The 230,686-nt window shown below is 60.0% G+C and carries 191 protein-coding genes, 9 tRNA genes, 1 other RNA gene and 2 pseudogenes (1 of these 203 cut by a window edge); 35 read left to right on the top strand and 168 right to left on the bottom strand.

The genetic code is table 11. From position 1 onward, the window contains the following. From pseI to DXD56_RS00930, 18 genes are all read right to left on the bottom strand, one after another. Positions 1-459 carry the start of a pseudaminic acid synthase gene (gene pseI, locus DXD56_RS01015; protein ID WP_255413171.1) on the bottom strand. 480 nt of this gene lie to the left of the window's left edge, so only the first 459 of its 939 coding nucleotides appear in the window; its start codon is at positions 457-459; its stop codon lies beyond the left edge, outside the window. Between the two features lie 125 nt (positions 460-584). Then, a complete protein-coding gene (gene pseF / locus DXD56_RS01010) occupies positions 585-1,280 on the bottom strand; it encodes a pseudaminic acid cytidylyltransferase (protein ID WP_117639480.1) in 696 nt (231 codons plus the stop codon). After that, positions 1,273-1,674: a hypothetical protein gene (locus DXD56_RS10070; RefSeq protein ID WP_199411518.1), complete on the bottom strand. Its 402-nt coding sequence runs from the start codon at positions 1,672-1,674 to the stop codon at positions 1,273-1,275. The genes pseF and DXD56_RS10070 overlap by 8 nt, the downstream gene beginning before the upstream one ends. A 268-nt stretch (positions 1,675-1,942) precedes the next feature. Continuing rightward, the gene (gene pseC, locus DXD56_RS01000) at positions 1,943-3,151 is read right to left on the bottom strand and encodes a UDP-4-amino-4,6-dideoxy-N-acetyl-beta-L-altrosamine transaminase (protein WP_117639471.1); all 1,209 of its coding nucleotides are present in this window, start codon (positions 3,149-3,151) and stop codon (positions 1,943-1,945) included. A 26-nt stretch (positions 3,152-3,177) separates the two neighbouring features. Continuing rightward, positions 3,178-3,834 carry a transferase gene (locus DXD56_RS00995; RefSeq protein ID WP_117639469.1) on the bottom strand — a complete coding sequence of 219 codons (657 nt, stop codon included), beginning with the start codon at positions 3,832-3,834 and terminating at the stop codon, positions 3,178-3,180. Positions 3,835-3,845: 11 nt separating this feature from the next. After that, positions 3,846-4,892: a polysaccharide biosynthesis protein gene (locus DXD56_RS00990; protein WP_117639467.1), complete on the bottom strand. Its 1,047-nt coding sequence runs from the start codon at positions 4,890-4,892 to the stop codon at positions 3,846-3,848. Between the two features lie 153 nt (positions 4,893-5,045). Then, positions 5,046-6,311: an oligosaccharide flippase family protein gene (locus DXD56_RS00985; RefSeq protein WP_158549256.1), complete on the bottom strand. Its 1,266-nt coding sequence runs from the start codon at positions 6,309-6,311 to the stop codon at positions 5,046-5,048. Beyond that, positions 6,304-7,503, bottom strand: a complete 1,200-nt coding sequence (locus tag DXD56_RS00980; RefSeq protein WP_117639463.1) for a glycosyltransferase family 4 protein — start codon at positions 7,501-7,503, stop codon at positions 6,304-6,306. The genes DXD56_RS00985 and DXD56_RS00980 overlap by 8 nt, the downstream gene beginning before the upstream one ends. A gap of 9 nt (positions 7,504-7,512) precedes the next feature. Next, the gene (locus tag DXD56_RS00975; protein WP_117639461.1) at positions 7,513-8,631 is read right to left on the bottom strand and encodes an EpsG family protein; all 1,119 of its coding nucleotides are present in this window, start codon (positions 8,629-8,631) and stop codon (positions 7,513-7,515) included. Beyond that, entirely contained in the window at positions 8,624-9,655 is a 1,032-nt protein-coding gene (locus DXD56_RS00970) for a hypothetical protein (RefSeq protein WP_117639459.1), read from the bottom strand. Before DXD56_RS00970 ends, DXD56_RS00975 begins: the two co-directional genes overlap by 8 nt. Position 9,656: 1 nt before the next feature. Continuing rightward, positions 9,657-10,487, bottom strand: coding sequence for a glycosyltransferase (locus tag DXD56_RS00965; protein WP_117639457.1), 831 nt, complete (start codon positions 10,485-10,487; stop codon positions 9,657-9,659). Between the two features lie 16 nt (positions 10,488-10,503). Then, complete coding sequence (locus DXD56_RS00960; RefSeq protein WP_117639455.1) at positions 10,504-11,547, bottom strand: NAD-dependent epimerase/dehydratase family protein; 1,044 nt, start codon at positions 11,545-11,547, stop codon at positions 10,504-10,506. 9 nt (positions 11,548-11,556) lie between these two features. Then, positions 11,557-12,816 carry a nucleotide sugar dehydrogenase gene (locus DXD56_RS00955; protein WP_117639453.1) on the bottom strand — a complete coding sequence of 420 codons (1,260 nt, stop codon included), beginning with the start codon at positions 12,814-12,816 and terminating at the stop codon, positions 11,557-11,559. 37 nt (positions 12,817-12,853) lie between these two features. Continuing rightward, positions 12,854-13,603 (bottom strand): sugar transferase, encoded by a 750-nt coding sequence (locus tag DXD56_RS00950; RefSeq protein WP_233524898.1) that lies wholly within the window; start codon positions 13,601-13,603, stop codon positions 12,854-12,856. A gap of 66 nt (positions 13,604-13,669) precedes the next feature. After that, a complete protein-coding gene (gene loaP, locus DXD56_RS00945; protein ID WP_233524897.1) occupies positions 13,670-14,215 on the bottom strand; it encodes an antiterminator LoaP in 546 nt (181 codons plus the stop codon). Between the two features lie 777 nt (positions 14,216-14,992). After that, positions 14,993-15,068 (bottom strand) — tRNA-Ala (locus DXD56_RS00940). 69 nt (positions 15,069-15,137) lie between these two features. Continuing rightward, a complete protein-coding gene (locus DXD56_RS00935; RefSeq protein WP_117639449.1) occupies positions 15,138-15,779 on the bottom strand; it encodes a thiamine diphosphokinase in 642 nt (213 codons plus the stop codon). A gap of 9 nt (positions 15,780-15,788) precedes the next feature. Then, positions 15,789-16,478, bottom strand: a complete 690-nt coding sequence (locus DXD56_RS00930; protein ID WP_117639447.1) for an HAD family phosphatase — start codon at positions 16,476-16,478, stop codon at positions 15,789-15,791. A 331-nt stretch (positions 16,479-16,809) separates the two neighbouring features. On the opposite strand from DXD56_RS00930, the gene glgB reads away from it, so the two are divergent. From glgB to DXD56_RS00895, 7 genes are all read left to right on the top strand, one after another. After that, positions 16,810-19,086: a 1,4-alpha-glucan branching protein GlgB gene (gene glgB, locus DXD56_RS00925; RefSeq protein WP_117639445.1), complete on the top strand. Its 2,277-nt coding sequence runs from the start codon at positions 16,810-16,812 to the stop codon at positions 19,084-19,086. 94 nt (positions 19,087-19,180) lie between these two features. Then, positions 19,181-21,607 carry a glycogen/starch/alpha-glucan phosphorylase gene (locus DXD56_RS00920; protein ID WP_117639443.1) on the top strand — a complete coding sequence of 809 codons (2,427 nt, stop codon included), beginning with the start codon at positions 19,181-19,183 and terminating at the stop codon, positions 21,605-21,607. A 104-nt stretch (positions 21,608-21,711) separates the two neighbouring features. After that, entirely contained in the window at positions 21,712-22,860 is a 1,149-nt protein-coding gene (locus DXD56_RS00915) for a glucose-1-phosphate adenylyltransferase (RefSeq protein WP_035138263.1), read from the top strand. Positions 22,861-22,864: 4 nt separating this feature from the next. Further along, on the top strand, positions 22,865-23,992 hold the full coding sequence (gene glgD, locus DXD56_RS00910) for a glucose-1-phosphate adenylyltransferase subunit GlgD (RefSeq protein ID WP_117639441.1): 1,128 nt from the start codon (positions 22,865-22,867) through the stop codon (positions 23,990-23,992). Between the two features lie 90 nt (positions 23,993-24,082). Next, a complete protein-coding gene (glgA, locus tag DXD56_RS00905) occupies positions 24,083-26,431 on the top strand; it encodes a glycogen synthase GlgA (protein ID WP_199411517.1) in 2,349 nt (782 codons plus the stop codon). Positions 26,432-26,860: 429 nt separating this feature from the next. Further along, positions 26,861-30,157, top strand: coding sequence for a 4-alpha-glucanotransferase (locus DXD56_RS00900; RefSeq protein WP_117639439.1), 3,297 nt, complete (start codon positions 26,861-26,863; stop codon positions 30,155-30,157). A gap of 88 nt (positions 30,158-30,245) precedes the next feature. Then, the gene (locus DXD56_RS00895) at positions 30,246-30,482 is read left to right on the top strand and encodes an FmdB family zinc ribbon protein (RefSeq protein WP_117639437.1); all 237 of its coding nucleotides are present in this window, start codon (positions 30,246-30,248) and stop codon (positions 30,480-30,482) included. A gap of 141 nt (positions 30,483-30,623) precedes the next feature. Here the strand turns inward: DXD56_RS00895 and DXD56_RS00890 are convergent, their stop codons facing one another. The 5 genes from DXD56_RS00890 to gltX form a co-directional block, all read right to left on the bottom strand. Then, positions 30,624-32,024 (bottom strand): RsmB/NOP family class I SAM-dependent RNA methyltransferase, encoded by a 1,401-nt coding sequence (locus tag DXD56_RS00890; RefSeq protein ID WP_117639435.1) that lies wholly within the window; start codon positions 32,022-32,024, stop codon positions 30,624-30,626. Then, positions 32,021-32,941: a methionyl-tRNA formyltransferase gene (gene fmt, locus DXD56_RS00885; protein WP_117639433.1), complete on the bottom strand. Its 921-nt coding sequence runs from the start codon at positions 32,939-32,941 to the stop codon at positions 32,021-32,023. Before fmt ends, DXD56_RS00890 begins: the two co-directional genes overlap by 4 nt. A gap of 363 nt (positions 32,942-33,304) precedes the next feature. Beyond that, positions 33,305-33,841 carry a peptide deformylase gene (def, locus tag DXD56_RS00880; RefSeq protein WP_117639431.1) on the bottom strand — a complete coding sequence of 179 codons (537 nt, stop codon included), beginning with the start codon at positions 33,839-33,841 and terminating at the stop codon, positions 33,305-33,307. A gap of 18 nt (positions 33,842-33,859) precedes the next feature. Next, positions 33,860-36,313 carry a primosomal protein N' gene (gene priA / locus DXD56_RS00875; protein ID WP_117639429.1) on the bottom strand — a complete coding sequence of 818 codons (2,454 nt, stop codon included), beginning with the start codon at positions 36,311-36,313 and terminating at the stop codon, positions 33,860-33,862. A gap of 140 nt (positions 36,314-36,453) precedes the next feature. Further along, positions 36,454-37,929 (bottom strand): glutamate--tRNA ligase, encoded by a 1,476-nt coding sequence (gene gltX / locus DXD56_RS00870; RefSeq protein ID WP_117639427.1) that lies wholly within the window; start codon positions 37,927-37,929, stop codon positions 36,454-36,456. Positions 37,930-38,213: 284 nt separating this feature from the next. Between gltX and metK the strand changes: the two genes are divergently transcribed. From metK to DXD56_RS00840, 6 genes are all read left to right on the top strand, one after another. Continuing rightward, on the top strand, positions 38,214-39,494 hold the full coding sequence (gene metK / locus DXD56_RS00865) for a methionine adenosyltransferase (protein WP_117639425.1): 1,281 nt from the start codon (positions 38,214-38,216) through the stop codon (positions 39,492-39,494). Between the two features lie 312 nt (positions 39,495-39,806). Beyond that, the gene (sdaAA, locus tag DXD56_RS00860) at positions 39,807-41,414 is read left to right on the top strand and encodes an L-serine ammonia-lyase, iron-sulfur-dependent, subunit alpha (protein ID WP_117639423.1); all 1,608 of its coding nucleotides are present in this window, start codon (positions 39,807-39,809) and stop codon (positions 41,412-41,414) included. A gap of 149 nt (positions 41,415-41,563) precedes the next feature. Then, positions 41,564-43,279 (top strand): L,D-transpeptidase, encoded by a 1,716-nt coding sequence (locus DXD56_RS00855; protein WP_158549255.1) that lies wholly within the window; start codon positions 41,564-41,566, stop codon positions 43,277-43,279. A gap of 132 nt (positions 43,280-43,411) precedes the next feature. Further along, entirely contained in the window at positions 43,412-44,830 is a 1,419-nt protein-coding gene (locus DXD56_RS00850; RefSeq protein ID WP_117639419.1) for an efflux RND transporter periplasmic adaptor subunit, read from the top strand. Beyond that, on the top strand, positions 44,830-45,603 hold the full coding sequence (locus DXD56_RS00845) for an ABC transporter ATP-binding protein (protein WP_117639417.1): 774 nt from the start codon (positions 44,830-44,832) through the stop codon (positions 45,601-45,603). The genes DXD56_RS00850 and DXD56_RS00845 overlap by 1 nt, the downstream gene beginning before the upstream one ends. After that, positions 45,600-46,814, top strand: coding sequence for an ABC transporter permease (locus DXD56_RS00840; RefSeq protein WP_117639415.1), 1,215 nt, complete (start codon positions 45,600-45,602; stop codon positions 46,812-46,814). The genes DXD56_RS00845 and DXD56_RS00840 overlap by 4 nt, the downstream gene beginning before the upstream one ends. A gap of 208 nt (positions 46,815-47,022) precedes the next feature. Here the strand turns inward: DXD56_RS00840 and cobK are convergent, their stop codons facing one another. The 17 genes from cobK to cobM form a co-directional block, all read right to left on the bottom strand. Continuing rightward, a complete protein-coding gene (gene cobK / locus DXD56_RS00835; RefSeq protein WP_117639413.1) occupies positions 47,023-47,796 on the bottom strand; it encodes a precorrin-6A reductase in 774 nt (257 codons plus the stop codon). Next, positions 47,793-48,434 (bottom strand): precorrin-8X methylmutase, encoded by a 642-nt coding sequence (locus DXD56_RS00830; protein ID WP_117639411.1) that lies wholly within the window; start codon positions 48,432-48,434, stop codon positions 47,793-47,795. The genes cobK and DXD56_RS00830 overlap by 4 nt, the downstream gene beginning before the upstream one ends. Next, positions 48,435-48,950: a cob(I)yrinic acid a,c-diamide adenosyltransferase gene (locus tag DXD56_RS00825; RefSeq protein ID WP_117639409.1), complete on the bottom strand. Its 516-nt coding sequence runs from the start codon at positions 48,948-48,950 to the stop codon at positions 48,435-48,437. Next, positions 48,947-50,446 (bottom strand): cobyric acid synthase, encoded by a 1,500-nt coding sequence (locus DXD56_RS00820; protein ID WP_233524896.1) that lies wholly within the window; start codon positions 50,444-50,446, stop codon positions 48,947-48,949. Before DXD56_RS00820 ends, DXD56_RS00825 begins: the two co-directional genes overlap by 4 nt. Continuing rightward, positions 50,439-51,662 carry a histidinol-phosphate transaminase gene (locus DXD56_RS00815; protein ID WP_158549253.1) on the bottom strand — a complete coding sequence of 408 codons (1,224 nt, stop codon included), beginning with the start codon at positions 51,660-51,662 and terminating at the stop codon, positions 50,439-50,441. The genes DXD56_RS00820 and DXD56_RS00815 overlap by 8 nt, the downstream gene beginning before the upstream one ends. Further along, positions 51,659-52,633, bottom strand: coding sequence for an adenosylcobinamide-phosphate synthase CbiB (gene cbiB / locus DXD56_RS00810; protein WP_117639403.1), 975 nt, complete (start codon positions 52,631-52,633; stop codon positions 51,659-51,661). The genes DXD56_RS00815 and cbiB overlap by 4 nt, the downstream gene beginning before the upstream one ends. Further along, positions 52,633-53,385 (bottom strand): histidine phosphatase family protein, encoded by a 753-nt coding sequence (locus tag DXD56_RS00805; RefSeq protein ID WP_233524895.1) that lies wholly within the window; start codon positions 53,383-53,385, stop codon positions 52,633-52,635. The genes cbiB and DXD56_RS00805 overlap by 1 nt, the downstream gene beginning before the upstream one ends. Before the next feature lie 245 nt (positions 53,386-53,630). Continuing rightward, a complete protein-coding gene (cobS, locus tag DXD56_RS00800; protein WP_158549251.1) occupies positions 53,631-54,398 on the bottom strand; it encodes an adenosylcobinamide-GDP ribazoletransferase in 768 nt (255 codons plus the stop codon). Then, the gene (locus tag DXD56_RS00795; protein WP_117639507.1) at positions 54,395-54,943 is read right to left on the bottom strand and encodes a bifunctional adenosylcobinamide kinase/adenosylcobinamide-phosphate guanylyltransferase; all 549 of its coding nucleotides are present in this window, start codon (positions 54,941-54,943) and stop codon (positions 54,395-54,397) included. Before DXD56_RS00795 ends, cobS begins: the two co-directional genes overlap by 4 nt. After that, positions 54,940-56,082, bottom strand: coding sequence for a nicotinate-nucleotide--dimethylbenzimidazole phosphoribosyltransferase (locus DXD56_RS00790; protein WP_117639397.1), 1,143 nt, complete (start codon positions 56,080-56,082; stop codon positions 54,940-54,942). Before DXD56_RS00790 ends, DXD56_RS00795 begins: the two co-directional genes overlap by 4 nt. Beyond that, positions 56,075-57,457, bottom strand: coding sequence for a cobyrinate a,c-diamide synthase (locus DXD56_RS00785; RefSeq protein ID WP_233524894.1), 1,383 nt, complete (start codon positions 57,455-57,457; stop codon positions 56,075-56,077). The genes DXD56_RS00790 and DXD56_RS00785 overlap by 8 nt, the downstream gene beginning before the upstream one ends. Beyond that, positions 57,454-58,926: a precorrin-6y C5,15-methyltransferase (decarboxylating) subunit CbiE gene (gene cbiE / locus DXD56_RS00780; RefSeq protein ID WP_117639395.1), complete on the bottom strand. Its 1,473-nt coding sequence runs from the start codon at positions 58,924-58,926 to the stop codon at positions 57,454-57,456. The genes DXD56_RS00785 and cbiE overlap by 4 nt, the downstream gene beginning before the upstream one ends. Further along, positions 58,914-59,657, bottom strand: a complete 744-nt coding sequence (gene cobJ / locus DXD56_RS00775) for a precorrin-3B C(17)-methyltransferase (protein ID WP_117637724.1) — start codon at positions 59,655-59,657, stop codon at positions 58,914-58,916. Before cobJ ends, cbiE begins: the two co-directional genes overlap by 13 nt. Beyond that, positions 59,657-60,790 carry a cobalt-precorrin 5A hydrolase gene (locus DXD56_RS00770; protein ID WP_117639393.1) on the bottom strand — a complete coding sequence of 378 codons (1,134 nt, stop codon included), beginning with the start codon at positions 60,788-60,790 and terminating at the stop codon, positions 59,657-59,659. Before DXD56_RS00770 ends, cobJ begins: the two co-directional genes overlap by 1 nt. Then, positions 60,791-61,480: a precorrin-2 C(20)-methyltransferase gene (cobI, locus tag DXD56_RS00765; protein WP_117637722.1), complete on the bottom strand. Its 690-nt coding sequence runs from the start codon at positions 61,478-61,480 to the stop codon at positions 60,791-60,793. Beyond that, positions 61,473-62,657: a cobalt-precorrin-5B (C(1))-methyltransferase CbiD gene (gene cbiD / locus DXD56_RS00760; RefSeq protein ID WP_255413170.1), complete on the bottom strand. Its 1,185-nt coding sequence runs from the start codon at positions 62,655-62,657 to the stop codon at positions 61,473-61,475. The genes cobI and cbiD overlap by 8 nt, the downstream gene beginning before the upstream one ends. A 1-nt stretch (position 62,658) precedes the next feature. After that, on the bottom strand, positions 62,659-63,450 hold the full coding sequence (gene cobM / locus DXD56_RS00755; RefSeq protein WP_117639391.1) for a precorrin-4 C(11)-methyltransferase: 792 nt from the start codon (positions 63,448-63,450) through the stop codon (positions 62,659-62,661). A gap of 458 nt (positions 63,451-63,908) precedes the next feature. Here cobM and DXD56_RS00750 point away from each other — a divergent pair, with 458 nt between their 5' ends. From DXD56_RS00750 to DXD56_RS00730, 5 genes are all read left to right on the top strand, one after another. Beyond that, positions 63,909-64,835 (top strand): sirohydrochlorin cobaltochelatase, encoded by a 927-nt coding sequence (locus tag DXD56_RS00750; RefSeq protein WP_117639389.1) that lies wholly within the window; start codon positions 63,909-63,911, stop codon positions 64,833-64,835. A gap of 144 nt (positions 64,836-64,979) precedes the next feature. Beyond that, the gene (locus tag DXD56_RS00745; protein WP_117639387.1) at positions 64,980-65,513 is read left to right on the top strand and encodes a hypothetical protein; all 534 of its coding nucleotides are present in this window, start codon (positions 64,980-64,982) and stop codon (positions 65,511-65,513) included. 4 nt (positions 65,514-65,517) lie between these two features. Then, positions 65,518-67,089 carry an ABC transporter substrate-binding protein gene (locus DXD56_RS00740; RefSeq protein WP_147325165.1) on the top strand — a complete coding sequence of 524 codons (1,572 nt, stop codon included), beginning with the start codon at positions 65,518-65,520 and terminating at the stop codon, positions 67,087-67,089. A 22-nt stretch (positions 67,090-67,111) separates the two neighbouring features. Next, the gene (locus tag DXD56_RS00735; protein ID WP_117639383.1) at positions 67,112-68,134 is read left to right on the top strand and encodes an iron ABC transporter permease; all 1,023 of its coding nucleotides are present in this window, start codon (positions 67,112-67,114) and stop codon (positions 68,132-68,134) included. Then, the gene (locus DXD56_RS00730) at positions 68,135-69,451 is read left to right on the top strand and encodes an ABC transporter ATP-binding protein (protein ID WP_117639381.1); all 1,317 of its coding nucleotides are present in this window, start codon (positions 68,135-68,137) and stop codon (positions 69,449-69,451) included. It abuts the gene before it with no gap. A 111-nt stretch (positions 69,452-69,562) separates the two neighbouring features. Here DXD56_RS00730 and DXD56_RS00725 read toward each other — a convergent pair whose 3' ends face one another. The 10 genes from DXD56_RS00725 to DXD56_RS00680 form a co-directional block, all read right to left on the bottom strand. Beyond that, positions 69,563-70,174 (bottom strand): TetR/AcrR family transcriptional regulator, encoded by a 612-nt coding sequence (locus tag DXD56_RS00725; RefSeq protein ID WP_158549249.1) that lies wholly within the window; start codon positions 70,172-70,174, stop codon positions 69,563-69,565. Positions 70,175-70,290: 116 nt separating this feature from the next. Continuing rightward, on the bottom strand, positions 70,291-71,598 hold the full coding sequence (locus tag DXD56_RS00720; RefSeq protein WP_117639377.1) for a lysylphosphatidylglycerol synthase transmembrane domain-containing protein: 1,308 nt from the start codon (positions 71,596-71,598) through the stop codon (positions 70,291-70,293). A 151-nt stretch (positions 71,599-71,749) separates the two neighbouring features. Further along, positions 71,750-71,826: transfer RNA gene (locus DXD56_RS00715), tRNA-Glu, on the bottom strand. A 22-nt stretch (positions 71,827-71,848) separates the two neighbouring features. After that, a tRNA-Glu gene (locus DXD56_RS00710) sits at positions 71,849-71,925 on the bottom strand. 225 nt (positions 71,926-72,150) lie between these two features. Continuing rightward, positions 72,151-73,545: a CCA tRNA nucleotidyltransferase gene (locus DXD56_RS00705; protein WP_117639375.1), complete on the bottom strand. Its 1,395-nt coding sequence runs from the start codon at positions 73,543-73,545 to the stop codon at positions 72,151-72,153. Positions 73,546-73,755: 210 nt separating this feature from the next. Next, positions 73,756-74,688, bottom strand: coding sequence for a 1-phosphofructokinase family hexose kinase (locus DXD56_RS00700; protein ID WP_117639373.1), 933 nt, complete (start codon positions 74,686-74,688; stop codon positions 73,756-73,758). 188 nt (positions 74,689-74,876) lie between these two features. Beyond that, positions 74,877-75,809 (bottom strand): 1-phosphofructokinase family hexose kinase, encoded by a 933-nt coding sequence (locus DXD56_RS00695; RefSeq protein WP_006233969.1) that lies wholly within the window; start codon positions 75,807-75,809, stop codon positions 74,877-74,879. A 74-nt stretch (positions 75,810-75,883) separates the two neighbouring features. Further along, complete coding sequence (gene ptsP, locus DXD56_RS00690) at positions 75,884-77,587, bottom strand: phosphoenolpyruvate--protein phosphotransferase (protein WP_117639371.1); 1,704 nt, start codon at positions 77,585-77,587, stop codon at positions 75,884-75,886. A gap of 133 nt (positions 77,588-77,720) precedes the next feature. Beyond that, entirely contained in the window at positions 77,721-77,984 is a 264-nt protein-coding gene (locus DXD56_RS00685) for an HPr family phosphocarrier protein (RefSeq protein WP_022094575.1), read from the bottom strand. 508 nt (positions 77,985-78,492) lie between these two features. Then, complete coding sequence (locus DXD56_RS00680) at positions 78,493-80,496, bottom strand: fructose-specific PTS transporter subunit EIIC (protein WP_117639368.1); 2,004 nt, start codon at positions 80,494-80,496, stop codon at positions 78,493-78,495. Positions 80,497-80,767: 271 nt separating this feature from the next. Between DXD56_RS00680 and DXD56_RS00675 the strand changes: the two genes are divergently transcribed. Next, entirely contained in the window at positions 80,768-81,625 is an 858-nt protein-coding gene (locus DXD56_RS00675) for a MurR/RpiR family transcriptional regulator (protein ID WP_117639502.1), read from the top strand. Between the two features lie 60 nt (positions 81,626-81,685). On the opposite strand, the gene DXD56_RS00670 is transcribed toward DXD56_RS00675, so the two are convergent. From DXD56_RS00670 to alaS, 14 genes are all read right to left on the bottom strand, one after another. Continuing rightward, positions 81,686-83,314: a DNA repair protein RecN gene (locus DXD56_RS00670; protein WP_117639366.1), complete on the bottom strand. Its 1,629-nt coding sequence runs from the start codon at positions 83,312-83,314 to the stop codon at positions 81,686-81,688. Further along, positions 83,304-84,164 carry an NAD(+)/NADH kinase gene (locus DXD56_RS00665; RefSeq protein ID WP_117639364.1) on the bottom strand — a complete coding sequence of 287 codons (861 nt, stop codon included), beginning with the start codon at positions 84,162-84,164 and terminating at the stop codon, positions 83,304-83,306. Before DXD56_RS00665 ends, DXD56_RS00670 begins: the two co-directional genes overlap by 11 nt. Continuing rightward, positions 84,161-84,964: a TlyA family RNA methyltransferase gene (locus DXD56_RS00660; RefSeq protein ID WP_117639500.1), complete on the bottom strand. Its 804-nt coding sequence runs from the start codon at positions 84,962-84,964 to the stop codon at positions 84,161-84,163. The genes DXD56_RS00665 and DXD56_RS00660 overlap by 4 nt, the downstream gene beginning before the upstream one ends. A gap of 8 nt (positions 84,965-84,972) precedes the next feature. Next, a complete protein-coding gene (locus DXD56_RS00655; RefSeq protein WP_089571754.1) occupies positions 84,973-85,239 on the bottom strand; it encodes an exodeoxyribonuclease VII small subunit in 267 nt (88 codons plus the stop codon). A gap of 2 nt (positions 85,240-85,241) precedes the next feature. Next, a complete protein-coding gene (gene nusB, locus DXD56_RS00650) occupies positions 85,242-85,829 on the bottom strand; it encodes a transcription antitermination factor NusB (protein WP_117639362.1) in 588 nt (195 codons plus the stop codon). A gap of 3 nt (positions 85,830-85,832) precedes the next feature. After that, positions 85,833-86,195 carry an Asp23/Gls24 family envelope stress response protein gene (locus tag DXD56_RS00645; protein WP_117639361.1) on the bottom strand — a complete coding sequence of 121 codons (363 nt, stop codon included), beginning with the start codon at positions 86,193-86,195 and terminating at the stop codon, positions 85,833-85,835. 24 nt (positions 86,196-86,219) lie between these two features. Continuing rightward, entirely contained in the window at positions 86,220-86,783 is a 564-nt protein-coding gene (gene efp, locus DXD56_RS00640) for an elongation factor P (RefSeq protein ID WP_006233983.1), read from the bottom strand. 158 nt (positions 86,784-86,941) lie between these two features. Then, on the bottom strand, positions 86,942-88,072 hold the full coding sequence (locus DXD56_RS00635; RefSeq protein WP_117639359.1) for a Xaa-Pro peptidase family protein: 1,131 nt from the start codon (positions 88,070-88,072) through the stop codon (positions 86,942-86,944). 131 nt (positions 88,073-88,203) lie between these two features. Then, positions 88,204-89,313, bottom strand: a complete 1,110-nt coding sequence (locus DXD56_RS00630) for a hypothetical protein (protein WP_117639357.1) — start codon at positions 89,311-89,313, stop codon at positions 88,204-88,206. Then, a complete protein-coding gene (locus tag DXD56_RS00625) occupies positions 89,310-89,843 on the bottom strand; it encodes a shikimate kinase (protein ID WP_117639355.1) in 534 nt (177 codons plus the stop codon). The genes DXD56_RS00630 and DXD56_RS00625 overlap by 4 nt, the downstream gene beginning before the upstream one ends. An 8-nt stretch (positions 89,844-89,851) precedes the next feature. Then, entirely contained in the window at positions 89,852-90,349 is a 498-nt protein-coding gene (locus DXD56_RS00620) for a YqeG family HAD IIIA-type phosphatase (RefSeq protein WP_117639353.1), read from the bottom strand. 1 nt (position 90,350) lies between these two features. Beyond that, positions 90,351-91,784, bottom strand: coding sequence for an endolytic transglycosylase MltG (gene mltG, locus DXD56_RS00615; protein ID WP_233524892.1), 1,434 nt, complete (start codon positions 91,782-91,784; stop codon positions 90,351-90,353). Continuing rightward, the gene (gene ruvX, locus DXD56_RS00610; protein WP_117639350.1) at positions 91,777-92,205 is read right to left on the bottom strand and encodes a Holliday junction resolvase RuvX; all 429 of its coding nucleotides are present in this window, start codon (positions 92,203-92,205) and stop codon (positions 91,777-91,779) included. Before ruvX ends, mltG begins: the two co-directional genes overlap by 8 nt. Positions 92,206-92,222: 17 nt before the next feature. Next, the gene (gene alaS, locus DXD56_RS00605; RefSeq protein ID WP_117639498.1) at positions 92,223-94,880 is read right to left on the bottom strand and encodes an alanine--tRNA ligase; all 2,658 of its coding nucleotides are present in this window, start codon (positions 94,878-94,880) and stop codon (positions 92,223-92,225) included. A 194-nt stretch (positions 94,881-95,074) separates the two neighbouring features. Here alaS and DXD56_RS00600 point away from each other — a divergent pair, with 194 nt between their 5' ends. After that, on the top strand, positions 95,075-95,314 hold the full coding sequence (locus DXD56_RS00600; RefSeq protein WP_089571736.1) for a hypothetical protein: 240 nt from the start codon (positions 95,075-95,077) through the stop codon (positions 95,312-95,314). Between the two features lie 6 nt (positions 95,315-95,320). On the opposite strand, the gene DXD56_RS00595 is transcribed toward DXD56_RS00600, so the two are convergent. From DXD56_RS00595 to ileS, 11 genes are all read right to left on the bottom strand, one after another. After that, positions 95,321-96,733 carry an AI-2E family transporter gene (locus tag DXD56_RS00595; protein ID WP_117639349.1) on the bottom strand — a complete coding sequence of 471 codons (1,413 nt, stop codon included), beginning with the start codon at positions 96,731-96,733 and terminating at the stop codon, positions 95,321-95,323. Further along, the gene (locus DXD56_RS00590) at positions 96,730-97,521 is read right to left on the bottom strand and encodes an RNA polymerase sigma factor SigF (RefSeq protein ID WP_117639348.1); all 792 of its coding nucleotides are present in this window, start codon (positions 97,519-97,521) and stop codon (positions 96,730-96,732) included. Before DXD56_RS00590 ends, DXD56_RS00595 begins: the two co-directional genes overlap by 4 nt. Before the next feature lies 1 nt (position 97,522). After that, on the bottom strand, positions 97,523-97,900 hold the full coding sequence (locus DXD56_RS00585; RefSeq protein WP_089571730.1) for an ATP-binding protein: 378 nt from the start codon (positions 97,898-97,900) through the stop codon (positions 97,523-97,525). Further along, positions 97,893-98,480 carry a hypothetical protein gene (locus DXD56_RS00580; protein WP_117639347.1) on the bottom strand — a complete coding sequence of 196 codons (588 nt, stop codon included), beginning with the start codon at positions 98,478-98,480 and terminating at the stop codon, positions 97,893-97,895. The genes DXD56_RS00585 and DXD56_RS00580 overlap by 8 nt, the downstream gene beginning before the upstream one ends. A gap of 100 nt (positions 98,481-98,580) precedes the next feature. Next, entirely contained in the window at positions 98,581-99,930 is a 1,350-nt protein-coding gene (locus DXD56_RS00575; RefSeq protein ID WP_199411516.1) for a replication-associated recombination protein A, read from the bottom strand. A 60-nt stretch (positions 99,931-99,990) separates the two neighbouring features. Then, positions 99,991-101,238, bottom strand: coding sequence for a deoxyguanosinetriphosphate triphosphohydrolase family protein (locus DXD56_RS00570; RefSeq protein ID WP_117639345.1), 1,248 nt, complete (start codon positions 101,236-101,238; stop codon positions 99,991-99,993). A 31-nt stretch (positions 101,239-101,269) separates the two neighbouring features. Continuing rightward, positions 101,270-101,692 (bottom strand): prepilin peptidase, encoded by a 423-nt coding sequence (locus DXD56_RS00565; protein ID WP_089571722.1) that lies wholly within the window; start codon positions 101,690-101,692, stop codon positions 101,270-101,272. Positions 101,693-101,773: 81 nt separating this feature from the next. Beyond that, on the bottom strand, positions 101,774-103,069 hold the full coding sequence (locus DXD56_RS00560; protein ID WP_117639344.1) for a glycosyltransferase family 2 protein: 1,296 nt from the start codon (positions 103,067-103,069) through the stop codon (positions 101,774-101,776). A gap of 82 nt (positions 103,070-103,151) precedes the next feature. Then, the gene (locus DXD56_RS00555; RefSeq protein ID WP_117639343.1) at positions 103,152-104,165 is read right to left on the bottom strand and encodes an RluA family pseudouridine synthase; all 1,014 of its coding nucleotides are present in this window, start codon (positions 104,163-104,165) and stop codon (positions 103,152-103,154) included. After that, positions 104,165-104,692, bottom strand: a complete 528-nt coding sequence (lspA, locus tag DXD56_RS00550) for a signal peptidase II (protein ID WP_233524891.1) — start codon at positions 104,690-104,692, stop codon at positions 104,165-104,167. Before lspA ends, DXD56_RS00555 begins: the two co-directional genes overlap by 1 nt. Positions 104,693-104,984: 292 nt before the next feature. Continuing rightward, the gene (ileS, locus tag DXD56_RS00545) at positions 104,985-107,762 is read right to left on the bottom strand and encodes an isoleucine--tRNA ligase (RefSeq protein WP_369831566.1); all 2,778 of its coding nucleotides are present in this window, start codon (positions 107,760-107,762) and stop codon (positions 104,985-104,987) included. Between the two features lie 509 nt (positions 107,763-108,271). Here ileS and DXD56_RS00540 point away from each other — a divergent pair. Together DXD56_RS00540 and DXD56_RS00530 are read left to right on the top strand one after the other, a co-directional pair. Beyond that, the gene (locus DXD56_RS00540) at positions 108,272-109,354 is read left to right on the top strand and encodes an iron-containing alcohol dehydrogenase family protein (RefSeq protein WP_117639340.1); all 1,083 of its coding nucleotides are present in this window, start codon (positions 108,272-108,274) and stop codon (positions 109,352-109,354) included. Positions 109,355-109,868: 514 nt separating this feature from the next. Then, positions 109,869-110,471, top strand: a complete 603-nt coding sequence (locus tag DXD56_RS00530) for a Type 1 glutamine amidotransferase-like domain-containing protein (RefSeq protein WP_117639336.1) — start codon at positions 109,869-109,871, stop codon at positions 110,469-110,471. A 114-nt stretch (positions 110,472-110,585) separates the two neighbouring features. Here the strand turns inward: DXD56_RS00530 and DXD56_RS00525 are convergent, their stop codons facing one another. The 3 genes from DXD56_RS00525 to ftsH all read right to left on the bottom strand — a co-directional run bounded on the left by DXD56_RS00525 (position 110,586) and on the right by ftsH (position 113,450). Continuing rightward, positions 110,586-110,813, bottom strand: a complete 228-nt coding sequence (locus DXD56_RS00525) for an IS3 family transposase (protein WP_369831449.1) — start codon at positions 110,811-110,813, stop codon at positions 110,586-110,588. A gap of 177 nt (positions 110,814-110,990) precedes the next feature. Beyond that, positions 110,991-111,482, bottom strand: a complete 492-nt coding sequence (locus tag DXD56_RS00520; protein WP_117639334.1) for a DUF523 domain-containing protein — start codon at positions 111,480-111,482, stop codon at positions 110,991-110,993. Between the two features lie 75 nt (positions 111,483-111,557). Beyond that, positions 111,558-113,450 carry an ATP-dependent zinc metalloprotease FtsH gene (ftsH, locus tag DXD56_RS00515; RefSeq protein ID WP_192934481.1) on the bottom strand — a complete coding sequence of 631 codons (1,893 nt, stop codon included), beginning with the start codon at positions 113,448-113,450 and terminating at the stop codon, positions 111,558-111,560. Positions 113,451-113,542: 92 nt separating this feature from the next. Here ftsH and DXD56_RS00510 point away from each other — a divergent pair, with 92 nt between their 5' ends. Beyond that, positions 113,543-114,028, top strand: a complete 486-nt coding sequence (locus DXD56_RS00510) for a cob(I)yrinic acid a,c-diamide adenosyltransferase (RefSeq protein WP_117639330.1) — start codon at positions 113,543-113,545, stop codon at positions 114,026-114,028. 86 nt (positions 114,029-114,114) lie between these two features. Here the strand turns inward: DXD56_RS00510 and DXD56_RS00505 are convergent, their stop codons facing one another. The 4 genes from DXD56_RS00505 to thyA form a co-directional block, all read right to left on the bottom strand. Further along, positions 114,115-115,464, bottom strand: coding sequence for an MATE family efflux transporter (locus DXD56_RS00505; protein WP_117639328.1), 1,350 nt, complete (start codon positions 115,462-115,464; stop codon positions 114,115-114,117). Positions 115,465-115,589: 125 nt separating this feature from the next. Further along, positions 115,590-116,504: an RNA methyltransferase gene (locus tag DXD56_RS00500; RefSeq protein ID WP_117639326.1), complete on the bottom strand. Its 915-nt coding sequence runs from the start codon at positions 116,502-116,504 to the stop codon at positions 115,590-115,592. 109 nt (positions 116,505-116,613) lie between these two features. Then, positions 116,614-117,132, bottom strand: a complete 519-nt coding sequence (locus DXD56_RS00495) for a dihydrofolate reductase (protein ID WP_117639324.1) — start codon at positions 117,130-117,132, stop codon at positions 116,614-116,616. Positions 117,133-117,141: 9 nt separating this feature from the next. Further along, entirely contained in the window at positions 117,142-117,990 is an 849-nt protein-coding gene (thyA, locus tag DXD56_RS00490) for a thymidylate synthase (RefSeq protein WP_117629294.1), read from the bottom strand. 166 nt (positions 117,991-118,156) lie between these two features. Between thyA and DXD56_RS00485 the strand changes: the two genes are divergently transcribed. After that, positions 118,157-118,921 (top strand): NifB/NifX family molybdenum-iron cluster-binding protein, encoded by a 765-nt coding sequence (locus DXD56_RS00485; protein WP_117639322.1) that lies wholly within the window; start codon positions 118,157-118,159, stop codon positions 118,919-118,921. A gap of 120 nt (positions 118,922-119,041) precedes the next feature. On the opposite strand, the gene ffh is transcribed toward DXD56_RS00485, so the two are convergent. The 27 genes from ffh to DXD56_RS00350 all read right to left on the bottom strand — a co-directional run bounded on the left by ffh (position 119,042) and on the right by DXD56_RS00350 (position 150,726). After that, a complete protein-coding gene (gene ffh, locus DXD56_RS00480) occupies positions 119,042-120,517 on the bottom strand; it encodes a signal recognition particle protein (RefSeq protein WP_117639320.1) in 1,476 nt (491 codons plus the stop codon). 10 nt (positions 120,518-120,527) lie between these two features. After that, complete coding sequence (gene ftsY / locus DXD56_RS00475; RefSeq protein ID WP_117639318.1) at positions 120,528-121,445, bottom strand: signal recognition particle-docking protein FtsY; 918 nt, start codon at positions 121,443-121,445, stop codon at positions 120,528-120,530. After that, positions 121,445-124,981: a chromosome segregation protein SMC gene (smc, locus tag DXD56_RS00470; RefSeq protein ID WP_117639316.1), complete on the bottom strand. Its 3,537-nt coding sequence runs from the start codon at positions 124,979-124,981 to the stop codon at positions 121,445-121,447. The genes ftsY and smc overlap by 1 nt, the downstream gene beginning before the upstream one ends. Positions 124,982-124,991: 10 nt before the next feature. Beyond that, a complete protein-coding gene (rnc, locus tag DXD56_RS00465; RefSeq protein ID WP_117639314.1) occupies positions 124,992-125,717 on the bottom strand; it encodes a ribonuclease III in 726 nt (241 codons plus the stop codon). 3 nt (positions 125,718-125,720) lie between these two features. After that, positions 125,721-125,963, bottom strand: coding sequence for an acyl carrier protein (locus DXD56_RS00460; protein ID WP_055309519.1), 243 nt, complete (start codon positions 125,961-125,963; stop codon positions 125,721-125,723). A 124-nt stretch (positions 125,964-126,087) separates the two neighbouring features. Further along, on the bottom strand, positions 126,088-127,107 hold the full coding sequence (gene plsX / locus DXD56_RS00455; RefSeq protein ID WP_117639312.1) for a phosphate acyltransferase PlsX: 1,020 nt from the start codon (positions 127,105-127,107) through the stop codon (positions 126,088-126,090). Positions 127,108-127,194: 87 nt separating this feature from the next. Then, on the bottom strand, positions 127,195-127,374 hold the full coding sequence (gene rpmF / locus DXD56_RS00450) for a 50S ribosomal protein L32 (RefSeq protein WP_022094017.1): 180 nt from the start codon (positions 127,372-127,374) through the stop codon (positions 127,195-127,197). A 64-nt stretch (positions 127,375-127,438) separates the two neighbouring features. Next, a complete protein-coding gene (locus DXD56_RS00445; RefSeq protein ID WP_117637762.1) occupies positions 127,439-127,993 on the bottom strand; it encodes a DUF177 domain-containing protein in 555 nt (184 codons plus the stop codon). Further along, positions 127,993-128,490 carry a hypothetical protein gene (locus DXD56_RS00440; RefSeq protein WP_022094019.1) on the bottom strand — a complete coding sequence of 166 codons (498 nt, stop codon included), beginning with the start codon at positions 128,488-128,490 and terminating at the stop codon, positions 127,993-127,995. The genes DXD56_RS00445 and DXD56_RS00440 overlap by 1 nt, the downstream gene beginning before the upstream one ends. 68 nt (positions 128,491-128,558) lie before the next feature. Continuing rightward, the gene (gene coaD, locus DXD56_RS00435; protein WP_099431641.1) at positions 128,559-129,056 is read right to left on the bottom strand and encodes a pantetheine-phosphate adenylyltransferase; all 498 of its coding nucleotides are present in this window, start codon (positions 129,054-129,056) and stop codon (positions 128,559-128,561) included. After that, a complete protein-coding gene (rsmD, locus tag DXD56_RS00430; protein ID WP_117639310.1) occupies positions 129,049-129,678 on the bottom strand; it encodes a 16S rRNA (guanine(966)-N(2))-methyltransferase RsmD in 630 nt (209 codons plus the stop codon). The genes coaD and rsmD overlap by 8 nt, the downstream gene beginning before the upstream one ends. Continuing rightward, complete coding sequence (locus tag DXD56_RS00425; protein ID WP_117639308.1) at positions 129,675-131,852, bottom strand: ATP-dependent DNA helicase RecG; 2,178 nt, start codon at positions 131,850-131,852, stop codon at positions 129,675-129,677. Before DXD56_RS00425 ends, rsmD begins: the two co-directional genes overlap by 4 nt. A gap of 9 nt (positions 131,853-131,861) precedes the next feature. Next, positions 131,862-133,523 carry a DAK2 domain-containing protein gene (locus tag DXD56_RS00420; protein WP_117639306.1) on the bottom strand — a complete coding sequence of 554 codons (1,662 nt, stop codon included), beginning with the start codon at positions 133,521-133,523 and terminating at the stop codon, positions 131,862-131,864. A 27-nt stretch (positions 133,524-133,550) separates the two neighbouring features. Then, positions 133,551-133,940 (bottom strand): Asp23/Gls24 family envelope stress response protein, encoded by a 390-nt coding sequence (locus tag DXD56_RS00415; RefSeq protein ID WP_006234031.1) that lies wholly within the window; start codon positions 133,938-133,940, stop codon positions 133,551-133,553. 161 nt (positions 133,941-134,101) lie between these two features. Beyond that, a tRNA-Asn gene (locus tag DXD56_RS00410) sits at positions 134,102-134,176 on the bottom strand. 34 nt (positions 134,177-134,210) lie between these two features. Then, positions 134,211-134,285, bottom strand: a tRNA-Asn gene (locus tag DXD56_RS00405). 314 nt (positions 134,286-134,599) lie between these two features. Further along, on the bottom strand, positions 134,600-135,949 hold the full coding sequence (gene rpoD, locus DXD56_RS00400; RefSeq protein ID WP_055286388.1) for an RNA polymerase sigma factor RpoD: 1,350 nt from the start codon (positions 135,947-135,949) through the stop codon (positions 134,600-134,602). 110 nt (positions 135,950-136,059) lie between these two features. Further along, complete coding sequence (gene dnaG, locus DXD56_RS00395) at positions 136,060-138,168, bottom strand: DNA primase (RefSeq protein ID WP_117639304.1); 2,109 nt, start codon at positions 138,166-138,168, stop codon at positions 136,060-136,062. Next, positions 138,161-139,168 carry a riboflavin biosynthesis protein RibF gene (gene ribF, locus DXD56_RS00390; RefSeq protein ID WP_233524890.1) on the bottom strand — a complete coding sequence of 336 codons (1,008 nt, stop codon included), beginning with the start codon at positions 139,166-139,168 and terminating at the stop codon, positions 138,161-138,163. The genes dnaG and ribF overlap by 8 nt, the downstream gene beginning before the upstream one ends. Further along, on the bottom strand, positions 139,165-140,097 hold the full coding sequence (truB, locus tag DXD56_RS00385) for a tRNA pseudouridine(55) synthase TruB (RefSeq protein WP_117639302.1): 933 nt from the start codon (positions 140,095-140,097) through the stop codon (positions 139,165-139,167). Before truB ends, ribF begins: the two co-directional genes overlap by 4 nt. A 15-nt stretch (positions 140,098-140,112) precedes the next feature. Beyond that, positions 140,113-141,156 carry a bifunctional oligoribonuclease/PAP phosphatase NrnA gene (locus DXD56_RS00380; RefSeq protein WP_117639300.1) on the bottom strand — a complete coding sequence of 348 codons (1,044 nt, stop codon included), beginning with the start codon at positions 141,154-141,156 and terminating at the stop codon, positions 140,113-140,115. Continuing rightward, entirely contained in the window at positions 141,149-141,559 is a 411-nt protein-coding gene (rbfA, locus tag DXD56_RS00375; RefSeq protein ID WP_117629486.1) for a 30S ribosome-binding factor RbfA, read from the bottom strand. The genes DXD56_RS00380 and rbfA overlap by 8 nt, the downstream gene beginning before the upstream one ends. Before the next feature lie 11 nt (positions 141,560-141,570). Beyond that, positions 141,571-144,285, bottom strand: coding sequence for a translation initiation factor IF-2 (gene infB, locus DXD56_RS00370; RefSeq protein WP_117639298.1), 2,715 nt, complete (start codon positions 144,283-144,285; stop codon positions 141,571-141,573). A 91-nt stretch (positions 144,286-144,376) separates the two neighbouring features. Continuing rightward, on the bottom strand, positions 144,377-145,624 hold the full coding sequence (gene nusA / locus DXD56_RS00365; protein WP_006234042.1) for a transcription termination factor NusA: 1,248 nt from the start codon (positions 145,622-145,624) through the stop codon (positions 144,377-144,379). A gap of 1 nt (position 145,625) precedes the next feature. After that, complete coding sequence (gene rimP / locus DXD56_RS00360; protein ID WP_117639296.1) at positions 145,626-146,120, bottom strand: ribosome maturation factor RimP; 495 nt, start codon at positions 146,118-146,120, stop codon at positions 145,626-145,628. Between the two features lie 258 nt (positions 146,121-146,378). After that, entirely contained in the window at positions 146,379-148,955 is a 2,577-nt protein-coding gene (gene leuS, locus DXD56_RS00355; RefSeq protein WP_117639294.1) for a leucine--tRNA ligase, read from the bottom strand. A gap of 259 nt (positions 148,956-149,214) precedes the next feature. Beyond that, positions 149,215-150,726 (bottom strand): IMP dehydrogenase, encoded by a 1,512-nt coding sequence (locus DXD56_RS00350; protein ID WP_117639292.1) that lies wholly within the window; start codon positions 150,724-150,726, stop codon positions 149,215-149,217. A gap of 193 nt (positions 150,727-150,919) precedes the next feature. Here DXD56_RS00350 and DXD56_RS00345 point away from each other — a divergent pair, with 193 nt between their 5' ends. Beyond that, a complete protein-coding gene (locus tag DXD56_RS00345) occupies positions 150,920-151,267 on the top strand; it encodes a winged helix-turn-helix domain-containing protein (protein ID WP_117635111.1) in 348 nt (115 codons plus the stop codon). 225 nt (positions 151,268-151,492) lie between these two features. Here DXD56_RS00345 and DXD56_RS00340 read toward each other — a convergent pair whose 3' ends face one another. The 6 genes from DXD56_RS00340 to DXD56_RS00310 form a co-directional block, all read right to left on the bottom strand. Next, entirely contained in the window at positions 151,493-152,485 is a 993-nt protein-coding gene (locus DXD56_RS00340) for a PLP-dependent transferase (RefSeq protein ID WP_158549247.1), read from the bottom strand. A gap of 145 nt (positions 152,486-152,630) precedes the next feature. After that, positions 152,631-153,137 (bottom strand): hypothetical protein, encoded by a 507-nt coding sequence (locus DXD56_RS00335; RefSeq protein ID WP_117635109.1) that lies wholly within the window; start codon positions 153,135-153,137, stop codon positions 152,631-152,633. A gap of 335 nt (positions 153,138-153,472) precedes the next feature. Continuing rightward, entirely contained in the window at positions 153,473-153,859 is a 387-nt protein-coding gene (locus DXD56_RS00330) for a helix-turn-helix transcriptional regulator (protein WP_117635108.1), read from the bottom strand. A 1,126-nt stretch (positions 153,860-154,985) separates the two neighbouring features. Next, positions 154,986-156,581 carry an SIR2 family protein gene (locus tag DXD56_RS00325; protein ID WP_117639288.1) on the bottom strand — a complete coding sequence of 532 codons (1,596 nt, stop codon included), beginning with the start codon at positions 156,579-156,581 and terminating at the stop codon, positions 154,986-154,988. 507 nt (positions 156,582-157,088) lie between these two features. Further along, positions 157,089-158,498: a hypothetical protein gene (locus tag DXD56_RS00320; RefSeq protein WP_117639286.1), complete on the bottom strand. Its 1,410-nt coding sequence runs from the start codon at positions 158,496-158,498 to the stop codon at positions 157,089-157,091. Positions 158,499-158,981: 483 nt separating this feature from the next. Continuing rightward, positions 158,982-159,800 (bottom strand): hypothetical protein, encoded by an 819-nt coding sequence (locus tag DXD56_RS00310; RefSeq protein ID WP_117639282.1) that lies wholly within the window; start codon positions 159,798-159,800, stop codon positions 158,982-158,984. A gap of 208 nt (positions 159,801-160,008) precedes the next feature. Between DXD56_RS00310 and DXD56_RS10230 the strand changes: the two genes are divergently transcribed. Continuing rightward, the gene (locus DXD56_RS10230; RefSeq protein WP_255413169.1) at positions 160,009-160,140 is read left to right on the top strand and encodes a hypothetical protein; all 132 of its coding nucleotides are present in this window, start codon (positions 160,009-160,011) and stop codon (positions 160,138-160,140) included. A 224-nt stretch (positions 160,141-160,364) separates the two neighbouring features. On the opposite strand, the gene DXD56_RS00300 is transcribed toward DXD56_RS10230, so the two are convergent. Next, complete coding sequence (locus DXD56_RS00300; RefSeq protein ID WP_147325164.1) at positions 160,365-161,819, bottom strand: reverse transcriptase domain-containing protein; 1,455 nt, start codon at positions 161,817-161,819, stop codon at positions 160,365-160,367. 770 nt (positions 161,820-162,589) lie between these two features. On the opposite strand from DXD56_RS00300, the gene DXD56_RS00295 reads away from it, so the two are divergent. Continuing rightward, complete coding sequence (locus tag DXD56_RS00295; RefSeq protein WP_117639276.1) at positions 162,590-164,023, top strand: transglutaminase domain-containing protein; 1,434 nt, start codon at positions 162,590-162,592, stop codon at positions 164,021-164,023. Between the two features lie 1,000 nt (positions 164,024-165,023). Here DXD56_RS00295 and DXD56_RS10280 read toward each other — a convergent pair. From DXD56_RS10280 to DXD56_RS00215, 16 genes and pseudogenes are all read right to left on the bottom strand, one after another. Continuing rightward, a pseudogene (locus DXD56_RS10280) lies at positions 165,024-165,128 on the bottom strand (DapH/DapD/GlmU-related protein); the annotation flags it as partial. Positions 165,129-165,476: 348 nt separating this feature from the next. Continuing rightward, complete coding sequence (locus DXD56_RS00285) at positions 165,477-166,631, bottom strand: Coenzyme F420 hydrogenase/dehydrogenase, beta subunit C-terminal domain (RefSeq protein WP_117639272.1); 1,155 nt, start codon at positions 166,629-166,631, stop codon at positions 165,477-165,479. After that, complete coding sequence (locus tag DXD56_RS00280; RefSeq protein ID WP_117639270.1) at positions 166,612-167,955, bottom strand: O-antigen ligase; 1,344 nt, start codon at positions 167,953-167,955, stop codon at positions 166,612-166,614. The genes DXD56_RS00285 and DXD56_RS00280 overlap by 20 nt, the downstream gene beginning before the upstream one ends. 1 nt (position 167,956) lies before the next feature. Next, on the bottom strand, positions 167,957-169,447 hold the full coding sequence (locus DXD56_RS00275) for a lipopolysaccharide biosynthesis protein (protein WP_117639269.1): 1,491 nt from the start codon (positions 169,445-169,447) through the stop codon (positions 167,957-167,959). Between the two features lie 16 nt (positions 169,448-169,463). Further along, positions 169,464-170,549 (bottom strand): polysaccharide pyruvyl transferase family protein, encoded by a 1,086-nt coding sequence (locus tag DXD56_RS00270; RefSeq protein WP_158549245.1) that lies wholly within the window; start codon positions 170,547-170,549, stop codon positions 169,464-169,466. Positions 170,550-170,579: 30 nt separating this feature from the next. Beyond that, a complete protein-coding gene (locus DXD56_RS00265; protein ID WP_199411515.1) occupies positions 170,580-171,110 on the bottom strand; it encodes a serine O-acetyltransferase in 531 nt (176 codons plus the stop codon). Between the two features lies 1 nt (position 171,111). Next, entirely contained in the window at positions 171,112-171,912 is an 801-nt protein-coding gene (locus DXD56_RS00260; protein WP_117639265.1) for a glycosyltransferase family 32 protein, read from the bottom strand. A 79-nt stretch (positions 171,913-171,991) separates the two neighbouring features. After that, the gene (locus DXD56_RS00255; RefSeq protein ID WP_147325162.1) at positions 171,992-173,047 is read right to left on the bottom strand and encodes a glycosyltransferase family 4 protein; all 1,056 of its coding nucleotides are present in this window, start codon (positions 173,045-173,047) and stop codon (positions 171,992-171,994) included. Next, the gene (locus tag DXD56_RS00250) at positions 173,040-173,993 is read right to left on the bottom strand and encodes an ATP-grasp fold amidoligase family protein (RefSeq protein WP_117639261.1); all 954 of its coding nucleotides are present in this window, start codon (positions 173,991-173,993) and stop codon (positions 173,040-173,042) included. Before DXD56_RS00250 ends, DXD56_RS00255 begins: the two co-directional genes overlap by 8 nt. After that, on the bottom strand, positions 173,993-175,090 hold the full coding sequence (gene wecB, locus DXD56_RS00245) for a non-hydrolyzing UDP-N-acetylglucosamine 2-epimerase (protein ID WP_117639259.1): 1,098 nt from the start codon (positions 175,088-175,090) through the stop codon (positions 173,993-173,995). The genes DXD56_RS00250 and wecB overlap by 1 nt, the downstream gene beginning before the upstream one ends. 29 nt (positions 175,091-175,119) lie before the next feature. Then, the gene (locus tag DXD56_RS00240; RefSeq protein ID WP_117639257.1) at positions 175,120-176,337 is read right to left on the bottom strand and encodes a nucleotide sugar dehydrogenase; all 1,218 of its coding nucleotides are present in this window, start codon (positions 176,335-176,337) and stop codon (positions 175,120-175,122) included. A gap of 2 nt (positions 176,338-176,339) precedes the next feature. Next, entirely contained in the window at positions 176,340-177,092 is a 753-nt protein-coding gene (locus tag DXD56_RS00235; protein ID WP_199411514.1) for a WecB/TagA/CpsF family glycosyltransferase, read from the bottom strand. Continuing rightward, positions 177,092-177,778 (bottom strand): sugar transferase, encoded by a 687-nt coding sequence (locus tag DXD56_RS00230; protein ID WP_117639253.1) that lies wholly within the window; start codon positions 177,776-177,778, stop codon positions 177,092-177,094. The genes DXD56_RS00235 and DXD56_RS00230 overlap by 1 nt, the downstream gene beginning before the upstream one ends. 152 nt (positions 177,779-177,930) lie before the next feature. Continuing rightward, positions 177,931-178,521, bottom strand: coding sequence for a hypothetical protein (locus tag DXD56_RS00225; RefSeq protein WP_117639251.1), 591 nt, complete (start codon positions 178,519-178,521; stop codon positions 177,931-177,933). A 323-nt stretch (positions 178,522-178,844) separates the two neighbouring features. Next, complete coding sequence (gene thrS / locus DXD56_RS00220; protein ID WP_117639249.1) at positions 178,845-180,608, bottom strand: threonine--tRNA ligase; 1,764 nt, start codon at positions 180,606-180,608, stop codon at positions 178,845-178,847. Between the two features lie 240 nt (positions 180,609-180,848). Beyond that, positions 180,849-181,280, bottom strand: coding sequence for a zinc ribbon domain-containing protein (locus DXD56_RS00215; protein WP_055251579.1), 432 nt, complete (start codon positions 181,278-181,280; stop codon positions 180,849-180,851). A 485-nt stretch (positions 181,281-181,765) separates the two neighbouring features. Between DXD56_RS00215 and DXD56_RS00210 the strand changes: the two genes are divergently transcribed. The 4 genes from DXD56_RS00210 (at position 181,766) to DXD56_RS00195 (ending at position 186,205) form a co-directional block, all read left to right on the top strand. Then, complete coding sequence (locus tag DXD56_RS00210; protein ID WP_117639247.1) at positions 181,766-183,235, top strand: NAD(P)/FAD-dependent oxidoreductase; 1,470 nt, start codon at positions 181,766-181,768, stop codon at positions 183,233-183,235. A gap of 1 nt (position 183,236) precedes the next feature. Then, a complete protein-coding gene (locus DXD56_RS00205; RefSeq protein ID WP_370445997.1) occupies positions 183,237-184,586 on the top strand; it encodes an NAD(P)/FAD-dependent oxidoreductase in 1,350 nt (449 codons plus the stop codon). Positions 184,587-184,589: 3 nt separating this feature from the next. After that, positions 184,590-184,988, top strand: a complete 399-nt coding sequence (locus tag DXD56_RS00200) for a DUF1667 domain-containing protein (RefSeq protein WP_117639243.1) — start codon at positions 184,590-184,592, stop codon at positions 184,986-184,988. 128 nt (positions 184,989-185,116) lie between these two features. Then, a complete protein-coding gene (locus tag DXD56_RS00195; protein ID WP_117639240.1) occupies positions 185,117-186,205 on the top strand; it encodes a Xaa-Pro peptidase family protein in 1,089 nt (362 codons plus the stop codon). A gap of 349 nt (positions 186,206-186,554) precedes the next feature. Here DXD56_RS00195 and DXD56_RS00190 read toward each other — a convergent pair whose 3' ends face one another. The 29 genes and pseudogenes from DXD56_RS00190 to glp form a co-directional block, all read right to left on the bottom strand. Further along, on the bottom strand, positions 186,555-187,898 hold the full coding sequence (locus tag DXD56_RS00190) for a folylpolyglutamate synthase/dihydrofolate synthase family protein (protein ID WP_117639238.1): 1,344 nt from the start codon (positions 187,896-187,898) through the stop codon (positions 186,555-186,557). 246 nt (positions 187,899-188,144) lie between these two features. Beyond that, a complete protein-coding gene (locus tag DXD56_RS00185) occupies positions 188,145-190,841 on the bottom strand; it encodes a valine--tRNA ligase (protein ID WP_117639237.1) in 2,697 nt (898 codons plus the stop codon). 211 nt (positions 190,842-191,052) lie between these two features. Continuing rightward, positions 191,053-192,459 (bottom strand): ATP-dependent Clp protease ATP-binding subunit ClpX, encoded by a 1,407-nt coding sequence (gene clpX / locus DXD56_RS00180; protein ID WP_117639235.1) that lies wholly within the window; start codon positions 192,457-192,459, stop codon positions 191,053-191,055. 1 nt (position 192,460) lies between these two features. Next, a complete protein-coding gene (locus DXD56_RS00175; RefSeq protein ID WP_022095182.1) occupies positions 192,461-193,081 on the bottom strand; it encodes an ATP-dependent Clp protease proteolytic subunit in 621 nt (206 codons plus the stop codon). Between the two features lie 162 nt (positions 193,082-193,243). Then, the gene (tig, locus tag DXD56_RS00170) at positions 193,244-194,545 is read right to left on the bottom strand and encodes a trigger factor (protein ID WP_233505673.1); all 1,302 of its coding nucleotides are present in this window, start codon (positions 194,543-194,545) and stop codon (positions 193,244-193,246) included. Between the two features lie 88 nt (positions 194,546-194,633). After that, positions 194,634-194,717, bottom strand: a tRNA-Leu gene (locus DXD56_RS00165). A gap of 140 nt (positions 194,718-194,857) precedes the next feature. After that, positions 194,858-197,068: a xanthine dehydrogenase family protein molybdopterin-binding subunit gene (locus DXD56_RS00160; protein ID WP_370445996.1), complete on the bottom strand. Its 2,211-nt coding sequence runs from the start codon at positions 197,066-197,068 to the stop codon at positions 194,858-194,860. 177 nt (positions 197,069-197,245) lie between these two features. Next, a pseudogene (locus tag DXD56_RS10275) lies at positions 197,246-197,614 on the bottom strand ((2Fe-2S)-binding protein); the annotation flags it as partial. A 74-nt stretch (positions 197,615-197,688) separates the two neighbouring features. Then, entirely contained in the window at positions 197,689-198,591 is a 903-nt protein-coding gene (locus DXD56_RS00155) for a xanthine dehydrogenase family protein subunit M (protein WP_199411513.1), read from the bottom strand. Positions 198,592-198,723: 132 nt separating this feature from the next. Further along, positions 198,724-200,079, bottom strand: coding sequence for an NADP-specific glutamate dehydrogenase (gene gdhA, locus DXD56_RS00150; RefSeq protein ID WP_117639229.1), 1,356 nt, complete (start codon positions 200,077-200,079; stop codon positions 198,724-198,726). Between the two features lie 262 nt (positions 200,080-200,341). Then, a tRNA-Sec gene (locus tag DXD56_RS09990) sits at positions 200,342-200,438 on the bottom strand. A 72-nt stretch (positions 200,439-200,510) separates the two neighbouring features. After that, entirely contained in the window at positions 200,511-202,481 is a 1,971-nt protein-coding gene (selB, locus tag DXD56_RS00145) for a selenocysteine-specific translation elongation factor (protein ID WP_117639227.1), read from the bottom strand. Then, positions 202,478-203,935 carry an L-seryl-tRNA(Sec) selenium transferase gene (selA, locus tag DXD56_RS00140; RefSeq protein WP_117876828.1) on the bottom strand — a complete coding sequence of 486 codons (1,458 nt, stop codon included), beginning with the start codon at positions 203,933-203,935 and terminating at the stop codon, positions 202,478-202,480. Before selA ends, selB begins: the two co-directional genes overlap by 4 nt. 185 nt (positions 203,936-204,120) lie before the next feature. Continuing rightward, entirely contained in the window at positions 204,121-204,957 is an 837-nt protein-coding gene (locus DXD56_RS00135) for a formate/nitrite transporter family protein (protein WP_117639223.1), read from the bottom strand. A gap of 116 nt (positions 204,958-205,073) precedes the next feature. Further along, positions 205,074-205,147, bottom strand: a tRNA-Gly gene (locus DXD56_RS00130). Between the two features lie 6 nt (positions 205,148-205,153). Then, positions 205,154-205,230, bottom strand: a tRNA-Pro gene (locus tag DXD56_RS00125). A gap of 91 nt (positions 205,231-205,321) precedes the next feature. Next, positions 205,322-206,680, bottom strand: coding sequence for a branched-chain amino acid transport system II carrier protein (brnQ, locus tag DXD56_RS00120; RefSeq protein WP_117639221.1), 1,359 nt, complete (start codon positions 206,678-206,680; stop codon positions 205,322-205,324). Between the two features lie 76 nt (positions 206,681-206,756). Next, complete coding sequence (locus DXD56_RS00115) at positions 206,757-207,896, bottom strand: aminotransferase class V-fold PLP-dependent enzyme (RefSeq protein WP_117639219.1); 1,140 nt, start codon at positions 207,894-207,896, stop codon at positions 206,757-206,759. Beyond that, on the bottom strand, positions 207,896-208,144 hold the full coding sequence (locus DXD56_RS00110) for a DUF3343 domain-containing protein (protein ID WP_117639217.1): 249 nt from the start codon (positions 208,142-208,144) through the stop codon (positions 207,896-207,898). The genes DXD56_RS00115 and DXD56_RS00110 overlap by 1 nt, the downstream gene beginning before the upstream one ends. A gap of 19 nt (positions 208,145-208,163) precedes the next feature. Continuing rightward, positions 208,164-208,790, bottom strand: a complete 627-nt coding sequence (gene yedF / locus DXD56_RS00105) for a sulfurtransferase-like selenium metabolism protein YedF (RefSeq protein WP_117639215.1) — start codon at positions 208,788-208,790, stop codon at positions 208,164-208,166. Positions 208,791-208,850: 60 nt separating this feature from the next. Continuing rightward, positions 208,851-209,900, bottom strand: coding sequence for a selenide, water dikinase SelD (selD, locus tag DXD56_RS00100; protein ID WP_117639213.1), 1,050 nt, complete (start codon positions 209,898-209,900; stop codon positions 208,851-208,853). A 70-nt stretch (positions 209,901-209,970) separates the two neighbouring features. Further along, positions 209,971-210,735: an acyl-CoA dehydratase activase gene (locus tag DXD56_RS00095; protein ID WP_117639211.1), complete on the bottom strand. Its 765-nt coding sequence runs from the start codon at positions 210,733-210,735 to the stop codon at positions 209,971-209,973. Between the two features lie 154 nt (positions 210,736-210,889). After that, on the bottom strand, positions 210,890-212,053 hold the full coding sequence (locus DXD56_RS00090; protein ID WP_117639209.1) for a double-cubane-cluster-containing anaerobic reductase: 1,164 nt from the start codon (positions 212,051-212,053) through the stop codon (positions 210,890-210,892). A gap of 150 nt (positions 212,054-212,203) precedes the next feature. Then, a complete protein-coding gene (locus DXD56_RS00085) occupies positions 212,204-213,487 on the bottom strand; it encodes a double-cubane-cluster-containing anaerobic reductase (RefSeq protein WP_117639207.1) in 1,284 nt (427 codons plus the stop codon). A 445-nt stretch (positions 213,488-213,932) separates the two neighbouring features. Next, positions 213,933-215,003, bottom strand: coding sequence for a sulfate/molybdate ABC transporter ATP-binding protein (locus DXD56_RS00080; RefSeq protein WP_117639205.1), 1,071 nt, complete (start codon positions 215,001-215,003; stop codon positions 213,933-213,935). Positions 215,004-215,006: 3 nt separating this feature from the next. Then, positions 215,007-216,449, bottom strand: coding sequence for a molybdate ABC transporter permease subunit (modB, locus tag DXD56_RS00075; protein WP_233524889.1), 1,443 nt, complete (start codon positions 216,447-216,449; stop codon positions 215,007-215,009). 68 nt (positions 216,450-216,517) lie between these two features. Then, the gene (gene modA / locus DXD56_RS00070) at positions 216,518-217,390 is read right to left on the bottom strand and encodes a molybdate ABC transporter substrate-binding protein (protein ID WP_117639201.1); all 873 of its coding nucleotides are present in this window, start codon (positions 217,388-217,390) and stop codon (positions 216,518-216,520) included. Between the two features lie 204 nt (positions 217,391-217,594). After that, the gene (locus DXD56_RS00065) at positions 217,595-218,074 is read right to left on the bottom strand and encodes a molybdenum cofactor biosynthesis protein B (protein WP_117584062.1); all 480 of its coding nucleotides are present in this window, start codon (positions 218,072-218,074) and stop codon (positions 217,595-217,597) included. A gap of 10 nt (positions 218,075-218,084) precedes the next feature. Next, the gene (gene glp / locus DXD56_RS00060) at positions 218,085-219,347 is read right to left on the bottom strand and encodes a gephyrin-like molybdotransferase Glp (protein ID WP_117639199.1); all 1,263 of its coding nucleotides are present in this window, start codon (positions 219,345-219,347) and stop codon (positions 218,085-218,087) included. Between the two features lie 211 nt (positions 219,348-219,558). Here glp and DXD56_RS00055 point away from each other — a divergent pair, with 211 nt between their 5' ends. Next, positions 219,559-220,980: a chloride channel protein gene (locus DXD56_RS00055; RefSeq protein WP_199411511.1), complete on the top strand. Its 1,422-nt coding sequence runs from the start codon at positions 219,559-219,561 to the stop codon at positions 220,978-220,980. A gap of 87 nt (positions 220,981-221,067) precedes the next feature. Further along, a complete protein-coding gene (locus DXD56_RS00050) occupies positions 221,068-222,030 on the top strand; it encodes a diacylglycerol kinase family protein (RefSeq protein WP_117639197.1) in 963 nt (320 codons plus the stop codon). Positions 222,031-222,116: 86 nt separating this feature from the next. Here DXD56_RS00050 and DXD56_RS00045 read toward each other — a convergent pair whose 3' ends face one another. The 4 genes from DXD56_RS00045 to DXD56_RS00030 all read right to left on the bottom strand — a co-directional run bounded on the left by DXD56_RS00045 (position 222,117) and on the right by DXD56_RS00030 (position 226,048). After that, the gene (locus DXD56_RS00045; RefSeq protein WP_370445859.1) at positions 222,117-222,497 is read right to left on the bottom strand and encodes a peptide chain release factor-like protein; all 381 of its coding nucleotides are present in this window, start codon (positions 222,495-222,497) and stop codon (positions 222,117-222,119) included. A gap of 83 nt (positions 222,498-222,580) precedes the next feature. Further along, on the bottom strand, positions 222,581-223,159 hold the full coding sequence (locus DXD56_RS00040) for a xanthine phosphoribosyltransferase (protein ID WP_117639195.1): 579 nt from the start codon (positions 223,157-223,159) through the stop codon (positions 222,581-222,583). A 158-nt stretch (positions 223,160-223,317) separates the two neighbouring features. Next, positions 223,318-224,622 (bottom strand): MFS transporter, encoded by a 1,305-nt coding sequence (locus DXD56_RS00035; protein WP_117639193.1) that lies wholly within the window; start codon positions 224,620-224,622, stop codon positions 223,318-223,320. Positions 224,623-224,764: 142 nt separating this feature from the next. Beyond that, positions 224,765-226,048 (bottom strand): O-acetylhomoserine aminocarboxypropyltransferase/cysteine synthase family protein, encoded by a 1,284-nt coding sequence (locus DXD56_RS00030; protein ID WP_117639191.1) that lies wholly within the window; start codon positions 226,046-226,048, stop codon positions 224,765-224,767. A 230-nt stretch (positions 226,049-226,278) separates the two neighbouring features. On the opposite strand from DXD56_RS00030, the gene DXD56_RS00025 reads away from it, so the two are divergent. Then, positions 226,279-226,725, top strand: a complete 447-nt coding sequence (locus DXD56_RS00025) for a C-GCAxxG-C-C family protein (protein WP_233514425.1) — start codon at positions 226,279-226,281, stop codon at positions 226,723-226,725. Between the two features lie 67 nt (positions 226,726-226,792). Here the strand turns inward: DXD56_RS00025 and DXD56_RS00020 are convergent, their stop codons facing one another. The 3 genes from DXD56_RS00020 to rpsA form a co-directional block, all read right to left on the bottom strand. Further along, entirely contained in the window at positions 226,793-227,431 is a 639-nt protein-coding gene (locus tag DXD56_RS00020) for a YigZ family protein (protein WP_199411510.1), read from the bottom strand. 225 nt (positions 227,432-227,656) lie between these two features. Then, positions 227,657-228,018: RNase P RNA component class A (gene rnpB / locus DXD56_RS00015), an RNA gene on the bottom strand. A gap of 341 nt (positions 228,019-228,359) precedes the next feature. Further along, positions 228,360-229,526, bottom strand: a complete 1,167-nt coding sequence (gene rpsA / locus DXD56_RS00010) for a 30S ribosomal protein S1 (RefSeq protein ID WP_022095232.1) — start codon at positions 229,524-229,526, stop codon at positions 228,360-228,362. A 314-nt stretch (positions 229,527-229,840) separates the two neighbouring features. Between rpsA and DXD56_RS00005 the strand changes: the two genes are divergently transcribed. Beyond that, positions 229,841-230,599, top strand: coding sequence for an HAD family hydrolase (locus tag DXD56_RS00005; RefSeq protein ID WP_117639185.1), 759 nt, complete (start codon positions 229,841-229,843; stop codon positions 230,597-230,599). Positions 230,600-230,686 lie beyond the last annotated feature (87 nt).

Genomic DNA, 230,686 nt, shown 5'->3' with positions numbered 1-230,686 from the left:
AGGATAGGAAGACGTGCACTTGAGCAATGCCACCTGAGTATTGCCTTCCTCTTTGCAAGCATTAACAGCTCGCTCGATATCTGCCATTTCGGAAATACCCGTAGACATGATGACCGGTTTACCCAAACGGGCAATCTTCCTGATAAGAGGAATATCAGTAATTTCGAAAGAAGCCACCTTGTATGCGGGGCAACCAATAGACTCGAGGAAGTCGACGGCAGTGGGGTCGAAGGGCGATGAGAAACAGGCAATGCCACGCTCCTTGGCATGCGCCATCAAATCCGCCTGCCACTCCCAAGGCATGTATGCCTCTTGATAGAGCTTGTGGAGTGTGGTTCCGTCCCAGATGGTGCCCTGTTTGATCTGGAAGTACTCGTTGTCGCAATCAATTGTGATGGTGTCAGCGGTGTACGTTTGCAGCTTAATTGCATCGGCACCAGCATCCGCGGCGGCGTCGATAATTCACATCGCACGATCTTTGTCCATCAAATGATTTGCCGACATTTCGGCAATGATATAAGAAGGGGCGGTCTGGCTAATTTCGCGATCGTCAATTATCAGTTTCTTATCCATGGATATCTCCCTTATGAATTAAAGTGTTGCAAAGCCTCGAACTTAAGCTCGGCAAGGCGCCAATCATCCTCGGTGTCGATGTCTTGAACGCGCTCTGGAGGAATTCTTACCACCGCACAACCAGGCATTATGAAGTCATGATATTTCAATAAGGCGACAGTTTTAGCGAAGTAAAATCTTCCGCAGTCATGGCAAAGCGGCTCAAGGTCTTGGCTACGAGCAGTAGCAAACTCGGGGTGAGCATATTCCGCGAAACCATTTCCATCGACTTTGAAAGCGCGCTGGGGCGGAAAATCAAATTCGGTTACCGGCACAACTGAATTTGCAGAGTTAAGTTTCCCGAACGCTTCTTGCAACTCGCAGACGGACACAAACGGAGCGGTAGGGTAAATGCAACATACATTGTCAAAAGAAACCCCGAGTTTATCCTTATAGGACTCAAGCACCTCAACTACAACGTCTTCCGTAACAGCGAAATCATTGGAAGTTGCTTCGCTGCGCATAAACGGTACTTTAGCCCCGTAGCTACGCGCGACTTCAGCAATTTCCTCGTCATCTGTCGAGACCATTACCTCGTCGAAAAGTCCGCTTTCAAGCGCAGCTTCAATCGAATAAGCAATAATGGGCTTCCCGCAAAACTCTCGAATATTTTTGCGCGGAATGCGCTTTGAACCACCGCGAGCGGTGATAATGCAAACGCTAGTCATAGACGAAAACCCCCTTTGCGTAAGCATCAACGGTTTCCTTTCGGTTTTCCTTGATAACGAGATTCGGGCTCTCTCCAAAAACAAGCACGTTGCTAGGAATATCCTGGTCTTTGACACATGCATTCGCACCGATGATGACGTTTGATCCTATCTCGCAGTCTCCGATTACCTTGCTGTCACTCATCATGAAAACGCGTTCACCAAATCTCGGATAGACTCCGTTGTTGTTGCCAACGGTGCAGCCTTGGGAGAACTCGAAGTAGTCGGAGTATTCTGCGCGACCCATAACTGCACCAAGGGGATGGTCAAACGTGAAAACATCTGGCAGCTCTACCTCGTAGTAGAGGTCGGCAGAACTAAGAGTGCGGTTCAGCGCGTAGATTTTATCGCACACAGAGCGTACCCCCCCCGATGGTTTATTTCATTCGAGAGAGTGAAGAGGAACTGCGTCCACTGGCAGCCGTGTAGCGAATCGAAAAATGTTTCGCCATCTCGGCTATAGTACTTGTTCTTGATACGTGAGAAGCGCGTCTCAAGCCTGTCAAAGGACGCGTTCCATGCGCCGTCGATGGCGGACCTTTCTTCAGCGTTTATGGGAAAAAGCGCGCTCAGTTGCCTATCCAGTTGGGCTCGCACTTCGCTCTCGGGAAGGGCAAAACGCACTATACGGCCCCCCTATTGGCGCGGCACCACTCGATGACCTTGGTAACCGCGTCGACAACGAGTTGTGCATCCTCATTAGAGAGCCCGCAGTGCAGCGGAAGCGTTACACAATGATCATAGTAATCCTCGGCATTAGGACAGTCGCCGCGGCCATGGCCCAGGTCCTTGTAATAGGGCAATAAGTATACGGGCAGGTAGTGAACATTTACACCTAAGTTCTCAGCGCGCAAGGCATCGAAGATCCAGCGACGAGTAACGCCAAGTGCTTCAGTGTCAAACTTCAGGCAATACAGATGACGCACGGTATCATCAGGCGAGGCGTCAATTTGGAACTGTACCTCCGGAATCTTGGAGAACTGCTCGCTATAGAAGGCAACGAGCTCCTTGCGGCGAGAGCCGAACTGCTCGAGTCGCTTCATCTGGCTTACGCCAAGAGATGCCTCAATGTCACTAATGCGGTAGTTGTAGCCCAAGACAAGCTGCTCATAGTACCAACCGCCCTGGTCCGTCTCGCGCATTAAATCGTGGTTGCGCGTAATGCCGTGTTTGGCGTAAAGCTCGATCATCTTACCCAGCTCGGGATCATTCGTTGCTACGGCACCGCCTTCACCAGTGGTGATGGTCTTTACTGGATGGAAGCTAAAAGTTGTGATATCGGCGATAGCGCCCACCGCGCGGCCATTGTGGAACGTTCCCATTGCATGGGCTGCATCCTCAATGAAAGTCAGGCCGTTCTCGTCGCAAATCTTACGAATCTCGTCTGAGTTGACGTGAACGCCGCCAAAGTCTACGGCCACAATTGCTTTCGTTTTGACGGAAAGCTTCTCACGGATTGAAGCTGGATCGATATTCCAGGTCTGCGGATCAATATCCGCAAACACAGGCGTAGCACCACAGTAGCGCACGCAGTTAGCTGATGCGGCGAAAGTGATAGGAGATACAATCACTTCATCACCGGGTTTAATGCCTGCGGCAAGACATGCTACGTGCAGTGCCGCAGTGCCGTTAGCCACGGCAGTTACAAATTTAGCCCCTGTGGCAGCCTTAATAGACTCTTCGAAGGCTTCGGTCGCGGGACCGCAGGTCAAGTAATCCCCCCGTAGGCAATCTTCCACTGCCTTAATATCGTCCTCGTTGATATCCTGGTGTCCATAGCCTAAAACCTTGGGGCTAGTGGGTTCACCGCCGTTTATTGCGAGTTCCTTCATTTCAAACCTCCTGTTGAACGGTACTATTAGTTTCTGGGCGCAATCTTCAAATTCGGAGTTTTGCCGTAAACAACGGACCCGGCGGGCACATCCTCGTCCCTTACAACTGCGCCTTCTCCTATCAGGCAGCTGTCACCAATGTGGGAATTGCCAAGTACCTTGCTGCCGGTGCACATTTGTACATCGCGTCCGATGACCGGATATACTTCGTTGAGGTTACCGACCGTGCACCCTTGCGTGAACGAAAAACCCTCTCCGTAGGTCGCGCGCCCCATAAAGGAACCAGTCGGATGGTCAAAAGTAAAGGTTTCTGGCATGTCTACCTCGTAATACAGGTCGCAACCAGAAACCGTTTTCATTTGGCCATAAATCTTGTCGCATACAACGCGTGCAGCCTCAGGATTATCTTTTTCCTCACGGAAAATGGTGTTAGCCGTCAGGTACAGGAACAACATCCACTGACAAGTATGCAGCGGATCGAAGTAAGCCTCACGCTCCCCTGCCGCGTTAAGTCTCCAGTAATACTTATTGTCATTAGCGGAGATATTGCGGTCTAACCTCTCGAGCGTTCGCTCCATATGCTTGGTAATCAGTCGCTCGTCATCAATTGACTTAAAGAAGTTATTGCCGATTTGATTGAGCAGCATGTCTTTGACGTCACGCAACGGGAACCCATAAATCATCTTGCCCTCCTTTAGATGTGGCGGATGCCGTCGAGCTCTTCGCGTACATACTCGGCGGTCATGATTTTCTTCACAGTGCCCTCTACGTCCAGTCGGGTGGTATTGTGGGACGTATAGGCTTCGTCAGTCATGGTCCTCACCTCTCCGGTTGCCTGTTTGTTGTCATAGTTCAGGCCACGGATATCGGCTGCCACGCGATAATAACCACCCATATCTTCGGCACGCAGACGCTCCTCGCGAGTCATGAGCGTCTCAAACAGTTTTTCACCGTGTCGCGGGCCGATGATACTTGTGCTCGTATCGCCAAACAACTGCTGGACGGCCTTCGCAAGATCGCCAATGGTACTTGCGTCTGCCTTCTGAATGAAAAGGTCACCCGGGTTGGCGTGCTCGAATGCAAACTTAACAAGGTCAACTGCCTCATCAAGATTCATCAGGAATCGTGTCATACTCGGATCCGTAATGGTGATGGGGTTACCAGCGTGAATCTGCTCAATAAAGAGTGGGATAACGGAGCCGCGAGAGCACATTACGTTACCGTAACGAGTGCAGCACACCACCGTGTCGCCTTTTTCTGCAGCTCTACGAGCATTGGCGAAGATAACGCTCTCCATGAGTGCTTTGGACTTTCCCATAGCATTAATGGGGTACGCCGCCTTATCGGTAGAAAGACAAACGACTCGCTTAACGCCCGCATCCGATGCGGCATGGAGGACGTTGTCCGTGCCCATAATGTTGGTGCGTACGGCCTCCATCGGGAAAAACTCACAAGAGGGAACTTGCTTAAGGGCCGCTGCATGGAAGATGTAATCCACACCATGCATTGCATCGCGTACGGATTGAATATTTCGCACATCGCCGATATGGAATTTTACCTTAGCGAAATGGTCAGGATATCGAGCCTGAAGCTCATGGCGCATATCGTCCTGCTTCTTCTCGTCGCGGGAGAAGATGCGAATCTCGCCCACGTCGGAGGTTAGGAAGTGCTTGAGGACGGTATTTCCAAAGGAGCCCGTCCCTCCAGTAATCATTAGAGTTGAACCGTTAAATGTTGACATTGGAATGATGACCTTTCTATCTATATCTCATCCGATAAGTGACTTGATTAAAAGTTTGATTTCATCGTTTCGCGAAGGAGTCAAGCGCATAAAGGACACTGCAGCGGAAAACTCTTCGATGTGCAGCGGAATCTTTAGAAAAGTGTCCTGTGGCTAGGAATTTGCACGCTTAGAAATCAAAGGAAGAGCATGGAATGAGCGCATCACGCAGACAATCGCCTCTGAAATCACGCGCACAACAACCGCTGTCTGAATCGTCAACAAATGGCAGAATAGGAGCAGGAGGCTCGAAACGATCACAAATGCGGCGCCGAAGGCAGTGGAAATAGTCATTTCTTTTACCTTGTCAAAGGCCCCTAGCACTGGCCATCCGTAGAGCATTCCGAAAAACGAGAACCAAAGAACCGGCGTGAGGACCTGAAGAAGCGGCGCGGCGATGACATACTCGTCTCCACCAAGGATGAACAAAACAACATTGGCAAGAAGTGCGAAGGCAGCACAGCCCAACGTAAGAACGGGCAAAGCGATTGCTGTTAATTTTCTAATGAGACTAGTGTCTTTCCTAGTCAACATGTGAGGATAAAGGGCGCTTCCTATAGGTGAGTAGAGCGACTGAACGGCAGAGATAGCCGTAAGCATGACACTCCAGTAGGCAATTTCGGCTTGATTGGTAACGGCAACACCGATTACCAACGTTAGAAACGAATTATGTACCGATGAGGAGGCATTGCTAACAAAATATAGGAGGGAATCTTTGAGAGTTCCAAACGCATCTTTGAAATTGCTGAAAATGCACTGAACGCCAAACCTTTTACGCATCCCAACCCATGTCCAAACAAGTGCAACGCAAGAAGTCAGTACATCCAGGGCGGGAACGAGTAGAAGGTCCTGGGGAGATTTTATTAAAAGAAACGTAAGCACGAGGCAAAGCATCTTCGAGACCACATAGCGTGTGGTCAAAGGCATCATTTTTTCATAACCGATGAAAACGAAATCTGGACATAGACAATTAAATGCAACAGCGCTGTAAGCAAGAACAACATAAAGCACGTTCGCGCGCAAAATGGGAAGTGCCAAGGTGATGACAAAGGTCGCAGCAGCACCTATTGCAATCAGGAAAAACTTCGCAAGCAATACGTCGCCGACAAGCTTTCCGACTGCTTTTTTGTTGCTCCTGAGAGTAACAACTTCCTTTGTTGCCGACAGGTTGAAACCGCAATCTAGAAAGACCTGGACAAAAGTCATTAATGACAGAACATACGCCCTAATTGCATACGCATCCGCACCAAGAACCCTTGCAAGGTAAGGCAACGTTAGAAAGGGGATGATGTATTTTGCAACTTGAAGACCATACTGCGAAAAAAGGTTCTCCGCCAGAATCCTCATTCCCTTGCCGCCTTGATATTTTTTTTCAGTCATTAATCGCAGTCCCCTCCGAATAGTGGAGTACTTTGTTGTAGAAACTTGCATGTTCTAGGCACATTGCCTCAACTGTGTAATGCTCGAAATACAGCGAGCGAGATCTCTCCCCCATCGCCAGCAAGCTTTGAGAACTAACCATTTCCTGCATAGCTCTGACGAGGCTTTCTCCGTTTCGCAGGAGGACACCGTTACCGTCAATAAGATCGGAACAGAAGCCGACATCGGTGAGAATGATGGGAAGACCGTATGACATCGCCTCGACAGCCGCATTCGGTACGCCTTCATCAAGGCTTGCGGAAACGAAAATATCGGCGCACGACAGATAGGATCCAACATCCTGAGTAGGCCCCGAAAAGCTCACGCGCTTTTCAACTCCCAGTTCATGAGCAAGAGCCTTACAGTTTTCCAGTTCATCACCGCCCCCCACAATTAAAAGATTGCAGTTTTCGTTGCCCATCTGAGCAAAGGCGCGAATAATACCGCTTTGGTTCTTCCTTTTACAAACGGTACCGACGCTTACAAAGGTAAGGTGGCCCTCCGAAGAATGGCAGCCCCCGTCGACAGCATTAGAATTTGGCTTATTCAAACCCTGGTGATAATAGCCAGTTGGGCAGCTCGGCATACCATACCTTTCACCGAACTTGGCGATAGCTTTTGGAGAAAGAAATAGCAATCCGGAGGCATTATTGCGAACATTCGCAAATGCCTCATCGAGCTTCTTCTGATATTTCGTTCCCTTAAGCTTCGAAAACGCTGACTCGCTAAAGAACATGTCATTTGTTCCATCACAATGCAGGACAAGCACGAATGGACTTTTACCACCGCGATTAAGGTATTCTGAGGCAGAAGTAATGTCCCTGAATACAACGAGGTCAACATTATCGCCAGTATCAGCGAAGTACTTATCCAGAGCTTGATTGGCGTTTCGCATGTGCGTAAGCTGGTAGAGAAGCCAGGATGTAGATGTCCCTGACCTGAGAATGCCCTTGATTAGGCTTTTAAACTTGAACGATCTAGATTGCCTATATGCGTCTCCGTCAAGTTCTTCTCCTCCCGGGAAATACGGACCCGCCAAAGCAATGCCTTCGCTTTCGAACAGTTTTCGGTTGGTGTAAATCCGCTTTATGTTCTTAGTCGGTCCTATTAAGGCCGAAATGTTCGTATCTACAACCGTAGCAACAGTTTTCATACAGCACCCCTAAAAGATGGATAGTGAATATGGAACGCAACCGTGACTTGTAGAAAAGACCACGAAAAAATATCCGATAAGCACGGTGAATCCCAATAACTGGAAGGCGAGCCGTCTATTAGACTCGAGCTCGGCGGAAATAAGCGGATAGGCTATGACGATGGCGAGAGCGGGCTCGTAATAGAGTCGCATGAGAAATTGGGACTCATAGCCGAGCATCCTCAAGGGAATTGCCAAAAGAAGCATCGAACAGAGCGTCCAGCGATATTCCTTCGGGATTGCGTTAGTAAAAAGGAGAGGCACGACACAAGGGGCAAGATGCACCAGTGCGAGTAAGCCGGTACCGCCGTTAACCGCCCATTCGGTTTCATACTTGTAACCAGAAAAATAATTACCGTACGCACCGCCAGAGAAGAAACCTCCAACAAATTGGAACAAGATATCAGCATTTGCGGACAGGAAGACAAGCAACAGGACTACAAATGTCTTTACTCCGTACTTAGAGTTATCGACAAGCTTTAAAGGAAGGAATGCAAGCGCAACAATTGCAGTAAAGTGAAACCCAACCGCAATTAAAACAAGAAGGATGTACACAACCTTCTTACCATGACAAAGATAGAAAATGGAAAGCAGGACAAGGGAAAGACAGAGTACCTGCTTGAACTGGTCCATACCCAAAAGTGCGAAGTAAACGCAGTATACGAACCATCCCACCGAAATGCTAATCTCTGACTGCCATTTCTCAATAGCATAGAAGGCCAGGTAGATGGTAAAGAAGCTAACGGCAAGTAAATAGAGAACAGCGTTTCCGAACAGAACGACATGCAATGCCCAAGAAAACAGAATGGACAGCGGATCATGCTGTGTCTGAATCAGATAGCTAACGTTGGTATGGTTGCTATACAGCAACATCGTCATGTTTTTAGTATCATAGCCAACATCAAAACCACGCAAGCCGATAAGACAAACACAGGGAAGGATGACTAATAACCGGGCGCCAAACCGTTTAAGTCCATTATCGAGTTCACGCGCATTGATTGATTTCTGGTAAGAGGAGGCTAAACCGGCAGATAAGACAAATAGGCCCAACATAAGCCCGAGCTGAAGTATCAAATTACCTCTAGGCATGCTGCCTTGCCCCCAAGCGAGCGTCCAATAATTTCAATTCAGTGGCAAGCTGAGAGGCAGAGAGTTCCTTTCCGACATTGAAATACTTGCTTCCAACGGCGGCCGCATGCTCAACGGTGCATCCTGAAACCAAGGCCTGGGCTATTTCATGAGCTTCGTTTCGCTCGAGTTCATCAACATAGACATCTAGATAGGAGGTACCCACGACCTCCATGGGCTTACGTAAGCTCAACGCGTATCCTATGTGAGTGCCAATACCATCAGTCACGCAATAATCCGCCAACATCAACATCGACTTTAAGCGAGAAAGAAATAATGGATCGTACCTATTTCCAGCGCAGAAAACCTTAAATCCAAGTTTTTCAAAAGCTCTGCTCCTACCCATGAGAAAATCGTTGTAATACATGGAGACAACAACGGTATCGATGCTATTTTCCTCGACAATCCGCGAACATTCCCGAATCAAAACGGGCTCATCGATATTATTGGTTTGATTTTCTTCTATAGAGTGACATGGAAACACGAGGAGCACTCTACCGAATGCACTTTTAAGCGTTGAAAACTCTGATTCCGACAGAGCCCCTTCAACATACGTAATATAAGGCCCAACAGCAATAGAATGCATCCCGTGATTACGGAAACGCTGAGCCCTCAGGTCGCTCATCGTAATAACAGACGAAAGTGCACCGTCGAACATGTCTTTATCAAATTCATCGCCGAGGACCAGACCGTGTTCAATACAAGCTGCGAGCGGCTCAGAATGACCAGAAAACGACCGCAATCCTGCACCAATTCCATATAAGCCGTTCCCTCGATATAGTTCGTCAACATGAAAGTGATTCTTTAACGAAGATTGGCTTGGCTCGAAGGGATTGTAGGAATCATCTTTACAGAAGAGGGAGACACAAGCTGCTTTCGTATTATAGAAGTCCACAATCAGCTTCTTACGAAGCAAGGGATCCTTGACGACACTCTTGCTAAGCGAAATACATCCAGTTCGAATAATTTGCTTCAACCGAGACATGCTACTTCCTCAAGAACGTCTTATAAAAGGCTTCACGCATGAAATTGGGCATAGCACAAACCAAAATCTGACCGCCTGCGGAAATAAGGAAATCAAGCTTGGAAGAAAGACCCAGCTCGACGAGTTCCCATTTCACAAGGCACATGGATTTCAAATAGGGAATACCGCCGCGTCGTTTATAAAAGTCCTCGGAAACTCGAACTTGGAGAAGGTTCTCTTGAATATTGTGGCAAATACAACCATTTGCAAGCATCCTGCCGTAAAGGTCGGTATCCTCAAACCACATGTATGTACCGCGATAACCTCCGGCGCTAAGAACAGCTTTCTTGCGAAAGAGGATTGCTGGATGCCTAAATGCGCATCGTTTCGCAGAAAACGCCCTAATTTCTTCATTCGTTTCCGGTAACACCACATAGGCAACGGGTTTTTTCGGATCATCAACGAACTCAATGGCGTTACTTCCGACAAGCGAAACCTCTGGGTGCTGCCGCAAGTAATTGATTTGCCTCTCTATTCTTTGCAGGCTGCAAAGATCGTCAGAATCCATTCTGGCAATTAGCTCATTTCGACATTCCAACAGCCCAACGGCCAATGCATTACCAAGCCCGCCGTTCTTCCTGATTCGTACAAGCTTTAAGAGGTCGCCATAAGTATCCTTAACTCGGGAAATCACTGACTCCAGACCGTCGGTTAAAGGCCCGTCGCAAACGAGAACTATTTCATCCGGAGCATAAGATTGATTGAGCATGCAGGAAAAGGCTTCAGACAGATACTGAGGTTCCTCCTTGGCGTACACGCTTATTAGAAAGCTATACTTCTCCGATTGAGGCATAATATCTCCGGTATTTCTAGACAATTTTTCGATACTCGCGGTACCACTTGGCGAAGGCCCTCAGGCCGTCCTCGAGCGGCGTCGCGGGTTTGTAGCCAAGGTCACGCTGGAGCGCCGTGGTGTCGGCGTAGGTGACGGGAACGTCGCCGGGCTGCATGGGCACGAGCTGCTTGTGGGCCTCGAAGTCGTAGTCGGCCGGGAGCACGCCTTCCTCCACCAGCACGCGCTGCAGCGTGTCGACGAAGTAGAGCAGGTTCTCGGGGTGCGAGTTGCCGATGTTGTAGACGCGGTGCGCGCCGAGCGGCAGCCCGTCATCGCCCATCTTCACCTCGGGGGCGGCGTCCATGACGCGCCTGACGCCCTCGACGATGTCATCGACGTAGGTAAAGTCGCGGCGGCAGTCGCCCATGTTGAAGATCTTGATGGTCTCGCCGCGGCGCAGCTTCTCTGTGAAGCCGAAGTAGGCCATATCGGGCCTGCCCATGGGGCCGTACACGGTGAAGAAGCGCAGGCCGGTCGTCGGGATGGAGTAGAGCTTCGAGTAGGCGGCGGCCATGAGCTCGTTGGACTTCTTGGTGGCGGCGTAGAGCGAGACCGGCGAGTCGACTCGGTCCTCCTCGGAGAACGGCACCTTCTTGTTTCCGCCGTAGACCGAACTGGAGCTCGCGTAGACCAGGTGCTTCACCGGATGGTGGCGGCAAGACTCGAGCACGTTGAAGAATCCGACGAGGTTGCTCTCCAGGTAGGCGCGCGGGTTCTCGATGGAGTAACGGACGCCCGCCTGGGCGGCGAGGTTCACCACGACGTCGAAGCCGTTCTCGGCGAACAGACGCTCGATGAGGGCGGCGTCGCACAGGTCGCCGCGAACGAAGGCGAAGCGGCCGTCGGTGTCTACCTCGGCCAGCATGCGCAGGCGCGCGTCCTTGATGCCGGGGTCGTAGTAGCTGTTGAGGTTGTCGAGGCCGACGATCACGTCATCGGTCTCCTCGAGCAGCTTCTTGACGAGGAACGCGCCGATGAAGCCGGCGGCTCCGGTGACGAGGACTTTTCTATTTGCCATTCATACCACCTAGTCTCGTTTAAACAGGTCGCGTGTATAGACCTTGTCCGCCACATCCGCGAGCTCGTCGCTCCAGCGGTTGGCGACGATCACGTCGCAGCCGGCCTTGAAGGCCTCCAGGTCGTGGGTCACCTCGGAGCCAAAGAACTCCGGCGCGTCCAGCGTGGGCTCGTAGACCACCACGGGCACGCCCTTGGCCTTCACGCGCTTCATGACGCCCTGGATGGAGCTCGCGCGGAAGTTGTCGGAGTTGGACTTCATCGTCAGTCGGTACACGCCCACGACCGGCTTCGGCTTGCCGGCGTAGACGCGGTCCCACACCATCTGCAGCACCTCGTCGGCCACGAAGTCCTTGCGGGTGCGGTTGGACTCGACGATGGCCTCGATCAGGTTCTGCGGCACGTCCCTGTAGTTCGCCAGAAGCTGCTTGGTGTCCTTGGGCAGGCAGTAGCCGCCGTAGCCGAAGCTGGGGTTGTTGTAGTGGGAGCCGATGCGCGGCTCCAGGCACACGCCGTCGATGACGTCGCGGGTGTTGAGGCCGCGGACCTCGCAGTAGGTGTCGAGCTCGTTGAAGTAGGCCACGCGCAGCGCCAGATAGGTGTTGGCGAAGAGCTTGACGGCCTCGGCCTCGGTGGTACCCAGCACGAGCTCCGGGATGCCGATGGTTCCGTCGGCGTTCACGCGCTCCAGCTCGGCGGGGTTCGCCCCTTGGGCAAGCAGGCGTGCGAAGCGCTCGGCAGCCGCGACGGCGTCGGCGTCCTCCTTGGACGCGCCCACCACGATGCGGCTGGGGTGCAGGTTGTCGTAGAGAGCCTTGCTCTCGCGCAGGAACTCCGGGCTGAAGAAGATCTTGCTATCGCCCAGCCTCTCGCGCAGGCCCGCGGTATAGCCGACGGGGATGGTCGACTTGATGACAATCCAGGCGTCCGGGTTCACCGAGCGCACTGCGGCGATGGCGGCCTCTACGGAGCTTGTGTCGAAGAAGTTCCTGTCCGAGTCGTAGTTGGTCGGTGTGGCAATGACGGCGTAGTCGGCGCCCGTATAGGCCTCTGCAACGTCGACCGTGGCGTGCAGGTCGAGCTGGCGCTCCCCCGCCTTGGCCTCCGCCAGGAAGCGCTCGATCTCGTCGTCCTGGATGGGCGATACGTAGCTGTTGATCTTCTCGACCTTCTCGGGCACGATGTCCAGGGCATGCACCTCGTTGTGCTGTGAGAGAAGGACAGCGAGGGATAATCCTACATAGCCAGTACCGGCAATAGCGATCTTCATTTTATTCTCCGATCCAGATTGTTACGTGCGTTCACGATCAACAGGCGCCATTACCACTAATGACTTCAATTACTGTTAGAGCGATAATTTTCAAATCAGTGCCAACGCTTCGAGTGGAGATATATTCCAAATCTCTCCGCAACATGCCATCGAAATCCGTATCGCTTCGATCAGTCACCTGCCACCAACCTGTAATTCCGGGCTTTACTACTAGGCGCTGCAAGTCATTCTCCGTGTACTCCGCCACCTCATTGGGCAGCGGCGGCCTGGGGCCAACCACGGACATCTGGCCCAGGAACACGTTCAGGAACTGCGGGAACTCGTCGATTGAGTGCTTGCGGATGAACCTGCCGATCTTGGTGACGCGGGGGTCTTCCCTCATCTTGAACATGGCGCCGGCGATCTCGTTCTGCTCCCTGAGCTCGGCGAGGCGCTCGTCGGCGTCCTTGTACATGGATCGGAACTTCCACATGCGGAAGGTTGACAGGCTGCCGTCACGGTGGGTCTGGCCCACGCGGATCTGGCTGTAGAACGGGTTGCCCTCGCTCTCAAGGCGGATGGCCGCGGCGAGCACAAGGCTGGGTACGGCGATGACAGCCAGCACGCAGCCGCTGAACACGATGTCGAACGCGCGCTTGACGGTGCGGTAGGCAAGGCGCGAGCGATCCCAGTCCATAATGGATTGCATGGCCCTGTAGCGGCCGGCGTCCTCACGCCGGTCCATGGCCTGAGCAATCAGTGCCGCCCCCGCGGGCGCATCCGTTGTATATTGAGTTTTATCCGACACGTTCTCTTCCAACACTTCGTCCCCGGGTCGGGGATCCTCCCTGTTCTGAGTAGCGACCGTCTGCAGCTAGGCGATCGCCTTTTTAAGGTGTCGCATGACGCGCTGCTCGTTTGAAAGCACGGCAAGGCCAACGCGGGTGGTTACGCGTCGGCCGCACAGGTTGAGCTCCAGATAAGCAGTGCATTTACGTCTATTAATGGTTTTGATGAGGCCCTCGTGGCCCAGCAGCGGACCAGCCGTCACTACGACCTGGTCGCCGTCTTTTAAGGCCTCGCTCATGGGTACTACGCGGTCTCCCCTATACGTAAAGCCGCCAATAAGCTGGACCTCTTCTTTTGCCAGCGGCACAAACTGACCGTCCTGGGAAAGCACCCGGGCAAAGTCGTCCATGCGCAGCAGATACTGTTGCACGGTTCGGGGATCTGCCGTATCGCAGACAAGATAACCGGGAAAGAGTGGCTTGATCGTCTTGACCCATTCGCCGTGTATCTTAATCTCGGTTTGATATTGGGGATAAAAGAGCTCCTGCATGGCGCTCGCAGGCACCATGCGCTCGATGCGCTCGCGCATTACGTCTTCGCGACCGTTATTGACCTGGATCACATACCACACGAGCACCACCCCCTTGCTGTCTTACGTGTGGCTCACGGGGTTTAGGTATGGCTTCGCCAGGGCGCTTGTGCGCGAAGGCGCTCCATATTCAAACCCTGAGCCCAGTTAGACAAGCACGTGGCTCTGCCCCACCGTGAACGGTATGTACAGAAGCAGCGCTGAGGTTGTTGGTGCGTATCGCAAATACACCAACAACCTCAGCTGGCTGCGTGCGATCCAGTCAAGTGATTTCAAAACTGCACCGCACGCAAACAGCTGAAATACTGCTACGCTTCGGCATGCTAAATACAAATTACTTGCATCTCAGAACTAACTGCATGCAAGTAACAACGTCGCATGACATCATTATTGGAGCTCGTGGTGTTTCTGGCACCGCCGTTACGGCCGGATGCTGATCGACCCTGCGCTTTGCGACTTGCTGGAGCCGCGAGCACAGTTGAACTCATGTAACGTTAGGTATCCTAGCACAAGCTGTTAGCGAAACTGATTTGGCTTGTGGGAGACAACATATCGTTCATTAAGCGTGCTTAAGAGGGTTGTTTTGGGATGTTGTTCACGTTGATGCAGGTTATTGGGATGCCAACGGTAATAAGGAGCGTTCCTGAAGCCCAAATGAAACAGCGATCTACACTGATAATCGCGTTTGGATAACAAACTATGTACAGACATGGGATATAAATTGTGCAACTTTTTGTTGGTGTTGGTGTGGGTTTGCGGCATGAGGTGTTTTGGCATGAAAAAAGGCCTTCGGAATACCGAAGGCCTTTGGATTCACGATGGTGGAGACGAGGGGGATCGAACCCCTGACCTCTTGACTGCCAGTCAAGCGCTCTCCCAGCTGAGCTACGCCCCCGTGACGAGGAGATACTATAGGGGAAGTTGGCGCGACGTGCAAGGACTTTTTGGGTCAGGCTTTAAGTGCCTATTGATATAGGTAAGCGATGGCGGTGCCGGTATGGACTTGGATCGTGGCTGTTGACCTGACGACGTTGCTGATGCCTGTGTCCGCCAACAGGTCCAGGGGGCTGTGGTCTAGCTCCCACTCTAGGCCGTGTTCGCTTACCACCGTCCCAGGGGCTATAGCAATGATAGAGAACGTCTTGCCCTCGGCGCCCTCAATGGTCCAGGATTCGCCTTCGTGCAGAATGCGAGCTGTGGTCGCGTCCTCGGCAATCCAGACGGGGGCGTCTTTGTAGTTGGCTAGTAAGCCTAGGACGCTTAGGGCCATATCCGGGCGGCCGCCCGTAGCGCAGGTCGCAACCACTTCGGCACCCGACCAGCGACGGCGGACGGAATCGAGCGCCAGAGCCAGGTCGGTATAGTCCTTGTACGGGTCGTGGCGCTCTACCTCAAAGGCTTCGGCGGCATCGACCAACGCACGACCCGCGTCGCTCACCGTGTCGGCATCCCCCACATATACGTCGCAGCTCAAACCGGCACCCAGCAGAGCATCCAGGCCGCGGTCCACAGCGATGACGTGGTCGCACTCCCCTGCTAGCCTACGCAACAGATCCGCGCTCGCCACCACGGGCGAGCCGCAGACCACTAATACCTTACAAGCCACAACCCTCGCCTATCCCTCAAACGAAAGCACGCGGTCCAAATCCAGCTCCTCATAGCTGTCGATAAAGATATCGCAGTTGTCGCGCACATCGTCGCGCTTCATGCGGCCGTGCGGATCATAGATGCCCACGCGGTTAAAGCCTGCGGTGCCAGAGCTCTTTAGGCCAAAAACGGCGTCCTCAAACACCCAGGCGCGCTCAAACCTGTGCCCATGACGCTCCTCCAGACAGCGCAGCGCCAACTCGTACACATCGGGGAACTGCTTGGAACGCCCCGCCTCGCCCGTCGTTGTAACAAACTCAATGTAAGCGTCGAGCCCGGCGCCGGCGAGCGCGGACTGCACCAGCTCGGCCGGCGTGGACGTGGCGACGCACATGGCAATGCCGGCCGCCTTTGCCTGCTCCAAAAATGACAGGAGCCCCTCGCGCGGCGGCACCTTGGAGTACCCATCGATCAAGATGTCGCTCAACTCGCGGTAGAGCTCCTCGCCATTCGTGCCAATGCCCCACGTGTCGTGGTATGCCTGACACTCATCCTCGAGCGAAAGATGCTCAAACTGGGCAAAATCGTCGACTGTTACGTCAACTCCATGGCGGTGCAATAACTCGGGCTGGGCATAGGCCCAAACGGGGGTGCTATTAACCAGTGTACCGTCGCAATCGAAAATAAAAGCGACATTGGGAGCGGCGGTCTGGGACATAAACGAACCTTTCAATGTCAAATGGTAAACATCCTGCTAAAAACGTTTTACCAAACGTCAAACCAACAATCAAAAAACCCTTATTGGTAAAACTGTCAAGAGTTTTACCACGGCAATTCTGCCAGTGGTCTAAACATGGCGCTTACCGATTAAACGCCGCCCAAAAACCACTTTCCTTCATAAAAGTAACGTACAGGTGTTATCGTAGTTTCTGCCGAAAGTTCCACCGAGCACGCGAGGTGGAACGAATCATAGAACTATCGCCGTCCCTTCGATTCGTGCAGCCTTGGACCTTTCGCATCTAGTCACCAAGGCAACACGCTGCCGCGTCATGATGGGATCAAACGTGAGCGATACAAAGCTAAAGCCAGCAACTAAAAAGCCCGCTACCCGTAAAGCCGCCCCGCACGCACCGGAACTCTCCAAGGACGATGTCTACCTGTTTGGCATCGGCACGTGGGAGCGCAGCTGGGAAAAGATGGGCGCGCATCCCGACACGCAGAACCGTACGCGCGGCTGGCGTTTTTGCGTTTGGGCGCCCGACGTAAAGAGTGTGCATGTCATTGGCGAATTTAACGACTGGGATGAGGAAGCCAACCCTCTGGTGCCCGTGCATACGAGCGCTATTTGGGAAGGCTTTATTCCTGGCGCAGAACAAGGTCAGCTCTATAAGTATCTCATTGAGACCAACGAGGGCGAGAAGCTCTACAAGGCCGATCCGTACGCCTTCAAGGCTGAGTGCCCTCCGGGAACGGCAAGCGTGCTGTGGACCCTCGATGGCTACAAGTGGAACGACGCCGCATGGCTCAAGCGCCGCGCCAGTCATAACCACATGTCGCAGCCCCTTAACATCTACGAGGTGCATATTGGCTCGTGGAAGCGCCACGGCGACGCGCCACAGGGCGAGCCGGACGAGTACGGCAACTACCCCGGTCCCATGGACCCCTTCCCCGCGCAGCGCGGCGAGTTCTACACCTACGACGATCTGTCGGTAGAGCTCGTGGACTACGTGCACGACATGGGCTACACGCATATCGAGGTCATGCCGCTTATGGAGCATCCCTTCGATGGCTCCTGGGGCTACCAGACGACCGGCTACTATGCCGCCACGTCGCGCTATGGCGACCCGCAGCAGCTCATGCACTTTATCGATGCGTGTCACGAGGCGGGCATTGGCGTAATCATGGACTGGGTGCCCGGCGGTTTTTGCGCCGACTCCCACGGCCTTGCCACCTTTAACGGCCACATGCTGTTTGAGCACGAGATTCACCCCAACTGGGGAACGCACAAGTTCGACTTCGCCCGTGGCGAGGTCCGCTCCTTCCTGGTCTCCAACGTGCTGTACTGGCTCGAGAACTTCCATGTTGACGGCATTCGCATGGATGGCGTGTCCAGCATGCTGTACCTCAACTTTGGCATCGACGATCCGGGCCAAAAGAAGTTCAACAAGTACGGAACCGAGGAGGACCTGGATGCCAGCGCGTTTATCCGCCAGGTCAACTGCGCCGTGGAGGCCCACTTCCCTGACGTGATGATGATTGCCGAGGAGTCCACCGCGTGGCCGCTCGTGACCTACCCGCCGCAGGACGGCGGCCTGGGCTTCCACTACAAGTGGGACATGGGCTGGATGAACGACACCCTGCACTACATGCAGACCGATTTTCCGTGGCGCCCCGGCAACCACGGGCTGCTCACGTTCTCCATCATGTACGCCTTTACCGAGAACTTTATTTGCCCGCTGAGCCACGACGAAGTCGTCCACGGCAAGTGCTCGCTCATCGGCCGCATGCCGGGCGACTGGTGGCGCCAGTTTGCCGGCCTGCGCACGCTGGCTTTCTACCAGATGACGCACCCCGGCGCCAAGCTCAACTTTATGGGCAACGAGATCGGCCAGTTTATTGAGTGGCGCTACTACGAGTCCATCCAGTGGTTCCTAACCGAGGAGTACGAGACCCACCGTCATCATCAGGCGTTTATCAAGGCACTCAACCACCTGTACACCGCCGAGCCCGCCCTGTACGAGCGCGGCTACACCGACGACGGCTTTACCTGGATCGATGCGGACAACTCCAAGCAGTCCATCGTGAGCTTTGTGCGTCAGGGCGAGGACGTCGACGACGATCTGGTGATCCTGATCAACTTTGACCCGGCGAGCTACGAGAGTTTCCGCGTGGGCGTGCCGCGCGAGGGCGACTGGGAGGTCATCTTTGATTCCGACCGTCCCGAGTTTGGCGGCAGCGGCTATGCCGGCGAGGAGCCCTACACCTGCTCGAGCGAGCCCTATCCCTGGAACGGGCAAATGGACTCCATTGAGATTAAGGTGCCCGGTCTGGCAGGCGTGGTGCTTAAGCGCCGCGGTCCCAGCAGCTATAAGCCGCCCGTGGTCGAGGAGCCCAAGGCTGCGCCCAAAAAGCGTATGTCTTCGGTGAAGCCCAAGCCTGCGGCTGCTAAGAAGGCTCCGGCTAAGGCCAAGGCTACGACGACCAAGGCCAAGGCCAAGGCTGCCGCAAAGCCCGCTGCTAAGGCCGCAGCCAAGAAACCGGCTGCCAAAAAGGCCGCTACCAAGGCCAAGTCTGCTTCTGTTAAGCCGTCTGCCAAGGATGCGTAACAAAACCGTTACAGCTGTAATTACCCGCCCCGCGGGGGCGTAGGATGTAAGTCATAACCGTTCCGGGAGAAACATCCCCGGGGGAAAGGAACGTATGAATAAGATCTTCGACAACAAGCAGGAGTTTACCGAGCTCTATCGCGATGCCGTTATGAGCATCAGCGGCAAGAGCGTCGAGGCCGCCAGTGACCTCGACCGCTTTAACGCCCTGGCCAAGCTCGTGGCCGAGAAGGCGCGCACCGTTGCCACCAAGAGCGACGCCCGCGTCGCCGCCGAGGGCAAGAAGCGCGTGTACTACTTCTCGATCGAGTTTTTGATCGGCCGCCTGCTCGACAACTACCTGCTCAACTTTGGCGTGCGCGACATGGTCGCCGAGGCGCTCGAAGACATGGGCTTCGACCTGTCCGTCATCGAGAACCAGGAGCCCGATCCGGCTCTGGGCAACGGTGGCCTGGGCCGTCTGGCCGCGTGCTTCCTGGATTCCATGGCAGCCGAGGGCATTGCCGGCTACGGCAACGGCATGCGCTACCGTTACGGCCTGTTTAAGCAGGAGATCGTCAACGGCAGCCAGGTTGAGGCCACCGACGAGTGGCTCACCCACGGCTATCCCTGGGAGGTCCGTCGTCAGGACAAGGCCGTGACCATTAAGTTTGGCGGCCACGTTGAGGGCTTTGAGGAGAACGGCCGCACGTTCTACCGCACGGTGGACACGCAGGACATCCTGGCCGTTCCTTATGACATCCCCGTTGTGGGCTATGCCGGCGAGACCGTCAACAAGCTGCGCGTCTGGGCCGCCGAGCCGGTCGAGGAGCACTTCGATCTGGAGGCCTTCAACCGCGGCGACTACGCCTTGGCCGATGCCGAGCGCGCCGAGGCCGAGGCCATCAGCGCCATCCTCTACCCCAACGATGCCGGCGAGCACGGCCGTCTGCTGCGCCTGAAGCAGGAATACCTGTTTGTCTCGGCCGGTATCTACAGCCTGCTCGACACCTTTGAGAAGGAGCACGGCGAGAACTGGGAGCTGCTGCCGCAGTTTGTGGCCATCCACACCAACGACACGCACCCCGCCATGTGCGGCCCCGAGCTCATGCGTATCCTCATCGACGAGAAGAAGCTCGAGTGGGATGACGCCTGGAACATCGTGACGCAGGTCGTGAGCTATACCAACCACACCATCCTGCCCGAGGCTCTGGAGAAGTGGCCCATCGGCACGTTCTCCAAGCTCCTGCCCCGCGTGTACCAGATCATCGACGAGATCAGCCGTCGTTGGCACGAGTCGTTCGACACCACGCAGGAGGGCTGGCAGGAGCGTCTGCGCCAGACCGCCATTCTGTGGGACGGCGAAATCCGCATGGCCAACCTGTCCGTGATCTGCAGCCATAGCGTCAACGGCGTGGCCAAGATCCACTCCGACATCATCAAGAACATCGTGCTCAAGGACTTCTATGCCTTGACGCCCGAGAAGTTCAACAACAAGACCAACGGCATCTCGCACCGTCGTTTCTTTGCCGAGGCCAACCCCACCTACGCCAAGCTCGTAACCGAGGCCATTGGCGACGGCTGGCTCAAGGACGCCTTTGAGTTAGAGAAGCTCAAGGAGTTTAAGGACGACACCGAGTTCCTGAAGGCCGTGGGTGCCTCCAAGCGCGCCAACAAGGAGCGCCTGGCCGCCTACGTTAAGGCCGAGACCGGTCTGGTCATTGACCCCAACACCGTCTTCGATGTTCAGGTTAAGCGCTTCCACGCCTACAAGCGCCAGCTCATGAACATCATGAAGGTGATGGACATCTACAACCGTCGCATCGCCGATCCCAACTTCCACGTGACGCCGACGACCTTCATATTTAGCGGCAAGGCTGCCTCGAGCTACACCTTTGCCAAGGAGACTATCCGCCTCATTAACTCCGTGGCCGACGTCATCAACAACGACCCGCGCGTCAACGAGGTCATGAAGGTCTGCTTTATCCCCAACTTCCGTGTGAGCAACGCCCAGCTCATCTACCCCGCTGCCGAGATCTCGGAGCAGATCTCCACGGCCGGCAAAGAGGCCTCGGGCACGTCCAACATGAAGCTCATGATGAACGGCGCCATTACGCTGGGTACCCTCGACGGCGCCAACATCGAGATCGCCGACCTGGCCGGCCGCGAAAACGAGGCCATCTTTGGCCTGACCGCCCCCGAGGTCGAGAAGCTCTGGGCATCCAACAGCTACTTTGCGTGGGATACCCTCAACGGCGACCGCGAGCGTCTGGGCCGCGTGATGGACGAGCTCAAGGACAACACGTTTGCGGGTCTTTCGGGCAACTTCGAGAGCATCTACAACGAGCTCATGAACAACAACGACCCCGACCTAGTCATGGCTGACTTCCGTAGCTACGTGGATGCATGGGAGAACCTCACGGGCAGCTACGGCGACCAGGAGAACTGGAACCGCAAGGCCCTGCTCAACACCGCCTCGAGTGGCTGGTTCTCGTCCGACCGCACCATTCGCGAGTATCGCGACGAGATCTGGCACGCATAAAGCGCGCGAGCTCCCTTTGCCGCACGGCATTACTCGACGGGCGTGACAGTGCGCCGCGCCCGTCGCTAATGGGTTAGGAACATCGATGACAGAAGGAGAAATCGATGAGTAAGAAAGAATGCATCGCGATGCTCCTCGCAGGAGGACAGGGCAGCCGATTGGGGGCACTCACCCAAAAGATCGCCAAGCCGGCGGTTAGCTTTGGTGGCAAGTTCCGCATTATCGACTTTTCGCTGTCCAACTGCTCCAACTCGGGCATCGACACGGTGGGCGTTCTGACGCAGTACCGTCCCTACCTGCTGCATGCCTACGTGGGCTCCGGCGAGGCGTGGGATCTGGACAGCCGCGACGGCGGCGTGTCGATCCTGCCGCCGTACGAGACGCAGACCGGCGGCGCCTGGTATGCGGGCACGGCCGACGCCATTACGCAGAACCTCGACTACATCAAGGCCAACGACCCCAAGTACGTCCTGATTCTTTCGGGCGATCACCTGTATCGCATGGACTACCGCAAGATGCTCAAGACGCACATTGAGAACAACGCCGACCTCACGGTGAGCGTTATGCCCGTACCGTGGGAGGAGGCCAGCCGCTTTGGCATCCTGACCACCGACCCCGAAGACGGCCGCATCACCAAGTTCACCGAGAAGCCCGAGAAGCCCGATTCGAACCTCGCGTCCATGGGCATCTACATCTTCTCGGCCGACGTGCTGATCGAGGCGCTCGAGGAGGACGCTCTGGACCAGCGCTCGAGCCACGACTTTGGCAAGGACATCATCCCCAAGCTGCTCGGTGAGAACAAGCGCCTGTACAGCTATGAGTTCCACGGCTTCTGGAAGGACGTCGGCACCATCGCCAGCTTCCATGAGACCTCGATGGACCTGCTGGGCAACAACCCCGAGTTCGATTTGTTCGACAAGAACTTCCCCATCATGTCCAACATCACCACGCGTCCGCCGCACTACATTGGCCCGGACGGCCGCTTGGACGACTGCCTGGTCTCCAATGGCTGCAAGATCTACGGCACCGCTCGCCACTCGATCCTTTCGACCGATGTCATCATCGAGGAGCGCGCCGTGGTCGAGGACTCCGTGCTGCTGCCGGGTGCGCACGTTAAGAGCGGCGCGCACATCTGCCGCGCTATTTTGGGCGAGAACTCCACGGTCGAAGAGGGCGTGAAGCTCGGCTCTGTCGATACCACCAAGGATACGGCCGTCGTTGGAAATGACGTCGTTATCGGGAAGGGGGAATGATCCGATGATCAATCGCAAGGCCATCGGTTATATCACCGCTAACTACTCTTCGTCCTACGGCAGTGTCCTACTCAAGGACCGCCCCATCGCGTCCGTTCCGTTTTTGGGCCGCTACCGCCTGATCGACTTTCCGCTGTCCAACATGATGAATGCCGGCATCAAGACCGTCGGTGTCGTCATGCCGGGTAACTACCGCTCGCTGATCGACCACGTGGGCTCGGGCAAGGACTGGGGCCTGGACCGCAAGAAGGGCGGCCTGTTCATGGTGCCCGGCAACGCGTACGGCACCACCAAGGGCGGCATGCGCTTCCTGCTGCGCGACATCATCTCCAACAAGACGCTGTTCCAGCGCTCGGAGAATCCCTATGTCGTGATGATGGGCACCAACATCATCTTTAACATGGACCTCAACACCATCATCGAGGCGCACGAGAACTCCGGTGCCCAGATGACCGTGGTGTACTGCAAGGCCACGCGCAATGTCGAAGACGAGACCAAACTCGAGATTAACGAGAACGGCCGCCTGACGGGCGTGAGCGCCGGCGTCGCGTACGGCGACAACGCCTCCATGGACTGCTGCATCGTCAACCGCGAGACGCTGCTCGAGATCATCGACCACTACCAGGCCGCCGACTATCTGGACCTGCTCGAGGCACTCCAGGGCGACTTTGGCAACATCGACGTGTGCAGCTACGAGTACAAGGGCGAGGTCGTGGGCGTGTTTAGCGAGAAGTCACTGTATCGCCGCAGCATGGACCTGCTCGACCAGACCGTGGCCGACCATCTCTTTGACCCCGAGCGCCCGATCCTGACTAAGGCCCACGACGTGCCGCCTTCGCGCTATGCGACCGGCAGCCACGCGTGCAACTCGATCATCTCGGCCGGCTGCATCATCAAGGGCACCGTGCGCAACTCGATCCTGTCGCGCGGCGTCGTGGTCGAAGAAGGCGCTTCGGTGACCAACTCGATCATCAACCAGAGCTGCATCATCAAGAGCGGCGCCCGCGTCGAGAACGCCATTTTGGACAAGAACAACGTGGTCCCCACCAACACCGAGCTTCGCGGCACGCCCGAGAACATCCTGGTGCTGGGCAAGGCTCCGTTAACTTCCGACACCACCATCGTACGTTAACGTTGGCACCGCAACATCGCTCGTAACATGTAGAATAGCCGCCCGGTTAGCGCCAGGCGGCTATTCTCGAATTGCAACATGGGAGACAATATGGCAGATTCCAGCAAAAAGATGCAGATCGTGTTTGCCTCGGCCGAGTGCGCACCGTTTGTTAAGACCGGTGGCCTGGGCGACGTGGCGGGCTCGCTGCCTGCGGCGCTTGTGCGCGCCGGCGCCGAGGTTATCGTGATGGTGCCCAAGTACGCAACCATCAAGGACGAGTACAAGGCGCAGATGGAGCACTTCTCCGACTTTTACGTGAGCCTGGGCTGGCGCAACGAGTACTGCGGGCTCGAGAAGCTCGAGCACGACGGCGTCACCTATATGTTCATCGACAACGAGCGCTACTTTGCGCGCGACTATCCGTACGGCTTCTTTGATGACGGCGAGCGCTTTGCGTTCTTCTCCAAGGCCATCACCGAGAGTCTACAGCACCTGCCGGCCGGTTTTGAGTGTGACATCCTGCACTGCAATGACTGGCAGACGGCACTAGCGCCCGTGTTCTTGCGCGAGTTCTACCAGGGCCTTCCGCTGTACGACCGCGTCAAGACCGTGTTCTCGATCCACAACGTGGCGTTCCAGGGCCAGTTTAGCGACACTGTGATGGAAGACATCCTGGGCGTGGCGCATATTCCGGCGGCCGCCTCGCAGCTGCGTTGCGACGCCTGCAGCATCAACTACATGCTGGGCGCGCTGCGCTATGCCGATGCCATCACCACGGTGAGCCCCACCTATGCCAACGAGATCCAGACGCCCGAGTTTGGCGAGGGCCTGGACGGCGTGCTGCGCGAGCGCTCCTATGCGCTGCAGGGCATTTTGAACGGCATTGACGTGGCGGGCTTTGACCCGGCGACCGACAAGCGCATTGCCGCCAACTACACCGTCGAGGACCGTTCCGGCAAGGCCGTGTGCAAGGCCAAGCTGCAGGAAGAGCTGGGGCTCGAGGTTCGCGACGACCGTCCGTTCATGGTGATGGTCACGCGCTTGACGCGCCAGAAGGGCATGGACCTGGTTATGTACGCGCTCGACCGAATTTTGGCCGGCGGCGTTCAGGTGGCCGTGCTGGGCACCGGCGACCGCGACTACGAGGACGGCCTGCGCTACTTCCAGGACAAGTACCCCGGCACCATGGCCGCGCGCATCGAGTTTGATCCGGCGCTGTCGCAGCGCATGTATGCCGCCGCCGATATGTTCCTGATGCCTTCGAAGTTTGAGCCCTGCGGCCTGTCGCAGATCATCGCCATGCGCTACGGCACCCTGCCGATTGTTCGCGAGACCGGCGGTCTGAAGGACACGGTGATCCCGTATAACGAGTTTACCGGCGAGGGCACGGGCTTCTCGTTTAGTAACTTTAACGGCGACGAGATGGGCGACGCCGTGTTCCGCGCGGCGCGCCTGTTCTGGGACAACCGCGATGCCTGGAACCAGCTGGTCACGCAGGCCATGAGCCAGGACTTTAGCTGGACGCGCTCGGCCGACAAGTATCTGGACCTGTACTTCTTTATGCACCCAGAGATTGAGAGGCCGGCGGCGCCGGTTGAGGCGGCGGTGGCTGACGAGGAGCCCGCGCCTGTCGAGGAGCCTGTCGTAGCTGAGGCTGCCGCACCTGTTGAGGAGCCTAAGGTCGAGGAGCCTGTCGCTGCTGAGGAGACCAAGGCCGAGGCGAAGCCCGCTGCTGATGCCGAGGTTAAGCCCGCTGCGAAGCCTGCCGCTAAGAAGACGACGGCCCGCAAGACGACGGCTAAGAAGACCACGGCGAGCAAGTCTACAACTGCGAGCAAGACCTCTGCAGCCAAGACCACTGTCACTAAGGCCACCGCCGCAAAGACGGCTACAGCCAAGGCAACGACCACGCGCAAGCGCACCACCGCAGCTGTCAAGAAGGCCACCGAGGCCGAGGTCGTTCCCGAGGTAAAGGCCGAGACCGCTGCAGCCGAGGTTAAGCCCGCGGCAAAAGCTCCGGCCAAGGCCGCTGCCAAGAAGACGACCGCCAAGAAGACCACGGCTACGAAGTCGACGACCAAGAAGGCCGCCACGACCAAGGCAGCCGCTAAGCCGGCCGCCAAAGTCGAGGAGACGCCCGCTGCGCCTAAGGCTGAGGAAGCTGTCGAGGCTAAGCCGGCCGCCAAGACCACCACGCGCAAGCGAGCTACGACGACGGTCAAAAAGGCCACGGCCAAGACCGCTGCTCCCAAGGCAGAGGCTAAGGTCGAGGAAAAGCCCGCAATAAAGGCCGAGCCGGAACCGAAGGCCGCCGAGGTCAAGACCGCTCCGAAGGCTACGGCAAAGACTGAGCCCGCCAAGGAGGCCTCGGTCTCCCCCGCCGCTCCCACTGAGGAAAAGGCTCCTACCAAGAAGACCTCCGTCCGCAAGGCAACGGCCGCCCGCAAGCGCCGGTAATCCGGACGATTAAAACTTAATCCTCGACGCAAAAGAGGGCGCCCCAACCAGGCGCCCTCTTCTTTGTTGAACTTCGTATTAAAAAGAGGGCCGGTTTACTACGACAAAATGGCTCCGGCCGATCACAACGAGCAATCTACGAAATTGCCAATGCTTTTACCTGCGGTTTTAATATCACCAAATTGACTGTGGTTGAGATCATTCAATTTATCGTAGTAAACCGGGGTACTTTTGGTTGGCTACAAATAGTATCGGTATGTGCGTTTTCGAATGCCGCGATAATTTGGATGGTAAAACGATTTTCTAGGACAACCGTTCGCCGATAATGAGCGGCTGTAGTTTATACAACTAAAGTGCAACGATATACTTAAGTACCGTGCGTTAAGCCCATGGCCCGTTGGCCATGACTGTATAGAACTGGACCGTACTATGAGATTGATTCACAACAGCCGCCTGCCGCAGTTTCGCACTCCGTTTGGCGCTGTGACCACTGGAACTTCCGTTGCACTCTCGGTGATTTTGGAGGATGCCGATCCCAACCAGGCAACGCTTACGCTGCGCACCTGGGTCGATGAGATCGGTGAGTCTCGGTATCCCATGACGCACGAGGGCGACGGCATATTTACCGTAGAGTTTGAGTGCACCGAGCCCTGTCTTATCTGGTACAGCTTTATCTGCAATATCGAGGGCCAACCCGAGGTTCGCTTGGGCGCGCCGCAAGGCCGCACCGGCGGCGAGGGCGTAACCTACGACTACGCCGAGGTCCCGTCCTTCCAGATTACCGTCTACAAGCACCGCGAAATTCGTCCCGAGTGGTACGAGCGTGGCATGGTTTACCAGATCTTCCCCGACCGCTATGCACGCGACGAAAACTGGCGCGAGCGCACGCTGACCGAAGTCGAAAAGCCTCGCAACGGAATCCAGCGCCGCATGGTCGAGGACTGGAATGAACCGCCCGAGTACGAGCGTGCCGAAGACGGCTCCATCAGGACCTGGGATTTTTACGGCGGCTCGCTCAAGGGGATCCAAAATGACCTGCCCCGCATTGCCGAGCTGGGCTTTACAGCCATCTACCTCAACCCCATCTTTGAGGCCGCGAGCAACCACCGCTACGACACGGCCGATTACACTAAGATCGACCCGATCCTGGGCACCGAGCAGGACTTTACGGAGCTGTGCGAGGCAGCCGAGAAGCTCGGCATTTCCATTATTCTGGACGGCGTCTTCAACCACACGGGCGACGACTCTATCTATTTCAACCGCTACGGCAACTACCCCGGCGTGGGCGCGTGGCAGAGCGAGGATTCGCCGTGGCGCGATGCGTTTTATTTCCACGAGGACGGCTCGTACGACTGCTGGTGGGGCGTGGGCAACATGCCCGCCATCAATGAGAGCTCCGAGCTGGTACGCGAGCGGCTCCTGGGCAAGGACGGCGTGATCCGCAAATGGCTGCGCGCCGGTGCCCATGGTTGGCGCCTGGACGTCGCTGACGAGCTTTCCGACGACTTCCTGGCCGAGATTAAGAAGGCCGTACTTGCCGAAAAGCCTGACGCGTTGTTGCTCGGCGAAGTCTGGGAAGACGCCTCCAACAAGATTAGCTATGGCCATCTGCGTCGTTACCTGCAGGGCTCCGAGCTGGACTCTGCTATGGATTACCCTTTCCGCGACATGGTCATCGGCTTTTTGATGGGCTACAAGAACGCCTACCAAGCAGCCGAGGATATCGAAACCCTGCGCGAGAACTACCCGAGCGAGGCATTGTCCTGCGCGCTCAATCTGCTTTCGAGCCACGACCGCCCGCGTATCATCTCGGTGCTCGGCGGCGGCCCCGACGAGTCGCAGCTGCCCGAGCGCGAGCGCAGCAAGTGGCGACTGGACGAGAGCTCGATGGGCCTGGCCAAGAGCCGTTTTTGGCTTGCAACGCTCATGCAGATGACCTTCCCCGGCGTGCCTTCGATCTACTACGGCGACGAATACGGCCTGGAGGGCCTTACCGATCCGGGCAACCGCCGCACTCTGCCGACCAAGGACCAACTGCACGACTTCGACACGCTGGCTATTGTCAAGAACGCCTCCGCCGTACGCCGCGCACTGCCGTTTATGATCGACGGCGAGATTAAGGCCTTCGCGCTCAACGATGAGGTGCTGGCCTACAACCGCACGGGCAAGGATGGCGAGTCCGCGACGGTTATCATCAACCGCAGTCTGCGCAATTCGCACCGCGTGACGATTCCGGCGCTCGGCGAATGCGCGAGTGACGTCATCAGCGGTCACGAGTGCGAGATCCACAACGGTACGGTCACGCTCGATCTGTATCCGCTGGGCTCGTCGATCATCTATCACCATGCCGAGCAGCGCCTGCAGGAGCCGCTCGATCACGACGCGGGCGTCGTGTGCCACATCACCTCGGTGCCGACCGATGACGGCAAGCCCGGCACGATCGGCGCACCCACGCGTCGCTTTATCGACCATCTGTCCGCTATGGGCATGCGCTACTGGCAGGTCCTGCCTGTCAACCCGACGGACTTCTTCCGCTCCCCTTACGCTGGGCCTTCGGCCTTTGCGGGCAATGTTGACCTGCTGCCCGAGAGCCAAGTGGAACTGGCGGCCGACTTTGAGACTTGGAAGGCCCGTGGCGGCGAGGATGCAGACCCGCTCTACACGGCGTTTAAACATCGCAACGCCGATTGGCTCGAGAAGTACTGCGTCTACATGGCCGTCAAGAAGTACTTTGAAGGTGAATCGCGTCACGATTGGCCGGCCGATGTCGCGCGCTACAACGAGCATCTGATTGACGACAAGCGTTTCCACGACGAGGCAGAGCTGCAGGCGTACATGCAGTACCGCTTTGACCTTGCCTGGTGCGAGCTCATGAACTATGCGCACAAGAAGGGCATCGAGGTTATCGGCGACATTCCTATGTACGTTTCGGACGATTCGGCCGATGCGTGGAGCGAACCCGAGAACTTCTGGTTGTCCGATACCGGTAAGGCAATCGAGATCTCCGGTGCACCGCCCGACAACTTTGCGCCCGAGGGCCAGGTGTGGGGCAACCCGACGTTCCGCTGGGGTCATATGAAGGAGAACGGCTACCGCTGGTGGATGGACCGTCTGCGTCGCGCGTTCTCACTCTACGACCGTGTGCGCCTGGACCACTTCCTGGGATTCCACAGCTACTTTAGCATTCCCGCAGGCAAGGCCTGCGCCGACGGCCGCTGGCTGGCGGGTCCGGGCAAGGATCTGTTCCAGACTGCCTATGACGAGCTGGGGCCGCTCAACTTTATCGCCGAGGACCTAGGCTACCTGACGCCCGGTGTTCGCGCCTTGGCTTCGACCTGCGGCTTCCCCGGCATGGACGTGCTGGAGTTTAGCGATTACGACGTCCGCTGCGGTGTGCATCCCACGCCGGGCAAGATTCTGTATACCTCGACGCACGACACGTCGACGCTCACCGGTTGGTGCACACGCTCCTTTGCGGGCGGCGACGAGCCGAGCGGTGTTGAGGTGGCGGCCAAGCTGATGAGCGACGCGCTGGCAAGCGACGCTCCCCTGGTGATGATGCCGCTGCAGGATGTTCTGGGGCTTAGCGACGACGCGCGCATGAACGTGCCGGGTGTCGCCACGGGCAACTGGACCTGGCAGGCCGATGAGGCCGACGTTGCGGCCGCCGAGGGCAAAACTGCACAGCTCCTGCGCAACACCCATAGATTCTGGGGCGAAGCGTGATAAAACCCCCGATATAGGGTACAGTTACAGCTGTTTGAATTTATGCGGGCAGAGCGATCTGCCCGCTTTGTGCTGAAAAGGAAGTATTATGGCGCGCTACGATTATAAGTGCTCGAGCTGCGGCAACGTGTTTGAGATTGAGCATCCCATGTCCGAGACCCCCGAGGTCCTATGCCCGAGCTGCGGTGCCCCGGCGGTCAAGACGTTCTCGGCCAGCGGTATTAAATTTGAGGGCAGCGGTTTCTACAACACCGACCAGCGAAGCGGCGGCGCCAGCACCAGCGCCACCAGCGGCTGCTGCGCCAACTGCCCTCACAGCCACTAGAAACCGAACAGCCCCGCGACCGACACCGATCGCGGGGCTGATTCTTTAGCTACCCAGGTTTCCTTATGAGTTGCGGTGAAATAAGGACTGTTTGGCAGGTAAAAGCCGCTATTCAATCCCTATTTCACCGCAACTTAGTCGTTACTTGCGGACCAGGCGGGCGCAGAAGTGGCCGTCGCAGGAGTCGGCGTTTACCGGCACGCTTTGGAAGAGGCCTCGTTCGTTCTGGCGTACGGATATGAGCTTCTTAGCCTGATCGAACTCGGGGAGTTGCAGGATCTGCGCCTCGGAGAGCGGCGCCACGGTAAAGCCGGCGCCCTCGGGAGAGGCCAGGAAGGCATCCACGACCTGCGTGTTCTCCTCATCAAAGACCGAGCAGGTGGCATAGATAAGCTCACCGCCGGCAGCCACGCGCGCGGCGGCTTCCTTGAGCATCGTCAGCTGCAGTTTGGGCAGCTCAACCGCCACATCCTTTTCGGTCAGGCGCCACGGGATCTCAGGATGACGACGCATGGTTCCGGTGCCAGAGCACGGTGCATCGATAAAGACCGTGTCGAACGTAACCGGCTTGCCAAGCATGGCATCAAACGATGTGAGCACCTCATCAAGCTCGCACGCATCACCCGAAACCGTACGAACGCCCTGAATACCGGCCTTATGCAGGCGAGCGAGATTCAGATCGCACTTGCGATCATGAAGATCAAGCGCCGTATGCTGACGCTCATATCCCGCACGCTTGGCCTGGCACATCATCACATAGGTCTTGGTGCCACGACCGGCACCAATCTCAAGGCAGCTTCCAGGACGCGTGGCAGCTGTGGCGATAAGCTGCGCGTTGAGATCAGACGCCACGGCCGCAGCGCGCTCAAACACGCCCGATGCAACCGTGACCTGCGCATCGACCGGGGCATGGCAGCCCGGGAACACAGGCGCGACGAGCTGCGAGATATACGGATCGGACTTGGTCGCAAAGGCGTTCTCATGCAGGGCCAGCGGCGCGGGCGCCAGATTGCCCGCAAAGTTGAGCGCGCCCTCGGGCGTATCGAACGAAGCCATAATGCGAGCGCACAGCCAGCGCGGCAGGCCCATCAGGCGAGATAGGCGAACCAAGCGGCGCTCGGACTCATCGGCATCGGCTGCGGTGGCAAAGTCCTCAACATTGTCAGCAACCTTATGCAACACGGCGTTCGCCAGACCGGCAGCCGACTTAGCGCCGCTGCGAACCAGCTCAACACCCTGACTTACGGCAACGCGGCCAGGCGTATGCAGATAGAGCATCTCGAAGGCCGAGATACGAAGCGCCATTCGAACACGCGGTGCAACCTTTTTGGGTTTATCGAGAAACTGGTCGAGCAGCTCATCCAAAATGCCCTGTGTGGCGGCAACGCCCAGCGCCAAGCGGGCGGCAAATGCAGAATCGCGCTGGTCGATGGCCTTGGCCGTAGCGCGAGCAGAGAGCACGTCACGCGCATACATGCCGCGGCGATCGGCTTCCATCAGCACATCGAGCGCAAGCTTGCGCGCGGGAGACAGCTTGCTCATGACAATACACCCCAGATAAGATCGGCACCCTGCAGGCCAGCAGCCCAAGCAGAAGCAGACATAGCACGCTTGCCGTCAGGCTTAACCTCGAGCAGCTCAACCGAGCCATCAGAAAGGCCAAGGTAAACACGCTTAGCCTGAACGAGAACCTGACCCTCGCCGAGCGACACATCAGCCGCCGCAGCATCGAGCACACGCACGGTCTTGCCGGCAATCAAGCAACGAGCAGGCGCGGTATCGGACGAGGCCAGCACATGACGCACGCAATCAAGCGCCTCCATTTGCGGATCCAGGCGCATCTCCTGCTTAGAAATCTTGGCAGCATGGGTAACAAGCGACTCATCTTGTTCAGTCCAAACGGCGGTGCCATCGGCAAGAGAAGGAAGCGTATCGGCAAGCAGTTTGCCGCCAAGCTCACCAAGCTCCATGGTCAAAGCCTCGGCATGCTTACCGGCAACCGACGTAGACGCCTGGGCACAATAAGCGCCGGTATCAACGCCATGTCCAATACGCATAATAGAAACGCCAGCAACCTCATCACCAGCGAGAATCGCACGCTGAATAGGAGCAGCCCCACGCCAGCGAGGCAGCAAGGACGCATGAACATTCACAATACCAAGCGGCGCCATATGCAGCACCTCATCAGGCAAAATGCAGCCATAGGCAGCCACGCAGAAAATATCGGCTTGCGCAGCTTGAAACGCCTCAACAACCTCAGGCGTCATACGATTAGCCTCAACAACCGGCAGGCCAAGCTCAAGCGCCTTGGCCTTAACAGGAGACGGCTCAAGCTTCTTACCACGCCCACGAACAGCATCGGGACGAGTAATTACGAGCGCAATCTCGTTCCCAGCCTCGACGAGCGAAACCAAAGAAGGCACCGCAAAATCGGGCGTACCCATAAACACAATACGCATAAAACTATGTCTCCCCTCAAATCGAGCCGAGACGGCTACAAACAACAGCGGAAAGCCAAGTACCCAGCCCATCCGCAATAACAATTCAACAAGAACAAATATACCCAAAACCAAAGAAAGAGCCGCAATAAAAGCAGCTCTTCCAACAAAGCAATTATCAGCGAAGACGCCCCTCCCTGGCCCAACGGCACCCGGGCGAAAAGGAGCACGAAAACGCAGTCCCCTTCCGCCGCAGGGCTTAGGTTATTGCTCCACGCGCAGTTCCGCACGAGCCGAAGAGCACTTAATGTGCTCTTCGTGCGAGCAGGACTGTTTGAGCATGGAGCAATAACCTAAGCCCTGCGGCGGAAGGGGGCGGACGACTTACTCCGTCTCGCCCGGTCGAGCGCCGCGGGCCAGGGCGTCCTGGTACTCCTTGACGGCCTTGAGCCTCTGCATCGGCTTAAGGCGCTCGAACATGGTGTTGCCGTGCAGGTGATCAATCTCGTGCTGCAGGCACACGCAGAACAGGTCGCCCGTAGCCTCGTAGCGAATCAGGTTTGCGTCCAAGTCGTACGCCTCGACGACGACATGGTCGGGACGCTCGATCTCGCAGCTAATGCCAGGGATGGACAGGCAGCCCTCGCTAAACGGCACCAGATGGTCGCTCTGCTCCACGATCACGGGGTTGATGAGCACGTACGGGTCATAGTCGTTCTTGTCGGTGTAGTCGCAGTCGATGGTGACGAGCTGAATGAGTTCGCCGATCTGCGGGGCAGCCAGACCGCAGCCGCCGTTCTCGAACATCATCTTCTTCATCTTCTCGGCAAGCGCCTCGATCGCCGGGGTAATCTCCTCGATGACGGCGCACACCTGGCGCAGACGAGGGTCGGGCGACAGTACGATTCCGTTGGCTTCCATGGCCATCCTTTCGGGTTGTTACATCAAATCATAGGCGTCGACGTCAACGCTCACGCTCACGCCGCGCACAGAGCCCACCTCTTTGAGGCAGGCGTCGATATCATCAGAGACATGGTACCCCACGGGCGACTTCACAACCAGATGGAAGCGGTAACGGTCCTTGGCTCTCTCGATTACACACGAAGCCGGACCCAGCACCTGCGGCATGGCACTCCCCGCCCGCAAAAAATCGGGCGCGGCGGCATGCCAGCGGCGCTTAAGAAGCTTTGCGATGCGCCCGATATAATCCTGCGCATCGTCGCGGTTTGCAGACCACACCAAAATGTTAACCAGGCGCACGAACGGCGGATACAGTGCGTCGCGGCGCTGGTCCAGGTCGCAGTCGGTAAAGATCGAGCGATCGTGCTCGGCGACGGCGCGGATGACCGGGTCATCGGGCAGGTAGGTCTGGATGATGACCTCGCCGGGGCGATCGCCGCGGCCGGCGCGGCCCGCAACCTGCTCCAGCAAATCGTAGGCGCGCTCCCCTGCGCGGAAGTCCGGCAGCTTGAGGGCAAAGTCGGCATTGACCACGCCCACGAGCGTGACCTCGGGAAAGTCGAGACCCTTTGCGATCATTTGGGTGCCCAGCAACACGGCGCAATCGGCCGCATCGAACTGCTCGAGCAGTTTTTTGTGCGCATCCTTGCCGCGCGTGGAATCGGCATCCATGCGGATGATGGCGACGTCCTCGGGCAGCATCTGGTGCAGTGCGTCCTCGATCTGCTGCGTGCCCAGCCCCATTTTTGCCAGGTAGCGACTGCCACATTTGGGGCAACGACTCGTGGGCGCGGGATACGGCTGCACGCGCCAGGAGGATCCGCATGTGTGACATTGCAGCGTGTGCGTGCGCTCGTGATACGTAAGCGCGGTGGAGCAGTGGTTGCAGGTGGGAACGCAGCCGCACTCGCGACACATCAGGAACGGCGCAAAGCCACGGCGGTTATGCAGCAGCACGGCCTTCTCGCGGTGCTCTACAACGCGCTCCAAACCTTCCATCAGCGGTTTAGAGAACATTGAACGGCTACCGTGCGAAAACTCGCGGCGCAGGTCGGCAATGCGGACCTCGGGCAGCACGGCGTGTCCCGGGCGCTCGGGCATCTCGACGCGCGTCCAAGTGGTGCCGTTATACGTTCCACGGCGGCAGTGGTCGAGGGCCTCGGCCGAGGGCGTGGCGGAGCCCAACACGAGCGGGCAGCGGTAGCGCCGCGCCATCTCGGCCGCCACCTCGCGCGCGTGGTAGCGCGGACTGGACCCCTGCTTGTAGCTGGTCTCGTGCTCCTCGTCAATGATGATGAGGCCCAGGTCGCCAAGCGGGCAAAAGAGCGCCGAACGTGCGCCGACGACCACGCGGGCCGCACCGCTGGCAACCATATCCCACTGGTCCAGGCGCTCGCCGGCCGAAAGCCGCGAATGGAACACGGCGACCGTCTCGCCAAAGCGCGAACGGAAGCGGCCGACGGTCTGGGCCGTCAGCGAAATCTCGGGCACCAGCACGCAGGCAGAGCGACCGGCTGCGAGCACGCGCTCGATGGCGGAGAGGTAGACCTCGGTTTTGCCTGAGCCGGTGACGCCGTCTACCAGCACCACGTCGCCATGAGCGTCCAGACGGGCACGCTCGATCTGAGCAAGTGCTTGCTGCTGGCCACTGGTAAGGGAGACCGGCGCTTTGCCGCTTGCCGAGGACAGCGTGGTCTGCTCGCCGCAGCCACGCCAGGCGCGGCGCTCTTCCACCACCACAACGCCGCGTTTTTCGAGCGCCTTGATGGTCGCCGACATGCTGTTATAGAGAAGGTTGAGGTCGCGCGTCGTGACCGGTCCGCACTGGAGCGCCTCGATGAGTTGGCGCTGGCGGACCGCGGTCTTGGGTGGCGTGTAGTCAAAGCCTTCGGGCGTAAGCATCACCCAGCGGTTTTGGATGGGTTTGACGGCTGGACGTTCAACCGTCCACACGCCGTCGTCGCCCTTGACCACACGCGGGCTGCCGCCCGGTGGCAAAAGCAGGCGCAGGCACTCGGAAAGCGTCGCGACGTACTCGCGGCTCATCCAGCGCGCAATGCGGGCAGCCTCGGCGGTAAAGAGCGGTTTGCTGAGGATAGCTTCGACAGGCTTGATGCGCGAAAGGTCAAGGGCGTTGTTGCCTTGCAGGTCGCCCAGCTCGGGCGCAATATCGACGATGTAGCCTGCGGCGGCACGGTTGCCAAAGTGGACCAGGACCGTCGATCCGACCTGGGCCTCGTTGGCAAGGGACTCAGGAATGCCGTAAGCGAACGGTTCGGACAGCGCACGGGTGGGGATATCGAGAACCACGCACGAGTAGGCGGCAATGGGCTCAGGTACAGGATCGGGCTTGGCCGAGGCAGCAGCGGATGCCGGTGCCGCCGGAGACTCCTCCGGTTCCGGTGAACCAAACAGCGACAGTTGTTGAGCCATACACCACCTCTAACGAACGGACCTGAAAGGGGTGGGACAAACACCACTGATTATTTTGTCCCAGCAACCCACTCATCGGTACAGAAACAAGAGCCCCGCTCGGGGTGAACGGGGCTCGGATACAAACGTTTGCGCAGCGACTACAGCGCCATCGTGCGGGCGCGGTCGATACGCGCCAGACAGTCGTCGCGGCCGACGAGCGCCATGGTCTCGCCCAGCGGGGGGCTCACCATGTTGCCGCAGACGGCGACGCGCACGGCCTGGAACACCACGCGCTTCTTGAGGTCCATCTGCTCGGGCAGCGGCTCAAGCGCGGCGTCGATGGCCTCGGCAGTCCACTTGTCCACGCCCTCGAGCGCGGCCTTGGCGGCGTCCAGAATGGAACCCATACCCTCCTTGGCCAGGCCCTTGTTAACGGATTTCTCGTCATACTCGAGCGTCTCGGCCGTGGCAAAGATGGGAGCGGCGACAGTCACGGCTTCGGCCGGCATCTTGGTGCGCGGCTTGACGATGGCGGCAAGCGCATCGATCCAATCCTCGCCGTACTCGACGTTACCCTCGATGAGACCCGCCTCGTGCAGCTCGGGAACCATGATCTCGTCGGCAAACTGGGCATCGGACATGCCGTTGATGTACTCGGCATTGACCCAGTCGAGCTTCTTGGGGTCAAAGGTCGCCGGGTTCTTGGAGATGCGGTCGAGCGAGAACTTGCTAGCAAGAACATCGCGCGGGATGATCGTGGTCTCGCCGTCGAGCGACCAGCCAAGCAGCGCCAGGTAGTTGACGAAGGCGTCGGAAAGGTAACCGGCGTCGCGGTACTCCTCCACCGAAGTTGCGCCGTGGCGCTTAGAGAGCTTCTTACCGTCGGCGCCCAGGATCATGGAGATGTGGGCGAACGTGGGCACGGGCGCGCCGAGGGCCTCGTAGACCATGACCTGGCGCGGGGTGTTGGACAGGTGGTCGTCGCCGCGGATGACATGGGTGATCTTCATCATGGCGTCGTCGACGACGGTCGCGAAGTTGTACGTGGGCGTGCCATCGGAGCGGAAGATGACAAAGTCGTCGAGCTCCTTGGCGTCGAAGGTCACCTCGCCGTGAACGGCGTCGTGGATGACGACGTCGCCGCGGTCCTCGGGCACCTTGATGCGCAGGACGTAGGACTCGCCGGCCTCGATGCGGCGGCGGGCCTCCTCGGGATCAAGATCGCGGCAACGACGCTGATAGCCCTGGAAGGGGTCCTTGCGCTCCTGCGCGGCCTTGCGGTCGGCGTCGAGCTGCTCCTTGGTGCAGAAGCAGGGATAGGCCTTGCCCTCGTCCCAAAGTTTCTGGGCGGCCTGCTTGTACAGGTCCAGGCGCTCGGTCTGGGCATAGGGGCCATAGTCGCCGCCCACCTCGGGACCCTCGTCCCAATCCAGGCCCAGCCAACGCATGGCGCGCAGGATGATCTGCGTATTCTCGTCGGTGGAACGGGTGGGATCGGTGTCGTCGATGCGCAGGATGAACGTGCCGCCGTTAGCACGGGCGAAAGCCCAGTTATAGATAGCGGTGCGGGCGCCGCCGATGTGCAGCTTGCCCGTCGGTGAGGGTGCAAAGCGGACGCGAACGTCTGATGCCATGGAAATCTCCTCGATTGCAGGATGGATGTCTAACCGCATCAGTATAAAGCAACAAAGCAACCTCCGCACAAAGGGCACCGACCTGCTCATTGGGGACAGACTTAAAATGACCATTCTTTGGGCAACCTGTCGGCGCTTAGGTAAGGCTGATTATTTAAGTCTGTCCCCAATGAGTAGGTGCGGAAAGGGTGTGAATGTTTGATTTACGCGCTATGATGTGCCCTTACATAGAGAGCCCGGCGGAATGGTAACGGTCGCTGGGACACGTTTTTGAAAGGACAATCATGTCAGAAGAACTTCGTTCCATCCCACCCCAACACGGGTCCTTTGTTTTTACGTCGGAGTCGGTGACCGAAGGTCATCCCGATAAGATCGCTGATCAGATCAGTGACGCCGTCCTCGACGCAATCCTCGCCAAAGAAATAGAGCTGCAGGAGCAGGGCTATATTGCGCCCAACGGTGTGCCCGCCAACGTGGAGAACGTCCGCTGCGCCTGCGAGACCCTCGTGACCACCGGCACGGTCATCGTCGCCGGCGAGATTCGCACCCAGGCCTACGTCGACGTACAGGAAATCGCCCGCGGCGTCATCCGCCGCATTGGCTACAACCGCGCCAAGTTCGGTTTTGACTGCGACACCTGCGGCGTTATGAGCCTCATCCACGAGCAGTCGCCCGATATCGCCCAGGGCGTTGACGAGTCCTTCGAGACCCAGACCGGCGCTACCACCGACCCGATCGACCTGATCGGCGCCGGCGACCAGGGCATGATGTTCGGTTATGCCTCCAACGAGACCAAGACCCTCATGCCCATGCCGCACTACCTGGCGAGCCGCCTGGCCGAGCGCCTGGCTGCCGTGCGCCATGACGGAACCCTGCCCTACCTGCGCCCCGACGGCAAGACCCAGGTCACGGTGCGCTACGAGGAAGGCAAGCCCGTGGAGGTCACGACCATCGTCATCTCCACGCAGCACGCCGCCGAGATTGAGGACATGGGCAAGATCAAGGCCGACCTCATCGAACACGTCATCACCCCGGTCATGGCCGCCGAGAACATGCCGTGGGACAACGCGGACATCTACGTGAACCCCACCGGTCGCTTTGTCGTGGGCGGCCCCATGGGCGACACGGGCCTCACCGGCCGCAAGATCATCGTCGACACCTACGGCGGCTACGGCCGTCACGGCGGCGGCGCCTTTAGCGGCAAGGACTGCACCAAGGTTGACCGCTCCGCCGCGTATGCCGCGCGCTGGGTCGCCAAGAACGTGGTCGCCGCCGGCCTGGCCGACCGCTGCGAAGTCGAGCTTGCCTACGCCATCGGCGTTTCCAAGCCCCTCTCAATCATGGTCGACACCTTCGGTACCGCGCATGTTGCCGAGGACAAGATCGTCGAGGCCGTCGAGAAGACCTTCGACCTGCGCCCGGGCGCAATCATCCGCGACCTAGACCTGCGTCGCCCCATCTACGAAAAGACGGCAGCCTACGGTCACTTCGGCCGCGAAGACGCCGACTTCACCTGGGAGAAAACCGACCGAGTCGATGAACTCAAAGCAGCCTGCGGCCTATAAATAGGTTCACAGAGCCCAGACAGCAAAGCATTAGAACCAAAAGAAGTACCGGCCCCAACCGGTACTTCTTTTTATTTACACGGTGGTGTGAATATTTCGATGCGCAATGAACAGCACGTCCCCAGCTGATGAATTTTGACATCCAGCCACTCCAACCATGTATCCTAAGTTCCGAGGGCTTTGGTATTTGGTCGATCGCGAGTTCCGCACGAGCCGGAGGCCACTTAATGTGGCCTCCGTGCGAGCCAGGACTGTAGAGCAGGCGACCAAATACCAAAGCCCTCGGAACGACGGGATAGAACAGGAGCGCATATGGCAGGCAAGCCGCAAACACTAGCTACGACCTCGGCATTCGAGATCCTGGGGCCCGTCATGGTCGGCCCCAGCTCATCGCACACCGCCGGCGCCCTGCGCTGCGCACAAGTTGCCGCCAGCCTGTTGGAAGGCCGCATCACCAAGGTCACCTTTGGCCTGTGGAACTCCTTTGCCCACACCTACCGCGGCCACGGCACCGATCGTGCACTCGTCGCGGGCATCCTAGGCCTCGACACCGATGATGAAAACATCAAGCAGGCCTTCAACCTCGCACGCGAGCAGGGCCTCGAATATCACTTTGAAATTAAGGGCGACGACGCCTCCATCCACCCCAACACCGTCGACATCGACATGGTCGACGACACGGGCGCCACGGCACAGGTCCGCGGTGAAAGCCTGGGCGGCGGCAAGATGCGCATCAGCCGCATTAACGGCGTCGGCGTCGACATCTCGGGCATGTACTCCACGCTCTTCGTGGCGCACCAGGATGTTCCCGGCGTGCTCGCCGCGCTCACGAACCTGCTCGCCTACGTACACGTGAACATCGCCTTCTGCCGCACCTACCGCACCGAGGTGGGCGGCCAGGCCTACTCCGTCTTTGAGACCGACGGCGCACCCGACGACACCGTCGTCCCTATGCTGCGCAAGCTCGACAATGTCGATTACGCGACCTTTATCGAGCTCCCCGGTTCTGCCTCATCGCTCTCCCCCGGCGTCTCAGCAAAGGAAATCTTCGACGACGGCGAGCAGCTGCTCGATGCGTGCGAGGAACGGGGACTCAGCATCGGCGCCGTCATGGCCCTGCGCGAGGCGCGTCTGACCGGCGAGGCCCACGCCGTCGCTGCCATGCGCCGCGTGCTCGACGTCATGTGCGAGGAGACCACGGCCCCTATCGTCAATCCGCAGCGCTCGCTCGGCGGGCTTATCGGCGGCGAGGCCAAGCTTGTCGATGCCACCGGCCGCAACGACCTGAGCTCCAATTTAATGGGCGCCGTCCAGACTGACGCCGTGGCCCGCGCCATGGCCGTGCTCGAGCGCTCGGCCACGATGGGCGTAATCGTCGCAGCTCCGACGGCAGGATCCGCGGGCGTCGTCCCCGGCTGTGTGCTGGCACTCGCCGACCACCTGCAGCTCGACGACGAGCAGGTGATGGACGCGCTCTACTGCGCAGCCGCCATCGGCCTCAACCTCACCACGAGCGCCTGCGTCGCCGGCGCCGAGGGCGGCTGCCAGGCCGAGGTGGGAAGCGCCGCCGCCATGGCTGCCGCCGCGCTGGTGCAGATGCTCGGAGGCACGCCCGAGCAGGCGCTCGACGCCAGTTCCATCGCGCTGAGTAACCTGCTGGGCCTCGTTTGTGACCCCGTCGGTGGCCTCGTGGAGGTGCCCTGCCAAAACCGCAATGCCATCGGCGTGGCAGCGGCCTTTAGCTCGGCACAACTCGCCCTCGCCGGCATTAAGAGCCTGGTGCCGTTTGACCAGATGGCACATGTCATGCTCTCAGTGGGCCACGCGTTGCCGGCCACGCTGCGCGAGACGGCAAAGGGCGGCATCGCGCAGGCTCCGGCCGCACTTTCGGCCTGCGCAAAATGCGGTGTGTGCGGATAGCAACAAAGGACGACTCAAAGGTGGGACAAATGTCCCACCTCTTTTGAATGCCACCGTTTCCGTACCACAAACAGCAGGGCAATCGCTATAATGCAAGCCCAGTAAAAGCACGATGAGCCGCAAGGCGAAATTCGAAGGATATGCATACGATGTCGCAAAACGATCGAACTCAACTGATTCCCGATCCGCAGCAGCCGAGCAGGCACACCGGTGGCGTTCAGTCGCCGCGTCCTATCGCGCCGAGTCACGGTCAGCAGCGTGGTGCGGCAAACGCTTCCCAACGCCCGAACCAGCAACGTCAGCAGCGCCAGGCAAACGGCAATGCGCCCAAGCAGCCCCCCACGCACGCTCAGGGCGATCGCGGCCCCGCGCGCAAACCCGCCGAGAACAATAAGTCGGGCAAAAAGACGACGCTCTTTGTCGTCCTGGGTCTTATCGTCATTGTCTATATCGTAGGCGTCGTAGCGTTTTCCCAGCTAGCCTACCCCAACACCACCATCGCCGGCGTCGACGTCTCGTTCTCCAACGCTTCGTCTGCCGCCACCAAGGTCAACTCGGCATGGAAGCACTATAAGCTCACCGTGACAGGCGATGACTTTAGCTGGACGTATCAGCCCGAGTCCGATGAGCCCATCGTCGACGGCGAAGCTGCCGCAAAAGAGATCATCAGCCACAACGAAGCCTTTGTATGGCCGGTCCGCCTTGTGGAATCCTTAAGCGGAAAGACCAAAACAACCGCTACCTCCAACGAAGTCGATCTTGATCAAGACGTCGACCTGTCCATGCTCTCCGACACTTTTGACCAAAAGAAGTTTGAGAAGGATCTGGGCGCCGCCATCGACGAGTTTAACGAGGGGCGTTCGGGCACGTTCGAGGCCAATAGCTCCTATGACGAGCAGGCCGGCAAGTTTACCGTCGAGAAGGCGCGCTCCAACGAAAAACTCAACCGCGAGCATGTCATTAAGTATGCCGAGCTCGAGCTTGCCTCGCTGGCCGAGACCGTAGATCTTTCCAAGCTCGGCAACGATGCCTATGAGCCACTCAATGGAACGCTGACCGATGATCAGATTCAGGCCGCATGCGATGCCGCCAACAACTTCTTGGGCGTCAACGTGACCCTCAAGCTCAACGGCGAGGATGCCGGCAAGGTTGATGGCAGCTCCGTGTTGCAGTGGATCAGCTTTGCCGATCCGGCCAACCCCACGCTCGATACGTCGCAGATCAGCAGCTGGGCAGCCGAGCTTGCCAACGGCTTTAATACCGTGGGCTCCACTCGCTGGTGGACGCGCGCCGATGGCAAGCAGTGCGCCGTCGAAGGCGGCGACTTTGGTTGGTCCATCGACAGCAGCTCGCTCGCCAAGCAGGTCGAAGACGCCATTAACAACAAGCAGACCGGCGAAATCGAGATCAAGTACTCCCAGAAGGCCGACACCTTTACCGCAAAGGGAGAGCCCGACTGGAAGGCATACATCGATGTCGATCTGTCCGAGCAGCACGCGCGCTACTACGACGAGAGCGGCAATATCGTGTGGGAGGCCAACTTTATCTCGGGAAAGCCGGGCGAGGACGCCACGCCCGAGGGCGTCTGGCAGATCAACAGCAACGACGGCGCCAGCAAACTCATCGGTGCCAAGGACCCCGAGACCGGCAAGCCCAAATACGAAAGCCCGGTTAGCTACTGGATGCCGTTTGAGGGCAACATGATCGGCTTCCACGATGCCACCTGGCAAAACGACAAGAGCTTCGATAACGCCGAGTCGTACAAGTGGTGCGGCAGCCACGGTTGCATCAACCTGCGCCTGGCCGACGCCAAGGCACTTCACGACTGCATCAAAGTCGGCCTGTGCGTGGTTGTCCACTCGTAGTGCAACGCGCGCATTCCTACAACGTGGAGCCGCTGCGACCAATCTAACAGTTCCGAAAGAATCCGCCATATGCGCCCGCCTTACGCGACGAGCGCATATACTTATTGAGGAACTTTCTATAAAGGAGACGCTATGCCGAATGTCCCCACCATCACCCCAGGCCCGGATGATGCCGAGTACACGCCCGAAGGTGCCACCGAAACGATTCCTCTGATTAAAAACGTACATGCCGACAAGCAGAGCGAACGCACGAACGATACGGCCGAAATTTCCGATGAAGAGGCGTATGCCAAGCTCAAGGCAAAACGTGCCGAACGTCGACGCAAAAAGCTGATTCGACGCGGTATTGCCGCCGGCGTCGTAGGTGCCATCGCGCTCATTGCCATTGTCGCAACCCTGGTTATCAATGCGCAGCCGCAGGGCGCTAGCGGGCCTGTGACCGACATGGTGACCGAGGGCACGTTTACCACAACGGTCGAGGCGAAAGGCCAGCTCAAACCCATTTCGTCCTCAGTGGTCTCCCCTTCTGTCGACGGTACGGTCGATTCGATCAACGTGCAGGCAGGCCAATCCGTCAACGAGGGCGACGTGCTTATGACCATTAAAAACGACGAGCTCGATCGCAACGTTGCCGAGGCGCAGCGTGCAGTTGCAGCCGCCCAGGAAGACCTCACCAACGCGCAGAAAGCCGCCGCTGTCGCGCAGGCCACCCCAACGACGGACGTCGATGGAGCTTCCGCAGCGGCTGGCGTCTCCGCCGCATCAGCGGACACGAACGCCGTATCGGCCGCGCAGCGCAGCCTCGCATCGGCCCAGGCAAACCTCGACCAGGCGAACGCCAAGGCCGCCAGCCGTACGGTCACGGCCCCGAGCTCGGGTAGCATCGTGGAGCTCAACGCCAAGGTGGGCGCCACGGTAACAGGCGGCATGATCATGGGCGAAAGCGATACAAGCGGCGGCAAGCAGTGCATGCAGATTGCCGACCTGTCCAAGATGAAGGTGACCGTGCAGGTGGGCGAAAAGGATATCGCCAAGATCGCCGTGGGCCAGAGCGCCAACGTGACCTATCCAGCGTTTCCCGATATCGTGAGCCAGGGAACGGTCACGGCCATCGCCTCGGTGGCAAACTCCGACTCCAACTCCGGCGGCGGCAGCGTAACCTTTAACGTCGACATCCTCATCGAAGCACCCGACAGTCGCCTTAAGCCGGGTATGACTGCCGAGGTCTCGGTAGTGACCGAGAAGCTCGACGACGTGGTTATGGTGCCGACCATGGCGCTGATGACCGAAGATGGCGAGCACTATTACGTCAATCTGGCCACCGATTCGGAAGGCAAGAAGACGCGCCGCGTGAAGGTGACCGTCGTGACGCAAAACGACAACGAGGCTGTAGTCGGTAAGACGCAGGTCAAGCGCGACGACCAGGGCAACGAGATCAACCCAGACGTCCCGGTTACCAAGTTACGCGACGGCGACACCATCGTGACGGATACCGGCACAGGCATGACGGCAGACGGCGGCGACAATATGTCTGCCGACGAGGGCAAGTAATGCGTCCCGTCATCGACATCCGCAACGTGCACCGCATCTTTGAGAGCGAGGCCGGTTGCGCCCACATCCTGCACAACGTGAGCCTGGCGGTGAACCCCGGTGAGTTCGTCGCAATCACCGGCCCCTCGGGCTCGGGCAAGTCGACGCTCATGAACATCCTGGGCTGCTTGGACAAGCCGACGGCGGGTGATTATTTCCTGCAAGGGCTCAACGTCGCCGAGCTCGACGATGATGAGCTCACCGAGGTGCGCGCGCTGAGCATCGGCTTTGTCTTTCAGAGTTTTAACTTGCTGCCGCGTCTGACGGTGATCGAAAACGTCATGCTGCCGCTGTCCTACACCAATGTGCCGCGTAGCCAGCGCGAGATGCGCGCCGTGCACGCGCTGCAAGCCGTCACACTGCCGGTCGACCATTGGGACCACCGCATATCGGAACTCTCGGGCGGACAGATGCAGCGCGTCGCCATCGCGCGCGCCCTCGTCAACGACCCGCCCATCATTTTGGCCGACGAGCCAACGGGAAATCTAGACTCGACAACCGGGGCGCTCGTCATGGAAACCTTCCACAAGCTCCAGAAACGCGGCAAGACCATCGTACTCATCACGCATGACCCCGGCATCGCCGCCGAGGCCGATCGAGCCGTAACCATCCGTGACGGGCGAATCCATGACGGCGCATATGTCGCGCATACACCGAATACGTTACGCGGGGCCGTGAACGCCCTGCCCACGATTTCGACATCCACCAATCAGCCGAAGGGAGCGAAGGAATGAGCACCCGCGATCTTGTCCAAGAAGCCCTTCACTCGCTCGAGGCCAACAAGGGACGCAGCCTGCTCACCATCCTTGGCATCGTCATTGGCATCGCCTCGGTCATCGCCATGACTTCGCTCATCGGCGGCATCCAAAACAGCCTGGTCAACAGCCTGGGCCTCAATGCAGCCCGCATGGTAGAGATCTATTCGTCCCAAGAACTCACCGATTCGGATGTGGAAAAGCTTCGCAAACTGGTGCCGCAGATTGAGCAGATCGGCATCGTCGATAGCGCCTATTCCGAGTACAAGGTCGAGGATAAAAGCTATACCGTCATGGCACACGGCGTCGATAGCGACATGCTCGATGCCGTGGGCGCCAGCAAGCTCGTTGCGGGACGTGTCTATTCACAGGCAGAGTCTCAATCAGCCTCGCGCGTGGCGCTCATCAGCCGCGGCGGCGCCGATCAGCTTTACGGCAACGAACAGGACGCACTGGGGAAAACCATCAAGGTGTCCAACGGCGAGGTGCAGATTGTAGGCGTGATTGATGGCGGCAGCGACTCCATGGGCTCGCTCACGCTATATATGCCACGCGAAACCATCTCCGGCCTGTTTGGCGACGAGAATCCTTCATTCCCCAGCGTGACGGCACTTGCCGCCGAGGGCACAGACATGGACGAGCTCTGCAAGACCATCGAGTCTAAGGTGCGCGCGATGAAGGGCATCTCGGAGGATGATGAGTACGACAGCGTATCGGCGACCTCCATGAAAAGCGCCATCGATGCACTCAACTCGTTTATGGGCGCCTTCTCGCTCATCATGGGCGCTGTCGCCAGTATCTCACTGCTTGTCGGCGGAATCGGCATTATGAATATGATGCTTACCAACGTGACTGAGCGCATCCGCGAGATCGGTATTCGCCGTGCCTTGGGCGCCAGTCGCCGCGATATCACCGCGCAGTTTTTGGCCGAGTCCTCGGCGCTGTGCGTCACCGGTGGCCTGCTGGGTGTCCTGATTGGCTATCTGCTGGCCTGGGGCCTCGCGATGTTTGCCGCAGGATCAGGGGTTCTCAACGAGCTCGGTGCCAGTGGGGAGATCACACCGAGCTTTTCAATCGCCACGGTGCTGCTGGCCTTCGGCGTCTCCGTCGGCATCGGCGTGATCTTTGGCTTCTACCCCGCTCGCCGCGCGGCAAAGCTCAACCCGGTGGAGTGCCTACGCTACCAGTAAGCCACCACCAACAAGTTGCGGCGAATTAGGGGCCGTTTGGGGGTGCGGACGCCGGAAACGTAGAGATCGGCCTCGCCGAAGTCGGCCTGGGCCCGGCAGGGCCTGCGTCAGCATTGCCAAAAACGCCTATCGAAAGGGCGAATCCTTCTTGACAGAACTACAGGAACACCCCCACGCGGGCGGGAGGGCGCGCAGGTGCGGCAAGCGCCTAGCGCGCGAACTCCCGTAAGAGCGCGTCTTCCACTTCCCGAAGCGAAAGGGCCCCGCCTCCCTCGGCGGGACGGGTGACCACGATGCAGCGCGCTCCCACGTCGCGCGCGGAGGCGAGCTTCTCGGCCGTGCCGCCTACGGTTCCCGAGTCCTTGGTCACAAGCCACTGGGCGCCCACCTGCCGAAGCATCGCCTCGTTGAGCTCGCGGGTGAAGGGCCCCTGCATGCCGATGACGTGCGACGGCGAAAACCCCGCGTCGATGCACTTCGTTATAGCACTGGGCAGCGGGAGCACGCGCACGAAGAAGCGCTCCGCGAAATCGGCGACGCGCGTGTAGGGAGCAAGCTCCTTGCTCCCCGTCGTGAGAAGAGCGCGACCCGGGTTCTCGGAGAGAAAGCGCGCCGCGCAGGCGATCGACGCGACCGACACGACGCCTTTGGGCAGCGCCTCGACCGGGCGCGCAAGGCGCAGGCATCGTGCACCCACGGCGAGCGAAGCGGCCCGGATGTTGCCGCTTGCGAGCGTAGCGAAGGGGTGCGTGGCGTCGACAACGATGCGCGCGCCGGAAAGCTCGCGCTCCATGTCAGCCTCGTCGAGCCTGCCCGCATGCACCTCGATGCCTGGAAGCTCGCCCAAAAGCTCGCCTCCGTACTCGGTTGCCGCATAGGTACGGGCGGGGATGCCCGCCCCGCTCGCCCATTCGCACAGAAGGCGGCCCTCGGTGGTGCCGGCGAAGATGCGCAGCGCCGGCGCGGATGCGGGCGCCGTCACTTCGGGCCGCCTGGGCGCGTGATCTGGTAGAGCAGCGCGTTCATAATGGCGGCCGCCACGTTCGAGCCGCCCTTGCGACCCCTCGCGACGATGGCCGGTACGCGTCGCGCGAGTAACTCCTCTTTCGCCTCGACCACGTTCACAAACCCGACCGGCACCCCAACGACGAGCGCGGGCGCGATCTTCCCCGCGTCCATGAGCTCGGCGAGGCGCAGAAGTGCTGTGGGAGCGTTGCCGACGGCCACGATGAGCGGACCCTCGATGCCGCTAGCTTTGTCCATGCTCGCAACGGCGCGAGTCGTGCCCGCGGCGCGCGCAGCCGCGGCGACATCAGGGTCGGCCATGTAGCACACGGCCTTGCAGCCGAGCTTCGCGAGCGCGGGCTTGCTTATGCCTGCGAGCGCCATGTTCGTGTCGGTGAGCACCGCGGCCCCTGCGCGCAGTGCGTCGAGCGCACAGTGCGCGGCGTCATGGGTGAACACGAGGGAATCGGCGTACGAGAAGTCGGCAGTGGTGTGGATGACGCGCTTCACGACGGGCTCTTCGAGCGGCGGGAACGTGCGGCCGCCGAGCTCTTCGGTGATGATCTCGAAGCTGCGCCGCTCGATGTCGCCGGGCGCCATCTCCTTGGAATCCATCTAGTACTCCACTCCTTCCCTTGCACATATCCCCTGCTCGTAGGGATGCTTCTCGCACCGCATCTCGGTTATGTAGTCGGCCTTCTCCACGATCTTGCGGGAAGGCGCGCGCCCGGTGAGCGCTACTTCGACGCCGCGCGCGGACATATCGAGCGCGCGGTCCACGAGCGCCTCGTCGACAAGCCCCTTCGAAAGCGCGTCGAGCGCCTCGTCGAGCACGAGCAGCCCCTCTTGCGCGCCCTCGAGCTCGGCGAGCGCGGAAGCGAGGTTCCCATCGTGCAGCTCGCACGTCGCGGCAAGTTCTTCCGACGTCATCGACCAGGTAAACTTGTCCGACGCCTTCCCCGCGAACACGGGCACGCCGAAATGCTCGGCGAGCAGGCGCACCTCCCCGCTTTCGCCGTCTTTCAGGAACTGCACGACGACGACGCGGCGGCCTGCAGCGAGCATGCGAAGGGCGAGGCCCATCGCCGCCGTGGTCTTGCCTTTGCCGTCGCCATGATACACGTGGATCATACGCCCTCCTCGATAATGCGGTAGACATACTCCATGTCGAGCGCCCCGCGCACGACGTCGGCCAGGCGGTCGAACTCGCGCGCACGGTGATCGGCCGCGGACGCCGCGCCCGCAGCACCCACGACGTTCTCGGGCAGGCCGCGCATGCGCGCGAGCGAGCGCGCGAGGGCGAGCGCCACCCCCGGTTCGTCGAACAGGCCGTGGAGATAGGTTCCGAACACGTTTACGCAGGCCGCGCCTTCTGGTTTGCCGCCAATCGTGCCCGCAGGAGCGCAGGAGACGGTCGTTTCGCCGTCGTGAATCTCGTACCCGCGCGCCGTCATGCCGTTCCACGCCGAGAACGCGCCTTGGGCGCCCGTGATGCGCAGCTCAGACTGGGCGAGGCGCTTTTCCTCCTTGAACACCGTACTTGCAGGGATGAGCCCGAGCCCGCGCGCGGTGCCAGCGCCTTCCCTGCCGTGCGGGTCGGAAAGCTCGTCTCCCAAAAGCTGGTAGCCTCCGCATATGCCGAGCACCGGCGTGCCCGTGCCCGAAAGCGCGCGTACACAGGCCCCGATGCCGCTAGCCGCAAGCCAGCGCGCGTCGTCGAGCGTAGTCTTCGAGCCGGGAAGCACCACCAGGTCGGGTCGGCCCAGATCGGTCGTCGAGGAAACGTAGCGCACGCCCACGCCGGGCACGCGCGAAAGCGGGTCGAAGTCGGTGAAGTTCGACAGATGCGGAAGACGCACGACGGCGACGTCGATGACGCCGCGCGCCTCGCGGGCAGATAGGCGCGGCGCGAGCGAGTCCTCGTCGTCCAGGTCGAGCGTAAGATACGGCACGACCCCCACGACGGGAACCCCGCACATCTTCTCGAGCGGGGCCAAACCCGGGCGCAGGATTTCCACATCGCCGCGGAACTTGTTCACCACAAGCCCCCGCAAAAGCGCGCGGTCCTCGGGCGCAAGGAGCGCGACCGTGCCGTAGAGCTGGGCAAACACCCCGCCCGGGTCGATGTCGCCCGCGAGCAGCACGGGGGAGGACACGGCGCGCGCGAGCCCCATGTTGACGATGTCGTTTTCGGCAAGGTTGATTTCGGCGGGGCTGCCGGCGCCCTCGATGACGATGACGTCGTTTTCCTCCGCGAGCGAATCGAACGCCTCCAAAATCTGCGGCATGAGCGCCTTCTTTCGCGCGAAGTAGTCCCTCGCAGCGAAGGCTCCCTGCGCCTTGCCGGCCACGATGAGCTGGCTTCGGTGGCCGCTTTCGGGCTTGAGCAGGATGGGGTTCATGCGCACGTCGGGCGCGATGCCGCACGCCTCGGCCTGCATGATCTGGGCGCGCCCCATCTCGAGCCCGTCGGCCGTGACACCGCTGTTGAGTGCCATGTTCTGGCTCTTGAAGGGAGTCACGCGCAGGCCGTCCTGCGAAAGTACGCGGCACAGCCCAGCCGCAAGCAGGCTCTTCCCCGCGTTCGACATGGTGCCCTGGATCATGATGGGCTTCGCCCTACCCACGGGTATCGACCTCCTTCGCCGAGCCTCGGCCATCCGCGCCCGCCATAGCGCCGCTGCAAGAAGCGCCGCCCCGTTCGTCGGGTTCGCCTTCGCCCGATGCGCCTTCCGCCCGAAGCGCACGGCTGAACGCCATCGCAAGCCGGGCATTCTCCTTGCGCGTGCGCACCGCGACGCGGCACCAGAAACGGGACAGTACCGAAAACGAGTCGCACGTGCGGACCAAAACCCCCTGTTTATACAGGCGCTCGGGGATGTCTTTCGCCGGCGTGCGGACTAAAAGGAAGTTCGCATCCGACGGCACGACGGAAAGCCCGAGCGAGGAGAGCTCATGGGAAAGCCACGCTCGCTCGCCCGCCAATACATCGCGCGTGCGCGAGACGTATTCAACGTCCTCCAGGGCGGCGATGCCCGCGGCCTCGGCGACCGAGGAGACGGGCCACGCCTGCCCCGCCCGGCGAATCCCCTCGATGAGTTGGGCGTTTCCGCTGATCAGATATCCCAACCGCAACCCCGCCATTCCGTAGAGCTTGGTGAACGCGGAGAGCACGGCCACATGGCGCGAACACGCGGCGCGTGCGGCCACGCTCCTTTCGCGGGCGTCGGGCGCAAATCCGAGAAAGCACTCGTCCACGACGAGCAGCGCGCCCACCTGCTCGCAGCGGCAGGCCGCAGCATCGATCACACGGGGGTCGACGAGGCGCCCCGTCGGGTTGTTCGGATTGCAGAGGTACGCCACGTCTCTCGGCCCCTCGATCGCGCGGGCGAAGGAGGCAGGCACGTCGAAGTCGTCCGCTTCGGAGAGCGGGAACTCCTGCACGCATGCGCCGTAGTACGATGCCGCCTCCGCATATTCAGAGAACGTCGGCGCGCACACGACGAGGCGTTTCGAGCGCACCGCCGCGGCGAGCCGCCAGATGATGTCGGACGCGCCCGCGCCGCAGACGATAGTATCTTCGGGAATGCCCTGGTCGCGCGCTAGCGCGCGAACGAGGGCGAGGCTTTCCCTATCGGGGTAGGCGTCGATTCGAGAAAGCGCCTTGCAAGCTGCGGCGACGGCGCGCGGCGAGGGGCCTGCCGGATTCACGTTCACCGAGAAGTCAATGAGGTCGGAGGCACCCCCTTCGCAAGCGATGCCGAGCGATTGCGCGCTGCCCCCATGCGTGCGGGCGCGCAGGATTCCCCCGGCAGCCCGGGGCGCGGCGTGGTCTTTCCTCATGCCATCGCCCCCACGGCGAGCACGACCGCCGCGCGCGCGGCGCCGAAGACGACGAGCGCGCATACGGACGCGGCGAGCATGAGCCTTGTCGCCCGGGCGATGTCGCCCCACTCGATTTCGCGGGACGCGTCGCCTATCGTCGGTTTCTCAACGAGCTTGCCGAAATACACCGCGGGTCCTGCCAGGCGCAGTCCGAGCGCACCCGCGCACGCCGACTCGGTCTGCGCCGCGTTCGGGCTCGCATGGCGACGCCTGTCGCGGCGCCAGATGCGCGCCGCCCCGCGCGCGTCGAGCCCGACGATCGGGCACACGGCGATCATGAACAGGGCCGATAACCGCGAGGGAATCCAGTTCACCGCATCGTCGAGGCGCGCCGAGGCGCAGCCGAAGTCGATGTAGCGCTCGTTTGTGTAGCCCACCATGCTGTCGAGCGTGTTCACCGCCTTGTACGCCATGCCCAAAGGCGCACCCCCGATCATAAGGTAGAAAAGCGGCGCGATGACACCGTCGCTCGCGTTCTCCGCCACCGTTTCCACGGCGGCGCGCGCGACGCCCTGCTCGTCGAGAACAGACGTGTCACGTCCCACGATGAGCCCGACGGCTTCGCGCGCCGCGACAAGTCCGCCCTTCGAGAACGCGCGGGCAACGGCCAGGCTCTGGCGGCGCAGCTCGCATGCCGCGAGAATCTGATAGCTCGCCCATGTCTCGGCCACGAAGCGCAAGCCGGAGTGAACCATGCCGCAAAGATGCAGGATTCCCCAGGTCAAAAGCCCACACGCAAGCGGAAGCGCCACGGCGAGCACAAGCCCTGCGGCGCGCGTGCCCGCGGACGTTTGCGGGAATGCGCCCCGCAGGCGGCCTTCGGCCCACGTGATCGCGCGCCCCATGGCGACGACGGGATGGGGAAGCCAGCGCGGGTCGCCGAAGGCAAGGTCGGCCGCGAACCCGGCGGCGACGGCAAGAATCGTCATCACCGGGCATCGCCCCCCCAAGCGGGGCGAACGTCGCGAAGGCAGCGCCCATCCCAAGTGGCGGCCCATGCGCCGCCCGGCTCGGTATGCACGTCGAAGTATCCCATTTTCGGGACAGCTAGCTCGGAGAGCAGCGCTTTCACGGTACCCGCGTGAACGACGAAGACGGCGCGCCCACTCCCCTGGGCGCGCTCCGATTCGCACGCCTCCCGAAACGCCGCGATGACGCGGCGGGTGAAATCGCTCTTGCCCTCGCCATGCGGGCAGCGCGTCTCGCACCAGGAGTCTACCCAGGCGCGATAGCGCGCATCCTCTTTAAGCTCGGCGGCGCTTCGCCCCTCGAAGTCGCCGAAATCCATCTCGCGCAGACCGGGGCACGCCATAAGCTCCGCGTTCGGGAAGAGGATGCGCGCCGTCTGGTCGGTGCGGGCCATGCCGCTCGTGATAACACGGAACACGTCACGATCGCACGCGAGGTCGCGCAAAGCGCGCTCGCCCGCACTCGACAGGGGCTCGTCGGTGCCCGCCCCGCTGTAGCGATGGTCTTCCGTGCCCGCCGTGGCACCATGGCGCACGAAGACGACTTCCAAAAGCGCACCCGCGCCCTGCGTCCCTCGAGGTGCATCGGCAAGGTTTCCTTTGATGACCTGGGGAATCCCGCACGTCATGCGCACGACGACGTCGGCGCGCGCAGCGAGCGCGCATCCCAGGCGCCCCGCGCGCTCGCGCCATTGGGCGTCTTCCGCACTCATGGGGACGACCCCCGAGCCGACCAAGGGCAGAATCACTGCGTCGAAGCCGATCAGCCGCTCGAGCGCCCGGTCAGCGTCGAGCGCGCGTACGAGTTCCTCAGCATGGTATGCGACGCGGCCGGCAAAAGCCGCGGGCACGCCGCCCTCCGCAAGCTGCGCCGCGTCGACGAAATCGTCCGCCGCGAACCCGAGTTTTTCGCGCACGAAGGTCCTCTTCCCCGAATGCGCGCCACCTACCACGAGCATCATAGGAGCATGCCCCCCACCACCAGCATGGCAAGCATCGCGAGCTCGGCCCATTGCAGAAACCATCCGGCCAAATCCCCCGTCACCCCGCCGAAGCGGGACAGGGCAACATGGCGGTACCACGCGAGCACCAAAAGCCCCGCCACCGCCATAAGGGCGCCGACGGCCTGAGCGCACGCGACCATCCCTGCAGCCGAAGCCGCTGCGAAAGCGTAAAGCGGAACGACGATCGCCGCGCGCTTCTTCGCAGGCGAGAGCCCCGCGGCCATGCCGTCCGCCCGCGCGGCAGGCCAGTATTCAACGGCGAGCCCCGAAAGCGAGCGGGAGAACACGAGCGAGCACAGAAGCGCGAGGAACGCCCCCGCCGTAAGCGGCAGCGCGGTGAACAGGGAAAACTGCAGAATAAGGTACACAACAACACCGATGACCCCGAAGGCGCCCGCCCGCGGGTCGTGCATGATCTCGAGCTTTCGCTCGCGCGGGGCCCAACTTGCAAGCGCATCGGAGGTGTCGCAGAGCCCGTCTAGGTGGATGCCTCCCGTCACCGCCACAGGCAGCGCCACGAGCACGGCCGCGACGATGGTCGCGGGCACGCCGAGCAGGTTCGCCACGTACCCCCACGCCGTCATGAGGAAGCCTTCCGCAAGGCCCACCAGGGGAAACACGGCAAGCGCATGGGTTGACCCGAAATCGGTCCAGGCCGATTTCGGGACGGGGATGCGCGAGAACGTTCCGAACGCCGCGCCGATTGCCTCTACTATCTTCACCTTGTAGGTCCTTCGCCTTTCATACACACGGGAATCCCGCATACCACTTCGACTGCGCGATCGGCCAGCGCCGCCACACCCGCGTTCACGCGCGCGAGCGCGCGCCTCCATGCCTCGGTCCCTTCATCGTAGCGCATCCCATCGGCGAACACGTCGACGGTGACCACCACCGTATACGCAGCGGCCTGAGCGAGCCGTTCAATGCCTCCGAGCACCTCGCGCGCCGCAGCGTCGGGGTCACGTGGGGACAAGCCGCCTTCCGCGAAAAGCTCGTTCGCAACCAGGTTGCCCACGTCCTCCAAAAGAAGCGTGCAGCCGCGCGGAAGCCCGGGCACTGCGGCGCCCACGTCACGCGTGCACTCGAGGGTGGAAAACCCCTTGCCCTCGCGCAGCGACCGATGGCGCGCGATGCGGCGGGCGCCCTCTTCCCCGAAGGGTTCCATCGTTGCCAGGTACACGCGGGGGCCGTCGTGCCCGAGGCACAGGGACTCGGCGTAGGCGCTCTTGCCGCTCGCGGCGGCGCCGATGACAAGTGTCACCGTCATTTCCCGGCCTCGAAATGCTCGTACGCAGCCATACCAGTCGCCGTGAACGTCTTCCCATCCCGGTACACGCGCAACGCCGAATCCAGAAGGGGCAGATACGCCATGGCGCCCGCGCCCTCGCCCAAGTGCATGCCTGCGTCGAGTGGTGCCTTTATGCCGAGCTCGCGAAGGAGCTCCTGGCTTGCGGGTTCGCTTGATGCGTGGGTGCCCACGAGGTAGCCCAAGGCGTTGGGGCACAGGCGCGCCGCGCACAGGGCCGCCGTGCAGGATATGACCCCGTCGAGGAGCGCCGGCGCCTTCGAGGCCGCGGCCCCCAGGTAGAAGCCGCACATCGCCGCGATGTCGAAGCCGCCCACCTTCGAGAGCACGTCGATCGGGTCGGCGGGATCGGGCGAGTTCGCGTCGATAGCACGCTCGACCACGTCGCGCTTGCGCGCGAGTGAGGCGTCCGAGAGCCCCGCGCCGCGCCCGACGAGGCTCCGCGCTTCCGCCCGGATGAGCACTGCGGCCACCGCCGCAGAGGTGGTCGTGTTGCCGATGCCCATCTCGCCCGCGGCGAGAAGGCGCACGCCGGTGCGGGCAAGCCCGCACGCGACGGCGATTCCGACCTCGATCGCGCGCACGGCCCCATCGCGAGACATAGCGGAACCGTGCGCGATGTTGCCGCTCCCCCGCCGCACGTTCGCGCGCACCATGCGCGTGTCTTCTATACCCCGGGCCATACCCACGTCGACGGGCACGACCTCGGCACCCGCGAACGCCGCCATGCGGCAGGCGCTCGTGGCCCCCTCGCACATGTTGCGCGCGACGGCTCGCGTCACGTCTTGCCCGCTTTGCGACACGCCTTCGGCAACGACACCGTTGTCGGAGAAGAATACCGCGAGCGCACGGGGAAACTCGGCCACCTCGGCGCTCCCCTGAGCTGCGGCGATACACGCGACGGCGTCTTCAAAGTCGCCCAATCCCCCCAAGGGGTGCGCGATGGAGTCCCACGCGGCGTACGCGGCGGCGCGGGCGCACTCGTCTGCGGGCTCGATCCGGGGGAGCGTGGCTTCGAGCACGGCGCCCGGCGCCGACGAGAACGCGCGCTCGACTTCCTCGCGGATGCAGGCGAGCGCGGTTTCGGTTGCTTCAGCCATGCCGTCTCCTCTCTGCAAACGACGCTGCGGCAGACGCGAACGCGCGCGCAACGTCGGGGTTCGCAGGATAGTACACATGCGGGAAGCCCGCAACCAGGGACGGGGTGGTCGACATGCACGGCCAGCCCTTGTCGCGCCGGGGCTTCTGCGCCCAGAAGTCGCCGCCCGGGCAGGTGGACTGCCAGTAGTGGAACTCGTGCGCGTGGATGCGTGTGCCGCGCGGCCCGTAGAGCCCGTCGCGTTGGGAAGTGAGCTCCACGTACCCGAAATGGGACAGCCTTCCCCCGTTCTCGCTCGCGCCCTCAAGGGCGCCCGCAACAGGCCAGCGCTGCCCCTCGCTATCGGCGATTTCGCGCTGCAGGTACAGAAACCCACCGCATTCGGCGACCGTCGGCATGCCGAATTCCACCGCGCACCGCACCGCCTCGCGCATCGGCGCGTTCTCGGAGAGCTGCCGCGCATGGAGCTCCGGGTAGCCGCCCCCCAGATAGAGGGCGCTTGCCCCCCGGGGCAACTCGCTATCACACAGGGGGCTGAAAAAGGCCAGCTCGCAACCCAGGTCCTCGAGCGCGCGCAGGTTCTCCTCGTAGTAGAACGAGAACGCCTCGTCACGCGCGACGGCGACGATGGGCCGCGCTCCCGCGATCGGCTCCAACCGGTAAGGTTCCTCGCGGATATCGGGTGCCGTCGCCGCTATTTCAAGCAAGCGGTCGACGTCGACGCTCTTTTCCACCAGCTCGGCCATCTTGTCGATGCGCGCGGAGAGCTGCTCGACCTCGTCGGCGGTCACAAGCCCCAGATGCCGGCTTTCGAGCGAGAACGCCTCGTCGGCGGGGATATTCCCCAAAACCGCGACGCCCGTGTGCTTCTCGATCGCAGGCGCCGCGTAGGCGCAGGCAGCGGCGCTCGTCTTGTTCAGCACGACGCCGCGCACGTTCGCACAAGGCAGGAACTCGGCGATGCCGCGGATTACGGCGGCGAGCGATAAAGACGCCCCGCGCCCGTTCACCACTAAAACGACCGGCGTTTCCGTGTCGCGCGCAACCTGATAGCTGCTCGCGTCGGCCACGCCGGGCGCCATGCCGTCGTAGAAGCCCATGACCCCCTCGAGCACCGCGACATCCGCGCCCGCGGCGCCGCGTGCGAGCAGGGCGCGCAGCGTCGGGGCGTCGGTGAAGAAGCCGTCTAAGTTGCCCGAGCGCGCACCCACGACGCGGCGATGAAAGAGCGGGTCAATGTAGTCGGGGCCGCATTTGAAGGCCGCGCACGCAAGACCACGGCGCGCGAGCGCGCGCAGGAGCGCGCACGTTACGACCGTCTTGCCGCTCCCGCTCGAGGGCGCAGCGACCATGAAGCGCGGGATGGACGTAATCACCGGGCGCCGCCTTCCCCACCTGCGGCGTTGCAATTAGCAAGCGAGACCACCTCAACGGATGGGTTCCCCTCCGCAGAGGGGTCCTCGCCGACAGGCGATTCAGCAAGCGCCCCGACTTCGGCAAGCTCCTCGGCATCCGCGGCCGCACCACGCGCGCTGACGAGGAACACGGGGTTTTGCGCCTTCATAAGATGGTGCGAGCCTACAGCCTCGGCGCGGGCGGCCGACACCTGGCACGCCTCGAACCCCTTAAAGCGCGAACCCGAGAGGAGCGCGCACGCCTCGGTGAGCGTCTCAACGGTGACGCATGGCACGCACAGGCGAACCTGCGAGTTCTTCTCGAGCGCCGCCTCCACGATGGAGGGAAGCTCGCCCGCGCTTCCGCCGACGAACACGGCGTCGGGGACGGGCAGTTTCGCGAGCGCTTCGGGGGCGACACCGGGGACCGCATGCACGTTGCCGCACCCGAATGCATCCGCGTTCTCTCGGATGAGCCGCACGCCGGCCGCGTTGCGCTCGACCGCCCATACCGACCCCGCTCGCGCGACGAGCGCCGCCTCGATCGACACGCTCCCCGTGCCGGCGCCGACATCCCACACGGTGTCGGTCGCGGTAAGGCGCAGCTTCGCGAGCGCGACGGCGCGCACCTCCTGCTTGGTCATGGGAACGTCGCCGCGGATGAAGAGCTCGTCGGGAATGCCCGAGGAAGCGTACGGCCAGCGGGAGCTCGCGGCGCGGAATGCGCCCGCAGAGACCGCCACGAAAGAAGCCGCCGCGGGCGCAGACGCGCCGGCCGGCGCCTCGGAGGCTGCGCTAGAGCCCGCAGGCGACCCGGCGCAGTCTGTGAACTCGATAAGCATCACGTTCAAGTCGTCGAACGTCTGACCTGCGATTTCACTTGCGGTCGCGCAGGTGATGCGCTCGTCGGGGTACGACAGGCGCTCGGCCACCGTCACGCGTGCGTCCCCGAAGCCCGCCTGCACAAGCTCGCCCGAAAGTCGCGAGGGGTCTTCCCCGCCCGACGTGGCGAGGAAGAGCTCACCTGCGCGCTCGGCCTCGGCCACAATGTCGCACGCCACGCCGTGAGCGCTCACGAAGCGCCAATCCTGCCATGGACGCGCGAGGCGCGCGGCGAGATACGACGCTGAGCTTATGCCGGGAATGACGCGCACGTCCACCTGCGCGTCGCCGGAGAGCGCCTCCACCAAGCGGCGCGCGCCGCTGAACAGCCCCACATCGCCCGTCATCACGACCACGGCGCGCTGCCACGACGCCGCATCGGTGAGCGCGGCGACGATGTCCGCCGTCTTAACGAGCTCGCATCTCACCACGTCGGGCGGCACGTCGATGCCGACGAGCGCGCGATGAGCGCCGATGACCACGTCGGCGATGTCGATCGCGTCGAGCGCCGCGCGCGCGAGCAAGTCGGGGTTTCCGGGCCCCGCCCCAATGATCGTTACCTTTCGCATGGAATCTCCCGATACCCGCGCGGCGTGACCATACGGCCGCCTACGCGCTTCGTGTCCGCGTTGCCGACGAACACGGTAGTGAACATGTCGGCGTCGAACTCCCCCAGCTCGGAGAGCCTGCACATGCCCGATTGCTGCCCCTCGCGCCCGATGTTGCGTACCCAACCGCAGAGCGTGTCGGGGGCCTTCCATTCGAGCATAATCTTCGCCGCGCGCGAGAGCCTGTCGGCGCGCTTTCTGCTGCGCGGGTTGTACAAACAGATGCAGAAGTCGGCGCTCGCCACGGCGGCGAGCCTGTGCTCGATGACCTCCCACGGCGTGAGCAGGTCGGAAAGCGACACGACCGCGAAATCGTGGGCAAGCGGGGCGCCGAGCACCGCCGACCCGCTCTGAGCCGCGGTGGCCCCGGCGATAACTTCCACGTCTACATCGGGGTAGTCCTCCGCAAGCTCCAGCACGGGGCTCGCCATGCCATACACGCCCGCGTCACCGCTGCACACGAGCGCCACCGCTTCTCCACTCTGCGCGCGCGAAAGCGCCACGCGGCACCGTTCGACCTCGTGCATCATCGGCGTCGCGAGACGCGCCGCGTCGGGCACGGCGGCGAGCGCGAGCTCCACGTATTTCGTGTACCCCACAACGATGTCGACCGCCTCGAGCGCGCGCCGAGCCGCAATCGTCATGCCGTCGGGGCCGCCCGGGCCGATCCCCACTACGAAGAGCTTTCCCATCACCGCTCCTTAAACGAAAGTTCGATAGTTACCTTGGAAAACGCGACGGTCACGCCGCCGTGAGCGAGCTTCGGGAAGATAAGTATGCCCCCGTCCGCGAGCGCCGCACGCTCGCACACGTTGTCGACTCCCACCGTCGCGCGCACGAAATCAGATGGCGAAACGCTGCCTTCGACCTGCGACAACTCCTCTGCGGAATACGTCGCGAGCGGGATATTGCGCGCGCGGCAGAAGGCGAGCAGACCCTCCTCGCGCGCCTTCACGTCGATCGTCGCCGCCTCGCACACGGCCGAAGGCGAGATACCCGCCTGCCCGCACGCGAGAAGAAACGCCTCCCCGATCGCTTCGGCGCACGCACCGCGGCGGCACCCTATGCCCACAACGATGCAGGGCACGACAAGGCGAAGCGGCTCGGGCGCAGGCGCCTGAGCCCGCACGCCCGCCGGCTTCCCCGTCTCACCGGCGGGTACGACCTCGCCCGTTGTCTCCGCCGCGCGAACGGACGCACCTGCATTCGCGCCAGCGAACGGCGACACGACGATATCGGCCCGAGCGCGGTCGGACGCAATGTCAACCCCCTCAGGCGGCTGTCCCGAAATCGGCATGTCGGAATAGAGCGCCACGCGCCCGCCCGAAAGCAGCCGTGCCGACACTCGCTTGATAGCCTCGGGATTCGAAACAGCGAGCCCCGCACGGCGCGCCCACGTATCCACCGCCCACACGCCGCGGACGTCGGTCGCCGTGGTGATGACGGGGATGGCCCCTGCCGCGCGTGCCACAGTTTGCGCAAGCTCGTTCGCACCGCCCAAATGCCCCGACAAAAGTGGGACGGCAAAGCGCCCCGCCTCGTCGATCACCACAACCGCGGAATCGGTTGCCTTCGAGGCGACATGCGGCGCGATCGCCCGCACGGCGATGCCCGCCGCGCCCACGAACAGAAGCGCGTCCGACGCTTCCCACGCGAGCGCCGTCCATGCGCGCAGGTCGGCCTTCCCCTCGCCGAACCCGCGCGAAACGGAAACGTCCCAGCCAGGGTCATCTTCACCTGTCTGCGCGCAATCGGAAAGCGCGCGTGCGGTGCGCTCCGCCAACGCATATCCCCTCTCAGTGAACGCTATGCAGGAAACCCTCATCTAGCGCACCACCATCGTCGAGAAGTAGCTGCCCCGATCGGGCACATCGTCGAGCGAGCGGTACACGCGCTCGCCCGGAAGCCCACAGTCCTCTACGAGCTCGGAACCGTCGAAGGCGCCCTCCTCGCGAAGGATGCGCTTCGTGTCCGCAAGCGAGCGGCGCGCCTTCATGACCACCTTCGTCCCCGGCCAGCCGATTGCGCGGCGCACGTCGTCGTAGCCGCCGGACACGATGTGCAGAGGCGACGACATCTCGGGCGTGAGGTCGCGCTCGAGCGCTGCGGCGACCGCGCAGAAGCTCGGCACGCCGGGAATGGCGCGCGCCTCGAACCCGCGGGCGCGCACGTCGGGCGCTATGCGCTGGAAGGTAGCGTAGATGCTTGGGTCCCCCAGGTTCAGCAGCGCGACGTCGCGGGCCGCATCCAGGTGCGCGACAAGCTCGCGAACAAGCGAGGCATGCTCGGCCGCGCGGCGCTCGGCGTCGCGCGTCATCGAGAATCGCACGGGGATCACCGTCTTGCCTGTAAGGTCGACGGCGCCGAGCACGATGTCGAGCGCGACCATGACCCCGTCCGCCGTCTGCGGTGCGGCGATGACCGGACACGATTCGATTGTGCGGACGGCCTTGATCGTGAGCAGCTCGGGGTCGCCAGGCCCCGTGCCCACCCCGTACAGCACGCCTTTACTCATACGTCGCCCCCAATTCCCCGATAACTGCATCGGCGCCCGACGTGCGGAAAAGCTCACAGCGCTCGGCGTCGAACACGACCGCGGCGATGTCGCATGCGCCCGCCGCGCGGCGGCGCAACCTGTCCTCGATTGCCGCAGCGAGCGAGGCGCGCGCAGCGTCCCCCACGCCGGCGGCCTCGATTACCTCGAGCGCCGCCGTGGTCGTGACCGACGACATGATCTCGCGCACGGTCTTCGCGCCCGCGCCGGCCAAGGCCGCGTGGGCGGCCAGAATCTCCGCGCGGCAGTCGGCGGTACGCGAATGGGTGTCCATGATGCCGCCCGCGACCTTCACCAGCTTGCCGATGTGTCCCACAAGAAGGACATTGGTAAATCCCTCGCGAACGCAGCAATCAATCGCATCGCCCACAAAGTTGGAGATGAAGACCACCGGCGCACCGTTTAGGTGGAAATGCCCCGAGATGAACTGCGCGCCGTAGTTGCCGGGCGTGAGCACGACTCCGCGCCGCCCCATAGCCGCATGCTGCCGGATCTCGAGCTCGATGCTGTCGCGCAAGGCAGCGAGGCTGCGCGGCTCGACGATGCCCGTCGTGCCCAGGATGGAGATGCCGTCCTCTATCCCCAGGTGCGGGTTGAAGGTCTTTTCGGCAAGGGCAACACCCTCGGGTACCGAAATCGTCACAGCAATATTTCCAGAAAAGCCGTGCGCGGCGCACACCTCGCGCACCGCCGAAGTGATCATCGCGCGCGGTGTCGCGTTGATGGCGGCCGCCCCCACCGGCTGTTCGAGCCCGGGCAATGTCACGCGCCCCACGCCCACGCCGCCATCGACGGAAACTTCCGATTCGCGCGCGGGCACGCCCTTGCTGCCCGCAGCGCCCGTGCCCGACCCCGCATGTTCCACGCGCGCGTACACGAGTACGCCGTCGGTCACATCGGCATCGTCGCCTGCGTCCTTTCGCACGGCGCACTGGGCGCACCCCTCGCCGATACATGCGTCTACCACGTTCGCCTCGACGGGCAGCCCGCCGGGGGTGACGATCGACACGCGGCCGACGGGCTTTCGTGACAAGAGCATCTCACAGGCCGCCTTCGCCGCGAGCGCGGCGCAGCTCCCCGTGGTGTAGCCGCAGCGCAGGCGGGTCGTCCCGGTATATATGTAGTGCTCGAAGGCCACGCTAGCTGCTCGCCTTTCGATACCCTGTGGCAAACGAAGGGTCGTAAAGCTTGCTGCGCTCGTACGACTCCGCTTGCGCGCCGATGTGCGCAAGCCCGCCGCGAGCTCCGAGCACGCGGCCCACCACCACGAGCGCCGTGCGGTCGATGCCCTCTCGCGCGCCCGCATCGGCGAGTGTGCCCACTGTGCATCGCACCACGCGCTCCTCAGGCCAGGTTGCCTTATACACGAGCGCCGCCGGCTCGTCGGAGCTGCGGCCCGCGGCCAAAAGCTCAGCGGAAAGCTCGGCGAGCATACCCGAGCTCAGGAAGATGGCCATAGTCGAGCCGCTTTCCGCCATGGTGCGCATGCCCTCGCCCGCGGGCATGGGGGTGCGCCCGGAAAGCCGCGTGATCACGACCGACTGGCTGATTCCCGGCAGCGTGTATTCCTGGCGAAGCGCCGCCGCGGCACCGCAAAAGCTCGACACGCCGGGCACCACCTCGTAGTCCACGCCGCGCGCGTCGAGTGCGTCCATCTGCTCCTGAATGGCGCCGTACAGGCACGGGTCGCCCGTGTGCAGGCGCACCACTTCCTCGCCCCGCGCATCCGCCGCGCACATCACGTCGAGCACTTCCTCCAAGGTCATGTGCGCGCTGTCGTAGACGACGCAGGATTCCTTGCACTCGGCGAGCAGCTCAGGGTTCACAAGGCTCCCCGCCCAAACGACCACGTCGGCCGCGCGCAGAAGACGCGCCCCGCGCAGCGTGATAAGGTCGGCGGCGCCCGAGCCTGCGCCAACGATATGAATCATCCGAGCCTTCCCTTCCCGTTTCTCATCGCAACCGTTTACGCCGCCCTTCGCGCAGCGGGCAAAACACGGCGCCCGCAGCGGCAATCGGCGCAAATACGCAGGCAGGAGGCGCAATGCCGCCCGCCCTGGCTTTGACACGTTCACAAGTGCCCACTATCATAGTAAAAGATTCGGCAACGAGCATATGACAATCGGATAAAAGGAAATGACCGGCGCGGCGCCCGCACAGCCCGCGCTGGCTTGCGGAGGGAACCAGGTGGGAATCCTGGGCAAGGGACATTACTGTATAGGACGCGCGGGCGAACCGCCTCGCGCCCCAAGCCAGACTGCTTCGCCTTTTCCTCACGGCATCGCCGTGGCGTTAGCTCCTTGTGAACCCCGAGGGGTGCGCTTTTCTTTCGCTTGTGCCGACAAGCAACTGTCGCCGGGGGACCGGCAAACCGAGGAAAGGAAAAACCATGTCCGACCAGATGTCACGCCGCAGCTTCATGGGCGCCGCAGCAACCGGAGCCGTCGCGCTCGCCGGAATCACGCTCGCGGGCTGCTCCAGCACCTCCGCAAGTTCCGAGAAATCGAGCGAAAAGGAGAAGGCCGTGAAGCCGGTCATCCTCGTCACGAGCTTCGGCACGAGCTACAACGACTCGCGCCACATCACCATCGGCGCCATCGAAGACGCTATCCGCGAGAAGTACTGGCAGGACTACGACATCCGCCGCGCCTTCACCGCGCAGATCATCATCGACAAGCTGAAGAAGCGCGACGGCATCACGATCGACAACATGACCGAGGCGCTCGACCGCTGCGTGAAAGACGGCGTGAAGGAAATCGTCGTGCAGCCGACGCATCTCATGGGTGGCCTGGAATACACCGACGTGAAAGACGAGCTCGACAAGTACGCCGACAAGTTCGACAAGATCTCGCTCGGCGACCCGTTGCTCACCTCCGACGACGACTACAAGAAGGTGGCCGCAGCCATTAAGGAGAACATGGCGTCCTTCGACGACGGCAAGACGGCGCTGTGCCTCATGGGCCACGGCACCGAAGCCGATTCCAACGCCGACTATGCCAAGATGCAGGAAGTGTTCAAGAACGAGGGCTTGACACAGTTCTTCGTCGGCACCGTCGAGGCTGAACCGACCTGCGAGGATGTTATCGCCGCCGCGAGCGCCGCAGGGTACAAGAAGGCCGTGCTCGCGCCGTTCATGGTGGTCGCGGGCGACCACGCGAACAACGACATGGCAGACGAGACCGACCCCGACAGCTGGGCTGCGAAGTTCGTGGCCGCCGGCTTCGAAGTGACGTGCCTGCTCCAGGGTCTGGGACAGAACGTCGCGGTCGACGACATCTACGTCTCACACGTGGACGACGCCATCGCCAAGCTCTAAACTCGCCGCGCACGGGGGCGCCGGTCGCGTCCCCGTGCAACGGGCATGCGCCTTCCCCGACCGACGGCGCATGCCCGTTGCATTCGCATCCCGCCCGACCACCGCACGGCGCGGGCGGTCGAAGCGATTGAAAGGAACCCCTCCATGTTGAAGAAAACCCTCGTCTTCGCCCTGTCGGCGGCGCTTCTCGCGTTCTCGCTCGCCGGCTGCGCCGGAAATTCAAGCGACAGCGCAAAGGCAAGCGATGCCGATTCCCAGGAAAGGACCGAACAGGCGGCAGATGCGCCCGAGGGCACAAGCGCTGCCCCCATCACCGCCGACAAGGTGGCCGACGGCACCTATCCGATCACCGTAGATTCCAGCTCAAACATGTTCAGGATTGTGGACGCACAGCTCATCGTGGAAAACGGCTCCATGCACTGCGTGATGACGCTTTCCGGCACGGGCTACGGCAAACTCTTCATGGGCACGGGCGACGAGGCTGCCGCCGCGAGCGAGGCCGACTTCATCCCCTATGTGGAAAACGCGGAAGGCAAGTACACCTACGACGTGCCCGTTGAAGCGCTCGACGAGGACACCGCCTGCGCCGCGTGGAGCATTAAAAGGGAGCGGTGGTACGACCGCACGCTCGTGTTCGAATCCGCCGGCGTCGATCTGCGCGCCGACGCACTGAAGTAACGCCATGCGGTCGATTCTTCCCAAGGGGGAAAACAGGAAGCGCCACAGCATCGCGGCGCGCGCGATCGCCTGCGTTCTCGTCGCCCTGCTCGCGCTTCCCTTCGCGGGGTGCAGTGCGAGCCCGAACGCGACCGGTGGCACGGCGGGCTCTCAGGAATACACTGTGAGCGTCTCGCTTTCCGGCGGGTCAGGGCGCGCAAGCATCGCCTCACCCACCACAATTGTGAAGGATGGCGACACCTACACCGCGACCATCACCTGGTCGAGTTCGAACTACGACAAGATGACCGTCGACGGCGTGGACTACGCGCCCGTAAACGACGGCGGCAACTCCACGTTCGAGATACCCGTCACGCTCGACGAGGACATCGCCGTGTCGGCCGAGACCGTCGCCATGTCGACGCCGCACACCATCGACTACACGATCCACTTCGACTCATCCACCATGAAGGAGAAATCGGGCGACGATGCAAGCGGCGGCTCCCCTGCAGGAACGGCTTCAAGCGCCGCGGCCGACTTCCACAACGCCGATTTGGGCTGCGGCTGGGAGCCGACGGGGGCGCTTCAGTTTGAATACGCCGAGCACTTCACTGTCGACGAGTTCGAAGGCGGTCTGCGGCTTATCTGCGTTTCGAATGGAGAACGTTTCCTCGTGGTGCCGCAAGATGCGAAGGTACCTGATGGGTTGAGCTCCGACATCGCGGTCATAAGGCGCCCCGCCAACAAGGTGTACCTCGTGTCGTCGGCGACGATGTGCCTAGTCGACGCGCTCGATGCGAACGACAATATCATCATGTCGGGCACGAAGGCCGACGACTGCTCGGTCGTGGGCTTCAAAAGCGCACTCGAAAGTGGGGCGATCGCCTACGGCGGCAAGTACAGCGCGCCCGACTACGAGCGAATATCGGCCTCGGGCTGTACGCTCGCCATCGAGAACACCATGATCAACCACACGCCCGATGTGAAGGAAAAGCTGCAGAAGCTCGGGCTCGTCGTGCTCACCGAACAGTCGTCGAGCGAGCCCGAAGCACTCGGGCGCGTCGAGTGGATTAAGCTTTTCGGCGTCCTGTTCGACAAGGAAGACGAGGCCGCGCACCTGTTCAACGAGCAGAAGGCCCGCGTCGAGCAAACGTCGGGGCTCGCGTCGTCAGGTAAAACCGTGGCGTATTTCTACATTAACTCGAACGGGGCCGCCGTCACGCGGCGGGCGGGCGACTACGTGGCGCAGATGATCGAGCTTGCAGGCGGCAGCTATGCGCTCGATGACGCGCAGACGGCGTCGACGTCAGGTTCGTCAGTAACGCTCGAAATGGAGCGCTTCTACGCGACGGCGAAGGATGCCGACATCATCGTCTACAACGGCACCATCGACGAATCGGTTGCCACCTTGAACGACTTCGTAGGCAAAAACGCGCTATTGTCGCAGTTCAAAGCCGTGAAGAACGGCAACGTCTGGGTCACAAGCACCGACATGTACCAGCAGATGACTTCTACAGCCGACATTATCGACGAGCTGCACGGGGCGTTCACCGGCGATGACGCGAGCGACTTCCATTATCTGAGGAAGCTCGGCTAGCACCATGAGAAGCCGACTTTCCATGGCATACGACGAATCGGGGCGCGCCGCACGGTGTCGCGTCGTGACGGCGCTGCTCGCTGTTGCCCTCATCGTGCTCGTCGGGGCTAACCTGTGCATCGGGAGCGTGCTCGTGCCCGCAGACCACATCCCCGGCATCCTTTCGGGCGGCGCGGCCAATTCCATGGAAAGCCAGGTCATCTGGGAGATTCGCCTGCCGCGCGTGCTTTCAGCCGTGCTTCTCGGCGGGGCACTTTCGCTTTCCGGGTTCCTGCTGCAGACGTTTTTCAACAACCCCATCGCCGACCCGTTCATCTTGGGCGTCTCCTCGGGCGCAAAGTTCGTCGTCGCGCTTACGATGATCGTACTTCTGGGCGCGAACCAGGCCATGTCCTCGCCGGCCATGGTGGCCGCAGCGTTTCTGGGCTCGCTTATCACCATCGGCTTCGTGCTCCTCATCGCACGGCGCATAAGTTCCATGGCCATGCTCATCGTGGCGGGCGTCATGGTGGGATACATCTGCTCGGCGGCGACGAACTTCCTCATCGCCTTCGCCGACGACCAGTCCATCGTGAACCTGCACAACTGGTCTTTGGGTAGCTTCTCGGGTTCGAGCTGGGACGACGTCGCGGTCATCACGGTCGTGGTGATCACCGTAAGCGCATGCGTATTCGCGATATCGAAGCCCCTTTCCGCCTTCCAGCTGGGAGAAGCCTACGCGAAAAGCGTCGGCGTGAACGTCGCACGCTTCCGCGTGGCGCTCGTCCTTCTAGCGAGCATGCTCTCCGCCTGCGTGACCGCGTTCGCTGGTCCGGTGTCGTTCGTAGGCATTGCGGTTCCGCATCTCGTGAAGTCGGTGCTAAAGTCGTCGAAGCCCATCCGCGTGATTCCTGCGTGCTTCTTGGGAGGCGCCATCTTCTGCGCGGGCTGCGATTTGATCGCGCGCACACTGTTCTCTCCCGTCGAACTTTCCATCAGCGCTGTCACCGCCATCTTCGGCGCGCCGGTGGTTATCGCGCTCATGTTGAAGAAGCGGGTGAGGTAGATGGGAGAATTCGCGCCGCGGCCCAAAACGCTCGGAGGGGACATTCCATGCTTAGACAGTCCTGAGCTCGCACGAAAGCGCCAGAAGGCACTTTCGGCTCGTGCGGAACTGCGCGAGGAACGCCTCCTCCGAGCGGAGCCGAACCTCGAAACTCCGGTCGAAACGCAGGCTGACGGAGCGCCGCTTTTCCGCATAAGCGACCTGTCGGCGGGCTACGACAAGAAGGTCGTAGTCGAAGGCGTCGATCTGGAGGTTCGCCCGGGCGATGTCGTGGCGCTCATCGGGCCGAACGGCTCGGGCAAGTCGACCATCTTGAAAACCATCACACGCCATCTGGCACCGCTTGCCGGCGCGGTCGAGCTCGACGGGCGGGAGATTTCCCGATGGAAGACGGCGGAGTTTGCAAAGAACCTTGCCGTTATGCTGACAGATCGCCCCCGGACCGAGCTCCTCACCTGCCGCGATATCGTAGAGGCGGGAAGACATCCCTACACCGGGCGAATGGGCGCACTCTCGCCTAACGACCATAGTCGGGTCGACGAGGCCATGAAAACCGCACATATGGAAGAGCTCGCCGAGTGCGACTTCATGCAGATAAGCGACGGGCAACGCCAGCGCGTCATGCTCGCACGCGCCATCGCACAGGATCCGCGTGTGCTCGTGCTCGACGAGCCCACGTCGTATCTCGATATCCGCTACCAGATCGACCTGCTGCGAATACTTCGCCACCTTGCGAAATCGCGGAATGTGGCTGTCATCATGTCCATCCACGAACTCGAGCTCGCGCAGAAAAGCGCCGACAAGGTGATTTGCGTGAAGGACGGCCGGGTCTTCCGCGCCGGCGCACCCGAGGACATATTCACGCGCGAGACGATTGGCGAGCTCTACGGCCTTCAACATGGCACCTTCAACGAGCGCTTCGGCAGCGTGGAAATTGGACGCCCGCACGGCGATGCGCACACGTTCGTCATCGCCGGTGCAGGTACGGGGTCGGCTGTGTTTCGCCAGCTCATCCGGCAGGGCAAGGCGTTCTACGCGGGCGTTCTGCACGAAGGGGACATCGACTGCGAGCTTGCGCGCGACCTAGCGGCGGAATGCGTGGCCGAGCGCGCCTTCGAGCCGATCGGGGATAAAACCATAGCCCGCGCCAAAGAGCTCCTCGTCCACTGCGCGCGTCTTATCGTGTGCCCCGCCGCCTTCGGCACCATAAACGCCCGCAACGTAGAGCTCGTCGAGTTCGCACGATCGCATGGTATCGAGGTCATGCAAGCGTGCGAAGGCGCATCGGAGGATTCCCAATTGGAGTGGGAAGGATAAACTGGACTTTCTTTTAAGGATCCTCAGGCTACAGCTCCTACGCGGCGAGGTCTACAAGGCGCCGGAGAACTTCATGAACAGGAATTTCCACGCCGACGAGCCCAATTAGGCCTAATCCAAGCGAGATTCCAGACTCGACAGGCCATTGAGAGTCAGGTCGTTGGCGACCTCAGAGACGCGCTCAATAGGAACCGAGCCGTCAGACAGCGCCCACGTGCGATAGATACCGATAATGCCTGACAGCAAAAACGCCAGATAGTAGTCGAACATCTCATCCTTAAGGCCTTGGGGCAGCAAGTCGCGCTCGGCAATCTCGTGCTCGAGCGGCACACGAAGACGAGCCATAAAATCGTCGAGCGGAATATTCTCGATCAGCTGACGATTGAGCACCAGGTTGTTGCATAGCGCCTCGTTAACGGTTTTAAAGAAGGTCGCCGCCGCGCCCAGGGCGCGCTCGTTGGTGTCGCCGTTCATGGAAGTAAGCGTTTTCTCGACCGAGTCGACAATCATCTCCACCACATCAACGGCAATGGCATCGAGCAGGCCGTCAACCGTACCAAAGTGCACGTAAAAGGTCTTACGGTCGACATTTGCCTCACGCGCGATGGCACTCACCGTAATGTCTGCCAGCGGCTTTTCCATCAACAGGCGCTCAAACGCAGAAAGGATAGCATTGCGGCTGCGAACGATGCGGCGATCAATACGCGGTTTGCTGGTGGCCATGGGCGTGTCCCTTCGATATACGGGCATTCATCAACAGATGAGAGATAATCTACGTAAGAGGATTATCCCTCATACAGCACAAATATGCCCCGCATCATGAAGAACGCACGACTGCCCTACTGCGACTTAGGGTGCTTCTTCTTATTGAGTGCCGACGGAGATACGCGAATACCGTCGCCTGTCTGGCGCACATAGGCTTTATGAGCCGGCTTAGCAGCCCCAGAAGCCTTCTGAGCGTGCTTCTTGGGATCAACGGTAACAGCATTCGTGGGGTGCGGCTTAGTGGGCGCAGAGGACGTCTGAGGCGTTCGTCCGAGCTTGCGCATCGCGCGATCCCAGCGCGCATGGATACTCTCGTTGTGAGCGCTCTTAAGGCCCAGCAGGGGCGCGGCCAAAATCGTCGGCGCGATAAACGTAATGAGGCGCCACAGCAGATAACCGGCGGTCGACGCAGATCCAAAGAAATGACCCAGGAACAGCGCGAAGCCACCCTCGGCACCGCCGGTGCCACCGGGCAGGGGAACAGCAGAGCTCAGGAGCTGAACAAAGGCGCTCGCGGCCATGACCGAGAAAAAGTCGACTTCGTGGTGGCCAAAGGCAAGCATCAGGAAATACGGCACGAGATAGAAAAACGCGAGCTGCAACATGGTGATGACCACCGTGAGCAGCATAGACGAAAAGTGGCCGGCTGAAAGCTTGAACTTCTCGGAAAAAGAGTAGATTTCGCCGTCGACAAACGTACGCCAGCCTTCGATCTTGGTGGCCGAGACGCCCATTCGCTCGAGCCAATTAATGATGCAGTGCGCGACGCGCGTGACGGTCTTGGGCATGAGCGCGACGGCAAAGATGCCAAGCAGAATGCAACAGTGACCGCCAAAGCTAAAGACGCACAGCAGCGTCATGTCGCCATAACGCTCGGCGAAAAACGGCATGCGGGCAAGCAGCAGAATGGCGCCCCAGGCAACGAGGCCAAACTGATACACGATAAAACGCGTGAACTGCGTGGCACCGGCCTCGCCGACATTTTGGCCTGCCTTGGTCAGGCGGTAAATCTGGGCGGGCGTAGAGCCCATCATCATGGGCGTCAGGTTGCCAAAGAAGATACCGCTCGCCTCGACCGAGATCAGGTCGCGAATGCCGACGGGCGAATTGGGATCGAGCCAGACGGCGATCGCATAGGCAACGATGCCAAAGAACAGGTACAGGAACATGCAAAAGCATGCAGCAACGAGCCACGGCGCCTGAACGCTCGACATGGCAGCCCAGAACTGTCCCATCTGACCGGTCACAATCAGATAAACGATATAGCCAACCAGCACGACCCCGATAAAAATGGCACCGCGGCGTGCACCCTTGTTGTCATCGCCGCCCGAGGCCTCAACCTCGACCTGGGGCTTAGATGTATGCTGAGAGGACTCCGTCATGAGGCTCCTTCTGACCGTCCAAATATCTTGCATATTGTACCCGCAAGGGCCACAAGCAGAACGTAAAGCTATGGGCCAAATGGGAATTGCAGATGGTTTGCTCGGAAATAAAAAACCCGGGCTTCCGTGGGAAGTCCGGGTCTCAAATTCATGGTAGCCCGTACCAGATTCGAACTGGTGATCTCCGCCTTGAGAGGGCGGCGTCCTAAACCGCTAGACGAACGGGCCATAAGCCTCAGCAGAAAAGAAGTGGTAGCCCGTACCAGATTCGAACTGGTGATCTCCGCCTTGAGAGGGCGGCGTCCTAAACCGCTAGACGAACGGGCCACATGACATCTGCACTGCCGTGCTGCGAAGAAATATATTACGGGACAAAAAACGCGAGCGCAAGAAAAAATTCCAATTTGCCGAAAATTTGTCGGCAGGTTATGGAACGCGCAGGTCAAATGGGTAGATAATTTGGGACGGGGCTTTTTAGCTACCTATACCAAAATCACGAGCACTTCGACCGATTGAAAGCAGTGGTAGCTAATAAGCCCTGTCCCAAATTAGCTACCCAAGGTTAAGGTGGGCCAGGAGGGCTTCTCGGGTGTTAGGAATGTTGTCTTCGATCACGGCATCGAGGGCAGCGTTAAGCAGCTGACCTAACTCGGGTCCTGGCTGAACGCCGGCACGGATCAGGTCGCCACCATTGATGGCAAGCATCTTGAGCGTATAGGGCTCCCCCGCCTGCAGCAGATCATGGGCGAGTGTACGCATCTCCTCGATCGTCTCGACATAATAGAAGCACGAGGGCGCCTTGCCGAGCGTGTCGGCACGCTTAAGGTCCATGAGCTCGTCCATCAGACGCGGCGTATCGACACCCTCGCCCGAAAGCGCGCGCATCATATTGAGCAGGCAGGAGCGCTCGGGGCGCAGCGGCTTGTCATGGTATTTGATCAGCAGGCACACATCGCGCACCAAATCGTGCGAGAGCGCCAGGCGATCCATGATGACACGCGCCTTCTTGGCGCCGAGCTCGGGATGACCGTAGAAGTGTCCGCTGCCGTCGTGATCGACCGTAAAGCACTCGGGTTTGGAAACATCGTGCAAAAACGCCGCCCACATAAGGCTCGACGAGGGCGCGACGCCGTCGCACAGCGCCAGCTCCCCTGCCACCGTCAGCACGCGGGCGATATGCTCATAGACGTTAAACGCATGATAGACGCTGCGCTGGTCAAACCCGCGGGCGGGCGCGAGCTCGGGCACGGCGGCGCAAACAAGCTCGGGGTAGCGCAGCATCGCGTCTCCCCCGTGGCCGGTCGAAAGGATGCCCTCGAGCTCAATGCCCACGCGCTCGCGCGCCACAGCATCGAGCAACGGCGCACATTCGGCCAGGGCCTGCTTGGTCGCAGGCTCAATCATAAAGTCCAAGCGGCAGGCAAACCGCACCGCGCGCAGCATGCGAAGCGCGTCCTCGTTAAAACGACGCATGGGATCTCCAACGGCGCGGATAAGCTTGCGCTCCAGGTCGCCCTGGCCGTCGTAACGGTCGACAAGGCCGCGCTCGGGATGCCACGCCATGGCATTGACGGTAAAGTCGCGGCGCGCCAGGTCGTCCTCAAGCGAAGCAGCGCGCTCCACACTCTGGGGATGACGACCGTCGGTATAGAAGCCGTCCAAGCGGTAGGTGGTGACCTCAATACGCTCGCCATCGCAAATAGCCGTGATGCCGCCGAATTTAATGCCCGACTCAACCACCGCAATATCAGCCGCCTCGAGCGCCTCTTTGGACTCCTGCCACAGGCCGCTGCAGCACATGTCAACATCGTGGCTGGGGCGCCCCATCAGGGCATCACGGACCCAACCGCCTACGTACCAGGCCTCAAGACCGGCTGCCTCGAGCGCACGCAGGACACGGATGGAGGCATCGGTCGGCTGCGTACCGTTGAGCGAAACATTGCACATGCCTATGGCCTCCTGCACTTGCGAGCGTTAATCGATGGTTCTCAAGAAGTCTAGCAAGAAACGAGAAAGTGCGCACACGCAATCGCGTCTACGATTCGATAAAACGAGACAACCTAAAACGAGACAACAGACACCACATACGTTCAGTGCGCAAAAAACACCCGCCCTGGGAATCCAAAGCGGGTGTACGGCTACGGTTATTCGATGCGGCTAGCAGACCTGACGAATGGCGATGCCCTTCTGATACTCATCGACCTTGGCAAAGTCGCCCAGACCAGGGCACTCGACCACGTTGGCGCCGGTGGCCATCGAGAGGCGCAGGGCGTCCTCGACGCGCTCGGGGGCGTCGTGCCACACGGACAGGAAGGCGGCCAGCGAAGAGTCACCGGCGCAGACGGTCGACAGCAGCTTGACCTCAAAGGTACGGTTGGCAAACCAGATGTGCTCGTCGTTAGAGAAGTACGCTCCAGCGCCACCCAGGGTCAGCAGCACGTTCTTGGCGCCCTTGGCATGAAGCTCGGCCATAGCGCCCTTGACGGACTCGTCGTCGCCACCGCTCACCTTAATGCCAAAGATGTCGAGCAGCTCGTCGTCATTGGGCTTAATCAGCAGCGGCTCCATGGCAATGAGGTCTGCCAGCTGATGGCTCGAGATATCGAGCACGAACTCGGCCCCCTTGGCCTTGACGCGGCGCAGGACCTCGGCCAGGAAGCCCTCGGAAGTGTTGGGAGGCAGCGAGCCGCTGATGACCAGGCAGGTCATGTCATCGAGCGAATCGATGAGCTCAAACATCTCCCGCTCGTTGGCCTCGTTGATGGCGGCACCGGCGTTGACCATGTTGTACTCGGTGTCGGGGCCGGCGTTGAGGAACACATTGACGCGCGTGATGCCGTCGGTCCACACGGGCTTGACGGGCACGCCCAGGGCCTCGGCGCCCTTAACGATAAACTCGCCCGAGAAACCGGCGAAAAAGCCCAGGATCGTGGTGTCGACGCCGTAGTGGTCGAGCGTAAACGAGACGTTGAGGCCCTTGCCGTTGGGCGTGTAGACGGCGTTACGGGTACGCGTGACGGTGTTGGCAGCAAGACCGTCGCAGGTGATGTTGTAGTCAATGGCGGGATTTGCAGTGAGCGTGTAAATCATGAATGTTCCTTTCACAAGGCAACGTGTTAATGAAAGTATATTCCACGCATCGGTAAAAGGCTAGGACAACTCGGTGAACGGTGTGGAAGCGATGAAGTACGGAAGGACTCCTCTCCCCCGTGGCGGAACAAAAAGGCGCCCCAGCCGAAACCGGGGCGCCGCATGCGCACGAATATGTCGCGTTTCGATTACTGACGATCGAGCTTGCGGACAGCAACGCGCTTGCTGTACTCGTCAACGTGACCGAAGTCGCCGATGCCGACGGACTCAGCGACGTTGGCGCCGGTGGCCATAGCGAGCTTCATGGCCTCCTCGACGTTGTCGCGATCCCTGTACCACTTGTGCAGGAACGCAGCGAGGGTACAGTCGCCGGCGCAGACGGAAGAGACCAGCTTGATGTTGAACTCACGCTTGGCGTACCAAATGTCCTCGCCGTTGGAGAAGTAGGCGTCGCCACGGCTACCACGGGTGAGCAGCACGTTCTGAACGCCCGCGTCGTGAGCCATCTTCATGGCAACGCGGACCTCGTCATCAGTGTCGACCGGCACGCCGAAGATAGCCTTCATCTCGTGATGGTTCGGCTTGATGAGCAGCGGCTTCTTGTGAGCGAGCTCCTTGAGCTTGTCGGAGGACAGGTCCAGGACGACATCGGCGCCACGGGCCTGAGCGTGCTCCATGACCTGAGCCAGGAAGTCGGGCGTAGCTTTGGGAGGCACGGAGCCAGAGACGATCAGGCACTCAAGATCGCCCGCGGTGTCCAGGATGTTGTAGAGCTCCTCCTGGTGCTGCGGCGTAATAGGAGCACCGGGGTTGAGGATGCCGTACTCGTGCTGGCCATCGTTGACGTAGGTGTTGATACGCGTGATGCCGTCGGTCCAGACCGGGCGGCACAGGCAACCCAGGTTCATGACCTCCTCGACGATAAACTTGCCCGTGAAGCCAGCGAAGAAGCCGAGCGCGACGGTGTCGACGCCCATCTTCTTAAAGGCGAAGGACACGTCGAGGCCCTTGCCGTTAGCCGTGTAGCTGGCCGAGCCGGTGCGGACGTTCTCATCGGGCTCGAGCGGAGAGCTCGAAACCGTCATGTCGACAGCCGGGTTAGCGGTTAGCGTGTAGAACATTTACAGTACCCCCTGTATATGTGAGGGCCGCGTGATTGGCCCATTCCAACCACGCGGTTACCTCTGATACCAAATTAGCGAGCAGCAGACTCGAGCAGCGCCTTGACCTCGGCGGCAGTGTTGCAGGCGAGTGCCTTCTCGGCGAGCTCGTCACACTCGGCCTTGGTCCACTGGCTGATGGTCTTGCGGGCGCGCAGGATGGACGGAGCGCTCATCGAGAACTCCTCCAGGCCCCAGCTGATCAGCAGCGGCTCAAGCAGCGGATCGGCAGCGGCCTCGCCGCACATGCCGACCATGATACCGGCCTTCACGCCGCTCTCGATGATGTTCTTGAGCGAGCGGAGCACGGCGGGATAGTACACCTGGTACAGGTTGGAGATGGTGTCGTTGCCACGGTCGGCGCACATGGTGTAGCCGATGAGGTCGTTGGTGCCGATAGAGAAGAAGTCGGCGACCTCGGCCAGACGGTCAGCGAGCAGCGAGGCGGCAGGCGTCTCGACCATAATGCCGACCTCGATGTTCTCGTTGAACTTGCGACCCTCTTCGGTCAGCTCGGCCTTGCACTGCTCGACGAGCTCCTTGACGGCCACGACCTCCTCGACGCAGGTGACGAGCGGGATCATGATCTTGACGTCACCAAAGGCGCTGGCGCGCAGCAGGGCGCGGAGCTGAACCTTGTACTGGTCGGGATTGGCCAGGCAGTAACGCACGGCGCGGAAGCCCATGAAGGGGTTCTCTTCCTTGACCATGTGCAGATACGGAATCTCCTTGTCGCCGCCCACATCGAGCGTGCGGATGATGACCGGAGCACCCTTGAGCGCGCTGGCGACCTTACGATAGGCGTTGAACTGCTCCTCCTCGGAAGGAAGCTCAGCAGAGTCCATGAACAGGAACTCGGAGCGGAACAGACCGATAGCCTCGGCGTCGTGATCGAGCGCGTTGGGCACGTCATCGGGGTTACCGATGTTGCAGGCGATGATCTTCTTGATGCCATCGGCAGTCACGGACGGCTTGCCACGGAAGGCCTCGAGGGCTGCCTTCTCGGCAGCGAAGGCCTCGGCCTTGGCGGTGTAGGCAGCGAGCGTCTCCTCGTCGGGATCGGCCTCGACGATACCCTTGCCACCGTCGACGACAACGGTCATACCGTTGCGCAACGCGGTGCAGCTGTTGGAAACCGAAAGGACAGCCGGGATCTCGAGGGCGCGCGCAATGATCGCGGAGTGCGACGTGCGGCCACCGGTCTCGGTGACGATACCGGCAACGTGGGCCTTATCGATCGTGGCGGTCATGGACGGCGTGAGGTCGTGCACGACAACGACGGTATTCTCGGGCAGGACGGAGAGGTCGACGACCTCCTTGCCCAGCAGCTCGGCCAGAATACCGGTGCGGATGTCGGCGATGTCGGCCGCGCGCAGACGGAACATCTCGTCGTCCATGGACAGGAACATGTTCTCGAACATGGTCGAGGTGTCCATGAGCGCCTGCTCGGCGCAGGTGCCGCCGTCAATGGCGGCGTTGATGGCGTCGGTCATGCCCGGGTCCTGAGCCAGGACAATGTGTCCGCTCATGATCTCGGCCTCGGCCTCGCCCACCGTCTCCTTCATGTGGTCGGCCTGAGCCTGGGTCTTCTCGCAGAAGATCGAAAGAGCGGACTGATAGCGCTCCTTCTCTGCTGCCGAATCAGCAACCTCGTGCGGCTCAAACGTCAAGTCGGGATCGACGGCGACCATGACGGTGCCGATACCGATGCCCTCGGAAGCGTTGACTCCCTGATACATTCCCATTCCTCTCTCCGTGTCATGTGATAAAGCGTTTTGCCATATCCATGACAAAAGAGCGCAGCTACCTTAAGACAGGTCACTGCGCCCCCAAATATGAACTTAGTTGTTCAACATGCGACCCGTTTGAGTTCTACTCGCCAAGACCGCTCTTGATGAGCTCGATGGCAGCAGCCAGAGCCTCGGCCTCGTCGGCGCCGTCGCACTTGACCTCGACCTCGGTGCCGCAGGGGATACCAGCAGCCATGAGGGCCATCGGGGACTTGCCGTTGACCTCCTTCTCGGGGGTGACGACCGTCACGTCACAGGCGTACTTGCCCATGGTGGAGGCGAACAGACCAGCCGGACGCATGTGCAGACCCTGAGGATTAACGAGGGTAGCCTTCTCAGAAACCATAGTTGACTCCTTTTTTGTGTTTAACCCCTGTCATGCATGTGGCAGGAGTCAGATTCACGACGTTGTTTATATTAACTCACATCAAACGGTTTTTCATTGTGTTTCGCACGAATTGTTGGACAGATGTCGTTCGCTGTCCGCTCGCCTGCCGGGCGGGGCGGTTAAGTTTGCTGCTCTACAGTCCTGCGCAAGACGGAAAGCACATTAAGTGCTTTCCTTTGCGTGCGGAACTCGCGACAAACTTAACCGCCCCGCCCGGCAGGCGAGCTGCGGGAACATGCTTCCGTCCAAGAAATATCGTGCAAAAGGAATTCTGGCTGAATTATTGTTCGCGTGGGTGATTCAGTCGATGAGGGCTATTTATGCCCTGTTGGGGACTAAGGAGTGTCCCGGGGTGCCGGCAGGAAAGGAACATCCCTGAGTGCCGGGTGGTATGAAAAAAAGGCGAGGACCCGTAGGGAGTCCTCGCCTTTGTTACAGGGGGCGATGTTATTCGCGTACTGTGGGATTAGACCAGGCGGGCGTTGATCGTCTTGGCGATCTCGGCGGCGTCGGTGGAACCCTTGACGGTGTCACGGAAGTCCTCGTCCATGAGCGCCTCGGCAACCTTGGACAGGATCTTGAGGTGCGTGGTGCCAGCCTGTGCACCAGGGATGAGCAGAGCGATGGCCACGTTGACAGGAGCGCCGTCCATGGTATCCCAACCGGTCACGCCGGACTCGTCCTTAACGACGATGACGGCAGCCTCGGTAATGGCGTCGGACTTGGCATGCGGGATGGCGAAGCCCTCCATCATGCCCGTGGTGCCCTCGGCCTCGCGGGCCAGGAAGGCGTTCATGACGGCGTCGGCGTCGCTGGCGATACCGGCCTTGACGGCCTGGTTGGAAACGAAGCTCAGAGCCTCGTCACGAGAAGCGAAGTCCTCGGCGACAAAGACATTCTCGACCTTCACGAAGTCGGCAGCCTCGGCCTTGGGGGCCTCGACGGCAGCGGCCTTGGGAGCCTCAACCGGCTTGGCTGCAGGAGCGGCCTTCTGGTTCTTCTCGAAGTCGTACTTCTTGAAGGCCACGAACAGGATGCCACCGACCACAGCGCCGATGAGGATCGCGAGGACCCACAGCGGACCGTTCTCGACAACGGGCAGGACCAGGAAGCCACCGTGAGGCGCCGGGTCGTGAACGTTGAACATAATGGTCAGGATCGAAGCGATAGAGGAACCGAGCATCATGATGGGCATGACGGGCCAGATGTTCTTGGTCATGAACGGAATGGCGCCCTCGGTGATGTGGGTGCAACCAAGGATGAGGTTGACGATACCGGCGTCGTGATCCTCCTGGCTGAAGTACTTCTTGCCGACAACGACGGCGAAGGTGGTGATCAGCGGCGGAACGATGCAAGCGGCGGAGACGGCAGCCATGAAGTTGGTGCCGAAGTTGTAGGTATCGGTGCCAACGCCAGCAGCCAGTGCCTCGGTGAGCATAGCGGTACCGGTGACGTAAGCAGCCTTGTTGACCGGGCCACCCATGTCAAAGGCGCACATGCAGCCGATGGCAAGACCCAGGACAACGGCGCCAGAGGCGGACAGGCCCTTGAGGAAGTCCATCATGGCGGTGTTGATGGCAGCCATGGGGCCGGAAATACCGAGCATGACCAGGCCGACGATAGCCGTCGAGAACAGCGGGTACAGGAAGATGGCCTTGAGGCCGTCCAGGTTCTTGGGCAGACCGGCAAAGACCTTCTCGAGCAGCAGGATGACATAGCCGGCGAGGAAGCCGCCGACGATGCCGCCCAGGAAGCCGAAACCCACGCCGGCGCCACCGGCGTCGATCATACCGGTCTCGGCGTTAACAGGCAGGCCCTGGATGGCGATCATACCGGCAACAAAACCGGGGACGAGCGCAGGACGCTTGCCGATGGATTCGGCGATGTAGGCGGAAAGCACCGGAACCATGAGGTTCATGGCGATGCCGCCGATGATCTTGAGCATCGCAGCAAAGCTGTTGTAGTCAGACGCAGTCGAATCGAAAGACGTAATGCCCCACAGGAACGAGACGGCGGTCAGAACACCACCGGCAACGACGAAGACCAGCATATGGCTGACGCCGTTCATAAGGTGCTTATAGATGACGTGGCCGATAGACTCCTTCTCCTCGACCTCGTCCTCGACATCGGCAGCGGCTGCAACCGTGCCGTCGCTCTTGGCGGCGAGCGCGCGGTCAATCAGCTTACCGGCGGCCTCAACAGACAGGGCCTTGGAAACACCAACGGAAACCATGGGCTTGCCGGCGAAACGCTCAGCCTGGACATCCTTATCGGCTGCGACGACAACGGCCTTGGCGCCAGCGATCTCGCTCTTGGTGAGCTCGTTCTCGACACCGACCTGGCCATGGGTCTCGACCTTAATGGTCAGACCGCGCTCGGCAGCTGCCTTCTCTAGCGCCTCCTTCGCCATGAAGGTGTGCGCGATACCGGTCGGGCAACCGGTGGCGGCGATGATGTCAAACTTAGCCATGTGTCCCTCCTTCTTGAGTACTGCGCCCGCAGGCGCTCCCCTACACGCGCGTCCTTGCGCGCTTTTCCACAACTGAAAGATACCAACCTACCGTCCGCGTGAGAAGAGACAAGGCGCAATTCTCCGGTGAAAGGTTCTTTCATAACCGTAAACGGTAAATGAAAGTTTACCATCAACACTTGAAACGGCAAGGTGTATCTTGTAATTGAAAATCCCCCTATACTATGACATTACAAACGAGTCCATTTTTCATGCCAACCAGGAGCCATCCATGACCGATAGTAGCAAGAGCGCACTTTCCCTCATTAGTACCCACCAGGGATACAGCGAGTCCGAGCAGCGCATTGTCGACTATATATTGGAGCACCAGTCCGAGGCGCCGCGCCTGACGGCCGCCCAGCTCTCACGAGCCGCCGCCACGTCCGAGGCGACGGTTTCGCGCTTCTGCCGCAAGCTGGGCTTTGGCAGCTTCCGCAGCTTTCAGTTTTCGTTGGCGCGCGACTTGGAGAGTCAGCGCAACGAGGGCCTGACTGACGAAGTCTCGCTCGACAACATGGAGCAGAGCCTTAAGAACATCCTGGCTGCAAAGGTGAGCGAGCTTAATGCGACCATCGACGGGATCGACCACGATACGCTGGCGGCTGTTGTACATGCCCTTAAGTATGCAGGGGTTATTGAGTTTGCGGCTGTGGGCAATACGAACGCAGTCGCGCTCGATGCGACGTTTAAGTTTTCGCAGCTGGGCCTGCGCTGCATGGCGAGCACCATTAGCGAGACATCAATCGGCTTTGCACTCACGTTGCGCCCCGGTGACGTCATCGTGCTCATCTCAAACTCCGGCAAATCGCGCCGACTGAATCGCATGGCAAAAGCAGCTCGCGACTGCGGTGCCACCGTAGTCGTCATCAGCAGCGACAGCAAGTCTCCACTCGCGCGCCTGGCAGACTACACTTTTAATACCGTCAACCACGAGGCGCTGCTGACGACGGGTGACTTTGCGTTCTCCAAGATCAGCGCCACGATGATCATCGAAGTTATCTACAACTTCCTGCTGCCCGAGATTGAAGACGCTCGCGAACATATCAGCTACTACGAGGAGCTCATCCAGCCGGACAAGGTCGTTGAGTAAAACGCGTAGTGGGACAAAAAATTTCAGTCTATTTTGTCCCACCAACACCGCTGATACGACCTAGCCTCGAACTTCTTCGAGCATCTGCTTTGCGTGGGCCAAGCTTGCCTCGGACTGATCGCCGCTCAGCATGCGAGCGATCTCTGCGGTACGGGCGTCCCCAGTCACCTCGTCCAGGTGCGTCTGGGGAACATCGCCGGGCTCTTTACTGACCACGTAATGTTTGTCAGCCATGACCGCAACCTGCGCCAGGTGCGTCACGACGATGACCTGATGCGTGGCGGCAAGATCGGCCAGCACACTAGCAAGAGCACGAGCCGTAGAGCCGCCGACACCAGCATCGACCTCGTCAAACACCAGCGTATCGACACCATCGGCATTACCCAAAACAACCTTGCTCGCCAGCATAACGCGGCTGAGCTCGCCGCCCGAGGCAATGCGGCGCAAAGGACGCGGCGTGAGACCCGCGCCGCTGCGATATAGCAGCTCATAGCTCGAAGGACCCGCGGGTGTCCACTCAGCGCGAGGAAGATCGCGGGACTCCCAGACCAGCTCAGCACCGCCCATCTCCAGGCGTGCCATCTGACGACCCACCTCGTGACAAAAACGCGGGGCTGCCGTATTGCGTGCACGCTTAAGCGCCTTGGCAGCGGCGAAAAGTTCGCGCTCCGCCGCGCCAAGCGCTTCGCGCGCCTTCTTGATCTGCTCATCACCATCGTCTACCAGCGACAACAGCTCTTGCGAGCGATCGCGCATGGCAAACACGTCGTCCATGGTGGGACCCCACTGACGCAGCAGACCCTTGAGGTCGGAATAGCGCTCGCGCATACGAGCCAGCTCGCGCGGATCGAAGGCGACCCCATCGCGATAGGCACGCAACTCGTTGGCGCAATCCTCGAGTGAGATGCAGGCATCCGAAAGGGCATCGGCGATGTCGCCTAGCTTGCGGTCAACGGTCGTCATGCGTGAAAGCTCGGCCACGGCGCTGTTCACGGCATCGAGCGCTCCCCCTTCGGCGGCAATCGATGCATGGGCTTCGTTAGCCGTGGCCACCAGCACCTCGGCATGCTCTGAGCGCGGCAGCAGCTCCTCGAGCTCCTCATACTCACCCGGCTTAGGGTCGACCTCAGCGATACGCTCCAGGGCGAAGCGCGCCTCCTCGACGCGACTCCCCTGCGCACGCGACGCCTCCTCTACGCGACGGACCTCCTTGGCAGCCGCACGCGACGCCCTAAAGCAGGCACGGTACTTTTCCAGCGCCTCGAGCGCAGAGCGACCAGCCCAGGCATCGACCATGGCAACATGATGTGCCGGATCGAGCAGGCGCTGATGCTCGTGCTGGCCGCACAGATCCATCATCACGCCGACGCGCTCGGAAAGCTCGCGCACGCTGGCAATGCGACCATCAATCTTGACGCGGCTGCGGCCTTCGGCAGAAAGGCTGCGCTGCACGGTGAAGCCCTCCGTGTCGTGCGGGCCATCGAACAAGCGCGCCTCGACGCTCGCAAGCGCCTCGCCCTCGCGCACGGTCGAAGAATCCGCGCGCTCGCCCAAAATGAGCTTAAGCGCCGAGAGCAGCGCAGTCTTGCCGGCGCCGGTCTCGCCGGTCAGGACAGTTAGGCCCGCGCTGGGCACCAGCGTCGCCTCGCGAATGAGCGCAATGTTTGAAACCTGCAGCTCATCGATCATGGCGAACTCCGTAGAACACGCGGCTTACCGAGTTGTAGAAGCTCTCAGGGCCATAGTCGAGCAGCAGCACATCGCCGGGACCGCGACGCACGGCTACGCTCTCGACGGTGCCATCGCAGGTAATAAACTGCCCGTCGATGGCAATAGCCGGCACACTCGGTCGGTCGTCAGACATAAAAATCTCGACGACATCGCTTGGCGAAGTCAAGAAAGCGCGAGCTTGAATGGTGTGCGGCGCGATGGGCACGCAAACCATACCCGTGTAATCGGGGCTCACGATAGGGCCGCCGGCACTGAGGGCATAGCCCGTGGAACCAGTTGCCGTAGACACGACCACACCATCGCCGCGCAAGCGATCGATATGGTGGCCCGACACGGTAATGTCGAACTCGACCATATCGGACAAGGGCCCACGTGTGAGCGCCATGTCGTTGAGGGCAAAAGAACGCACGACATCCTTGGTGCCGTCCTCGCGCACAGAAACGATGTCTGCAGCGATCGTGGCGCGACGACTCACGTGGAGCTCACCGGACAGGGCATCGCTCACAACCTGCAAAATATCGCGTTCCTCGGGACTGGCCGCCGTCAAAAAGCCCAAGTGACCATAGGAAAGACCAAGAATAGGAATCTCGCGGTAGTTGAGGATACGGGCTGCACGAAGCAACGTGCCGTCGCCGCCGAGCGTGATGACAAGATCGGCACCATCCACGTCGGGCGTACTCTGGATCTTGGAGCGCTGGTCGGCCGCCCATGCGACCTCGTAGCCTTGGCGCGTCAGCCAAAGCTCGAGCATCAGGCCGCTCTCGACCGCCTCTTGCTTGTAGTAATTGGGAACCAGAAAGACCTTCATAGCGTTGCAGCTTTCTCGCTCAAAGCCGATACCTGGGATTGCAACTCGTCATCGGAGCGCTCGCTGGGGGCAAACCTCGTGCCGTACAGGAAAAACTCCACGTTGCCCTTGGCGCCATGGATGGGCGACACGCACACGTCAAGCGGGAACAGGCCCTTGGCGGCAAAGAGCTCAATAGCCGCCACGAGCGTATCGTGGCGGACAACAGGATCTGTCACGATACCGCCCTCGCCCACCAGCGCCGCCGGAGCCTCAAACTGCGGCTTCACGAGCGTGCAGAACGACCCCGTCGGCGTCAGGCACGCCAGCACGGCGTCGATGATGTTCGCGATGCTCGTAAACGACACGTCGCACACGGCCAGGTCGATTGCGTCGCCGTAGCCGAGCTCGGGCAGCTGCGTCACATTCGTGCGCTCGTGCAGCGTCACGCGATCGTCCTGGCGAAGCAACCAGTCGAACTGAGCACGGCCCACGTCGACCGAGACAACAGTCGCGGCACCGCGCTTGAGCAGGCAATCGGTAAAGCCGCCGGTAGAGCAGCCTACGTCCAGGCAGGCAAGGCCCGTGGGATCGATACAAAACGCATCGAGCGCACCCTCAAGCTTAAGGCCGCCGCGCCCAACGTACGGAATGCGCCCCTTAACGTGCAGTGGCAGGCCCGGCATCACCTTAAGCCCCGGAGAGGTCAAACGCTCACCGCCGCTCGAGACCAAGCCGGCCATAAGAGTGCGAAGGGCATCCGCGCGATCGGCGCAGATGCCCTGTGAAATCAGTTCGTCATCGAGACGCACGCGTTTCATGAATGCCATCAACCATTCGTATCCGGGGATGCAGCCTGTCTATCTTGGGACTCGTTTGCCGCATCCTCATCGTATTCCTGCTCGAGCTTGTCGGCCTCACGCGGCGTCAGCTCAAACTTGTCGACCATATCGACCGCACGGGAACCAAGCTCAATCGCCTCGTCAAACAAATCGAGCGAACGCTCCAGGGACGTATCCTTGGAGCGAACGGTGGCGATGATCTGGTCCAGGCGATCCGAGATCTCATCGAAGTTGCGGACGGAACCCTCTGGCATGGCTACTCCTCGACGGAGTCGGCCTCGACGGCCTCAGCAGCGTCCGGATCCTCGGCAAGTACACCGGCGGCAGCCTGAGCGGCAGCGACCTTGGCGGCCGCCTCGGCAGCCTGTGCCTCCTCGCGAGCGCGATCCTCGGCCAGCAGCTCTTGGTACAAATCCTCACCCGGCAGCTCCTCGCTGCGAGCGATCTTGCCCAGCACGCCGTTGACAAACGATGCGGACTGGTCGGTGCCATAAGCCTTAGCGATTTCGACGGCCTCGTTGATAACAATAGCGTCCGAGACCTCCTCGTCGGTGAGGAAGCGCATCTCGTAGACGGCGATACGCAGCAGGTTGCGGTCGGCGCCGGGCATGCGCATAAGATCCCAGTTCTTGGCGACGGCGCGCAGGGCACAGTCGATGCGATCGATATGCTCGTAGGCACCGCGACAAAGCTCCAGCGCATAGGGGTCGAGGGGACCCTTCGAGATCAGGAAATCGCCCTCGAGGACGCGCTCGAGCGGACTGTCCGTGGCCTCGGCCTGGAACAGCAGCTGCAGCGCCTGACTGCGGGCAAGCGTGCGCCCGCGATAAACCTTAAGGCTCAAAGGTTACTCCTTGGGGAAAACGAGGCCGTCGATGCAAACGTCAACGCGCTCGACCTCGACGCCCACCTGGGCATCGATGGCGGCGACCACGGCTGCGCGAACGACCTCGGCGAGTTTCTTGAACGGATAGCCAAAGAACACCACGACACGCACGGTGAGTGCGAGCTTGTCGCCGACGACCTCGGCCTCGACCGCCGGCTCGGAAGCCGGGGCCTTGGACGAGAGCATCATGGAGACAAGGTTGGTGGCAAGGTCCTTGACGCCAACGGAGGCGATGCCCTCGACATCCGACACGGCGCGCGAGACGATGGCGGTCAGAACATCGGGCGAAATGCCGATGCCGTCAATCTTGATTTCCTGGGGCATGAGTCCTCCTAGAAGAGTTGGTTGCTAGACGCGGGAGACGAACTTGCCGTCGCGGGTGTCAACCTTGATGACCTCGCCCTCGTTGAGGTACATGGGGACCTGGATGACAGCGCCGGTGTCGATCGTGGCCGGCTTGGTGGAACCCTGGACGGTGTCGCCCTTAAAGCCCGGGTCGGTCTGGACGATGGTGGTCTCGATGAACATCGGCGGGGTTACGCCCATGAGCTCATCGTCGGCGAAGAGCAGCTGGCAGATGTCGTTCTCGCGCAGCCACTTGGAGTTCTCGCCCACCATGTCCTCGGGAACGGGAACCTGCTCATAGGACTCGTTGTCCATGAAGATGTAGTCGGTGCCGTCGTTGTAGAGGTACTGGAACTCACGGGTGGTGAGCATGACGCTCTCGAACTTGGTGCCGGCGTTGCAGGTGTTCTCGACGACGCGGCCGCTCTTGATGTCGCGGGTCTTGTAGCGCACAAATGCGCCGCCCTTGCCCGGCTTGACATGCTGGAACTCGACGATGGTGTAGACCTTGTCCTTAATGCGGAGACCGAGGCCGTTCTTGAAGTCGGCGGTAGAAATGGTAGGCATATCGACCTTTCTTGTTATGGGCAGAACGCACAAGCGTCCAAATTACATACGACCAAAATTATACACTTGCAGACGGCGCCTGCAGCGAGCGCATAAAAAGAGAATGCGGGGCGTCCGAATCGATCCGGACGTCCCGCCCCAAAATCTATCGAAATGAGCTAGCAATCGATGACGTGGAGGTCATGCGGCGTCTTGGTGAAGGGCTCGTAGCCGTTCTCGGTGACCACGCCGTAGTCCTCCAGGCGCACGCCGCCCACGCCGGGCAGGTAGACGCCGGGCTCCATGGTGATAACCGAGCCAACCTCGATGATATTCTTGCTGCGGTTGAAGTTGGGCAGCTCGTGGATGTCGATACCGACGCCGTGGCCCAGACCATGGTTGTAGTAATCGCCATAGCCGGCATCGCCGATGATCTTCTTGGAAAGCTTGAAAATGTCGTTGCCCTCGACGCCCGGATGGATAGCGGCGACGCACTCCTCGTGGGTGCGGCGTACGAGCGCGTACAAGTCGAGCTGCTCCTGGGTGGGCTCGCCCATCACGACGGTACGAGTCATGTCGGAGCGGTAGTCGCAGTAGCCCGCGCCGTAATCCATGAGGACGAAGTCGCCCTTCTCGATTACGCGATCACTCGGGACGGCATGCGGGTTGGCGGTGTTGGGGCCGCTCGCCACGATGGAGCCGAAGGCCAGGCTGTCGGCGCCGTTGGCGAACATAAAGTTCTCGAGCTCGTTGCGAACCTGCTTCTCGGTCATACCGGGCTTAATAAAGCCGAGCATATGCTGGAAGGCGGCGTCGGTGATCGACTGCGCATGGCGCATGAGCTCGATCTCCTCGGCGTCCTTGATGGCGCGCATCTTGCGAATGTCGTCATGCATCAGCGGCAGCATGCAGGCTACAGAACGATCCTCCAGGCCACGCTGAATACCCTGGTAGAAGTTGATCTGCATGTCGTCCTCGACAGCGCAGACGCGGCACTTGTTGGCCGCGATCTTGCCGGCGACCCAACCGGGGATGGTGCCCTCGTCCATGTCGTAGACCCAGGGGCTGCCGGCGGGCGTGTTCTCCTCAAAGCTGTTGAGGTAGCGCGAGTCGGTATGGAACAGGCACTGGCCAGCCGTAATAAACGCCGCGTGCGGGAACTCGAAGGTGTAATCAAAGACGCCCTTCACGCCCGTAAGCCAACGAAGATTGGCCTCGTCACGAACCACGATAGCGTCGTAGCCGCGCTCAGCCATCAGGACACGGACACGCTCGATACGACCGGCAGGGCCGGCAGCAAACTCTGACATGCAGATTCCTTTCTTGTTGTCTCTAAAAGTGCGGGACGGGTCTCAACCGAACGACGGAATCGCATGTGATCCACGACCGATTGAAACCCGCCCCTCAACATGATACGAAAGACGATGGATGTCAATAAATCTTAGAGAAGTTCTTTGCGAGAAGCCAAGTAGGCGTGAGCATGGCGCTCAAGAACCTCGTCCTCAACGCTCGTTAGACGAATGGCGCCGAGTGCCGCGGGCAGCGGCAACATGCTGCGGTTCGAGCGGGCAAACTGCTGCCTGCGGAACTCCTCGATATATGCGGCAGGCTCCAGATCAAAGGCAAGCTCCTCGATACCAAAGTCCTCCAGGCAGTCATCGACCTCAAAGACGTAATCGATATCGAAGTCGCAGGCATCATGGGCTAGGCGCGCCTCAAAGCGCATGCCCTCGGACAACAGCTGGTAGGCAGGCACCGGCGAAGCGGCATCGCCCAAGCAGGCGCGCAGGGTGCGCTCCCCCGTCTTGCCAAAATCGAGCGCATGGCGGGCGCTCGGGTTCGTGGCCATCAGTACGTCCTTGCGGGCAGTCTGAGACCACTGAACGGCATTGACGAGCGCAACCTCCTCGCCCGAGAGAATCTCGGGGACGGTCTCAGTAAACTGATTCCAGCGGGACTTGCTGCTCGAAAGCATGGTGCCAACAAGTACCGCATAACCGAGCTTAAGGTCCTCGGGGTCCGCCGCGCGAACAAGGTCGAGGTCACACACGACCAGGCCCGGCTCGGGACGGAACGCGATAGCGGGAAGCGCATTCGCCGACGAGTCGACGAGCGGCTTCATGGTCGTCGCGACCGTGAGCATGGCGTCGAACGTCGTCGGCAGCAAGGCGCACTCGGTGCGACCGCACCACTGATCGGCGCACCAGCAAACGACCGAGCAGGTCGCCGTGTCGCCGACAGCGACAACGAGATCGTCGCAGGTAATGCCGTTGGCCGACAGGGCGCCAAAGACGGCATCGGCATCGACCAGCGTAGCACCGGCAGACGAAACCTCGAGGACGAGCAGCGACACGGCAAAGCCGGCGTCGACCAGCGCATGCTCAACAACCTCGCCAAAACGCTCGGATGTGGCGTCGTTCCAAACCACCATCGCGCGCTTAGGCTTGCCCACAGCCGAGGCAAACATGCGCGACAGCTCCTCGAACGCGCCCAATCCGACACGGACATCGACGCTGCGGTTTTGGAAATTGATCAGTTGACGGCGAATCATAGCAGCCCACGCTCCAAAAGCATCTCGGCACAAAGGTAGGAAACGTCCTCGAAGGACTTGTTGCGAATATCAAGGGTAATATCGGCGGCCTCGCGATACAAAGGACGGCGATGCTCAAACAGGCGCGCAGCATGCTCGGGCGAGCGGAAATCGGGTCGGGTATCGGAGCGGCGAATCTGGCGCAACGAGTCCTCAAAGTCGCCTTCGAGGTACACGCACGTACCCATCTCGTGCATCAGCTCAATGTTCACCGGCGTCTCGACGATGCCACCCCCGCACGATACCAGCAGGCTGCGCTCGCTTTGAAGCGAACGGAGTGCCGAGGTCTCGAGCTCGCGAAACCGATCCTCGCCCTCGGTCTCAAATATCTCGGTCACCGACTTGCCGCATCGACGCACAACCAAACGATCGGTATCGATGAATCGACGCTTGAACATAGTGCCCACGTTGCGCGCAAGCGTCGACTTGCCCGCGCCCAAAAAGCCGATAAAGAAGATATGGTCGCAGCCGTGTTTGATGTGCTGAGACATGGCGAAACCTATTCCTCGCAGGGAAGGTCGCGCAGGGCCCGGCGCTCAAAGATACGGAAGATCTGCGTGTACCACAGGTCCTGGGTTGCCTGCGGCTTGACCAGAATAGTGTCAACGCCGGCAAAGTTACCGCTCCACACGTCCGTGTACAGCTGGTCACCGATCAGCACGGCCTCGTCGGCCGTAGCGCCCAGACGCTTAAGACCCGCCTTCAGGGCAAACGGGGCGGGCTTCATGGCGTGGCTGATAGCCTCGAGCCCCAGCTCGCGCGCCGATGCCATGACCTGATCGCGATGCCAGTTGTTGGACACCATGCACAGCTTAAAGCCTTTGGCGCGGGCGGTATCGAGCCAAGCGGAAACCGCGGCGGGAACCTGCTCGGTGTCGCGCGGAACCAGAGTGTTATCGCGATCGAGCAGAATGGCGCGTTTGCCGTCGGCCCACAGGGTATCAAGGTCGATGCGATCGACCGAGGCAACGTATCGTTTGGGGCTAAAAATCCTCATGCTAATTCCAAGACTGTTGATGCTCTTCGTAGGTTTGCGAGAAGTACTCCTCGTCCTGCGTAATGTAGAAATACAGGTCATCGGAGTCGGTCGGCTCAAGCGTGGCCTTGAGTGCCTCGAGCGACGGAGAGCAGATGGGCGTGGGTGGCAGGCCCTCGTGCTTATAGGTGTTATACGGGCTATCGCTCTGCAGGTCATCGGCGGTAACCTCGCCACCGGTGACATACATCATGGTCGCATCGCTGTTGAGATAGCGCAGACCGTCGAGCTTGCCGGCAAGGCGGTTGTAGAAGACCGAGGCCACGTGCGCACGTTGATCGGCGTTGAGGCCCTCGCGCTCAACGATAGAGGCCAAGTTGACGATGTCGTAGTCGGACATCTCCACACCGTAGCGTTCCTTGATCTTGGCTTCGCAGCTCGCAAAGTCAAGCGACTTGTACTCGGTCTTAAACTGATCGAGCATGGCGCGAATCACGTCATCAGCCGTCGGCGAATCGCCTAACGAATAGGTCTTGGGGAATAAGAAACCCTCGAGCGAATCGTTGGCGGCGCCCTTAAGGAAGCTATAGTCGTCCACGTAGTTAGAGGCCTTGGCCTGATTGAGGAAGTCTTCCTTAGAGATGCTGTCGTAGGCCTGGGCCACACGGTCCGCGACTTGATCGACTGTCAGGCCCTCAGGGATAGTCAGCGCATTGGAGCCCGCGTTGGGGCCTTCCATGAGCTGCTGGACGACCTTGGTCGCATCCATGAGCGTGGAGAACGAGTAGGTGCCAGGCTTAAGCGACATATCGGCGTTGAGCTTTTTCACCGCCGCGTAGTAATCCTTAGGATTTTCGACGATATGGTTCTCGGAGAGAATCGAGGCGATCGTATCGCCCGAAGCACCGTCGGGAATGGTCACCGTAACCTGCTGACCAGCCGTGACCTTCGTATCCTCACCGGTAAAGAAGCCCTTGACGGCAGGCACGACAAAGAAAGCGATAGCAGCAAGCGCGATTACGGCCACCACGACGCCGACAATCATAGGCACCAGGGAGCTTTTCTTTTGGGCACCGCGACGAGCATGCGTGTTGTAGCTCGAGCGGGTCGCCGGAGCAACGCCATGCGAGCCGCGAGCGTGATGCGAATGCGATTGGGGGGCCTGCGTTCTCTGGGTAGGTGCCTGCTGCTTAAAGCGAATACCGCCTGCGGGCTGAGCCGAACGAGCAGTGGGCTGCTGAGCCGCGTGAGAAGCCGGATGCTGAACCGAACGAGCAGAAGGCTGCTGACCCGTCCGTTGAACAGGTTGGGCCGAACGAGAGGAGGACTGCACCGGACGCGCGGCAGACTGAGCTGCGCGCTGGGTCGGCTGTGCCGGACGCTGGCCAGGCTGGGCAGGGCGCGGCGTAGGCTGCCCATAGCGATTCTGCTGGCGCGGATCGGAAGCGCTAGGCATGCGAAACCTCCTCGTTTTTACGATCGAGCCATGTCTGCAAGAACAGGCTGGCGGCGATCATGTCAATCTTGCCCCTCATCTGCTTTTCGTTGAGTCCCTGCTCTCGCAGGATTCGCTTGGCCTCCTGCGAGGACAGACGCTCGTCCTCAAACTCCAGCGGAAGTTCGAGCTCGTCGGCAATCTTTTGGGCCACTGCGGCGACGCGCTCGGCCTGGGGGCCGGGCTCACCTGCCATGGTCAAGGGACGTCCACTTACCAGGATATCGGGCTCATAGTCCTCGACCAGGTAGCGAAACGTCTTTGCCATACCAGTGACCTCGGCAGCCGGAAGCACCTTGATAGGCATCGCCATCTTGCCATCACGGCTCGAGACGGCAATGCCAATCCTGGTCTCCCCTATGTCCAGTGCGAGCGCGACCACAGCGACTACTTAGGTTCTTAGGCGCCGAGCGCGGTCTTGGCGACCGCGAGGGCATCGGCGATACCGGCAGCATTCTTGCCACCGGCCTGGGCCATGTTGGGACGACCGCCACCGCGACCATCGACCAGGCCCGCGATCTGCTTGATCACGTTGCCGGCGTGGAAACCGGCCTTCACGGCGTCATCGGAGCCGGCGGCGAGCAGGGCCGGGGTGCCCTTCTCGGTAACGCTGGCAACGACGCAGGCGACGGGGCCGGCAACCTTCTGGTGCACGGTATCCCACACATTGCGCAGGTCAGCAGCCTCAAGACCCTGAAGCTCAGCGACGACGAGCTTGTAGCCGTTCAGCTCGACAGCGCCCTCGATGGCGCCAGAGATGGCGTCGGAGGAGCCACCGGTGAGTGCCTTCTTGAGCTTGTTGGACGTCTCGCGCAGCTCGGCCTGCAGGTTCTCCACGCGGGCGGGAACCTCGTCAACACGGCACTTGAGCGCAGCGGCAGCGGCGTCAACGAGCGCCAGGCGGTCGGCCATGTAGTCGAGAGCGCCCTTGGAGGTCACGGCCTCGATACGGCGGACGTTGGAGCCCGTAGAGGACTCGGAAATGATCTTGAACAGGCCGATCTCGGCAGTATTGGCGGCATGCGTACCGCCGCAGAGCTCACGGGAGAACGGCTGATCCTCGGCGCCCACGGAGACGACGCGGACGACGTCGCCGTACTTCTCGCCAAAGAGGGCGACAGCACCGGCGGCCTTGGCCTCGTCGATGCCCATGACGCGGGTCACGACCGGCTTGGAGGCGAAGATCTGCTGGTTGACCAGGTCCTCGACAGCCTTGAGCTGCTCGGAGGACAGGGCCTCGAAGTGCGTGAAGTCAAAGCGCAGGTGCTCAGGCGTCACCAGCGAGCCGGCCTGGGAGACATGCTCGCCCAGGACCTGCTTAAGCGCGGCGTCGAGCAGGTGGGTGGCGGTGTGGTTGCGGCGCAGGAAGCCACGGCGCTCGGCGTCGAGCGTGGCGGTCACAGCGGCACCGACAGTCAGCGTGCCATCGACAACGTGCGCGACGTGGGCATACAGACCGTTGTGGTTCTTGGTGTCGGCAACGGTCAGAACAACGCCCTCGGCGGAAAGCTTGCCGGCATCGCCTTGCTGGCCACCCATCTCGGCATAGAACGGAGTGCGGTCGAGAACGACCTCGACGTCCTCGCCGGCGTCAGCGGACTCGACGGACTCGCCGTTGCGCACGATGGCAACAACCTTGGCGCCTACGATCACATCGTTGTCATAGCCGTCGAACTCAGTCGCGGCGACCTTGTCGGAAAGTTCGACCCACACGTCGTTGAAGCTGCCCCAGGCGTCGCCCTTGGCATTGGCGCGGGCGCGGGCCTTCTGGTCCTCCATGCAGGCGGTGAAGCCGTCCATGTCGACGTCGTGGCCAGCGGTGCCGGCGATCTCGACGGTCAGGTCGATGGGGAAACCAAAGGTGTCGTGCAGCTTAAAGGCAACATCGCCCGGAAGCACAGCGCCCTCGGCAAGCGCTGCCAGGGCCTCATCCAGGTAGACGCGACCGTTGTCGAGCGTCGTGGAGAAGCGCTCCTCCTCGGAGGCGACGATACCCTTGACGAGCGCGACGTTCTTGAGCAGCTCGGGATAGGCCTCGCCCATCTGAGCGTTGACCTCGTCGATAAACTTGGTCAGGAAGGCGCCCTCGATGCCCAGCAGACGACCGTGGAACACGGCACGGCGGAGCAGGCGGCGAAGGACGTACTCGCGACCCTCGTTGCCGGGCAGGATGCCGTCGGAGATCATAAAGTCGACGGCACGGGAGTGGTCGGCGATGATGCGCAGGGAGCGGCTGGCACCGGAGTAATCGTCGGCGTCATAGGTCTTGCCGCTGATCTTCTCACCGAGCTTGATGAGGTGCTGCATCAGATCGCCGTCGTAGTTAGCGGTCTTGTGCTGCATGATAGCGGCCATGCGCTCCAGACCCATACCCGTATCGAGGTTGCGGTGCGGCAGCTCCGGCATGGAGCCGTCCTCCTGGCGGTCGTACTGGGTAAACACGAGGTTCCAGAACTCAAGGAAGCGGTCGCAGTCGCAGCCGGGCTTGCAGTCGGGGCTGCCACAACCGACCTCTTCGCCCATGTCAAAGTAGATCTCGGAGCACGGACCGCAGGGGCCGGTGGGGCCAGCGGCCCAGAAGTTGTCGTCCTCGCCCAGACGCGAGATGTGATCCTCGGCAACGCCCAGGGAGCGCCACACGTCATGGGTCTCGTCGTCCTCGGTAAAGACGGTGAAATACAGGCGGTCGAGCGGCAGCTTGAACTCCTTGGTGATGAGCTCAAAGGCCCAAGCGCAAGCCTGCTGCTTGGAGACGCCGCCAAAGGAGAAGTCGCCGAGCATCTCAAAGAAGGACAGGTGGCGGCCGTCCTCGCCGATGCAGTCGATGTCGTTGGTGCGGACGCACTTCTGGCAGGAGATCGCGCCGATCTCCTTCATGGTCTTCTTGCCCTGGTAGTACTCCTTAAACTGGTTCATGCCGGCGTTGGCAAGCAGCAGCGAAGGATCGTCGGGGACGAGGGACGAAGAAGGATAGAGCTTAAGACCGCGCTCCTCAAAGAAGTTGAGGAACTTGGAGCGAATCTCGGCCGTAGTCATTGACGGGTAGTCAGCACTCATAGAGGGAATCTCCTCGGTTTCACATCGAAACAGTTCAAACGTAACGATATTACCATCCCACCGCGCCTGTGCAAAAAAGAGGGCCGCCAAACAGCGACCCTCCAGCGAAAGTGCATGTTATTTAGGACTAAGCAATCTTTAAAAAAATAGATTTAGTAAAATACCATATAAAAATCGTCCGGAAGGAGCGATCGATGAATAGCAAACGGTTTGTCGTGAATGCACTAACCTCGGTAGCCCTTTTAGCAATCTTCGCTTACTCGAGCTGGTATGTGAACCAGCCGAGATTTGGCTACGCATTGTACGCAGTAACATCTGGCGATAAAGCGTATTACACCCTAAGCGCAATTGACGCCATCTTTTTCTATGTGGCTGGCCCCTTATCAATCGCTTTGATCGCGTTTATTGTTATTTACAACATCAAGAAACGCTAACAGGGCCTATTTGGAATCCGAATCGTCCATGGAGCCGTCGATGCCGGTTTTGGTGTCGTCGTCCGTATTGGAATCGTCATCCTTGGCGAAGGGGTTCTTGAAAAAGCCTGTCGCGTCGGGCTGAAGCCCCGAGAGCTTGATCCAGGGATTATCGAGCTCGGGCTTGGGCATGGCCTTGGCCTCGGGTGCTGTCTCGTTGCCGATGAGCTCGGACTCATAGATGAACGTATCGTCTCCAAGCGCGTCGTAGGCGGCGACCGGGTTGCCCTCGGTATCGCGATACGGAGTGCCCTTAAACACGGCGCCGTCGTATGCCACGAGCTGACGACCGGTCTCGTTCTCAAAGTAGTAGACGAAAATGCCCTTGAGGGCCGCGCACAGCGGAATAGCGATAACCATGCCGATGGGACCCATGAGTGCCGAACCGATAACGAGGGCCGTAAGGCTCATGACGGGATGCACCTGCACCGAGCTCTGCATGACCTTGGGCGAAATGACATTATCGGTGACGTTTTGAGCCACCATGGTCACGACAAGCGTCCATAACGCCAGCATAGGGCTGAACATAAAACCGAGCACCGTGGCGATCGCCGCGCTCACCCAGGGACCGACAACCGGAACCAAGTGCATAATGCCGGTAAAGATAGCCATGAGTGCTGCATACGGATGGCCGATGATCGTAAAACCAATAAAGGCAAGAAAACCGCCACAGATCGATGTGATGACCATGCCACGTATGTATCCGCCGACCGAACGCGAAAGAATGGCCACCATAAAGCGGTACGAGGTCTCTTTTTCCTGCCCGATGATGGTGCAGACCTCGTGGTGCATGCGGGGATAATCGCAGGCAAGCCAGTAGGCAAGCACCAGACCCAGGAAGATGACGAACAGCTGCGAGGCCGTGTTGGTAATGAGCGGGAATACACCGCGACCGAGCTCGGCAGCGATTTGCGAGACGTACTTGGACGCTACGGTAACCAGCGAAGAAAGATTGTCGTCCAGATACTCCTTGAGCGGCGTGTTATTGAGCGTCTTGGCGTGCGAGAGCATCTCGTTGAGATCGCCACCCGCAACACGAAGCTGCTCGGGCAGGCGGCTCAGGACTTTCATGATTTGACCGAGCAAAATAGGCGATAGGATGCAGACGACGCCGACGAGCACGGCAACAACCACAATGAGTGCGATGAGCGAACCGAGGCCACGTCCGACGCCGTGATGCTCGAGCCAGTTGGTGATCGGAGACATCACAAAAGCGATGATGGAACCGACAGCGAGAAACTCGATGACCGGTGCCAGGATGCCCATAAGGTTAAAGATGACGGCAGCGATGACAATGCAGCCGACGACACCCCAAATGCGCAGCGTCAGAATGCGGGTATCGCGAAGCGCGCGGTCGATTTGTTGGGGGTGCTCACTCATGAACGAATCATCACTCCGTCGGGGTCGATCTTATCTTGAATCTTCTTAAGGGTACGGCGCAGCAGGCGCGAGACCTGCACCTGCGAGATGCCAAGCTTCTTGGCAATCTCGATCTGGGTCATGCCCTTAACGAAGCGCAGCTCGATAACCTCGCGCTCGCGCGGCGAGAAATCGCGGATGGCTTCCTCGATTACCAGGCGGTCATCGGTAAAGTCGAGCTCGTTGTCGTCGTCGGCATAGCGATCGAGAATCGAAGGCGCATCATCGGAATCGGACGCACCGGGGGCCTCGATGGGCACCGAGGTATAGGCCGAGGACGACTCCATGGCTTCGAGCACCTCGTCGACGGTCACGTCCAGGTATTCGGCGATTTCCTCAACCTTGGGCGAACGCTGCAGCTCGTTGGTGAGCTTATCGGTAGCCTGGTTGACCTTGGCCGAGAGCTCCTGCAGACGACGCGGCACGCGCACACTCCAGCCCTTGTCGCGGAAGTGGCGCTTAATCTCGCCCAAGATGGTGGGCGTGGCAAACGTCGTGAACTCGAGCCCGCGCTCAGGGTCAAAGCGGTCGATAGCCTTGAGCAGGCCCAAATAGCCGACCTGCAAAAGGTCATCGAGCGGCTCGCCGCGGTTCTTAAATTTGTTGGCAAGAAACCTTACCAGATTCATATGGGACATGACGAGCTGCTCGCGGGCATCCGGATCACCGGTCTCCTTATAACGACGAAACAGCTCGCGGGTTTTCTCCTTGTCCCAAGCGGTCTTGCCGCTCCGGGAACGTTCGGTCATATTAGATATCCGCCTTGAGGTCGAGGGAAAGCGTTAGGGGCGCCGCAGTCTTTTCGTAGGAATCGCACACGCTTGCAAGAATGAGCTCGGCATACACAGTAGCCTGGTCATCCTCGTCGACGGTGGCCTGTTCCCCAAAGGTAAAGGTCATGCCGACGTGAGATTCGTCCACATCGAAATTGATCGTGATGTCGTCGCAGTCGACCGCGGTGCACCCAAAGATGAAGGCTTCCTCGGCAGCCATGCGGATATCCTCGATGCGATCGACGGACATAGAGCACAGGGCGCCGACATTGGCGGCCGTCATGCGCACCAAGCGCGCGAGACGAGGATCACCGGCAACGCTCAGCGTGATGGGGCAGGTTGCTTCACTACTCATCGCAGGACTCCTCGGAGGTCTCGGCAGGCGTATAGGTGTAATACTGAGCAGGCTTGGCTGCGGGCTTCTGAACATCATCGTCGTCAGCAGCGGCATCGTCATCGCCAATCAGAACGCGCTCAGTAGGCTGCTCGGCCTCGGCGGCGGCAGCGGCGAGCTTGCGATCGGCGTCGGCTGCAGGAGCCTTCACCTTATTGAAGAGCTTCTGCACGGCGCCAGCAGCAGAATCAGTCACGCTCGATACGGCATTGCTGGCCTCGGCCACGCTGCCCGTGACCTCGGAAATGTCGCGAACGACCGCCTCAACCTCAACGAGGTTAGACGTCAGAGCATCAACGGCAGTCTTGCTCGACTTGAGGAGCGGCTCCATCTGGGCAAGTGCCGGCGTAAGCTCGTCAACGGCGCCATCAAGCTTTGCCACCACGGGCTGCGCCTCGGCAATCGTATTGTTGAGGTCGGTTACCGTCTTGTCGAGCGAGTCGACAACGGTGCGGGTTTTGCGCAGGGTGAGCGCAAGCTCAACGATAGCCCACACGCCGGCAACGGCAAGCAGCAGCAAGGCGATTTGAATGGGACTCATACAAGCCTCCCAAAGGAATCGAAATACAAACGCTTTCCATGGTACCCCAAAGGGGACCGAACATGCCAAGAGCAGCAACGTGGGACAAAATTATCAGCAGCTACTTCGGTGCATTCCCGCTGCGGTCGCGTTCGCTTTGCTCTACGCGCCATTCTTCCCAACCGCGGCCGGCAGGCTGCCAAAATGCACCGCGTTCTAAGCCTTCGGGCAAATAGCGCTGGTCGACCCAGCCTTCGGGATAATCGTGCGGATACTTATACACACCGTATTCATCGCTGCCCGGGCGATGGCGATCGCGTAGATAACTCGGCACCTCGCGAAGCCCACTAGAGTGGATATCGGCCAGCGCCGCATCGATCGAAGCCTCGCACGCGTTGGATTTAGGCGCCAAGCACACATAGAGTGCAGCCTGAGCCAGGTTAATGCGGCACTCGGGATAGCCAATGACCTCGGCAGACTTAAACGCGGCATGTGCCACCAAAAGTGCCTGCGGATCGGCATTGCCAACATCCTCAGAAGCCTGAATCATAATGCGACGGGCGATAAACTTAGGATCCTCCCCCGCGTCAATCATGCGCGCGAGCCAATAGATCGTGGCATCGGGGTCGCTGCCGCGCATGGACTTGATGAACGCACTGATAATGTCATAGTGCATGTCGCCGTTTTTGTCATACGAAAAACCGCGGCGCGGGTTGGCAATCTTCACGTCATCGACGGTGATGGGATAACGCTCCCCCGCCGCCGGCGCTGGCGTCCCTTCGGTATCGGGACGCGTGAGGGCAATCTCGCTCGCCAGCTCGAGCGTCGTCAGGGCAGAGCGCGCATCACCCGCGGCCAGCGTGCAGATGGTCTTGACCGTATCATCATCGGCAGAAAACTTTCCGTTCAAGCCCTGTGGTGCCTCGAGCGCACGCTCAATAAGCGTGGCGATATCCTCATCCTTCAGATGTTCAAGCTCCACCACGCGTCCGCGCGACAACAGTGCCGAATTGACCTCGAAGTACGGGTTCTCCGTCGTAGCGCCAATCATAATGACGGTACGGTTCTCAACTGCATGCAGCAGGGCATCCTGCTGCGACTTAGAGAAGCGGTGAATCTCATCGATGAATAGAATGGTGCGGCGGTCGTAGGTGTTCAGACGGGTCTTAGCCTCATCGATTACGCGGCGCAGGTCCTTCACAGTGCCCGTCACGGCGCTGACCTCGACAAACTCGCTCTTGGTATGGCTGGCGATAATGTGGGCCAGCGTCGTCTTGCCCGTGCCAGCCGGGCCGTACAGAATCACGCTCGACAGCACGTCATGCTCAATCGCGGCGCGCAGCCACGAGCCCTTACCGACGGCCTTTTGCTGGCCCACATACTCGTCGAGCGAATTGGGGCGCATACGCACCGCAAGCGGCGCATTTTTAAAGGAGCGCTCGCGCGTCGAAGCAGAAAAAAGGTCGTCCATAGCCATCCCGTGCATTAATCAAAATCGTTGTTGACCAACAGTATACCGAAAGGATACGAACTACCGTTCGTTAATATAGGTGCGGTGCGGAAACTTTAGACCTGGGAACAATTTGCTCGTCAGCTCGCAGAAATAACCATCCGTCATGCTTGCGATGTAATCGACGACGGCCTGATCCTTGTCGTCCTGCCAGGCATACGTGCGATCGTAGTAGGAAAGCTGCTGCTCAATGCGCGAAACATGATGCTTAAAGATGTAAGAGAACTCGTCGCCTTTATTTAGATCCTGCAGGCAACGGTCGTAGAGCTTTTCGAAGGCCTCACGCAACTCTGCCTCAGAATCGCCTTCGATACCGCCCTTGCTATAGATCTTCTCGTAGTTCTCGCGCTTCGCCCGGCGGATCTCCTCAAACAGGTCCTCGCTCATCTCGATACGCGGTTTGCCGTAGCTATGCTCAACGATATCGATAGAAGCGTGCGTGAGGATCCAGCTGTTGTAAGCCCCGCCCAGGCCATCGTCAAAAGCGTCGGGTGACAACAGGCCCGCCGCGATGGCGTCTTGGCGATCGCGCCCAACGTAGGCGAGGATATCCGAGATACGCACCACACAGCCCTCGAGGGTCATGGGGCGCAGGTGCTCGATCGCGCCATAGCCCGTGGCAATGCAGTCCTCGACGGTACGGTCGAACTGGTCAAACGACGCCATGTCCGAGAGTTCAAAGACACGCTGCTCGTACTCGCCGTTATGGCACAGCACGCCGTCGAGCGTCTGGAGCGACACGTTGCGGCCGTACAGCGCGTCGAGCACGCGGACGGACTGCACGTTATGGAAAAAATAACGACCCGTACGCTCGTGATAGATATCGTTGAGGAAACGCTCGCCGGCATGGCCAAAGGGCGTGTGGCCCAAATCGTGGCCCAGGCCAATCGCCTCGATCAAATCGCAGTTGAGGCCCAGGGCACGGCCGATATCGCGGGCAACGCGCGAGACGAGCTGCACATGAAGGCCGCGCCGCGACAGGTCGTCGTTGCTGCGAAAGCTAAAGACCTGCGTTTTGCCTGCATAACGCGTGTACGCAGGAAGATGAAGAATCTTTTCGGTATCGCGCATAAACGCCGGACGCATAAGCGTGCCTTTGTCGGCAGCGCGATCTATGCGACGAATGACCTGGTCGTCGCAGCATCGATAAGGATTAACGACACCCGAGGCGCGGTCGGCGGCGATACGCTCGACCAGCTCGGGCAACAACGCCGCGGGAATGCGGTCCATGCGCGCCTTAATGACGGCCGTTTCTTGATTAGTTGCCATGGCATGCTCCTTAAAAAGGATGCGCAATCGGTTACAATGTCCAGCCCACGACCTCGATTATGGCAAATATCGGCACCAAAAACGGGAGCAAAGGCAGGGAGCGCGATTTTGTAAAGAGGCAGGAGAGGGCCAGGACCAGGAGCGCGACGGCAAATGCCACGATGCCGCCCAGAGGGTCGAGCGTGCAAAGCGCGAAAAGCGCCTTGGCATCCCCCATGCCGATGCCGGGGGCCTGGCGGAAACGCCGCCAAAGCGACTCGGTCAGCACAAGGGAAAGGTACACGATAACGGCAGGACCGGCGTGGTCAAGCGCCGTGTTCAAGCCCCTGTCCAGCCAAACGCCTGCAAACGCCGCCACGGCGCATGCGGCGGCAAGCGCGTTGGGAAACCGCCGTTCACGGACATCAATCACCGCACCGGCAAAGGCGCAGATCCAAAAGGGAATATAGACCATTGAACACCTCCCGTGGCAGTCACTCAAAAGCAAAAACCACCACAAAGGTGCCTGTCCCCTTCGTGGTGGTTTTGGTGGTGGTTATTTAGCGCCCTGCATGACCTCGTCGAGGGTAACGTTGACAGCGTGTTGCGTCGGGACCCAGTCGACCTTCAGGAACAACGCAGCCACCGTGATGGGGATATAGCTGAACATAAAGATCGGGAAGGTAAACAGGTTGGTCACCAGGCGCCACTTTTGCGCACAATGAATGTGCTTGTACTCGAAGATGGTCGTAAGTAGCGCCAGGATAAAGAAGGTCTGATACATCATCGCGAAGGTCATAATGAGCGAGGCGGCACAAGCCTGCATCTCAACCTCGGTAGCCAAAAAGCCATGCGAAAGACCACCGACGATCAGGAACGTGGCGTTGGCGAGCATCGAAATCAGCGATAACAGCATACCAGGGGCAATCGTCATAAACATGTCGTAGGCGGCAAAACGATGATAGCGGAAGGTCGACTTGACCAGATGCTTACCGTAGGTAAAGAACACCTGGTAGAAGCCCTTGGTCCAGCGCATACGCTGCTTCCAGGACGCCTTAAACGTCACAGGCTGCTCGTCAAAGAACTCCGCCGGCGCATAGCCAATACGAATGCCGTGAATAGCGCAGAACGTGGTGAACTGAATATCCTCGGTCAGCGTATGGAACTGCCAGCCGTGCATGCCCTCAATAACGCTAGCCGAGATAAGGTAGCCCGAACCCGAGACGGCGCAGGACGTCTTGCAGATATTACGCGCGTTGTTAAGGAAACGCGCCTCGCGCAGGTACCAAGTGGCGTTGGCAGCCGAGATCCACGAGCTGCCAAAGTTCTTGGAGTTGCGGTAGCTTGTGACCACATGGAAGCCCTGGTCAAAGGCGTCATTCATCTTGGAGACGTAATCGCGGGAGATAACGTTGTCGGCATCGAAGATAAAGAAGCCCTCAAAGGTATCGGGATACTCGTTAAGAATGCGGTCAAAACCAAAGTCCATGACCCAGCTCTTGCCTTTACGGGCCAGGTCGTTTCGCTCGTACACGACAGCGCCCGCCTCGCGCGCGAGCTGCGCGGTGTTATCGGTGCAGGCATCGGCGACCACGAAGACCTCGATGAGCTCGGACGGATAATCCTGGTCCTTGATGGAGCGAACGAGGTTGGCGATAACGGCCTCCTCGTTGTGTGCTGCAATAAAGAAGGCATACCGGTGGAGTTTTTTGGCCTTGGGAGGCGCGACCTCGCCGCGGAGAGCACCGATGACAAAGAAGACCACCTGGTACAAGAAGCAGACCGTGAGCAGCGTGACGACAATCTGGTTGAAGATCACGATGGGTGTGTTGGTTTGTAAAAAGGCGAGCATGCAGGCTCCCAGGAACGTGTTACGTAAACAACCGTATATCTTACCGCAGGCTTACCGAGTTCAAGAAACCACCTAATACTGGCTAGGCTTCGAGCAGGCCGAGCTGCGGTATGATTTCGTCGCCGGCAGCAGTGCGGCCAAGCGAACGCGGGGCTAAGTCGTCGAGGACGGCGGCGAGATCCCACGGCAGCTCGTCGCGGCACTCAATGCGCTCTCCCGTCACGGGATGATCGAACGCCACGCGCCGGGAATGGAGGAATTGCCTGGTCAGACCCTGATCGGCACGCGCATCGCACTTACCGTAGAGCGGATCGCCCACGCAGGCGTGGTTGATATGGCGCATGTGCACGCGAATCTGATGCGTGCGACCGGTAAACAGGTGACACTCAACGAGTGTGTAGCCGTCATCAAAGCGCGTGGAATCAAAGCGCTCAAGGACCTTAAAGGTCGTGATGGCCTGGCGTGCAAAAGGATCATCGGAAACCGCCATCTTGACACGGTCACGTGTAGAACGGGCAATGCCGGTGTTAATGGTGCCCTCATCCATGGCGATATGACCGTGAACGAGCGTAATGTAGCGGCGGTCGAGCGTGCGCGTACGGATAAGATTTTGGAGCGCGCGCTGGGTATCGTCGTCCTTTGCCGCAAGCATAAGACCCGAGGTATCGCGATCCAAACGATGTACGATACCGGGGCGGTCCTCGCCCTGCACGGTGCCCAGATGGTCGATACCGCAGTGATAGACCAGCGCATTCGCGAGCGTACCGCTCTCATGACCATGCGCAGGATGGCACACCAGGCCGCGCTGCTTGGAGAGCACGATGAGGTAGTCGTCCTCATAGCGAATGTCGAGCGGGATGGCCTCGGGAATCACGTCGGTGGGATCGTGCGGTTCGGGCAAATCAACCGAAATACGGTCACCGGCTCGCACGGCGTACTTTTTGGACAGGCAGGTCTCGCCATTGACCACTACGACCCCACCCTCAATCAGATGTGCGCAGGCAGAGCGCGTAGGGCAGCCGTCATTGGCGCCCAGATAGGCGTCAAGACGCTGACCAGCGGCATCGTCGGCAACAAGGATATGGATGTCGGCCATTAGCGCTCAGTCCTTTCGCGAATCTTGCGGGCACGCTCCCCACGTTGTTTAGCCTTGCGCTTGGCGCGGGCCTCGTCACGGGCGTTAAGCTCGGCGGTCGCATCGACCTCACGAGCCGCGGGGCTCAAGAACATGTAACCGAAGAGCGCCAGCACCACACCGACCGTAATGCCGATATCGGCCACATTGAAGACGGGGAAGTCGATGAAGGTGGTGGCAATAAAATCGGTCACGAAGCCAAAGGCCAAACGATCGATAGCGTTGCCGATAGCACCACCCGCAACAATCGCCATGCCCACAACCTCAAGATGGGCGAGCTGAGGTGCACGAACGAGGTACACGGCAATAGCGATAATGACCGCCAACGCCAGCACGGCAAACGCGATGCCATGCCCCTCGCCCATGCTAAAGGCAGCACCGATATTGCGGACAAACATAAAGTCGAAAACACCGGGGATGACGGTCACATGCAAGGCGTCGCCCACGGCACGAACCGCAAGCTTGGTCAGCTGGTCAACAAGCAGCACAACCAACGCCACCCCACCAGCAACACCCAACCGCCAACGCAAAGGCGGCGTCATATCCGCACCACGACCCAAAGAAATCCCCTACCCTCAGATAATCAAATTCCGTTTAACGCAAATAACCATCTTATATTGCCACACGCAGAGCGCACGACACATTCGCTAACGTCAGATAAATAACCAGCATAAAAGAAAGCGGCATTCCGGATAACGGAATGTCGCTTTTCTTCAGCGGAGCAAATGGACCGAAGGCGCCTAAATTCTCCCTATAAATAAAATGCCGAGTTACCGTGCCTTAAAGGGCATTCGCGCAGCGCTTGCAAATGTGAGCGTGGCCGTTGTACTCGCCGACGGTGGTGCGGTAGTTCCAGCAACGGTCGCAGCACTCGCCCTCGGCAGCATCGATGGCAACAGAAAGCTCCTCGCCCTGGGTAAGCTCAACATCGGAGACGATGTAGAACTCGGCCAGGTCGACGGCCTTGTCGCCGGTCAGCAGCGCATACATTTCGGCGGGAACGACCGCCTTGACGCGGACCTGCTGGCTCTTGGTGAAGGTGCCGGCGGAGCGGGCATCCTCAAGGGCCTTGGTCACGACGCTACGGAGCTCGAGTGAAGCCTCGAGCACGCCCTCAAACTCGTTGGCCTCGTCGACCGTGATGGGCGACTTGTACCAATCGAGCAGCGCGGCGTACTTCTGGTGATCGACGCAGCCGGCGGGCGCATAGGCCATGGCCTCGTCGACCGTATAGGACAAGATCGGCTGCAGGTCGCGCATGAGCATCGAGAAGAGCTCGGCGAGCACGGTCTGGGCGCTGCGACGCTCGAGCGAGCCGGGCTTCTCACAGTACAGACGGTCCTTCAGGGCGTCGAGGTACACGTTGGAAAGCTCGGTAACCACGAAGTCGTAAAGCGCACGGTAAGCGCGCGGGAACTCGTAGCAAGAGTAAGCATCGTCGACCTCGGCCTGGACCTGGGTCAGACGGGCAACCATGAGCTTGTCGAGCGGCAGCAGGTCGGCAAAAGCGACGCCGTCGGTCTCGGGCTCAAACTGGCCCTCAAGCTCGGAGAGCAGGAAGCGCAGCGTGTTGCGGAAACGACGGTAGGCATCGGACGTACGAGCGAGAATCTCGTGGTCGATGGAAACGTCGGAGCTGGTGTCGACCGAGGCGACCCACAGGCGGATGATGTCGGCGCCCATCTCGTCACAGACCTTATTGGGGTCGATGACGTTGCCAAGCGACTTGGACATCTTACGGCCCTGGCCGTCGAGGGTGAAGCCCTGCGAGACGACCGCCTTGTACGGAGCGTGGCCGTTGGCGCCCACCGAGGTAAGCAGCGAGCTCTGGAACCAACCGCGGTGCTGGTCGGAGCCCTCGAGGTACACATCCGCCGGATACTCCAGCTCGGGACGGTACTCGCAGACGGCCTTCCAGGAAACGCCGGAATCCCACCACACGTCGAGGATGTCCTTATCGGCCTTGAGGTGATGGCCGCCGCACTTGGGGCAGACGCAGGCCTCGCCCAGGTAGCTCTCGGGAGCGTCGGTGAACCAGGCGTCGGAGCCCTTATCGTGGAAGAGCTTGATGACGGCGTCGAGCGTGGCGTCGTTCATGACCTTCTCGCCGCAGTCGGCGCAGGTGTAGCTGGGGATAGGCACGCCCCAGTTGCGCTGACGGCTGATGCACCAGTCGGGACGCTGCTCGACCATGGCGCCAATGCGGTTGGCGGCATGCGCCGGATACCATTTAACGTTCTCGCGGACCTCCTTGCCAGCCTGCTCGCGCAAGCCAGTCTTGTCCATCGAGACAAACCACTGGTCGGTAGCACGGAAGAGCACCGGGTGCTTGCAGCGCCAGCAGTGCGGATAGCTGTGCGTGATCTTCTTCTCGAGGACCAGGGTGCCGCGCTCACGCAGGAACTCGATAATGTGAGGGTTGGCCTCGTCGGTATCCATACCGCTGAAGGGGCCACCGGTGCCAAACTCCTCACCGGTGTAGAACTTGCCGTCGTCGTCGACCGGCATGCAGATGTCGGTGATGCCCTCCTTGAGGCAGGCAAAGTAGTCGTCGACGCCGTGGCCGGGCGAGTTGTGGACGATACCGGTACCGTCATCGACACCGACGTAATCGGCCAGCAGCGCCACGCCCTCAACGCCGTCAAAGATCGGCTGCTTGTAGTGGATGTGGTGGAAGGTCTCGGCGGGAACCACATAGGGCTTGCCGTCGACCATAACCGGGGTGTACTCCCAGCCAAACTCCTCGCAGCACTTGGGAGCCAGGTCCTCGAGCATGACCTCGGCACGGCCCTCGTGCTCAACGGCGACATAGGCGGCGCCGGGCTTGAGGGAAACGGCCTGGTCGGAGGGGATGGTCCACGGCGTGGTCGTCCAGATGATAAAGTCGACCGGGCCGTCGAAGTCCTCGAGGCCGGCGGGCTTGGAAGTCATCTCAAAGCGCACGAAGATGGACGGGCTCGTCTCGTCGGAGTACTCAATCTCGGCCTCGGCCAGCGCGGTATGGCAGTGCTTGCACCAGTGAACCGGCTTGTGGCCGCGATAGATCATACCCTTATCGAACATGGCCTTAAAGACCTCGATGTCGGCGGCATCGTGCTGGTGATAGAGCGTCAGGTAGGGATTGTCCCAGTCGCCGAGCACACCCAGACGACGGAAGCCGGCCTTCTGCAGCTCGATGTTCTCGACAGCGAACTTGTTGCAGAGCTCACGGATCTTAGCCGTGGAGGTCTGGTTGAACTTCTCGGTGCCGAGCTTCTCCTCGACCTTGTGCTCAATCGGCTGGCCGTGGCAGTCCCAACCGGGGACATAGGGAACCTCATAGCCCTGCATCATCCAGTAACGGTTGATCATGTCCTTGGAGATCTTGTTCATGGCATGGCCGATGTGGATCGGGCCGTTGGCGTACGGAGGACCGTCGTGCAGCACGAACTTCTTGTGACCCTCGTTCTTCTTCAGAACCTGCTCGTAGACCTTGTTGTCCTGCCAGTCCTTGAGCCGCTTGGGCTCGGACTTGGAAAGACCGGCACGCATGGGAAAACCGGTCTTGGGCAGATTCATCGTCTGCTTGTACTCGTTTGCCACGGTACCCCTTTCTTGTCATGGGCGCGCACGCCCTCTGGGCACCAAAAAAGCGCCCGTCCCTACAAGCTGGGACGAAGCGCCACAAACGGGCTGCACGCCCGCAAAAGCTCTTCGTTTAACCACCCAGCTTAGATGCCCTCGCCCGCGTATTCGCGCGCTCGCATCCGTTACTCGGCTGGTCTGTATCGACGACCATCTCGGCGATGTCTACTAAGACGTGCCTGTGCGGCGCGCCCGTTGGGACCGCAGCTCCGGGGTGATTTTCATCGGTCGCATGCACGGGTTCTCAGCGCTCCCCGCTCTCTGTAGCATGCGGACGGCCGACTACTCGTCCCCATCAACGCTTATGCGCTGTATGGTAACACGGTCAACGCCGGCGAAAAACCCTCAACATCGGTTTCATACTTTAGAAACTTCTCGCGATCGCAAGCACTCACTTGGAGCAAAATACCTGAAAGCACTTTATCTAACGAAAGAAGGCTGCTATGCGCACGATTGGAATGAGCGACTACACCGTCGGCGAGGACTGCTTTGACGAGCTGCCCGGCGCACTGGACGAGTACGGAGCGACCAAGGTCGCGATTATCGGTGGTAAACGAGCGCTGGCAGCGGCGCTTCCCGGTATCGAAGCGGCGCTGGAGGGCACCGACGTCGAGATTCTGGAGACGCGCGTCTACGGCACCAACAGTACGCGCGCCAATATCGCCAAGGTTGTGAACTCCCCTGTCTGCCAAGAAGCCGACGTTCTTATCGCATGCGGCGGCGGCAAGGCGCTCGACACCGTCAAGACAGCGGCCATCGAGCTCAAGAAGATCGTCTTTACGGTACCGACGATCTGCTCCAACTGCTCGGCCGCGACCGCCATTGCCGTTGTCTACAACGACGACGGCTCGCTCGAGGGCTATTCGTACCCAAACCGCCCCGCGCACATCTTCATCAACCCCAAGATCATCGCCGAGGCTCCGGCGGAGTACTTCTGGGCGGGCGTGGGCGATGCCCTGTCCAAGCAGCCCGAGGTCGAGTACGCCACGAGCGCCGGCAACCTGGAGCACACCGCCGGACTTGGCCTGGCACTCGCCCACACCTGCTCCGAGCCGCTGTTTACCTATGGCGTGCAGGGTCTAGAGGACGTGCGCCAGGACCTGTCGAGCGAGGCCGTCAAGCAGATCGCGCTCGACATCGTGGTCAACACGGGCTATGTCTCGAACCTGACCAACCAAAACGATTACTACTACAACTCGAGCGTGGCGCATGCGTTCTACAACGCCACGTGCAGCATCCCGCGCGAGGGCTCCTACCTGCACGGCGAGGTCGTGAGCCTGGGCGTGCTCGTGCTGTTTGCCTATACGGGCGATACCAAGAACCTTGAGCGCTACGCCGCCTTTAACAAGCAGATGGGGCTGCCCGTGACGCTTGAGCAGGTCGGCCTTTCCGAGGCCGACATCCCTGCCCTGTGCGAGTTCGCGCACGCCACCAACGAGTGGAAGCAGGGCAACCCCGAGCCCTTCACCGACGAAAAGTTCGCCGCCGCCATCAAGGCTGCCGACGCTTACGGCCACACGCTCTAGGGCTGGCCCAAAACCACCACAAAGGGGACGGGCACCTTTCTGGTGGTTTTTTATTGATCCAGCATTCAGTTCGTACTCGAACCCGATTCTTTACGAGAAAGGGTTCGGGTACGTTTTTTGTTTATCGGAAACTCTGCGGAAGGACTACTCGGAACGGCAAACAGGAACGAACAGAGGCAGGGTATCATCGTGGTGATGGTATCCTGCCTTTTGTTTTGCGGGATCAAGGTCGCTTTATGCGAACTTGATCGCCACTTATATAGCGCATTGATGGCAATTGCTTCGTACGTGCATACCGGGAGCCTGTACACCTCTGGCAAGGCGTAACACACTAGACTTTGTTCCAAAGTCCGTGTGCTAAGGGGGCAGGCACCTTAGAATTCCTGTGGAGTGTGTACGCACGTACGCAGGAAAACGGCAAAATTTCGCTATATTAGGGCGTTCTTTCATTGGAGAGTATGGTATACACGGCTTAGTTCAACAAATAAGAATTTATACATAAAGGAGGATATTGATGAAACTGTTTTTATGTTCTCACTTTTCAAGTGTAGGAAGTCTGATAAAGGAAGAAATTGAAAATAAAAAAGTCGCATTTATTCCAACAGCTTCGCTGCGTGAAGGCTACACCGGTTATGTCGGCTCGGCTCGAAAATTATTCAAAAAGTTGGGAGCAATCGTAACTGAAATTGATATTTCAACGGAGGCTTATTCAACGATGCAGTCTCTTTTTGAAGATGCGGATGTGATCTATTTTACCGGCGGAAATTCTTTTTTCCTTATAGACCAGCTCCGTAAAACGGGAACGGATGAGCTGTTGAAGAAAGAATTGGCAAAAGGAAAACTGATGATTGGTGAATCGGCAGGTGCGATTGTATGCGCTCCAAGCATCCAATATATCGATCAAATGGATGAAAAGCCGGAGGACTACTCACAAGAAGATGATGCAGGGCTTAATTTGATTGATTTCTATGTTCTTCCGCATTTTCTTACAGCACCATTTAAGAAAGTTACCGAGAAAATAATAACTGAGTTTTCGGATTTGAATCTATGCCCAATTAACAATCGTCAGGGAATTGTAATTGATGGTGAAGGTTCAAAGGTTATTTGCAAAGAGTAATTTAAAATTCCAGTTTGCTGCACTCTTTCCTAGCAGGGTTTGGGGCAGGCACGCCCCAACAAGAAGCCGTCCCAAAGGGGCAAGAATGGGGACTGCGGACGATTTCTTGGACCGTTACGCGGCCCTTCCCAGCGCGGAGCGGAACTCGGCCGGGGTGCGGCCACCGAGCGCATCGCTGCGCCTCTCCGTATTGTATCGGCCGATCCAGCCCCCGAGTTCCTCGATGAAGCGGGCGGGGGTCCAGTCCGACCAGTCCCTGCCGTGCCAGAACTCCTTCTTGAGCAGGCCGAAGAAGCCCTCCATCGCCGCGTTGTCCGGGCTGCAGCCCTTGGCGGACTGGATTGGCTACGCTGATGTGGACAGTTCCGGGAGAGGCGCAAGAGACGGGAAGGCCGTGTGCGCGTTCCTGCGCGAGGGCCGTGGGGAGGGGCTGCATGGGTACGGCGCCTGTCAACTCGGTCTACGTCTTTGATGACCGGGTCGTACTCAATATCAACTTCACGGATGATGCCAAAACGGTCACCCGTGAGGAAGTGTTGGGTTCGAGTGCTGTGGACAATGTTCCAGTATGCTGGGATCGAACTCGCTAGCCGGAATCACACGGTACCCGTGACGCAGCAGCAGATCGACAAAAACACCATTGCCCACAGTGAGCGTGCCGCTAAAGGTGCCATCGTAGACGCGACCCGCACCGCACGAGGGGCTACGGTCCTGTAAGACGCACGCAGCGATCTCGGACGGGCCGCCCGCCTGCTCGCACATATCGAGCGCTCGCTCTGCACCCAGGCGAAACTCGCGATCGACCGAGATGCCCTCGCAGGTACAAACCTCGCCATTCACAATCTCGGACGGCATGCGCGGTGTGGGCAAGCCGCCAAAAACCTCGGGGCACACCAACAGGACCTCGGTCCCTGTGCGTTCGCAGGCCTCGACCAACGCGCGATGGTAATTGTCGAGCCCGTTATATTTGCAGCTCTCTCCCATCAAGCAGGCACTCACCACGATCTTCATACATATCCCTCCCAAACAAAACGCCCCATTTGAGATAGAAACTCAAATGGGGCGTTCGACGTTGTGCAACCAGCCTTACTGCTGCTTTGGCATCAGCGGATTCTCGCGCGTGAGGAGATTCATGAACTCCTCGCCCGTGATCGTCTCCTTCTTGTACAGATAACGAGCCAGCTCATGGAGCTTAAACTTGTTCTCCTTGAGGATCTGCAGGGCGCGGTCATGTGCGTCCTCGATCAGCTTGGCGACGATCGCGTCGACGCGCTCGGCCGTACCGGGGGCACAGGTGAGCGACGTGTCCTGGTTGAGGTAGGCATTCTGAACGGTACCGAGCGCCATCATGCCAAACTCTTCCGACATACCAAAGCGCGTCACCATGTTGCGGGCGAGCTTGGTGGCCTGCTCGATATCATTGGCCGCGCCAGTCGTCATCTCACCAAAGATGAGCTCCTCGGCAGCACGTCCGCCGCAGTAGACAGCGAGCTTGTCGAGCACCTCCTGGCGCGTGGTCAAGAAGCGCTCATCCTCCTCGACCTGCATGGTGTAGCCCAGAGCACCGCTCGTACGCGGCACGATGGTGATCTTCGTAACCGGCGCAGAACCCTTCTGGCGGGCGGCAACGATGGCATGGCCGATCTCGTGATAGGACACGACCTGTTTCTCGTGATCGGACAGCACCGTGGACTTACGCTGCTGGCCGGCGATGACGACCTCCACCGACTCCTCGAAGTCGTCCTGGGTTGCACGCTTGCGACCCTCGCGAACGGCGCGCAGGGCGCCCTCGTTGATGATATTGGCCAGGTCGGCGCCCGAGGCTCCGGGCGTGGCGCGGGCAATCGCGGTCAGATCGATCGGCGGCTCGGTCTTCACACTCTTGGCGTGAAGCTCGAGGATGTTCTTGCGGCCGGTCAGGTCGGGCAGCTCAACGGGGATGCGGCGGTCAAAACGACCGGGGCGCAGCAGAGCGGGATCGAGGCTGTCAGGACGGTTGGTGGCAGCGAGGACGACGATACCCTTGTGGTTGTCGAAGCCATCCATCTCGGTCAGCAGCTGGTTGAGCGTTTGCTCACGCTCGTCGTTGCCGCTAAAGCCGCCACCGTCACGCTTTTTGCCGATGGTATCAATCTCATCGATAAATACGATACAGGGGGCCTTTTCCTTAGCCTGCTTAAACAGGTCGCGCACCTTGGCGGCGCCACGGCCGACGAACATCTCGACGAACTCAGAGCCCGAAATGCTAAAGAACGGTACGCCCGCCTCGCCGGCAACAGCCTTGGCAAGCAGGGTCTTACCAGTGCCAGGAGGGCCCACGAGAAGAGCACCGCGCGGCAGCTTGGCGCCGATTTCCTCATAGCGCTGCGGCTTCTCCAGAAAGTCGACGACCTCCTTCAGGGATTCCTTGGCCTCTTCCTGACCAGCAACATCCTTAAAGGTCACGCCAACATCCTTGGAGGCGATAACGCGCGCACCGGACTTACCCAGACCGCCGCCGCCAAAGCCGCCGCCACCAAAATTCATGGACGGGCCGTCATCGCCCATGGCCTTCTTCATACGGCGGTTGAGCCACCAGCCGATGAGGAAGAAAATCGCCATGGGAAGGACGAGCGTGAGCAAGTAGTAAGTCATCAGGCCCGAGTTCTTATCGGGAACCACCGACTCCAGCGAGGCGCCGGCCTCGAGCACGCGATCGGTAAAGCCCGTGTCACTCGGCACGCCGGTCGTCTTGTAGGCGATGTTCTCGTCCTCGCCCTTCTTGGTGTAATAAATCGAGTAATCGTCCGTGTTGTACTCGACCTTGTCGACACTCTTCTTATCGAGCGCTTTGACAAACGTCGAATAATCGGTCTTCGTAATCTGCTGCGTGTGACCGATGTTGGGGAACAGAACGGTCGAGAGCACGAGGTAGACGACGAAGGCGATGAGCACGTAGAGGATCATATTCCGTCTACGTTTGTTGTCATCCATCTCCATCTGCTTGAACTCCATCTACTGGGGTTGATAATGCTAACTAGAATACCCAACCCGGCCGGCGATAAACCGACGCCGGGCACGAAAGAATAGAGATGGCATCACTCGAAGTCGGCAAGGTTCAGATCTATACGGGCGACGGCAAGGGCAAGACGACGGCTGCGCTGGGGCTCGCGCTGCGCGCCACGGGCTATGGACTTAACGTGCTCATGCTTCAGTTTGCCAAGAAGCTGCACTGCGCCGAGCATGATGCGGCACCACGCCTAGGGCTACGAATTGTACAGGCCGACCGCGACACGCCCGAGGCTTGCGCCGCACAGATCATGGAGCTCGCACGCGAGCAGATCTCACAGGTCGACGTTCTGATTTTGGACGAACTCGGCGAGGCCATGCGCCGCGGCTTCGTGACGCGCGAGGATGTCGAGGAACTGATCGCGATGAAACCCGACACCACAGAGCTCATACTGACCGGCCGCGGCCTGCTGCCCATCGCGGACCTCGCCGACCTGGTCACCGAAATGCGCCTCGTCAAACACTACTTCGACGAAGGCCTCCTGGCCCGCCAAGGCATCGAATACTAATTGATCCGAAGGGGACGAAGGGAAACGGATCATCGACATCACGACGGAGAGCAATGAGCCGTTTTCCTCCGTCCCCCCAGGGATCATTAGGCAGTGGCGCGGCCTAGCCAGTTGCCGCTGTGGTGGTAGATGGTGAACATCGTGGCGGTTATTACCCAGGTTACGGGGTAGACCAGCAGCAGATGCTCGAGCGAGGGGTCGAGCGGCATAATCGCGAACACCCACGCCACGCGGAGCACGACCGTGCCGAATATCGTGAGCATCATAGGCTGGAAGCTCACGCCAGCGCCACGGATGGAGCCGGACGCGTTTTCGATAATCGAGAAGATCGCGTAGAACGGCGCGATGAAATGAAGAATCGTCGTGGTGTAGGCCGAAATTGCGACATCGTCGATAAACAGACGCGAAAGCGGGCCCGAGAATACCAGCAGCACGGCAGACAGGCCACCGATAAGCACAAACGACAGCACGAGCGACGTGTGGTATCCCTTTCGCATGCGATCGTAATTGCGCGCACCAAAGTTCTGCGCCGAGAACGTAGTAATCGACACACCAAGCGCCTCGGTCACCATCCAGATAATGCCGTCCAGGCGACCGGAAAGACCCCAAGCGGTCGTAACATCGGCTCCAAACGAGTTGACCGACACCTGAATCAAAACGTTGGAGATCGAATACGCCGCAGACTGAACGCCCAGCGGCAAACCGCACGAAAGCATGCTCTTGCAAATGCCGCGATCGATACCGAGTTTGGATAGCGACAACCGCCGCGCCCCCGGAGCGTGCATCATGCGGATCACAATCATCGTGGCATTGGTGCAGATAGTCAGCGCCACCGCGATGCCGCAGCCCAGCGCTTCCATGTGCAGCACGGCGACAAAGAGAATGTCGAGCGCCACGTTGACGAAGCAGCCGGAGGCAATAATGACCGCCGGACCGCGCGTGTCGCCCACGGCGCGCAACAACGCCGTCCCCATATTGAGCAGCAGCGCCGCAAACATGGCGGCAAAGTAGCAACGGGCATACGCCACACCCTCGGCCAGCAGCTCATGCGGTGTATTCATCAGCACAAGCATCGGCTCGACAAACACCATGCCCAGAATGGAAATGACAATGCCGCCCACCAGCGCGAGCGTCATGGCCGTATGGACCGATCGGCTCAAGCGCTCGTCATCGTGCTGACCAAAAAACTGGCCGGTAATAACGGCACATCCAGCACCAACACCGACGCAAAAACCAATGCAGAGCTCCGTAAGCACCATCGTGGCCTGAATGCCACCCAGCGCGAGCTTGCCGCCAAACTGACCGACGATATAGGTACCGATAAGCGTGTATGCCTGCTGAAAGAACGAACTAAAGAAGATGGGGACGCACAGCGACAGCAGCTGCTGCCAAATAACGCCCTGCGTTACATCGATAGCCGTAGATTTCTTAGCCACACGCCCTCCCCACCAGCGTACGTCAAACAACAAAACGGCACTTTAAAACGAAAGCCAAAACCAGCTTAGCACCGACCGACGTCGGCCGAAACGTCCCGAACCAGAGCCCGGTGCGAAATATCTGCCTAGTGATACAGCCCCGGCTGGTAGTGGTACTCGTTGCTCACATGCGGGCACAGTTGCCAAAAGGCGACGGCACTCGCAGCGGCAACGTTGAGTGAATCGACCCCGTGCGCCATCGGAATGCGCGCGGCTCGGTCGCAGCCGGCAATGGTCTTGGTGCCCAAGCCGGCACCCTCGGTACCCATAAAGATCGCTAGGCGGTCAATCTCCTGCAGCACGGGATCGTCCAGCGACACCGAATCATCCGTCAACGCCATGGCGGCACACGAAAAGCCGGCATCGTGCAGCGCCGCCAGCCCATCATGCGGCCATACGCGCGCCTCGCTGCCAATGCGCGTCCAGGGCACCTGGAACACCGTGCCCATGCTCACGCGGGCCGAGCGACGGTACAGCGGGTCACAGCAAGTGGGGCTCACCAAAATGCCATCGACGTTCAGCGCAGCCGCCGAGCGGAAAATCGCGCCGACATTGGTGTGGTCGACAATGCCCTCGAGCACGCACACGCGCACCGGGCGCTCACCCGCCGCCTCGACGACGCCACTCAAGAACTCGGCTACCGGAATCTGGCGTGGACGACGGAATGCCGCGAGCGCACCGCGCGTCACGTTAAAACCCGTCAGCTGCTCCATGAGCTCCATCGAGGCCACGAACACAGGAACCGGACCTGCGCCCTCGCGCACAACAAGCTGCTCAAACAGCGGCATCATCTGATCGAGCCAGCGTTCGCCCAAAAGAAAGCTCACCGGCTCGTATCCGGCGCGAACCGCACGCTCGATGACCTTGGCGCTCTCGGCGATAAAAATGCCCTTCTGCGGCTCCAGCACGCAGCGAAGCTCACGCTCGGTCAGTCGCACGTAGGCATCGAGCCGCTCGTCCTCGAGCGAATCGATTCGCAGCACCTCAACGGCATCAGTCATAGCAGCCAGCCCGCACCCTTCTTTACAGCACATCTATACCAAACGAGGCGACGCTAAGCGCCGCCCCATGCATTCAATCAACCCGATGATACCGTTCACGCCAGGCGATTTATGCCTCAACGCGACGATACGTCACGAACTCATAATCGAGACCCTCGTCACCCTCGCCCGAGGCAATCGTGGCAACCCCGCCACGCCGCGCAATCTCCCACGCGGGATCGGCGTCCAAGTCGGGAAAGTACGTGTCCACGGGATGGACGCAGTGGTTATGCGTGACCTCGGCCTCCACGCAGCACGGCAAAAACTGACGATACACCTCGCCACCGCCGATCACCCACGCAACGGGCTCATCGGCAACCACGGCGAGCGCTTCGTCGACGCTATGCACCACGTCGACGCCCTCGGCAGCAAAGCTCTCGTCACGCGTGAGCACGATATTGCGGCGGTTCTTGAGCGGACGCCCACCGGGAAAACTCAGCAGGGTCTTGCGTCCCATAATAACCGGGCACCCTTTGGTGCACGCCACAAAATGGCGCATGTCGGCGCGATTGGACACCACCATGTCGCCCTCGCACCCAATGCCCCAGTCATCGCACACGGCGACAATGGCAGAAAGCTTACACGTCATGCGCGTCACCTACACCGCAATGGGGATGTTCTTGACCTGCGGGCCGTGCTCATAACCCTCGACGATCAGGTCGTCGGTCGTAAACGCATAGAAGTCATGCACATCGGGGTTAAGCGTTACCTTGGGCGCGGCAAACTGCGGACGCTCGATAAGCTCGCGGACGATATCGACATGACGGTCGTAAATGTGGGCATCGGCAATCACATGTAGCAGCTCGCCGGGAATCATATCGACCGATTGCGCGACCATCATCAGCAAGATGGCGTACTGGCACACATTCCAGTTGTTCGCGGCCAAAATGTCCTGGCTGCGCTGGTTGAGAATCATGTTGAGCGTCGGTTTGTCATCCTGCGGGCGCTGCGTCACGTTATACGTCACGCTGTAGGCGCACGGATACAGGTGCATCTCGGACAAATCGCTAAACACATAGGTATTCGTCATAATGCGGCGGCTGTACGGCGTGTTCTTAAGGTCGTACAGAACGCGGTCCATCTGGTCGAAATCGCCCTCGGCATAATGGCTCTTCTGCCCAATCTGATACCCGTAGGCCTTACCGATGGAGCCGGTCTCGTCAGCCCACTCATCCCAAATATGGCTGTTGAGGTCATGCACGTTATTGGACTTCTTTTGATAGATCCATAGGATCTCATCCATGGCAGATTTGAGGGCCGTACGACGCAGGGTAAGCGCCGGAAACTCCTCACGCAGGTCATAGCGTGCCGTAACGCCAAAGTTTTTAATGGTATAGGCAGGGGTGCCGTCCTCCCACACCGGACGGACCTTTTGGCCCTCGGTGGTGGTGCCATGGTCCAGAATATCGCGGCACATGGTTACAAACTGTTGATCAGCCTTGCTCATTGACCCTCCTGTCAGTCGCCTACAAGCGAGATTCATTGTAGCCCAGGCGCACGCGGCCCCACAGCCCAAACATAAGCCCTTGTTTTCTGACATATGCCAGAAATCTCTTGCGTAAATCTGCACGTTCGTTATTCTATTGTTGACATATGTCAGATAAGGAGCACGTATGGCAGGAAGACGCGAGAAATTGCGCCGTGTTGGGATCATCCCCGAATATCGCGGCTTTACCCCCGACGGCCTTGCCAGTGGAGACGCCATCGACATGACGGTCGACGAACTCGAGGTGCTGCGCCTGTGCGACCTGGAAGGCCTTAACCAAGAGGCAGTCGCACAGCAGATGGGCATCGCGCGCGCCACGGTGGCGGCTATTTGCAGCCGAGCGCATCGCAAGGTGGCAAACGCGTTGGTCAATGGTCGGGCGCTCATCATCGAAGGCGGCAATATCGCGTACTCCCCCATCACCACGACAACGGCCGCATGGCCAGCAAAGGGGGTCGGCACCATGAGGGTGGCAACCACGTACGACAATGGCAACATCTTTATGCACTTTGGCCGCAGCGAGCAGTTCAAGATCTACGACATTCAGGACGGCAAGGTGCTCAACGAGCAGGTCGTGGGCACCGGCGGCACCGGCCACGGCGCACTTGCGGGCCTGCTCGCCAACGGCGGCGTGGACACGCTCATCTGCGGCGGCATCGGCGGAGGCGCTATCAACGCGCTTGCCCAAGCCGGCATCACGGTATACGCAGGTGCCCAGGGCAGCTGCGACGCTTGCGTCGAGGCCCTTATCGCCGGCACGCTCGCACAGAACGGCGAGGCCACGTGCGGCTGCCACAGCCACGACCACGAGCACACCCATGAGCATGGCGGGTCCTGCGGCTGCCACGGCCACCACGACCACGAAGGCCATGAGGGCTGCGGCTGCCACTAACGGCACGGCACCGCGAGCTCGGGACGCGAAGCCGAACGCAACCCAACAATCAAAGCCAACAACAAAGGCCACCCGGTAGCTTCCGAGTGGCCTTTGCCATATCAAGCTGGAATTACAGCTCTATTTCTTATTACGCATCTGCGCTTCCATCTGGCGCAGCAGCTCCATATCGGACTTGGGACCGCCCGTACCTAGGCCGCCCATGCCGCCCAGACCCATAGCGTCCAGGCCAGGGATATTGGGCATGCGCATCTTCTTGCCCTTCTTTCCCTTTTTGCCCTTTTTGCCGCCGGCCTGCGCCTGATTGGCCATCGTGCGCATGCGGCCCATCATCTTATTCATCTCGCCCCACTGCTTCATAAGGCTGTTGACCTCGGTGGGGGTTACGCCGGCACCCTTGGCAATGCGGGCGCGGCGCTGGCCGTTGATGATGGAGGGACGCAGGCGCTCCTCCTTGGTCATCGACATGATGATGGCCTCGTTCTTATCGAAGATGCCCTCGTCCAGGTTGCCGCCCATCTGGTTGAGCGCGCGCTGGCCACCGGGGAGCATGCCGAGAATGCCCTTCATGCCGCCCATCTTCTTAACGGCTTTCATCTGGTCGAGCATGTCGTTCATGGTAAAGCCCTCGCGCAGCATGCGCTCGGCGGCCTCGAGCTGCTCGGCATCGGCGGCCTCCTGGGCCTTCTCGATGATGCCGACGACGTCGCCCATGCCCAAGATGCGCTTGGCCATGCGGTCCGGGTAAAACGGCTCCAGCGAGTCGGGCTTCTCGCCCATGCTCACGAACTTGATGGGCTTGCCGGTCACCTGACGCACCGAAAGTGCGCCACCGCCACGGGCGTCACCGTCGAGCTTGGAGATGATAACACCGTCAAAGTCAGTGCGCTCGGCGAAGGTCGAGACGACGTTGACGATATCCTGGCCGGTCATGGCATCGACGACCATCAGCACCTGATCGGGCTTGACGGCCTTCTTGATGTCCACGGCCTCCTGCATCATTTGCTCGTCGATCTGCAGACGACCGGCGGTATCGACGATGACCACGTCACGCAGATGGTCGACGGCCTCCTGGATGGCGCCCTTGGCGATATCGACCGGGTGCTCGCCGTCACCGCGGAAGACCGGCACGCCGATCTCGCCACCGAGCGTGGCAAGCTGGTCGGCAGCAGCGGGACGGTAGACGTCGCACGCGGCGAGCAGCGGCGAGCGGCCCTGCTTCTTGAGCAGGTAGGCAAGCTTTACGGCAGCCGTGGTCTTACCGGAGCCCTGCAGACCCACGAGCATGATGACATTAGGAATGCGGTTACTAAAAACGAGCTTGCTCTCGGTGGAGCCGAGCATCTCGGTGAGCTCGTCGAGCACGATCTTGACGACGTTTTGCGCCGGCGACAGCGACTCCATGACCTCGGTGGTCATGCAGCGCTCCTTGGTCTTAGCAACGAACTCCTTGACGACCTTAAAGTTAACGTCGGCCTCGAGCAGCGCCATGCGAATGTCGCGCATGGCCGAGGTGATATCGGCCTCGGTCAGCTTACCCTTGCCGCGAAGGCGGTCAAATGTGTCGTTGAGGCGATCGCTCAGGGAATCAAACACTGGTTACTCCTTAGTTGGACTCGCCCACCAGGGCGCGGCAGAAATCTTTGGCGTTAAACTCCTGCAGGTCATCGACCTGCTCGCCCACGCCGATGCGCAGGATCGGGAGCTTGAGCTTCTCGGCCACGGCCATGGCGATACCGCCCTTAGCCGTGCCGTCGAGCTTAGTCATGATAATACCGTCCAGGCCCAGCGCCTCGTTAAACTCGAGCGCCTGGTTCAGACCGTTTTGGCCCGTCGCGGCATCGATTACGAGGACGACCGAGACAGGCATGGGGCCGGCAGCCATATTGGCGGCGCGCTTACGCGTCACGTTGACCACTTTGGCAAGCTCGCGCATGAGCTCGGGGCTTGTGTGCAGACGGCCGGCGGTATCGATGAGCACCAGGTCGCTGTCGCGCTTATCGGCCTCGTCGAGCACGTCATAGCACACGCTCGCCGGATCGGAGCCGCGGTCACGCTTAATAACCGGTACGCCGGCACGCTGGCCCCACACATCGAGCTGCTCGATGGCGGCGGCGCGGAAGGTGTCGGCCGAACCGATCACCACGTTCTTGCCGCGGGCAGCCATGGCGCTCGCAATCTTGCCGACCGTTGTGGTCTTGCCGGCGCCGTTGATGCCCACAAACAGCACGCAGCTCGGCGTATCGGAAAACGGATCACGCTCAACAGGCACAAAATGGCCCTCGAGCTGCTCGGCCAGAGCGCGGCGAAGCTGCGGGGCGGTCTTAAGGTTCTTCTTGGCAGCAGCATCGCGCAGGTCATCGGAGACCTGAATAGCGACCTCGGCACCCATGTCACCCATGACGAGGGTGTCCTCAAGGTCCTCCCAAAAGTCCTCGTCGACCTCGCCACCAAAGTAGAAGACCTCGTTGAGGGCCTCGCGGCTGCGCTCAAGTCCGCGCGAGAGAGCGTCAAAGAATCCCATTATGCATTCACGACCTTTCCGGTTTCGCGATCGAGTTTTTGCGAGACGACGCGGCTGACGCCGTCGGCTTGCATCGAGACGCCATAGAGAACGTCAGCGTCCTCCATAGTACGGCGCTGATGCGAAATGACCAAGAGCTGTGTATCGGAACGCAGCACATCGAGGGCTCCGATGAGCTTGGACAGGTTGGCGTCATCAAGCGCCGCCTCGACCTCGTCAAGCACATAGAACGGCACCGTGCGCGTGCGGTACACGGCAAAGAGCAGGGCGAGCGCCGTCAGACTCTTCTCGCCACCCGACATGAGCATCATCTTAGTAATGCGCTTGCCGCGCGGCTGCGCCACAACCTCAATGCCCGTCTCGGCAGGATGCTCGGGATCGGTCATCTCAAGATGAGCCTGGCCACCCGGGAACAGCATGGCGAAGATCTCGCGGAAGTTCGCGTCGACCTTCTCAAACGTCACCAGAAACGCCTTGCGCATCTTGCGATCAATGGCCACTGTGATCTTGGTGAGCGCCTTGCGCGCGCTCTCCAGATCGGCCAGCTGGTCCTCGATGTAGTCGGCGCGGCGCTTGAGCTGCTCGTACTCCTCCATGGCAACCTGGTTCACGGGGCCCAGATTGTTGATATGACGCACGAGCTGGTTGAGCTCCCGCTCGGCGGCGTCGCGGTCGGTGGGAGCAGGAAGCATGAGCGCTTCCTCGAGCACCGTGGTGCCATCGGCGATAATGGCCTTAATGGCGGCCTCTACCTGCACCTCAAGCTTGCCGCGTGCGACCTTGAACTCGTTTTGCGTGGCAGTGGCGGTATCGACCCGCTCCTTAGCGCGGGCAACCTCGGCCTTGGCATCCTCGATGGTCTTCTTGAGCGAAGCGGAGTCCGCCTCTTCCAGAGAGGCCTGGTCACGCAGGCGCGCTGCCCAATCCGATGCGCGTTCCAACAGGGCAGAATAGCGTTCGTGCATGGGGTCGACGCGCAGGCGCAGCAGCTCGAGCGAGCGCGAAGCCTGGCGTGTTCCGCGGATACGACGGTCGATGCCCTCAAGACGATGCTCAAGGTCGGGCACGCGGCCCTTCAGCGAACGCAGGCGCTCGCTCGTCTGGGCCAGGCGCACCTTGGCATCGGCGAGCTTACCGGCGGCCTCGGAATCGTCACGGCGAACGCGATCGAGCTCATCGTTGGCCTCGGCAATCTGGAGACCCAGGTCGCTTGCCTGTGCACGCGCCTCGTCACGCGAACGGGTGAGTTCGTCAACGCGCGGGCGCGCAGCGCGAACGGCCTCGGCGGCCTGCTCGCGGCGCTTGGAGATGCGCACGTGCTCGACCTCGGCGTTGTTGGCGCTTTGCTCCAGGCGGCCAATCTCGGAGAGCAGCGAGCGGCGCTCGCCCTCAAGACGGGCGATCTCGCCGGCGGCATCGCCCTCGGCGGCACGCGCCTCCTCAACGGCCGCATTGGCCTCGACGACCTGATCCGACACATGCTCAAACACAGCAGCCAGATCGGGTTCCAGGCCCTCGAGCTCACGGATGCGGCGCTTGCGCTCCAAAGCACCCGAAGCCTCGCCGGCGTCGAGCCCCACACGCACCAGGCCGCCGCAGGCGACGCGGGCGCCATCGGGGGTCACGTAAGTCACGCCGTCAACGACAGGCGCGGCCAGCGCAGCCGCCAAGTCGTCGACAACGTAATAGCCGCCGAGCAGCGCCTCGACAACCGGGCCATAGCCGGCGCGTACGGACAGGCGATCGACCAGGCGGGAACCGGCAGCGCCCTTAGCGGCAGCAGAGGCGCTCACACCGCGCGCGACCAGCAGCGCCTCGCCCGAGGCCTTCTTCTGGTCCAGAGCGGCACGACCGGCACGCTCAAGCGCGGACGCATCGTCGAACAGCAGCGCATCGATATCGCCGGCGAGCAATTGCCCAACCAGGCCCTCAAGCTCACGCGGGGCCTCGAGCACGTCGCCCAGACGACCCGAGACATCGTCGCCCAGCGCACCCATCAGACGGCTCACCAGCGGCGAGCTGTCAGCCATGCGGGCATCGAGCTTCTTTTGGCTGGCAAGCTCCGAGCGCACCTCGGACAGTTTGTTGCGCGCCTCGCTCTCGCGGACACGCAGGTCCTTAAGGGCTGCACGGGCGACCTCGGTAGCCTCGCGAGCATCAATCTGGGCTTGACGGGCCTGATCAAGTGCACTGTCGAGCTCCTCGGCGCGGTCGCGACGGCTCTCGAGTGAGGCCGTGACTTCCTCGAGCTGCTCGTCGATCTGCTCCAGGCGTGAGGCGTACATGTTGTCCTCGACCTCGGCGTTGCTCAGCGAGTCCTTCACCTTGGCGAGTTCGAGCGCCGCGTTATCGGCCACACGCTGCGCATCGCGTTGCTCACGCGTAAGCTGCGAAATCTGATTGTCGAGCGCCACGCGCCGCTCGTGGAGCTGAGCGGCGGCAGGACCAGCGGCATCAACGTCCTCCTGGGCCTGCATGTGCGCGCCGGTCACTTCCTCAAGCTGCGCACGCGCGTCCTCGAGCTCCTCTACCACGCGACGACGCTGATGCTCGGAGCTCGAGATCTGGCCGCGCATGTCGGACAGGCGCGACACCATGTTGTGGCCCTTTTCCTCGAGCAGGCGCATATCGGAGTTAATGCGGCCGACCACGTCTTGCATATGGCGGCGCTGCTCGCCCAGATCGCCCACAAACAGGCCCTTTTCCTCGAGCATGACCTGGAGCTTCTCGAGCTCGCGTTCCTTTTCGCCCAAGCGGTACTGCGCAAGCTCCAGCTCGGCGGCACCTTCCTTGGAGCGGCTCTCCAAGTCGTTCCACTGCGACTGCAGCGAACGCAGCTCGTCGACGGCTAGCATCTGCGTAAGCTCGTTCGCGCGCGAGGACAGCTCTTTGTACTTGCGCGCACGATCGACCTGACGCTCCAGAGGTCGCAGCTGACGGGCGATTTCCTTATTGATGTCGCGGGCACGCGTCAGGTGCTCGTCCATCGACTTAATCTTTTTGAGCGCACGCTCCTTGCGGCGTTTGTGCTTGGAAATGCCGGCGGCCTCCTCGATGAGGGCGCGGCGCTCCTCGGGGCGGCTCTGCAAAATGGCGTCGAGCTTGCCCTGGCTGATGATGGAATGCGTATCCTTGCCCAAGCCCGAATCGTGCAGGATGTCCTGAATGTCCATCAGGCGGCACGGACTCGAGTTGATGAGGTACTCGCTTTCGCCCGAGCGATACATACGACGGGTGATGGCGACCTCGTCAAAGTCGACGGGCAGCATATGGTCCGAGTTATCGAGCACCAGCGTGACCTCGGCGACACCCACCGGCTTGCGCGCTGACGAGCCCGAGAAGATGACATCCTCCATGGCCTGGCCGCGCAGCTGCTTGGCGCTCTGCTCGCCCAGGACCCACAGAATCGAGTCAGAGATGTTCGATTTTCCCGAGCCGTTGGGACCGACGATGACGGTCAGGCCCGGCTCAAACGTCATATGGGCGCGGTCGGCAAACGACTTGAACCCTTTGAGCGTGAGGGACTTGAGATACACGGTTCCTCGCTTAAACAGGCTTCTTGTTGAGAATCACGCCGTTGGTGGTGTAGCCCATGCGGTCAAGTGCCTCAAGTGCAGCGGCTCCCTCGGCTTCCTTCTTTGAGGAGCCGGAGCCGCGACCCTGGCGAATACCATCGATCAACACCACGGCGGTAAAGGTGGGCGCATGCGCCGGGCCCTCGGAGCCAACGAGCTTATACGCCGGGGGTTCGTGACCGTCGGCTTGCACGCACTCCTGCAAGAACGATTTGGGGTTCGCGGGGTGCTCGGCACGCTCGGAGGCCAGGTGCGGTTTGAGCGTACGATGGATAAACTCCGCCGCGGCATCCCAGCCGGCGTCCAGATACAGCGCGCCCACGAGCGACTCGTAGACGTTCTCGAGCGCCGAGTGCAGGCCGCGCGCGCCGGTACCGGTCTCGGAGGCACCAAAGATGATGATGTCATCGATACCCAGCTCGTGCGACACCTCGGACAGCGTGGCGCCCGAGACAAGGGACACCTTCAGGCGCGTGAGCTTGCCCTCGTCAAACTCCGGATAGGACACAAACAGGGAGCGTGCGACAACGGCGCCCAAAATGGAATCACCCAAGAACTCAAGGCGCTCGTAGCTTGCCGAGACTGGCTGGCCCTCGACGGCCGAAGGATGCGTAAGGGCCGCGCGCAGCAGCACCTTGTCATTGAACTCGTGGCCCAGAATCTCCTGGGCGCGCGTAAGTCGTTCGGATAAAGCCAAGACCTAAGCCTCCCTGGCGTTTTCGATCGCGTCGACGGCGTCGGCGACAGAGTTGAGCGAGAGCAGGGTCTCGTCATCGATCTCGAGATTGAACTCGTCCTCGATAGCCGTAACCAGTTGCAGGCGCTCGAGCGAGTTGGCATCGAGGTCGTCAAAGGTGGTCTCATCGCTAATTTCGGCAACATCGACGCCCAGAACGTCAGCAGCGACCTCGGCGATCTTGTCGAAGATTTCGGAGCGGTCCATAGCGCTTCCTCTCATAGTGCATGAATACCAAAAGAATGGTACCGCCCGGGCGGTACCAAGACACGGTTCTGATTCTACCCCACGAAGCAGGCCGCGAGGCACATAACAGCGCTCTAACTCGCTCTTACAAAACGATGCCGTCCATGGAGTTGGCGACGTTCTCGACCAGCCCCGCGCGCACGGCTTCGGCCGCCGCGAGCGTACCGTTTTTAACAGCCTCGACCGATGTGGCGCCATGGCCGATCAGGACCACGCCACGCAGGCCCAAAAGAATCGCGCCACCCTTAGCATCACCCGAGAGCTTTGCCTTGATCTCGCGCATCTGCTTTTTTATGAGCAGCGCGGCAATCTTGGTTCCGAGCGAAGACATAAAGACACCCTTGAGCTCCTGCAGCAAAAACTTGGCAGCGCCCTCGGTGGCCTTGAGTGCGATGTTGCCCGACATGCCGTCGGCGACCACGACGTCAAAATTGCCCGACGTAAGATCGGTGCCCTCGCAGTTGCCCACAAAACCGGGAACAGCGGCCTTCATGGCCGGGAAGCACGACTTGGTGAAGTTGGAGCCCTTCTCGTCCTCGGTGCCGTTGGCAAGCAGACCGACGCGGGGATGCTCAATGCCCAGGACGACGCGCGCATAGGCGCTACCCATCTGGGCAAAACGCACCATGTCGTCGACCTCGACATCGGGGTTGGCGCCCATGTCGCACAGGACCGTCAGGCCGCCGGCGCGGTTGGGCAGTGCATTGGTGAGGCACGGACGGACCGGCTGCTTCTTGCCCTCGGCCTGATACCTAAATGGCGTCACGTAGGCGGTAGCGGCAGCGGTCATGGCGCCAGTGGAGCCGGCAGAGAAGAACGCATCCGCGTTACCCTTCTTGATAGCGCGGCAGGCAAGTACGATCGAGGACTTGCGCTTGGTCATCACGGCTCGAATGGGATCGTCATCCATGGCGATGACATCGGGCGCCTCCAAGGCCTCAACGCGAGCGTGAGCCGCGGCAAAGGGGTTCACGATCTCTGCGGGACCGACGGCCAAGACCTCGATATCGGGATCAGCCGCAAGCGCCGCCTCGATACCGTCGAGGACAACCTGAGGCTTCTCGTCTCCGCCCACAACGTCTACACAAACGCGAACGTTACTCATATACATGCTCCTTATACAAAAATGGCCGACTCATTGAGCCGGCCATTGTGGTTCCAGTTGGAACGGCATCGCATCCAGAGTATACAGTTACTCGGTAACGATAACCTCGCGGTCCTTGTAGAAACCGCAGCTGGGGCACACGTGGTGCGGGAGCTTGACAGCACCGCAACGGGGGCACGTGGACTGAGCCGCAGCCGAGATCTTCATGTTGGCGGAACGGCGGGTGTGAGTGCGGATACGACCCTGCTTTTGTTTAGGTACGGGCATAGTGACCTTCCTTATGAACTATCCAGTGTGGCGATTACGCGCAAGTAGCGATACTACCACAGTTTTACTCGTCAAGCTTGAGATTCTTCAATGCTGCAAATGGATTTTCCGTGGCAGCGGCCCATTCGGCCTCTGCCTGAGCGGCGCAATCGCATTGCTCGACGTTGAGATTGATGCCGCAAGTGGGGCATAGGCCGCGACAATCTGGCTTGCACAGGACAACGAACGGCGTATCCATGACGACCGCGTCGTTGATGGGCTCACCCAGATCGACGATGCGATCCTCGCCCAGCAGCTCGTAGCCATCTTCGTAGGCCTCGGGGTCCTCGGGCTCGTTAAAGAGATAGAATTCCTCGATCTCACCGGCAATATCAAACGAAGCGGGCTCCAGGCAACGGTCGCACTCACCGGTTGCATGCGCGCGGACCATGCCCGTAAGCAGAACACCGGTGCCGGCATTGGTAAAGACCACATCGTAGTCAATGCCGTTCTGCAGCTGGTACTCCTTCTCGCCCACCGTATAGGTGGCAACATCGACCTTACCGGTCAGCGGGTACGAGTCTCCGGGAAACTCGAGCTGCTCGGAAAGATCGACGGTAACGCTCGGGAACTCAGCCATTACCACTGACCATTCTGCTGGGCGGCACCCTCGTTGAGCTGCTGACGGCAACGGGTCACCGTGCCGGTCAGGCTCTTGAGGTTCTCCTCGAGGTGCGTAAAGACCTGCTCGGCGTAATCCTCGGCGGCATAGCGCGTCTCGCGCTCATACTGCTGGGCACGATCGCGAATGTCGTCGGCCTGCTGCTGAGCTAAGCGGACAATCTCCTGCTCACCGGCAATGGTGAGGGCCTGCTGCTGAGCATCGGCGATGATGGAATCAGCCTGAGCGGCAGCGGAAGCCATAAGCTCCTCGCGCTCCTTGAGGATACGGCGGGACTTCTGCCATTCCTCGGGATAGCTCATGCGGATCTCGTCGAGGATGTTAAAGAAGACGTCGGCGTCGATAACCTTCATCTGGGCGTTCTTGCCGAACGGCGTCTTAGCCTCTTCGATGAGCCCCTCGAGCTCGTCGACAAGACTCACGATCCTGTCGCCAGGAAAATTCTCGCCCGGCATCCGGTCTCCTTTCATAGGTAACATATCATCGAGTTAGTTTACCACATGCCACCAGGCATTAAAAAACGTCACGAAAAGCGATGTTTGAGCGCCTTGACCACATTGGGCGGAACAAAATTAGAGACGTCGCTACCGAGCGAGGCAATCTGGCGAACCACCGAGCTCGAGATATAGCCGTACTGCGGCGCGCTCATGACAAAGATGGACTCCAGCTCGTTATCCAGGCGGTAGTTGAGGTCGGCCTGCTGCAACTCGTACTCAAAGTCGGTCATGGCACGCAGACCCTTGACCACGGCTCCTGCTCCCTGTTCGCGGGCAAAATCGACCAAGAGGCCGGTGAAGGGTAGCACCTCAACGCCGTCAATATCACCGAGCGCCTCACGGGCCAGCGCCACGCGCTCGTCGAGCATAAACGTGGTGCCCACGCCGTTTTTTCCCTGCGACTCGGCAACGGCCACGATCACGCTGGGAAAAATGCGGCGGGCGCGGCGAATCACGTCGATGTGGCCAAACGTGATGGGATCGAAGGTGCCCGGGACGATTACGCGGTTAATGGTGTCACTCATGGGCATCCTCCGTGGGTGCGTCGCTATCGTTGCCATCATCCTCGCCGTTACCAACCCAACGAAGCAGGTCGACCGAGGTTATTCCGTAGCGCTTCTCGCGCACGGTCTCAAAACCTGCCGGATGCGCACCCGCATCGGCGGCAGCGTGCTCGAACAGCGCATAGGCACCCTGCGCCAGCAAGTCCTGCTGGGTCAAGTTCTGCAGCAGCTCCTCGACCGGCTCGGCGCCATAAGCATAGGGCGGGTCGAGCAGGACCAGGTCAAAGGGACCGCCCGGCACGCGGCCGCGCGAAGCGCTTGCCAGCACGTCGCCGCCCACCACACGCCAACGCGCACGGTCGCGGCACAGCGACTCGATATTCTTGGTAATCAGACGAGCAGCGTTGCGATCGATCTCGAACGTGGTGAGCGAGCGGGCACCACGCGAGAGCATCTCAATGCCCAAGGCACCGGAGCCGCCAAAGGCATCCAGCACGCGGACCTCGTCCAGATCGAAGTCGAATGCCGACATGACCATAGATGCGCACGCCTCGCGCACGCGATCGGTCGTGGGGCGGGTGACATCGCGACCACGGGGCTCCTCGATCTTACGACCGCGCCATTCGCCGCCGATGATTCTCATCCTCCGCTGACCTCCTTAAAGATGTGTCGATACCGCATGGCGACCGCATCGCGCAAGGGGCGCGTCGCCACGGAGTCAAGGTTGCAAGCATACCGCAAGAGCTCGACCGCGTCCAAATGGGCCCACTCGATCAATTCCTCGTCGGCATCGAGGTCAACGAAGCGCAAGGTCACGCCGCCATGCTGGCGGTAACCCAGGATTTCACCCTCGTGGCGCAGACGCAAGTCCATCTGGGCGAGCGTAAAGCCGTCCGAGGTCTTCTCGAGCGACTGGAGGCGTTCCTGTGCCGCCGACGCGCCGCCGTTGCCCTTGGAGTGAGTCATGACCAGGCACGTACCCGACACGCTGCCGCGGCCTACGCGCCCGCGCAGCTGGTGCAAGGCCGCCAAACCAAAGCGCTCGCCGTTCTCGATAACCATAACGGTGGCGTTGGGCACGTCGACGCCCACCTCGACCACCGTGGTCGAGACGAGCACATCGATCTCGCCGCGCTTAAAGGCATCGATCACGCGGTCCTTCTCCCCCGCCGGCATGCGGCCATGAAGACGCTCGATGGTAAGCCCCGGTAACGCCAGACGAAGGCGATCGAGCTCGGTCGCCGTGTCGTGCAACGGCACAGGCACGGACACGCGGCCTTCGTCGTCGCGAGCGATGCCGGGCACGTCTTCGAGCTCATCGGCCGAATCGCTCGGCTCCATGAGCGGACAGATCACGTAGGCTTGCTGCCCCTTTTCGTGCGCCTCGCGAATGGCGCCATAGGCCAGGTCGCGACTCGACTCGGTGAGGACGCGCGTCGTCACGCCGGCGCCCGGAACGGGACGATGGCGGATGATGCTCGTATCCAGGTCGCCATAGACCGAGAGCGCCAACGTGCGCGGGATCGGCGTGGCCGTCATAACGAGCAGGTCGGCGCCCGGGCCCTTGGCACGCAGGGCATTGCGCTGGCCCACACCAAAGCGGTGCTGCTCGTCGATGACGACAAGCGACAGATGCTTAAACGCCACGTCATCCGAAAGGACCACATGGGTACCAAAGAGCACGTCGAGCTCGCCCGATTCCAGCTGCGCATGGATCTGCTCGCGCTCGGCCACCGGCGTGGCACCCGTCAGGAGCGCCCAGGACATGCCAGCCTGCGAGAGCAAAGGGCCGGTCTTATCGGCATATTGGCGCGCCAGCACGCCCGTAGGCGCCATAACGCAGGACTGAGTACCCGAATCGGCCGCGACGGCCAGCGCGCAAGCGGCGACGGCCGTCTTGCCGGTACCGACGTCGCCCAGCAGTAGGCGGTTCATCACGCGACCGCCATCGCACATGTCGTGCAGGATGTCTTGGAACGCGGCCTCCTGCTCGTCGCTCAGCGAAAACGGCAGGGCCTCCTTGAGCGCCGCCAGGTGCCCGCCCGCGGCATGCGCATAAGGCACCACGTCGACCATACCGCCATCGTTGCGCAGACGCAGTGCGAGCTGCAAGCAGAGACACTCCTCGTACGCAAGACGCCGGCGTGCGATGTCGCGCTCGGCCATGCTCGAGGGAAAGTGGATCGAGCGCAGCGCACGGGCATTGCTCATGAGCTTCCGCTTTGCGCGCAGCGGCGCGGGAATGGGATCGAACGGATTGGCAGCCACTTCGAGCGCACCGCTCACGATACGGCGCATCCATGCCTGACTCACGCCGTCACTCACGTAGTGGACCGGCAAAATGGTACCCGCGGCACGCCCGTCCTCGAGCTTTTCAAAGTGGGGCGAGGCCATCTGCTTAAAACCGTAGGCAAACTCGACCTTGCCCATCACGGCCAGGCGGTCGCCCTGCTTAAGCTGTTGGGCAATCCAAGGCTGACGGAAAAAGGCAACCTGCAGCACGCCCGTCTCGTCCACGAGCGAGACCTCAGTCACCTGCATACGCGGACGGGGCCGCTTTTGGACAATACGATCGACCGTGGCGATGATGGTACACACGGTACCGATGGGCGCCATCTCGATGGACCACGAGCGAGTGAAGTCCAGGTAGCGATGAGGAATATGGAGAAGGAGGTCCCCCACCGTCCAAATTCCCAGACGGCGAAGGGCCTCCTCACGTTTACCCGAAACATATTTGAGTCGCGCGATATCCTCATCGAGCGCATTGCTCTGGGCAAAACGCTCCGAGACGCGCGGCACGGAGCACAGCTCGGACATAGGCAGAGCCTACTCGATCGAGAAGATCACGGGATAGAGCGGCTGCTCGCCACGATGGGCGTCGATCTCCAGATCGGGCTGAGCCTCCTCGATGGCGTCGACGATCTCCTGGAAGGCCTCATCGGACAGCTCCTCGCCGGCCAAAATCGTCAGCGCGTCGCCCTCCTCTTCCTCCTGCATGCGGTTGATGCAGTCGAGCGTGACCTGCTTCACATCGGAGCCGACCACGTCGATGGAACCGGCAATGATACCCATGACGTCACCGGAGTGAATCGGCGAGCCGTCGGAGGCGCTGGAGTCGCGCACGGCGCGGGTGACCTCGCCATCGCGGACCTCGCTGATAGCGTCGACCATGGCGGCAACGGCGTCCTCGAGCTCAGAATCGGGCAGGACCGCGAACAGCGCGGAGAAGGCCTGCGGAACGGTCTTGGTGGGAACGACGGCGACCTTCTTGTCGGTGCAGGCGGAAGCAGCGGCCTCGGCAGCCATGCGGATGTTGCCGTTGTTGGGCAGGATGATGACCGAGGTCGCGTTGACCTGGTCGACGGCGCCCAGCAGGTCGGCGGTCGAGGGATTCATGGTTTGACCGCCCGACACGATCACATCGACGCCGAGGGACTTGAGGATGTCGGCCTCGCCGGAACCGGCAGCAACGGCAACAAAGCCCAGGGCCTTCGCAGGCTCGGCGGCCTTCTCCTGGTCCTCGTGGATCTTAGCGGTACGGTCGTGGGCCTCCATCTCCATGTTGTGGATAAAGACCTCGTAGATCTGACCAAGCTGCAGCATGTGTTCAAGCACCAAGTTCGGGGTGTTGGAGTGCACGTGGATCTTGTAGTCGGGGTAGGCACCCACGAGCAGCTCGCAGTCACCCATGGAGCCCAGGAACTTAAGGCACTCGTCCTCGTCAAACGGGGCGTCGGCCTTAAAGAGGAACTCGTTGCAGTAGCGGAACTCCGAACCCTCCCAATCGTCGTTGGCCTCGATCTCGACGCGATCGAGGGCCGCGTCGCGGGCAGAGCCAGCGGAATCGAACGTGGCGGAGAAATCCACGACCACGGTGCTGCGGCCAAGCGCGGCGGCAACAAAGTTCTCCAGGAAGATGGCAAAGCCAAAGGCACCAGAGTCGACCACGCCGTTCTCCTTCAGAACGGGCAGCAGGTCGGGCGTGCGGGCGACGGACTGGTAGGCCTCGACGACGATGGCGTCGAGCGCATCCTCGGCCGAGAACTTCTTCTTCTCGCATTCGTCTGCCTTGGTCGAGACGTCACGCAGCACCGTAAGGATCGTGCCCTCGATGGGCTTACGAACGGCCTGGAAGGCGACCTTGACGGCACGACGGAAGGCGAAGGCGATATTGGCGGACGTAATGGGCTCATCGGCAGAGACGAGGCCCTCGGCCACACCACGCAGAATCTGCGAGGTGATGACGCCGGAGTTGCCGCGGGCGCCCATCAGGGAGCCGTGGGTGATGGCGCCGGCAATGGCCTCCATGTCGGCGTCGGCGGGAAGGGCGGAAAGCTCCTTAGTCACCGAAGCGAGCGTGAGCGACATGTTGGTGCCGGTGTCGCCGTCGGGTACGGGGAAGACGTTGAGCTTGTTGATCTCCTCGGCCTTTTCGGAAACGGCAGCCGCAGCGATCGGAAAACAGGTGCGAATGGTCTTTGCAATCATGAGTAGTGAAATCTCCGTATTAGGATGCTAGTTCAGACGGCTCTTGAGCGCGTCGATGTGAATGCCGATCTTAAGGCTGGCGGGATCGATCTGGGCGATCTCCTGCAGGGTGAAGGCGACGGAGCTCGAAAGATTGTGGCAGACGGACTTCATGTTGACGCCGTTCTCGAGCACGACGTGAAGGTCGACCGTGAGGCCGTTCTCGTCGGCGGAAACAAGCACGCCCTTGCGGAGGCGCTGGCCGGCAAGCAGGCGCACGCTCTCGGCGCCCTGGAGCTGTTCGGCCATACCGACGACGCCGTAGCACGTCATCGCGGCATAACCGGCAATATCGGCAATAACGTCGTTCGAGACGCTCAGGCTGCCGTTAATGGTCTCAGACACAAGAATCTCCTTTTCTGGTGCTCGCGGCACCATGTCGTGGGAGCAATCATTCCACCATTTTACAACGACCGCGCCATGTTAAGGCGGCGGGGTTCACGATTACATCCTCGACACGAAATGTTGATACGGTAACGTTCGCCACAGGCGATCGCGGCATGAAAAAACCCGCCGCATAAGCGACGGGTTTTAAAACCTGGCTCCCCGGGTAGGACTCGAACCTACAACAGCGCGGTTAACAGCCGCGTGCTCTACCATTGAGCTACCGAGGAATTTAAAAGCCCTATGAAATGGGCTGAGAAATTCTGGCTCCCCGGGTAGGACTCGAACCTACAACAGCGCGGTTAACAGCCGCGTGCTCTACCATTGAGCTACCGAGGAATAGGTGCGTGCTCTCAAGCAACGAAGTTTATTATACGGACGATTGGGCGAAGGGCAAGAACTTTTTTAAGAATTTTTCCGGCCCAGTCATTGGCCCAGTCATTGGGGACGTCCCCAACTGCCACCCAACTGCCAAGCAATGGAGATGCCGCAGGTAGAGGACGGACAGCGAGCGACGTCCAGGGCGAACAAGTTGGCATGAAAAAGGCAAGGCATAGACCTTCTGGTCATGCCTTGCCTTTTGAATGACAAATTGTCGCCCTGGGCGGCGCGCAGCGTCGACTGGTCCGCCGTTCGGTAGAACGGCGGAACCCCTAAGACTCGATGTAGTCCTTCAACTTGCTAGAGCGGCTCGGATGGCGGAGCTTGGCCAAGGTCTTGGACTCGATCTGGCGGATACGCTCGCGCGTGACACCAAACTCGCGACCGACCTCCTCGAGCGTGCGGGGATGCCCGTCGACAAGGCCAAAGCGCAGCTCGATAACCTTGCGCTCACGATCGGCAAGCGAGTCGAGCACCTGGGTGAGCTGCTCCTGTAGCATGGAGAAGCTGGCGGCATCGGGCGGAACGATTGCCTGGGAGTCCTCGATGAAGTCGCCCAGCTGGGAATCCTCTTCCTCGCCGATGGGGGTCTCAAGCGACACGGGCTCCTGCGAGATCTTCTGGATCTCGCGGACGCGGTCGGCGCTCATGTCCATCTCGGCACCGATCTCCTCGGGGGTCGGGTCGCGGCCCAGGTCCTGAAGGAGCTGTCGCTGCACACGGACGAGCTTGTTGATGGTCTCGACCATGTGCACGGGAATACGGATGGTACGGGCCTGGTCGGCGATAGCGCGCGTAATAGCCTGACGGATCCACCACGTGGCGTACGTGGAGAACTTGAAGCCCTTCTGGTAGTCGAACTTCTCGACGGCGCGAATCAGACCGAGGTTGCCCTCCTGGATCAGGTCAAGAAACAGCATGCCGCGACCGACATAGCGCTTGGCGATGGAGACAACCAGACGCAGGTTTGCGCTGATGAGTGCCTGCTTGGCTTCGAGGCCCACGTTCTCAATGCGCGTAAGACGACGCATCTCGGCACGCGTGAGCTCGAGCTCACCGGCATCGGCGGCCTCGAGTTTCTCGGTGGCCTCAAGACCGGCCTCGATCTTCATGGCCAGATCGACCTCTTCGGAGGCGGTCAGCAGGTCGACCTTGCCGATCTCTTTGAGGTACATACGAACCGGATCGCCGGTCAGCATCACCGTGGAGGCATCGATGCCACGCACGCGGGAGCGTGAACGGGACGTGCGCACGGTGCGCTTCTTCTTGCTCTTGGAAGAACCCATCTCGGCGTCGGCCTGACGGGCCATCTTGAGCTCGTGATCGTCGAGCGAGCCGGAATCGTGCTCGTCGTCGTCATCGAAATCGTCGGTATCGGTATCGTTATCGTCATCGTCGACGTCCATGGGGGCGTCGTCGTTACCGCTCGCGGAGATAATCTGGATGCCGCTGTTGCGCAGCGCGGAATACACCGCGGTGAGCTGCTCGTCAGAAACATCGATATCCTTCAGGGCGACCTGAATCTCGTCCTCGGTTACCGAAGTCCTGTTTGAGCCGTTGCCCATGAGCTTTGCAACGTAGGATTCCAGCCCAGTACCCGTGCTCTCAGTCTTTTTTGGCACAGATTCTCCCTTCATAGTCCACAGGACTCAATACTTTAGCACACACATTGACATCTATACCCAAAAAGAGGACTGGATATAGGCGAGAATACGCTGCTTGACCACAACATCTAGGCCTGTTCGGTGCCCGCGGCCTCCAGACCGATCAAACGGAACGGGTCCGCCACGCCGCCGATAGACTTTTGCAGCTCGCGTTGACGCTGCGAATCCTGCGCGGCCTGCACGGTCAGCGCGCGACGGGCCTCATCATCGAGCGAACGGTCCTGGCGCAGCTTGGCCTGTGCGGCACGCATGCGGCGCTTGATGGTGTAGAGCTCGAGGGTGTCGAGCATAAACACGATGTTCGTCTCGGTGGGATGCTTGCTCGTCGCCGAGATGCGCCCGGCACTCACAAGCGTTGCCGCCTCGGGACACACCGAGCGCGCCGCATCCATGCAGGCTGCAGGATCGGTTCCCGGCGGCGTTGCCAGAACGGCCCATGCGATGGACTCGTGACGTGGGTCAACCCACTCGATAGAGCAGATGCGGTCGGCATACGTGCGGAACAGGTCGGGGTAGCTCGTGAGCATCGTCAACAGCTCGCGCTCCCCTGCCAAGGACTTGCGCTCAAGATCAGTAAGAACCATCGGCGCCGCCGCAGCCGGAGCGCCCGAACCATCAGTCACAGGCACAGCACCCATATCATCAGGCACATCGATCGGCGGCAGATCGTCGACGAGCTCCACGGGCGCGGCGCCGTAGGCATCGAGCGGGACATGGTCGTACGGCTCCTCCTCGACCGGCGCGGACACCGGCGGCGTCGCGCCCGATGCCCAAGCACCGCGAGATGCCCCCTGCGAACCAGACGTCCGACCGCCCGCGCTACCAGAGCGCTCGGCTTGCGCCCGCTGGCGTTCATAGTTCTGCTCACGACGTCGTTCCGCATCTTCGCGCTTGGCGACATCGCGAAACACGCGACCCGAACTCGCGCGAACCGTCTCCAGATCCAAGCCCAGCAGATCGGCAATCTGGATAAAGTATGTGTCGATCATATAGCTATCGCGCAGCGGATAGATAAGCGTCAGCGCATCTTCCAGCGCCTTGGCACGACCGCCCGGCGTGGTGATGTCACTCGACTCCTGCAGCGAACGGTAGACAAAGTCCATGAGCGGCTCGGCAGCGTCGATGCGCGCCTGAAGCTCCTGTCCACCATGCGCCGTGATGAACTCCATGGGGTCGTTGCCGTCGGGCAGCACCACGCAGCGCAGGTCCATAGAATCCTGCTCGATAAACTGAATCGCACGGCGAGCGGCCTTTTGACCGGCGGCATCGCCGTCAAACATATACACGATGCGCTTAGCAAAGCGGGTGAGCGTCTTGACGTGATGCTCCGTGAGCGCGGTGCCCAGCGTGGCGACAACGTTTTTAATCCCCGCCTCCCAACAGGCGATGCAGTCGGTATAGCCCTCCACCACGATGGCGGTATCCTGCGCGACGATAAACTCCTTGGCCCAATTAAAGCCGTAGAGGTTTCGCTTTTTATGAAACACGCTCGTCTCGGCGGTATTGAGGTACTTGGGTTGGCCGTCACCCATGATGCGACCACCAAAGGCAATGTTGTGACCCTGCTCGTCAAAGATGGGGAACATCACGCGGTCGTAGAAGCGGTCGGCAAGCTGCCCGCGCCCGCGGCTCACGGCAACGTTGGCATCGATCATCTCCTGCGGGGTAAAACCCGCCTGGGACAGGTGCGACACCAGCGCGTTGCGGCCAGGCGCAAAGCCCAGGCAGTAGCGGCGGCAGACGTCGCCACCCATGCCGCGGCTGGCAAAGTACTCGCGCGGACGGCCGTCCTTACCGCGCATAAGCATGGTGTGGTAGAACTGGGCGGCCTCGGCGCACAGATCGTAGATGCGGGCACGCTTGGTACCGCGCTCGCGGCGATCTCCGGTGTCATGCAGCTCAATACCCGCGCGATCGGCCAAATATCGGATTGACTCGGGAAAGCTCAGGTTCTCGCGCTTCATGATATAGGTGAAGACATCGCCGCCTTCGCCGCAGCCAAAGCAATGCCACACCTGCGTGGCAGGGATTATGTGGAAGGACGGCGTCTTTTCGCCATGAAAGGGGCAGCAGCCCCAAAACTCATGGCCGCGGGGCTTGAGCTCAACCGTTTCCTGCACGATGGCAACTAGGTCGGACGCAGCGCGGACCTGGTCTTTTTCCTCATCGCTAATCACGGACGCTCACCCCCTGCTCGCCCAAGTTGTGACGAATATCTTCGATATTACCCTCGACGGTCGCGATCAACTCATCCAGCGAATCGAACACGCGCGACGGACGCAGCCAGCGCGTAAACGCCAGCGAAACGGAAGCGCCATACAGGTCGCCCGTATAACCAATTAAATTGGCCTCGAGATGCGCAGATGCCGCATCGTCAGCATACGTCGGCGGCAGTCCGACGTTAACGGCAGCGGGCCACACGATGTCGTTGACCAGCACCAGGCCCTCATACACGCCATCGGCAGGCACCTGAATGCCGTCGGGAACATGTAGGTTTGCCGTGGGAAAGCCCATGCCAGAACCCTCGTGACGGCCGCGAATAACACCGCCGCGCACCATATACGGGCGGCCGAGTAACTCAGCAGCAAGCTCCACATGGCCCTGTCCCAGCTCATGACGAATGCGGGTGGCGCAAATGGCCTCACCGCCCTCGCAAAGCAAGTCGTGCCCGTATACGTCAACGCCGCGCTCGGCACCCCAGGCGCGCATCTCGGCAACACCAGAAGCACCGCCACGACCCAGCCTAAAGTCGCTGCCAACGCGAATCGATCGAATGTCGACCAGACGCGACACCAGCGAGAGAAAATCAACATGGTCAAGCGCCGCAACCTCAGGCGTAAAGGGAACGGCCACCACCGCATCGACCCCGGTTTGAGCCAGGGCATGCAGACGGTCGGCCGTCGTCATCAATTTTTGAGCGGGCGAAGGGCTCACCACGACGTCAGGGTCGGGATCGAAGGTAACCACGACCGCCTTACAGCCATGGGCACGGGCGTCACGGACAAGCGCCGCAATGAGCTCCTGGTGTCCACGGTGCACGCCATCGAACACGCCAATGGCGATCGAGGCAGCACCCAGGTGCTCACACTTATCAAACGCATCGGCAGTGACGATGCGAGCCTCGTCCGACTCGCCCGCGAAAAAAATACGCGCGAGCTCGTGAGCGGACAACATCATCGAACACCGCCGATGGCCTGCGGAAAGACATGCTCCATGACAAAGCGGCCACCCTCGATGCGGGCGAGAGCCTTAAGTCCCCCATCGAGCACCAATGCAAACGGCGCCTTCGAGACATCGAAGCGCGCAAGCGCACGCTCAACGGGAATGCGTCGGCCGCAGAGCAGGTCGTCGGCAAGATTGCCCGGCAAGTCAACACGCGTGGCGCCCAGGGCCGCAATGGGATCCAGGGCAAAGCCAGCCGCGGAATCGGGAGAAAGCTCCTCGACCGCATGACAAGCGCCAATGGAAACAACACCGGAGGCCGTGCGGCGCAGCGCGGAAATGTGCGCGGCGCTCTCGCAGGCGCGGCCCAAGTCGCGAGCGAGCGCACGGATATAGGTACCCTTGCTCACTGAGAACGCCACGGTCCACACACACGTATCACCTTCGCCTCCCACGGCGATCAGGTCGGCGGCATAGACCTCGACGGGGCGCGGAGGTAGGTCCACCGCATTGCCCTCGCGAGCAGACTTGTAGGCGCGAACGCCATTGACCGAGATGGCCGAAAACGCCGGCGGCACCTGCATCTGCGGACCCAGCATGGCGGCCAAGCGCTCACGGGCATAGGCAGGATCGCGGAGCTCGTTGGCAACAGCCACGGTGCGGACGGCCTCGCCCTCCGCATCATCGGTATTGGTCTCGGCGCCAAACGAAATGTCGGCGACGTAGCTTTTGGTATCGAGTGTGAGCATACCCAGCAGACGGGTGGCCTGACCCACGCCCACCACCATGACACCCGATGCCATGGGGTCGAGCGTGCCGGCATGGCCGACGCGACGCTCATGGAGGGCGCGCCGACATTGCGAGACCACATCGTGGGACGTGCAGCCCACCGGCTTATCGACGGCGAGCAGCATATTCAGTTGAGAAGGCGTACGACGAGCCATGTACCATCCAAAAAGTTAAAGCTCGACGGTCACCGAAGCGGGATCCTCCCCTACCAGTTCGGCCAGCATGGGAAGTGCCACGGTGAGCGTCTCGAGAATCGTTCCGTTGTTGGAGAAACCGGCGGCAGCGGGATGTCCGCCTCCGCCAAAGGCAGCAGCGATCTCGGACACGTTGAGGTCGCCCTTGGAGCGCAGGTTGCCGCGCACCTTGGTATCGCCCTCAATGCCCTTCAGGAACAGGCAGACTTCGACGCCCATCACCGAGCGAACCACATCGACCAGGCCGTCGCACTCATCCGAGGTGACACCGCAAGCCTCAAGGTCACTCTGGTACGCGTAACTATACGCGACGCGCCCGTGGGCCACCGTCTTGATGCGGCCCATAACGATGGACTTGAGGTGCAAAAACTCAACGCGCATGCTCTGGTAGACCTCGAGTGCCACACGCGCCGGATCGGCACCGTGGGCAACCAGACGCGAGGCTGCATGGAACGCGGCGGCATCGGCGTTTTGGTACTGAAAACGGCCGGTATCGGTAACCAAGCCACACAGCAGGCAGGTCGCAACGCCATCACGTGCGACAATGCCGCAATTGTCCAAGAAGCGGTCGATGATCATGGCGCAGGCTGCAGCTTCGACGCACCTCAGGCTGAGCTCGGCAAACTCCTCGCGCGCCGGATGGTGATCGAAGCACACCACATGCTTGGAGCGACGAAGCACCTCGGCGGAATTATTGAGACGCTCGACGACCGGTACGTCCACCGATATGAACAGGTCCGGATTGCCGGTATACACAGATGCCGGTACCAGGCGATCGGAGCCTTCCATAAAGCGGTAGATGCGCGGAACCGGGTCATCGTCTGCCAGCAGCAGGGCAATGTCCTTGTTAGGGAAAAACTTCATAAGCGAGAGGCCCAGACCCAACACGGAGCCCAGGGCGTCGCCATCGGGAGAAGTGTGTCCCGAAATCGCAATGGAGGACGCACCCTCGATGAGCTCAAGGATGCGTCGCTGAATATCTGCAGACTCGCACGAGGCGAGGTCGGCGGAATTAGTCATCTAAAGCTGCCTCCTGGGCGGCATCCGCTATCGGATAGCCGTCCTCGTCCTTTTCGATCGCAAGCGTGGCGGGAACGTTTTCCAGCGCACGCGTGATGCGCTCGGCCTCATCGGTCGAGCGATCGATGCGAAAATCGAGCTCGGGCGTAACACGCCAATCGAGCGAGCGAGCCAACAGGCTCCGAATACGGCCCTTAGCGCTTGCGAGCGCCTCCATGACCTCGTCGTAGCGGCTCGCATCGCACGACACGAACACACGCGCGAACGAACGGTCCACCGCGACCTCGACCGCGGTCAAAGTAACCAGGTCGAGACGCGGATCGGAAACCTCAAAGAGCAGGATATAACCGAGCTTCTCGCGAAGCTGCTCGCCCAGACGGCGGGTTGCCTGCGTTTGCTTCATAGCGCTACCCCCTACTCGGTACGGGCAACCTGGTCGATACGGTAACCCTCGATCTGGTCGCCGGGCTTGATGTCCTGGAAGTTCTCCAGGCCAATGCCGCCCTCGGAACCGCTCTTGAGGCTCTTGGCCTCGTCCTTGTAGTGACGCATCGAGGCGATCTTGCCGTTGAAGACCACGATGCCGTCGCGCACCAGACGCACGGAATCGGTCGCGGCGATCTCGCCCTCTTCGACGCGGACACCGGCGGCGATACCGACTTTAGGCACCTTGAAGGTGTCCAGGACGGTCGCGGTACCCGTGGAGACCTCGACCTCGGTGGGCTTGAGCATGCCGATACGGGCAGCGTCGAGCTCCTCGAGGCACTTGTAGATGACGTCGTAGCAACGGATCTCGACGCCCTCGCGCTCGGCGGCGGAACGCGCCTTACCGTCGGGGCGGACACCAAAGCCGATGATGATGGCGTTGGAGGCGTCGGCCAGGACGACGTCGGTCTCGTTGATGGCACCAACGGCGGAGTGGATCGTGTTGATGCGAACCTCGGACTGATCCATCTTGTCGAGCGAGTCCTGAAGGGCCTCGATGGAACCCTGGACGTCGGCCTTGATGATCAGGTTGAGCTCCTTGACCTCGGCGTCGGCAATGGTCTCGAAGAGGTTCTCGAGCGTGACGTGCTTGACGCGGCTCTGCTCCTCGATACGGGCCTTGAGTGAACGCTCATCGGCCAGGGCGCGGGCCTCGCGCTCGTCCTCGAAAACGCGGAACTCGTCGCCGGCGTTGGGCACGGACTGCAGGCCCAGGATCTCGACGGCGTCGGAAGGACCGGCCTCGGTGACGGCGTTGCCCTTGGGATCGAGCATGGCGCGGACGCGACCGTAGGTAAGGCCGGCGACCAGCGTATCGCCCACGTGCAGGGTACCGCGGGTCACGAGCACCGTGGCAACCGAACCGCGGCCCTTGTCGAGCTTAGCCTCGAGGACGTTACCGGAGGCAAAAGTGTCGGGGTTGGCCTTGAGCTCGAGCACGTCGGCCTGGAGCAGCACGGTCTCGAGCAGGTCGTCGATACCGATCTTCTGCTTGGCCGAGATGTTGACGAACATGTTCTGTCCGCCCCACTCCTCGGGGATGATGCCGTACTCGGTGAGCTCCTGGCGCACGCGGTCGGGGTTGGCACCCGGCTTATCGATCTTGTTGACGGCGACGACGATGGGTACGCCGGCGGCCTTGGCGTGATTGATCGACTCGATGGTCTGGGGCATGACGCCGTCGTCGGCGGCCACGATCAGAATGACGATGTCGGTCACCTTGGCACCACGGGCACGCATGGCCGTAAAGGTGGCGTGGCCAGGGGTATCGATGAAGGTGATCTTGCGGTCGTTGATCATGACCTGCGAAGCGCCGATGGCCTGGGTAATGCCGCCCGCCTCGCCGGCAGCGACGCCGGTGTGACGGATGGCGTCGAGCAGCGACGTCTTACCGTGGTCGACGTGGCCCATGACGGTGACGACCGGTGCGCGCGGCTTAAGGTCGGCGGGATCGTCGTAGAACGAGAAGGTGTTCTCCTCCTCGGGGGTGATGATCTTGATCTGACGACCCAGGTCGTCGGCAACGAGCTCGACGAGGTCGTCGGACATGGACTGCGTCATGGTGAGCGGCGTGCCCAGCAGGAACAGGCGCTTGATGATATCGTTGGCCGGAACGTCGAGCGCCTCGGCGAGCTCCTGGACCGTAACGCCCTGGGAGACCTTGATGGCATCGAGCTCCTCGGGGTTCACGCCCTGGGCCAGCGCCTCCTCTATCTTGCGCTCCTCCTGAGCCTTGGCAGCTTCGCGCTCGCGCTTCTCCTTGCGCTTTTTGCGGCGACCGGTGGACTCGCGAGAGGCCTCCTCGACGGCGGCACGAGCCTCCTCGAGCACCTTCTCGCGGCTGTACTCCTCGGCCTCGCGCGCCATGCGGCTGTAGTGGTCCTCTTCGTTGTTGTGACCGCCCTTGCGCTTCTTGCCCTTGCCCTGCTTGTCGGGGTTGGGGAAGTCCATACCGGCAGCGACGTTGTTGCTGGCATTGGTGCGATGGCTGTGGGGACGGCTCTCGGAGGCGTTGCGCTCGGAGTTGTTGTCGGAGGCGTTGCGATCGTTACGACGGCCACCGCGACGGTCGTTGTTGCCGCCACGACGGTTGCCGCGCTCGGCAGCGCGCTCGGCCTTGGCCTTCTGCTCGGCGTCCTTCTTCTCCTTGAGCACGGTCTCCTGTGCGGCAATCTGGTCAAGCAGCGAACGGAAACGCGAACCGGAGTCGGAAGCGGGAACGGCGCGGCGCTGGGCCTCGCGGGCAGCCTCCTCCTTCTCGCGGGCAAGGCGCTCCTGCTCGGCCTTCTTCTTGGCCTCGGCCTCGGCGCGGGCGGCCTCCTCGGCAGCCTGGGCGGCGGCGAACTGCCGGCGCTCCTCCTCGCGCGCCTTCTCGGCGGCGATGCGCTCGCGCTCTGCCTCGGCAGCACGTGCTGCCTCCTCGGCGGCAGCTGCCTGCTCCTCGGCCTGCTTGGCGGCCTCGACTTCCTGAGCGCGGGCCTCGATCACCGAGGCGAGCTGCTTGCGGACCATGGCGACATAGGCGTCCTCCAAGGTGGAGGAAGCGGACTTAGCGGGAATCTTCATTTCGGCGAGATGACCCATCAGTTCCTTGGAGGTCATGCCGAACTCTTTGGCCAGGGTGGACACACGGACTTTTGCCATATGACTTCACCTACCCTTTCTGGCACCTTGGGTGCCTAGAGACTGAACGAGCGTGGGGTATGCGCTGGGACCTGCCCGGCGCGACCGCGCGCTAGATCAGGTCCTCCGCATCATCGAAGGCGTCGGTGTCGTGGACACCGCAGAAACGGGAGCCGGGACGGGCCTGGTTGCGGCACTGGATGCCGTCCTCGGACACGTACTCGCAGCGACGGACGTCCTCGTCCTCCTCGTCACCGATCAGGTCGGCGGCGGGCTCCTCGTGAACGGGAACGTTCTTGAGGATGTCGGCGGCAAGCGTCTCGGACTTGATGTCGATGTGCCAGCCGGTCAGGCGCGCGGCGAGGCGGGCGTTCTGGCCCTCCTTGCCGATGGCGAGGGACAGTTGGTCGTCGGGGACGATGACGCCGGCGTAGGCCTTCTCCTCGTCAATGAGGACGCGGGTGACCTTAGCGGGCGACAGGGCGTTGGCGACGTAGACGGCAGGATCGGCATCCCACAGGATGACGTCGACGCGCTCGCCACGGAGCTCGCCCACGACAGCGCGAACACGGCTGCCCTTGGGGCCGACGCAGGCGCCCACGGGATCCAGGCGGTCGTCGAGCGAGTGGACGGCAACCTTGGAACGCTGGCCGGGCTCGCGGGCGATCGACTTGATCTGGACGGTGCCCTCATAGATCTCGGGCACCTCCTGCTCAAACAGACGACGCATGAGCTCGGGGTGGGTACGGGAGATGACGATCGGCGGACGGCTGTGCTCGCCACGAACCGGCTGCAGGTTGGAGTTGGGGTCGCGAACGTCGATGATTACGGCCTTGATATGCTGGTTGTGCAGGTAGCGCTCACCCATCGGGCGCTCGTTGCGCTCGTTCTCGTAACGGCGCTGATCGAAGTGCGGCAGCTCGGCCTCGACGCCCTCACGAATCTTGACGATCGTGAAGTCGGGCGTGGACTGCAGCACGGTGCCGCTGATGAGGTCACCGATGCGGCCGGAGAACTCCTCGTAGATCTGCTCGCGGGCGGAGTTGCGCACGATGGCATTGATCTCGGCCTTGGCGTGCTGGGCGGCGATGCGGCTCGTGTTCTTGGGGGTGACGTCGATCTCCTCGAACTCGGTGAAGTTGCCCTCCTCGTCCATGGAATCGTCGATCGGCTCCAGGCGGTAGACGTAGATCTTGCCGGTGGTGCGGTCGATGGTCACCTTGGCGCCCCACTCAAGATGCAGGATCTCGGCATAGCTCTTGGCGAGCGACTGCTCCAGGCGGTCGATCAGGTAGAGCTGGTCGATGTGCTTCTCCTGGCAAAGCTCCATCAGGGCGGACATCATGTCGGATGCTGCCATCTTACTTTCCTTCCTTCGCGGGCTTGAAGTCGTAGGTGGGCTTCAACTTGCACTTTTTAACATCAGAGAAATCGAGGGTGACGGACTCGCCGTCCTCGAGCTCGAGGGTCACGTCGGTCTCGGTCGCAGCCGCAATCTTGCCGGCGTACTTGCGACGGCCCTCGGAGGCGGTGGAGGTGAGCTCACAGTTCTCGCCCACAAAGCGGGCAAAGTCGCGCGGACGGCGCAGCGGGCGCGCCATGCCCGGGCTCGACACCTCAAGCGTATAGCTCGAAGAGATAGGGTCGAGCTCCTCAATCACATCGCCGACCCACTTGGTGTTGGCCGTGACGTCATTGAGCGACAGGCTCTGACCCTCGGCACCCTCGATACGCACGCGCACGCAGGGGGCCTTGGTGGCACCCACGAGCTCAACGTCGACAATGTCGACATCGTGCTGGGGAGCAACGGCCTCGAGCGCGTCGATGATCGCCTGCTCGGTCTTGGTCTTGACCATTGCGGCACCTCCATCCATACAAAAAAGAAGCGGGGCCGAAACCCCACTTCTTTCAATTGCAACTTCATTTGCAAGCAAACTATACCAATACCTGCGAAAACGTGCAAGCACAACAGAAACTCGCAGGTCAGCGCGCCCACAGCATCTCCACAAGAATAGAACAATTGACCGCGGGCGCCGCGAGCAGACAAAACAAAACGAGGGGCGATCCAGCCGGATCGTCCCTCGTCTTTTACACGCCGGCTATACGTGCGGCGTTTACTTAACCACTAGGTTGACCAGCTTGCCGGGTACGCAGATGGCCTTGACAACGGTCTTACCCTCGGTCCACTTGGCGACGGCGGCCTCGGCGGCAGCCTGCATCTCCTCGTTGGAGGCGTCGCGGGCGACGTCGATGCGGCCACGGACCTTGCCGAGCACCTGGACGACGATCTGCACCGTGTTCTCGATGGACTCGGCCAAGTCGAACTCGGGCCAGGCGGCGGTGTAGGCATTGCCCTCGCAGCCGAGCGCCTCATGCCACAGCTCGTCGGCCCAGAACGGGCAGATGGGGGCAAGGACGCTCACGATATCCTTAGCCACGCCGTAGCACAGCGCCTTGTCACGGAAAGCGACCTCAGTGGCGTTGAGGTAGGCGCTCGCCGCGTTGACGAGCTCCATGACGGCCGAGATGGCGGTGTTGAACTGGCCGCGATCGAAGTCCTCGGTGCACTTGGCGATGGTGCGGTGACGCTCGCGATAGAGCTTCATCGCAACCTCGTCGAGCGCTGACTTGTCGAAAGCCACGCTGGCGTCGCCGGACTGGACGAGCTGCCAAACGATACGCCAGGCGCGCTTGATGAAGCGGTTGGCGCCCTCAACGGCCTTGGGGTCCCAGTCGAAATCCTTCTCGGGCGGGGCGATAAACAGGATCGCCAGACGCATGGTGTCGGCGCCGTAGGGCTCGATGACCGAGCTCGGGGGCACGACATTGCCCTTGGACTTGGACATGGTGTCGCCGTTCTCGTCCTTGACCATACCCTGGCACAGCAGGTTAGTGAAGGGCTCGTCCACACTCAGCAGGCCCAGGTCGCGAAGCGCCTTGGTAAAGAAGCGGCTGTAGAGCAGGTGCAGAATAGCGTGCTCGATGCCGCCGATGTAGTTATCGACGGGCATCCAACGATCGGCGGCCTCACGGGAGAAGGGCAGCTCGGTGTTGTGCGGGTCGGCATAGCGCAGGTAATACCAGCTGGAGCAGGTGAAGGTGTCCATGGTATCGGTCTCGCGCTTGGCCGGGCGACCACAGACCGGGCAGGTGGTCTCGTAGAACTCCTTGCACTCGGCGAGGGTCTCGCCGGCACCCAGGTCCAGGTTCTCGGGCAGCGTCACCGGCAGCTGGTCCTCGGGCACGGGCACGATGCCGCAGTGCTCGCAGTGGATGGCCGGGATGGGGTTGCCCCAGTAACGCTGACGGCTGATGAGCCAGTCGCGCAGGCGGAACTCGACCTTGCGACGGCCGCAGCCCATGGCCTCGAGGTCGGCCACGATGGCAGCCTCGCCCTCAGAGTGCTTGCCGCCGCGCATGCCGGTGTACTTGCCCGACTGGACGAGCGTGCCCTCGGCAGCGTGGGCGCAATCCCAGTCGACGTTCTCGGCATGGAAGGTGTCGATGGTCTCGCCGCTAGCCTCGACGGCAGCGCGATCCTCATCGTCCAGGATGATCGGCACGATAGGCAGGTCGTACTTGCGGGCGAACTCAAAGTCGCGCTGGTCGCCGCAGGGAACGGCCATGACGGCACCGGTGCCGTAGTCGGCAACGACATAGTCAGCAACCCACACGGGGATCTTCTCGCCGTTGACGGGGTTTACCACGTAGCGGCCCGTAAAGGCGCCGTGCTTCTCGAGGGTACCCTGGGCGCGCTCGACGGCAGAGATATGCTTGGAGTCCTCGACGATCTTGGTGACGGCCTCCTCGTACTGAGTGCCCTCGACGAGCTCGTGCAGGCACACGTACTCGGGAGACAGGACAAAGAAGGAAACGCCAAAGAGCGTGTCGGCGCGCGTGGTGAAGACGGTGATCTTACCCTCGTCGCCCTCGATGGGCTCGCCATCGGTGTCGCACAGGGTAAAGTCGACCTCGGCGCCCTCGGAGCGGCCGATCCAGTTGGCCTGCATCTGCTTGACGCGCTCGGGCCAGCCGGGGAGCTTCTCCAGGTCATCGAGCAGCTCCTGGGAGTAGTCGGTGATCTTGTAGTACCACTGCTCGAGGTCACGCTTCTCGGGCTCGGTGCCGCAACGCCAGCACTTGCCCTCGGTTACCTGCTCGTTGGCCAAAACGGTCTTGCAGGTGGGGCACCAGTTGACCGGGTTCTTCTTGCGGTAGACCAGACCCTTTTCCCACATCTTTTCAAAGATCCACTGACCCCAGCGATAGTAGTCGGGGCTACAGGTCTTAACGGTACGATCCAGATCGTAGGAGAAGCCCATGCGCCTCATCGTGGCGAGCGCCTGGTCCATGTTCTTATACGTCCAGGCGGCAGCCTGTGTGTTGTGCTTGATGGCGGCATTCTCGGCGGGCAGACCAAAGGCATCGAAGCCGATGGGGTGCAGCACGTCGTAGCCGCGCATGCGGGCCTGACGGGCCATGGCATCGCCGATGGTGTAGTTGCGCGCGTGGCCCATGTGCAGGTCGCCCGACGGATACGGGAACATCTCGAGCACATACTTCTTGGGCTTGCTGTCGTCGGTGTCGACGGCAAAGAGGTTGGAGTCCTCCCAGGCCTTCATCCACTTGGACTCAATGGCCTGCGCGTCGTAGGCAGGGATCTCATCCTTATGATCTGTGCAATCGCACATATCAGCTCCTTTAATCTTTAATGGGGTCGGTCGGCTTAGCTTTATTCGCTACTGCGGACAGTCCTGCGCAAGACGAAGAGCACATTAAGTGCTCTTCTTTGCGTGCGGAACTTGTAGCGAACAAAGCTAAGCCGCCCGACCCTAAGGTTAACTTGACTGATGATAACAAATACGACAAGCGAGATGCCTGCGACTTGCAGGCATCTCGCTTTATCTAAATAACGTGGTTGAGGCTCAACCTTTATGTGCAGGTCTTATCTTATCGATACGTTACGCTCTGTTGGGAGTCCTTGACTACGACGTCGTGGGCTCCGCCTTCGACGATCGAGGTCGAGGAGACCAGGGTCAGGCGTGCCTTTTCCTGGAGCTCGGGGATCGAGAGGGCACCGCAGTTGCACATCGTGGACTTGACCTTGTAGAGCGTGCCGCCCACGCCGTCCTTGAGGGAGCCGGCGTAGGGAACGTAGGAGTCGACGCCCTCGACGAAGCTGAGCTTCGCGGCGCCGCCCAGGTCGTAGCGCTGCCAGTTGCGGGCACGCGCAGAACCCTCGCCCCAGTACTCCTTCATGTACTGACCGTTGACGTTGACGCGCTCGGTCGGGCTCTCGTCGAAGCGGGCGAAGTAGCGGCCCAGCATCATAAAGTCGGCACCCATGGCAAGGGCGAGCGTCATGTGGTAGTCGTAGACGATGCCGCCGTCGGAGCACACGGGCACGTAGACACCGGTCTCCTCGTAGTACTCGTCACGGGCGCGGCAGACATCGATCAGCGCGGTGGCCTGGCCACGGCCGATGCCCTTGGTCTCGCGGGTGATGCAGATAGAACCGCCGCCGATACCGACCTTGATGAAGTCGGCACCGCAGTCGGCCAGGAAGCGGAAGCCCTCGGCGTCGACGACGTTGCCGGCACCGACCTTGACGTCCTCGCCGTAGTTGGCGCGGATCCACTCGATGGTGCGCTTCTGCCACTCGCTGAAGCCCTCGGAAGAGTCGATGCACAGGACATCCGCGCCGGCCTCGATGAGCAGCGGCACGCGCTCGGCATAGTCGCGGGTGTTGATACCGGCGCCGACCATGTAGCGCTTGTCGTTATCGAGCAGCTCGTTGGGGTTGGTCTTGTGGCTGTCGTAGTCCTTGCGGAAGACGATGCCCATAAGGTGATCGTTGTCGTCGACGATCGGCAGGGCGTTGAGCTTGTTGTCCCAAATGACGTCGTTGGCAACCTTGAGGCTGATGTTCTTGTCGCCCACGATGAGCTGCTCACGCGGGGTCATGAACTCGGAGACCTTCTTCTGATGGTCATCGCGGCTGGGGCGATAATCGCGGCTGGTGACGATGCCCAGGAGCTTGCCCTTGGGGGTGCCGTCGTCGGTGACCGGCATAGTGGAGTGACCGGTCTTCTCCTTGAGCTCAATGACCTGCTCCATGGTCATGTCGGGGGTCAGCGTGGAATCGGACTGAACGAAGCCGGCCTTGTGATCCTTGACGGCCTTGACCATAGCGGCCTCGGACTCGGCGCTCTGGGAACCGTAAATGAAGGACAGGCCACCCTCGGTAGCGAGCGCGACACCCATGTCGACGCCCGAGACGGACTGCATGATGGCGGAAACCATGGGGATGTTCAGGGTGATTGCCGGCTTCTCACCGCGCTTGAAGCGGGTTAGCGGCGTCTTAAGAGAGACGTTGTTGGGGATGCACTGCGAGGACGAGTAACCAGGGACCAGCAGATACTCCGAAAACGTGTGGGACTCACCGGGAAAGAACGTAGCCATGTTTCTCCTTTTTCCATGCGACCGGCCGGCTGCAGGCCTCGTAGGACCCAGCCCAACCTTGGGCGCCCAATACTGGGGAAGTATCTTAACGCACTTTGACTGCTACAATGCATGATTTAAGAAGAGCACACGAGGGTTTGACGCAGGCTTTGCGTTTGCCCAGCAAACACTTTAGCGGGGAGACGCGGAGCACATGGAGTACAAGACGACGGCAAAGTTGGTCATTCAAGCGTGCGACAAAGACCTGCCGGGCGTGTTCGGCCACGGCTGTGTCTTGCTGCTGCAGGGCATCGCCCGCGAGCACTCGCTCAACCGCGCCGCCAAGAGCATGGGCATGGCGTATTCCAAAGCCTGGCGCATTGTGAACGAGGCGGAAGGACAGCTGGGCTGCAAGCTCATCGAGCGCGACGGCGCCCGCGGATCATCGCTCACCCCCGCCGGCGAGCGAGCCATAGCGGCGTACGAGGAGCTGCAGGCCGACATCAACAACGTCATCGCCACCAAAGCCAACGACCTCATCGCCAGCATCAACGCAGGATAGTCCTTTTGGGACTGAATTGTTGTCCAGCGCGCCCTCGGATTGAGGCTCGCGCCACAAAATGGGCCCATATACTACGTTTAGTTGAATACCCTAGACCATACCGGGCATTATGAAAATAAAACCGCTGGTAGACAGCTTGGCGATTTTCAAAATAAGCGGGTATGGTCGACCCCTACGGCTTAAACGTAGTAAATAGGCCGTTTTCGTGGCACAGACCCCGATTAGCTACTTGCGGAGGGCGTTGTCTAGGGTGGCAGCCACCTGCAGAGGGTTGTCGGTGCCGGCGAAGAGGCGAATGGTGCACCCCTGCTTGCCGCGTGGAGCCGAAAGGCGCGTCGTTGCGCCGCCGGCCGGCGATGTACGAAACTCCCCCGGCAAAGCATCGAACAAATCGCCCGCACTGCGCTCAATAAGGTCAAACTCAACTGCCGGACCAAAGCCGTGCTCGAGGATTCCAGTTGCAACCGCATGGTCGGGATGCGAGCTCAGTCCGGGATAGCGCACGGCGTGCACCATCTCATTGGCAGCCAAGTACTCGGCCAGCGCACGTGCGCGGTCGAAATGTGCCTGCATGCGGGCATCGAGCGAGTCCAGCCCGCACTCCAGCACACCGGCCTCATCAGCAGGCAAATCAAGTTTGACCAAGCCACAGCCCTTAAGCAGAGCATGCGCGCACTCGGCAGCGGCATCCACGCGATGGCGCTTGAGCTGCGAGCGCGCGACCGATACGGCAACCAACTTGTGCGGAGCATCGCCCGCGCATACGCGATCAAGTGCCTCGAGCGACAGCACGGCACCCAAGCGCAACGGATCGCACCCAAAGACACCAGCCACGGTGTTATCCACCACGAGCAGCGCATGAGCCTCACGCGCGGCGCGTCCTAGCGCGCGCAGATCGGGCACGCGCAATCCAAACCCGCCAATAGAGTTGACGAACCACCACAGGTGCGGTCCCTCGGCATCAAACGAAGCATCAAAGCCCTCGGACGCGGCATTAAACGCCGCAACCGACGGCTCCCCCACCATAGCCACGCCGCATCCATCAAAGCTGCGCGCAAACGCATCGGCAAAGTCATCGGCAAACGCAACCAGGCGATCGCCGGAACGTACAATCCCCAACAGAGACAGCGCCGCCGGCACATGCGAGGCCGCAACCAATCGCGCCTCACGCGCGCTGGCCCTCAAAGCCCAAGCCTCTTCTAGCTGCTGTACGTCCACGCGGCACCGTCCCTTCATAAGCAAAAACCCACGATGCGGGTGTTCCCCGCATCGTGGGCAACGGCTGCAGTATAGCGCCGTTGGGCGACGAAACGCCTAGATGCTGAGCGTGGATAGGTCACGCTCGCACCCGGAGCGTCAACGATCACGCCATAGGCCTCGGGTGGCCAAAAGCGTCTGCAACGTCGAGCATCTCAAAGTTGGCATCCCAGCAGTCAAAGATACGATGCACCAACACCGCGAGTTCCTCGGCACACAGCAGGGGAAACGGCGCATCTGCCGCACCCTGAAGCGCGACCGACCCGCCCGAGCATGCGTCGAATAGCGGCACCAAAAATGGGTCGGTTAATGCCGGCGATGCGGTATACAGATACGGCACGCGCAGGACTTTGGCTTGGATGCCGTCGCGCGATGCATAGTAACGGCACAGGTCGTTGGCAGCGCGGGCGATAATGCCCTTGCCCGTCTGGGCGCCACTGGCGGCCGTGGCGTCGTCGTCACATCCGCCAGTGGTGCCCTCTGCACCCGCGGGCCCCGCAATAAACAGCAGCTGCACATTGCGTCCCATACAGGCACGAAACACCGAGCGCAGCAGCCCAATGTCGCCAAAAGTCACGGTATGCGGGGTGAGGTAGGTAGAAAGGTAGACCACGCGCTCAAACTCGTAGGCCTGGTCCAGGTGCTGGAGGAGCTCTTTCCACGAAGCATGGTACGACGACTCATCGCGGCGCGCGTCCTGCGCGGCTACGACCTACACATGGTCGCCGGGGAACGCCTTGGAGCAAAAGCCATCGTCAACATATGCGGTGTTGCCAACAGCCAGCACTTCCACGGCGTTCCCCCTCCCCAAAAAACTACTTTTGCCATAGTCAAACATGCGTATTGTACGCTGCAAAAGCGAGCCAAGGCGCCTTTAAGGCTGTTTTAAGAACTTTTTAGAGAATGTGAGAGTGGCAACTCATTCGACTTAGATTCATCGAGGAAATGCTATTCACCCTGAAAAGGCACATCGCAATCTGCTGACAGCTCTGCAGGGAGAATGGCAGGCAATGCACATTGCTCTCGCACAGAATCATCAGATGAAAGAAACGGCAACTCTTTGGAATGGCTGGCGATAACCTGCGGAACGATTTTGATACCCAAAGCAAGCTCGAACCTAGCGATCGTCTTCAGCGTCATATTGGGCTGAGAATTCAACAGCTTCGAAAGCGACTGAAGGCTCACGCCCATACGCTTTGCCAAATCGCTTTTGCTTAAACCCAGACGCTTCATCTCGCGATGAACAATAAACTCGATATCTAGCGCGTGTTCATAAGCGCGTGTTTCGCTGGTTTCTGTATCGGCGTAAAAATCAGATAAATCTACTTTATTCATTGTGTTCTCCGTTTCGAAAGCCAAGTATAAAAGTCAAGGCTCAGATTCCAGAAGTTGACGTGCTATTCTGGCCGATCATTGTTCGAGCGGTTAATTTCCGCTTAGGGTCTGACAACATTTTCTGGAATTGAGAGTTGTCGGGAGAAGCCGTCAATTCCCAAAACGGTCGACCCTTGAGGTCTCTATATTCGACAAGATCATATCCTTCTGCCAAAGGGCACCTCCCATTTCTAGATGAACTTAACTTATAGGTTAAGTTCATCCATTTAAATACATATAACGAGGTCCAGACAAGATTCCTCTGCCCCAATCGATAAACAAACCAGTCGAGCTTATGCAAAATCCGGAAGTGTGCGGCATATTCTAGACACGTCAACCACACTGGATAGTGGCAACGCTTCTACCTGCGGGTTCTTTTCATGAAAAGGACGATGTGCTCGAGGGTTCCAAAATTTGCCGCATGCTTCCGTCGGGCGTTTCCGGAAGTGCGGTGAAAAACCGAGATCGACAGACCAGACCCCTGTTTTAGCCTTCCGCGACCTGCGGTTTTGTTGCCGAAATTCGGTTTATGCTCGGAGGTTTCCGATTTTTCCCCGCACTTCCGAAAAGCACCCTTAAACCGCGCGTCCCGAAGCGGAAAACCGCCGGATATTTGTTCTCCCCAAATGAGATCCTTGTTTTGCCTGGCCGAATCTTACATCCAAACAAAAAAAGAGGACCGACGCATCAACCCTCTTCAGGTGTCGCCCGAAGGCTTCCAGCGCAATTGATTTAATTCTAATCGATATCACTTGTTTGACCACGATCACGTCAACCAGTAGAAGCCGCCCATGCTCGATCATTCCATTGCCGGGATGGTGCTTGGCTAGTACGTCACACATTGCATACATGAAAAAAGGGCAACACTCTCAATTTGAAAGCGTCACCCTTAAAGCTCCCAAAGAGCTTTTGTATTGCAGGAAGATACTCTACACTATCTTCCCTTGATTGGCGGGTCGAAACAGACACCATTGTGATTTCAAGCAGAAAGCGTTATATTAAGTATGCATTTGCACGTGGTGTTCGCACTATACGCTCAGATGCCATAGTTTACAAAGATGGCCTTCTTCATAGACGCTAGGTGGGATTACTCACTAGTAGCCGATATGTCGAAGGCCTTCTTGTACTTAAGGAAATCATACATTCTAATAAGCCGTTTCAGCTCGCTATTACCGTGGATTATCTTGCGATCGTCCGTGATGAACGCCCTCAGATATTCAAGCAACTTATTTAGATCGATCTCATCTTCTTCAAGTAGCACAAGCTTTTTAAATGCTTCCTCAAAGCCTTCGTTAGCTATAACAGACTGAACCGAGTGTCTAATTCCCGAATGATGATAGCTACCTTTTGCCTTTCGTAGGCTGTTGTTTAGAAAAGCATCTAAATCCTTCTTCTCATCTATTTCCTTTAGCATCCTTGGATTAAGAACTTCCCCTGAATACGCGCTTAAATACTTATACATGGGCAAACCACCCGAGTTAGAAGCAAGCAGCGAAGGAAGGTATTCCTCGACGGCAAGCTTAGGAGCAACATGTTCGTCATCAAACACAACATCACGATATAGAAGTTCGGCTTTGACCATATGCCCGTGCCCTAAAGAAGCATTCGCAACACCGATACCCAGCACAAGATGCTGTCCCTCCGGAAGTCTCTCGAGGTCGCTAAAACTCGCTTCAACTACCAGAGAGTCATTCGGATCGCCCTCATCAGCCAAGGCGTAGATGCTCCTGCGAAGCTCACGAATGATCCTGGGCGAGAAGGAGCATTTGGATTGTCCAATTGCTTCATACACTGCACCAAAATCGTTCGTCCTAATCTCGGTCATGCTTATCTCGCCAATACCTGGAAAGGTAAACGAATGAGTTGAGGTTGCGTTTTCTCCCCTAGTAAGGAAGATAAAGCGCTTTCTAAGCAACGCAAGATTGTTAGAACCGAGGCAGCGCGAAATCGACATGAGGATAGCTTGGATATCGGGGTCGTTAAGGGAATAACCGATAAAAATAATTGGGTATTCCATAAAAATAGTTAACAACTTGGCAGCCAAGTAATCCTGTGTTTCGGCGAGTTTTGCGTAATCTGCCTCCTCAAGAACCATAGATTCAGGATTATCCATAGAACCGTGGATCTTATAGATTTCACCCATTTCAAAAGTTCTGTGAAAGACGAGATCGTCTTGGCCAACAAAAACTTTAAACTCGGGAAATAGCGACTCCAGGAGACAGTCATAGTTGGTTGTTATAACTCCAGAGATACGCCGCCTGCCAACCTCTCTCAAGATATCAAGCTCATGCGTCATATATTCAGGTTTGAACGAGGATAACCTCTCGGCCGCCATGATCTTTAAAATAGATTTACGCTGACGAATGTCCTCTACATGATCGTTTCTAAAAGAAGCGAAGCGAGGGTCCTCAAGAACAGCTATGCGCATATCCTTATCAAGCATCGTCGCGGCAGAGGGCAATGCGCTATTGTCAGACTCATCTGGACAACGTGCCAGGTACGAGTCAAGCCGAAAGGGATCATCGGAAAGACGGGAACAGGGGTGCCTTAACAAACCAACCCAATCGTCGGTACCCATGTATCTACGGGAAAAGCCCGAGCCGACGAATAAATATGGGCTACGCCCCACCCCATTTATCAAACGTACAACGCTTTCTACAATGTCATCTCTTCCGACTTCCATCTAGCGCCTCCAAACAAGCTACTTCCATAAGTATAGAACATATGTTTGGATTTTACTAGAATTGCAAGACTTCATCGGAGACAAAGCTGCTCGACAATTGAAAATTCGAACCGCACAGGTGACCCAATATTCAGCAGTGTTCCGACGAGCAAATATTCATTTCGCGCCTCAGGCAATCTAGCGCAGCGGCATCAGTTAGAACGCCATGACTCTCTAGGAGTTCGATAAGTTGAGCGAAAGTCTAAAATTCCATCGCCAAAGTAACTCCTAAAATCAAAGGGCCGTTGCCGATAACAACCAAACAACGACCCTCCTTTGTCATCGCCTCACGTAGAGCCCACGACAACTGCATCACTAACTGGATGTTAACCTAGATGCGCAGTAATTGCGCATCCAAAAAAGTTAATCATGTAGCAAATACTCTTCGCGTTGAAACTAATGCAAAGCATTTTCGCGTCCGTGCACGAGAATGCGCAATCAATATGCGGAAAGGCAAAGATGATTCACCTAGCTAACAACCATCCAGTCACTACCGACAGTACTCGAAATCTTCGAGGAATCGCCGATGCACACGATGGTCGCCGAAGCGCCGGGCACATACTTGGCCTCAAGAACGGAAACACCTTGCTCCTTAAGCCTTAAGGTCGTCTCGGTTATCTGGGTTTTATTCACATCATTTTTGCTGACCAGTTTAACGCCATTGCCATCATTTTCATTCAGGCAGGATACAACCGTATTGTAATCGGCCCAATAACAGTACTCCCCAGAAAGCCATCCAAGCTCAGTGGCGCATATCGATCCAGTCGCAGAAACCGTCTTTGGAAGCAATCCGTAGCGCTGCCTTTCCTCAAATTCAAGAACATCGCAAAATACGCGATTAGCATTAAGTAATCTCGTTCCACAATAGTCCCCGTAAAACGGCGCAAAATGATTGCGGATAGTCCGCGACAACATACAGTAATCGTAGGTGTAGTAACACTTGAAGATTCGTAGGGCGTCTCCCCCTGCCCCTTCGGCAGAACGGGCGAATTCAACAAGAAACTGGTCCCACATGCGCTCAATATAGGGAATTGCGAGTTTAACGCTATCCATATCAGACAAAGGAGCATCGCTCGTCTGCTGCATTATTCCAGTGGTTTTTGCCAAATGGAAATGAGCTGCCATGCGCTCGATCGTTCGGATAAACTCGGGCCGATTCCCGTCCTCAATCGCCATAATTGCAAAGAAAACACTTCTCAACAGAAGATCACTTGAAAATCGCTGAGGTAAGAGATCGCCATATTCGCGCTCGTATGAGAAGAGCCTGGCCTCACCCGTATCGATTGAAGAGTAACCAAATACGGAGTCCGAAGGAACGACATATGATGGAGCGGCATTTGAGTACACACGGCTAAACTTAATTTGATAACGCTTAAAAAAGGTTAAAATCCAAAAGGTCACAACACCAAATAATGCCAGCTCAAACTCAAAGGCAATACTCGAAGTATCAAGCACATCTAGCCCCTGGCCTCCGAGATAGCCATCGATAACAAAGTGATCGAATGCGACGGACAGCAAAAGAGACATGAACGCCTCGAATGAGAAAGGAAGAGTCCGGTACCGCAATTTACCCCTTGCATGCTTGATTACCCCAAGAAACAACCAATAGAAAAGGGTAGGCATGTATCGCAGCGAAGGACCTGGAACTGAAAACGCATCGCAAATCGCAGCCATAATAAACACCGGGAGCTGGCAACAAATTGTTGGAGCGAGAATTCGGTAGGCAACGTTCAGCCTGCCCGACTCATCGGAGGGATACAGTTCTTCGACGGTGTATTGCCCTCCGATCGCCAAGGGCCCAGCAAAGCGGACAAGCTGAACGCTCGACAAACCGATAAAGACATAAAAGACAATCCAATGAATAGTGACCGATTCCACCTGTAAACAATCTCCTCAGGTCATACGCTTGCGATTAATTGTAGATAGACAGAATTGAACAGGAAGCAACAATATTTGAAACTGTTGTTTTGCGCACCCCGGATCAACCAACATACCCCAGAAAGGTCGCTGATGTTGACTGGGGTTCCCGTAAAACCCCAACAAAAAATGTGCGGAGTGCCGGCCTGAAACTGCCTTCGGACCCTATTGGCTGCACACCGAGAGGCTCCGCTATGAAACGCCCCCTTTACCACCCGCTCTGTGCGACCGCGTGCACGTCCATGGTCAACGCGACGATGCCTATGGCAGCCATTGCAGAGGGGGTTCAGCCTCAGAAGGCCGCCGAGCAGCAGGCGCAAGCCGTGAGGTCGAGCTCAGCGTTGCTTTTGAATGCAGAAAAACGAGTCCGAACGCAGCGGCGTCCGGTCCTCTTGGCAGGTCCCATCTTGGGTTGATGTCCACAAAACTAGCCCTTGCGGTCGGTTAAACAAGTTTGAGCAGCCTTTGATACTCTCCGGGATCACGCATACGCATAATATCCATGTATGTTCTGCTTTTTGCGACCATGATATCGTCGAACTTGGATAGGCCGTGCCCGCTCGCTCTTGTGACAACCATGCGGTCGTCGCAAAAATATGAAAGGAAGGTGTCCTTGCCGGGATGGTGTATCCGTCGGACGTCGAGCACGTTCCGGAAGTCATAGTAAAGTGCGGCGTTGGCGGTTTCCTCAAGTTCAGGCAGTCTGTCGATGCCTTCAAAGCGGCAAGGATAAATTAGCAGCAAGTTTTTCGAATGACTGATTGAGCGAAGAAGTCCTCGGGCCTCACGGTCTTCTTCGCTCAATTGTTTATTACTCTCAGTTTTTAGAAGCTCGTCAAGCTTGGCGAGGCTGTAATCCCTGAGAATTGCATGCAGGCGTAAGCCTCTCTGTTCTTTTACATGACTTCTGCAAAGTTGTTCTAAAGTTATTCCGCGGTCTGAAACTCGCCTTGACGAAGTGAGACTTACGGCGCGCATCATGGATTTTCCGAAGATGAGCTTGAAATCTAACTGATACGCGTCTGATACCGCATCACACTCCCCATTTGCCTCGGATACGGGCGCATGAAACTCCGCACCTCTGGTCAGTTCCTTGAAAGCGTTAGAGTGGTTGATGAGCTCGCGCGTCCATTCCTCGTATGTATATAACGGACGCCCAGAATAGTCTAGCATGAGGTCCTTAACAAACAATTCTGGGGTAATCATTGCGGATTTAAGTCTCTCGGCTCCGGGAACGGCTTCAATAAGCCTCTTATCTATCACTGTGGCCTCCTCTTTGCGGTAGTTTTACGGATGTTGACGGAAGCCGTTCCAGCAGGGTACGCCAAAGTTGGCCGAGCGAGCGGCCCGTCCTGGCTCGGAAGGGTCCGTGCCTTCGCCTAGAATACGCGCACCATGGCGCGTTCAGGCCGCTTTCGGGGTTATCCTGGCCGTTTCCATGGCAACCTCGCGCTACTTCTCGGAGAGGAAGATGGCCGAGTTGCACGACGCGGCGCTGCGAAGGGGAGCATCGTGCTGTCATGACTGGGCCGAGCTGGAAAAGACTGCCGGGAAGATGGTCGAATCCAGCCTTGAGCTTGCCGACAGAGTGGAGTCGGCCTAGGATATCGATAGATTCCGGATCCTGGACACAGGGGCCAAGGAGTCCATTACACCAACTTTCGCGACACTACCGTTCTTGTCATATCATTCTTATGTTCGGCACGAGTTTCAGAGACATCGTGCCACGACGACGTGAGGGCACATCAATTATTACCTAGTGATCGGAATTGGCCGATATCGATTAAGTATTTATGGCTATGAATGATCTGGCGTTAAAACTATCGTCTACCGAGCACTCAAGCGTTTAATCTTCCTATAAATCTTAGCCTCGTCGGGGGCAATCGGATCATTTGGAAACGCCTTTTGGGCTCTCGCTACGTAGGAAAGAAAGTTCCCATAGCGAGAAAATGCAGAAGGGTCAGCATCACCCGAGGAGCATAGCCTTCTTCCCTTAATACCGAGTGGTGAATAATGTTGATATAGAGCGGAGACGCGCTTTTTTGATGCGTGCCTTCCCTCCCCCTGATTAGAACGCGCAATCGCACTGGCTGCCTCACGGAGACGCTTATGGTACCTTCCAACCGTAGACTGTCGAAGTCTTACAACGCGCCCGTCAAAGTCAAACCCCAAGAAGCTAACTTTCTGTGCCGGATGTGCACCGGAGTACGAAAGGACCTTACCCGTACGAACGCTTTCAAAATCAAGCTGAGCAACCCCGCTGCTATCAACCCGGAACGCTTTGGTTTTCTCAGGCTGCAGTTTAACGGAATCAACATCGGTCATTAGATTGATTGCCTCTACAAGTGCATCAAAGCCAGATTTTGGAACGGCAACAATAAAGTCATCGCAATAACGAAGATACAAGCCACCAACCCGTTCAACGGCAAGCCTGACTTTCATATCGATATCGGCCATATAGATGTTAGCGAGCACTCCACTTGCAGCAAGACCCTGAGGAATGCCGAGATCAATACCCGTTCGCCGCCACGGCCTGGTGATGACTTTACTTTTGTTTGCAAGAAACTCAGACTTTGGCAAGATAACATCCAGCTTGTTAAGTTCGCGAATAGACTTGAACCGAAGATCGATAGCCGCATCACTAATCGTTTTCTCCCGAGCAGGATCGATTACTGGCCATGGCAATTCATGTCGAGCAGCCAAATCACCAATAGGCCAGCACGAATAGCGGAGGATATTTTTAATGACTTGATAGTGATCGTCCGGCAAGCGTCCACTGGGAAACAACGAACGCAACGACGCCATTAGATGGACATGGTTTAAGTTGTCGAAGAAGCTCTCGAAATCACCCGTAAGCACAAAAGCCGAATCTTGCACACGCATATAGTCGAATGCCTTTTTAGCTGAGGAAATATTGCTACCAGCAGTTACGGCGCCGTCTGATGAAAGCGAAGAGCGGTACGCTACGGCAACCTCATCAAACTCTTCGGCAATAGCCTTCTTGTTATATAAGTCCGACCACAGATAAGAGTAGTACTGGAAGACGCGGTGATCGAAATGCGAGGCATAAGCGATATTACGAACCTTGCAGCTTCGCTTGCCTCCACGATACCGAACAGTAATGATCTCGTTGGAAATTAAAGGGTAGAACGCGTGATTGGAAACGTACTCTGAATCTAAAATCTTGGCCTGAACTTCGGCAAAAGAGACCCTATGATCGAAATGGGCATATGAACTTTTGGAACTATATCGAGGAATACGAGTGATATCGAACTCGACCAAAATACCCCCAAATAAATCAACCTGTCCGGATCAACAAGCGGCGGCTAACCCTCCCCGGACAGGCTAATCAAAGGCGCAGCAAGTGCAACCAACGCTTTCGCGGCCACCTAAAACAATGCTTGCCTATGCGATACTAGACGAAAGCGAGGAATTGGTACTTATGACCATCGAGGCTCTTATCCAGCTAGCAGCAGGCAACGCTGGTGTCAATGTTGCGAACGTCGGAATTTCGTCGTTTGCGATATTGACGGCAGTAGCGTACCCCATCGCCAGTTCGCGATGGGCACCAAGCTTTATTCCCCATTCTTGCTTTGCTTAAACAGGTTATAAGAAATCGGCTCATGCAGTTAACAGCGCCTTGATGCACACCCAATTGTCTTGACGGCGGTCGCATCGAAAATGCCGATGCGTCTCTACGGATACAAGCGCCTCCTCATCTAATGCATGCACACGGTCCGCGAGACAAAATCGCCGACAACACCGTGAAAATCCCGATATGCATAATCTAGAAGTTTGGATGCACAGACAGGTGGAGTGGCATTGTTCAGCATGGCCGCTTCGCACTCCTCGCCGACGGGCGCATCGCCGAGGGCGAAGACATCAGCGCACAGCGAGGCAGAGGACCAACTCCTCCCCCTCCCCAACATTCCCCAGAAAGTTCGCTGATGTTGATTGGGGTTCCCGTAAAATAATCCCCAACAAAACATGTGCGGAGTGCTGGCCTGGAGCTGCCTTCGGACCCTATTGGCTGCTCACCGAGAGGCTCCGCTATGAAACGACCCCTTTACTACCTGCTCTGCGCGATCGCGTGCACGTCCATGGTCAGCGCGACGTTGCCTATGGCAGCCATCGCGGAAGCCATCCAGCCTCAGGCAGCCGCAGTGCAGCAGGCGCAAGCCGACGCTACGAGCAGCGGCGCAGGCAAGGCCGAAGACGGCACCAACGCAAACGCGACAGCAGATACCGCAGAGGACAGCACCGCAACATCCACCGGCACCAGCGCAGTCAACACGGAAAGCGCCGACGGCACCGCCGCCGCAACAAACACCCCCACCCCATCCCTCCGCGCCCAAGCCACCCCCACGCCCGCCGCAATCTCTGCCACGTCACAAACCACCTACGACCACTCCGCCACGGCAACCCAAAACGGTGTCACCTTCACCGTCTCGTGGAACGACGCCCCCGCGGGCACCGCGACGAACTTCCACGTAACCCAGACCAACGGTTCGTCCCAGGCCAAGGCGCGCATGGACGTGCCCACCTACTGGGACGGCGACAGCCAGGAAAGCGTCTGCGACCCGTCGCGCCCGGCATGGGCCAGCTACTATAGCCTGGGCAGCGCGGGCCACGACTTTACCTTTGACTTCACGGCATCGGGCGCGTACCGCATCCACTTCTACTTTATGGACAACGACAGAAACGACCCCCAAAACGACAAGGGGATCTACTACCTGCGCACCACGGCGGAGGTGACCGTAAACGATGCCGCCCGCCCAAGCGTCACGCAGATCGTCAACGGTGCCGTGGACCTGTGCAGGCAAGAGACAGACGGCTCGGAATACGACATGGCGCTGTGGCTCCACGACTGGACGCTTGACCAGCTGGAGTACGACCACAGCCTCAACTGGTGCTCGGCCGAAAGCGGCCTCACGCGCCACCAGGGCACCTGCGAGAGCTACCAGCGCATCTACTCCAAGCTCCTTAACGCCGCGGGCATCGCCAACGGCCGCATCACCGGCAACGGCCACACCTGGAACGCCGTAAAGATCGACGGCAAATGGTGCCAGATGGACCTAACCTGGGACGACACCAGCGACAACTGGTACGGGGACCTGGACCAGCGCCATCTGTACTTTGGCCTGACCGACGAGCTCATGGCAATCGCCCACTCCGACCACACGGCAAACTACCAAAAGGGCGACTACGCCTACCGCTCAACCGACCTATCCAACAATTACTTTGTGCGAAACGGCAAGGCCGATGAATGGGCCGAGAAGTATGCCGACCGCATTCAGCAGCAACTGGATACCAGGGAAGAAAGATTTTCCATTGATGCCGATAATCAGTCTTTCCCGCCGAGCATCTCGGGAATTCAGAATGGGATTGTTGCGTATGCGATGAATCAAATAGACCGGAAGACCGCTGGAAACAAAGACTATCTATCTGCCGAGTCGAAGGTCGAGATGACGTCGAGCAGCAGCTGAACCGCGGCAGGGGCTCGACACCTGCTCGGTGGATGCCGTCCCCCATGCGGTGAAGGTGAGGGGGATCCAGCCCGAGGGGATGTAGGAATGCGATAGGAAAGTCATAGATGCGGGCGTGCTGGCTAAAATGGGTCGGCCGGGATTGGTCAATCTCGGCCGACTATATTTGGCTAAATTATTCCATCGCTAACACAGAAAGCTCGCTGATGTTTACTGGTGTTTCCGAAAACCCCAACAAAATATGCGCGGCATGCTAGCCCGGTGCTTCTTTTGGACCCTATCGCCTGCTCCCAGAGAGGCTCCGCTACGCCCCCATCGCCCACCATGTGCAATCGCGCGCATGTCCATGGCAAGCGCACCAATACCCATGGCGGTCATCGCAGAAGCCATGCGGCTCAAGCAACAGCCGCGCAACAGGCACAAACTAAGACAGCAATAAGCGATACTGACAAGGCCGAAGGGACCACAAGCTCAAACACCACCGACTCAAGTGATTCCGCAGTAGATGTCAAAAGAGACAACAACGCCGCCCCCGTCAGCGCGACCAGCGCAACCGACAGCACCATCCCCCATTAGCTTCCTCATCGAGCAGCGCGCTGGGCGCCTCCTCGATGGTCTTCCTCGGAGGAGTCTTCATTTCCTTGCACAGCAGTTCCTCGTCGACCGTTACGATGTTCGCAAATTCGGCACGTATCCCATTCGTCTGTGATTCGCTGCTTAGCCGCCAGAGACCACATGACAGAGCGCGGACCGTGATCCGTCATGTGGTTGTCAATTTCCAAAAAACTTGACGTTACCAGTGATGCGGTTTCAAACCGGTTAAAAAGGGGTATCGACCCAAGCCGATACCCCTAATGCAAGCACGCTTTAATCCAATTAAGCCATTATCAATACTGCTTTATCGGATCAGCGTACATCGTGAATTGAAAGCCAATCCAGCAACCTATCGAAGCTCTCTGTAAACTAGATCCCGTTTTTCGTGAAATAGCATATTCGCGGGTACATCTTTAGAAACAACACTATTCGCAGCGATGACCGCATTATCGCCAATGGCTACACCTTTAAGCACCACGACATTCGCGCCAAGCCAGACGTTGTCGCCAATATGCACGGGCGCTGTCGTAGTCGGCTGGTCCCGATACATGATCCCATCCTGCGACATACCGTGGTCGAAGTCATACACATGGACGTTTGGACCAAATAGGCAGCCTCTACCAATCTCAATTCGTTCATGAGCAATCAGGACGCAACCGTAATTGAAAGACGTTCGTTCACCGACGCTAATAACGCCTTTATCCGATACGCGACAATAAAACGGTCGCCTGAAAGCCTTCGTCATGGTTATCTGGCCAGGGAATCTCCCTGCAAGAAACGCCAACTTACCCCGGACATAAATCCAGGTCGCCACATGCTCAACAAAGTCCATTAAATTCAAGAGAAACGCCCCTAGTAACTATTTCCTTTTAATAAGCTGTTTCACAAGAGTCTTGAGAGATTTCACGAAGCCGTAGGCGCCAACAAACCGAGCAGTGCCCTCGAACCCCTTATGCTCATAAGCCTTCCAGAAACCATCAACGTTACCCTGCGGAGAGGACGACCTCTCCAGCATCGGATTACCGGGCAGCACCTCTTCAAGAGATATATCTGTTACGCCGGGCTCAAATACACCAGATGCGACAATACGCTCGGCTAGCTCACTATTAACCATAACAACAGAAAGTCCCTTATGATCATTAAAACCTTTGCGAACTCGATCGACGCCAAGAAAATCAGCAAGAGTAAAGTCGGAAACCCTGTTGACGTCGGTATAGGCGCAGTTATAACAGCTGGAATTTAAAGCGTTATTGCTATAGAACACATCTCGCCAAGTATTAGATTCAATCGTGTCATAGAGAGCAGTGCCGTCGTCCAAGAGAGCCTTCTCGACATGGACTCCCCAACCTCTGTCCTTGGGGCGATGAAAATATTTGATGACCTTCTTTCCGGACTTTTTTTCCAAAAAGGAAATGTATTCGCGGAACATACGATTACTAGGTGTGCCATGGCAGATTAAATCGCAGGTAACCAACTGTCCGGAATAGTTTTTCTTAGATAGAAAACTCCTAAGACCCGCAATTTGGCATGGGGTTCCGCTGTAGAGCACGTCAAGACCTTGTTTCAAGTCGTTATATGCTTCGACATATGAAGAGCCAACGAAGCCCTGTGAGTATTTTGAGCCTCGACAAGATTGCGCGTCGTCAACAGAGGCACAACGCCGCTGAACAACGCGGAAATCTTCATCGAAGCAAGCGCCGTAAACGACGCCGCCATTATTTAGGACGTAAGTAGCCAAGGTCCAAAACGCGGCACCCGAGGAACTTTTTGCGCGTTCGGCGTCGTCAGCCTGATAAGCCAATACCCGACGAGAGTTCATCTTCAGATCGTCGCTCGTCAAACCATTAGCCGGACATACCCTCTGGCACAAACCGCACTCAACACATTTTGATTCGTCAATCTTCGGACGGTAAAACCCATGAGAGTCTTCTACAATCTGAATCGCCGATCGAGGACACACAGACAGACACGCAGAGCACCCGGTACAGCGTTGACTATCTTTGCAGATATCCATGGAATCCCTCCCTATTGTTAAGAATCATCTTGTCTGAGCCGCAAATAGCAAACGCCGCCACACATGAAATGAAATACGGTATGTAGCACTGCGGATCGTATAAAGGGTTGCCTGAAAAGCAATAAATTAGAAAGAAAATCTGAACACCCAAACAGGCCCACAAGCAAAAGGAGTCCCCATAAGGACCTTCCTCTAAAAGAGATTCAGATCGATGCATGGCTGCAAGGATGGAGAGAAACGCGGGCACAACAAAAGCCGCAAGGCCAATCACACCCGTCTCGGCAAGCAACTGAAGGTATACGTTGTGAGCACTCATCGACGAAAAGCCAAGATTGCTGTACATTGCACCAAGGGAGGTAGTGGCAACATACTTGGAATAAGTCCCCCAACCACAACCAAGTAAGGGTTTTGCATAAAACATACTCCAAGCGCAATCGTACAAATAGCTTCTGCCATTGCCCGTTTCATCATCTGAAAGCTCAATAAACCTCTCAAGAGTCGCCTGAACAGCGGGAACAAACGTAGCAAGAACGCCGACAGCTATTACAGCGATTGCAGCAACAACCAAGGTCTTGAGCATCGTCCCGGTAAGCTTCTTTCTATTTACGAACAGATACGAGATGACGATAGCAGCAACGGATGCAACCAAAGGACCCCGCTTAGTAGTCAGAAAAAGTGCAAGCAAGAGCATCAGGCTCAGCATCAAATCTTTAATCCGAACCTTTTCCCTGCTACCAGCAAGACCACAGGCCCAAGAGACGAGACCCAAACTCAAATAAATCGAATTAGTGCTGTAGTGCGCCGTGAAGCCAGAGCGATAGTCCCTAGCCATATAGCTACCTGAAAAGAAGGCAGATTTAACTGGCAGATAAAGTGCGGGGACTAGCCAGAAGACGATGGTGCAGAACGCATGAAATGCTGCAAAGGCGACAAGAACCCTAAGGCATGAAGTGACCCAGGATCGCTCGCCTGCCGCAACATACATGCACAGAAATAGAAGCGTATAAACTACGAGCAGGGTTAAATTAGCCACACCGTATATCAAACTATGAATAAAGAACAGCACAAAGAAAGGTGCCCAAACCAGCTCAAGGCCAAATCTTTTGCAAGCAAATCTTCTGTTAGTCACAAAATGCAGGAGAAACGCCGTAGCAGATAGCAGGAGGCAGACATCGAGTGCAAGCGCAGAAGCAGCGAGCGATTGGCAGAAAAAGGCGTAAAAGAGCAGTGGAATGAACACCATGGACCCATCATTTAGGGAAAAGCGTCGCTCTAACTCAGAGCAAGACTCAACACCGGCCCTAGACGCGCTGAAATAATTCATCCTATTTAATCCTCATAAAACGACCAATAATCGAACTATAGCTAGGCCTGTCGAAGAAATAGAGCGTCGCGCATGCGGCGACTGCGCCCCAAATGACAAGACCGATGGCGACCGCAATCCATCCTGTCCAACTTCCAGCGAAGCAAGACAGTAAATAGCCAGGCATGGCCACAAGAACGGTCTGTAATACATACACGCCAAACGACCAAAACGAACTCGAAAGAGAGTCCTTCGAGATTTTACGAGGCTCGTAGAGCAAAAGGTCAATCACGCGGTATAGATTGGATACGCAGGACGCAGCAATTGTGCCGACGACCCCAAAACGCATTGTGAGTGGGATACCCAAGACGATAATGATTGCAGCCTGCAAGCAGGTCTGCGCCCTAGTCTCACGGTACATGCCAGCAGCAATTACAAGTAGGCCCTGGGACGACTTGCCATGATAGAGAAAAACATTTAGGACGACGAGGAAACCGAGCAGGACATTGTGGTAATTTGCATCGTGAAACCCGCCTGCATACAAATCAACAAACGGCATAATCAATGAAAAAGCACATCCGCATGCCACAGCGGAGACTGCGTACACAAGCGCTCGATATGGCTTATAGGAAGACCGAAGACCCTCGTAGTCTCCCTCAGCAATCTGTCGACCAAAGAGCGCCTGAAGCCCTGTACCAAGGACATTCGGAATCATCTGTAGCCCCGTAGATACGAGCATGTAAACAGCAAGAACGCTAACTTCACTCATGCTCCCACAGAGGAAGGTCGCCAAAATAACGGGCGCGCCCGACTGAACGGCTCCCAAGATTTGGAGAAACAACGCATCCCATCTCTGGGGTAGCTGATAGTCACCGTAATCAACCTTGCAATTGAGCTTCGGATAATGGCGGCGTGTATACAGAGCGAGAATCAGGCTGCGCGCAAAAACCGCAGAGAGAGCCAACGCATAGACAGCGACAACAGGAGCATGGAGATAGGCAAACAAGAAAATGACGGCCGTGTTAACCAGCGTGAAGACCGTCGATGCGAGTTGAATGAGCCAGTTCTTTTGATCGGCGGTAAGGAAAACTTGGTACTTGGCGAGGGAAAAGAAATCCACGACGATCTTGGCACCCAACAGGAAGGTAAGCACCATGATCTCCCAAGGCGCAAGCGAACCTACCGAGACAAATATGGGATAAACGACCGAAAGGCCAACCAGCAAGACAAGAAACAACATGCCCGACTTCTGATAAAAGACCTTCGAGGCCGAAGCCACGACGTTAATCCCATCCCAGTCGCCCTTAGCAATAGGCTTATATAGAGCGAAGGTCGCCGCACCAGAAATACCAGCTTCGACAAGTGCGAAATAACCAATAAACTGAGTTAGAGAGGTCACCAGACCGTTAACCTCGGATCCATATACGCCAATAATCGCCCTTGGGACGAGGAAGCCGGCAACGATAGCGGTCAACTGGTAGACCAAGTTCCAAAAAGTATTCTTTGCAAACATAAGCCAGAAACGACACCTACAATCCAATGCAGCGAGCGATAAAGGCACGCGCTGTATCACGGTCATGTGAGAGGGTCTGGTTTGCATGACCATAGTCAACAGCCGAAGTAACGACCTCGTCTCGATACAGACAACCCTCAATTCCATAACGTGCGAGCAGGTCTGTAATCCTGACGTTACTCTGAACGGCGGAGTCCGACGTTTTAACGACAAACGACTTATTGAAATTCATGGAGAAGCAGGCGCCGTGGAAGGAGTCCGTGCAAACAAACGACGCCTCACTAACAAGCTTCAAGAAAGCAGCCGGACCGATACCCCTCACGTTAATCATGCCGGGGAATTTCTTCGTGTTGTAATGAATGCAGACGACAGGAACGCCGAGCTCGCTGGCGATCTTCCTAGCTCGATCCACGAGTTTTTGCTCAGAGTTAAGCGTATAAAGCAGAACATAGGATTGAGGTATCGTATCCAAGCCGTCATCTGAGGCTAACGCCGACCAGTCATCGCCCGTAAGAAGCAGGGTCGGATCAGGCATAAATACAGATTCGAGCCCCATCTCGCTAAGGACCTCCATAGAGCTCGGTTCCCTAACGGAAAGACCAGTGAACTTTGCCAGCCTGTCGGCCGCGCCTTCATCGCATGCCAAAATGGATTCCGCCGTCGCATCTCCCAGACTGGCAGCATAAGACGCGACCTTTGTAACTTCAGCGATGCCTTCACCCAAGAAGACTGGGTCATGCCCATTAACCCGAGGATTGAAAACCTGATCGCTGCCAATGAGGACGCAGTCGAGGCTCTTGGCTCTATCAATAAGAGCTTGCTTATCCAGCTTTCCCGTAGGGCTTAGATTGCGCTTAGCAAATCGACTGAACGAATTAAGCCTCTGGCGCTCAAAACCCCTGCGAAGGAAATAGCGAACGGCATCCGAAGGATTGAACGAGAAGCACGTACCCAACTCTCGATCATCGAGTTCCTTATTGCTGTAATTGAGCACTTCGCAGTCGCAGCCCAACGACATCACGGTCCTGCGCAGAGCACATGCTTGTAGCGAAGCACCATAATTTACGGTATTCGAAAATGTGAGGATGCCTATGCGTTTCAATATCTTACCGCCTAACTATTCGCAAGCTCGTTAAACCAAATTGATGATGTAACCTTCAGTAGCGTTATCGGTTTCGATAATCTTGCACGGGTTGCCAATGACTATCGAATGATCGGGAATATCCTGGTTAACAAAGGTATTGGAGGCAATAAAGACATCGTTTCCAATGGTCACATTACCTGCAACCGTCGAGTTAATACCGAGATATACGCGGTCACCAATCGTAGGGACGCCCTTTCTATGGCCACGGTTTTCTTGGCCGATGGTGCATCCCTTATGGATGTTCACGTTACGGCCGAACTTCGCGCCGGCGTTTACAGTAATGCCGTAAGGGTGACCAATGTAGAAGCCTTCACCAATTTGAGTTGATGGCGAAATCTCGAGTCCACACTTCCTGGAAAGATGGTTCCTCGGAAGCGTGAAGAGGAGTTTTCGCAAACCCCCTGCCTGACACATCCTTAGATAGAAAACATAGCGGTAGCCAAAATCACCTAATAACCGGCCGAGCTTTACGCCTTGCGTACCGAAATAGTGATAAGTATCTTTAGCGAATACGTCCACTCTAACTTCTCTCTCCTCTAGCAATCTTTTCGCGAACAACGCCAAAGATTCTCTTAGTTCCTACAACCAAGCCACCGTCACTAAGCTCCATGAGAATTCGACCCAAAATCTGCGAAAGCCTTCGCCCAATGAAAGGGGAACACTTACGCACAACCTTCCGCTTGATGCGATATTTGGGCTCAACCCAGCTTCCCGAAGAGCGATGGATGCTGTAGGTTTCACGCTTGATGTGATAACCGCCGAAACCGTAAACGGGGTTGAACGCTTTGGAGTCCAAGGCAAGCCAGCCACCGAAATGCTGCTCTTTATTCACGCGTTCAAAGCCGATTTTTTGAAGCTCAGCAGTGAATACCTCATTCACCGTGATCTTGTCGAGAAAATCAGGATCACAGGAGAACTCCATCGACTCATATCGTTCCACGCATGCGCGAATTACAGGGTCATGAGGCTCAACAGCAACAATCAAGCCGGTGGTGGCAGTCAACGAGGATTCTTCGATTGCAGTGAAAGGAATGCTTTCCATGAGAGGCGATATGTCTCGTATGAGCTCGCTGCCGATATCCATATAGATGCCGCCGTGCTCATACAAGACCTTAAAGCGAGCGTAGTCCGACACAAATGCCCAGAGGCCCGCCGCATACGCGCCCCTTGACCAAGAGCATGATGCGAAGTCGAAGTTATCCTCATTCCACTGCTTGACCTCAAACCCAGGCGCAAACTTCTCCCACGAAGCCAAGGACCTCACAGCAGTCTCAGAGAGCGGATTGCCTCCGAACCAGCAGTAATGAATAGTCTTATCCATCGTCACGCTCCTAAATGTGCAACTTGGAAATAAGAAACGGAGTCTGACGGGTCTCCAATATCGTCCAAGAAAGCGAGTCTCACCGGCAAATATCTTCGTAAACCATGCCAAGCCGGTTCATAAACGCCGTAAGGGAAAAGGCATCTTTTATGCGAGCTCGTCCCTGAATTCCAATCATTTCCTTGTAAGAGATATCGCTCATGAGATTCTCGAGCTTAGTGGCCAACGCATCAACATCATCAACTGGAAACATAATTCCGTCTACGCCGTCGGTAATGACTTGTGGAATACCCCCGACAGGAGTCGCAATGGTAGCAAGTCCGTACGACATTGCCTCAAGCACGCTCATAGGCATGCCCTCATTCTTTGAAGGAAGGCAGAACATGCTACTGTTGCGAAAGGCTTCGTCTTTTTTTTCACCTTTAGCCCAGCCTATAAAGCTGCACCTGTCACCAATTCCAAGTTCATCCGCCAGTTGTTCATATGCTGGCACATCCCCGTCTCCGCCAAAGACAAAACGCGCATCGGGATGAGTCTTAAGAACGCGCTTAGCAGCGCGCAAAAGTAAATCCGGACTCTTGCGCGCATCAAGACGCCCCATGAACAAAACCGTATTGCACGAATAATCAATAGCGTTAACCTCAGGAACGTCAACGGCGTTATGCACCACCACGATACGATCCAAGGAACAGATGTGCCTTTTTAGAAGGAATTCCTTCCACTCCTCCGACAGAACGACCACCTTTGAGCAACATTCAAAGGAATGCGAGATATCGTGTCTCTCAGCCTCGCTACATTCTTCGTCAAACCAAACACCGAACTCGCTACCATGCAGATGGAGAAGAACGGGTTTGTTTCGAAAGAAGGCCGCCCTCATGAAGATCTTTTTTCGGCGATAGCTGCCACGAGACGCCATATGCACATGTACGAGATCGCACGCGTTGAGCCTACTGAGATATTTCATATAAGCCACAAGGGCAATGGAGAGCTTCTTGAACTTCCCGCCCTCAGCAGTTGTCGAAATGAATTCTATTGAACCTTCGTTACGATTCGACCACTTCATAATGTTGTTTTCAACCGTGGAGATGCCACCCATAGCATCAAGACTCGGGCCAATCATCAACACTTTAGGCATTATCAGCACCTAAAGATCTTTTAGAAGAAGGGCAAGACCAATCGCAGTACTTTTCTAAATGGGAAACAGTTGGCAAAACAAACAAATCGCCAAGCTCTCGGTCAAGTCTATCGGGTTGCTCCTCTAGAGCATAGAAGGGATCGTATCCGCCTCCGGTATAGAAAGTCATCTCGCCAAAGTAAGGTTTACCGCTAATGTTGTACCAGTCAACCCGCACGTGAGGGAAACCATCAGAGAGTTTCTCGGAAAGCTCAAGCATAAGTTCGTAGTTCTCGGGCTTTACAGTAGGCTCATGCTCAGATGCCTCATGGTCGATATCGCCACGCTGCTCCCATTCAGTAGAAAAGTACTGCATTTCATGATTAGTGAAACGATCGGCGTCCGTCTGAACAAGAGCTGCCTTACCGTCAAAACAATAGAATTTGTAATCAGTCGGAGTCGCTCTTCCAGGTTCATCAAGAAATGCTTCCGCCACAATGCGAGGCGTGATACCGAGATAAGCCCACTCCCTGCCCTGCCAATACCAGTTTCTATGCAAGGCAACATTCAGACGTTTCTTGGCCTCAACAAAATCAAAATTCGACTTATCCGTGCAAACAAATGTGCTCTGCGAGTCGTGAGTACATTTAAGCACAAACTTCTCCGGCAATTTATCGAGATCGATCTCTTCAGCTGCATTGAAAACACCGAAAAGTGGCACAAGATACTCGGACCCAATACGTTGTTCGACGAAAGAGCGCACGCCATATTTATCTGCGAGCTGAGTCAAAACTGGATTATGGTAGTTAAGCTTGTACCACTGCAGCTTCTCATTGAATGTCTTAGGACACTCGAAATCAGGCTCGTAATGAAGTTTGGCTTTGAAGTAGAGACGCATATATGCCTCATCAGGAATGAAGCGCAGGTTGTTTTTAAGAGAAAGAGTAAACCTCTTTTTTAGCTTCACTATTTACCTCCAATAACGTCCGCAATTCGCTCACTCGCATGTCCGTCACCGTAAGGATTCGACGCATGACTCATGACCTCGTACTCGGCCTGATCGCTGAGCAGGCGGCTGAACTCGCGGTAGATCACGTCCTCCTCGGTGCCGACGAGCTTCAGCGTGCCGGCCGCCACGCCCTCGGGGCGCTCCGTGGTGTCGCGCATGACGAGCACCGGCTTGCCCAGACTCGGGGCCTCCTCCTGGATACCGCCGGAATCGGTGAGGATGAGGTGGCTCGCGGCCATGAAGTTGTGGAAATCGAGCACCTCGAGCGGGTCGATGATGTGCAGGCGGTCGAAGCCGTCGAGCTCCTCGTGTGCCGCCTTGCGGACGAGCGGGTTCATGTGGATGGGGTAGATCGCCTTTGTGTCCGGATGCTCCTCCATCACGCGGCGGATGGCGCGGAACATGCGGTGCATGGGCTCACCCAAGTTCTCGCGGCGATGCGCCGTGATGAGGATGAGGCGGGAGCCCTCAGCCCAATCGAGCTCGGGGTGGGAGTAGCCCTCGCGCACGGTAGTGCGCAGTGCGTCGATGCCGGTGTTGCCGGTGACCCAGATCCCGGACTCGAGCTTGCCCTCGCCGAGCAGGTTCTGCTTGCTCGCCTCCGTGGGTGCGAAGTAGTACTCGCTCACGATGTCGACCGCCTGGCGGTTGAACTCCTCCGGCCAGGGGCTGTAGATGTCGTGCGTGCGCAGGCCGGCCTCCACATGCCCCACGGGGATCTGCAGGTAGAAACACGCGAGCGCCGCGGCGAAGCTGGTCGTGGTGTCGCCGTGGACCAGGACCACGTCGGGCGTCTCGTCCTCGAGGACGGCCTTGAGCTTAAGCAGCACGTCGCACGTCACGTCGAACAGCGTCTGGCCCGGCTTCATGATCGCCAGGTCGTGGTCGGGAGTCACATCGAAGACGCGCAGAACCTGGTCCAGCATCTCGCGGTGCTGGCCGGTCACAGTCACGACGGTCTCGAACTCATCCGTACGCGCCTTGAGCTCGTTGGCGAGCGGGCACATCTTGATTGCCTCCGGGCGGGTGCCGAAGACGAGCATTACCTTCTTCAAAACGATTTCTCCTGAAGAGTCACATGGTCTTACAGCTTGTAGACGTTCTCTCCGTCGCCGCAGACGTTGCGCGGGTCGATAAGGACGCGCTCGCCGAAGATGCCGGGGTTGTCCGTGACCTGGGAGTGGCCGACCATCACGATCACCATCTCCAGTCCGTCCAGGAACTCATCCATAGAGTGGACCTGGCCGGGAACCTCGTCGCGCTCGACCCACGGGTCGTAGACCTTGACGGAGCCGGCGCAGAGGTGCTCGGACATGGACTCGAGCATCTGCAGCGTCGGGGACTCGCGGACGTCGTCGACGTTCTCCTTGTAGGTGAGGCCGTAGATGCCGACCTTCGAGGCGTCCGTGATGCCGCGCTCGACCATGACCTCGTGGGCCCGGTGCATGACGTACTCGGGCATGGAGGCGTTTGTCTGCAGGGCGAGGCGGATGAAGTTGGCCGTCTCGGGGTAGTCGCCGACCAGGAACCACGGGTCGACCGGGATGCAGTGGCCGCCGACGCCCGGGCCGGGGTTGAGGATGTTCACGCGCGGGTGCTTGTTGGCGATGCGGATGACCTCGGCGACGTCCATGCCACCGATGCGGCAGATCTTGGCGAGCTCGTTGGAGAAGGCGATGTTCACCGCGCGGAAGGTGTTCTCGACGACCTTGGTCATCTCGGCGGTGCGGATGTCGGTGACGGAGATCTCGCCCTGGCAGAAGCTGGCGTAGACCTTCGCCACGGCCTCGCCCACCTCGGGGTCGTCGGCGCCGATGGTGCGGTTGTTGTGCAGCAGCTCGTAGACCATGTTGCCCGGGATGATGCGCTCGGGGGCGTGGACGAGCCTGACGTCCTCGCGGCCGGCCTCTATGAGTAGCGGGCGAACGAAGCGGTCGATGGTGTTGGGCGAGACGGTGGACTCGACTACGAGCACGGCGCCCTCGGGCGCGACCTCGAGGACGGTCTTGCAGGCCGCCACGACGTAGCAGGGGTCGATCTTCTTGTCTAGCTTGTCGTAGGGAGTGGGGACCGAGACGATGTAGGTGTCGCAGACCTGGTAGTCGGTGGAGAACTTGATTCCGGACTTCAGGGCGTCGGCGAACAGCTCGTCCAGGCCCTCCTCCTTGAAGGTAGTCTTGCCGGCGTTGAGCGTGGCGACGAGCTCCTCGTTGTAATCCGTGCCCACGACCTCCACGCCGTGGGATGCCATCATGAGGGCGGTGGGCAGGCCGATGTAGCCGAGACCGATAACGTTAACCATTGCTATTCACCTTTCTTAGCGAACTTGTATTTATACGTGAGGGCGACGAATTTTAGGTTGCCGATGATGTAGCGTTTCCACAGCCTTCCGGGCTCCTGGATGAAGCGGTAGAACCACTCCAGGCCGTGCTTCTGCATCCACGTCGGAGCTCGGTCGGTTACGCCGGCAACAACATCGAAGCTGCCGCCGACGCCCATGACGAAGGGGATTCCGATCTGGTCGATGTACTTGTGGACCCAGTACTCTTTCTTGGGAGAGGAGAAAGCGACGAACATCATGTCGGCTCCCGAGGCGGCCATATCGGATACGATCTGGGGCTCGTCCGCCTCGGTGAAGTAGCCGTTGCGATACCCTGCGATCTGGATGCCCGGGTACCTGTCCTCGAAAATCGCTTTGACCTTGGTGACCACCTCTTCCTTCGCCCCGAAGAGGTAGATGCGGTAGCCCTTCTCGGACGCCAGCCCGACAAGCCTCTGGAACAGGTCGATGCCCGTGACGCGTTCCCCGAGAGGAACCCCCAGCTTTTTCGCCGCCCAGACGATCGAGGCGCCGTCGGCGTTGATCAGGGGGCATTCGTTGACGATTGACGCGAGCTCGGGATCCGCCTCCATCAGGTTGACCTTGGAGGCGTTGATTACGACATGCTGGGTCGGTACGCCCCTCGCGATGATCTTCTCGATTTCATCCACCGTCTCGTCAAGCGAGATGGCGTTTACATACGTGTTCAGAATTGGATAACGATTGCCGGCTGACACTAGCACGCCCCGCTTCCCGTAATTACCTCGACGACAGTGAGTAGAACGATCTTGAGATCCGTGATGACGCCGCGCTTGGCTATGTACTCAAGGTCGCGCTGGACCATTCCGTCGAAACCCGTTGAATTGCGGTCCGTCACCTGCCACCAGCCGGTTATCCCGGGCTTCACGGCCAGGCGCTGCAGGTCGTACTCGGTGTACTCCGCAACCTCATTAGGCAGCGGCGGGCGCGGACCCACGACGGACATCTGGCCCAGGAATACGTTAATGAACTGCGGGAACTCGTCGATGGAGTGCTTGCGGATGAACTTCCCGATCTTGGTGACGCGGGGGTCCTCCCTCATCTTGAACATGGCGCCGGCGATCTCGTTTTGCTCCTTGAGCTCGGCGAGGCGCTCGTCGGCGTCCTTGTACATGGAGCGGAACTTCCACATGCGGAAGGTTGACAGGCTGCCGTCGGGGCGGGTCTGACCAACGCGGATCTGGCTGTAGAAGGGGCTGCCCTCGCTCTCCATGCGGATGGCCGCGGCAAGCACCAGACTCGGCACGGCAATGACGGCCAGCACGCAGCCGCTGAACACGATGTCGAACGCGCGCTTGACGGCACGGTAGGCCAGGCGCGAGTTGTCCCAGTCCATGATGGATTGCACAGCCTTATATCGACCGGTGCATTCACGCTGGTCCATAGCCTGACCAATCAGCGCTGCCCCCGCGGGCGCATTGCTCTCTGTCACTTCTTTATTAGCAGCCACAATAAAACTTACGTTCCTGTCCCCAGGAACCCCCCCCCCCCATCTATGAATCCAAAATCAAGTAATTTGCTAGTGCAACGTCTCCCTTACGTTTTGCTGGGCACGTCTAACGGAAGCAGCTCCCTAAATGTGGAGTCACCCTCGCCCACGTCTACCAGGCACCAGCGCTTATGACGGTCTATCTTCTTTACACGGGCCTCTTGCCCCACCAAGGGACCCTGCTCTATGTGCAACACGCCGTCTTCTATGCGGGCAACGCTGTTACGCACCACGCCGTCATCGTCCAGTACGCTGCGGTACCAGTCTTGTGCATCGTCCGGCATGGGCATGTACGCCCGCTCCCTACTGCCGGCGATGCGGCAGCCAAAGCTCAACTGGGCCAGGGCCCTATCGAGCGCGGCGGCATCGTGCGTGGCGACGAAGAAGTACTCCTTGTACATAGGTTTGGTTTGGAGCGACCAGGCGCCATCCCGCTTAAACCAGAACTCCTTTTGCATTACAAAGGCGTCTTTCATAAGCTCTTGCGGGATAATGCGGCGGACCTTTTCACAGGTCTCGCGCTCTTTTCCATGGGGGGTGTGAACCAGATACCAGCGGAGGCGGCCGTGCTGGCTGTTGGTGGTGGCGTCATAAAATGCGCCCGGCAGCTGCTCTTGGCGCCGTGCCGTCTGTTCCATGTTCTCGCCCCCTCTTTTGGCTTTGCGATGCACGCAAATGCAGGGGCGTTTAGAGCAGGCTTCTCGCTCGAGCTAGGCGCAGTCGCAAAAGTACAGGTTTTTGCATCTTTCGACTGACGACATTATACGAGCAATTAATCAGCGTTTGCCCAGATTACACAAAATGTACTGCTAGTAGGTACATCTCCATACCCCTCTATAAAAACCTGTACCTTTTTGTGCAACAAAAAAGCCGCTCAACCAGCGGCTTTTCTTATTTCGGCATGAAAAAAGGCGACCGCCTATGTGGACGGTCGCCTTTGTTAATTGTTGTGTTGCTTGCCTTAGGCGCGGGTCTTGATCTCCTCGGTCACCTTGGAAACAAACTCGTCGACGCTCATCTGAACGGTCTCGTTGGAGCGATCGCGGACGGAAATGTTGCCGGCCTCGACCTCCTTCTCGCCCAGGATGAGCATGTAGGGCACGCGGTCAATGGAGCGGGCCTCGCGGATCTTGTAGCCGATCTTCTCGTCGCGGTCGTCGCAGACCACGCGAATACCAGCCTCCTCCAGCTTGGCGCACACCTCGTGGGCGTAGTCGCGGCTCTTCTCGGAAACCGGAAGCGCCTTGACCTGCACGGGGGCAAGCCAGGTGGGGAACTTGCCGGCAAAGTGCTCAATCAGAATGCCGATGAAGCGCTCGATGGAGCCAAAGCACACGCGGTGCAGCATGATGGGGCGCTTCTTGGTGCCGTCGGCGTCCACGTACTCCAGATCAAAGTTGAGCGGCATCTGGAAGTCGAGCTGCACGGTACCGCACTGCCAGGTACGGCCGAGCGAGTCCTCCAGGTGGAAGTCGATCTTGGGGCCATAGAAGGCGCCGTCGCCCTCGTTGACCTCGTAGTCCATGCCCAGCTTCTCCAGAGCGGTGCGCAGGCCCTCCTCGGCGCGTGCCCAGTCCTCGTCCGAACCCATGGAGTCCTCGGGGCGGGTGGAAAGCTCAACGTGGTACTTAAAGCCAAACTTCTGGTACACGGAGTCGATAAGGTTGACCACGCCCACGATCTCGTCGGTCAGCTGGTCGGGACGCACAAACAGATGAGCATCGTCCTGGTTAAAGCAGCGCACGCGGAACAGGCCGTGCAGGGCGCCGCGCAGCTCGTGGCGGTGCACCAGACCAATCTCGCCGGCGCGAATGGGCAGCTCGCGATAGGAGTGCGGCTTGGAGGCGTACACCAGCACGCCGCCCGGGCAGTTCATGGGCTTAATGCAGTACTCTTCGTCGTCGATAACGGTGGAGTACATGTTGTCCTTGTAGTGGTCCCAGTGGCCCGAGGTCTTCCACAGCTGCTTGTTCATGATAAGCGGCGTGGAGATCTCCACGTAGCCGGCCTTGTGGTGGATCTCGCGCCAGTAGTCCAGCAGCGTGTTCTTAAGGATCATGCCGTTGGGCAGGAAGAACGGGAAGCCGGGGGCCTCGTCGCGCATCATAAAGAGATCCATCTCGCGGCCGATCTTGCGGTGGTCGCGCTTCTTGGCCTCCTCCAGCATGTGCATGTGCTCGTCGAGCTCTTCCTTGGTGGCAAAGGCGACGCCGTTGATGCGGGTGAGCATCTTGTTGTCCTTGTCGCCCTTCCAGTAGGCGCCCGAGACGCCGGTGAGCTTAAAGGCCTTCAGGGCCTTGGTGTAGCAGATGTGGGGGCCGACGCACATGTCGACGTAGTCGCCCTGCTGGTAGAAGGTGATACGGGCGTCGTCGTCCAGGTCGCCGATGTGCTCGACCTTGTACTTCTCGCCGCGCTCCTCCATAAGGGCGATGGCCTCGGCGCGGGGCTTCTCGTACACGGTGAACTTGAGGTTCTCCTTGACGATCTTCTTCATCTCGGCCTCGATCGCGGGGAAGTCGTCCTCGCTGATCTTGACGCCATCGGGCAGGTCGACGTCGTAGTAGAAGCCGTTGTCGGTCGCGGGGCCGTAGGCAAAGTCGGCCTGGGGGTACAGGCGCTTGATGGCCTGCGCCATGATGTGCGCGGCAGAGTGGCGGATGACGTGCGTGACCTCGTCCTGCGGGAGCTCGGCCACCGAACCGTCATTGTAGAGTGCCTTCATGGGTATGTTTTCTCCTCTCGGATGCCTGATGCAAGTGCGTGCGATACGCTCGGCGTTTTAACTTGCATCATTATAGGCAGGTTGCCTTGGTATACAAGCGCCCGCCGCACCTTAATGGCACGGCGGGCGATTTTCTACGCATGCTTCATCGTGTGGGGCGGGATGTGGGGCGCGTGGCGGCCGTGGGATGCGCGGGGTGCGCGGAGCCCGTGGCTTGCGGCCGGCCCGGCGATGGATGCGTTACTGGATGCGAGTTCGGCAGTAGGGGCAGACCTTCCAGTGCGCATCGAGCGGGCGATGGCAGCTGGGGCATACGTTGCGAACCTGGGTATCGCACACCGGGCAGACGACGAAGTCCTTCTCGATGGGGGCGCCGCACTGCGGGCAGGTGCCGTACTGGGCAAGTTGGCGCTCGCGCAGGGCCATGTCCAGCTCCTGCTCCTCGCGGTCGGACGCGTAGGAGTGCGGGCGCAGGACCAGGTAGGCGATGAGGCCCACAAACGGGATGAGGGCGATGATGCCCCATGCCACGTAGGCGCTGGCGCCGCGGCGGCGAGCGTCGATGAACACATAGACGACCGACAGCACATACAGGGCGATGATAAAGCCAACAAAGGCATAGACGACGCCCATAAGCTGCGGCGACATGAGCTCGGAGATGTACTTGGACATTACGGGTACCTTTCGGAATATTAACAGTCCGGTCAAGTTTACCACGGGGTTTGTTTATATGGGACCACGGCTAGGGGCGGGGCTGGTGCGGACACAAACATCTCAATCTGTAACAGGTGGAGGCGGAATCCGGGTCTAGATGTTACAGATCGAGACACAGGGGTCCCTCCCCGACTTCAATCTCGATCTGTAACATCTTGGGCCCAAAAACCCCTCTTACTGTTACAGATCGAGACATTCAAAATCCGCCGGAAGGTTTGTCTTGATCTGTAACATCTAGAACCCAAATCCTCGTCTAACTGTTACAGGTCGAGACAAACGGTTGCCGTAGCTGTCGGCAGACGAGCTTGTCGACGTTGCTGGGTCTCCCCTCGTCTGCCGTTGGCGGGTGTTGCGGGGCTGTTCGCCGCATTGCCGCCGCGCTGGGGGTGTGCAGACCGTAGGATAGTCGTATTGACAGCCTGTCAACTCGTCTGGGAGGCACTGTGACAGAAACGTTTGATATCGCGATTGTGGGCGCGGGCATCACCGGATGCGCCATCGCGCGGCAGCTCGCGCGGTTTGACCTGTCCATTTGCGTGGTCGAGGCGGCTAACGATATTGCGCTGGGCGCGTCGAAGGCCAATGGCGGCCTGGTGCACGCCGGCTACGATCCGACACCGGGCACCGTAAAGGCGCAGGTCAACGCCCGTGGCTGCGAGTTGTACGGTGCGTGGGCGCAGGAGCTGGGCTTTCTGTTCTGCCGCACCGGGTCGATGGTGTTGGGCTTTAACGACGAGGACCGCGCGCATCTGGAAAAGCTGCGCCAGAATGGCCTGGCCAACGGGGTGCCCGAGCTGTCAATCGTCGGACCCGACCGCATCCACGAATTAGAACCGCGCGCCAGTACCAAGGCGACATGCGCGCTGTGGTGCCCCTCGACTGGGTTTGTCGACCCGTTTGAGGTTGCCATCGCCGCGCTGGAGAACGCCGTGGCCAACGGGGTGACGTTTATGCGCTCCGCACCGGTGGAAGCGATTGAAGTCGCGAGCTCGGGCGAAGACGCACGCTTTGCGCTGGCAACCCCCGCTGGCAACGTGCGCTGCCGCTACCTGATCAACGCCGCGGGCAACGGAGCCGCGGACATCTCGCATATGGCGGGCGCCGAGGAGTTCCATATGGTCTGGCGTCAGGGCAACATCGTGGTGCTGGACAAGGAGCCGCGCACGCTCATGCCGCTCTACCCCGTTCCGACGCCGATATCGAAAGGCGTCATCGTGACGGGGACCGTTCATGGCAACACCGTGATTACCGCGACGGCCGCCGTGCGCGAGCCGGGCGACACGCAGACCTATGCGAGCGATGTAAACGCGCTCCTGAACGGCGCGCGCAAGCTGGTGCCCGACCTGGAGACGCGCCGCGTGGTTCGTGCGTTTGCCGGCGGGCGTCCGGTCATTCGGGGAACGAACGACTTCTTTATTGGACAGTCGGCCGTGGTGCCGGGGCTCTTCCAAGCGGCGGGCATTCAGTCCCCAGGCGTGGCGAGCGCGCCTGCCATTGCCGAGCGCATGGAGCTTGTGATACGTGAGGCGGGCGTGGAGCTGCACGAGCGGGCGGACTGGAATCCAATTCGCCGCGCGCCGGACGACTTTGACCGCGCACCGCTGGCTCGCAAGGAAGAACTCATTGAGTCCGATCCCGCGTGGGGGCAGATCGTCTGCCGCTGCGAAACGGTGCCCGAGGCCGAGATTGTGGCCGCGATCCGACGCCGTCCGGGCGCGATTTCGGTCGAGGGCGTCAAGCGCCGCTGCCGCGCCGGCATGGGTCGGTGCCAAAGCGGTTTTTGCCAGAGCCGCGTGGTTGCGATCCTTGCCCGCGAGCTGGGCTGCGACCCCAGCGAGGTGCTGCTGGAGGATACCGGATCCTGGTTGGTTGAGGGATCGATGAAGGGGGTGCACCAGGATGGCGACGCTTGATATGCGTGACGGACGTGCGGAGACCGGAGCTACAGAGGCGGTGCAGACGCAGGCGTTCGACGTGATCGTTATCGGCGGCGGTCCCGCCGGTATGGCGGCCGCGCTTGCCGCGCATAAGGCCGGCGCGCAGGTGGCCATCGCGGAGCGCGAGCAGCATCTGGGCGGGATCCTCCGCCAGTGCATTCACCCCGGTTTTGGCCTTTCGCACTTTAAGCAGGAGCTCACCGGCCCCGAGTACGCGCAGCGCTTTATCGACCAGGTGCGCGCGACCGACATTGCGCTGTTCCTGGGCAGTATGGTGCTCGGGATTGATTCGAGCGAGTCCACGGAAGACGCCACACTCCACACCGTCACGCTCATGAATCCCTCCGGTATGCTGCAGCTCACCGGACGCGCGGTCGTCCTTGCCATGGGCTGCCGCGAGCGCACCCGCAGCGAGATCAAGATTCCCGGTAGCCGTCCCGCCGGCGTATTTACGGCCGGCTTGGCGCAGCGATACATCAATATCGAAAACCTCAAACCCGGCTCGCGCGCCGTCATTTTGGGTTCGGGCGATATCGGGCTTATCATGGCACGTCGCTGCACGCTCGAGGGGATTTCGGTCGAGGGCGTGTACGAGCTCATGCCGTACGCCAACGGCCTGCGCCGCAATGTGAAGAACTGCCTGGACGACTTTGACATTCCGCTGCACCTGTCCACCACGGTCACGCGCGTGATCGGGCACGACCGCGTGGAGGCCGTCGAGGTAAGCCAGGTCGACGAGCGCCTGGCGCCCATTCCGGGGACCGAGCGCGTTGTTCCGTGTGACACACTGCTGCTTTCGGTGGGATTGATTCCCGAGAACGAGCTTTCGGTTGCCGCGGGCGTGGAGCTTGACCCACGCACGCGCGGCGCCGTAGTTGACCAGAGCCTCCAGACAGGCGTGCCGGGCATCTTTGCCTGTGGCAACGTGCTGCACGTGCACGACCTGGCCGACAACGTGACGACCGAGTCCGAGCGCGCCGGTGCAGCCGCGGCGGCGTACGCGCTGGTTGGCGGGGCCGAAACGAACGCGGTCGCGGACACGAGCTGCGAGCTCACGGTCTCCCCTGCCGGCATTGCGGGCTACGCGCTGCCGGGACGCATTACGGCTGTGGCGCTCACCAAGCTCAACTTCCGCGTACGCCGGCCGGTCGATACCGCTCGAGTACGCATCTTGGCCAACGGCGAAGAAGTGTTTGCGGGCAAAGTCCGCGCGTTTAAACCGAGCGTCATGGAAAGCTTCCCGCTGCCGGCTAAGGTGATTCAACGCGCACTCGACCTGGGTGCCAGCGAAATCGTCCTGTCCGTCGATCCCGTTGAGGAGGCATAGCTCATGAGTACGAATGTGACCGAGACGCTGCAGTTCAACTGCACCACCTGCCCATCCGAGTGCCTCCTGACCGTAGAGGTGGAGCACGACGCCAATGGCACCGTGGTGGAAGTGCGCTCCGTAACCGGTAACAACTGCCCGCGCGGCGATACGTTCGCACATCAGGAGCTCACCTGCCCCATGCGCGTGCTCACAACGACCGTGGCCGTCTCCGGCGGCGACGAAGCCCTACTCCCCGTCCGCACGGCCGAAGCCATCCCGCTAGAACTCCACGCCCAAGCCATGAACCTCATCCGAGGCCTAGTCGTCAACGCCCCCATCCGCATGGGCGACGTCGTGCTGGAAGATCTTCTCGACACCAACATTGACCTAGTCGCCAGTATGGACATCGACCCAGCCTAAGAAGCAAATTTGGGACGGGCTCTTTTAGCTGCTTTTGCAAGGAGTGTCCCGAAGTGCCGGCATAAAAGGAACGTCCCTATGTGCCGGGCTTGGGATACCATGGTGGCAGCCTAGCGAAAGGATGTTTCATGGCACATGTCGATGACCAGCGCGTGGCGCGCGTGCTCGATGCGCTCGAGGCTCAGCACCCCGGCGCACAGCTGCTCGTAAACGACCCGTGGTCAATCTATTACCTGACCGGCTTTTATGCCGATATGTTCGAGCGTTTTTGCGGCGTGCTACTCGTGCGCAATGCCGAGCCAGTGATCTTGGTCAACGCCCTGCACCAGCTGCCAGAGTATGACAATGCCCGCGTTGCCTATCACACCGATACCGACGTCGTGACCGACGCCATCACTCGCGAGATCGATCCGACCAAACCGCTCGGCATCGACACCGTCATGCGCTCCGGCTTTTTGATGCCGCTCATGGAGCGCCACGCCGCCAGCGAGTTTTTCCTGGGTGACTTTGCCGTCACCGCCGCACGCACCTACAAAGACGCTACCGAGCAGGAGCTTATGCGCGCGTCCTCGGCCGCCAACGACGCCGTGATGGCCGACGCCATCAAGCTCGTCCATGAAGGCGTGACGGAGCGCGAAATTGCCGATCAGATGCTCGGTCTGTACCGCAAGCACGGCTGCGAGGGCTTTAGCTTTCCGCCCATCGTGAGCTTTGGCGCCAACGCCGGCGACCCGCATCACGAACCCGACGACACCGTGCTCAAGCGCGGCGACGTGGTGCTGTTCGACATTGGCGGACGCCGCTGCAACTATTGCTCGGACATGACGCGCACGTTCTTTTGGGGCGAGCCGGACGAGGAAACCGCACGCATCTACGATATCGTGCGCCGCGCCAACGAGACCGCCGAGGCGCTCATCGCACCGGGCGTGCGCATGTGCGACCTGGACCGTGCCGCGCGCGACGTGATTGAGGACGCGGGCTACGGCGAATACTTTACGCATCGCCTGGGTCACTCGATCGGCCTGCAGGACCACGAGCCGGGCGACGTCTCGCTCGTCAACGAGCAGGTCGTAGAGCCGGGCATGACGTTCTCCATCGAACCGGGCATCTACCTCCCCGACCGCACCGGCGTCCGCATCGAGGACCTGGCCCTGGTGACCGAGAACGGCGTCGAGATTCTCAACGCCTACCCCCACGACCCAGTCCGCTTAGACTAGGCAATGCGGCAAAGGGGCTGTCCCTTTGCCGCATCACATGAATGCCGCCACAAAAACGGCCTATCTACTACGTTTAGCCCGCGTGGGTCGACCATACCCGTGTTTTCGCAAAACTGGCAAGCCCTTTACCTGCGGTTTTGATTTCGCAATTCTCGGTATGGTCGAGGGTTACCGGTCAAACGTAGTAAATAGGCCCATTTCGTGGCGAGCAAGTCAACTCGAGGCGCAGGGCAGCCAAAAAAGCCCCGTCCCAAATTGACTGCTTTTGAGTTGCGGTGATATACGGACCGTTTGAGGCTTCTGGCTTGTAAAACAGTCCGTATTTCACCGCAACTGATGAGGGGATGGGTTAACGGAGCAGCCCCGCTACTTCGCCGGCTAGGGTGATGGTACCGGCTGCTACGAAAGGCTCGCCCGCGGCATCGAAAGCCGCGAGGGCCTCGGATACGCTGGGGTACACGCCCGCGAGCTTGTCGGCGTCCACCAGGGAGGCAAGCTCCTGTGCGGGCAAGGCGCGATCGGAATCGGTCTGGGTTACGACCACGCGGGGGAACGCCGGAACCAGAACGTCAACGATACCCGCCACGTCCTTATCGGCCAGCGCGGCGCACAGCAGCGTGGGGCGATTCTCTACGCACGAATCGATCTCGTCCAGTGCGCTCACAAAGTTCTCGCAGCTCTGAGGGTTATGACAGGCGTCGATCAGCTTGAGCGGATTGGTTCCCAGCACATCAAAGCGACCCGGCGTGGGGCAGCCCATAAGCGACGCATCGAGCTTGTCATGATCGAGCTCGCGACCCAGATACCCCTCGCACAGCATAATCGCGCACGCGGCATTCTGCGGCTGATACGCCGGCTTGACCATGCTAGACGTATAGATCGCACGCGGCGTGGTGCAGCTAAACTCAACCGTGTCGCCCACATGTGCCGGCACCTTGGTCGTGGCATGGTTCACCACCAGCGGCACTATGCCGCACTCGCGACAACGTGCATCCATCACGCGCTGAACGCTCGCCTCGTGCGTACCCTCGCCCAAAACAACCAGGCGTCCAGGCTTAATAACCACAGCCTTCTCCCCCGCAATGGCCTCGAGCGTATCGCCCAAAATGCGTGTGTGATCGAGCCCAATGCCCGTAATGGCAACGGCGACGGGATCGGTCGCACTCGTGGCGTCCCAGCGTCCGCCCATGCCGACCTCGAGCACGGCAACATCCACCGCGGCCTCGGCAAACACGACAAGTGCGGCAGCCGTCAGCAGGTCAAACGGCGTAATGGAATAGGCTCGCTCCCCCGCCGCCACACGACGGGCATTCACGCGATGTCCCGCCTCAACAGCAGCAGAAACACCACGGGCAAAGGCCTCATCGCTCACGACGCGTCCATCGACCTCCATACGCTCGGGATAGCGCACCAGCTGCGGCGACGTATACAGCGCGGTCTTGAGTCCCTCGCCGCGAAGGATGGCAGCCGAAAATCGCGTGGTCGAAGTCTTGCCATTGGTACCGGCAACCTGAATGCAATCAAAGTACTCGTCCGGACGCCCCAACTCATCGAGCATATCGACAACCGTCTCGAGCAGCGGCCCAGCATCCCCAGAAATCCGCCCTGTATCAGCAGCTAGCCCCACAGCCTCATCAAACGAAAGCAAATCAAACTCAAAAGGAACGGTATACAAGCCGGAACGCTTAGGCATTTTTAGAACCGCCATTCATAGAAAAATAAAACAGTATAGGTTGAGGATAGTCAGCGAAAACGCCTCTGATGAGCCAAGGTGCCGTGAAACAAGGGCGCATAGGGCTTATGCCCATGCGCCCGAAGTTGAACGGCAGATTGGCCATCAGAGGCGTTTGCAGCGTCGAGTCAGCCGCCGTTTGTTAGAACGGCGGAATAGGTGTCCGCAGCGGAGAGCAAAGCATCGGGACGCGCCCCCGAGTAAACCTTACGAGAAGTCAGCAACCTGAGCAGTCAGCGCCGCCAGGATCTCCTTGAGCTCAGCTGCACGGTCCCTCTTCTTCTGGACCACCGCAGGCGCGGCCTTGGCCACAAAGCCCTCGTTGGCAAGGGTCTTCTCGCAGCCAGCGAGTTCCTTCTGCGCCGCGGCAATCTCCTTCTCCAGGCGTGCCTTCTCGGCCGAAAGATCAACCTTGCCCTCGAGCACCACAAAGACCTCAACGCCGCTGTCGACCACGGCGATGCTCGCAGCCGGCTTCTCGACGTCGGTACCCATGACCAGCGAAGCCGTGTTGGCCAGCGGCTCGATGGTCGAGCGCAGGCTCTCAAGCTTCTCGACGTCCTCGGCGCCGGCACGCACGACCACGTCGAGCTCGGCCTTGGGGCTCAAACGATAGCGCGAACGCGTGGCGCGGGCGGAGGAAACGACGGTACGGCACAGCTCAAACGCGCGCTCGGCAGGCTCGTCGACGTACTTGGCGTAGTCGGCGGGCTCGGGCCACTTGGCGATCATGAGCGCCTCGGCGCGGTTCACGTTGCCCTCGGCGTCCAGGTCGAGCACGCTCGCCGGCATGTTGTCCCAGATCTCCTCGGTAACAAACGGCATGAGCGGGTGCATCAGGCGAATGGAGGTGTCGAGCACAAAGATCAGGTTGCGCTGCGCCTGCAGACGACCCTCGCCCTTCAGGCGGGCCTTGGTGACCTCGACGTACCAGTCGCAGACCTCGTTCCAGAAGAACTGCTGCACGCCGCGGGCCATGTCGCCAAAGGTGTAGTTCTCGATGCCCTCGGTGACCATCTTCACGGCCTTGGCCAGGCGGCTGAACATCCAGGCGTCGGCCGGCGTCTCCACGACGGGCTCGCCGGGCGTATAGCCCTCCATGTTCATGAGCAGGAAGCGGCTGGCGTTCCAGATCTTGGTCACAAACGACTTGGCCTGGTCGGTGCGCGGACTGTCGATGAGCTTCTTGGTCTTCTTATCGATGTTCGCGTCAAACTTGACGTCCTGGTTGTTGGTGCACAGCGTCAGCAGGTTGTAACGCATGGCGTCGGCACCGTACATGCCAATGAGGTCCATGGGGTCAACGCCGTTACCCTTGGACTTGGACATGCGGCTGCCGTCCTTGGCCAGGATCGTCGGGTAGATGACGACGTCCTTAAACGGCACCTCGTCCAGGAAGTACAGCGAGCTCATGACCATGCGGGCGACCCACAGCGCGATGATGTCGCGCGCGGTGACGAGCGCCGTCGTGGGGTGATGGCCCTCGAGCAGCTCCGGCTTTTGCGGCCAGCCCTGCGTGGCGAAGGTCCACAGCTGCGAGCTGAACCAGGTGTCCAGCACGTTCTCGTCCTGATGCACGTGATGGCCGCCGCACTTGGGGCACACGTCGGTGTCCTCGGTCAGGGCGTCCTCCCAGCCGCAGTCCTCGCAGTAGAACACGGGGATGCGGTGACCCCACCACAGCTGGCGGCTGATGCACCAGTCCTTGAGGTTCTCCATCCAGGTGGTGTAGGTCTGCGTCCAGCGCGCGGGGTGGAAGGTGACCATGCCGGAGTTGACGGCGTCGAGCGCCGGCCCCTTGAGCTTGTCGACGGCCACAAACCACTGCTCGGACAGCCACGGCTCCAGTGCGGAGTCGCAACGGTAGCAGTGCATGACGGAGTGGTCGAGCTCTTCAACGTGATCGAGCAGGTCGTGCTCCTCGAACCACTCAATGACGGCCTCGCGGCACTCGTCGCGGTTCATGCCGGTAAACTCGCCGTAGCCCTCGACGACCACCGCGTGCTCGTCGAAGATGTTGATCTGCGGCAGGTCGTGAGCCTGACCCATGGCGTAGTCGTTGGGGTCGTGGGCCGGAGTAACCTTAACGAAGCCGGAACCGAAGTTGGCGTCGACATGCCAATCCTCAAAGATGGGGATCTCACGGTCGACGATGGGAAGCTTGACGGTCTTGCCCACGAAGGCGGCCTTCTCGGGGTCCTTCGGGGAAACGGCGACGCCCGTGTCGCCGAGCATGGTCTCGGGGCGCGTGGTGGCGACGACGATGTAGTCCTGGCCGTTGACCGGCTCGGTCAGCGGGTAGCGCAGGTGCCACAGGTGGCCCTTCTCGTCCTTGTACTCGGCCTCGTCGTCCGAGATGGCGGTGGTGCAGTTGGGGCACCAGTTGACGATACGCTTGCCACGGTAGATCAGGCCGTCGTGGTACCAGTCGCAGAAGACCTTACGCACGGCCTGGGCGTAATCCTCGTCCATGGTGAAGCGCTCGTTGTCGAAGTCGACGGAGCAGCCCATGCGCTTGATCTGCTCAACGATGATTCCGCCGTACTCGTGGGTCCAGTCCCAACAGGCGTCGACAAACTTGTCGCGACCGATCTCCAGGCGGCTGATGCCCTCGCTCTTGAGCTTCTTGTCGACCTTGGTCTGCGTGGCGATACCGGCGTGATCGGTGCCCAACACCCAGCGCGTGGACTTGCCGCGCATGCGAGCCATACGGACGATGGCGTCCTGGATGGAGTCGTCGGTAGCGTGACCCATGTGGAGCTTGCCGGTCACGTTGGGAGGCGGAATGGTGACGGTGCAATCGCCCACGCCCTCACGGCGCTTGTAGTAGCCGCCGTCGAGCCACTTCTGCAGGATCGCCGGCTCGTTGGTCGACGGATCGTAGTTCTTGGGCATTTCTTCCATATATCTCTCCCTTGCCCGTCGGGGAGGAATGTAGGCCCGCTAGGGTCTGCATTCCTCCCCTTAGGTATCGATTACTTCAGTCTGATATGACTTCGCTGAGGCTTAAACAAACACACAGAATAACACAGGTAGTTGGGTGTTTTGCGTATATATAAAATAGCCTCCGACCGCGGATGGTCGGAGACTATTTGCAAGCACGTTTTTGGCAGGTTTACCCGTAAATGCGTTGGGGCTGTTCTTCGCCCTTAACCGCCGCTTCGGTCACGATGACCTTGGCGACACCCTCCTCGCTGGGGAGGTCGAACATCGTCTGCTGAAGCACGTCCTCGCAGATGGAACGCAGGCCGCGGGCGCCGGTCTTGCGGGCGAGCGCCATACGGGCGATCTCGTGAAGGGCCGCGGCCTCAAACTCAAGCTCAACGTCCTCGAGCTGGAACATCTTGCGGTACTGGCGCACCACGGCGTTCTTGGGCTCGGTCAGGATCGACACCAGATCGTCCTCGTCGAGCGCCTGCGTCTGGGTGACGACGGGCGTACGGCCCACGAACTCGGGGATCATGCCAAAGGCGTTGAGGTCCTGCGGGAGCACCTGACGCAGCAGGTCGTTCTCGTCGACCGAGGTGGGGCCGGCGATCTCGGAGTTAAAGCCCACGCCCTTGTTGCCCACGCGATCGGCGATGATCTTGTCCAGACCCACAAAGGCACCGCCGCAGATGAACAGGATGTTGGTCGTGTCGATCTGAAGCAGTTCCTGCTGGGGATGCTTACGGCCACCGGTGGGCGGAACGCTTGCCACCGTGCCCTCAAGAATCTTAAGCAGCGCCTGCTGAACACCCTCGCCCGAAACATCGCGGGTAATGGAGAGGTTCTCAGCCTTGCGGGCAATCTTGTCGATCTCGTCAACGTAGATGATGCCAACCTGTGCGCGCTCAATGTCGCCATCGGCAGCATTAATGAGCTTGAGTAGGATGTTCTCCACGTCCTCGCCCACATAGCCGGCCTCGGTGAGCGCGGTGGCATCGGCGATAGCAAACGGCACCTCAAGAATGCGCGCGAGCGTCTGGGCCAGCAGGGTCTTGCCGGTACCGGTGGGACCGAGCAGCAGGATGTTGGACTTGGCGAGCTCTACCTCGTCCATATCGTCATCGAACTGCGAGCCCATGTCGTCATCAAAGGCAGACACCGCAGCGCCGCCCTCAATCACGCGGCGATAGTGGTTGTACACGGCCACCGACATGGCGCGCTTGGCGTCCTCCTGACCCATAACATAGGCCGAAAGCTCGTCATAGATCTCGTGCGGCGTCGGCACGTGCGTGATGACCTGGCGATCGTCCTCGAGCTCAAAACCCTCGGTCTCGGGGTCCGCGGCGGGCTGGGATGCAGCCTGGCCGTGGTCGTTGAGGAAGCCCGGCAGCTTGCCGTTGCGGGCAGCGTCCATAAAGTCCGAAGCCAGCGACTCCTCAAGGATCTCGGAACAGGCGGCGACGCACTCGTCACAGATAAAGATGTTGGTCGGGCCCTTTACGAGGCGACGGACCTGGCCCTGCTCTTTTCCGCAGAAGGAGCAGCGGATGGGATTGCCGTTCTCGTCAAAGTTGTCCTGCATGTTTCCTGCCATCCTAGGCATCCTTCGCGGCAAGATCGCGCGAGGTGACGATACGGTCGATCAGACCGTAGTCGAGGGCCTCGGCAGCCGTGAGGTAGTTGTCGCGCTCGGTATCGGCCTGGACCTTCTCGATGGGCTGGCCCGAGGCGTCGGACAGGATCTGGTTGAGCTCGCGACGGGTCTTCTTGATCTCCTCGGCAACGATCTCAATCTCGGTCTGCTGACCCTGGGCACCGCCGCTGGGCTGGTGAATCATGACCTTGGAGTGCGGCAGGCAGAAGCGCTTGCCCTTGGCGCCGGCCGAAAGCAGCACGGCAGCCATAGACGCGGCCATACCGACGCAGATGGTGGAGACCTGCGGCTTGATGAAGTTCATGGTGTCAAGAATCGCCAGGCCAGAGTAAACCTCGCCACCGGGCGAATTGATGTAGAGCGAGATATCCTTCTCGGCATCCTGGCTCTCAAGATGCAGCAGCTGGGCAACGACCAGGTTGGCGCTGACGGAGTTGATCTCCTCGCCCAAGAAGATGATGCGGTCGTTGAGCAGGCGCGAATAGATATCGTAGCTGCGCTCGCCGCGCGGCGTCTGCTCGATAACGTATGGCACGAGGGCGGAATCGAACTTAGCGATCATACGCATCTCCATTTCTCTTACGGACCAATAGTGGTTCTAGACAAACGTACGGTGCCCGCATGCTATGCATTGGCTGGCACCGTACGAAGCAACCGGATAACCGGCTATTAACTTTACCCCATCACGGGCACATACATGCGCTCGCGGGCAAGGTGGCGAGAATTACTCGGCGTCCTTGGCGGTCTCGTCGACCTCGGTCACCTTGGCGTTCTCGACCAGGTGGTCGACGGCCTTGGAGCGACGGATGGACTCGCGGACGGCAGGCATGCGGCCATCGGCGATGAACTCGGCCTTGGAAGCCTCGACGTCCTTGACGCCGGCCTTCTCGAACTCGGCGTTGATGTCGTCCTCGGTGACCTCAATCTTGAGCTCACGGGCGAGGGCGTCCAGAGCCAGGGACTCACGGGCAACGTCGTTGGCCTGCTTATGCAGGTCGCCGATGAACTGCTCCATGGTCAGACCGGAAGCGGGCAGCCAGGTGTCGAGCGTCATGCCGCGGGCAGCGAGGTTGGACAGGAAGTTCTGGCCAAGCTCCTCAAAGACGGACTGCTCGTAGTCGGCATCCATCTCGTCGAGCTGCAGGCGCTCAGCGAGAGCGGAGACGCAACGGTTCTCCTTCTCGGCAGGGAGGCGGGAAGCCTTGTCCTGCTCGATCTCGATCTTGATGGCGTCGCGCATGGCGTCGATGCTGTCGAAGCCGAAGTCGGACTTGACAAGCTCGTCGGTGAGCTCGGGGGTGTTGCGGACCTTGATGCCCTTGACGGTGACCTCGACGGTGTGGGTCTCGGCCTCCTCGCCCTCCTCGACCTCGTCGGTCCAGGTGACGGTCTTGACGTCGTCAACGTTAGCGCCGATCAGGGCCTCGTTGAACTCCTTGGGGTTGCTGTCGCTACCGGCGATGAGCATGCGACCCTCGGCGGCAAAGTTGTCGGCGTTCTCGACGGCCTTGAGGTCGACGGTCACATAGTCGTCAGCCTCGACGGCGCGACCCTCGACGTCCTCGAAGGTGGCACGGTAGTTGAGGAGCATCTCGACCTGGTTGTTGATCTCGGACTCGGTGACCTCCGCAGGGGGCATCTCGATCTCGACGGCGTCGAAGGAAGAGAGCTCGGCAGCAGGACGCAGGGAGAACTCGACGGTGTAGGTGTAGTCCTCGTGATCCTTGGCGAGGTCGAGCTCCTTGTAGTCACCGTTCTTGGTGGGGACGATGTCCAGCTCGTTGAGGACGGCGGGCTCGTTGGCGGCGATCAGGTCGTTAGTGGCCTGAGCGAGGGTAGCCTCGGCGCCAAGAGCGGAATCGATGACCGGACGGGGAGCCTTGCCGGCGCGGAAGCCCGGGAAGCGGTACTTCTTGGCGGTGTCCTTGTAGGCCTTCTTGATCGCGGCGTCGACGTCGGCGGCCGGGATGGTGACCGTAGCGGTGAGCTTGGCGTCCTTGACGTCAGAAGCGGTGATGTTCAACACGTTCCTCCTCATACTGCCCAGCTTATCTGAGGTGCTGGTACCTTTATGCAACAAAGAGTCGCGACGGCCGAAGCCGACGCAGATGCGTTGGTGCGGGCGAAAGGACTCGAACCTTCACGGGAATCCCACCAGAACCTAAATCTGGCGCGTCTACCAATTCCGCCACGCCCGCATGAGCGCACAGACCAGGAATGATAGCAGATACGAACGACAAGCGCACGCACACGTTTTACAGGCTCACGACCTCACCACGAGTGCGAAAGGCGGGGCGAGTTGCCCCGCCCCGCCCATTACGACTTGTTCGCCGACCCGCTACTCCCCCAGCAGGGCCTTCTCGGGCGTGATCGGCAGCGAGCGCACCTGGTGGCCGGTGGCGTGTGCCACGGCCGAGGCCACGGCGGCGAGCGGCGTGTTAATGACGACCTCGCCGATCGACTTGGCGCCAAACGGGCCCGTCGGCTCGTAGCTCGGCTCAAAGGCCACGCGAATACTGCCGATGTCCAGGCGCGTGGGCAGCTTGTAGCTCATAAAGTTGCCGGTGCGCAGGCGGCCGCGGTCGTCGTGCTCGACGATCTCGTAGAGCGCGTGGCCGATGCCCTGGGCAATGCCGCCCTCGGCCTGGACGCGCGCGAGTGCCTCGTTGATCACGGTGCCGCAGTCCACAGCCGCCGCGTAGTCCACCACAGTCACCTTGCCGGTGGCCTTGTCGACCTCGACCTCGGCAATGCCGGCCATAAACGGCGGAGGCGAAACGGGCAGGCAGGCAGAAGCATGCGAGGTGAGCGCGTCGCCGCCCGCGATGTTCTTGACGCACAGGTTGGCAAAGTCGCGCAGCGTGAGGTAGCGGTTCTGCTCGCGCGCGGCGCGCTCGTCGGACAGACGCACGTACTGGCCATCGAAGACCACGTCGGCGGCGTCCACATCCCACATCTGGGCGGCCTTGGCACAAATCTTCTCACGCAGCTCGGTCGCGGCGTTCTTGGCGGCAAGGCCCGTCACGTAGGTACCGGAGCTCGCGTACGAACCGGCGTCGAACGGCGACACGTCGGTGTCCACGCCGCGCACCACGATCAGCGAGCTCTCCACGCCCAGCTCCTCGGCGGCAATCTGCGCCAGGATCGTGTCGACACCCATGCCGTTATCGGTGGCGCCGGTCGAAAGCGTAATGAAGCCGTCCTCTTCCAGGCGCATGTCGATGCCGGCGATATCCACGTTGGAAATGCCCGAGCCCTGCATGGTGAGCGCACAGCCCAGAGCACGCACGCGGTCGCCCAGGTCGACGGCCAGCGGCTTGTCGCGCCAACCGATCATGTCCATCGCGCGCAGCAGGCAGCGGTCGAGCGCGCAGGCGTTGAGCTTTTCGTTGTAGTACTGCGGCATGATCTCGCCCTCGCGCACGATGTTCTTAAGGCGCAGGTCGGCGGGGTCCATGTGCAGCATGTCGGCGAGCTCGTTAACGGCGCTCTCCACGGCAAACTGGCCCTGGGTGGCACCGTAGCCGCGATACGCGCCGCCGCGGTTGGTATTGGTGTAGACAGTGTCCCAGCTAAAGCGGCTCGCCTTCACATGGTTGTAAATCGGCAGGCTCTTGTGGCCCGAAAGGCCGATCGTCGTGGTGGCGTGCTCGCCGTACGCTCCGGCGTTGGACAGCGTGTGCAGGTCGATGGCCGTGATGGTGCCGTCGTTCATGGCGCCCAACTTGACGGTCATCTGCATCTGGTGGCGCGAGTTGCCCGCGGTGATGGTCTCCTCGCGGGTGTAGCAGCAGTAGCTCGGACGGCCAGTCTGCTGCGTCACAAACGCTACGAAGATCTCGCAGCAGCCCGTCTGCTTGGAGCCAAAGCCGCCGCCGATGCGCGGCTTAATGACCTGCACCTGCGACTGCGGAATGTCGAGCGACTGCGCGACCATGCGGCGCACGTGGAAGGGCACCTGCGTGGAGGAGGTCACCGAGATGCGGCCGAACGCGTCGGTCGTCGCGAAGGCGCGGAAGGTCTCCATGGGCGCGGTCTGCGTGGCCTGGCTGGTGTAGGTGCGCTCAAAGACGATGTCGCTCTGGGCGAAGGCCTCGTCCAGGTCGCCAAAATCGCTGGTACCGCTGCACACCAGGTTGCGCGGGACATCGCCGCCCTGCGGGAACATAAAGGTCACGTCGCCCTCGGGGTGGACCACGATATCGTTATCGAGTGCCTGGGTAAAGTCGAGCAGGGGCTCGAGCACCTCATAGTCGACCTTGATGAGCTTGAGCGCCTTGTCGGCAGCCTCCTCGGTCTCGGCAGCGACGATCGCCACCTCCTCGTTTTGGTAGCGCACAAGGTTCTCGAGAATCAAACGGTCGTAGGGACTCGGCTGCGGATAGCTCTGACCGGCGATAGTAAAGCGGCGCTTGGGCACGTCCTCGTAAGTGTAGACGACCACGACGCCGGGCACCTTCAGGGCGCGCGACGTATCGATGGAGCGGATCTTGGCGCGGGCATAGGGGCTGCGCTTGAGTTTGACGATCAGGGCCCCGGCGGGCACCATATCGCCCGTGTAGACGGGACGGCCCTCGAGCAGCGCCTTCGAGTCCTTCTTGGGCTGCTTATGGGTGATCTGCTTGTACGAGACACCGTCGCAGCTGGTGTCGTTGACCGGCAGTTCGGGCATCTCAAAGCCCACCTGCACGCCGGACTCGTTGAGGAAGCGGACAATGGCGCGCAGCTGGCTCTCGTAGCCGCTGCAACGGCAGAGGTTGCCGGCGAGCTGGCGCGACAGCTCCTCGCGCGTGGCGACGAGGCTCGGGTCCTCCTTGGCGGCGCGGGCAAGCGCCAGCACGTTCATGATAAGGCCGGGGGCGCAAAAACCGCACTGCTCGGCGCCTTCGGCAGCCATCGCGCGGGCAAGCGCCTCGGACTCGGCCTTGAGACCCTCGAGCGTGGTGATGGTGTGGCCCTCAACGCGGGCGGCGGGAACCGAGCAGCTCAGCACCGGGTCGCCGTCGAGCCACACCGTGCACAGGCCGCAGTTGGTGGTCTCGCAGGCGCAGCGCACCGACGCACAGCCCCGCTCGCGCAGCAGCGCAAAGAGCATAGTGTCGGGGGCAATCTGAACCTTGACCTTACGGCCGTTGAGCGTAAAGGAAAGATCGATGAGTTTGGTAGCCATTAGCGCACCTCGCTAGAATCGACGCCGGGCACGCGGCGGCAGGAATACTCGTCCGTGGCAAACTTAGGAATCTGCACGGTCTCGAGCTCGCGGGCAAGCGCGGCAGAAAGCTCGATTCCGGCGGCACGACGCACGGCCTGGACGGCGAGCGGTGCCGAGATGCGACGGCGGTACTCGACCGAGCCCCACAGGTTGGTTCCGTAGCTCAGGGCACGCACGGATGCAGCAAGGGCGCGAAGCTCGTCCTCGGAAGGCTGCTCGCTGGAAAGGCCACATGCCTCGCCCTGCAGCAAGGTAGCGCGCAGCGGGCGGGCACCCACGGTGACGTGCCAGGAGCCGTCCCACCAGGCGGCGGTGACGTTCAGCGAGGGGAAGTCGGTCGCGGCCTTGCGCACGGCCTCGTAGCTTGCGCGGTAGTCGTGTTTAACGACCACAACATGCTCGATCACGTCGCGCAAGTAGCCCATGTTCACAAACTCGGCGAGCGGCACGCGGCCGGCACCTGTCAGCTTAACGTATGAATCGAGTGCCAAAAAAGCCGAAAGCACGTCCGAGAAGCCAAAGCGGCCGTAGATGCTGCCGCCCACCGTGGCGGTATTGCGCAGCTGCACGCCCACGATATCGTGGACGGCAAACTCAAAGACATTGTTGACGAGCGCGTTGAGCTCGGCATGGCGCTCGAGCTGGCGTAGGGTGCACATGGCACCGATGCGAAACTCGGTCTCGGTCTCCTCGATCTGATCGAGTCCGCAGGCCGAAAGGTCAATCGCCGTCGCCACGCGACGCGAACCCAGGCGCATCCAGATGCCGCCGCCCACAATCTTGTTGTTGCGGTTCTTCTGTAAGAGCTCATAGGCTTCGGCCGCGTTTCCAACACGGACGTAGGTACCGAACTTGAGCACGTTCTCCCCCATCTCTTTACTTGTCCAGTACCCCTAAGTGTACCAAACGAGGGCGCACGGCCCTCACCACCATAGAAAAAGGCTCCCAGCACAAATGCTGGGAGCCTCATCAGGTGCTATGTCGAGCTGGGCTTAGCAGACGCCCTGAGCGAGCATGGCGTCGGCGACCTTCAGGAAGCCGGCGATGTTGGCGCCCATGACAAAGTTGCCCTCCTGGCCGTACTCCTTGGCGGTGTCGTCCACGTTGTGGAACATGCCGCGCATGAGCTGCTCGAGCTTGCCGTCGACCTCCTCGAAGGTCCAGGACAGGTGCTCGGCGTTCTGGCTCATCTCCAGGCCGGACACGAGCACGCCGCCGGCGTTGGCAGCCTTACCGGGCATAAAGGCGACGCCGTTCTCTTGGAAGTAGGTCGTGGCCTCGATGGTCGTGGGCATGTTCGCGCCCTCGCCGACCACCTTGCAGCCGTTGGCGACGAGCGCCTGGGCGTCCTCGAGCAGCAGCGTGTTCTCGCGGGCGCAGGGCAGGGCGATGTCGCAGGGCAGCTGCCACACGCCGCGGCCGTCGCCCTCGTGCCACACGGCACCGGGCTTCTCGTCAACGTACATGGCGAGCGTGACGCCCTTGTCGTGGCCGGAGCGCTTCTGGTTGTAGACGTGCTCGAGCACGGAGTAGTCGATGCCGTCGGGATCCTCGACCCAGCCGTGGGTGTCGGAGCAGGCCAGCACCTTGCCGCCGAGCTGCGCGACCTTCTGGACGGCATAGATAGCAACGTTGCCGGAACCGTGAACGACGACGTTCTTGCCCTCGAAGGAGTCGCCGCGGCTCTTGAGGTACTCGTCCACAAAGTAGACCAGGCCGTAGCCGGTGGCCTCGGTACGGGCGAGCGAGCCGCCAAAGGAGAGGCCCTTGCCAGTGAGGACGCCGGTCCACTCGTTGGTCAGGCGCTTGTACTGACCGAACATGTAGGCAACCTCGCGGCCGCCAACGCCAAGGTCGCCGGCGGGAACGTCGGTGTTGGGGCCAATGTGGCGATAGAGCTCGGTCATGAAGGACTGGCAGAAGTGCATGATCTCGTTGTTGGACTTGCCCTTGGGGTCAAAGTCGGAGCCGCCCTTGCCGCCGCCCATGGGAAGGGTGGTCAGGCTGTTCTTGAGGATCTGCTCCAGGCCCAGGAACTTAAGCATGCCCAGGGCGACCGTCGGATTAAAGCGCAGGCCGCCCTTGTAGGGTCCAATGGCAGAGTTGAACTCGACGCGGTAACCGCGGTTGACCTGAACCTTGCCCTGGTCGTCGACCCAGGGAACACGGAACATGACGATGCGCTCGGGCTCGACGAGGCGCTCAAGCAGGGCGGCCTCCTCGTACTCGGGGTGGGCGTCGAGCGCCGGCTGGATGGTGCCGAGGATCTCGGTCGCGGCCTGGATGAACTCAGGCTGCTCGGGATAGCGGGCCTTGAGCTCGTCGAGAACTTTCTGCGTGTAGCTCATGCTTCCTCCAATGATGGGAAAGAAAAGTGTCGGTCGCGGCACCCTATGCGCCGCGAGCTTTATCGAGTATGGATAATATCGCACTGTTGCCGCAAAGTTACGAATAAGACCGCGGGCGGATGTTTCATTTTGATTACGATGCAGGTAGATGCGTTTTTGAGCGCCTGACGTGCAAGTTGCGTGTTTCGAAGCTGTTTCCCGCACGTTTCAAAACCACCACAAAGGGGACAGGCACCTTTGTGGTGGTTTTGGCGAGATACGTTGGCGGGAACGTATGTGAATCGAACACATCCAAGACGTTTTGCACGCCTCGCAACGGTTTTGAGGACCGCGGGGCCCACCGGAGCCCATCCGTTCCCAAGCGTGGCGGTATTTTACCAAACCGAACAGCCCGCAACTGCAAGGAGGACCAGGGCAGCGATGCAAAGCCCCTAACGCAGCGATCTTAGGCCGCCGGCATCCTTGTCGAGTGCGGTAAAGCGCACGGCATCCAGGTGCTCCAAGATGCTGATCGCTCGCTTGCGCGACACACCCAAGGCCTCGCGCAATACACTCGTGGTGGTAGCGCCGCCGGCAGCCTCGATAGCCGCAAAAACAACCTCACGCGCATGGGCCTCGGCGGCGGCGGACAAGGCAACGTCGTGCTCGACCTTAACGATCGAGTGGTTGAGCGAAAGCTCGCGCAGCGCACGCGTCATGGTGTCGCGATCGAGTTGCAACTGCTGTCCCAGCTCGGGCAGCGTCGGCGCGTCGAGGCCGGCCTCATCCAGCAGGGCCACAATGCGATGGCTAGCCTCGCGCACCACGCGTAACGCCGCAGCGGCGGAATGCGAGTCGAAGACCTCGGCACCGTCGATGGCGCAGATGCCGCGCGCACAGCCCTCGAGGATGAGCGCGGAGGCGACATCTTCGCCCGCTTTCGGCCAGGCGACATGCACAACCTCGCCCGGCGTGAAACCCGTCTGCTTGGGCGCGGCCTCATGCATGGCGGCAAGCGTGTCGGCGAGCGCGGTGAGGGCGGCATCGAGCACGGCGGGGGCGGCATAGAGCTCCTCGGTCGAGTGCTCCGGATGAAGGGCGACCGCATCGCCCGACGCCACCGCGGCGAGCAGGAGCCTTACGGCCTCGGCACCGGAAAGATCGATCGCACGGGCGACATCGGCTGCCGGCACGGGCAGGCGCTGGATACCGAGCCACGCGGCGACGGTCGATGCGAGGTCGCCCGCATCGAGAGCCGCGAGAAGCGAGCGCTCAGCATCCGTGAGCTCGCGCGAGCGGCGGCACTGCGAAAGCAGCACGCGTCCGCCGCCGATAAGCACCACCGGCGAGAACGCGAGCACGATGAGGCCGTCGCCCGAGCGCACGGGAAGACGCTCCTCCAGGCGGACCTGTACGATGCGGGTCTCGCCGGCCTCAATGGGTCCCTCGCCCTCCATGAGCATGATGCGCCCGATGACCTCGGCCGTGCCCGCCATCACGTGGACGCGCGCGCCGGACTCGAAGGGCACGGGCTTGGCGCCCTCGCGCCCCAGATAGGTGAAGCGCGCGATAAGCCTAAGCGTCGAGCCCTCGGCGCTCGGTCCGCAGACGACCTCGCCGCGGGGCAGGACATCGACCCCGTCGCCCACGATGTTGAGGGCGACGCGCTGGCCGGGAAGCGCGCGCGGCGTGTCGCCGTGCACCTGAATCGCGCGCACGCGACAGCGCACGCCCGCCGGGCTCGAGACAAGCTCGTCGCCCACCATGATGGGGGCGTCGTGAAGCGTTCCCGTGACGACGGTGCCCGAGCCCTTGATGGAAAAGCAGCGGTCGATGGGCAGACGCGGGGCCAAGCCGAGGCGCTCGGAGCGCTCGGCGGATTCAGCCAGAAACGCGTCGATCGCGGCATCGATCGCCCCGCGCACGTCCTCGACGCCCTCGCCCGTGCGCGACGACACGGGGACCACGGGGGCATCGGAGAACACGGTGCCCGAAAGGAAATCCATCACATCGAGCTCGGCGAGCTCCGCCGTCTCGTCGTCGGCCAGGTCGCGCATGGTGAGCGCGACGACCATGCGCGTCACGCCCAACAACTCGAGAACGTGCACGTGCTCGCGCGTCTGCAGCATCACGCCCTCAACGGCAGAAACCACCAGCACTGCCACGTCGATGCCCGTGGCGCCCTGCACCATCGCGCGCAGGTAGTGCGCATGACCGGGCACATCGACCAGGCCGACAATCTTGCCGCTCGGCAGCGCCAACTCTCCAAAACCGAGCTCCGTGGTCATACCGCGGCGCTTCTCGACCTCCAGACGGTCGGGATTTTTTCCGGTCAGCGCCTCGATGAGGGCCGACTTTCCATGGTCAACGTGTCCCGCCGTTCCAACGACAACGGGACATTCGACAAGCTCACGCGCCGTCATCGACGCAAACCCGCCCGCACGGCATCCGTCAACGCAGACGCACACAGGTCAAGGTCGGTATCGTGCAAAAGCGTGCGGACGTCAAACAGCACCTGGTCGCGCTGCACGCGCGTCACAACCGGCGTATCGGGTTCTTGAACCATGGCGCGCTTTAGGCCATCGGCGGACAGGCGCCCATCGGCGGGACAGACGGCAACGCAAAATGTTGGGAGCTCGACGGTCGGCAGCGAGCCGCCGCCGGGGGCAGAGGCGCCCTCGACAACCTGCAATTCCACCGCCTCCTCGCACTGAGCCTCGCGAAGTTTACGCAGCATGCGGTCGCGCAGGCGCTTGGCCTGACGCTCGAGCGGAGCCGGCGCGCCGGATAGCATGTTGAGCACCGGAATCTCCCGATGTGCCGTATCGGAACCGGCCACATACAGGCGCAGGGTGGCCTCGAGGGCCGCGAGCGTGAGCTTGCCGGGGCGAAGCGCGCGCATCAGCGGATGCGAGGCACAAGTGGCAATCGCCTGGTCGCTGCCGAGAATAATGCCCGCCTGCGAAGCACCGAGTAGCTTGTCGCCCGAGCACGAGACAAGGTCAGCGCCGGCGCAAAGCGAGGCGGACGTGGACTTCTCCCCCGCATCGGCGAGCACCCCGTCTGCAAGCAAAGCACCCGAGCCTTGGTCCTCGTAAAGCAAAAGCCCGTGCTCATGCGCCAGCGCAGAAAGCTCCGCCACGGAAACCTCCTCGTGGAAGCCCTCGATGCGGTAGTTGGAAGGATGAACCTTCAGGATCATCGCCGTGTTGGGCGTGATGGCGCTTCGATAATCATCCAGATGCGTGCGGTTGGTCGAGCCCACCTCGACAAGCTTGGCGCCCGAGGCCGCCATGATGTCGGGAATGCGGAAGCTACCGCCCACCTCGACCAGCTCGCCGCGACTCACGATGACCTCTTTGCCGCACGCATGCGCGGCAAGCACCAGCAGCACCGCCGCGGCGTTATTGTTGACGACCAGGGCGTCCTGCGCCCCCGTGAGCGTGCGCAGCAGACGCGCGGCATGCTCTTTGCGGCCCCCGCGAGCGCAGGTTGAGACGTCATACTCAAGCGTGCTGTAGCCGCGAGCGACATCGGTCACCGCCCGCACCGCCGCGGGCGCGAGCGGAGCGCGGCCCAGGTTGGTGTGAATCACAACGCCCGTCGCGTTAACGGCAGGGCGCAGGGTCGGCAGCGACAGGCGGTGGCACCGCCGCTCGATAGCCAAGGCGAGCTCGCGCTTATTCCTAGCGGGGGCGCCAGAGCGAATCGCCGCGCGCTCGGCATCGAGCTCGGCGTCAATCGCCTCGCGCACCAACGTGTCGCCCGCATCGCCGGCAGCCTTCATGACCGGCCACTCGGCCAGCAGCTCGTGCACGGCGGGAATGGAGCGCAGGCGGTCGCGCACCTCGGCAGGCATGGATTCGCAGTCGCTCATGGAAAGCCCTTCGACATAATCAATAAAAAGCAGGCCCCTCTTGGTCGTCATCGGCCAAAATGTGACGACGCGAATACAAAAGGGACAGGTCCATTATGGCAGCTCGCGACAAGACGGCGAAGCGCCTCGTCCAAAACCTGCCAAAATAAACCTGTCCCTTTTTGGTCGGTTATGGGTTGGGTCCTTTAGGACTCTTTGTTGGCGTAGATAAACCAGTAGCCCAGCGCCACGATCAGGGCGCCACCTACGATATTGCCCAGCGTGGCGACCGAAAGGTTGAGCGCCAACCCGGCGGCGTTGAGGGCATCGGCGCCGGCGACATCGGCTCCATAGCCGCACGCGTGCATCACGGCACCCATGGGCAAAAAGTACATGTTGGCAACGCAGTGCTCAAAACCGCATGACACAAAGGCGGCGATAGGCAGCAGAATACCCACGACTTTATCGACCACGGTCTTGCCGGCGGTACCGATCCATACAGCCAGGCACACAAAGATGTTGCACAGAATGCCGCGGAAGAAGATGGTGACGGCGTCAATCGAAACCTTACCGGCGGCGACACTCACCATGGTGTTGGCAACGGCCTCGCCGTTGAGCTTATAAATAGCTGCCATGTAAACCAAAAAGACAACGAACAGCGCGCCGGCAAAGTTGCCGATCCACACAACGACCCAAGCCTTGAGCATCTGGACGAGCGTGATCTTTTTGCTCTTGAGCGCGCAGACCATAAGCGAGTTGCCGGTAAACAGTTCCGCGCCGCAAATGAGCACGAGCACCAGTCCCAGGCAAAAGCACAGGCCGCCCACAAAGCGCTGAGCGCCCCAGCCAAGGGACGCATCGCTCAGAAAGACCGTGAAGAACAGACCGCCGAAGGCGATGAACGCGCCGGCGAACATGGCGAGCAAAAATGCCTTCGAGGCAGGCAGACTGGCCTTGGTAACGCCGGCGGCCTCGGTCTTGGTCTCGATTGCGGCAGGCGCCAGGCAGTCGGGGATGGGGTATTCTGCCTTGAAATCTGCCATGTCAGTCACTTCTTTCCTAATCAGCAGGGACGAGCATTGCCAATGCAAAGGCCCCGCGTCGGACGGTCAAAACAAAACAGGTCAGAAGTAAACGTACCTCTGACCTGCAAATTACTTGGAGCGGGCGACGGGAATCGAACCCGCGTCATCAGCTTGGAAGGCTGGGGTTCTACCATTGAACTACGCCCGCAAGATATGGTCGGGACGACAGGATTTGAACCTGCGACATCCTGCTCCCAAAGCAGGCGCGCTACCAAACTGCGCCACGTCCCGAAGGTGTTGAGCAGCTAAGGTCTAAACCTTGCGTGTCCCAAAGCGAAGGAAATTATAGGGGAGACTCCCCGCCTGTGCAAGCGACGATACCCTAGCTCCTCGAATGTGCGACAAACCGGCTGTGGAGCAGGCCAATCACAAACGCCACCACGGCAACCGGCGCCCATGCGGCTCCAATGTCGGCCAGCGGCAGCGCATCGAACGGCAGCCACACGCCTGCAAAGAACGCGTCGCGGATCGAGGTGATCACGCTCTGCACCGCGACAACGCCGCCGACCCAGACCCACACCTGCGGATGCGCGTCGCAAAAACCGTGCACTAGGCCCATAAGCACCAGAACAATTGCAACAGGGTACAGGGCGTTGAGCATGGGCACCGAGAACATGAGGATCACGTCGAGACCCACGTTTGAGAGCACGCACGAAAACGCCGCGAACACAAAGGCGAGTATCGCAAAGGGACGGCGCATGGCCTCCTCGGAAGCCTCTGCTCCCCCTTCGACCACATACGTCTCGCAGAAGTAACGCGAGCAGCAGCTGATGAGACCGATGCATACGTTCATGCAGGCGAGGAAGAAGATCGCAAAGACCACGACCGTGCCGGCAAGGCCAAAGTGCATGGAGGCCGAGCGGGCGAGGATGGCGGCTCCGTTGGTGGCATCGGGCATCACGGTGCTCAGCTGCGTGCCGGCAAGCGCCAGACCGCAGTAGATGATGGCCATGAGCACACCAGCGATCACGCCGGAGCGCGAAATCTCGAAGGCCACGCGCTTGTCGTCGGTAACGCCCAGCTCGTGGATGGTCTCGGCGATGATGATGCCAAAGGCGAGCGACGCGAGCAGGTCCATGGTCTGATAACCGGTCAAAAAGCCCTGCACGGCGGCACCGGCATCGTAAGGAGCCTGCGGCGCGGCAGCGGAACCCAGCGGCGAGACCACGGCAGCGCCCACGACCAATACGATAAGGGCGATGAGCGCGGGGCCCGTAATGCGGCCGAGCACGCGCGTAATGACACCCGGGCGCAGCGTGAGCACAAAGGCGACGGCAAAGAAGGCGACGGCAAACACCAGGCGGGCCGTGCCGAGCGAGACACCCTCGGGCAGCAGCGGCACCAGCATCTCGAAGGCCGTGGAACTCGTACGCGGAATGGCCAGACACGGACCGATAGCCAGATACACCGCCGCGACAAAAAACTCGCCAAACTTGGGGTGCACACGACCGGCAAGCTCGCGCGCCGTTCCGGCAAGTGCCACGGCGATAAATCCCATAACGGGCAGACCGATAGCGGCAATCAAAAAGCCGATCATGGCAACCGGCGTGGCAGAACCTGCCTGCAGCGCCAGCAGCGGCGGAATAATGAGGTTACCGGCGCCAAAGAGCATCGAGAACAGCGCAATGCCGACGGTAACGACATGGTCGGAACGCAGACCGCGCGGGGCGGATGAAGCCATAGGCACACCTTTCGGGTCGAAACAAAAACGGGACGGGCAAAATACCCGTCCCGCAAGTATAAACGGTCCAGCAGCTTTAGCAGGCTAAATTGCGCAGAGCATCGATAGCCGTGTCGACTTCTTCGGTCGTGTTGAAATACCCAAACGAGAAGCGGACGACACCCTGGCGCTCGGTACCTAACGCGCGGTGCATGAGCGGAGCGCAATGGGCACCGGGGCGCGTCGCAATCCCCCACCCTTGCATGAGCGCGTCCGAAATCTCGGCAGAGTCGATATCGCCCACGTTGAGCGACACGATCGCCGAGCGCGCAGGTTGGTCAAACGCACCGTAAAGTACAATGCTGGGGATTTCGCGAGCGCCGGAGAGGAAACGTTCGGCGAGTGCGCGTTCGTGAGCTGCAATCGTCTCCACCCCGCCCCGGGCCTCGATAAAGTCGAGACCGGCAGAAAGTCCCGCGATGCCGTGACCGTTGAGCGTGCCCGCCTCCAGGCGCGTGGGCCACTCAAGTGGCTGCAGTGGGTCAAAGCTGTGCACGCCCGTGCCGCCCATGGCCCACGGAGACACGTCAATGCCCTCCGCCACGGCCAGGCCGCCGGTGCCTTGGGGTCCCATGAGCCCCTTGTGGCCGGCAAAGCACACAATGTCGAGCCCCATGGCATGCATATCGATACGCGCCGTGCCGGCAGACTGAGAGGCATCGACGATTACCAGCGCACCGGCCGCATGGGCCATGGCCGCCACGCGCGCAATGTCGACCGCGTTGCCGGTCACATTTGAGGCGTGCGTCACCACCACGGCACGTGTGCCCGGCGTCACCAGCCGCTCAAGCTCTTCGTAGTCGAGCGCACCGTTCGCGTCGCAGCCCGCATGCTCAACGGTCACACCCCGCTCCGCTGCCAGGCGGTTGAGCGGACGCAGCACGGAGTTGTGCTCGAGCACCGTCGTGACCACGCGGTCGCCGGGGCGCACCACCCCGTTGATGGCGGTGTTGAGCGCCGCCGTAGAGTTGGGCGTAAAGCACACATGGTCCGCCCTCGGGCAACCTAAAAGGCGCGCGAGCTTGGCACGGCAACCGTGAATCGTGCGAGCGGCATCGAGGGCACCCGACGTGGCGCCGCGCCCGGCATTGCCGAGCGAGCACATCGCCTGCGTCACGGCATCGATGACCGTCTGCGGCTTGTGCATGGTCGTCGCCGCGTTATCCAGGTAGATCATCACACGACCTCCCACATATCAATCACGGTATAGCCCTCGGTGGGAACGCCCGCCGCGGCGAGTTCGCCGCGCAGCAGCTCCTCATCGGCAGGCAACGCTTTCCACGCCAGGCCGCAGCCGGCAGCGACCTCCCCGGGCACGGGAATCGTTCGCCCGGGAAGGCCGCGCTCGATGCACAGAGACTCGCAGCCCATGGCGGCAGCCGTGGTGGGAAACGTGATGACAAGCGCTGGGCGCTTCTCCCTCATGGCAACTCCAACCAATACGCTACGGGCGCACGACGCGCACGGCTTGTTCCATCTTCTCCACGATCACATACATGTTCGTGACCTCGCCCACGGCAAGCTGGTCCTTAATGCCATAGTGGTCGAGGCAGGTGCCACAGGTGAGGATTTCGACGCCCTGCTCAGCCAGCCCCTTCAGGTCGTCAAGTACCGGCGAGCCCTCGACGGTGAGCTTGGCGCCGCCGTTGTAGAACAGCATGGTCGCGGGCAGCTCCTCCTGCTGCGTCACGGCAAAGATGAAGGCCTTCATGAGCTTGTGGCCCAGCTCGTCGTCGCCGCGGCCCATGCAGTCGGTGTAGACGGAAATGACGAGCTCGCCCTTGCCGGTGCTGGCACCGCAGAAAGCGGCACCGTCCTGCTCGGGGTCTGCCACGGCAACGGCACCGGAGGTCGCCACGGTCACGCGCCACTCGGCGTCAGAAACCTTCTCGACCGAGGCCGTGCAGCCCTTCTCCTGCGCCATCTTGGAGATGTTCTTGACGGCGGTCTCGTTATCGACCGAGGTCACTACGGCACCCTCGCCGTCAAGCTGTTTGAGTGCCTTAAGCGTCTTGACGACGGGCAGCGGGCAGGCATCGCCCATGGCATTGACTTCAATCTTGGTAGACATAGCTACATCCTTTCAAAAGGGACCGCCCAGAAAAGTAGGCGGTCGCATAAACGGTTTTCTTTAATGCACAACGCGAACAGCAGGACCGCCCGGCACCGCCTCGCACACGCGACCGATAACGGCGGCGATGCACCCCTCGGCATCCAGGCGACGCGCAAGCTCATCCACATCCGCCGCGGGCGCCGCGATAAGCAGGCCACCAGACGTCTGCGGATCGTACAGCGCGTCGAGCATGCCCGGCTCCAGGCCCTCGTCGACAGCCACACGCGGGCCAAAAAAGTCCCGGTTGCGGTAGGAGCCCGCTGGGATAATGCCCAGACGTGCCATGTCGAGTACCTGGTCAAAGAGCGGCACCGCCTCCGACGCAAGCTCAATCTGCACGCCCGAGCCCTCGGCCATCTCGCACGCATGCCCAATCAAGCCAAAGCCCGTGATGTCGGTACAGCCGTGAAGCTCAAGTCCCTCGGCCAGACGAATCGGTGCCTCGTTAAGGGTGCGTATCGAGTCAAACATGGCTGTGGCCTCGTCCTGCTCGATGAGTTCGCCCTTAATGGCCGTGGTGATGATGCCCGAGCCGATCGCCTTGGTCAGCAGCAGAACATCGCCCACGCGTGCGCCGCTGTTGGCGAGCATGCGGTCGAGCGCGACAAAGCCGCTCACAGACAAGCCGTACTTGGGCTCGTCGTCGTTGATGGTGTGACCGCCCGCGATGGAGCAGCCCGCCTCGACGCACTTGTCGGCACCGCCCGCCAGAATCTCACCTGCGACCTCGACGCCCAGGCAACTGGGAATGCACAGCAGGTTCATGGCATGGCTCGGTCGTCCACCCATGGCATAAATGTCCGACAGCGAGTTGGCCGCCGCGATCTGACCAAACAGGAACGGGTCGTCGACCATCGGCGGGAAGAAGTCGACGGACTGCACGAGGCCCAGGTTTTCGCCAACACGAAAAACACTCGCATCGTCGGAGGTATCGAACCCCACGAGCAGGTTGTCGTTATGCACATTGGGTAAGTCGCCCAGGACCTGGGCGAGGGCTCCAGGAGCCAACTTAGCGGCTCAACCGCTCGCGGCAGTCATAGACGTGAGCTTAATCTGATCGTCAGCCATCGATACCTCCTCTCATCGGTCAATCATTTCCTCCCAGTATACGCATGAATGCAGGCCCACGGCCGATGCATTAATCGAGCGCCTGTGCGCGAATCGCCGCGCCGATGGCACCGGCAAAGCGAGCCTGGGGCGAGGTGGTCACCGGCGACCCCAGCAGCTCGCCCAACCGCTCCACCACGAAGGCGTTCTCGCACAGGCCACCGGTCAGGTAGTACGGGGCGCCCGCGGCCTGCCCGGCCATGGTCGCCACGCGCGAGACCACGCTGTCGATCACGCCACGTGCGATGTTCTCGCGCGGCTCACCGCGACCGATCAGGCTAATGACCTCACTTTCGGCAAACACCGTGCACATGCTGGAAATCTTGGTAGGCTCGCCGGAACGCGCCAGGTCGGCCATCTGCTGTTGAGAAATACCTAGGCGGTCGGCCATGATCTCCAAAAAGCGCCCCGTGCCGGCAGCGCACTTGTCGTTCATGGCAAACTTGGCCACGCGGCCATTTTTAAGCTGAATGACCTTGGTGTCCTGGCCGCCCACGTCAATCACCGTGCCGCGATCGCCAAACAGACGCACGGCACCGGCGCCGTGGCAGGTAATCTCGGTCACAACCTTGTGGGCGTATGGCACAGCCACGCGCCCGTAACCCGTGGCCACCACACGCGCAGAATCGGATGCAACGTCAAAGCCCGCCGCCGCGAGCGCCTCGCGCAACCTATCGGCGGCATCGACCGAGGAGAACCCGGTTGGCTGCACGCACGTCCACGCCACCGAACCCTCACCATCGACCACAGCAGCCTTAGCCGCCGTAGACCCGATATCGACCCCGATCCCTATCATGGCTCTCTCCTAATCCAAACATCAAAGACAGCGGCGCGTTCAGGCGCCTTAGCTCTAGGTTTCTCAGGTGCCGGAGGTTGCCCCGAAAGAGGAGCGCGGCGTACTTTGGTACGCAAGCGACGGTTTGAGGGGCAAGATCCGGTGCCTGAGGAAGCTAGAGGGTTTCGATGAAGGCGGCGATGCGGGTCTCGATCTGGCCCATGTCGCCGTTGCTGTAGTCGGTCTCGATCTTCATATACGGAATACCCGCACCCTCGACGGCCTCCTGCATGCGCGCACTCTCCACGTTAAAGGTGTGGCACGCCTGCAGCACGCTCTCCACTACGCCATCGACATGATACTTCTCGCACATGGCCAGCGTGTTTTCCATACGACCGTCGTTGGGCGTCATGACCGAGCAGTTGATATCCAGGTAGCGGTCGGCGATGGCGCGCAGGATATCGGGAGCATCGGGGTCGATCATCATGGCCGCCGTGCGCTCACCCGAGCAGTCGTCCATGCACACGACCACGCCGCCATTGGACTCGATAGTACGGCCTATCTTGTTGATCACGCCGCCCACCGGGCAGCCGGTGATCAGGATGCGCTTGGCATCCGCCGCAACCGGGCGCTCGCCCGCGTCGTAGGCCTCGCGCAGCTTGGCAACCTTTTGCTCCAGCTGATCCGTATAGGCCTCGATATCAAAGCTGAACGTACCGGCAAACATGGTGCTCATCAGGTCGACGCCGCTCATGGCCGCCGGCTGGTTAGCCTGCAGCGCAAACATCTCGAGCTGGGCCGCACGCAAACGGTTGCGACGACGGACGGCGGCGCGCAGGTCATCGTCGGTAATCGTGATGCCGTAGAAGTTCTCGAGCTCCTCCTTGAGTAGGCGGCACTCCTCGTACCAGCCTTCACGCTCGTAGGCACGATCGCGACCCTGCGGAAGATGCAGAATGTGCGTGCGCTTGAGCTCGTTGAGTAGCTCGTACATCTTCTTCTTGCCGTCGCAGGTGGTCTCGCCGATGATCATGTCGCTAAAGTACGTAAACGGGCACTTTTGCGAGTAGGCAAAACCGTAGGTCGACTTGATGAGCGGGCACAGGTTTGCCGGCAGCACCTTCTCGGCCTCGGGAATCACCTCATCGGACGTACCGCACAGAGCGACACTTGCGGCCCCCGCGGCATCGATAATCTCGAGCGGCGTATAGCTGCACAAAAAGCCGACCAGGCGATTGCCGGCCTGTTTATAATCCTTGACGCGAATAAACGCGGCCTTGCGCTGCTCGTTGAACTCCTCAAACGTGCTGGGCAACGGCTGCTCAATATTTTCCGACATATAACTCCTAAACCTTTTAACCAACCAAGGAAACGGCTTTCCCAGGCGCCCGAGGTTGCCGTGAAAGAGCAGCTCCGCGCACTTTGGTACGCAAGCGACGGTTTGAACGGCAAGATCGGGTACCTGGGGAAGCCGCCGGAACGTATAGCCCTAAATGGTTTCCAAGAAAGCCTCAATCCTGGTTTGCAGTTGGCCTGCATCCTCGCCGGCGTAGTCGGTCGTGATGTGCATATATGGAATGCCTGCCTCCTCGGCGGCCTTCTCCACGGCAAACGACTCCATCTCGTAGAGCGTGCAGAACTGCAGGGCCACGTCGACGATGCCGTCGGCGTGCAGGTCCTTGGCCATCTGGACAATGTCCTTCATACGCTGGTCGTTGGGCGTAAAGACGGCACAGTTGATCTTAAAGTAGCGCTCGGCGATAGCATCGAGCATCTCGTCAACCGTCTCACCGGACTCATCGACCAAATCCTTGTAATAGCGCGAACCCGTGCAGGACTCCTCGCCCACCACAACGCCGCCGGCCTTCTCGATGAGGTTGAACAGCTTCCAGTTGGGCACGGCCATGGGCGTGCCGGTGTACAGGATGCGCTTGGTTCCCTTGGGCGCCACGCCCTCTCCGGCCTCGACACGCTGCTCACACTCGGCCGCCATATCGTTGATGGCTCCGGTCAGACGCGGCGTGTCGTCCATAAAGGCGGCCTGAACGGTCAGCAGGCTGTCGAGACCGCTAATGGGCGCTGGGTCGGCAGCGCGCGTGGCAGCAAGGCGCTGCAGGGCGCGACGCTTCTCATTGACGGCGTGGATGGCGGCCTTCAGACGTTCAGGCGTAATCGTGACGCCGCACTCTTCCTCGATCTTGGCGGCGAGCTTCTTGACCTCGGCCTTCCAGGTCACGAGCGTCGACTCGTCGTGTACGTTGGGAATATCCATGACGTACATGTTCTTTTGCGTGGCAAAAAACTCGTAGGCCTTCTTCTTGCCATCGCAGGTGTTCTCGCCTACCACCAAGTCACTCGACTCAATGTAGGGGCAGACCTCGCCCAGCTTAAAGCCGGCAAAGCTCTTGATAAGCGGGCAGGTGTTGCGCGGCAGATGCTCCTCGACCTTATCGGTTGCCCAATCGGCACCCGAGCACAGGCCCACGGGAATACCGTCGCAGGCGAGCACAATCTCCTCGGGCACGTACACGCAAAACGAACCGACGATCTTGGTGGCCTCGCCGGCCTCCTTCTTGTCGAGCATCTCCTTAATACGGCCGCTGTGGATGTTGGTGGCCACAAAGTCCAGGTAGGACGTGGACTTGGCGCGATTGTTCTGCGTCAAGAACATATCGCCGTACATCTGGCCCACGGCGCCCAGCAGCATGTCGTGGTCGGCAAGATTCATGCCGAGGCTCTCCCACATCGGATGGAAATCGAATTCTTCAGCCATGGCGGTTCCCCTCTCGAACCAAAAACGGATAACAGCGGTATCGATGCACGACGGGCGGCGATTGCCCTGCCGTGCTCAAACCCGGAATTTTGGGGAACCTGCTTTGCGGTTGACTATTTAATTGTGCGTCGTCTCTCCCGGAGCCGTGAACATACCTGCTCATATGCGGCTCCGAGCGATATATAGGGCACGCGCGGCAACGCGGCGAATGTATGTCGTCTGCGGCATGTGCGCACCCTCCTTAACCAGTTGAGGTCAACTATATCAACGGTCATCGACCATGCGAACACCGTTGACAATCGTACGACAGCTGCGGGGTGCGAACACCTCGCTGTCTGATAAATAATTATCAGATTGATAAGATTTTGTCATATAGAAATCGGCGAGCGATAAAGCGGAAACAAAGCGGTCGAGGACTACCTCCTCGCCCGCATCGCCCACCGCATCAACGACAAACCAAATGGATCCTGCTGGCATCAAAATGCATGCGCAGCGTCTCGCCTGCTTGCGGCAGCTCGTCGACAGGCATGCCCACTTTGTTGACCTTCCACTGCAGGCGCGTCGGCGCGTCGGCGCGCGGCACGTCCAGCAGCACCAGGCGTTCAAAACGCGAATCGCTCACGCGGGCCACATGCAGATCGTAGCTGTTACGACCGCGCTCAGCGCGGTTGTCCACATGGAAGTAGCTCGCACGAATACCCAGGTACGCCACATTATCGGGAACCTCACGGCCCACGTTGAAGGTCATGCCCCAGTCCAGGGCTTCAACTTCCTGAAGCTCGATCTTGCGCGCGCGGCTCGTATTCTTGCAGCCCGTCAGACGCAGCGCAGCCAAGGTTTGCGGCCGGCGGACCACGTCCTCGACGGAGCCGATCTCCTCCACATGCCCGTTATGCATCACGCAAATGCGCTCGCACAGGCGGCATGCCTCGTCAATATCGTGGCTCACGTAGAGCACGGTACGGTTACAGACGTCGAACAGGTCGAGCATGTTCTGCTCAAGCGCGCTCTTGAGATACGCGTCGAGCGCGCTCATGGGCTCGTCGAACATAAAAATGCCCGGGTGTGCCGCCACCATGCGAGCAAGCGCCACACGCTGCTGCTGGCCGCCCGAGAGGCGCGCGGGATAACGGTCGGCAAAGTCGGCCAGTCCAAAGATGCCCAGGTAGCGCTCGGCAAGTTGTCTACGCGCTGCGGCGTCACCTGCACCCTCAACGCCGGCGCACACGTTATCGGCCACCGTCATATTAGGGAACAGCTGATAGTTTTGAAACATCAGGGCGCATTTTCGCTCCTGGGGCGAAAGGTTGATGCCCGCCGCAGAGTCAAAGAAGGTCACGCCGTTGACGACGATCTTGCCCTCGTCGGGTGTCTCCACGCCGGCAATGCAGCGCAACGTGCAGCTCTTGCCGCAACCCGAGGCGCCCAGGAGCGCCACACGCTCCTCGCCGGCCTCAAGCTGCATGTCGAGCATAAACCCGGGATAGCGTTTTTTGATATCCAAAACGAGCGACATAGCTTATCGACCTCCCTGCGGTGCTGCGTCATCGCGCATGAGCTCGGCCAGCGCCTCGCGATCGATACGCAGCGCATCGCCGCCCACTGGGTCGAGCGAATCGATCTGGCTACCCAGCTGCTTGGCCTGTTTGCGCTCCGCACGGGAGAGACCACGCTCGCGATACTTTTGCGAATGCGCCGTGTACATGTTGATGAACAGGATTACCAGGAAACTAAACACGATCACGACGACGACCCAAAAGAGGGCCACCGAGGTGTTGCCGCCCATCCACTCAAAGTAGATGGCGATAGGGATGGTCTGGGTAATGCCGGCGTAGTTGCCCGCAAAGAACAGGGTGCAGCCAAACTCGCCCATGGCACGCGCGAAGGCAAGCACCGCGCCGGCGGCAATCGAGGGCCAGCCAAGCGGCATCATAAGCTTGGTAAAGATGCGATGCTCAGACCATCCCAGGGTTCGCGCGGCATCGAGCATCTGCGTGTCAAGGCTCTCAAAGGCTCCGAGCGCCGTGCGGTAGACCAGCGGAAACGACACAACGACGGCCGAAATGACCGCCGCCGGCCACGTAAAGACAATCGAGATGCCGTGCGCGATGAGCCACTGGCCCACCCCGGTCGAGCGGCCAAATAGCATGAGGAGCAGAAAGCCGCAGACCGTGGGCGGCAGCACCATAGGAATCGTAAAGACCGAGTCGAGCAGGCCCTTGATGCGACTCGAGGTACCCATAGTCTTCCACGCGGCGAACAGGCCCAGCGCAAAGGAAATCAGCAGGGCAAGGCCGCTCGTTTTTATGGACACCCAAAGCGGGCGATAGTCGATGTCGCCCAAAAAGGAGGCCAGAGAGGTCAAGGGACCCTGCTCATCCCGCAACACGACAGACGATGCTTCTACCATTTGAGCGCTATCAAGCCAGCGCGCGCCGCCCTTGGCATCACCCGAGGCCGATGCAATCACCACATAGCGGTCCCCATCCGCACCGTGCTCGTCAAAGCCATAGGTATACCCGCCGGCATCAAACGTTGTTTCCGCCGTAACATACCAAGGAAGATCAACGTCCCCTAGCTGCGCACCTCCCATGGAGTTTGCGCTGTCGAGCTCACAGACGAGGGCCTTGAGACCCGATACACACTCGTTGTCCTGCGGATCCAATCCATACTTCTCGGCCGCCTTGGGCGATATCCACACCACAACGCGATCGGCAGCAGGCGCCACTACAAGGTCCACGTCCTCGTCAACGGGAAACCGGTAGCCCTCAGGCTGGCCCTCCATGGCACGAGCGGTCCCCTTGGCCAACCGCTCAAAACCCTCGATCCCATAGGAAAGCCCATGAGCGGTCGCAGCAACCTGGGCCCCGTCCTCAGCGACCCCAGCAAACGCAAATCCCGGCACCCAGCAAAGCGCGAAGGTCAAAGCACAGGCGACAAGCATGCGGAATCTATTAAGCACGAAAAGCTCCAAGCGAATACAAGGACGGAGTGAAACACAAAACGATGGAATTATCGCGCCAAGCCGCACTACTCGGAAAGCTCAAAGCCGTAGTTAGCCCAAATCTTCTGAGCCTTCTTGTTGGTCAGACAGAAGTCGATAAACGCCTTGGCCTCGTCGGCGTGCTCGGAGCTCTCGGCAACGGCGCCCGGGTACACGATGGGCTTGTGCGAATCCTCGGGGCACACGAAGGCCTCCTCGATGCCGTCATAGCGGAAGATATCGGAGCTGTAGACAAAACCGGCCACGCAGTCGCCCGTAGAGACGTAAGACGCAGCGGTGCCGACCTTGTCGGCCAGGGCCACCTTGTCGGCAAGCTCGGGTGCATACTCGCCGTCGTCGCCCTCGGTGCCGGTGTAGAGACCCACAGAAGCTAAGGCCTGGTTGGCGTACTTGCCGGCGGGGACGGTCTTGGCGTCGCCGATGGCGATCTTGCCGTCCAGATTCGCGACGTCGGCGATGGCCTCGATCTTGGTGTCGGAACCCTCAGCACGAATGATCACAAGGTCGTTGACGAACATATCCTCACGGGTGTCGGCATCGACGAGCTCGGCGGCCTCGGCATCGTCCATGGTGCCCTTGGAGGCGGTGATGAGCACGTCGACCGTGGCGCCGGCACGCATCTGCTCAACGAGGTCGCCAGAAGCCTTAAACTGCGTGTCGGAAAAGGCGGTGCCAGTCTGGTCGGTGTAGAGCTTCTGAACCTCGGGCAGAGCCTTCTCGAGCGAGTTGGCAGCAAAGACCTGCAGCTCGACAGCTTTCTTGGACGAAATCTTGGCGGAGCCGGCATCGGAACCGGTCGACTCAGGCTCCTTGTTTCCGGAGCAGCCGGCAAGGCCAAGGCCGGCAGCGGCGACAGCGGAGAGTGAGACGAATCCGCGGCGAGAAACCATATCGAACATGTTCAACCCTTTCGGACCTTGTGCCCGGGTACCCCACCGCGGGCTTTATTCTGTAATTAGATTATACTTCGATGCGAATAATGATTATGAAAAATTATTCTCGTCTGAGAATATAGTTTCAAGCATGCCTACAGAATGCCGTCCCCTTGGGCGCAAATAAAAGGCGGAGCAGCCGTTCAGGTCACTCCGCCGCAGGTAAACCGCTTAGTTGGTATGTCCGCCGCCCGCTGTCATCTGAGCCGCATGCTCCAGCTGGTCCGCTATGGCCTCCCAGCTTTCGCGGGCGGCCTTCGTAGAACCGGGAAAGTTTACGACAAGTGTATGACCTCGTTGCATGCAAATAGCGCGCGAGAGCATGGCGCGGCGCGTCTTGGTCATGGAGTACGCACGGATTGCCTCCGCAATACCCGGCACATCGCGCTCGCAGACGGCACGCGTCGCCTCGGGCGTCACATCGCGCATCGAAAGCCCCGTGCCGCCGCAGGTGAGCACGACATTGGCGTGGCACTCATCGGCAGCTTCCACAATGGCATCACCGATTTCGCTGACGTCGTCGCGCACGACCACATGTGAGGCGACCGTCCATCCCTGCGCCTCGATAAGTTCCTCGAGCGCAGCACCCGCCTCGTCCTGGGCAAGATCGCGCGTGTCCGAGCACGTCACGATCGATATCTTCAGCTCCATGGCATTCCTCCTATAGCACCGTTCCCTCAGGCAGATCGACGCGCACAACGTCCACGACATCTCCCGCCTTGAGCTCACACGGCCCTTCGTCAATACGCAGCAGACAGTTGGCCCGCTGCATCGTGCCGAGCAGCGCCGAATTCTGCGTCTTGGCCTCGGTCACCAACAGCTCACCGGTCTCGGGGTCGCGCAAAACCGTGGCGCGATCGAAGAAGCGGCGATGCTGGCGCTTCTTCACGCCGTGCGTCAATATCGCCTGCTGTACGGGACGCACGCCCTCGGCAAAGCCGCGCATCTTGCGAATCGCCGGACGCGCAAGCATCTCAAAGCCTACATACGCCGCGGCCGGATTTCCTGAAAGTCCCAGGTAGGGCTTACCCCCAAGCAAGCCAAACGTGATGGCCTTGCCCGGACGCATCGAGATGCGGTCAAACAGCACATCGCCCTCGCGCCGGACGAGCGCCGTCACGTAGTCGTAGTCGCCTGCCGAGGCGCCACCGCTCGTAATGACAAAATCGCACTCCAGCACGGCGCGATGCACCAGCTCGGCAATCGCCTGCTCATCATCGGGCGCAATGCCGTAGAACACGGGCTCGGCTCCTGCATCGAGCGCTTCGGCCATCAACGCCGACGAGTTGGAGTCGCGAATCTGCCCGCGCGCCGGCAGCTCACTCGGCGCGACCAGCTCCGTGCCCAGCGAGATAATGCCCACACGCGGCGCGGCATGCACCTTCACGCTCGCATACCCGGCGCTCGCCAACAAGCCGGCGCCCGCCGGAGCCACAACCTCGCCGGCGTGCATCACAACATCGCCGGCATGGGCCTCCTCGGCGGCAGAGCGAACGTTCTCCCCTACCTTGGCAGGCGCCGAGAACCTCACACGCGAGCCCTCGTTGCCGTCGCCATCGAGCACATCGACGATCTCATACTTCACCGCGGCATCGGCACCTTCGGGTACCGGCGCGCCCGTCATGATGCGGACCGTCTCACCCGCGCCGATTGCGCCCTCAAACACACGGCCCGCGGCCTCGTGTCCGATAACGTCGAGCGTCACCGGCGCTTCGCCAGATGCCCGCGCCAAGTCCGACGAGCGCACGGCATATCCGTCCATAGCGCTGTTGGCAAACGGCGAGATGTCGATATCGGCCACCGCATCCTCGGCCAAGGGAAGACCGACGGCCTGCCACACGGGAATCTCGACGACTTCGGTGCGATTCACGTGCGACAAGACGATCGCCTGTGCGTCCTCCAACGGAATGAGTTTCTCAGCCATATGCACCTCTAGCATGCTGCGGCGCGCAACAAAAGCGCCGATTCTTTATGTTTATCTCAGTATAATCCCTCGCCGCCTGCTCAAGACCTGGCCCGCGGCCGCGAATACATCTGTCGGCCGCAAGCCGCGAAACAAAACCAAAACCAACCTGCCGGTTTGTCACGTATGGCACGTTCTATAATGCTCCTGTTGCAACCAAAAAGAGGAACGTATGGCTTTTACCGACAAACCCGAAAGCGCAAACGAGGCGCAGGATCATTCTCAGTCGCTCGACGACGGCGGCTTTTTCTCCCTTAATGACGTCATCATGGCAGGCAGGCAACAGCTCACCCGCTCCGAGCACCTCTTGGCTGCCGACACGCGCCGCAACGCCCGTAACCTACTCGCGAGCGCCAAGTTGCTCGTTCTCGTCGTTATCGTCTCGCTTGCCATGGGCGTTGCCGCTTGGGCGTTTTTGGCCTCGCTGAATATCGCGACCGACTATCGCGAGCACCATGCATGGATTTACGCGCTGTTTCCCGTTGTGGGCGTTGCCACCGCATGGGTGTACAAAAACCACGGTCTTGCCGCCAAACGAGGCAACAACCTGGTCATCGACTCCGCTCTGGGCACACGCCTCATCCATATGCGCATGGCCGTCCTCACCTTCGTCTGTTCCACGCTCACGCACCTAACGGGCGGGTCGGCCGGTCGCGAGGGTGCCGCGGTGCAGATTGGTGGCACCATCGCCAGCAACATCTCGAGCCTCGCCCACCTCAAAAAGCATGACCACCACGACCTCATGCTCGCCGGCATCTCGTCGGCCTTTGGCGCCGTATTCGGTTCGCCCCTTGCCGGAGCTTTCTTTGGCATGGAGATGTGCTTTATCGGAAAGATCGACTACACCGCGGGCATCTACTGCCTCGTCGCCTCATTTACCGGCTACTTTACATCGCTCGCCTTGGGAACCGAGTACGAGGCGAATGTCATCGCCAGCGTTCCCAACATGACACCACGGACGGTTGCCATCGTTGTTATCAGCGCCATTATCTTCGGCCTGACGGCACGCCTCTTTGCCTGGTCGGTTCGAACCGTCAAGAGCCTGTACGGTCGCTTTATCACCAATTACCTCGTCCGCGCACTCATAGGCGCACTCGTGGTTTTGGCCGCCTATGCCCTCCTCGACGCCTGGGACTACGCCGGCCTTTCCACGTGGCTTTCCGGCGCCGGATATGCCGGCAACACCACCCTGGCGGACGCAGCCATCAAGTTGGTCGTCACAGCGCTTACCCTGGGCGCGGGCTTCCAAGGCGGCGAGGTCACGCCCCTGTTTGGCATCGGTGCGGCACTCGGTGGCTGGATCGGTTGCCTTACCGGGCTTGACCCCAGTTTTCTGGCGGCTCTCGGCATGCTCGGCGTGTTCTGCGCCGGCCTCAACGTGCCCATCACCACCTGCATGATGGCCATCGACCTGTTCCACGGCACGGCCGCGGGCTTCTTTGTCATCGTTTCGTTTATCAGCTATCTCGTCGGCGGACACCGCGGCGTGTACCCCGCCCAGCGCATCATCTCACCCAAGCGCCGCTCGCTTATCGTGGACGAGGGTGGTACGGTGGCGGATGCTATCGAGCGCCACAACGACCTGATACAGTAGACGTAAGTATTCGCCGTGCAGCCACAATCGGGGGCAATTCGACCCGAGCGTGACCGCACCGTCATGCCATACGCCGGGAGTCGCCCCATGCACGCAACTGATTTTGGTCGCACGCTCATCATCGCCAATCCTGCCGCCCAGTCGGGCGCCGCGCGCGAGGTTGCCGAGCGCCTGCAGCGCTTTTTGGATATGACCGCGCGCGCATCTCAGTTTGACTTGGTGCTGACCGAACGCACGGGGCACGCCAAGGAGCTTGCCGCACAGGCCCAGGGCTACCGTACCGTTATCGCCCTTGGCGGCGACGGCGTGATCCACGAGGTCGTCAATGGCTTGATGGCGCAAGAAGAAGCGGTCCGTCCCGCCCTTGCCGTCCTGCCCGTTGGCTCCGGCAACGATTTTGCCCAAACGCTCGGTATCGAAGATTTCTCCGGCAAGGATTTTGGCGCGCTGCTCACCTGCGAGCCGCAGCACCAGGATATCGGACGCATTCGCTCATGGAACCCCGCAAGCGGTAGCGGCGAGGCATCCGTCGAGTACTACGACCAGACGCTTTCAGTCGGCCTCGATGCCGCCATCGGCCTGGGCACCACCGAGCTGCGCAAACAGACCGGCTTAACGGGCACTCCGCTCTACACCCTCTCGGGACTTGAGCAGTTCGGCCTGCGCTATCGCAACTACCCCATGACGGTCAGCTTTGACGGCGCGCCCGCCGAGCGCGTGAGGGCGATCATCATGGCAATTCAGCTGGGCCCCACCTATGGCTCGGGTTATCGCATCTGTCCCGATGCCGATCCCTGCGACGGCATACTCGACGTCTGCTACGCCTGCGGCCCCGTCCCACGCGCGGTTGCCCTGCCCATGTTCCTTTCGGCCAAAGACGGCCACCATACCAAACTGCCGCCGATTCGCATGCGCCGCTGCCGCCATGCCGAGCTCACGTTCGAGGAGCCCGACTTCCCCATCCAGGCCGACGGCGAGCCCGTTGTCGCCTCGCGCATCGAGGTCGACATCCTTGCCGGCGCCCTCCACATCTGGCGCCCCACCCGCTAGCCACCCCTAAGTTGCGGTGAAATAGGGACTGTTTATTCAGCTAAAGCCGAAAAACAGTCCCTATTTCACCGCAACTTATGAGGAAGCTATTCGTCGCTGCCCGGTTTGCGACGGTTGGCCTTTTTTATGGCGTTGAAGTGCTTGTCATTGAGCCTGCGCTGGCGAGAGCACTGGGGCACCTTGGTCTTTACGCGTCGGCGCGGTGGACGCCCGCGACGCTCAAGCTCAGCGCGCAGCTTACGCAGGCAGCTACTACGGTTTTGGAACTGACTGCGGCTCTCGCGCGCCGTCACGGTAATTCCCGAAGGGATATGTTTCATGCGCACCGCCGAGTCCGTCGTGTTGACGCCTTGTCCGCCCGGACCCGTCGCGCGAAACACCTGCACCTCGCAATCGCGCGCCAACTCCTCGACCGACATCTCGGCATAGCGTGCATACTCGCGCCATCCCATCTTGTTCTCATCCATATCAACACCTCCCCTCATACAAAAAATGTGACAAAGGGACGGTCCCTTTGTCACATCGCATACCAATCGCTTGTGTTGCGCGCTTAGGCGAAGGTGATCTCGCCGGTCTCGCAGTCCATATCGGCGATACGGGCCAGGCTCTCAACGCGGAAGCCGCGCTCGCGGAGCTTATCACCGCCGCCCTGGAAGCCCTTCTCCACCGCAATGCCAATACCGGACACCTCGGCACCCGCAGCCTCGCAGATCTTGATAAGACCCTCGAGCGCGCAGCCGTTGGCCAAGAAGTCGTCGATGATCAGGACCTTGTCGCCCTCGGACAGGAAGCGCTTGCCAACGATGACCGGGTACTCCTTCTGCTTGGTAAAGGAGTAGATGGTCGTGGCATACTGCTCGCCGTCGAGGTTGATGGACTGGGCCTTCTTGGCAAAGACCACCGGCACGCCGCCAAAGTGCTGGGCTGCAATGCAAGCCATACCAATGCCCGAAGCCTCAATCGTCAGGATCTTGTTGATCTCGACATTCTTGAACAGACGGGCCCACTCGGCGCCCATGTGGTCGAACAGCTCAACGTCGCACTGGTGGTTGAGGAAGGCATCAACCTTAAGGACGTTACCGGCCTTTACGATGCCGTCATGGCGAATACGATCCTCAAGCTCCTGCATGGCGCAACCCCTTCTCGCGGCAACGATACCGCGCGATTAATAAACGTTGTTCGATAGTCTACCACGGACCGACCCCCGCCTGTCCCACAAGCCGCATCGCACCACAAACCAGTCTTTTTGGGACGGCGCGAATACGTGGCAGGCAGCCTCCCAACACGCTAATGGCGGGCGCACATCCTCACCAAACGCACCATGGCGAGCGCAAAACCCACAGCGGCCACAGCCATGAGCACGTAGAACACCGAGCGAAAGCCGAATAAGAACACATCTGGACGGCCTGCAACGAAACTGGTCACGGCCTCGCCCATCGCCACGCTCATCTGCCCATACAGGATATTCGACGCCACCGTAATACCGAGTGCCATGCCGGCGTAGCGCGCCAAACTGCCCAAGCTGCCAGCAAAACCGAGCGCTTCGCGCGGAGCCGAGCCCATGTACAGGGAGTTATTGGGGCTCTGGAAAATCGACGTGCCGCACGACATAAACGCGACACAGCACACGATCGCAGGGATGGAGGAGTGCTCGTCGAGCGTACTTACCGCAAAGAGACCGCACACGTACACACCCAGGCCGACCGCCGTGGGACCCTCGCAGCCAACACGGTCCGAAACCGTACCCGAAAGCGGCCCGATAAAGGCATTCACCATCGGCAGCGCCAAAAAGAGCAGTCCGGAAATATCGGAGCTAAAGCCATGGGCATCCTGGAAATAGAACGGCAGCACAAACTCAGATGCACCGATGCCGATAAACACAATAAGCATGCATGCCAAGTTAATCGTAAAAGCCGAACTCGCAAAGCAGCGACGCGCGGCCTCCGCCAGCGACATGGGGCGCTCGCCGGCCTCCGGCTTAACATGCGGCAGTGTGTAAAGCCCCACGATAAACGAGATGACGCCAATGGGCAGGTTGATGAGGAAGATGCTCTCCCAGGGAAAGCTTGCCACCAGCATGCCGCCGAGCACGGGACCACACATCATGCCGAGGGCCACGAAAGTCGCGAGGATACCCATGGCACGACCGCGCTCGCGCGCCGGAAACGACTCGGTGATGATGCCCATGTTGTTGGCCATGGCCGCCGCGCAACCAACGCCCTGAACAATGCGCGCCAGAATGAGAACCTCGAGCGAGGCCGAAAGGCCGCACAGCAGCGAGCCGACCGTAAAGACGATGACGCCCAGTTGGAATACGCCCACCTTGCCGCGCACGTCGCCCAGACGGCCAAACGGCAGCATAGCCACGCATGTCGCAAGCAGATACACCGAGCTCACCAGCTGGATGCGGTCGAGGCCCACGCCCAGCTCCTTTTGCATCACGGGCAGTGCCACGGTCACGACGGTCGAATCCAGGCACGCCATAAACGTCATGATGAGCACGGTAAACAGAATCGCCCATTTGTTCTTGCCATGGGTGTCGCCCTCTAGGGCAATGTGCTCGCGGCGCAGCTGCTCTGCGGTTTTCTCCATATCCATCCTTTCGAGTGGCGCAACACAAAAACGGGGCCCCAATCGCCTGCAAACAGCCGCGATTGGGGTCCCGCCTACGGAATCGGAACGTAAAGGTCGCCGAAGCCCTCTGTCGGCATCGGCGACTTATGCGAACGCTAGCCTAGCACTGCTCGAGAGCCTGCTCAAGGTCGGCAATCAGGTCGGCCGTGTCCTCGAGGCCGCACGACAGGCGCACCATGTCGGCGGAGATGCCACAGGCGATGAGCTCCTCATCGTTCATCTGACGGTGCGTGGCGTTAGCGGGATGCAGGCAGCAGGTGCGGGCATCGGCCACATGCGTGGCGATCTGGGCGAGCTTGAGGCTCTTCATAAAGGTCTCGGCCGCCGCACGACCACCGTTAAAGCCAAAGCTCACAACGCCGCAGGTACCGCTAGGCATGTACTTCTGAGCCAGGTCATAGTACTTGTCGCCTTCCAGGCCCGGATAACTCACGAAGCGCACCTTGGGATGGCTCTGCAGGAACTTGGCAACGGCCAGGCCATTCTCGCAATGACGCGGCATGCGCACATGCAGGCTCTCGAGCGAGCTGTTCAGGAAAAACGCCGCCTGCGGGTTCTGCATAGGGCCGAGGTCGCGCATGAGCTGCGCGGTGGCCTTGGTAATGAAGGCGCCCTCGCGACCGAACTTCTCGGCATAGGTCACGCCGTGGTAGCTCTCGTCGGGCGTGGTGAGACCCGGGAACTTGTCCGCATGGGCCATCCAGTCAAACTGGCCGTGGTCGACAATCACGCCACCCAGGTAGGCTGCATGGCCATCCATGTACTTGGTGGTGGAGTGCGTGACGATGTCGGCGCCCCACTCAAAGGGACGGCACATCACAGGCGTCGGGAAGGTGTTGTCGACCATCAGCGGCACGCCGTGGTCATGCGCGGCCTTGGCAAAACGCTCGATATCGAGCACGGCAAGGGCAGGGTTGGCGATCGTCTCGCCAAAGACGAGCTTGGTGTTGGGCTGAAAGGCTGCTTCCAGCTCCTCATCGGTGCAGTCGGGAGCAACGAACGTGCAGGTAACGCCCATGCGGCCCATGGTATGGGCAAGCAGGTTGTAGGTACCGCCGTAGATGGCAGAGCTCGCGACCACGTGATCGCCGGCACCGGCCACGTTAAAGATCGCGAGGAAGTTCGCAGCCATGCCCGAGCTCGTGAGCATCGCAGCAGTGCCGCCCTCCATCTCGCAGATCTTGGCGGCAACCAGATCACACGTGGGATTCTGCAGACGGCTGTAGAAGTAGCCCGACTCCTCCAGGTCAAACAGCTTGCCCATGTGCTCGGACGTGTCGTACTTCCACGTGGTTGACTGGTAGATAGGCACCTGACGCGGCTCTGCATCGCCCGGGCGATAACCGCCCTGAACACACGTGGTACCGATGGTCTGCTCGCTCATATCCAACTCCCTTACTTGGGTTTTGATTTTATTCGGTTCACGATACCGCTACCCCGCACCCCTCTCAACCCATCCCGCCGATAGGTTATGAGACAAATAAATCAGGGGCATTCGTCTCAGCCTTAGGCATTTATTCGATGGATATACATGAGGCATACATGAAGCTCTCGATGATTACATGCCCCGTCACGGGTACCATAGGCGGGTACACCGTGACCAAGGAGACAACGATGAAGCAAATCGATACAGCCCAGCTCGACATCACCGCCTGTCAGGCTCAGGCTGCCGAGTACCACGCCCGTGGCTTTAATTGCGCGCAGGCCGTCGCCTGCACGCTCGCGCCCGCCGTCGGGCTCGACCCCCAGGTCGCCTTTACCCTCACCGAGGGCTTTGGCGCCGGCATGGGCGGCATGACCGAAACCTGCGGCGCCATCTCGGGCGCCGTGGCCATCATGGGCTTTGTAATGAGCGACGGCATGGAAAACCCCAAGACCAAGGGCCAGACCTACAAGCTGTCGCGCGAGATCGCCAAGCGTTTTGGCGAGAAGAACACGACGACCGTCTGCGGCACGCTCAAGGGCGTCGGATCGGACAAGGGTCCGCTCCGCAGCTGCCCCGGCTGCATCGACGATGCCATCGAGATCGCCTGCGATGTGCTAAAGCAGCTCGCCGAGTAAACGGCGGCAACATAAAACGACGGCCGGCGCGCTTGGGATCCATCCAAAAGCACACCGGCCGTCGCCGTTAGAACTCGGCAAATTCGGGAGCGCCGACCTCAATCTCCTCGCGCCCTGCCATAAGCTCGCGCATCTTAGCACAAAACGGTTCCTGCTCCCCCGCTTTGAACACCAAATGAAGTGTCACGGCATCCGCGTAATCGGTATCCGAAACCTTGGCACCCGAATCCTGCGCCAAACGAAGCACCTGCTCATACTGCGGATAGGCCACATGCACGTCAACAGGCACGACACTCGTCATCTCGACGATCTGCCCGGCCTCCTGAGCCGCGGCCACCGCCGCCTGCGTCGCCGCGGTATAGGCGCGCACCAAGCCACCAGGCCCCAGCAGCGTGCCACCAAAATAGCGCGTTACCACGCAGCAAACATTTTTGAGCCCTGCACCGCGCAACACCTCGAGCGTCGGCATGCCACTCGTACGGCTCGGCTCACCGTCATCGCTCTGACGCTCGCGCCCGTCGACCAAAATCCACGCGGGAACATTGTGTCGAGCATCGTAATGACGCTTTCGGACCATCTCGATAAAGGCATTTGCCTCATCCTCGGACTCAATATGGACCAGCTGGGCAATAAACCGACTCTTGCGGTCCACAAACTCGCCCGAAGCCTCAATATTCGATTGCAGAGTAAAATAGCTGTCCAACAAAGCCCCTCAACAACAAGCAAAGCAATAAACAGCCTCAATAATACGGCAAAGGCCGTACCGTTGCCCTCTCCAACAAGAACGGAAACGCCAATGATGCCGTCACCAACAGCGAGACGGCGCCAGCTGAGTCGATTTGGCCCGAAAGAGGAGGGAGCACGCCTTATGGCGGCGACCGACGAATGAGCGCCAAATCGGCCAGCTGACGCCGTCGCAGCGTCAACAAGAAAGCTGAGTGGGCCTATAAGCCGGGTTCTGTCGTGAACGGTCATTTATCTTGTCTGCACGTTACCGTGCAGCTCCACGCACGCTACCCGAACGCGGACCGGGCCGGCCCATAGCGTTCCTATTCGCGCTTGCTCCGGATGGGGCTTGCCAAGCCGCCGTGTTGCCACGACGCTGGTGGTCTCTTACACCACCGTTTCAGCTTTTCCCTTTACGCCTTGTGGCGCAGGTGGGAGTCTTCTTTTCTGCGGCGCTTTCCGTCGGATCACTCCGCCCGGCCGTTAGCCGGCATCCCGCCCTCTGGAGCCCGGACTTTCCTCACGCGTGCTGCAAGCAGCACATCGCGCGACCGTCTGGCCCACTCAGCAGTGAAAGAGTGTAGCACACCGCCAGCACACGCAATGGCACAACGCAAGCGCTCGACACGATAAACCAAGAACCACCCATGCGCTACAATAGTTCCGTCGATGGGCAACGTCGTCAGTCGAGACGCGACCGCGCTCCGCACCCCTCCGTCTACTCGGTGCGTTCCCGCCTCCTCCCCGAGGCGGGATGTCGGCGTTTTTTCATGCACCGACAACTCAATAGCAAGCGAAAAGCCCAAGCAGCGTTACGCGCATTTACTACCGAACATCTCGGCAGTAAATGCAAAAAGGGATCCGTCCATTGCGGACGGATCCCTTAAACAAGTGATCGTCAAACCGATTTACTCGGCGTCGGTCTCCTCGTCCTTCTTCTCGGAAGGCAGCGGGGTAACCTCGATCTCGACACCCAGAGTCTCAGCAGCGGACTTCATGGACAGGGAGATACGACGACGGTCGAGGTCAATCTCCATGACCTTGACCTGAACCTTGTCGCCCACGTGGGTGACCTGAGAAGGCTGGTCGACGTGCTTGTTGGCCATCTCGGAGATGTGCACCAGGCCCTCGATGCCCTCGCCCAGGTCGACGAAAGCGCCGAACGGGACAAGCTTGGTCACCGTGCCCTCGACGATAGCGCCGACGGGGTACTTCTTGACCAGTGCGCGCCACGGATCCTCGGTGGTCTGCTTGAGACCCAGGGAGATGCGCTCGCGGTTGAGATCGACGTCGAGAACCTCGACCTCGACCTCCTGGCCGACCTTGACAACCTCGGAAGGATGGTTGACGTGGTTCCAGGAGAGCTCGGAGATGTGGATGAGGCCGTCGATACCGCCGAGGTCGACGAAGGCGCCGAAGTCGACGATGGAGGAAACAGTGCCCTGGAGACGCATGCCAGACTTGAGCTTGGACAGGATCTCGGAGCGCTCGGCCTTACGGGACTCCTCGAGCACGACGCGACGGGAGAGGACGACGTTGTTGCGGTTGCGGTCCATCTCGATGACGCGGGCCTCGATGCGGGTGCCCATGTAGGAGGTGAGGTCCTTGACACGACGGAGGTCGACGAGGGAAGCGGGCAGGAAGCCACGCAGGCCGATGTCGAGGATCAGGCCGCCCTTGACAACCTCGATAACCTCGCCCTCGACGTTCTCGCCGGAGTTGAACTTCTCCTCGATGCGGTTCCAAGCACGCTCGTACTCGGCACGCTTCTTGGACAGGACCAGACGACCGTCCTTATCCTCCTTCTGGAGAACCAGGGCCTCGATGGGATCACCGAGTGCAACGATGTCTGCAGGGTTAGCGTCCTTGCGGATGGACAGCTCGCGGACCGGGATAACGCCCTCGGACTTGAATCCGATGTCAACGAGCACCTCGTCATGCTCGATCTTAACGACAGTGCCGTTAACGAGATCGCCCTCATCAAAGTCGGTAATCGTACCGTCGATGAGGTTGTTCATCTCCTCCTCATTGACATCGTCAAGAGAGAAAATGGACGAGTTCTGAATCTCACTCAAAGGTGGACCCCTTTCGAACTACGGGGCCCCGATTGCTAGGACCTACAGAAGGGTGCGACAAGCACACAACGTTTAGGAACACTCGGGAGCCGACAGATACTAATGTGACGCTTATGCAATCACGTTCGTATAGGTTACGGGGAAATCATTTCGATTTCAAGCGTGAACTGCGATTTTTTACTCGTATGGAGACTTTTTCGCAATCTTGTGGACGACCGTCTCCATAAGTTGACGATAGGCAGTTAGGCATACGGCTTTGCGGTAAAGTATCCGGAGCCAACGATTCTGGAACGATTTTTCGAGAAAGGTGCCGCGTGCTCAAAGCAGTCGTTTTCGATATGGACGAGACGCTTCTTAGCATCAACCTCAACGCGTTCATCCTTCGCTATTTTAAGGATGTCTCGTCGATGCTCGCGGATATCGGACGCCGCAGCCGCGGTGGCACGATGGCACGCCTCGGCACCATCCTGGTCGACCTCAATGCCAATCGCCGCAGCGGCACGGACAACCGCACCAATCTTGAGTTTTACCGCACCGAGGTCGAGCGCCGATGCGGCATCTGCCTCTCCGATCCCCTCATCTACGAGGCGTTTACCTACTACGACCGCGAAGTTCTTCCATACAAGAACGACGATGTCATTAACGCCCACGCCATGCCGGGTGCACACGCCGCGCTCCAGGCCGTACAGGACGCTGGACTGCGTTGCGCGCTCTTTACCAACCCCAGCTTTCCCCAGGGGGCCATCGAGTGCCGCATGGGTTGGGGCGACTTGGGCGACGCCCCCTTTGAGCTCGTCACGCACATGGGAAACACCACCCGCTGCAAGCCCGATGCCACCTACTATCTAGAGCAGCTTCAGGTAATGGGACTCGAGCCGCACGAGGTCCTTATGGTGGGCAACGATCCCAAGCGCGACTTCCCCAGTCCCGCCTGCGGCATTCAAACTGCCTATGTTGGCCAGGGAAAACCCGGCCGAGCCACCTGGCACGGAACCATGGAAGACTTCGCCCGCGACTTTAACGCCGTAGTAGAAGCCTTCTACGAACACCAAGTAGCCGACGAACTGAGCTAACGTTCAGACTTAATAGTCGTTGGGGACGTTCTTGTTTGACTAGTCATTTAAGAACGTCCATTACAGTCGAAATTGTCAGCCCGGGAC

Source organism: Collinsella sp. TM06-3 (genome assembly GCF_003436395.1).
Classification (GTDB): Bacteria; Actinomycetota; Coriobacteriia; order Coriobacteriales; family Coriobacteriaceae; genus Collinsella.
The sequence above is the reverse complement of the archived record's forward strand: the minus strand, read 5'-3'. Positions and strand labels throughout refer to the sequence as shown.

What these genes read in the sequence shown, in the direction of transcription:
- selB (WP_117639227.1), bottom strand. Translation starts at nt 202,481, where the DNA reads ATGACGGCGCGTGAGCTTGTCGAATGTCCCGTTGTCGTTGGAACGGCG.
- ptsP (WP_117639371.1), bottom strand. Translation starts at nt 77,587, where the DNA reads ATGTATCAGGGAGTCAACGCTTCCGAGGGCATCGGTATCGGCACCGTC.
- DXD56_RS00460 (WP_055309519.1), bottom strand. Translation starts at nt 125,963, where the DNA reads ATGGACCGCTCCGAAATCTTCGACAAGATCGCCGAGGTCGCTGCTGAC.
- glp (WP_117639199.1), bottom strand. Translation starts at nt 219,347, where the DNA reads ATGGCTGAGAAACTCATTCCGTTGGAGGACGCACAGGCGATCGTCTTG.
- DXD56_RS00205 (WP_370445997.1), top strand. Translation starts at nt 183,237, where the DNA reads ATGCGTGACGGACGTGCGGAGACCGGAGCTACAGAGGCGGTGCAGACG.
- DXD56_RS00805 (WP_233524895.1), bottom strand. Translation starts at nt 53,385, where the DNA reads ATGAGTGCGGAAGACGCCCAATGGCGCGAGCGCGCGGGGCGCCTGGGA.
- DXD56_RS00670 (WP_117639366.1), bottom strand. Translation starts at nt 83,314, where the DNA reads ATGATCGATGAGCTGCAGGTTTCAAACATTGCGCTCATTCGCGAGGCG.
- DXD56_RS00095 (WP_117639211.1), bottom strand. Translation starts at nt 210,735, where the DNA reads ATGATAGGGATCGGGGTCGATATCGGGTCTACGGCGGCTAAGGCTGCT.
- DXD56_RS00970 (WP_117639459.1), bottom strand. Translation starts at nt 9,655, where the DNA reads ATGTCTCGGTTGAAGCAAATTATTCGAACTGGATGTATTTCGCTTAGC.
- DXD56_RS00590 (WP_117639348.1), bottom strand. Translation starts at nt 97,521, where the DNA reads ATGACCGAACGTTCCCGGAGCGGCAAGACCGCTTGGGACAAGGAGAAA.
- def (WP_117639431.1), bottom strand. Translation starts at nt 33,841, where the DNA reads ATGGAAGCCAACGGAATCGTACTGTCGCCCGACCCTCGTCTGCGCCAG.
- rbfA (WP_117629486.1), bottom strand. Translation starts at nt 141,559, where the DNA reads ATGAAGCAAACGCAGGCAACCCGCCGTCTGGGCGAGCAGCTTCGCGAG.
- DXD56_RS00050 (WP_117639197.1), top strand. Translation starts at nt 221,068, where the DNA reads ATGCACGCAACTGATTTTGGTCGCACGCTCATCATCGCCAATCCTGCC.
- ileS (WP_369831566.1), bottom strand. Translation starts at nt 107,762, where the DNA reads ATGAATCTGCCCAAGACCGGTTTTCCCATGCGTGCCGGTCTTTCCAAG.
- DXD56_RS00600 (WP_089571736.1), top strand. Translation starts at nt 95,075, where the DNA reads ATGAATAGCAAACGGTTTGTCGTGAATGCACTAACCTCGGTAGCCCTT.
- yedF (WP_117639215.1), bottom strand. Translation starts at nt 208,790, where the DNA reads ATGTCTACCAAGATTGAAGTCAATGCCATGGGCGATGCCTGCCCGCTG.
- priA (WP_117639429.1), bottom strand. Translation starts at nt 36,313, where the DNA reads ATGGCTCAACAACTGTCGCTGTTTGGTTCACCGGAACCGGAGGAGTCT.
- DXD56_RS00345 (WP_117635111.1), top strand. Translation starts at nt 150,920, where the DNA reads ATGGAGTACAAGACGACGGCAAAGTTGGTCATTCAAGCGTGCGACAAA.
- ftsH (WP_192934481.1), bottom strand. Translation starts at nt 113,450, where the DNA reads ATGGAGATGGATGACAACAAACGTAGACGGAATATGATCCTCTACGTG.
- DXD56_RS00520 (WP_117639334.1), bottom strand. Translation starts at nt 111,482, where the DNA reads ATGAAGATCGTGGTGAGTGCCTGCTTGATGGGAGAGAGCTGCAAATAT.
- clpX (WP_117639235.1), bottom strand. Translation starts at nt 192,459, where the DNA reads ATGGCAGGAAACATGCAGGACAACTTTGACGAGAACGGCAATCCCATC.
- DXD56_RS00080 (WP_117639205.1), bottom strand. Translation starts at nt 215,003, where the DNA reads ATGTCGCTCGTTTTGGATATCAAAAAACGCTATCCCGGGTTTATGCTC.
- DXD56_RS00680 (WP_117639368.1), bottom strand. Translation starts at nt 80,496, where the DNA reads ATGGCTAAGTTTGACATCATCGCCGCCACCGGTTGCCCGACCGGTATC.
- DXD56_RS00720 (WP_117639377.1), bottom strand. Translation starts at nt 71,598, where the DNA reads ATGACGGAGTCCTCTCAGCATACATCTAAGCCCCAGGTCGAGGTTGAG.
- DXD56_RS00750 (WP_117639389.1), top strand. Translation starts at nt 63,909, where the DNA reads ATGTCCGACCAGATGTCACGCCGCAGCTTCATGGGCGCCGCAGCAACC.
- DXD56_RS00815 (WP_158549253.1), bottom strand. Translation starts at nt 51,662, where the DNA reads ATGAGGAAAGACCACGCCGCGCCCCGGGCTGCCGGGGGAATCCTGCGC.
- DXD56_RS00035 (WP_117639193.1), bottom strand. Translation starts at nt 224,622, where the DNA reads ATGGAGAAAACCGCAGAGCAGCTGCGCCGCGAGCACATTGCCCTAGAG.
- DXD56_RS00380 (WP_117639300.1), bottom strand. Translation starts at nt 141,156, where the DNA reads ATGACTAATTCCGCCGACCTCGCCTCGTGCGAGTCTGCAGATATTCAG.
- gltX (WP_117639427.1), bottom strand. Translation starts at nt 37,929, where the DNA reads ATGGCATCAGACGTTCGCGTCCGCTTTGCACCCTCACCGACGGGCAAG.
- DXD56_RS00570 (WP_117639345.1), bottom strand. Translation starts at nt 101,238, where the DNA reads ATGGCAACTAATCAAGAAACGGCCGTCATTAAGGCGCGCATGGACCGC.
- DXD56_RS00665 (WP_117639364.1), bottom strand. Translation starts at nt 84,164, where the DNA reads ATGAAGGTCTTTCTGGTTCCCAATTACTACAAGCAAGAGGCGGTCGAG.
- DXD56_RS00955 (WP_117639453.1), bottom strand. Translation starts at nt 12,816, where the DNA reads ATGAAGATCGCTATTGCCGGTACTGGCTATGTAGGATTATCCCTCGCT.
- thrS (WP_117639249.1), bottom strand. Translation starts at nt 180,608, where the DNA reads ATGAAGGCACTCTACAATGACGGTTCGGTGGCCGAGCTCCCGCAGGAC.
- DXD56_RS00695 (WP_006233969.1), bottom strand. Translation starts at nt 75,809, where the DNA reads ATGTTCTACACGCTAACCGCTAACCCGGCTGTCGACATGACGGTTTCG.
- DXD56_RS00425 (WP_117639308.1), bottom strand. Translation starts at nt 131,852, where the DNA reads ATGTCCGAGCTGTGCTCCGTGCCGCGCGTCTCGGAGCGTTTTGCCCAG.
- DXD56_RS00985 (WP_158549256.1), bottom strand. Translation starts at nt 6,311, where the DNA reads ATGACTGAAAAAAAATATCAAGGCGGCAAGGGAATGAGGATTCTGGCG.
- DXD56_RS00565 (WP_089571722.1), bottom strand. Translation starts at nt 101,692, where the DNA reads ATGGTCTATATTCCCTTTTGGATCTGCGCCTTTGCCGGTGCGGTGATT.
- DXD56_RS00185 (WP_117639237.1), bottom strand. Translation starts at nt 190,841, where the DNA reads ATGGAAGAAATGCCCAAGAACTACGATCCGTCGACCAACGAGCCGGCG.
- DXD56_RS00845 (WP_117639417.1), top strand. Translation starts at nt 44,830, where the DNA reads ATGCGTCCCGTCATCGACATCCGCAACGTGCACCGCATCTTTGAGAGC.
- rsmD (WP_117639310.1), bottom strand. Translation starts at nt 129,678, where the DNA reads ATGAGAATCATCGGCGGCGAATGGCGCGGTCGTAAGATCGAGGAGCCC.
- DXD56_RS00530 (WP_117639336.1), top strand. Translation starts at nt 109,869, where the DNA reads ATGAAACTGTTTTTATGTTCTCACTTTTCAAGTGTAGGAAGTCTGATA.
- metK (WP_117639425.1), top strand. Translation starts at nt 38,214, where the DNA reads ATGTCAGAAGAACTTCGTTCCATCCCACCCCAACACGGGTCCTTTGTT.
- DXD56_RS00915 (WP_035138263.1), top strand. Translation starts at nt 21,712, where the DNA reads ATGAGTAAGAAAGAATGCATCGCGATGCTCCTCGCAGGAGGACAGGGC.
- DXD56_RS00790 (WP_117639397.1), bottom strand. Translation starts at nt 56,082, where the DNA reads ATGGCTGAAGCAACCGAAACCGCGCTCGCCTGCATCCGCGAGGAAGTC.
- DXD56_RS00995 (WP_117639469.1), bottom strand. Translation starts at nt 3,834, where the DNA reads ATGATTTATGGGTTCCCGTTGCGTGACGTCAAAGACATGCTGCTCAAT.
- brnQ (WP_117639221.1), bottom strand. Translation starts at nt 206,680, where the DNA reads ATGGCTTCATCCGCCCCGCGCGGTCTGCGTTCCGACCATGTCGTTACC.
- plsX (WP_117639312.1), bottom strand. Translation starts at nt 127,107, where the DNA reads ATGAGTAACGTTCGCGTTTGTGTAGACGTTGTGGGCGGAGACGAGAAG.
- DXD56_RS00825 (WP_117639409.1), bottom strand. Translation starts at nt 48,950, where the DNA reads ATGATCCACGTGTATCATGGCGACGGCAAAGGCAAGACCACGGCGGCG.
- DXD56_RS00585 (WP_089571730.1), bottom strand. Translation starts at nt 97,900, where the DNA reads ATGAGTAGTGAAGCAACCTGCCCCATCACGCTGAGCGTTGCCGGTGAT.
- cobJ (WP_117637724.1), bottom strand. Translation starts at nt 59,657, where the DNA reads ATGGGAAAGCTCTTCGTAGTGGGGATCGGCCCGGGCGGCCCCGACGGC.
- ftsY (WP_117639318.1), bottom strand. Translation starts at nt 121,445, where the DNA reads ATGGGATTCTTTGACGCTCTCTCGCGCGGACTTGAGCGCAGCCGCGAG.
- DXD56_RS00135 (WP_117639223.1), bottom strand. Translation starts at nt 204,957, where the DNA reads ATGGCAGATTTCAAGGCAGAATACCCCATCCCCGACTGCCTGGCGCCT.
- pseC (WP_117639471.1), bottom strand. Translation starts at nt 3,151, where the DNA reads ATGAAGGAACTCGCAATAAACGGCGGTGAACCCACTAGCCCCAAGGTT.
- DXD56_RS00230 (WP_117639253.1), bottom strand. Translation starts at nt 177,778, where the DNA reads ATGGACCAGCGTGAATGCACCGGTCGATATAAGGCTGTGCAATCCATC.
- ribF (WP_233524890.1), bottom strand. Translation starts at nt 139,168, where the DNA reads ATGATGTTGTCCGCTCACGAGCTCGCGCGTATTTTTTTCGCGGGCGAG.
- DXD56_RS00700 (WP_117639373.1), bottom strand. Translation starts at nt 74,688, where the DNA reads ATGATTTACACGCTCACTGCAAATCCCGCCATTGACTACAACATCACC.
- DXD56_RS00575 (WP_199411516.1), bottom strand. Translation starts at nt 99,930, where the DNA reads ATGGACGACCTTTTTTCTGCTTCGACGCGCGAGCGCTCCTTTAAAAAT.
- DXD56_RS00990 (WP_117639467.1), bottom strand. Translation starts at nt 4,892, where the DNA reads ATGTCAACATTTAACGGTTCAACTCTAATGATTACTGGAGGGACGGGC.
- DXD56_RS00190 (WP_117639238.1), bottom strand. Translation starts at nt 187,898, where the DNA reads ATGCCTAAGCGTTCCGGCTTGTATACCGTTCCTTTTGAGTTTGATTTG.
- DXD56_RS00980 (WP_117639463.1), bottom strand. Translation starts at nt 7,503, where the DNA reads ATGAAAACTGTTGCTACGGTTGTAGATACGAACATTTCGGCCTTAATA.
- glgA (WP_199411517.1), top strand. Translation starts at nt 24,083, where the DNA reads ATGGCAGATTCCAGCAAAAAGATGCAGATCGTGTTTGCCTCGGCCGAG.
- infB (WP_117639298.1), bottom strand. Translation starts at nt 144,285, where the DNA reads ATGGCAAAAGTCCGTGTGTCCACCCTGGCCAAAGAGTTCGGCATGACC.
- DXD56_RS00630 (WP_117639357.1), bottom strand. Translation starts at nt 89,313, where the DNA reads ATGATTCGCCGTCAACTGATCAATTTCCAAAACCGCAGCGTCGATGTC.
- DXD56_RS00510 (WP_117639330.1), top strand. Translation starts at nt 113,543, where the DNA reads ATGGCATCACTCGAAGTCGGCAAGGTTCAGATCTATACGGGCGACGGC.
- DXD56_RS00645 (WP_117639361.1), bottom strand. Translation starts at nt 86,195, where the DNA reads ATGCCCCAGGAAATCAAGATTGACGGCATCGGCATTTCGCCCGATGTT.
- glgD (WP_117639441.1), top strand. Translation starts at nt 22,865, where the DNA reads ATGATCAATCGCAAGGCCATCGGTTATATCACCGCTAACTACTCTTCG.
- rimP (WP_117639296.1), bottom strand. Translation starts at nt 146,120, where the DNA reads ATGGTCAAGACCAAGACCGAGCAGGCGATCATCGACGCGCTCGAGGCC.
- DXD56_RS00225 (WP_117639251.1), bottom strand. Translation starts at nt 178,521, where the DNA reads ATGGAACAGACGGCACGGCGCCAAGAGCAGCTGCCGGGCGCATTTTAT.
- DXD56_RS00685 (WP_022094575.1), bottom strand. Translation starts at nt 77,984, where the DNA reads ATGGTTTCTGAGAAGGCTACCCTCGTTAATCCTCAGGGTCTGCACATG.
- DXD56_RS00350 (WP_117639292.1), bottom strand. Translation starts at nt 150,726, where the DNA reads ATGGCTACGTTCTTTCCCGGTGAGTCCCACACGTTTTCGGAGTATCTG.
- DXD56_RS00295 (WP_117639276.1), top strand. Translation starts at nt 162,590, where the DNA reads ATGAAACGACCCCTTTACTACCTGCTCTGCGCGATCGCGTGCACGTCC.
- efp (WP_006233983.1), bottom strand. Translation starts at nt 86,783, where the DNA reads ATGCCTACCATTTCTACCGCCGACTTCAAGAACGGCCTCGGTCTCCGC.
- DXD56_RS00725 (WP_158549249.1), bottom strand. Translation starts at nt 70,174, where the DNA reads ATGGCCACCAGCAAACCGCGTATTGATCGCCGCATCGTTCGCAGCCGC.
- DXD56_RS00110 (WP_117639217.1), bottom strand. Translation starts at nt 208,144, where the DNA reads ATGAGGGAGAAGCGCCCAGCGCTTGTCATCACGTTTCCCACCACGGCT.
- DXD56_RS00745 (WP_117639387.1), top strand. Translation starts at nt 64,980, where the DNA reads ATGTTGAAGAAAACCCTCGTCTTCGCCCTGTCGGCGGCGCTTCTCGCG.
- DXD56_RS00160 (WP_370445996.1), bottom strand. Translation starts at nt 197,068, where the DNA reads ATGGTGCCCGCCGGGGCCCTGATCGTCAAACTCAAGCGCAGCCCCTAT.
- DXD56_RS00895 (WP_117639437.1), top strand. Translation starts at nt 30,246, where the DNA reads ATGGCGCGCTACGATTATAAGTGCTCGAGCTGCGGCAACGTGTTTGAG.
- DXD56_RS00065 (WP_117584062.1), bottom strand. Translation starts at nt 218,074, where the DNA reads ATGGAGCTGAAGATATCGATCGTGACGTGCTCGGACACGCGCGATCTT.
- DXD56_RS00195 (WP_117639240.1), top strand. Translation starts at nt 185,117, where the DNA reads ATGGCACATGTCGATGACCAGCGCGTGGCGCGCGTGCTCGATGCGCTC.
- rpmF (WP_022094017.1), bottom strand. Translation starts at nt 127,374, where the DNA reads ATGCCCGTACCTAAACAAAAGCAGGGTCGTATCCGCACTCACACCCGC.
- alaS (WP_117639498.1), bottom strand. Translation starts at nt 94,880, where the DNA reads ATGAGTGCTGACTACCCGTCAATGACTACGGCCGAGATTCGCTCCAAG.
- DXD56_RS00040 (WP_117639195.1), bottom strand. Translation starts at nt 223,159, where the DNA reads ATGCAGGAGCTTGAGGATCGTATTCGCCATGACGGCATCGTAAAGGCC.
- DXD56_RS00240 (WP_117639257.1), bottom strand. Translation starts at nt 176,337, where the DNA reads ATGGTTAACGTTATCGGTCTCGGCTACATCGGCCTGCCCACCGCCCTC.
- DXD56_RS00635 (WP_117639359.1), bottom strand. Translation starts at nt 88,072, where the DNA reads ATGTCAGAGTTTGCTGCCGGCCCTGCCGGTCGTATCGAGCGTGTCCGT.
- DXD56_RS00090 (WP_117639209.1), bottom strand. Translation starts at nt 212,053, where the DNA reads ATGTCGGAAAATATTGAGCAGCCGTTGCCCAGCACGTTTGAGGAGTTC.
- DXD56_RS00495 (WP_117639324.1), bottom strand. Translation starts at nt 117,132, where the DNA reads ATGACGTGTAAGCTTTCTGCCATTGTCGCCGTGTGCGATGACTGGGGC.
- DXD56_RS00540 (WP_117639340.1), top strand. Translation starts at nt 108,272, where the DNA reads ATGCGCACGATTGGAATGAGCGACTACACCGTCGGCGAGGACTGCTTT.
- DXD56_RS00325 (WP_117639288.1), bottom strand. Translation starts at nt 156,581, where the DNA reads ATGGAAGTCGGAAGAGATGACATTGTAGAAAGCGTTGTACGTTTGATA.
- DXD56_RS00795 (WP_117639507.1), bottom strand. Translation starts at nt 54,943, where the DNA reads ATGACGGTGACACTTGTCATCGGCGCCGCCGCGAGCGGCAAGAGCGCC.
- DXD56_RS00285 (WP_117639272.1), bottom strand. Translation starts at nt 166,631, where the DNA reads ATGGATATCTGCAAAGATAGTCAACGCTGTACCGGGTGCTCTGCGTGT.
- modA (WP_117639201.1), bottom strand. Translation starts at nt 217,390, where the DNA reads ATGTTCGATATGGTTTCTCGCCGCGGATTCGTCTCACTCTCCGCTGTC.
- DXD56_RS00620 (WP_117639353.1), bottom strand. Translation starts at nt 90,349, where the DNA reads ATGAGGATTTTTAGCCCCAAACGATACGTTGCCTCGGTCGATCGCATC.
- leuS (WP_117639294.1), bottom strand. Translation starts at nt 148,955, where the DNA reads ATGTGCGATTGCACAGATCATAAGGATGAGATCCCTGCCTACGACGCG.
- fmt (WP_117639433.1), bottom strand. Translation starts at nt 32,941, where the DNA reads ATGCGTATTGTGTTTATGGGTACGCCCGATTTTGCGGTGCCTTCTTTG.
- DXD56_RS00850 (WP_117639419.1), top strand. Translation starts at nt 43,412, where the DNA reads ATGCCGAATGTCCCCACCATCACCCCAGGCCCGGATGATGCCGAGTAC.
- DXD56_RS00660 (WP_117639500.1), bottom strand. Translation starts at nt 84,964, where the DNA reads ATGAAACGCGTGCGTCTCGATGACGAACTGATTTCACAGGGCATCTGC.
- DXD56_RS00705 (WP_117639375.1), bottom strand. Translation starts at nt 73,545, where the DNA reads ATGTGCAATGTTTCGCTCAACGGTACGCAGCCGACCGATGCCTCCATC.
- DXD56_RS00560 (WP_117639344.1), bottom strand. Translation starts at nt 103,069, where the DNA reads ATGCTCGCCTTTTTACAAACCAACACACCCATCGTGATCTTCAACCAG.
- cbiE (WP_117639395.1), bottom strand. Translation starts at nt 58,926, where the DNA reads ATGCGAAAGGTAACGATCATTGGGGCGGGGCCCGGAAACCCCGACTTG.
- cobM (WP_117639391.1), bottom strand. Translation starts at nt 63,450, where the DNA reads ATGATTCATATCGTTGGCGCAGGCTCGGGCGCCGCCGACCTTATCACG.
- DXD56_RS00215 (WP_055251579.1), bottom strand. Translation starts at nt 181,280, where the DNA reads ATGTCCAAGTACATCTCCGAGCTCATGTCGCCGCAGCTTATGGGCGTC.
- DXD56_RS00655 (WP_089571754.1), bottom strand. Translation starts at nt 85,239, where the DNA reads ATGCCAGAGGGTTCCGTCCGCAACTTCGATGAGATCTCGGATCGCCTG.
- DXD56_RS00045 (WP_370445859.1), bottom strand. Translation starts at nt 222,497, where the DNA reads ATGGATGAGAACAAGATGGGATGGCGCGAGTATGCACGCTATGCCGAG.
- gdhA (WP_117639229.1), bottom strand. Translation starts at nt 200,079, where the DNA reads ATGAGCTACACGCAGAAAGTTCTCGACGAGCTCAAGGCCCGCTATCCC.
- DXD56_RS00855 (WP_158549255.1), top strand. Translation starts at nt 41,564, where the DNA reads ATGTCGCAAAACGATCGAACTCAACTGATTCCCGATCCGCAGCAGCCG.
- DXD56_RS00030 (WP_117639191.1), bottom strand. Translation starts at nt 226,048, where the DNA reads ATGAGCGAGCAGACCATCGGTACCACGTGTGTTCAGGGCGGTTATCGC.
- DXD56_RS00840 (WP_117639415.1), top strand. Translation starts at nt 45,600, where the DNA reads ATGAGCACCCGCGATCTTGTCCAAGAAGCCCTTCACTCGCTCGAGGCC.
- sdaAA (WP_117639423.1), top strand. Translation starts at nt 39,807, where the DNA reads ATGGCAGGCAAGCCGCAAACACTAGCTACGACCTCGGCATTCGAGATC.
- DXD56_RS00260 (WP_117639265.1), bottom strand. Translation starts at nt 171,912, where the DNA reads ATGGATAAGACTATTCATTACTGCTGGTTCGGAGGCAATCCGCTCTCT.
- DXD56_RS00415 (WP_006234031.1), bottom strand. Translation starts at nt 133,940, where the DNA reads ATGGTGCCGCGAGCACCAGAAAAGGAGATTCTTGTGTCTGAGACCATT.
- DXD56_RS00735 (WP_117639383.1), top strand. Translation starts at nt 67,112, where the DNA reads ATGGCATACGACGAATCGGGGCGCGCCGCACGGTGTCGCGTCGTGACG.
- DXD56_RS00740 (WP_147325165.1), top strand. Translation starts at nt 65,518, where the DNA reads ATGCGGTCGATTCTTCCCAAGGGGGAAAACAGGAAGCGCCACAGCATC.
- cobI (WP_117637722.1), bottom strand. Translation starts at nt 61,480, where the DNA reads ATGAGTAAAGGCGTGCTGTACGGGGTGGGCACGGGGCCTGGCGACCCC.
- DXD56_RS00965 (WP_117639457.1), bottom strand. Translation starts at nt 10,487, where the DNA reads ATGCCTCAATCGGAGAAGTATAGCTTTCTAATAAGCGTGTACGCCAAG.
- DXD56_RS00920 (WP_117639443.1), top strand. Translation starts at nt 19,181, where the DNA reads ATGAATAAGATCTTCGACAACAAGCAGGAGTTTACCGAGCTCTATCGC.
- DXD56_RS00770 (WP_117639393.1), bottom strand. Translation starts at nt 60,790, where the DNA reads ATGAGGGTTTCCTGCATAGCGTTCACTGAGAGGGGATATGCGTTGGCG.
- DXD56_RS00485 (WP_117639322.1), top strand. Translation starts at nt 118,157, where the DNA reads ATGGCAGGAAGACGCGAGAAATTGCGCCGTGTTGGGATCATCCCCGAA.
- DXD56_RS00975 (WP_117639461.1), bottom strand. Translation starts at nt 8,631, where the DNA reads ATGCCTAGAGGTAATTTGATACTTCAGCTCGGGCTTATGTTGGGCCTA.
- DXD56_RS00890 (WP_117639435.1), bottom strand. Translation starts at nt 32,024, where the DNA reads ATGAGCAAGCTGTCTCCCGCGCGCAAGCTTGCGCTCGATGTGCTGATG.
- DXD56_RS00580 (WP_117639347.1), bottom strand. Translation starts at nt 98,480, where the DNA reads ATGAGTCCCATTCAAATCGCCTTGCTGCTGCTTGCCGTTGCCGGCGTG.
- DXD56_RS00440 (WP_022094019.1), bottom strand. Translation starts at nt 128,490, where the DNA reads ATGCCGGGCGAGAATTTTCCTGGCGACAGGATCGTGAGTCTTGTCGAC.
- DXD56_RS10230 (WP_255413169.1), top strand. Translation starts at nt 160,009, where the DNA reads ATGGCCGAGTTGCACGACGCGGCGCTGCGAAGGGGAGCATCGTGCTGT.
- glgB (WP_117639445.1), top strand. Translation starts at nt 16,810, where the DNA reads ATGATGGGATCAAACGTGAGCGATACAAAGCTAAAGCCAGCAACTAAA.
- DXD56_RS00830 (WP_117639411.1), bottom strand. Translation starts at nt 48,434, where the DNA reads ATGGATTCCAAGGAGATGGCGCCCGGCGACATCGAGCGGCGCAGCTTC.
- DXD56_RS00255 (WP_147325162.1), bottom strand. Translation starts at nt 173,047, where the DNA reads ATGCCTAAAGTGTTGATGATTGGCCCGAGTCTTGATGCTATGGGTGGC.
- DXD56_RS00625 (WP_117639355.1), bottom strand. Translation starts at nt 89,843, where the DNA reads ATGTCTCAGCACATCAAACACGGCTGCGACCATATCTTCTTTATCGGC.
- thyA (WP_117629294.1), bottom strand. Translation starts at nt 117,990, where the DNA reads ATGAGCAAGGCTGATCAACAGTTTGTAACCATGTGCCGCGATATTCTG.
- mltG (WP_233524892.1), bottom strand. Translation starts at nt 91,784, where the DNA reads ATGCCTAGCGCTTCCGATCCGCGCCAGCAGAATCGCTATGGGCAGCCT.
- nusA (WP_006234042.1), bottom strand. Translation starts at nt 145,624, where the DNA reads ATGGCAGCATCCGACATGATGTCCGCCCTGATGGAGCTTTGCCAGGAG.
- DXD56_RS00200 (WP_117639243.1), top strand. Translation starts at nt 184,590, where the DNA reads ATGAGTACGAATGTGACCGAGACGCTGCAGTTCAACTGCACCACCTGC.
- cbiB (WP_117639403.1), bottom strand. Translation starts at nt 52,633, where the DNA reads ATGACGATTCTTGCCGTCGCCGCCGGGTTCGCGGCCGACCTTGCCTTC.
- DXD56_RS00420 (WP_117639306.1), bottom strand. Translation starts at nt 133,523, where the DNA reads ATGATTGCAAAGACCATTCGCACCTGTTTTCCGATCGCTGCGGCTGCC.
- DXD56_RS00595 (WP_117639349.1), bottom strand. Translation starts at nt 96,733, where the DNA reads ATGAGTGAGCACCCCCAACAAATCGACCGCGCGCTTCGCGATACCCGC.
- coaD (WP_099431641.1), bottom strand. Translation starts at nt 129,056, where the DNA reads ATGAGTGACACCATTAACCGCGTAATCGTCCCGGGCACCTTCGATCCC.
- DXD56_RS00280 (WP_117639270.1), bottom strand. Translation starts at nt 167,955, where the DNA reads ATGAATTATTTCAGCGCGTCTAGGGCCGGTGTTGAGTCTTGCTCTGAG.
- pseF (WP_117639480.1), bottom strand. Translation starts at nt 1,280, where the DNA reads ATGACTAGCGTTTGCATTATCACCGCTCGCGGTGGTTCAAAGCGCATT.
- DXD56_RS00055 (WP_199411511.1), top strand. Translation starts at nt 219,559, where the DNA reads ATGGCTTTTACCGACAAACCCGAAAGCGCAAACGAGGCGCAGGATCAT.
- DXD56_RS00500 (WP_117639326.1), bottom strand. Translation starts at nt 116,504, where the DNA reads ATGACTGATGCCGTTGAGGTGCTGCGAATCGATTCGCTCGAGGACGAG.
- DXD56_RS00675 (WP_117639502.1), top strand. Translation starts at nt 80,768, where the DNA reads ATGACCGATAGTAGCAAGAGCGCACTTTCCCTCATTAGTACCCACCAG.
- DXD56_RS00555 (WP_117639343.1), bottom strand. Translation starts at nt 104,165, where the DNA reads ATGGCCGACATCCATATCCTTGTTGCCGACGATGCCGCTGGTCAGCGT.
- DXD56_RS00730 (WP_117639381.1), top strand. Translation starts at nt 68,135, where the DNA reads ATGGGAGAATTCGCGCCGCGGCCCAAAACGCTCGGAGGGGACATTCCA.
- DXD56_RS00930 (WP_117639447.1), bottom strand. Translation starts at nt 16,478, where the DNA reads ATGTCCCAGACCGCCGCTCCCAATGTCGCTTTTATTTTCGATTGCGAC.
- DXD56_RS00085 (WP_117639207.1), bottom strand. Translation starts at nt 213,487, where the DNA reads ATGGCTGAAGAATTCGATTTCCATCCGATGTGGGAGAGCCTCGGCATG.
- DXD56_RS00330 (WP_117635108.1), bottom strand. Translation starts at nt 153,859, where the DNA reads ATGAATAAAGTAGATTTATCTGATTTTTACGCCGATACAGAAACCAGC.
- DXD56_RS00445 (WP_117637762.1), bottom strand. Translation starts at nt 127,993, where the DNA reads ATGGCTGAGTTCCCGAGCGTTACCGTCGATCTTTCCGAGCAGCTCGAG.
- DXD56_RS00900 (WP_117639439.1), top strand. Translation starts at nt 26,861, where the DNA reads ATGAGATTGATTCACAACAGCCGCCTGCCGCAGTTTCGCACTCCGTTT.
- truB (WP_117639302.1), bottom strand. Translation starts at nt 140,097, where the DNA reads ATGGCTCGTCGTACGCCTTCTCAACTGAATATGCTGCTCGCCGTCGAT.
- DXD56_RS00275 (WP_117639269.1), bottom strand. Translation starts at nt 169,447, where the DNA reads ATGTTTGCAAAGAATACTTTTTGGAACTTGGTCTACCAGTTGACCGCT.
- DXD56_RS00115 (WP_117639219.1), bottom strand. Translation starts at nt 207,896, where the DNA reads ATGATCTACCTGGATAACGCGGCGACGACCATGCACAAGCCGCAGACG.
- DXD56_RS00960 (WP_117639455.1), bottom strand. Translation starts at nt 11,547, where the DNA reads ATGGCAAATAGAAAAGTCCTCGTCACCGGAGCCGCCGGCTTCATCGGC.
- DXD56_RS00175 (WP_022095182.1), bottom strand. Translation starts at nt 193,081, where the DNA reads ATGATCGCTAAGTTCGATTCCGCCCTCGTGCCATACGTTATCGAGCAG.
- selA (WP_117876828.1), bottom strand. Translation starts at nt 203,935, where the DNA reads ATGAGCGACTGCGAATCCATGCCTGCCGAGGTGCGCGACCGCCTGCGC.
- DXD56_RS00025 (WP_233514425.1), top strand. Translation starts at nt 226,279, where the DNA reads ATGAAGCAAATCGATACAGCCCAGCTCGACATCACCGCCTGTCAGGCT.